General features: G+C 37.0%; 237 protein-coding genes, 8 tRNA genes, 1 rRNA gene, 5 pseudogenes, 2 riboswitches and 2 other annotated features (1 of these 255 cut by a window edge). Of the genes and pseudogenes, 62 read left to right on the top strand and 189 right to left on the bottom strand.

Annotated features, from left to right (window positions below):
• The 21 genes from C9J29_RS13020 to acpS form a co-directional block, all read right to left on the bottom strand.
• A 16S ribosomal RNA gene (locus C9J29_RS13020) occupies positions 1-326 on the bottom strand; the annotation flags it as partial.
• Between the two features lie 197 nt (positions 327-523).
• Positions 524-597: transfer RNA gene (locus tag C9J29_RS13025), tRNA-Gly, on the bottom strand.
• Between the two features lie 17 nt (positions 598-614).
• A tRNA-Arg gene (locus C9J29_RS13030) sits at positions 615-691 on the bottom strand.
• A 30-nt stretch (positions 692-721) separates the two neighbouring features.
• Positions 722-807 (bottom strand) — tRNA-Leu (locus C9J29_RS13035).
• 66 nt (positions 808-873) lie between these two features.
• A tRNA-Lys gene (locus C9J29_RS13040) sits at positions 874-946 on the bottom strand.
• Positions 947-961: 15 nt separating this feature from the next.
• Positions 962-1,036 (bottom strand) — tRNA-Gln (locus C9J29_RS13045).
• A gap of 5 nt (positions 1,037-1,041) precedes the next feature.
• Positions 1,042-1,117: transfer RNA gene (locus tag C9J29_RS13050), tRNA-Asp, on the bottom strand.
• 29 nt (positions 1,118-1,146) lie between these two features.
• Positions 1,147-1,218: transfer RNA gene (locus tag C9J29_RS13055), tRNA-Glu, on the bottom strand.
• Between the two features lies 1 nt (position 1,219).
• Positions 1,220-1,296 (bottom strand) — tRNA-Asn (locus C9J29_RS13060).
• A 91-nt stretch (positions 1,297-1,387) separates the two neighbouring features.
• Positions 1,388-1,846: a SprT family protein gene (locus C9J29_RS13065; RefSeq protein ID WP_043990239.1), complete on the bottom strand. Its 459-nt coding sequence runs from the start codon at positions 1,844-1,846 to the stop codon at positions 1,388-1,390.
• A gap of 67 nt (positions 1,847-1,913) precedes the next feature.
• A complete protein-coding gene (locus C9J29_RS13070; RefSeq protein WP_008177042.1) occupies positions 1,914-4,085 on the bottom strand; it encodes a Tex family protein in 2,172 nt (723 codons plus the stop codon).
• Between the two features lie 143 nt (positions 4,086-4,228).
• A complete protein-coding gene (sigB, locus tag C9J29_RS13075; RefSeq protein ID WP_089985767.1) occupies positions 4,229-5,014 on the bottom strand; it encodes an RNA polymerase sigma factor SigB in 786 nt (261 codons plus the stop codon).
• Entirely contained in the window at positions 4,992-5,462 is a 471-nt protein-coding gene (rsbW, locus tag C9J29_RS13080) for an anti-sigma B factor RsbW (protein ID WP_008177047.1), read from the bottom strand. Before rsbW ends, sigB begins: the two co-directional genes overlap by 23 nt.
• A complete protein-coding gene (locus tag C9J29_RS13085; protein WP_025114281.1) occupies positions 5,462-5,794 on the bottom strand; it encodes an STAS domain-containing protein in 333 nt (110 codons plus the stop codon). The genes rsbW and C9J29_RS13085 overlap by 1 nt, the downstream gene beginning before the upstream one ends.
• 50 nt (positions 5,795-5,844) lie before the next feature.
• Positions 5,845-6,852 carry a PP2C family protein-serine/threonine phosphatase gene (locus tag C9J29_RS13090; protein ID WP_089985768.1) on the bottom strand — a complete coding sequence of 336 codons (1,008 nt, stop codon included), beginning with the start codon at positions 6,850-6,852 and terminating at the stop codon, positions 5,845-5,847.
• 12 nt (positions 6,853-6,864) lie between these two features.
• A complete protein-coding gene (locus C9J29_RS13095; RefSeq protein WP_008177053.1) occupies positions 6,865-7,266 on the bottom strand; it encodes an anti-sigma regulatory factor in 402 nt (133 codons plus the stop codon).
• 363 nt (positions 7,267-7,629) lie between these two features.
• Complete coding sequence (locus C9J29_RS13100) at positions 7,630-7,980, bottom strand: type II toxin-antitoxin system PemK/MazF family toxin (protein ID WP_107922304.1); 351 nt, start codon at positions 7,978-7,980, stop codon at positions 7,630-7,632.
• Between the two features lie 4 nt (positions 7,981-7,984).
• Positions 7,985-8,248: a hypothetical protein gene (locus tag C9J29_RS13105; protein ID WP_036162355.1), complete on the bottom strand. Its 264-nt coding sequence runs from the start codon at positions 8,246-8,248 to the stop codon at positions 7,985-7,987.
• 264 nt (positions 8,249-8,512) lie between these two features.
• On the bottom strand, positions 8,513-9,634 hold the full coding sequence (gene alr, locus C9J29_RS13110) for an alanine racemase (RefSeq protein WP_107922305.1): 1,122 nt from the start codon (positions 9,632-9,634) through the stop codon (positions 8,513-8,515).
• 195 nt (positions 9,635-9,829) lie between these two features.
• Complete coding sequence (locus C9J29_RS13115) at positions 9,830-10,888, bottom strand: LolA family protein (RefSeq protein ID WP_043990243.1); 1,059 nt, start codon at positions 10,886-10,888, stop codon at positions 9,830-9,832.
• A gap of 125 nt (positions 10,889-11,013) precedes the next feature.
• Positions 11,014-11,367: a holo-ACP synthase gene (gene acpS, locus C9J29_RS13120; protein ID WP_089985770.1), complete on the bottom strand. Its 354-nt coding sequence runs from the start codon at positions 11,365-11,367 to the stop codon at positions 11,014-11,016.
• A 64-nt stretch (positions 11,368-11,431) separates the two neighbouring features.
• Here acpS and C9J29_RS13125 point away from each other — a divergent pair, with 64 nt between their 5' ends.
• Entirely contained in the window at positions 11,432-12,055 is a 624-nt protein-coding gene (locus C9J29_RS13125) for a rhomboid family intramembrane serine protease (protein WP_036121030.1), read from the top strand.
• A gap of 73 nt (positions 12,056-12,128) precedes the next feature.
• On the opposite strand, the gene C9J29_RS13130 is transcribed toward C9J29_RS13125, so the two are convergent.
• The 8 genes and pseudogenes from C9J29_RS13130 to C9J29_RS13165 form a co-directional block, all read right to left on the bottom strand.
• Positions 12,129-12,704 (bottom strand): GNAT family N-acetyltransferase, encoded by a 576-nt coding sequence (locus tag C9J29_RS13130; protein ID WP_089985910.1) that lies wholly within the window; start codon positions 12,702-12,704, stop codon positions 12,129-12,131.
• A gap of 107 nt (positions 12,705-12,811) precedes the next feature.
• On the bottom strand, positions 12,812-14,290 hold the full coding sequence (locus tag C9J29_RS13135) for a PH domain-containing protein (protein WP_089985771.1): 1,479 nt from the start codon (positions 14,288-14,290) through the stop codon (positions 12,812-12,814).
• Entirely contained in the window at positions 14,283-14,762 is a 480-nt protein-coding gene (locus C9J29_RS13140; RefSeq protein WP_008177068.1) for a PH domain-containing protein, read from the bottom strand. The genes C9J29_RS13135 and C9J29_RS13140 overlap by 8 nt, the downstream gene beginning before the upstream one ends.
• Positions 14,763-14,885: 123 nt before the next feature.
• Entirely contained in the window at positions 14,886-16,421 is a 1,536-nt protein-coding gene (cshA, locus tag C9J29_RS13145; RefSeq protein ID WP_090002031.1) for a degradosome RNA helicase CshA, read from the bottom strand.
• A gap of 352 nt (positions 16,422-16,773) precedes the next feature.
• Complete coding sequence (locus C9J29_RS13150) at positions 16,774-17,466, bottom strand: alpha/beta hydrolase (protein ID WP_089985772.1); 693 nt, start codon at positions 17,464-17,466, stop codon at positions 16,774-16,776.
• Between the two features lie 77 nt (positions 17,467-17,543).
• Positions 17,544-18,911: a UDP-N-acetylmuramoyl-tripeptide--D-alanyl-D-alanine ligase gene (locus tag C9J29_RS13155; protein ID WP_008177074.1), complete on the bottom strand. Its 1,368-nt coding sequence runs from the start codon at positions 18,909-18,911 to the stop codon at positions 17,544-17,546.
• A gap of 11 nt (positions 18,912-18,922) precedes the next feature.
• Positions 18,923-20,002: a D-alanine--D-alanine ligase gene (locus C9J29_RS13160; RefSeq protein WP_043990248.1), complete on the bottom strand. Its 1,080-nt coding sequence runs from the start codon at positions 20,000-20,002 to the stop codon at positions 18,923-18,925.
• 114 nt (positions 20,003-20,116) lie between these two features.
• A pseudogene (locus tag C9J29_RS13165) lies at positions 20,117-20,868 on the bottom strand (hypothetical protein).
• A 339-nt stretch (positions 20,869-21,207) separates the two neighbouring features.
• Between C9J29_RS13165 and C9J29_RS13170 the strand changes: the two are divergent.
• Positions 21,208-22,395, top strand: a complete 1,188-nt coding sequence (locus tag C9J29_RS13170) for an FtsW/RodA/SpoVE family cell cycle protein (RefSeq protein ID WP_008177081.1) — start codon at positions 21,208-21,210, stop codon at positions 22,393-22,395.
• A gap of 57 nt (positions 22,396-22,452) precedes the next feature.
• On the opposite strand, the gene C9J29_RS24350 is transcribed toward C9J29_RS13170, so the two are convergent.
• The gene (locus C9J29_RS24350) at positions 22,453-22,590 is read right to left on the bottom strand and encodes an Lmo0850 family protein (protein ID WP_164908744.1); all 138 of its coding nucleotides are present in this window, start codon (positions 22,588-22,590) and stop codon (positions 22,453-22,455) included.
• A gap of 334 nt (positions 22,591-22,924) precedes the next feature.
• Between C9J29_RS24350 and C9J29_RS13175 the strand changes: the two are divergent.
• Both C9J29_RS13175 and cls read left to right on the top strand, forming a co-directional pair.
• Positions 22,925-24,085: pseudogene (locus tag C9J29_RS13175) on the top strand (MFS transporter).
• A 167-nt stretch (positions 24,086-24,252) separates the two neighbouring features.
• Positions 24,253-25,710, top strand: coding sequence for a cardiolipin synthase (gene cls / locus C9J29_RS13180; protein WP_043990258.1), 1,458 nt, complete (start codon positions 24,253-24,255; stop codon positions 25,708-25,710).
• Positions 25,711-25,762: 52 nt separating this feature from the next.
• Here the strand turns inward: cls and C9J29_RS13185 are convergent, their stop codons facing one another.
• The 4 genes from C9J29_RS13185 to C9J29_RS13200 all read right to left on the bottom strand — a co-directional run bounded on the left by C9J29_RS13185 (position 25,763) and on the right by C9J29_RS13200 (position 28,720).
• Positions 25,763-26,545: a M15 family metallopeptidase gene (locus C9J29_RS13185; RefSeq protein ID WP_043990250.1), complete on the bottom strand. Its 783-nt coding sequence runs from the start codon at positions 26,543-26,545 to the stop codon at positions 25,763-25,765.
• 150 nt (positions 26,546-26,695) lie between these two features.
• Complete coding sequence (locus tag C9J29_RS13190) at positions 26,696-26,947, bottom strand: hypothetical protein (protein ID WP_008177088.1); 252 nt, start codon at positions 26,945-26,947, stop codon at positions 26,696-26,698.
• Between the two features lie 51 nt (positions 26,948-26,998).
• Positions 26,999-27,757 (bottom strand): membrane protein insertase YidC, encoded by a 759-nt coding sequence (gene yidC, locus C9J29_RS13195; RefSeq protein WP_008177090.1) that lies wholly within the window; start codon positions 27,755-27,757, stop codon positions 26,999-27,001.
• 168 nt (positions 27,758-27,925) lie between these two features.
• Complete coding sequence (locus C9J29_RS13200) at positions 27,926-28,720, bottom strand: helix-turn-helix transcriptional regulator (protein ID WP_025114261.1); 795 nt, start codon at positions 28,718-28,720, stop codon at positions 27,926-27,928.
• A 505-nt stretch (positions 28,721-29,225) separates the two neighbouring features.
• Here C9J29_RS13200 and C9J29_RS13205 point away from each other — a divergent pair.
• The 3 genes from C9J29_RS13205 (at position 29,226) to C9J29_RS13215 (ending at position 33,011) form a co-directional block, all read left to right on the top strand.
• The gene (locus C9J29_RS13205; RefSeq protein ID WP_008177095.1) at positions 29,226-29,876 is read left to right on the top strand and encodes a LytTR family DNA-binding domain-containing protein; all 651 of its coding nucleotides are present in this window, start codon (positions 29,226-29,228) and stop codon (positions 29,874-29,876) included.
• Between the two features lie 350 nt (positions 29,877-30,226).
• Positions 30,227-31,747, top strand: coding sequence for a succinate CoA transferase (locus C9J29_RS13210; RefSeq protein WP_008177096.1), 1,521 nt, complete (start codon positions 30,227-30,229; stop codon positions 31,745-31,747).
• A gap of 121 nt (positions 31,748-31,868) precedes the next feature.
• Positions 31,869-33,011, top strand: a complete 1,143-nt coding sequence (locus tag C9J29_RS13215; RefSeq protein ID WP_107922306.1) for an MFS transporter — start codon at positions 31,869-31,871, stop codon at positions 33,009-33,011.
• A 17-nt stretch (positions 33,012-33,028) separates the two neighbouring features.
• Here the strand turns inward: C9J29_RS13215 and C9J29_RS13220 are convergent, their stop codons facing one another.
• The 12 genes from C9J29_RS13220 to C9J29_RS13275 form a co-directional block, all read right to left on the bottom strand.
• Positions 33,029-33,337, bottom strand: coding sequence for a hypothetical protein (locus C9J29_RS13220; RefSeq protein ID WP_008177106.1), 309 nt, complete (start codon positions 33,335-33,337; stop codon positions 33,029-33,031).
• Between the two features lie 442 nt (positions 33,338-33,779).
• Positions 33,780-34,061: a GNAT family N-acetyltransferase gene (locus tag C9J29_RS13225; protein ID WP_008177108.1), complete on the bottom strand. Its 282-nt coding sequence runs from the start codon at positions 34,059-34,061 to the stop codon at positions 33,780-33,782.
• Positions 34,062-34,193: 132 nt separating this feature from the next.
• Complete coding sequence (locus tag C9J29_RS13230; RefSeq protein WP_043990252.1) at positions 34,194-35,108, bottom strand: DUF1002 domain-containing protein; 915 nt, start codon at positions 35,106-35,108, stop codon at positions 34,194-34,196.
• A 138-nt stretch (positions 35,109-35,246) separates the two neighbouring features.
• Complete coding sequence (locus C9J29_RS13235) at positions 35,247-36,104, bottom strand: CvfB family protein (protein WP_008177110.1); 858 nt, start codon at positions 36,102-36,104, stop codon at positions 35,247-35,249.
• Positions 36,105-36,133: 29 nt separating this feature from the next.
• Positions 36,134-36,553, bottom strand: a complete 420-nt coding sequence (gene mntR, locus C9J29_RS13240) for a transcriptional regulator MntR (protein WP_008177112.1) — start codon at positions 36,551-36,553, stop codon at positions 36,134-36,136.
• Between the two features lie 122 nt (positions 36,554-36,675).
• On the bottom strand, positions 36,676-36,978 hold the full coding sequence (locus C9J29_RS13245) for a late competence development ComFB family protein (RefSeq protein ID WP_008177114.1): 303 nt from the start codon (positions 36,976-36,978) through the stop codon (positions 36,676-36,678).
• A 165-nt stretch (positions 36,979-37,143) separates the two neighbouring features.
• Entirely contained in the window at positions 37,144-39,267 is a 2,124-nt protein-coding gene (locus C9J29_RS13250; RefSeq protein ID WP_008177115.1) for a heavy metal translocating P-type ATPase, read from the bottom strand.
• Positions 39,248-39,619 carry an ArsR/SmtB family transcription factor gene (locus C9J29_RS13255; RefSeq protein ID WP_008177117.1) on the bottom strand — a complete coding sequence of 124 codons (372 nt, stop codon included), beginning with the start codon at positions 39,617-39,619 and terminating at the stop codon, positions 39,248-39,250. The genes C9J29_RS13250 and C9J29_RS13255 overlap by 20 nt, the downstream gene beginning before the upstream one ends.
• Positions 39,620-39,764: 145 nt before the next feature.
• On the bottom strand, positions 39,765-42,134 hold the full coding sequence (locus tag C9J29_RS13260; RefSeq protein WP_107922307.1) for a penicillin acylase family protein: 2,370 nt from the start codon (positions 42,132-42,134) through the stop codon (positions 39,765-39,767).
• 308 nt (positions 42,135-42,442) lie between these two features.
• Positions 42,443-43,198 carry an exodeoxyribonuclease III gene (locus tag C9J29_RS13265; RefSeq protein WP_008177119.1) on the bottom strand — a complete coding sequence of 252 codons (756 nt, stop codon included), beginning with the start codon at positions 43,196-43,198 and terminating at the stop codon, positions 42,443-42,445.
• Between the two features lie 53 nt (positions 43,199-43,251).
• Positions 43,252-44,166 carry a UDP-N-acetylmuramate dehydrogenase gene (gene murB / locus C9J29_RS13270; RefSeq protein WP_008177120.1) on the bottom strand — a complete coding sequence of 305 codons (915 nt, stop codon included), beginning with the start codon at positions 44,164-44,166 and terminating at the stop codon, positions 43,252-43,254.
• Positions 44,167-44,374: 208 nt separating this feature from the next.
• Positions 44,375-44,680, bottom strand: coding sequence for a winged helix-turn-helix transcriptional regulator (locus C9J29_RS13275; protein ID WP_004231981.1), 306 nt, complete (start codon positions 44,678-44,680; stop codon positions 44,375-44,377).
• A 356-nt stretch (positions 44,681-45,036) separates the two neighbouring features.
• Between C9J29_RS13275 and C9J29_RS13280 the strand changes: the two genes are divergently transcribed.
• Both C9J29_RS13280 and C9J29_RS13285 read left to right on the top strand, forming a co-directional pair.
• Positions 45,037-45,561 carry a YceI family protein gene (locus C9J29_RS13280; protein WP_107922308.1) on the top strand — a complete coding sequence of 175 codons (525 nt, stop codon included), beginning with the start codon at positions 45,037-45,039 and terminating at the stop codon, positions 45,559-45,561.
• A gap of 35 nt (positions 45,562-45,596) precedes the next feature.
• Positions 45,597-45,950, top strand: a complete 354-nt coding sequence (locus tag C9J29_RS13285) for a DUF2500 domain-containing protein (RefSeq protein WP_089985775.1) — start codon at positions 45,597-45,599, stop codon at positions 45,948-45,950.
• A gap of 39 nt (positions 45,951-45,989) precedes the next feature.
• Here the strand turns inward: C9J29_RS13285 and C9J29_RS13290 are convergent, their stop codons facing one another.
• From C9J29_RS13290 to C9J29_RS13300, 3 genes are all read right to left on the bottom strand, one after another.
• Positions 45,990-48,350, bottom strand: a complete 2,361-nt coding sequence (locus C9J29_RS13290; protein WP_107922309.1) for a bifunctional 2',3'-cyclic-nucleotide 2'-phosphodiesterase/3'-nucleotidase — start codon at positions 48,348-48,350, stop codon at positions 45,990-45,992.
• Between the two features lie 304 nt (positions 48,351-48,654).
• The gene (locus C9J29_RS13295; protein ID WP_012295821.1) at positions 48,655-49,281 is read right to left on the bottom strand and encodes an FMN-dependent NADH-azoreductase; all 627 of its coding nucleotides are present in this window, start codon (positions 49,279-49,281) and stop codon (positions 48,655-48,657) included.
• Between the two features lie 195 nt (positions 49,282-49,476).
• Positions 49,477-50,184 (bottom strand): DsbA family oxidoreductase, encoded by a 708-nt coding sequence (locus C9J29_RS13300; protein WP_089985777.1) that lies wholly within the window; start codon positions 50,182-50,184, stop codon positions 49,477-49,479.
• 125 nt (positions 50,185-50,309) lie between these two features.
• On the opposite strand from C9J29_RS13300, the gene C9J29_RS13305 reads away from it, so the two are divergent.
• On the top strand, positions 50,310-51,689 hold the full coding sequence (locus C9J29_RS13305) for an FAD-dependent oxidoreductase (protein WP_008177142.1): 1,380 nt from the start codon (positions 50,310-50,312) through the stop codon (positions 51,687-51,689).
• A gap of 376 nt (positions 51,690-52,065) precedes the next feature.
• Here the strand turns inward: C9J29_RS13305 and C9J29_RS13310 are convergent, their stop codons facing one another.
• Entirely contained in the window at positions 52,066-52,992 is a 927-nt protein-coding gene (locus C9J29_RS13310; protein WP_008177150.1) for a manganese-dependent inorganic pyrophosphatase, read from the bottom strand.
• 396 nt (positions 52,993-53,388) lie between these two features.
• Between C9J29_RS13310 and C9J29_RS13315 the strand changes: the two genes are divergently transcribed.
• Positions 53,389-54,195, top strand: a complete 807-nt coding sequence (locus C9J29_RS13315; RefSeq protein WP_237068839.1) for a GNAT family N-acetyltransferase — start codon at positions 53,389-53,391, stop codon at positions 54,193-54,195.
• A 103-nt stretch (positions 54,196-54,298) separates the two neighbouring features.
• On the opposite strand, the gene C9J29_RS13320 is transcribed toward C9J29_RS13315, so the two are convergent.
• Positions 54,299-55,165, bottom strand: coding sequence for a MurR/RpiR family transcriptional regulator (locus tag C9J29_RS13320; RefSeq protein WP_008177153.1), 867 nt, complete (start codon positions 55,163-55,165; stop codon positions 54,299-54,301).
• A 308-nt stretch (positions 55,166-55,473) separates the two neighbouring features.
• Positions 55,474-56,703, bottom strand: coding sequence for an MFS transporter (locus tag C9J29_RS13325; protein ID WP_089985779.1), 1,230 nt, complete (start codon positions 56,701-56,703; stop codon positions 55,474-55,476).
• 204 nt (positions 56,704-56,907) lie between these two features.
• On the opposite strand from C9J29_RS13325, the gene thrC reads away from it, so the two are divergent.
• From thrC to C9J29_RS13340, 3 genes are all read left to right on the top strand, one after another.
• Positions 56,908-57,960 carry a threonine synthase gene (gene thrC / locus C9J29_RS13330; RefSeq protein WP_008175156.1) on the top strand — a complete coding sequence of 351 codons (1,053 nt, stop codon included), beginning with the start codon at positions 56,908-56,910 and terminating at the stop codon, positions 57,958-57,960.
• Positions 57,957-58,871: a homoserine kinase gene (thrB, locus tag C9J29_RS13335; protein ID WP_107922310.1), complete on the top strand. Its 915-nt coding sequence runs from the start codon at positions 57,957-57,959 to the stop codon at positions 58,869-58,871. Before thrC ends, thrB begins: the two co-directional genes overlap by 4 nt.
• A gap of 121 nt (positions 58,872-58,992) precedes the next feature.
• Entirely contained in the window at positions 58,993-59,679 is a 687-nt protein-coding gene (locus C9J29_RS13340) for an MtnX-like HAD-IB family phosphatase (protein WP_008175158.1), read from the top strand.
• Positions 59,680-59,732: 53 nt separating this feature from the next.
• On the opposite strand, the gene zupT is transcribed toward C9J29_RS13340, so the two are convergent.
• The 8 genes from zupT to C9J29_RS13375 form a co-directional block, all read right to left on the bottom strand.
• Positions 59,733-60,542, bottom strand: a complete 810-nt coding sequence (gene zupT / locus C9J29_RS13345) for a zinc transporter ZupT (protein WP_090002044.1) — start codon at positions 60,540-60,542, stop codon at positions 59,733-59,735.
• Positions 60,543-60,706: 164 nt separating this feature from the next.
• On the bottom strand, positions 60,707-61,315 hold the full coding sequence (locus C9J29_RS13350) for a phosphatase PAP2 family protein (protein WP_089985781.1): 609 nt from the start codon (positions 61,313-61,315) through the stop codon (positions 60,707-60,709).
• 83 nt (positions 61,316-61,398) lie between these two features.
• Entirely contained in the window at positions 61,399-61,527 is a 129-nt protein-coding gene (locus C9J29_RS24960) for a hypothetical protein (protein WP_255319030.1), read from the bottom strand.
• Positions 61,528-61,553: 26 nt separating this feature from the next.
• Positions 61,554-62,453, bottom strand: coding sequence for a hypothetical protein (locus C9J29_RS13355; RefSeq protein WP_107922311.1), 900 nt, complete (start codon positions 62,451-62,453; stop codon positions 61,554-61,556).
• Positions 62,454-62,866: 413 nt separating this feature from the next.
• Positions 62,867-63,487 (bottom strand): response regulator transcription factor, encoded by a 621-nt coding sequence (locus tag C9J29_RS13360; RefSeq protein WP_008175164.1) that lies wholly within the window; start codon positions 63,485-63,487, stop codon positions 62,867-62,869.
• Entirely contained in the window at positions 63,462-65,750 is a 2,289-nt protein-coding gene (locus C9J29_RS13365) for a sensor histidine kinase (RefSeq protein ID WP_237068840.1), read from the bottom strand. Before C9J29_RS13365 ends, C9J29_RS13360 begins: the two co-directional genes overlap by 26 nt.
• A 5-nt stretch (positions 65,751-65,755) precedes the next feature.
• Positions 65,756-65,914 carry a competence pheromone ComX gene (gene comX / locus C9J29_RS13370; protein ID WP_008175167.1) on the bottom strand — a complete coding sequence of 53 codons (159 nt, stop codon included), beginning with the start codon at positions 65,912-65,914 and terminating at the stop codon, positions 65,756-65,758.
• 14 nt (positions 65,915-65,928) lie between these two features.
• Entirely contained in the window at positions 65,929-66,831 is a 903-nt protein-coding gene (locus C9J29_RS13375) for a polyprenyl synthetase family protein (RefSeq protein ID WP_089985782.1), read from the bottom strand.
• A gap of 338 nt (positions 66,832-67,169) precedes the next feature.
• Between C9J29_RS13375 and C9J29_RS13380 the strand changes: the two genes are divergently transcribed.
• Positions 67,170-67,709, top strand: a complete 540-nt coding sequence (locus C9J29_RS13380; RefSeq protein WP_090002048.1) for a hypothetical protein — start codon at positions 67,170-67,172, stop codon at positions 67,707-67,709.
• A 104-nt stretch (positions 67,710-67,813) separates the two neighbouring features.
• Here the strand turns inward: C9J29_RS13380 and C9J29_RS13385 are convergent, their stop codons facing one another.
• The 12 genes from C9J29_RS13385 to putP form a co-directional block, all read right to left on the bottom strand.
• Entirely contained in the window at positions 67,814-68,128 is a 315-nt protein-coding gene (locus C9J29_RS13385) for an antibiotic biosynthesis monooxygenase family protein (RefSeq protein WP_008175171.1), read from the bottom strand.
• A gap of 1 nt (position 68,129) precedes the next feature.
• On the bottom strand, positions 68,130-69,149 hold the full coding sequence (locus C9J29_RS13390; RefSeq protein ID WP_008175172.1) for a siderophore ABC transporter substrate-binding protein: 1,020 nt from the start codon (positions 69,147-69,149) through the stop codon (positions 68,130-68,132).
• A 65-nt stretch (positions 69,150-69,214) separates the two neighbouring features.
• A complete protein-coding gene (locus C9J29_RS13395; RefSeq protein ID WP_008175175.1) occupies positions 69,215-69,976 on the bottom strand; it encodes an iron ABC transporter ATP-binding protein in 762 nt (253 codons plus the stop codon).
• Entirely contained in the window at positions 69,973-70,926 is a 954-nt protein-coding gene (locus C9J29_RS13400) for an iron chelate uptake ABC transporter family permease subunit (RefSeq protein WP_008175176.1), read from the bottom strand. The genes C9J29_RS13395 and C9J29_RS13400 overlap by 4 nt, the downstream gene beginning before the upstream one ends.
• Positions 70,919-71,869, bottom strand: a complete 951-nt coding sequence (locus C9J29_RS13405) for an ABC transporter permease (RefSeq protein WP_089985785.1) — start codon at positions 71,867-71,869, stop codon at positions 70,919-70,921. Before C9J29_RS13405 ends, C9J29_RS13400 begins: the two co-directional genes overlap by 8 nt.
• Positions 71,870-72,154: 285 nt before the next feature.
• Positions 72,155-73,207 carry a YkvI family membrane protein gene (locus C9J29_RS13410; RefSeq protein ID WP_008175178.1) on the bottom strand — a complete coding sequence of 351 codons (1,053 nt, stop codon included), beginning with the start codon at positions 73,205-73,207 and terminating at the stop codon, positions 72,155-72,157.
• A gap of 40 nt (positions 73,208-73,247) precedes the next feature.
• Complete coding sequence (menC, locus tag C9J29_RS13415) at positions 73,248-74,354, bottom strand: o-succinylbenzoate synthase (protein ID WP_043989909.1); 1,107 nt, start codon at positions 74,352-74,354, stop codon at positions 73,248-73,250.
• A 21-nt stretch (positions 74,355-74,375) separates the two neighbouring features.
• Complete coding sequence (locus tag C9J29_RS13420) at positions 74,376-75,200, bottom strand: GNAT family N-acetyltransferase (protein ID WP_008175180.1); 825 nt, start codon at positions 75,198-75,200, stop codon at positions 74,376-74,378.
• A complete protein-coding gene (locus C9J29_RS13425; protein WP_036121158.1) occupies positions 75,200-76,345 on the bottom strand; it encodes a M20 peptidase aminoacylase family protein in 1,146 nt (381 codons plus the stop codon). The genes C9J29_RS13420 and C9J29_RS13425 overlap by 1 nt, the downstream gene beginning before the upstream one ends.
• A gap of 207 nt (positions 76,346-76,552) precedes the next feature.
• Positions 76,553-78,040 carry a peptide MFS transporter gene (locus C9J29_RS13430; protein ID WP_008175182.1) on the bottom strand — a complete coding sequence of 496 codons (1,488 nt, stop codon included), beginning with the start codon at positions 78,038-78,040 and terminating at the stop codon, positions 76,553-76,555.
• A 418-nt stretch (positions 78,041-78,458) separates the two neighbouring features.
• Positions 78,459-79,745, bottom strand: coding sequence for a GTPase HflX (gene hflX, locus C9J29_RS13435; protein WP_107922312.1), 1,287 nt, complete (start codon positions 79,743-79,745; stop codon positions 78,459-78,461).
• Positions 79,746-79,881: 136 nt separating this feature from the next.
• Complete coding sequence (gene putP, locus C9J29_RS13440) at positions 79,882-81,369, bottom strand: sodium/proline symporter PutP (RefSeq protein ID WP_008175184.1); 1,488 nt, start codon at positions 81,367-81,369, stop codon at positions 79,882-79,884.
• Between the two features lie 191 nt (positions 81,370-81,560).
• Here putP and C9J29_RS13445 point away from each other — a divergent pair, with 191 nt between their 5' ends.
• Complete coding sequence (locus C9J29_RS13445) at positions 81,561-82,721, top strand: class I SAM-dependent methyltransferase (protein WP_008175185.1); 1,161 nt, start codon at positions 81,561-81,563, stop codon at positions 82,719-82,721.
• 247 nt (positions 82,722-82,968) lie between these two features.
• Here C9J29_RS13445 and C9J29_RS13450 read toward each other — a convergent pair whose 3' ends face one another.
• Positions 82,969-84,288 carry an ABC transporter permease gene (locus C9J29_RS13450; protein ID WP_107922313.1) on the bottom strand — a complete coding sequence of 440 codons (1,320 nt, stop codon included), beginning with the start codon at positions 84,286-84,288 and terminating at the stop codon, positions 82,969-82,971.
• 1 nt (position 84,289) lies between these two features.
• A complete protein-coding gene (locus C9J29_RS13455; protein ID WP_008175188.1) occupies positions 84,290-84,976 on the bottom strand; it encodes an ABC transporter ATP-binding protein in 687 nt (228 codons plus the stop codon).
• A gap of 422 nt (positions 84,977-85,398) precedes the next feature.
• On the opposite strand from C9J29_RS13455, the gene C9J29_RS13460 reads away from it, so the two are divergent.
• The 3 genes from C9J29_RS13460 (at position 85,399) to C9J29_RS13470 (ending at position 89,274) form a co-directional block, all read left to right on the top strand.
• Complete coding sequence (locus tag C9J29_RS13460) at positions 85,399-86,019, top strand: DUF47 domain-containing protein (RefSeq protein WP_008175190.1); 621 nt, start codon at positions 85,399-85,401, stop codon at positions 86,017-86,019.
• Positions 86,020-86,040: 21 nt separating this feature from the next.
• Positions 86,041-87,057: an inorganic phosphate transporter gene (locus tag C9J29_RS13465; protein WP_008175192.1), complete on the top strand. Its 1,017-nt coding sequence runs from the start codon at positions 86,041-86,043 to the stop codon at positions 87,055-87,057.
• 105 nt (positions 87,058-87,162) lie between these two features.
• Positions 87,163-89,274, top strand: coding sequence for an MMPL family transporter (locus C9J29_RS13470; RefSeq protein ID WP_107922314.1), 2,112 nt, complete (start codon positions 87,163-87,165; stop codon positions 89,272-89,274).
• 41 nt (positions 89,275-89,315) lie between these two features.
• Here the strand turns inward: C9J29_RS13470 and C9J29_RS13475 are convergent, their stop codons facing one another.
• The 20 genes from C9J29_RS13475 to C9J29_RS13570 form a co-directional block, all read right to left on the bottom strand.
• Positions 89,316-89,924, bottom strand: a complete 609-nt coding sequence (locus C9J29_RS13475; protein ID WP_008175196.1) for an alpha/beta hydrolase — start codon at positions 89,922-89,924, stop codon at positions 89,316-89,318.
• An 18-nt stretch (positions 89,925-89,942) separates the two neighbouring features.
• Complete coding sequence (locus C9J29_RS13480; protein ID WP_008175198.1) at positions 89,943-90,134, bottom strand: hypothetical protein; 192 nt, start codon at positions 90,132-90,134, stop codon at positions 89,943-89,945.
• 23 nt (positions 90,135-90,157) lie between these two features.
• On the bottom strand, positions 90,158-90,619 hold the full coding sequence (locus tag C9J29_RS13485; RefSeq protein ID WP_069482882.1) for a hypothetical protein: 462 nt from the start codon (positions 90,617-90,619) through the stop codon (positions 90,158-90,160).
• Positions 90,620-90,749: 130 nt separating this feature from the next.
• The gene (locus C9J29_RS13490; RefSeq protein ID WP_008175203.1) at positions 90,750-91,373 is read right to left on the bottom strand and encodes an NUDIX hydrolase; all 624 of its coding nucleotides are present in this window, start codon (positions 91,371-91,373) and stop codon (positions 90,750-90,752) included.
• A gap of 11 nt (positions 91,374-91,384) precedes the next feature.
• On the bottom strand, positions 91,385-92,482 hold the full coding sequence (locus C9J29_RS13495; protein ID WP_008175205.1) for an AI-2E family transporter: 1,098 nt from the start codon (positions 92,480-92,482) through the stop codon (positions 91,385-91,387).
• Positions 92,483-92,691: 209 nt separating this feature from the next.
• Complete coding sequence (locus C9J29_RS13500; RefSeq protein ID WP_008175207.1) at positions 92,692-94,389, bottom strand: M3 family oligoendopeptidase; 1,698 nt, start codon at positions 94,387-94,389, stop codon at positions 92,692-92,694.
• A gap of 77 nt (positions 94,390-94,466) precedes the next feature.
• Positions 94,467-95,042: a YdcF family protein gene (locus C9J29_RS13505; RefSeq protein WP_174804737.1), complete on the bottom strand. Its 576-nt coding sequence runs from the start codon at positions 95,040-95,042 to the stop codon at positions 94,467-94,469.
• A 77-nt stretch (positions 95,043-95,119) separates the two neighbouring features.
• Positions 95,120-96,862, bottom strand: coding sequence for a methyl-accepting chemotaxis protein (locus tag C9J29_RS13510; RefSeq protein ID WP_107922315.1), 1,743 nt, complete (start codon positions 96,860-96,862; stop codon positions 95,120-95,122).
• Positions 96,863-97,076: 214 nt separating this feature from the next.
• Positions 97,077-98,825 carry a methyl-accepting chemotaxis protein gene (locus C9J29_RS13515; protein WP_089985792.1) on the bottom strand — a complete coding sequence of 583 codons (1,749 nt, stop codon included), beginning with the start codon at positions 98,823-98,825 and terminating at the stop codon, positions 97,077-97,079.
• Positions 98,826-98,901: 76 nt separating this feature from the next.
• Entirely contained in the window at positions 98,902-100,197 is a 1,296-nt protein-coding gene (locus tag C9J29_RS13520; protein ID WP_008175213.1) for an arsenic transporter, read from the bottom strand.
• A 70-nt stretch (positions 100,198-100,267) separates the two neighbouring features.
• Positions 100,268-100,987, bottom strand: coding sequence for a YebC/PmpR family DNA-binding transcriptional regulator (locus tag C9J29_RS13525; RefSeq protein WP_008175214.1), 720 nt, complete (start codon positions 100,985-100,987; stop codon positions 100,268-100,270).
• Between the two features lie 203 nt (positions 100,988-101,190).
• Complete coding sequence (locus C9J29_RS13530; protein WP_008175216.1) at positions 101,191-101,652, bottom strand: low molecular weight protein-tyrosine-phosphatase; 462 nt, start codon at positions 101,650-101,652, stop codon at positions 101,191-101,193.
• Positions 101,653-101,713: 61 nt separating this feature from the next.
• A complete protein-coding gene (locus C9J29_RS13535; RefSeq protein WP_036121211.1) occupies positions 101,714-102,316 on the bottom strand; it encodes a lysophospholipid acyltransferase family protein in 603 nt (200 codons plus the stop codon).
• A gap of 79 nt (positions 102,317-102,395) precedes the next feature.
• On the bottom strand, positions 102,396-103,229 hold the full coding sequence (locus C9J29_RS13540) for a putative RNA methyltransferase (protein ID WP_107922316.1): 834 nt from the start codon (positions 103,227-103,229) through the stop codon (positions 102,396-102,398).
• A gap of 2 nt (positions 103,230-103,231) precedes the next feature.
• On the bottom strand, positions 103,232-104,599 hold the full coding sequence (locus C9J29_RS13545) for an MATE family efflux transporter (RefSeq protein ID WP_043989914.1): 1,368 nt from the start codon (positions 104,597-104,599) through the stop codon (positions 103,232-103,234).
• Positions 104,600-104,734: 135 nt separating this feature from the next.
• Positions 104,735-105,499, bottom strand: coding sequence for a tyrosine-protein phosphatase (locus C9J29_RS13550; protein WP_089985794.1), 765 nt, complete (start codon positions 105,497-105,499; stop codon positions 104,735-104,737).
• 135 nt (positions 105,500-105,634) lie between these two features.
• A complete protein-coding gene (locus C9J29_RS13555) occupies positions 105,635-106,585 on the bottom strand; it encodes an ABC transporter substrate-binding protein (protein ID WP_089985795.1) in 951 nt (316 codons plus the stop codon).
• Complete coding sequence (locus tag C9J29_RS13560) at positions 106,569-107,126, bottom strand: hypothetical protein (protein WP_107922317.1); 558 nt, start codon at positions 107,124-107,126, stop codon at positions 106,569-106,571. The genes C9J29_RS13555 and C9J29_RS13560 overlap by 17 nt, the downstream gene beginning before the upstream one ends.
• A 161-nt stretch (positions 107,127-107,287) precedes the next feature.
• Positions 107,288-107,486: riboswitch (cobalamin riboswitch) on the bottom strand.
• A gap of 102 nt (positions 107,487-107,588) precedes the next feature.
• A complete protein-coding gene (locus tag C9J29_RS13565) occupies positions 107,589-108,134 on the bottom strand; it encodes a glutathione peroxidase (protein ID WP_107922318.1) in 546 nt (181 codons plus the stop codon).
• A gap of 88 nt (positions 108,135-108,222) precedes the next feature.
• Complete coding sequence (locus C9J29_RS13570) at positions 108,223-108,774, bottom strand: hypothetical protein (protein ID WP_008175231.1); 552 nt, start codon at positions 108,772-108,774, stop codon at positions 108,223-108,225.
• An 89-nt stretch (positions 108,775-108,863) separates the two neighbouring features.
• On the opposite strand from C9J29_RS13570, the gene ytvI reads away from it, so the two are divergent.
• A complete protein-coding gene (ytvI, locus tag C9J29_RS13575) occupies positions 108,864-109,922 on the top strand; it encodes a sporulation integral membrane protein YtvI (RefSeq protein WP_089985798.1) in 1,059 nt (352 codons plus the stop codon).
• 84 nt (positions 109,923-110,006) lie between these two features.
• Here ytvI and C9J29_RS13580 read toward each other — a convergent pair whose 3' ends face one another.
• Both C9J29_RS13580 and C9J29_RS13585 read right to left on the bottom strand, forming a co-directional pair.
• The gene (locus tag C9J29_RS13580; protein ID WP_237068841.1) at positions 110,007-111,149 is read right to left on the bottom strand and encodes a C40 family peptidase; all 1,143 of its coding nucleotides are present in this window, start codon (positions 111,147-111,149) and stop codon (positions 110,007-110,009) included.
• Positions 111,150-111,498: 349 nt separating this feature from the next.
• Positions 111,499-113,486: pseudogene (locus C9J29_RS13585) on the bottom strand (ABC1 kinase family protein).
• A 248-nt stretch (positions 113,487-113,734) separates the two neighbouring features.
• Here C9J29_RS13585 and C9J29_RS13590 point away from each other — a divergent pair.
• Positions 113,735-115,429 carry an FAD-dependent oxidoreductase gene (locus C9J29_RS13590; RefSeq protein ID WP_089985800.1) on the top strand — a complete coding sequence of 565 codons (1,695 nt, stop codon included), beginning with the start codon at positions 113,735-113,737 and terminating at the stop codon, positions 115,427-115,429.
• Positions 115,430-115,465: 36 nt separating this feature from the next.
• Here the strand turns inward: C9J29_RS13590 and C9J29_RS13595 are convergent, their stop codons facing one another.
• The 11 genes from C9J29_RS13595 to hmpA form a co-directional block, all read right to left on the bottom strand.
• Complete coding sequence (locus C9J29_RS13595) at positions 115,466-116,416, bottom strand: c-type cytochrome (protein WP_008175239.1); 951 nt, start codon at positions 116,414-116,416, stop codon at positions 115,466-115,468.
• A gap of 231 nt (positions 116,417-116,647) precedes the next feature.
• A complete protein-coding gene (locus C9J29_RS13600) occupies positions 116,648-117,352 on the bottom strand; it encodes a DsbA family oxidoreductase (protein ID WP_089985801.1) in 705 nt (234 codons plus the stop codon).
• Positions 117,353-117,354: 2 nt separating this feature from the next.
• Positions 117,355-118,140 carry a sulfite exporter TauE/SafE family protein gene (locus C9J29_RS13605; protein ID WP_089985802.1) on the bottom strand — a complete coding sequence of 262 codons (786 nt, stop codon included), beginning with the start codon at positions 118,138-118,140 and terminating at the stop codon, positions 117,355-117,357.
• A 68-nt stretch (positions 118,141-118,208) separates the two neighbouring features.
• Positions 118,209-118,436 carry a sulfurtransferase TusA family protein gene (locus tag C9J29_RS13610; protein ID WP_043989918.1) on the bottom strand — a complete coding sequence of 76 codons (228 nt, stop codon included), beginning with the start codon at positions 118,434-118,436 and terminating at the stop codon, positions 118,209-118,211.
• 145 nt (positions 118,437-118,581) lie between these two features.
• Positions 118,582-119,709: an MBL fold metallo-hydrolase gene (locus tag C9J29_RS13615; RefSeq protein WP_089985803.1), complete on the bottom strand. Its 1,128-nt coding sequence runs from the start codon at positions 119,707-119,709 to the stop codon at positions 118,582-118,584.
• Positions 119,710-119,793: 84 nt separating this feature from the next.
• Positions 119,794-120,189 (bottom strand): DsrE/DsrF/DrsH-like family protein, encoded by a 396-nt coding sequence (locus C9J29_RS13620; protein ID WP_089985804.1) that lies wholly within the window; start codon positions 120,187-120,189, stop codon positions 119,794-119,796.
• A gap of 15 nt (positions 120,190-120,204) precedes the next feature.
• Positions 120,205-120,753 carry a sulfurtransferase TusA family protein gene (locus tag C9J29_RS13625; protein ID WP_083796477.1) on the bottom strand — a complete coding sequence of 183 codons (549 nt, stop codon included), beginning with the start codon at positions 120,751-120,753 and terminating at the stop codon, positions 120,205-120,207.
• Positions 120,754-120,819: 66 nt separating this feature from the next.
• Positions 120,820-121,116 carry a rhodanese-like domain-containing protein gene (locus tag C9J29_RS13630; protein ID WP_008175246.1) on the bottom strand — a complete coding sequence of 99 codons (297 nt, stop codon included), beginning with the start codon at positions 121,114-121,116 and terminating at the stop codon, positions 120,820-120,822.
• Between the two features lie 11 nt (positions 121,117-121,127).
• Positions 121,128-121,469, bottom strand: a complete 342-nt coding sequence (locus C9J29_RS13635) for a rhodanese-like domain-containing protein (protein WP_089985806.1) — start codon at positions 121,467-121,469, stop codon at positions 121,128-121,130.
• A 42-nt stretch (positions 121,470-121,511) separates the two neighbouring features.
• On the bottom strand, positions 121,512-121,772 hold the full coding sequence (locus tag C9J29_RS13640) for a metal-sensitive transcriptional regulator (protein WP_008175248.1): 261 nt from the start codon (positions 121,770-121,772) through the stop codon (positions 121,512-121,514).
• 182 nt (positions 121,773-121,954) lie between these two features.
• Entirely contained in the window at positions 121,955-123,121 is a 1,167-nt protein-coding gene (gene hmpA, locus C9J29_RS13645) for an NO-inducible flavohemoprotein (RefSeq protein WP_089985807.1), read from the bottom strand.
• A 190-nt stretch (positions 123,122-123,311) separates the two neighbouring features.
• On the opposite strand from hmpA, the gene C9J29_RS13650 reads away from it, so the two are divergent.
• A complete protein-coding gene (locus tag C9J29_RS13650; protein WP_008175250.1) occupies positions 123,312-123,749 on the top strand; it encodes an Rrf2 family transcriptional regulator in 438 nt (145 codons plus the stop codon).
• A gap of 50 nt (positions 123,750-123,799) precedes the next feature.
• Here C9J29_RS13650 and C9J29_RS13655 read toward each other — a convergent pair whose 3' ends face one another.
• The 6 genes and pseudogenes from C9J29_RS13655 to C9J29_RS13680 form a co-directional block, all read right to left on the bottom strand.
• Positions 123,800-124,780: a GNAT family N-acetyltransferase gene (locus C9J29_RS13655; RefSeq protein ID WP_008175251.1), complete on the bottom strand. Its 981-nt coding sequence runs from the start codon at positions 124,778-124,780 to the stop codon at positions 123,800-123,802.
• Between the two features lie 45 nt (positions 124,781-124,825).
• The gene (locus C9J29_RS13660) at positions 124,826-125,203 is read right to left on the bottom strand and encodes a VOC family protein (RefSeq protein WP_107922319.1); all 378 of its coding nucleotides are present in this window, start codon (positions 125,201-125,203) and stop codon (positions 124,826-124,828) included.
• Positions 125,200-125,637 (bottom strand): DUF1801 domain-containing protein, encoded by a 438-nt coding sequence (locus C9J29_RS13665; RefSeq protein ID WP_164908745.1) that lies wholly within the window; start codon positions 125,635-125,637, stop codon positions 125,200-125,202. Before C9J29_RS13665 ends, C9J29_RS13660 begins: the two co-directional genes overlap by 4 nt.
• A 33-nt stretch (positions 125,638-125,670) precedes the next feature.
• Positions 125,671-125,826 (bottom strand): annotated as a pseudogene (locus C9J29_RS25175) (YdeI/OmpD-associated family protein); the annotation flags it as partial.
• A gap of 27 nt (positions 125,827-125,853) precedes the next feature.
• Positions 125,854-126,324, bottom strand: coding sequence for a hypothetical protein (locus C9J29_RS13675; RefSeq protein WP_090002062.1), 471 nt, complete (start codon positions 126,322-126,324; stop codon positions 125,854-125,856).
• Positions 126,325-126,470: 146 nt separating this feature from the next.
• On the bottom strand, positions 126,471-126,965 hold the full coding sequence (locus C9J29_RS13680; protein ID WP_008175259.1) for a DUF1648 domain-containing protein: 495 nt from the start codon (positions 126,963-126,965) through the stop codon (positions 126,471-126,473).
• 311 nt (positions 126,966-127,276) lie between these two features.
• Between C9J29_RS13680 and C9J29_RS13685 the strand changes: the two genes are divergently transcribed.
• Positions 127,277-128,971 (top strand): methyl-accepting chemotaxis protein, encoded by a 1,695-nt coding sequence (locus C9J29_RS13685; protein ID WP_089985811.1) that lies wholly within the window; start codon positions 127,277-127,279, stop codon positions 128,969-128,971.
• Positions 128,972-129,036: 65 nt separating this feature from the next.
• Here the strand turns inward: C9J29_RS13685 and C9J29_RS13690 are convergent, their stop codons facing one another.
• On the bottom strand, positions 129,037-129,786 hold the full coding sequence (locus C9J29_RS13690) for an HAD-IIB family hydrolase (RefSeq protein ID WP_164908746.1): 750 nt from the start codon (positions 129,784-129,786) through the stop codon (positions 129,037-129,039).
• Positions 129,787-129,983: 197 nt separating this feature from the next.
• Positions 129,984-130,222 (top strand) — a binding site (T-box leader).
• 92 nt (positions 130,223-130,314) lie between these two features.
• On the opposite strand from C9J29_RS13690, the gene C9J29_RS13695 reads away from it, so the two are divergent.
• Positions 130,315-131,886, top strand: a complete 1,572-nt coding sequence (locus tag C9J29_RS13695; protein ID WP_089985813.1) for a 2-isopropylmalate synthase — start codon at positions 130,315-130,317, stop codon at positions 131,884-131,886.
• Positions 131,887-131,932: 46 nt separating this feature from the next.
• Here the strand turns inward: C9J29_RS13695 and metG are convergent, their stop codons facing one another.
• The 4 genes from metG to rsgA form a co-directional block, all read right to left on the bottom strand.
• Positions 131,933-133,567, bottom strand: coding sequence for a methionine--tRNA ligase (gene metG, locus C9J29_RS13700; RefSeq protein WP_107922320.1), 1,635 nt, complete (start codon positions 133,565-133,567; stop codon positions 131,933-131,935).
• A 57-nt stretch (positions 133,568-133,624) separates the two neighbouring features.
• Positions 133,625-133,885 (bottom strand) — a binding site (T-box leader).
• 111 nt (positions 133,886-133,996) lie between these two features.
• Positions 133,997-134,644, bottom strand: coding sequence for an HAD hydrolase-like protein (locus C9J29_RS13705; protein WP_090002065.1), 648 nt, complete (start codon positions 134,642-134,644; stop codon positions 133,997-133,999).
• Positions 134,645-134,659: 15 nt separating this feature from the next.
• Positions 134,660-135,085: a FosM family fosfomycin resistance protein gene (fosM, locus tag C9J29_RS13710; protein ID WP_089985816.1), complete on the bottom strand. Its 426-nt coding sequence runs from the start codon at positions 135,083-135,085 to the stop codon at positions 134,660-134,662.
• A gap of 20 nt (positions 135,086-135,105) precedes the next feature.
• A complete protein-coding gene (gene rsgA, locus C9J29_RS13715) occupies positions 135,106-136,176 on the bottom strand; it encodes a ribosome small subunit-dependent GTPase A (protein WP_008175282.1) in 1,071 nt (356 codons plus the stop codon).
• Between the two features lie 397 nt (positions 136,177-136,573).
• Between rsgA and C9J29_RS13720 the strand changes: the two genes are divergently transcribed.
• Both C9J29_RS13720 and C9J29_RS13725 read left to right on the top strand, forming a co-directional pair.
• Positions 136,574-137,656 (top strand): type III polyketide synthase, encoded by a 1,083-nt coding sequence (locus C9J29_RS13720; RefSeq protein WP_090002067.1) that lies wholly within the window; start codon positions 136,574-136,576, stop codon positions 137,654-137,656.
• 1 nt (position 137,657) lies between these two features.
• Entirely contained in the window at positions 137,658-138,200 is a 543-nt protein-coding gene (locus C9J29_RS13725) for an isoprenylcysteine carboxyl methyltransferase family protein (RefSeq protein WP_089985818.1), read from the top strand.
• An 18-nt stretch (positions 138,201-138,218) separates the two neighbouring features.
• On the opposite strand, the gene C9J29_RS13730 is transcribed toward C9J29_RS13725, so the two are convergent.
• The gene (locus C9J29_RS13730) at positions 138,219-139,412 is read right to left on the bottom strand and encodes a GTP-binding protein (RefSeq protein ID WP_170844099.1); all 1,194 of its coding nucleotides are present in this window, start codon (positions 139,410-139,412) and stop codon (positions 138,219-138,221) included.
• A gap of 172 nt (positions 139,413-139,584) precedes the next feature.
• Here C9J29_RS13730 and rpmG point away from each other — a divergent pair, with 172 nt between their 5' ends.
• Entirely contained in the window at positions 139,585-139,734 is a 150-nt protein-coding gene (rpmG, locus tag C9J29_RS13735) for a 50S ribosomal protein L33 (protein ID WP_008175287.1), read from the top strand.
• Positions 139,735-139,850: 116 nt separating this feature from the next.
• On the opposite strand, the gene C9J29_RS13740 is transcribed toward rpmG, so the two are convergent.
• From C9J29_RS13740 to C9J29_RS13755, 4 genes are all read right to left on the bottom strand, one after another.
• On the bottom strand, positions 139,851-140,570 hold the full coding sequence (locus C9J29_RS13740; protein ID WP_107922321.1) for a hypothetical protein: 720 nt from the start codon (positions 140,568-140,570) through the stop codon (positions 139,851-139,853).
• Between the two features lie 11 nt (positions 140,571-140,581).
• Positions 140,582-140,866 (bottom strand): hypothetical protein, encoded by a 285-nt coding sequence (locus C9J29_RS13745; RefSeq protein ID WP_089985821.1) that lies wholly within the window; start codon positions 140,864-140,866, stop codon positions 140,582-140,584.
• Entirely contained in the window at positions 140,853-141,431 is a 579-nt protein-coding gene (locus tag C9J29_RS13750; RefSeq protein WP_089985822.1) for a hypothetical protein, read from the bottom strand. Before C9J29_RS13750 ends, C9J29_RS13745 begins: the two co-directional genes overlap by 14 nt.
• 86 nt (positions 141,432-141,517) lie before the next feature.
• Entirely contained in the window at positions 141,518-142,156 is a 639-nt protein-coding gene (locus C9J29_RS13755; protein ID WP_089985823.1) for a BMQ_0737 family morphogenetic spore coat protein, read from the bottom strand.
• Positions 142,157-142,388: 232 nt separating this feature from the next.
• On the opposite strand from C9J29_RS13755, the gene C9J29_RS13760 reads away from it, so the two are divergent.
• Both C9J29_RS13760 and C9J29_RS13765 read left to right on the top strand, forming a co-directional pair.
• Positions 142,389-143,573, top strand: a complete 1,185-nt coding sequence (locus tag C9J29_RS13760) for a hypothetical protein (RefSeq protein ID WP_089985824.1) — start codon at positions 142,389-142,391, stop codon at positions 143,571-143,573.
• Positions 143,574-143,743: 170 nt separating this feature from the next.
• Positions 143,744-144,358: an exosporium glycoprotein BclB-related protein gene (locus tag C9J29_RS13765; protein ID WP_089985825.1), complete on the top strand. Its 615-nt coding sequence runs from the start codon at positions 143,744-143,746 to the stop codon at positions 144,356-144,358.
• A 122-nt stretch (positions 144,359-144,480) separates the two neighbouring features.
• Here the strand turns inward: C9J29_RS13765 and C9J29_RS13770 are convergent, their stop codons facing one another.
• The 10 genes from C9J29_RS13770 to C9J29_RS13820 form a co-directional block, all read right to left on the bottom strand.
• Positions 144,481-145,014, bottom strand: a complete 534-nt coding sequence (locus C9J29_RS13770) for a YfiT family bacillithiol transferase (RefSeq protein ID WP_089985826.1) — start codon at positions 145,012-145,014, stop codon at positions 144,481-144,483.
• Between the two features lie 224 nt (positions 145,015-145,238).
• Positions 145,239-145,484 carry a hypothetical protein gene (locus C9J29_RS24710; protein ID WP_237068842.1) on the bottom strand — a complete coding sequence of 82 codons (246 nt, stop codon included), beginning with the start codon at positions 145,482-145,484 and terminating at the stop codon, positions 145,239-145,241.
• 24 nt (positions 145,485-145,508) lie between these two features.
• Complete coding sequence (locus C9J29_RS13785) at positions 145,509-147,077, bottom strand: BCCT family transporter (protein WP_089985827.1); 1,569 nt, start codon at positions 147,075-147,077, stop codon at positions 145,509-145,511.
• 128 nt (positions 147,078-147,205) lie between these two features.
• Positions 147,206-147,976: an alpha/beta hydrolase gene (locus C9J29_RS13790; RefSeq protein ID WP_089985828.1), complete on the bottom strand. Its 771-nt coding sequence runs from the start codon at positions 147,974-147,976 to the stop codon at positions 147,206-147,208.
• Positions 147,973-148,755 carry an ABC transporter ATP-binding protein gene (locus tag C9J29_RS13795; protein WP_115648604.1) on the bottom strand — a complete coding sequence of 261 codons (783 nt, stop codon included), beginning with the start codon at positions 148,753-148,755 and terminating at the stop codon, positions 147,973-147,975. The genes C9J29_RS13790 and C9J29_RS13795 overlap by 4 nt, the downstream gene beginning before the upstream one ends.
• Positions 148,756-148,784: 29 nt before the next feature.
• Positions 148,785-149,780 carry a FecCD family ABC transporter permease gene (locus tag C9J29_RS13800; protein ID WP_089985914.1) on the bottom strand — a complete coding sequence of 332 codons (996 nt, stop codon included), beginning with the start codon at positions 149,778-149,780 and terminating at the stop codon, positions 148,785-148,787.
• 28 nt (positions 149,781-149,808) lie between these two features.
• Positions 149,809-150,816: a FecCD family ABC transporter permease gene (locus C9J29_RS13805; protein ID WP_089985830.1), complete on the bottom strand. Its 1,008-nt coding sequence runs from the start codon at positions 150,814-150,816 to the stop codon at positions 149,809-149,811.
• A gap of 104 nt (positions 150,817-150,920) precedes the next feature.
• Complete coding sequence (locus tag C9J29_RS13810) at positions 150,921-151,901, bottom strand: ABC transporter substrate-binding protein (RefSeq protein WP_089985831.1); 981 nt, start codon at positions 151,899-151,901, stop codon at positions 150,921-150,923.
• A 204-nt stretch (positions 151,902-152,105) separates the two neighbouring features.
• Positions 152,106-152,936 carry a helix-turn-helix domain-containing protein gene (locus C9J29_RS13815; protein WP_107922322.1) on the bottom strand — a complete coding sequence of 277 codons (831 nt, stop codon included), beginning with the start codon at positions 152,934-152,936 and terminating at the stop codon, positions 152,106-152,108.
• A gap of 10 nt (positions 152,937-152,946) precedes the next feature.
• Positions 152,947-153,411 (bottom strand): DinB family protein, encoded by a 465-nt coding sequence (locus C9J29_RS13820; RefSeq protein ID WP_107922323.1) that lies wholly within the window; start codon positions 153,409-153,411, stop codon positions 152,947-152,949.
• A gap of 155 nt (positions 153,412-153,566) precedes the next feature.
• Between C9J29_RS13820 and C9J29_RS13825 the strand changes: the two genes are divergently transcribed.
• Entirely contained in the window at positions 153,567-154,361 is a 795-nt protein-coding gene (locus C9J29_RS13825; protein ID WP_107922324.1) for a sulfite exporter TauE/SafE family protein, read from the top strand.
• Here the strand turns inward: C9J29_RS13825 and C9J29_RS13830 are convergent.
• Positions 154,354-154,722: a YybH family protein gene (locus C9J29_RS13830; RefSeq protein WP_089985835.1), complete on the bottom strand. Its 369-nt coding sequence runs from the start codon at positions 154,720-154,722 to the stop codon at positions 154,354-154,356. The two genes, C9J29_RS13825 and C9J29_RS13830, sit on opposite strands and share 8 nt — an antisense overlap.
• A gap of 138 nt (positions 154,723-154,860) precedes the next feature.
• On the opposite strand from C9J29_RS13830, the gene C9J29_RS13835 reads away from it, so the two are divergent.
• Complete coding sequence (locus tag C9J29_RS13835; RefSeq protein ID WP_090002079.1) at positions 154,861-155,346, top strand: SRPBCC family protein; 486 nt, start codon at positions 154,861-154,863, stop codon at positions 155,344-155,346.
• Positions 155,347-155,443: 97 nt separating this feature from the next.
• Here the strand turns inward: C9J29_RS13835 and C9J29_RS13840 are convergent, their stop codons facing one another.
• The 5 genes from C9J29_RS13840 to C9J29_RS13860 all read right to left on the bottom strand — a co-directional run bounded on the left by C9J29_RS13840 (position 155,444) and on the right by C9J29_RS13860 (position 160,162).
• Positions 155,444-156,205, bottom strand: coding sequence for a hypothetical protein (locus C9J29_RS13840; protein WP_107922325.1), 762 nt, complete (start codon positions 156,203-156,205; stop codon positions 155,444-155,446).
• A gap of 72 nt (positions 156,206-156,277) precedes the next feature.
• Positions 156,278-157,906, bottom strand: a complete 1,629-nt coding sequence (gene abc-f, locus C9J29_RS13845; protein ID WP_107922360.1) for a ribosomal protection-like ABC-F family protein — start codon at positions 157,904-157,906, stop codon at positions 156,278-156,280.
• 361 nt (positions 157,907-158,267) lie between these two features.
• On the bottom strand, positions 158,268-158,630 hold the full coding sequence (locus C9J29_RS13850) for a hypothetical protein (protein WP_090002083.1): 363 nt from the start codon (positions 158,628-158,630) through the stop codon (positions 158,268-158,270).
• Positions 158,631-158,834: 204 nt separating this feature from the next.
• Complete coding sequence (locus tag C9J29_RS13855) at positions 158,835-159,347, bottom strand: DNA-deoxyinosine glycosylase (RefSeq protein ID WP_090002084.1); 513 nt, start codon at positions 159,345-159,347, stop codon at positions 158,835-158,837.
• 20 nt (positions 159,348-159,367) lie between these two features.
• Positions 159,368-160,162 carry a DUF2268 domain-containing putative Zn-dependent protease gene (locus tag C9J29_RS13860; protein ID WP_090002086.1) on the bottom strand — a complete coding sequence of 265 codons (795 nt, stop codon included), beginning with the start codon at positions 160,160-160,162 and terminating at the stop codon, positions 159,368-159,370.
• A 105-nt stretch (positions 160,163-160,267) separates the two neighbouring features.
• Here C9J29_RS13860 and C9J29_RS13865 point away from each other — a divergent pair, with 105 nt between their 5' ends.
• The gene (locus tag C9J29_RS13865; RefSeq protein WP_008175336.1) at positions 160,268-160,519 is read left to right on the top strand and encodes a hypothetical protein; all 252 of its coding nucleotides are present in this window, start codon (positions 160,268-160,270) and stop codon (positions 160,517-160,519) included.
• Between the two features lie 58 nt (positions 160,520-160,577).
• Here C9J29_RS13865 and C9J29_RS13870 read toward each other — a convergent pair whose 3' ends face one another.
• On the bottom strand, positions 160,578-161,315 hold the full coding sequence (locus C9J29_RS13870) for a polysaccharide deacetylase family protein (RefSeq protein ID WP_025113634.1): 738 nt from the start codon (positions 161,313-161,315) through the stop codon (positions 160,578-160,580).
• Between the two features lie 259 nt (positions 161,316-161,574).
• Between C9J29_RS13870 and C9J29_RS24965 the strand changes: the two genes are divergently transcribed.
• The 4 genes from C9J29_RS24965 to C9J29_RS13885 all read left to right on the top strand — a co-directional run bounded on the left by C9J29_RS24965 (position 161,575) and on the right by C9J29_RS13885 (position 163,599).
• Positions 161,575-161,697 carry a hypothetical protein gene (locus tag C9J29_RS24965; protein ID WP_255250388.1) on the top strand — a complete coding sequence of 41 codons (123 nt, stop codon included), beginning with the start codon at positions 161,575-161,577 and terminating at the stop codon, positions 161,695-161,697.
• 150 nt (positions 161,698-161,847) lie between these two features.
• Positions 161,848-162,150 carry a YunC family protein gene (locus C9J29_RS13875; RefSeq protein ID WP_008175342.1) on the top strand — a complete coding sequence of 101 codons (303 nt, stop codon included), beginning with the start codon at positions 161,848-161,850 and terminating at the stop codon, positions 162,148-162,150.
• A gap of 124 nt (positions 162,151-162,274) precedes the next feature.
• A complete protein-coding gene (locus tag C9J29_RS13880) occupies positions 162,275-162,901 on the top strand; it encodes a DUF2238 domain-containing protein (protein WP_043989941.1) in 627 nt (208 codons plus the stop codon).
• A gap of 53 nt (positions 162,902-162,954) precedes the next feature.
• A complete protein-coding gene (locus C9J29_RS13885) occupies positions 162,955-163,599 on the top strand; it encodes an SIMPL domain-containing protein (protein WP_008175347.1) in 645 nt (214 codons plus the stop codon).
• Between the two features lie 93 nt (positions 163,600-163,692).
• On the opposite strand, the gene C9J29_RS13890 is transcribed toward C9J29_RS13885, so the two are convergent.
• Complete coding sequence (locus tag C9J29_RS13890; RefSeq protein WP_089985841.1) at positions 163,693-164,616, bottom strand: DMT family transporter; 924 nt, start codon at positions 164,614-164,616, stop codon at positions 163,693-163,695.
• 118 nt (positions 164,617-164,734) lie between these two features.
• Here C9J29_RS13890 and C9J29_RS13895 point away from each other — a divergent pair, with 118 nt between their 5' ends.
• The gene (locus C9J29_RS13895; RefSeq protein ID WP_107922326.1) at positions 164,735-166,075 is read left to right on the top strand and encodes an aminotransferase-like domain-containing protein; all 1,341 of its coding nucleotides are present in this window, start codon (positions 164,735-164,737) and stop codon (positions 166,073-166,075) included.
• Between the two features lie 71 nt (positions 166,076-166,146).
• Complete coding sequence (locus C9J29_RS13900) at positions 166,147-166,389, top strand: hypothetical protein (protein ID WP_008175353.1); 243 nt, start codon at positions 166,147-166,149, stop codon at positions 166,387-166,389.
• Between the two features lie 50 nt (positions 166,390-166,439).
• Here C9J29_RS13900 and C9J29_RS13905 read toward each other — a convergent pair whose 3' ends face one another.
• The 9 genes and pseudogenes from C9J29_RS13905 to C9J29_RS13945 all read right to left on the bottom strand — a co-directional run bounded on the left by C9J29_RS13905 (position 166,440) and on the right by C9J29_RS13945 (position 173,895).
• Positions 166,440-166,598, bottom strand: coding sequence for a DUF1540 domain-containing protein (locus C9J29_RS13905; RefSeq protein WP_004231699.1), 159 nt, complete (start codon positions 166,596-166,598; stop codon positions 166,440-166,442).
• A gap of 131 nt (positions 166,599-166,729) precedes the next feature.
• The gene (locus tag C9J29_RS13910) at positions 166,730-167,989 is read right to left on the bottom strand and encodes an erythromycin esterase family protein (RefSeq protein ID WP_008175364.1); all 1,260 of its coding nucleotides are present in this window, start codon (positions 167,987-167,989) and stop codon (positions 166,730-166,732) included.
• Positions 167,990-168,007: 18 nt separating this feature from the next.
• The gene (locus C9J29_RS13915; protein WP_008175366.1) at positions 168,008-168,745 is read right to left on the bottom strand and encodes an ABC transporter permease; all 738 of its coding nucleotides are present in this window, start codon (positions 168,743-168,745) and stop codon (positions 168,008-168,010) included.
• Positions 168,746-169,456, bottom strand: coding sequence for an ABC transporter permease (locus C9J29_RS13920; RefSeq protein WP_107922327.1), 711 nt, complete (start codon positions 169,454-169,456; stop codon positions 168,746-168,748).
• Positions 169,453-170,364, bottom strand: a complete 912-nt coding sequence (locus C9J29_RS13925) for an ABC transporter ATP-binding protein (RefSeq protein ID WP_008175369.1) — start codon at positions 170,362-170,364, stop codon at positions 169,453-169,455. Before C9J29_RS13925 ends, C9J29_RS13920 begins: the two co-directional genes overlap by 4 nt.
• A 109-nt stretch (positions 170,365-170,473) precedes the next feature.
• Complete coding sequence (locus tag C9J29_RS13930) at positions 170,474-171,856, bottom strand: sensor histidine kinase (protein WP_008175370.1); 1,383 nt, start codon at positions 171,854-171,856, stop codon at positions 170,474-170,476.
• Positions 171,853-172,521, bottom strand: a complete 669-nt coding sequence (locus tag C9J29_RS13935; protein WP_008175372.1) for a response regulator transcription factor — start codon at positions 172,519-172,521, stop codon at positions 171,853-171,855. The genes C9J29_RS13930 and C9J29_RS13935 overlap by 4 nt, the downstream gene beginning before the upstream one ends.
• Before the next feature lie 247 nt (positions 172,522-172,768).
• A pseudogene (locus C9J29_RS25235) lies at positions 172,769-173,483 on the bottom strand (ankyrin repeat domain-containing protein).
• Positions 173,476-173,895 carry an MFS transporter gene (locus C9J29_RS13945; protein ID WP_107922328.1) on the bottom strand — a complete coding sequence of 140 codons (420 nt, stop codon included), beginning with the start codon at positions 173,893-173,895 and terminating at the stop codon, positions 173,476-173,478. The pseudogene C9J29_RS25235 and the gene C9J29_RS13945 overlap by 8 nt, the downstream one beginning before the upstream one ends.
• A gap of 156 nt (positions 173,896-174,051) precedes the next feature.
• Here C9J29_RS13945 and C9J29_RS13950 point away from each other — a divergent pair, with 156 nt between their 5' ends.
• A complete protein-coding gene (locus C9J29_RS13950) occupies positions 174,052-174,930 on the top strand; it encodes a LysR family transcriptional regulator (RefSeq protein ID WP_107922329.1) in 879 nt (292 codons plus the stop codon).
• Positions 174,931-175,139: 209 nt separating this feature from the next.
• Here the strand turns inward: C9J29_RS13950 and C9J29_RS13955 are convergent, their stop codons facing one another.
• On the bottom strand, positions 175,140-175,580 hold the full coding sequence (locus C9J29_RS13955; protein WP_107922330.1) for a VOC family protein: 441 nt from the start codon (positions 175,578-175,580) through the stop codon (positions 175,140-175,142).
• Between the two features lie 296 nt (positions 175,581-175,876).
• Here C9J29_RS13955 and C9J29_RS13960 point away from each other — a divergent pair, with 296 nt between their 5' ends.
• Positions 175,877-176,722 carry an aldo/keto reductase gene (locus C9J29_RS13960; RefSeq protein WP_107922331.1) on the top strand — a complete coding sequence of 282 codons (846 nt, stop codon included), beginning with the start codon at positions 175,877-175,879 and terminating at the stop codon, positions 176,720-176,722.
• Between the two features lie 55 nt (positions 176,723-176,777).
• Here the strand turns inward: C9J29_RS13960 and C9J29_RS13965 are convergent, their stop codons facing one another.
• Positions 176,778-177,161 carry a winged helix-turn-helix transcriptional regulator gene (locus tag C9J29_RS13965; protein WP_008175386.1) on the bottom strand — a complete coding sequence of 128 codons (384 nt, stop codon included), beginning with the start codon at positions 177,159-177,161 and terminating at the stop codon, positions 176,778-176,780.
• A gap of 110 nt (positions 177,162-177,271) precedes the next feature.
• Here C9J29_RS13965 and C9J29_RS13970 point away from each other — a divergent pair, with 110 nt between their 5' ends.
• The 5 genes from C9J29_RS13970 to C9J29_RS13990 all read left to right on the top strand — a co-directional run bounded on the left by C9J29_RS13970 (position 177,272) and on the right by C9J29_RS13990 (position 182,798).
• Complete coding sequence (locus tag C9J29_RS13970; protein ID WP_107922332.1) at positions 177,272-178,456, top strand: MFS transporter; 1,185 nt, start codon at positions 177,272-177,274, stop codon at positions 178,454-178,456.
• Between the two features lie 159 nt (positions 178,457-178,615).
• Positions 178,616-179,566 (top strand): ABC transporter substrate-binding protein, encoded by a 951-nt coding sequence (locus C9J29_RS13975; protein WP_107922333.1) that lies wholly within the window; start codon positions 178,616-178,618, stop codon positions 179,564-179,566.
• Between the two features lie 78 nt (positions 179,567-179,644).
• The gene (locus tag C9J29_RS13980; RefSeq protein ID WP_107922334.1) at positions 179,645-181,216 is read left to right on the top strand and encodes a helix-turn-helix domain-containing protein; all 1,572 of its coding nucleotides are present in this window, start codon (positions 179,645-179,647) and stop codon (positions 181,214-181,216) included.
• A gap of 149 nt (positions 181,217-181,365) precedes the next feature.
• Positions 181,366-181,767, top strand: a complete 402-nt coding sequence (locus C9J29_RS13985; RefSeq protein ID WP_043989945.1) for a YuzC family spore coat inner layer protein — start codon at positions 181,366-181,368, stop codon at positions 181,765-181,767.
• Between the two features lie 98 nt (positions 181,768-181,865).
• A riboswitch (SAM riboswitch) is annotated at positions 181,866-181,972 on the top strand.
• Between the two features lie 88 nt (positions 181,973-182,060).
• Positions 182,061-182,798, top strand: a complete 738-nt coding sequence (locus C9J29_RS13990; protein WP_107922335.1) for a cyclase family protein — start codon at positions 182,061-182,063, stop codon at positions 182,796-182,798.
• Between the two features lie 29 nt (positions 182,799-182,827).
• Here the strand turns inward: C9J29_RS13990 and C9J29_RS13995 are convergent, their stop codons facing one another.
• Both C9J29_RS13995 and C9J29_RS14000 read right to left on the bottom strand, forming a co-directional pair.
• Positions 182,828-183,424, bottom strand: a complete 597-nt coding sequence (locus C9J29_RS13995; RefSeq protein ID WP_089985855.1) for a DedA family protein — start codon at positions 183,422-183,424, stop codon at positions 182,828-182,830.
• A 73-nt stretch (positions 183,425-183,497) separates the two neighbouring features.
• Positions 183,498-184,271 carry a Cof-type HAD-IIB family hydrolase gene (locus C9J29_RS14000; RefSeq protein ID WP_089985856.1) on the bottom strand — a complete coding sequence of 258 codons (774 nt, stop codon included), beginning with the start codon at positions 184,269-184,271 and terminating at the stop codon, positions 183,498-183,500.
• Positions 184,272-184,596: 325 nt separating this feature from the next.
• On the opposite strand from C9J29_RS14000, the gene C9J29_RS14005 reads away from it, so the two are divergent.
• From C9J29_RS14005 to C9J29_RS14015, 3 genes are all read left to right on the top strand, one after another.
• The gene (locus C9J29_RS14005) at positions 184,597-185,280 is read left to right on the top strand and encodes a DUF2225 domain-containing protein (RefSeq protein ID WP_036121430.1); all 684 of its coding nucleotides are present in this window, start codon (positions 184,597-184,599) and stop codon (positions 185,278-185,280) included.
• Between the two features lie 22 nt (positions 185,281-185,302).
• Positions 185,303-185,656 carry a hypothetical protein gene (locus C9J29_RS14010; protein ID WP_012295965.1) on the top strand — a complete coding sequence of 118 codons (354 nt, stop codon included), beginning with the start codon at positions 185,303-185,305 and terminating at the stop codon, positions 185,654-185,656.
• Positions 185,657-185,799: 143 nt separating this feature from the next.
• Entirely contained in the window at positions 185,800-187,209 is a 1,410-nt protein-coding gene (locus C9J29_RS14015; RefSeq protein WP_107922336.1) for an erythromycin esterase family protein, read from the top strand.
• A gap of 43 nt (positions 187,210-187,252) precedes the next feature.
• On the opposite strand, the gene C9J29_RS14020 is transcribed toward C9J29_RS14015, so the two are convergent.
• Both C9J29_RS14020 and C9J29_RS14025 read right to left on the bottom strand, forming a co-directional pair.
• Entirely contained in the window at positions 187,253-188,428 is a 1,176-nt protein-coding gene (locus tag C9J29_RS14020; RefSeq protein ID WP_089985858.1) for a DUF4272 domain-containing protein, read from the bottom strand.
• Between the two features lie 29 nt (positions 188,429-188,457).
• Positions 188,458-189,735: an SMI1/KNR4 family protein gene (locus C9J29_RS14025; protein ID WP_107922337.1), complete on the bottom strand. Its 1,278-nt coding sequence runs from the start codon at positions 189,733-189,735 to the stop codon at positions 188,458-188,460.
• 286 nt (positions 189,736-190,021) lie between these two features.
• Between C9J29_RS14025 and C9J29_RS14030 the strand changes: the two genes are divergently transcribed.
• Both C9J29_RS14030 and C9J29_RS14035 read left to right on the top strand, forming a co-directional pair.
• Complete coding sequence (locus C9J29_RS14030; RefSeq protein WP_012295970.1) at positions 190,022-190,663, top strand: TetR/AcrR family transcriptional regulator; 642 nt, start codon at positions 190,022-190,024, stop codon at positions 190,661-190,663.
• A gap of 117 nt (positions 190,664-190,780) precedes the next feature.
• The gene (locus C9J29_RS14035) at positions 190,781-192,190 is read left to right on the top strand and encodes an alpha/beta hydrolase family protein (RefSeq protein WP_115648602.1); all 1,410 of its coding nucleotides are present in this window, start codon (positions 190,781-190,783) and stop codon (positions 192,188-192,190) included.
• A 33-nt stretch (positions 192,191-192,223) separates the two neighbouring features.
• Here C9J29_RS14035 and C9J29_RS14040 read toward each other — a convergent pair whose 3' ends face one another.
• Positions 192,224-193,054 (bottom strand): MerR family transcriptional regulator, encoded by an 831-nt coding sequence (locus tag C9J29_RS14040; RefSeq protein WP_008175407.1) that lies wholly within the window; start codon positions 193,052-193,054, stop codon positions 192,224-192,226.
• A gap of 86 nt (positions 193,055-193,140) precedes the next feature.
• Here C9J29_RS14040 and C9J29_RS14045 point away from each other — a divergent pair, with 86 nt between their 5' ends.
• Together C9J29_RS14045 and C9J29_RS14050 are read left to right on the top strand one after the other, a co-directional pair.
• On the top strand, positions 193,141-193,608 hold the full coding sequence (locus C9J29_RS14045) for a GNAT family N-acetyltransferase (RefSeq protein WP_036121436.1): 468 nt from the start codon (positions 193,141-193,143) through the stop codon (positions 193,606-193,608).
• A complete protein-coding gene (locus C9J29_RS14050) occupies positions 193,595-194,938 on the top strand; it encodes an MATE family efflux transporter (protein ID WP_008175411.1) in 1,344 nt (447 codons plus the stop codon). Before C9J29_RS14045 ends, C9J29_RS14050 begins: the two co-directional genes overlap by 14 nt.
• A 43-nt stretch (positions 194,939-194,981) precedes the next feature.
• Here C9J29_RS14050 and C9J29_RS14055 read toward each other — a convergent pair whose 3' ends face one another.
• The 3 genes from C9J29_RS14055 to C9J29_RS14065 form a co-directional block, all read right to left on the bottom strand.
• Entirely contained in the window at positions 194,982-195,437 is a 456-nt protein-coding gene (locus tag C9J29_RS14055; protein ID WP_012295975.1) for a GNAT family N-acetyltransferase, read from the bottom strand.
• Between the two features lie 218 nt (positions 195,438-195,655).
• The gene (locus C9J29_RS14060; RefSeq protein ID WP_107922362.1) at positions 195,656-196,189 is read right to left on the bottom strand and encodes a GNAT family N-acetyltransferase; all 534 of its coding nucleotides are present in this window, start codon (positions 196,187-196,189) and stop codon (positions 195,656-195,658) included.
• Between the two features lie 100 nt (positions 196,190-196,289).
• Complete coding sequence (locus tag C9J29_RS14065; protein WP_008175417.1) at positions 196,290-197,342, bottom strand: AI-2E family transporter; 1,053 nt, start codon at positions 197,340-197,342, stop codon at positions 196,290-196,292.
• A gap of 435 nt (positions 197,343-197,777) precedes the next feature.
• Here C9J29_RS14065 and C9J29_RS14070 point away from each other — a divergent pair, with 435 nt between their 5' ends.
• Positions 197,778-198,167 carry a RidA family protein gene (locus tag C9J29_RS14070; RefSeq protein ID WP_008175420.1) on the top strand — a complete coding sequence of 130 codons (390 nt, stop codon included), beginning with the start codon at positions 197,778-197,780 and terminating at the stop codon, positions 198,165-198,167.
• Between the two features lie 261 nt (positions 198,168-198,428).
• Here C9J29_RS14070 and C9J29_RS14075 read toward each other — a convergent pair whose 3' ends face one another.
• Positions 198,429-199,010 (bottom strand): TetR/AcrR family transcriptional regulator, encoded by a 582-nt coding sequence (locus C9J29_RS14075; RefSeq protein ID WP_008175424.1) that lies wholly within the window; start codon positions 199,008-199,010, stop codon positions 198,429-198,431.
• A gap of 248 nt (positions 199,011-199,258) precedes the next feature.
• Between C9J29_RS14075 and C9J29_RS14080 the strand changes: the two genes are divergently transcribed.
• The 3 genes from C9J29_RS14080 to C9J29_RS14090 are packed head-to-tail and all read left to right on the top strand — an operon-like array spanning position 199,259 to position 202,544.
• The gene (locus C9J29_RS14080; protein ID WP_089985864.1) at positions 199,259-200,476 is read left to right on the top strand and encodes an MFS transporter; all 1,218 of its coding nucleotides are present in this window, start codon (positions 199,259-199,261) and stop codon (positions 200,474-200,476) included.
• 20 nt (positions 200,477-200,496) lie between these two features.
• Positions 200,497-201,570 carry an LLM class flavin-dependent oxidoreductase gene (locus C9J29_RS14085; RefSeq protein ID WP_107922338.1) on the top strand — a complete coding sequence of 358 codons (1,074 nt, stop codon included), beginning with the start codon at positions 200,497-200,499 and terminating at the stop codon, positions 201,568-201,570.
• Positions 201,571-201,599: 29 nt separating this feature from the next.
• The gene (locus tag C9J29_RS14090; protein ID WP_107922339.1) at positions 201,600-202,544 is read left to right on the top strand and encodes an alpha/beta hydrolase; all 945 of its coding nucleotides are present in this window, start codon (positions 201,600-201,602) and stop codon (positions 202,542-202,544) included.
• 75 nt (positions 202,545-202,619) lie between these two features.
• Here the strand turns inward: C9J29_RS14090 and C9J29_RS14095 are convergent, their stop codons facing one another.
• The 7 genes from C9J29_RS14095 to C9J29_RS14115 form a co-directional block, all read right to left on the bottom strand.
• Positions 202,620-203,558 (bottom strand): ring-cleaving dioxygenase, encoded by a 939-nt coding sequence (locus C9J29_RS14095; RefSeq protein WP_107922340.1) that lies wholly within the window; start codon positions 203,556-203,558, stop codon positions 202,620-202,622.
• A 74-nt stretch (positions 203,559-203,632) separates the two neighbouring features.
• Positions 203,633-204,226, bottom strand: a complete 594-nt coding sequence (locus tag C9J29_RS14100) for an NADPH-dependent FMN reductase (protein WP_089985868.1) — start codon at positions 204,224-204,226, stop codon at positions 203,633-203,635.
• A gap of 139 nt (positions 204,227-204,365) precedes the next feature.
• Positions 204,366-204,710 (bottom strand): YunG family protein, encoded by a 345-nt coding sequence (locus C9J29_RS14105; RefSeq protein ID WP_096365686.1) that lies wholly within the window; start codon positions 204,708-204,710, stop codon positions 204,366-204,368.
• A gap of 10 nt (positions 204,711-204,720) precedes the next feature.
• The gene (locus C9J29_RS24715; RefSeq protein ID WP_237068843.1) at positions 204,721-204,888 is read right to left on the bottom strand and encodes a GNAT family N-acetyltransferase; all 168 of its coding nucleotides are present in this window, start codon (positions 204,886-204,888) and stop codon (positions 204,721-204,723) included.
• Between the two features lie 21 nt (positions 204,889-204,909).
• A complete protein-coding gene (locus C9J29_RS25090) occupies positions 204,910-205,089 on the bottom strand; it encodes a GNAT family N-acetyltransferase (RefSeq protein WP_328005598.1) in 180 nt (59 codons plus the stop codon).
• Positions 205,090-205,245, bottom strand: coding sequence for a hypothetical protein (locus C9J29_RS24720; protein WP_237068844.1), 156 nt, complete (start codon positions 205,243-205,245; stop codon positions 205,090-205,092). It abuts the gene before it with no gap.
• A 14-nt stretch (positions 205,246-205,259) separates the two neighbouring features.
• A complete protein-coding gene (locus C9J29_RS14115) occupies positions 205,260-205,679 on the bottom strand; it encodes an Lrp/AsnC family transcriptional regulator (protein WP_107922341.1) in 420 nt (139 codons plus the stop codon).
• Positions 205,680-205,785: 106 nt separating this feature from the next.
• Here C9J29_RS14115 and C9J29_RS14120 point away from each other — a divergent pair, with 106 nt between their 5' ends.
• Entirely contained in the window at positions 205,786-206,190 is a 405-nt protein-coding gene (locus C9J29_RS14120; RefSeq protein WP_107922342.1) for a carboxymuconolactone decarboxylase family protein, read from the top strand.
• Positions 206,191-206,244: 54 nt separating this feature from the next.
• Here C9J29_RS14120 and C9J29_RS14125 read toward each other — a convergent pair whose 3' ends face one another.
• Together C9J29_RS14125 and C9J29_RS14130 are read right to left on the bottom strand one after the other, a co-directional pair.
• The gene (locus C9J29_RS14125; RefSeq protein ID WP_089985873.1) at positions 206,245-206,667 is read right to left on the bottom strand and encodes an Rrf2 family transcriptional regulator; all 423 of its coding nucleotides are present in this window, start codon (positions 206,665-206,667) and stop codon (positions 206,245-206,247) included.
• 106 nt (positions 206,668-206,773) lie between these two features.
• Positions 206,774-207,298, bottom strand: a complete 525-nt coding sequence (locus C9J29_RS14130; protein WP_089985874.1) for a cupin domain-containing protein — start codon at positions 207,296-207,298, stop codon at positions 206,774-206,776.
• A gap of 126 nt (positions 207,299-207,424) precedes the next feature.
• Between C9J29_RS14130 and C9J29_RS14135 the strand changes: the two genes are divergently transcribed.
• On the top strand, positions 207,425-207,889 hold the full coding sequence (locus C9J29_RS14135) for an SMI1/KNR4 family protein (protein ID WP_089985875.1): 465 nt from the start codon (positions 207,425-207,427) through the stop codon (positions 207,887-207,889).
• Positions 207,890-207,899: 10 nt separating this feature from the next.
• Here C9J29_RS14135 and C9J29_RS14140 read toward each other — a convergent pair whose 3' ends face one another.
• The 6 genes from C9J29_RS14140 to C9J29_RS14170 all read right to left on the bottom strand — a co-directional run bounded on the left by C9J29_RS14140 (position 207,900) and on the right by C9J29_RS14170 (position 214,005).
• Positions 207,900-209,018, bottom strand: a complete 1,119-nt coding sequence (locus tag C9J29_RS14140) for a serine hydrolase (protein ID WP_107922343.1) — start codon at positions 209,016-209,018, stop codon at positions 207,900-207,902.
• Positions 209,019-209,476: 458 nt separating this feature from the next.
• Positions 209,477-209,920 carry an SRPBCC family protein gene (locus tag C9J29_RS14150; RefSeq protein WP_008175456.1) on the bottom strand — a complete coding sequence of 148 codons (444 nt, stop codon included), beginning with the start codon at positions 209,918-209,920 and terminating at the stop codon, positions 209,477-209,479.
• A 120-nt stretch (positions 209,921-210,040) separates the two neighbouring features.
• Entirely contained in the window at positions 210,041-211,189 is a 1,149-nt protein-coding gene (locus C9J29_RS14155) for a sensor histidine kinase (protein ID WP_107922344.1), read from the bottom strand.
• Positions 211,182-211,874 (bottom strand): response regulator transcription factor, encoded by a 693-nt coding sequence (locus C9J29_RS14160; RefSeq protein WP_008175460.1) that lies wholly within the window; start codon positions 211,872-211,874, stop codon positions 211,182-211,184. Before C9J29_RS14160 ends, C9J29_RS14155 begins: the two co-directional genes overlap by 8 nt.
• 199 nt (positions 211,875-212,073) lie before the next feature.
• Entirely contained in the window at positions 212,074-212,394 is a 321-nt protein-coding gene (locus C9J29_RS14165; protein ID WP_008175462.1) for a hypothetical protein, read from the bottom strand.
• 162 nt (positions 212,395-212,556) lie between these two features.
• Positions 212,557-214,005, bottom strand: a complete 1,449-nt coding sequence (locus C9J29_RS14170) for an Msr family ABC-F type ribosomal protection protein (RefSeq protein WP_107922345.1) — start codon at positions 214,003-214,005, stop codon at positions 212,557-212,559.
• A 546-nt stretch (positions 214,006-214,551) separates the two neighbouring features.
• Here C9J29_RS14170 and C9J29_RS14175 point away from each other — a divergent pair.
• Positions 214,552-215,391 carry a YitT family protein gene (locus C9J29_RS14175; RefSeq protein ID WP_008175465.1) on the top strand — a complete coding sequence of 280 codons (840 nt, stop codon included), beginning with the start codon at positions 214,552-214,554 and terminating at the stop codon, positions 215,389-215,391.
• A gap of 45 nt (positions 215,392-215,436) precedes the next feature.
• On the opposite strand, the gene C9J29_RS14180 is transcribed toward C9J29_RS14175, so the two are convergent.
• Together C9J29_RS14180 and pdxR are read right to left on the bottom strand one after the other, a co-directional pair.
• Positions 215,437-216,342: a D-alanine--D-alanine ligase gene (locus C9J29_RS14180; protein WP_036121469.1), complete on the bottom strand. Its 906-nt coding sequence runs from the start codon at positions 216,340-216,342 to the stop codon at positions 215,437-215,439.
• A gap of 4 nt (positions 216,343-216,346) precedes the next feature.
• Positions 216,347-217,795: a MocR-like pyridoxine biosynthesis transcription factor PdxR gene (pdxR, locus tag C9J29_RS14185; RefSeq protein ID WP_008175470.1), complete on the bottom strand. Its 1,449-nt coding sequence runs from the start codon at positions 217,793-217,795 to the stop codon at positions 216,347-216,349.
• Positions 217,796-218,215: 420 nt separating this feature from the next.
• On the opposite strand from pdxR, the gene C9J29_RS14190 reads away from it, so the two are divergent.
• Positions 218,216-219,427, top strand: coding sequence for a Zn-dependent hydrolase (locus C9J29_RS14190; RefSeq protein ID WP_107922346.1), 1,212 nt, complete (start codon positions 218,216-218,218; stop codon positions 219,425-219,427).
• Between the two features lie 55 nt (positions 219,428-219,482).
• On the opposite strand, the gene C9J29_RS14195 is transcribed toward C9J29_RS14190, so the two are convergent.
• On the bottom strand, positions 219,483-219,791 hold the full coding sequence (locus tag C9J29_RS14195) for a hypothetical protein (protein ID WP_107922347.1): 309 nt from the start codon (positions 219,789-219,791) through the stop codon (positions 219,483-219,485).
• On the bottom strand, positions 219,739-220,137 hold the full coding sequence (locus C9J29_RS14200; protein WP_008175481.1) for an RNA polymerase sigma factor: 399 nt from the start codon (positions 220,135-220,137) through the stop codon (positions 219,739-219,741). Before C9J29_RS14200 ends, C9J29_RS14195 begins: the two co-directional genes overlap by 53 nt.
• 221 nt (positions 220,138-220,358) lie before the next feature.
• Between C9J29_RS14200 and C9J29_RS14205 the strand changes: the two genes are divergently transcribed.
• Both C9J29_RS14205 and C9J29_RS14210 read left to right on the top strand, forming a co-directional pair.
• Positions 220,359-221,141, top strand: coding sequence for an ABC transporter ATP-binding protein (locus C9J29_RS14205; RefSeq protein ID WP_107922348.1), 783 nt, complete (start codon positions 220,359-220,361; stop codon positions 221,139-221,141).
• Complete coding sequence (locus C9J29_RS14210) at positions 221,138-222,751, top strand: hypothetical protein (RefSeq protein WP_096365659.1); 1,614 nt, start codon at positions 221,138-221,140, stop codon at positions 222,749-222,751. The genes C9J29_RS14205 and C9J29_RS14210 overlap by 4 nt, the downstream gene beginning before the upstream one ends.
• Positions 222,752-222,797: 46 nt before the next feature.
• Here the strand turns inward: C9J29_RS14210 and C9J29_RS14215 are convergent, their stop codons facing one another.
• From C9J29_RS14215 to C9J29_RS14255, 9 genes are all read right to left on the bottom strand, one after another.
• Positions 222,798-223,412: an ABC-2 transporter permease gene (locus C9J29_RS14215; RefSeq protein WP_107922349.1), complete on the bottom strand. Its 615-nt coding sequence runs from the start codon at positions 223,410-223,412 to the stop codon at positions 222,798-222,800.
• A 4-nt stretch (positions 223,413-223,416) separates the two neighbouring features.
• Positions 223,417-224,274 (bottom strand): ABC transporter ATP-binding protein, encoded by an 858-nt coding sequence (locus C9J29_RS14220; protein WP_089985888.1) that lies wholly within the window; start codon positions 224,272-224,274, stop codon positions 223,417-223,419.
• Entirely contained in the window at positions 224,275-224,652 is a 378-nt protein-coding gene (locus tag C9J29_RS14225; RefSeq protein ID WP_008175490.1) for a GntR family transcriptional regulator, read from the bottom strand.
• Positions 224,653-224,794: 142 nt separating this feature from the next.
• Complete coding sequence (locus C9J29_RS14230; RefSeq protein WP_107922350.1) at positions 224,795-226,078, bottom strand: histidine--tRNA ligase; 1,284 nt, start codon at positions 226,076-226,078, stop codon at positions 224,795-224,797.
• A 258-nt stretch (positions 226,079-226,336) separates the two neighbouring features.
• Complete coding sequence (locus C9J29_RS14235; RefSeq protein WP_089985890.1) at positions 226,337-226,762, bottom strand: MarR family winged helix-turn-helix transcriptional regulator; 426 nt, start codon at positions 226,760-226,762, stop codon at positions 226,337-226,339.
• A complete protein-coding gene (locus C9J29_RS14240; RefSeq protein ID WP_089985891.1) occupies positions 226,752-227,030 on the bottom strand; it encodes a transporter suffix domain-containing protein in 279 nt (92 codons plus the stop codon). Before C9J29_RS14240 ends, C9J29_RS14235 begins: the two co-directional genes overlap by 11 nt.
• A gap of 148 nt (positions 227,031-227,178) precedes the next feature.
• Positions 227,179-228,825, bottom strand: a complete 1,647-nt coding sequence (locus C9J29_RS14245) for a DUF4179 domain-containing protein (RefSeq protein ID WP_107922351.1) — start codon at positions 228,823-228,825, stop codon at positions 227,179-227,181.
• Positions 228,812-229,345 (bottom strand): RNA polymerase sigma factor, encoded by a 534-nt coding sequence (locus tag C9J29_RS14250; RefSeq protein WP_096365653.1) that lies wholly within the window; start codon positions 229,343-229,345, stop codon positions 228,812-228,814. Before C9J29_RS14250 ends, C9J29_RS14245 begins: the two co-directional genes overlap by 14 nt.
• A 354-nt stretch (positions 229,346-229,699) precedes the next feature.
• A protein-coding gene (locus C9J29_RS14255) for a TraB/GumN family protein (RefSeq protein WP_107922352.1) crosses the window boundary here: on the bottom strand, positions 229,700-230,686 show its 3' portion. 375 nt of this gene lie beyond the right edge of the window; the window shows 987 of its 1,362 coding nt (coding positions 376-1,362); the start codon falls outside the window, past its right edge — the gene reads right to left on this strand; its stop codon occupies positions 229,700-229,702.

Below are 230,686 nucleotides of genomic sequence, written 5' to 3' on the forward strand. Positions count from 1 at the left end.
CAGTGTGGCCGATCACCCTCTCAGGTCGGCTACGCATCGTCGCCTTGGTGAGCCGTTACCTCACCAACTAGCTAATGCGCCGCGGGCCCATCCTATAGCGACAGCCGAAACCGTCTTTCAGTGTTTCACCATGAGGTGAAACAGATTATTCGGTATTAGCCCCGGTTTCCCGGAGTTATCCCAAACTATAAGGTAGGTTGCCCACGTGTTACTCACCCGTCCGCCGCTAACGTCGAAGGAGCAAGCTCCTTCTCTGTTCGCTCGACTTGCATGTATTAGGCACGCCGCCAGCGTTCGTCCTGAGCCAGGATCAAACTCTCCATAAAAGAAATTTGATTAGCTCAAATTGTTTTGCTGGCATCAATTTTGATGTCCAAAATTTTGTTTCGTTCACTAGCTAAACTAGCTACTTAAAACTTTATTGATTACGTTTTGCTTGTTCAGTTTTCAAGGTTCATAACGTTGTCGAATCAGACAACTATTTAATCTTATCAAACAACCAAGAGGTTGTCAACACTTTTTTTGGAGCGGGTGATGAGAATCGAACTCACGACATCAGCTTGGAAGGCTGAGGTTTTACCATTAAACTACACCCGCATTATTTTTAAAAAATATGGCGCGCCCGGCAGGAGTCGAACCCACAACCTTCTGATCCGTAGTCAGACGCTCTATCCAATTGAGCTACGGGCGCATATGAATTAATTAACTTTGAAATTGACTTTGGTGCGGCCGAGAGGACTTGAACCTCCACGGGGTTGCCCCCACTAGGCCCTCAACCTAGCGCGTCTGCCGTTCCGCCACGACCGCATTCAATTAGTAACTTTCTTATTATACTATACATCAATAGAAAGTCAACCTTTTTCTTAAAAGAGATGAGCCATGAAGGACTCGAACCTTCGACCCTCTGATTAAAAGTCAGATGCTCTACCAACTGAGCTAATGGCTCAAATTAAGAAATGAATGGCTGGGGTACTAGGATTCGAACCTAGGCATGACGGAATCAAAATCCGTTGCCTTACCGCTTGGCTATACCCCAATAAGTGGCGGTCCCGACCGGGATCGAACCGGCGATCTCCTGCGTGACAGGCAGGCATGTTAACCGCTACACCACGGGACCAATATTATTTGCAAAGTAAATTATGAAAATGACCCCTACGGGATTCGAACCCGTGTTACCGCCGTGAAAGGGCGGTGTCTTAACCACTTGACCAAGGGGCCATGGCTCCGAAGGCAGGACTCGAACCTGCGACAACCTGATTAACAGTCAGGTGCTACTACCAACTGAGCTACTTCGGAATAATGAGTGTTATGTTGTCGTCGTTATCTTGTCGACTTTTACTATTATAGGGATAACTAAACAATACGTCAATCTTTTTTTAATATTTTTTTACTCTAATAATTTAAGCCTGCCCAAACACTTGCTACAACAGTACTTTTCAACATTCATTTTAATTTTTCTTACATATAATTGCTGGCAATTAGTACATGTATAGGTGTAGCGTCGTTGTTTTTTTATAGATGATTTAGAAGTATGTAACGCTGAACAGAAACGAGGTGCCTTTACTTTATTTAATAGTTCCCTGAATTCTTTATCCCTATGCTGATACCCCTTACCTTCAATATGTAAATGGTAATGACACAGTTCATGAAGTACAATGCCTTGAATTTCCTTAATACCATATAATTCAAAAGCTTTTGGATTGATCTCAATATTGTGCGTTTGTAAAAGATATCGCCCGCCCGTTGAACGTAACCTTCCATTAAAATAAGCTTGGTGTATAAATGGTTTTTGAAAACTTTCCAAAGAAATTCGACATACAAGCTGTTGTAGTTCCTCATTGTCCAACTTGATCACCTCCAACAACAAGAATACCACACTGTGTAGTATGCACAGCGTGGTAAAAATTTATTACTCAATCTAATAATTGATTTTTAGGAGGAAGCATTGTTAAAGAAATCCGCCCTTTACTAACATCAATCTGTTCAACCCAAACGGTTACAATATCTCCTAACGCCACAACTTCTAATGGATGTTTAATGCGTTTATTTTGAAGTTTTGAAATGTGCACAAGTCCATCTTGCTTCACACCAATATCAACAAAAGCTCCAAAGTCTACTACATTTCGCACAGTTCCCTGTAGCTCCATACCAACTTTTAAATCTTCCATTTTCAATACATCTGTTTTCAGCAATGGCTGTGGGAACGCATCACGTGGATCACGACTTGGCTTCATCAAAGTATCTACAATATCTTGAATCGTTACAACACCAATCTCTAGTACTCCACTTAATTGTTGAATATCCAAAGCAGCAATAGCTTCCTCCGCCTTCTTCGTTCCAAGTTCTTTTTTATCGATCTTTGCCTCTCCTAAAATCTGTTCTGCAAGATGATAGCTTTCAGGGTGGATACCTGTAGAATCAAATGGATTTTTTGCCTCAGAGATACGTAAGAAACCAATGGCTTGCTCATAAGTTTTCGCACCCAATCTTGGAATTTTCTTTAATTGTACACGGGTAGTGAATTGACCATTCTCTTCTCGAACCTTCACGATATTTTCTGCAACTGTTTTAGATAAACCAGAAACGTATTGTAAAAGTGATGAAGAGGCCGTGTTTACATCAACTCCCACTTGGTTAACTGCTGTTTCTACTATAAATGTTAATGATTCATTTAATTTCTTTTGAGAAACATCATGCTGATACTGCCCCACTCCAACTGCTTTTGGTTCAATCTTCACTAGCTCTGATAAAGGATCTTGTAAGCGTCGGGCAATAGACACAGCACTTCGTTGCTCAACCTGTAAATCAGGGAATTCAGCCCGAGCAATATCCGATGCTGAGTACACAGATGCTCCCGCTTCATTAACAATAACGTAGGCTACGTCCGTAGTCAGCTCGTTTAATACATCAACAATGAATTGTTCTGTTTCACGGGAGGCTGTCCCATTACCAATAGCAATTATACTAATTGGGTATTTTGCTAAGATTGCTTTTACAACAGCTTTCGATTTTGCCACATCTGGTTTAGGTGGATGTGGATAGATAGCGGTAACCTCTAGCATTTTCCCAGTTTCATCGACAACTGCTAATTTACAACCGGTACGATAAGCTGGGTCAACGCCCAAGACATATTTGCCTTTCATAGGTGGTTGTAATAGTAGATTACGTAAGTTTGCAGAGAAAATATGAATAGCCTGTGTTTCTGCTTTTTCAGTAAGCTCATTACGTATTTCTCTTTCTATAGAAGGTTGAATTAAACGCTTGTACGAATCTTCGATAGCTAGCTTCACTTCAGCAATAGCAGGAGATGTTCCCGTTGCTGGTATCCATTCTTTCCACATGATCATCAATACGCGATCCACCGGAACATGAATCGAAACTTTTAAAACATCTTCTTTTTCCCCACGATTTATCGCTAGAATACGATGAGGAACAATTCGATTAACAGGCTCCTCATACTCGTAGTACATTTCAAATACATTTTTCTCATCTATTTCTGCATTTTTCACACTCGTTACAAGTACGCCATCTTTCAATGAATACGTACGAATTTTCTCACGAATAGCAGCATCATCAGCAAAGCGTTCTGCTAAAATATCTCTCGCTCCTGCTAGCGCGTCTTCAGTATTAGCTACTTGATCATTATCGACGAATTTAATAGCTAGTTGCTCTAGTGGATCATGACTAAAAGCTACTAAAAGATCTGCCAGTGGTTCTAAGCCCTTTTCTTTTGCAATAGTAGCCTTAGTACGACGCTTTTGCTTGTAAGGTCTATATAAATCCTCTACACGCTGTAGTACTGTTGCTGAAAGAATAGATTTTTCTAATTCTGGTGTAAGCTTATCTTGCTCTTGGATTAATCGAATAACCTCTTCTTTCCGTTGTTCGAGCTGCTGTATGTAGTGATAACGATCCTCTACAGCTTTAATTTGCACCTCATCCAGAGATCCCGTTACTTCTTTTCGATAACGCGCAATAAACGGAACTGTATTTCCTTCTTCTAATAATTTAATAACAGCATCAACTTGCCCTGGTTTAACCGCTACATCTTTTGCAATGAGCTGTAACATTTGCTTTTGTTCCACACCATCACTACCTTTTTCTTTTCATTTTACCATTACACTTTACTAAAAATGCAAAAAAATAGTCTACTCAAACGAATATGAGTAGACTATTTTCAAACATTTAAAAGGTGTTTAGTATGATTCACAGCACACCCATTGATGGATTAGAGCGACACACCGCCACTTGCTAGAATAGCCTCTTGTAATTTCTTGATTGCTTTTCTTTGTATTCTAGATACATGCATTTGAGAAATCCCTAATTGTTCTCCAGCTTCTTTTTGACTTAGTTGCTCTAAATATGTAAGCTGAATGATTTGTTTTTCTCTTTCATTCAAAACAACCATTGCCTCGGAAACAATCATTCGTTTATCAGTCATTTCATAGCCATCGTCTTCCCTACCCAAAATATCGAATAGTGTTACGGTGCTACCATCTGAATCTGACTCTATTGAATGATCCATAGAAAGAGCTTGATAACTACGGCTCATTTCCATAGCCTCTAATACTTCTTCCTCCGCTACATCTAAACGCTCGGCAATTTCTTGAATGGATGGAGAACGCTGCAATTCAATAGTCAGCGCCTCCACCGTAGATTTGATTCTCGGCCCAATTTCTTTTATGCGTCTAGGCACATGAACATCCCATGTTTTATCACGTAAAAAGCGCTTGATTTCTCCAACAATTGTTGGTACAGCAAATGCTTCAAAACTACGGCCAACATTTGGATCAAAACGTCTAATTGCACCTAATAAACCCAGCATCCCTACTTGAACAATATCATCATAATAAGATTTACCATTCGAATACTTACGTGCTATTGACTCAACTAGATATCGATAATGAATCACTAAATTCGTTTGCGCTTCATCATCCTCCGTTGATTGGTACAATTCAATCCACTTTAATACATCTTCTTTGGATGAAGATTTATGTAGTGATTCTTTCGACATTTTTTTCCACCTGCTCCCTAGTGACATACTTTGTCATAAAGACAGTTACGCCACCATCGTTATTGATCATCACCTCATCCATCAAAGTTTCCATTAAATAAAGCCCTAACCCACCTTCTCTTAGCCCTGCAATATTTTCCTCAGGATGGTACGGTCCAATCTTAGTTTTAATCTCCTCGAAATTAAAACTATTACCGTAGTCAGCAATCATCAATTCCATTTTATTGTCGTATAACGCACATCCGATGACGATTTCGCCTTCTTCATCTTCTTTATAAGCGTGATGCACGACATTAGTGACAGCCTCACTTGCAGCAATTTTCAAGTCTTCGATATCATCATAATTAAAGCCAATCCTGCTTGCTAAGCCAGAGACAGTTAACCGAATAACACTGACAAATTGCGGTTTAGCAGGAACTCTAATTTCAATATAGTCAAATTCCTTCATTATCTTAATTCCACCTTTTTATCAGTTTCGATATCCATCAAATCACTCAGTCCTGTAATTTCAAACAATCTTTGTAATCTAGTCGATAAACCAACGAGCTTCACTTTGCCATTTTCACGTAATGTTCTTTTATAAAAGGCAACAAAAATCCCGAGTCCTGTACTATCCATGTAATTTACCTTTGATAAATCGAGTTCAATTTCCAATCCTTCTGTAATCTTTACAGCTTCCAATTCTTCACGTAATCCTGATGCCGTAAACGTATCAATTTCACCTTCTACAAAGCCAAATAATTTATGATCAATTTCTTTAAAATGTATTGTAACGTCCATATAGCACACCTCCACCATATTTATTAGACTATTTTCTGTTCCCTGTTTCATTAAAACGTAAACCTATTTTTTAAAATAACTACAGTAAAATCATCTGTCAGTTTAAAATCCTGTATTTTCTCTATCTCTCTATATAGAAGCAAGCACAATTGTTGAGCTGATAAGTACTTGTTTTCTTTTATGAGTGCTGAAATAATTTCTCTTGAATTTAAGTCATCCTGCCCTCTAAATTCTGTTACTCCATCGGTCATCATGATGATCAAATCATCTTCCTCTAAAACAATTTCATGAAATGTATATTTGGTTTCAGACAACACACCTAGTAATAAGCCTTTAGCTTCTAAAGGAATAAATTCATCTTGCTTGGCTCTATAATGTAAAGCCGGCTCATGTCCTGCAGAAGCATAGGAAAATATATTTTGGCGAATATCTAAGCAGCCATAGAACATAGAAACAAACATACTATCATCAACACCTTTTTCTATTACCCTATTAATGACTTCTAAAACATACGAAGGATCTTTATAGGCATAACTCAATGTCTCAAGTCCGTATTTCACCATAGACATACATAAAGCAGCAGGTACACCCTTTCCTACAACATCTGTTACTGCCACACTTAAATACTCTTCTCCATCGTGAAAAAAATGAACATAATCACCATTCATTTTACGAATAGGAAACGAAACCATTCCTATATCAATACTTTGTAGCTCAGGCACATATGATTTTAATAAGGTCTTTTGAATGTTAGTTGCAATCTTCATTTCCAATTCATACTCAGCCTGTTTTTGTAGTAAGCTTTGATGCTCTCGATGTGCCATACCATAATGCACCATAACTTCAATAAGAAAATCATATGCTGGCTGCGATTCACCCATTCGATTAGGAAATATTGCTTCTACAGCATTTTTATGGATACTAACAACATCCTCAGGGGCTATACTTTTTTGAATTAATTGACGTGTGAAATTTTGAGCAATATATAGATTTTTTTCTGTTTGATTCAACATATAATCTGACAATATTTTTTTATACTGAGCTTCTAATTGTTTCAATTTCTTCACGTCCTAACGCAGCCATTTTTCGGTCCTTATTGTTGTACCCTCTCCAATGACAGATTGGATGTGTAAGCTGTCCATCAATCGCTTAACCCCTGGAAGGCCAGCACCTAGACCCCCCGATGTAGAATAACCATCCTCTGTTACTTTGCGAATATCCTTAATTCCAGGTCCTTGATCAGTTGCAACAACTACTATTTTCTTTTCAGTTTCTGTCTCAATTCTTTCAATTTCAATTATACCTATACTGGCATATAAATAAATATTTCTTGCTAATTCACTAATAGCTGTGGTTATACGAGCTTGATCAACAGTGCCAAATCCAAGTGCCTTTGCCTCATTACGCCCCAGTTGTCTTGCTGTAATAATATCCCACTCTGTAATAATTTCAACCGAAGACTTACTTGTCACTGCTGCCCCTCCATTTCCTTACGGAGTAATACCCTTTTACTTTTATTCGACATATTACACACAAACTATATAGTATTTATAAATGGAATATTCTATGTATTTTTTCATATACCTTTAAGAATTTTTTCAATAATCTATTTTTATTAAAAATCTTGTGTATATCTTAAATCTTTTTTTATTATTTATCAAATACGTCATAGCATAATAACGAAGAGATTTTTTGCTACCATCAAACATTTCAACATTCTTCCTATGTACTAATGACATAAGAATTTCAAAGTATACGAAATAACTGAAGAATAGAAAAGACAAAAAAGCATCGAGATATCAATTATCTCGATGCTTTCTATACACATATGTATATCAAAATTTAACTAGACCTAAACTGATCATCAACGCACCATCAACTTTTTCCATCACAGCATGATCAAGTTGTGTAATACGATCTGTCAATCTTGACTTATCAATTGTCCGCACTTGTTCTAGCAAAATAACCGAATCACGTTCAAAACCATACTTTTCAGCATTGATTTCAACGTGTGTCGGTAACTTTGCCTTTTGAATCTGTGCAGTGATAGCCGCGATAATGACAGTCGGACTAAATCGATTGCCAATATCATTTTGAATAATCAGCACCGGCCTAGTGCCCCTTTGTTCAGAGCCTACTACCGGTGATAAATCTGCAAAAAAAACGTCACCACGTTTTACATTCAAAGTGTCATCCCCCGCTTACGAGACGCTCCACCATATGTTGTGCTTCATATTCTGCATGCAAGCATTCACTCGCGATCATTAAATTAATATGAGACATTTCAACATATCCTTTAATCATAGCTTCCCGTATTTGATTTGGTTGCTCCTGCATTAAATTTTTGCGCGCTAAAGAACGCACAAAAGATTCACCTTCAATTACTTCCTTTGTTTGTAGAAATAGTCTGTCTTGAACAGCAATTGTAGCTTCTCTTAACTTTTTATCGTACACAGCAAGCACCTCCAACGGAACCATACACTTTTCATTACTTCCCATTCTATCATTGAAAGATATTGTTGAAAAGACATGAAATGACAAAATATCTGACAATTTGAAGTACAAATTGTAAAAATATGTTGGCTGTCGAAGGTATATGACGAATAATTATTATTGCAACTTATTACCAATTATGATTGATCTATCATTCGGAAAAGAAATAAGATCTCCAGTGCTTATTAATTGACCAAATTCTTCAAACTGGCATAAATGTGTTTATTAAAAGTATATTCTAGGAACTCTTGCTGTGATCATGCATGGTATTTCATAGTTAATGGTTTCAAGCTTAGTTGCCCATTCATCGATGGAAATCCTATTCTGTCCTTGTTGGCCAATAAGTGTTACCTTCTCACCTATAGCATATGCTTTTGGTAGGGCAACCATACATTGGTCCATACAAATTCGTCCAACAATCGGCATTCTCTGTCCATCAATTAAAACCTCTTGTCCACCTAACTTACGAATAACACCATCTGCGTAACCTATTGGAAGAGTTCCAATCCACATATCTGTTGGCGCAACATATGTAGCTCCATAGCCTACAGATTCACCTTTTTTTATTTCCTTCACATGAACAAGTTCACTTTCGAGTGAAAATGCAGGTTGTAAGGCAAAGGGTAGGATACTCTCTACATAGGAGGACGGTGATAAACCATACATTGAAATCCCATATCTCACAGCATCATACTGCAAGTTAGAATCCTTTACTAATGAAGCTGCTGTATTAGATGCATGAACAAGTGGCGGCTTTATCGGCAATACTGCTAAACAGCTTTCAAAAAATTGTACTTGCTGATCAAAATAAGTTGTATCTTTCTCATCCGCTGTTGCAAAGTGCGTAAATATTCCGTTTAACTCTACATTATCAGTAGACTCAATTGTTTGATACAATGCTAACAAATCCTGCTCAGAGCGAATGCCGATTCTACCCATACCACTATCTACTTTCATATGTAGCAGTAAAGAAAGCGCTTCATTGGCTATAAGTGGTGCTGCTTGCTGTACCCACTCACTTCCATACACAGTGAGCATAATACGCTGTTGAGCTGCGAAAGGAGCAAAGGACACTGGAGATGCACCTAATATTAGTATGTCTGGATCTTCAAAATGTGCTCGAATATGTAATGCTTCATCAGGCGTTGCCACTGCAAGTATTGTGGCACCAGCCTCAAGAGCTGCCTGTGCTACGGCTACATCTCCATGACCATATGCATTCGCCTTTACTACAGCAATTATTTGAACATTAGGTCGTATAAATTTTTTTAAATTTTTGACGTTTTGTTGGATTGCTTGTAGATTTATCATTGCTTTCGTTGGTCGAAAATATTGCTGTGTCTTCATAAGAATACCCTCTTTATTTTTAATTAAAACATTATGTATTACATACATATTTTTTATTTAGCTTGTACAATTATACGTTTATTAGTCCTGAAACGTTTACTTTATAGACAATCACTTAACATTTTCTAAACCACAAATTTTTATATTGTCAATAAGCTACAGCTTTCATGAACTAGAAAGCTGTAGCTAGAAAAGTTACTTCATACTACCTATCGTCATAGATGTAGCAACTTCAATCATTTCTTCACGCGTTAGTTTACTGGAAGCTACAAAGAATTCAACACCATCTTTTTCCCAACTAACTGAAGTATCTGTAATCGCACCTATTGTAAATCCTAAATCAACTGGATCACCAGGCGAAGATACTGGTAACATAGAGTTTTCCTTTGTCACTGGCTGTTGCATAACTGTAAAGGCTTTTTCTCCTTCAAATGTTAAGATAACGCGTTCCATACCACTTTCTTGAACGACTTTTTCATTCGCCAATTGTGCCCAATTTAATACTGGATAGCTAGTTTGGAACTCTTGATATTCTACTTCTGCACCAACTGCTTCTTTGTCTTCTTTGTCTTCTTTACCATCTTTCTCTGCTGGTGTAGCTTGTTCACCTTTAGTTTTATCTTTATCTGTAAATTGCTCAACTGCATACTCTTTGGCAGCATGCTGCACACCTAGTTTAATTTTCTTAAATGTAATTCGAATTTGTTCTTCTTTCACATCATTCATAATGACAACAGAAGTTGGTAGTAAAGTTTTCTTATCTACTGTAATCACCTGATGAGGCATACTATTTTTATAGCTATTTCTAGTAGCCGCTTCAAATATATATGCTTTCTCTTCCTCTTTCATGACAAGATTTTTATCTTCTGCTAAATCTTCTGCAAGAGCTCCTATTAGATATGCTTGACTATTCTTCTTAGGCCAATCACTTTGGAATTTATACATTTTGTTTAATGTTGGTGTTACAACAAATACGCCATCCGCATTACGCACAATCATTTGAGAAACATCTTTTCCACTTTCCATAACTTCTACTCGATAGAAATCAGGTTTAGTATGCCATACTGTTACATTATAATTTCTAGGCTCCCCACCAGATTTGATCTCCATCGTAGCATTTAATTCATAGCCATTTGTCTCTCCCCATTTACCATTCACTTTCTTCAACACTTTTTCCTGTGAGGCTGTACCACATGCCGACAGAAGTAATATCGTACAAAATAAGACGAGCCATTTAACTATTCGGTTGCCCACGCTTTCACCCTTTCTTCTTTCAAATCCACTACGACAATATATGAACCGTATTTGTCAGTTATGTCATTTGTAGAAAAGGCAATATATTTAAATTTACTGGCTAACCTTTTTAGACAACTTCATTCCTATTCTAATAAGATTACTTGAGCAGCTGCATATTGCTTGGAATGCGTAATACTAACAAAACCATTGGCAAGCTCCCCCTTAAAATATAAAACGGGTTTTCCAGCCTCTCCTCGTAATATCTCCATATCATGAAGTTTACATTGTTCGCCAATGCCAGTACCCATCGCTTTCGAAAATGCTTCTTTCGCAGCAAAGCGTCCTGCTAAAAATTCTATTTTACGAGTTTCTGAGTAACCATCAAATAATTTTTTTTCCCTTGTTGATAAAATGCGGTCTTTAAATTTATCTGTACGCTTCATCGCTTTTTCAATACGGTCTATTTCTACAATATCTAGACCAATTCCCTTAATCATGTGACCTTCTCCTTTACCTATTTCCAACAAGGCATGTATAATAATTGTAAATTGAGGTGGAGCCATGTTTAGTAGAACAGAAAATTTTAAGCAATATACAAAGTATTACCCTGTTGTGTCAACGTTAATAGCAATCAATTTAATTCTTTATGTATTGTCTCTTTTACCCGGTGTAGGAACTCTTTTGTGGAATTACGGAATTCAAGCGAATTTCCTCGTTCAAAAAGGTGAGTGGTGGCGTGTATTCTCTGCTATGTTTTTACATGCAGGGTTTATGCATGTGTTTTTTAATATGTTTTCCTTATATCTCTTTGGACCAGAGCTTGAAAAAATTGCAGGTAAAGCCCGTTTTATTACAATTTATTTAGTATCGGGTATTGTTGGCAACATGGCAACCTACATATTCTATGATAGTAGTTATGCGAGTCTTGGTGCAAGTGGAGCTATTTTTGGAATTTTTGGTGCTTTTGGGGCATTAGTGTATTATACTCGTAGAACAATGCCAATGCTTCGTAAGCTTATTTTACCAATCATCATTATCAGTGTCATTATGACTTTTCTTCAACCGAATGTAAACGTTTTTGCACATTTAGGTGGGCTAGTAACCGGATTCATTCTAGGGCTTATTTATTTACATCCAAAAAGAATTTTAAGCTGGCGCAAACAAAAAATGGCGGGTAGACCATAATTTAAGAGAGGAGCAGCACCATGGGTTATAAGTTAGATCTCATGGCACTGCTCCTCTTTATATGAATCGCTTTTTACAGGGCGACCGTCGCTTCATTGGTCATCTTAATTTTTTTCCACTCAGCTGCCGTTATACCATAAACCACTTGGTCTACATGATGATCATACAGCCACTCCGCATCCCTTAATCGCCCTTCTTCATGAAAGCCCAACACTTTTGGAATCGTGCGGCTACGAATATTTCCAACCGCTACTCGCACTTCAATACGGTGTAGCTTCAAATAATGAAAGGCATAATCAATTAATGCTTTCATTGAATTTGTTACAAGCCCCTTGCCTACAAACTCATTCCCTAACCAATAGCCAATACTTGTCCACTTGTGTTGCCAGTTGATTTGATGATACCCAATGACACCCGCGAGCTGTCCATCATAGTAAATTCCTGCCTGTATCCCATCGTTATCAGCGTATTGTTGCATAGCCTTTTTTACAAATGCCTCTGTATCTTTAACTGTCTGAACACCATCTACAAAAGGTAACCATTCACGTAATGTATCCCTTGAACGATCAGTCAATGCAAATAAATCATGAACATCACTTAAATCCAATAATTTTAAATAAGCGTCTTCATTAATATCATATTTAAACATAGTCCCCACCCCTTTTGTTCTATTTATTTTATTATAAACTTCATTACCAAATATTTGTATGTAAAAAAGCTAATCCTTCCATAAAATTGAAAGAATTAGCTTTGCATTTAATGTTCGTACCAAGATAATATTGTTTCAGCATCTCGTTGTTCCAGACTCGAAACACTACCCGTTGTACCGGATGCTCCGGACATGACTGTTGCTTTTATAGACATAACATTTTTTCTTTTTTGAAAATACGATTGTGTACTTCCCATCGATTGTATACGTTTTTTCTCCACTATCAATGTGATTCGACTGAATACTCTATATTGTAAAGCCAGTTGCTTCCCATCAATTTGATAGCCTGCTGTTTTATGCTGCCAAACCCCAAGTAGTATCGTTAATGGAATGAGTAGCAATGACAATAGACCATACGGGTAGAAGAAATAACTACATGCACCAATAATAGGGACAAGCCAAATAAAATCTATGCGATAAAAGAAAGGTCTAGCTTTTTTAGGTGATCGAGTAAAGGAAGGATTCCAATTCATATCTGGGAAAAGACCCTCTAATGTCTGCATACAATCTTGTTTCTTAATGAGTGGGAATAAGGTAATTTTTTTATCCTTCCCCTCTTCACCATTACCTCCAGCACTCTCAACAACAACCGTTGCAAAGCCTGTTAATTGACGCAATGGATTTTCAACAATACGAATAGCCTGGATTCGGTTTAAAGGTAAGGTTATACGCTTTTTCTCTAAAAGTCCTTTAGTTATGATCAGCTTATCTTCTTCGATACGGACTGTATATTCATAGTAATTAATCAAGGTAATAAGGACAGAAACAACCCAGGCTACTATTAAAATTAACATAACCGATATCGCTATTAAAAAGGCCCCGACTTTCACAAAATCAGCCAACTCATGGAAAACAGTTTCATAAGGAATAATATCTGAAAACTGAGAGGCGATAGCAGCAAGACCAGATAACACAACACCAATCCCACCAGAAGTTGTGGCTAACACTAGTAAGTCACGCATGGACATATGGTAAATAGTTGGTGCGGAAATTGAAATTGAATCGTCTGCGACCTCCGTCTGTTCTGCATATTGTTGGTTTACACCTTCATTTTTGGCACGGCGCATTTCTAGTTCAATAACATCTGCCGCTTCTTTACGAATTGCAGTAAGTTCTACTTCAGGCTTGCCACCTTTACTCCCTGCTGTTTCCACCTGAACTTTGACTAATCCAAAAATACGGTGGAAAATTCCTTCATTATAGTTCAAACTTTGAATACGTTCAAACGGAATATAACGCTTCTTTTTAACAAACAATCCATATTTGATACGGAGTTCTCCATCCTCATACCAATAAACAAATGTCCGCCATTTAATAATGCCTCCAATCAATGCAAGGAGTGCGGCTATTCCCCATACACCGAAGAGTAAAATGGTATCAAAAAAATGATCACTACGGAAATTTAGTGAAAAATTAAAGCCATTCGTTATGATAATGATCGCAATGGGTAATATCATACTTTTTAATGCTTTGACGCTCGTAATTACTGCTGATATAGGATGTAAACGATTAATCTCCTTAGACATCATCTTCCGCCACCCTTGCTAACTCAGAGATACGAGCACGAAGTGAATCTGCTTCGTCCATGATAAGTGCGGGAATTGTATGTACGGTTGCTGCCGTTGATATGGAGATATTACCTAAATCATATTTCTTTAAAATCGGTCCCTGTGTCGTATCAACATGTTGGACACGAACCATTGGTATGAGCGTACGTTTTACTACAAATAAGCCATGTTGTACTTCAATTTCATGTTCTCGCACTTCATATCGCCATCGTTCCCATCTAATTTTAGGAAAAATAAAAACTGATAATATGGCACTTAATACTACAATCGCCCCAGCTATGTAATAAATAAACGTTGGCCATTCAAAATAATAAGTACCATAGCTTACGATTCCTGCTGCAATTAATAGCACCACTGTTTGTATGACACCATATAAACGCCATACAGTTAACCCTTTACGGGAAATTTGATGCACTGGTTGAGCTCTCATTGTCGTTCCCCCTCTTTTCTATAGTAGGTTATACGGAATTCATGACCGTTTTGTTTCAACTATATACGAAAAAAAACCTTACAGCCAGTATGACTGCAAGGTTTTAATATCCACTTACGAAAATTAATCTTCGTGACGTCGAGGAGAACGAGAACGACCTTGTCCACCTTCACGACGGCCTCCTTCACGGCGACCACCTTCACGACGACTGCTACTGTTACTATTACTATTACGGCGATCTCCACCACGAGAGTCACGACGTCCACCGTAGTTACGATTATTACCACCGCGACCACGATCTCCACCGCCACGATTACTGCTAGAGCGTTCACGACGCATTGGTAATGGACGTTCTTCTGAAATTGTTACTGGTGTATCATCTGGCTCTTTCGTTAATGAGCGAAGAGCAGCTGCAACAACATCAATTGCCTCATGATTATCAAGTATTTCTGACGCAAGTGTACGGTAATCACCTAAGTTGTTATTAGCAATAAGACCTTCAAGAGTATCAAGAGCTAATCGTTGTTGTCCTACTAATGCTTCATCTGTTGTTGGCGGACGAAGTGGAGTCATACGTTTCTTCGTAGTTTCTTCTACGATACGCAAGTAACCCATTTCACGTGGCGTTACAAACGTAACAGCAAGACCTGACTTACCTGCACGACCTGTACGACCAATACGGTGAACATAAGATTCAGGGTCTTGTGGAATATCGAAGTTGTATACGTGTGTGACACCAGAAATATCAAGACCACGTGCCGCTACATCCGTCGCAACAAGGATATCAATTTTATTTTCTTTAAATTGACGCAATACAGAAATTCGCTTAGCTTGACTTAAATCACCGTGAATACCTTCAGCAAGGTAACCACGAATAGATAAAGCTTGAGCTAGCTCATCTACACGACGTTTTGTACGACCAAAGATAATAGCAAGTTCTGGTTGGTGAACATTTAATAAACGAGATAAAACATCGAATTTTTCACGTTCAGCAGATTTTACGAAATATTGATCAATATTATCAACAGTTAATTCTTTTGCTTTAATTTTTACGATTTCTGGATCACGCATAAATGTTTCCGCAATTTTACGGATTGCTGGCGGCATTGTTGCTGAGAACAGTAATGTTTGACGCTCAGCAGGAACGTTTTCTAGGATGGAATTAATATCATCGATAAAGCCCATATTTAACATTTCATCTGCTTCATCCAATACTAATGTTTGCACATCTTCTAATTTTAACGTACGACGATTAATATGGTCAATAATACGTCCTGGCGTACCAACAATGATTTGAGGTTTATTTTTCAGTGCACGGATTTGACGGCCAATTTCTTGTCCCCCGTAAACTGATAATAATTTCACACGTTTATCATAGCCAATCTTGTAAAGCTCTTCAGATACTTGAATAGCTAATTCACGAGTTGGAGCAATAACCAATGCTTGGATATTAGGGTTTTTTGGATCGATTTTTTCAATTAGTGGAATCCCGAAAGCGGCAGTTTTACCAGTACCTGTTTGCGCTTGACCTAATACATCACGGCCTTCAATAGCAAAACGAATAGTACCTTCTTGGATTGGTGTTGCTTCTTCAAATCCCATACGCTTTACAGAGCGTAATGTAGATTCGCTAATATTTAATTCTGAAAAATTTGTCAAACTTCTCAATCTCCTTTTTTTCCTTTTAAGTTGACAAATGGTTACATTTTCAGATGAAGTTGTCGGCAAATTCGAGCCTGTGTAGTGGAACGTTTCCGTTACTTAAAAATTCTCTCTACATGATCATTCATGTAGAGCTCTCTTATATGAAAAGGAAAGCCCGGTCTTTACCGAGCGGTTCGATTCTGTTGTAATTATTCACTTTAGAATAAAACCGTTGTGTTCAAAAAAAAGTACTCTTCAACCAAATATGAAGAGTCTTCGCACAAAATGTATCCATTGCTTACACTAGTCTAACATGGCTTTAATACGTATGCAACGATAACGCATGAGTCGTAATAATCTGACTACTTCAAGTATCCTTTAAAAACAGCAAAACTCGCGGAAACCAATCGGAGCAATCTTCCTCAAGACATATATGATGCCTTCCATTATCAGAAAAATACAAAATTTTATCAGTGGAAGCCAATTCATCATAAAGAAATTGTGCTGTGTTAAACGGCACTATTCCATCCTGTTTCCCTTGCACTATAAAGACAGGAATTTCGATATGCCGATAATACGGTTCCACGATTCGAACCAATTTCATAAATTCAATTGTTGAAGCTAATGGCACATTATTAAACTTATGTCGATAACGTAAAAATAGCTCATTATTCGTTAAATTATGATGATATGCATCTGTCGCAAGTAATTTGAAATCAATGACCAGTTGCTTAGGACTAATATATTTTGCAGCAGCACTCAATAATACTAGCTTTTTTACCTTATAACGTTTCGCCAAATATAAAGCTATAATGCCCCCCATTGAAAATCCAACAACGATGAGCTCATCTACTTTTTTAGCTAATGACCGTATGGCTAGCTCTGCGTCCATTAACCAGTGCTTTGCAGTAAATCCATCCATATGCAAGGCTTCACCATGACCCGATAATGTTGGTTCTACTATGAGCCAATCCGTATGCGTCCGTAAGTATGTTGTAAACGGCTCCATCTCATAGGGACCACCTGAAAAGCCATGAATGCATAGTACACCTATTGACAAATCCCTCACCTCGTTTAACAAAGAAACCTCTAAAAAAATGAATCGGTGAGCAATTTATCCCACCGATTCAATGAAAATTATGACGTAAAAGCTTGTAAAATTGTCTCTAATTTCATACCACGGGAACCCTTCAGCAAAACAATAGATGATTCATTAGCAAGTTTTAGTTTTTCAATAATAGCCGTATAATCATCTTCGGCATATAACAATCGCTCTGCTCCAAAGCGCTCTTTTAATACTTCATAAAGATGAGTCATTCGAGGCCCAAATAGACAAACGTAATCGATTTCTTGCTCATCTATTTCCTCCGCTAGCCCTTCATGGAAACGCTGTTCATCCGGCCCAAGCTCTAGCATATCCCCTAATACAAGCCATTTTTCAGGTCGAATAGTTGAAGTAGCGATAAATTGAATAGCCGCTTTTACAGAGGTAGGTGCAGCATTATAAGCATCATTAATAAATAATGCACCATTTGTACCTTGTACTTGTTGCATCCTCATATCTGTTAATACTACATGCTCTAAGGATGTACGAATTTGCTCATTTTTTAAACCTAGTTGATGAGAAATTAACATGGCAACCAATGTATTTTTCACTTGATGCTTTCCAAGTACAGAAATAAAGAAGTCACCCTCTATCATACCGTGGGTAGTAAAGCTACTACCATTAGCATTGGCATGAATATGATCAGCATATAAAAGGTTATTTGGCTCTAATCCAAACGCTACGGCATTTAAATGCATTTCCTTAGCCACTAATTCCTGTAGCAATGGTTCATCTCCATCATAGAATAATAGGCCATCCGGCTGCATTCCTTGAATAATCTCAAACTTTGCCTGTGCGATACCTGCACGGGACCCTAAGTCCTGCATATGGGCCTCACCGATATTTGTAATAACTGTCATATGTGGCTGAGCTAGCTTTGTTAAAAATTCAATTTCGCCGAATCCACTCATTCCCATTTCAAGGACAGCTACCTCTGTATCTTCATCAAGCTGTAAAATAGTAATCGGTAAACCTAGTTGATTGTTAAAATTCCCAATTGTCTTTTGAACTTTAAAGAACGGTGCAAGTGTACCCGCTAAAATATCTTTTGTTGATGTTTTACCGTTAGAGCCAGTAATACCAATAAATTTGGCTTTATGTTCATTACGATAAGCTCGTGCCATTTCCTGTAAAGCTACTTCCGGATCATCCACAAACAATAAAGGTATACCTTCCGGCGGATTAGGTTCATCCTTTTGCCAGAGAGAAGCACCTGCACCTTTTTCAAACGCCTGAGCAACGAACCGGTGTCCATTTGTTTGCTCACCACGAAATGGTACAAATAAATCCCCCTGTTGAATTGTTCTTGTATCAATGGAAATTCCTGATACAACCGTATCATCGTAAGCCGACATATCCTCATTTAACCATGCAGCTAATTGTTTTAATGTTTTTTTCACAATAATCCCACTCAGTCTTTTTTATAGTGAAGCTGTTGTTTTTCTTCAAAACGTTCAATGGCTAACGTAATCAAACGATTGATCAGCTCTGGATAGCTTACATTTGTATGTTGCCACAATAGTGGATACATACTTACTGGCGTGAAACCAGGCAATGTATTGACTTCATTAATGTAAACGCTATGATCAGCTGTTACAAAGAAGTCGGCACGAACTAAACCGCTACCATCAATCGCTTTAAAAGCCCGTTTTGCCAGATCTTTTAAGCTTGATTCTGTTTCCTCTGGTAGCTCAGCTGGAATAATAAGTGCTGTGGAGCCGTCCGTGTACTTAGAATCATAATCATAAAATTCTGTAACAGGTTTAATTTCACCTGGTACTGAAACTTCCGGATAATCATTTCCTAAGACGGCAAGTTCAATTTCTCGAGCGATAATACCTTGCTCGACAACAATTTTACGATCGTATTGTAAGGCAACCTCGATTGCTTTTTTTAATTCATCACGGCTTGTTGCTTTGCTAATTCCAACGCTAGATCCTAAATTTGCAGGTTTCACAAACATTGGCCAAGTTAATCTTTCTTCACAGCGTTCAATGATAGCCTGTTGTTCATTCTTCCATTCACTGCGAATAAAGTACGTATAGGGCACTTGTGGTAAACCAGCAATCTCGAATAATTGCTTCATAACCACTTTATCCATTCCAGCAGAAGATGCTAAAACCCCATTTCCTACATAGGGAAGATTTAAAACTTCTAGTAAACCTTGCACGGTTCCATCCTCACCATTTGTTCCATGTAGCAATGGGAAAATAACATCGAACTGTACTGATTTGCCATGTTCATCGATTAAAAAATCAGTAATATTATTTTCTAAAATTGTAGTATTATCACCAAATTGTAGTTCTTCGATAGTACTTACAGGCTTTTCTAAACGATCTCCACGTCGCCATTCTCCTTCAGATGTTATGAAAATCGGATATACTTCATACTCCTCGAAATTCAAAGCACCAGTGACTGCACGAGCTGTTGATAAGGATACCTCATGCTCCGCTGACTTTCCGCCGTATAATAAACCGATTCTTTTTTTCATTTTTGTGCCCTCCACATACTTCTTGAGTACTATTAGTTTATCACGAAACGTCTTGACAAATGACATAAAAATCCCACCGTAATTTTCGACGGTGAGATTTAAGTGTATATTTCGTTAAATAATATAAATCAATTCATCGTGCTCAGTTTTCAAAATGGTATTTAAATCGTCCCATACTTCATCAGGAAAAGAATATTCTGACAGGTTGCGGACTTCTATCCCATATGCCACTTTTGGTTTTTCAATACGGTACAACGATAATAATGCACCGTCTTTAGCAAATGATCGATAAGAACGTAAGAATTCAGGTGAAATGGTAGGGATACTTGATTTTACTTTTCTACGCCAAAATCCAGAGCTACGTTCCTTTTCGCGAATTAAACTATTAAAAACATTTGCCACCAATAAATCCGAATCACTTAAATGTCGGAAATAAATTTTTGTCATTTTTTCTAAATCTGAAGAGTAATAGACGAATCTATTTTGCAATTTGTTAAAAAATGCAGATGTAATCGGTTCTTTTTTATGACTTATGTAAAGCAATTCCCCTTGTTCCATCGGTGTTAGATGGTCTAGCCTCTTCTCATCCATAAAATCGACCCAACATAGTTCCTTGGACTCAGCCGATTTTTTACAAAATGGGGTACCTCTTCATCCAATACATATTCAAATTGTGTATGCATATTAAAAGAACCGTCTTCATAGGAATGTTTTAATAAAAGTAAGTGATGCAGTGGTTCAAGCGAAGCCGCAAATTGCGAGAATTTTAACCCGCTAAAAATGACAAATTTATCGACATCATTCATATGAACATAAATATGATACATAAAATCATCAGCTGACTTTAATTTTTTAGCCACAACCATCACCCCATTCTTCACTACATTATAAGACTAAACTCGATTTTTTTGAAACATTTTATGTTAATTGTCGTCACAACTATATACGCAGGCATAAAAGTGCTTTTTGCGTTATAATAGGAATGTTACACATGCATTTGCATACAGGTTTTCGATTACTCATTGAGTTAAAATATTTGCTTAAAAGTTCCATTGACAACGTTCAAAGCAAATTGCAATCTTATCAGTAGACATTCTTCTTTCTGATTTTGAATTCGCACTATTCTTTCAACATTATAAACGAAAATGGAAGAAACGCATTATATTTACTCATATTGAGATACTATTTTTATTTAGGTGGATTTTATGGAAAATAAACGAAATTTCGCAAATCGTTTTGACTGGACCCTTGCTTTTATTCTTTTCACTTTTCTAGTCATTAGTTTGTTAGCTATTGCATCTGCCCAAACATCCGGTCAATATGGCATTAACTACGTTCCAAAACAAATGCAATGGTATGTAATTGGTGCAGTAATTATTGGCATAGTGATGTTTTTTGAGCCAGATCAATATAAAAAAATGTCATGGTATATGTATGGAGCAGGGATTGCCTTATTGGTACTGCTTATATTTATGCCTGAAGGAGAAGGTCAAATTGGTGCACCGGTCAATGGCGCAAAAAGCTGGTACCATACACCGCTTGGTAACATTCAACCTTCAGAGTTTATGAAAACATTCTACATCTTAGCACTGGCACGATTAATTAGTAAGCATCATGAAGTCTATTCATTAAAATCATTAAAAACAGACTTCTTATTATTAGGAAAAATCGGTTTAACTCTTATCGTTCCATTAGCGATTATTTTGAAACAACCAGACCTTGGTTCAGCACTTGTATTCTTTGCCATTACCGCTGCCCTTATTATTGTAGCAGGTATTTCATGGAAAATAATATTACCTACATTTTTAGGTGGCGTAGTAGCAGGTGGTTCACTATTATGGATGGCTCTCTATATGCAAGATTTCTTAGAGAAAACATTCGGTTTTAAAACGTATCAGTTCGCTCGAATCTATTCTTGGCTCGATCCCTACTCCTATTCTTCCAGTGATGGTTACCATTTAATTACATCGCTCAATGCAATTGGATCAGGTGAAATTTTCGGTAAGGGCTTTCGAAACCGAGAAGTATATGTTGCAGAGAACCATACCGATTTCATTTTCACTGTAATCGGTGAGGAATGGGGCTTTATTGGGGCAAGCATTGTTATTTGTATTTTCTTCCTACTAATTTATCATTTAACAAAAACTACTCTTTTATTGAAAGACCCATTTTCAACATATGTTTGTGCTGGTATTATCGCTATGATTACATTCCATGTGTTCGAGAATATAGGAATGACGATTCAATTATTACCGATTACCGGTATTCCACTTCCATTCATTAGCTATGGTGGTAGTTCATTAATGGGGAATGCTCTAGCTATCGGACTTGTCTTTAGTATGAGGTTCCACTATCGGACATACATGTTTACTACACATGATGAAGATGAATAAAAATAGAAAAAGGGAAGCCTCTAGTACAGAGACTTCCCTTTTTCTATTGTAAACGAGTTAAGCTTGAACTTGCGGTGTCTGCGTTGGTGGTGTTAGCACTTTTAAAAGTTCTAGTCGAGACTTTGTTACAGTGGCTGTTACACCCAACTTAGATAAATTCGAAACAATCTTTTTCAAATCTACTTCTTTCCTCATACATTCCACCTCAATCTTTCCTCGATTTTATATAACGTTTAATTGGCAAAAAAGTTTCATTTTTCTACGAGTATGATGTCTGACAAGTTTATCATACCATTTAACTTTGCTTTGAAATTTTTCTTTTTTGTGACATTGTATTTTTTTATACCCTGCCCTGTTCACCACCAAACATTTATAAACTAACCTAACCCCCCATATTTTATTCATTTACTTTATTTCAAAGCAAAAGAAAAGCCGTCTATCCATGTTTCTCCTTCCGTTTTCTTGTAATAGCAAGAACAACGGGGTTAGAATATACATATTGAAATAATGTATGAAAGCAGGGAACTATATGAAAAAGGCAATTTTATTATTAATGTCTGTTCAATTCCTCGTTTACCTAGGGTTCGGTATTATTATTCCAGTCTTACCTGAGGTTATTGTGCAGCAAAATTGGGATAATCTCCATGTTGGTGGCTTACTGACCGTCTATTCATTAGCTAGCTTTTTCACTGCACCATTTTGGGGCATGCTATCAGATAAGGTAGGTCGTAAACAGCTAATCTAAACGGGACTAATTGGTTTTAGCCTAAGCTTTGTTATTTTTTCATTATTTATTGATAACTTAGCTATTTTATATGTTTCCCGCGTTGTAGGAGGATTATTTTCAGGAGCTTTATATACGGCTGTAACAGGATTTATTGCAGATATGTCTAGCGAGGAGACACGTAATAAATATATGGGCTTTATGGGTATGTCCATCGGTCTAGGATTTATTTTTGGCCCAGCAATTGGTGGAATGCTAGGTCATTATAGCTTGCAATTACCGTTTATCGCATCAGCTATATTAATTGGACTATTATTTATTTATGCAAGTTTCGTCTTAAAAGAACCTGAAAAACGAAAAGATTCAAATAAACGTGCTATTGTGCCAAAAGGTGCTGGGAAAATGCTACAATACCGTGTGCGTTACTTATTTATGTTTTCATTTTTAGTAACATTTATGTTAGCAGGTGTAGAAGCTACATTCCAACTATTCCAAATCGAAAAAATTCAAATTACACCATTACAAATTGGTTATTTATTTATGTTTAGTGGCTTTGTTGATGCTGCGATACAAGGTGGTGTCGTTCGCCGAATTAAAAACGGCAGTGAGACAACTTGGCTAATCGGGGCACAAATTGTAACGGCTGTGGGTATGCTTTTATTCACGTTAACCGCTAACCTATTTATCGCAGGGCTAGCATTATGTGTCTTTACAGCCGGAAACGCACTTGCGAGAACATGTGTTGTTTCACTATCCTCTAAAGAATCTGGCGGGCAATATGGTACAGCAGCTGGACTATCTTATTCCATGGATAATCTGGGACGCATACTAGGTCCACTATTTTTCACCTGGTTATTTACAATGCATGCAAGTCTCGGTTACTATACATCAGCAGTAATCGCTATTCTTTCTATTAGCTTAATTTTTATTTTTAAAGCCTCTAAAAAATCGTTGCGTTTTGATTAACATTGATCATGGCTACGATAGAATGATTATCAAGCAATTCGGATTATCTCTAGTAAATCATAGAGATAATCCTTTTCTATGCTAACTAGCTATTTAAAATCTTCTTTCCTCATTTGAAGTAGGCTATACTAAGTATGTTATTATCAATAGTAAAGGCAGGTGTAGGAATGAGCATTTTTACAGATATAGAATACTTAGTTCCTTTTACTTTATTTTTTAATATTTTATTAGCCATGACTATCATTTTTTTAGAACGTAAAGATGCTACATCTACATGGGCATGGATTCTCGTCCTATTTTTCATACCATTAGCTGGGTTTATTTTGTATCTATTACTTGGAAGACAGTTACGAAAAAAACATTTATTCCGTTGGGAAGGGCGTAAAGATATCGGTATCGATACGCTCATCAACTATCAAATGGATGCCATTCGTAATGAAACATTTGAGTTTCGTATTTCAAATGCAGAGAATTATCAAGAGATGATTTACATGCACCTTAGAACAAACAATGCCGTTTTAACGCAGGACAATCATCTAGATATTTTTGATGATGGGGCCAATAAATTTGAACAGCTCCTTAAAGATATTGAAGCGGCTAAGGACCATATCCATATTCAATACTATATCTTCCGTCTTGATGATTTAGGAACACGAATCGTTCAAGCACTAATTAAAAAGGCGCAGCAAGGTGTCAAAGTACGCCTCCTCTATGATGAGATGGGCTCACGTAATGTGAAGAAACGTCATTTCAAAGAATTGCTTAATGCCGGAGGCGAGGTAGAAGTCTTCTTCCCTTCCATCTTCCCACTACTTAATCCCCGTTTAAATTTTAGAAATCACCGAAAAATCGTTGTCATTGATGGCCGTATTGGCTATATCGGAGGTTTTAATGTTGGGGATGAATATTTAGGCTTACAAAAAAAGTTTGGGTATTGGAGAGATACACATTTACGTATTGAAGGTAGTGCTGTACATCCACTCCAAACACGCTTTTTATTAGATTGGAATCAAGCAAGCTCCCAGCAAAAGATGGGTTACTCGGACCGCTACTTCCCTGCTATCCCGAAAAAAGGTGATGTTGGTTTACAAATTGTATCAAGCGGACCTGACTCCGATTGGGAGCAAATTAAGATTGGTTACTTAAAGCTGATAAATATGGCCCAAAAGTATATCTATATTCAAACGCCTTATTTTATTCCCGATGTAAGCTTCTTAGATGCCATTAAAATTGCGACTTTGTCCGGTATCGATGTACGTATTATGATCCCTAACAAGCCAGATCACATGTTTGTTTATTGGGCTACATATTCCTATGTTGGACAGCTGCTTCGTGCAGGAGCAAAAGTATATATCTATGAAAAGGGCTTTATTCATGCCAAAGCTATCATTATCGATGATGAGGCTTCCACTGTTGGTACAGCTAATATCGATGTTCGAAGCTTTAGCTTAAATTTCGAGGTGAATGCCTTTATCTATGATGCCAACATTTCGCATCAGCTGGCGGAGCTGTTTGAAAAGGATATTTTTGATTGTACAGAGCTGACGTGGGAGATGTACCAAAACCGTTCATCATTGATCAAATTTAAAGAATCAATATCTCGGTTATTAACTCCTATCTTATAAAATGAAAAAGGAAGAGAGCTTGTTCGTGTAGAACCGCATCTCTTCCTTTTTCTTATTTCACGCCTAAATATTCTTCTAGCGTAATGCTTTGCTTAGCAATTTCTTTAGCTACATCCTTACCAACATAACGATAATGCCAAGACTCATACATATAGCCTGTAATTTCCTCTTTGTTTTGAGGGAATCGTAGAATAAACCCATACTCTTGAGCGTGTGCAAATAACCACTGCCCTGCTGGTGTTTCTCCAAATTCCTCTGTCAGCCATACATCTTCTTTTCCACGCTCTCCTATATCAAACGCTAAGCCTGTTTGGTGTTCTGAATAGCCTGGACGAGCACTGTATCGATCTGCCGCCTCTTGTCCATCACGATTAACATAGTTGTTATAAAGTGTTGTTTGATATTCAAAAGAACGATAACCGCTAAAAGCAACTAAATCAAACCCTTGTTGCTTGGCAGCCTCTAGCATTTGATTGAGCGCTTGTCTTGCTTCTGGATTTTCTTCAGGTGCAAAGGTAGAAGGAAGCGGATAAATTTTATTTGCTAGCAGAATGCCTTTTATATACGTTGGTTCGGTAGGTAAAGTTTGATTAGGCAGATAGCCATTTTCGTCTGGTTGCTGCTCTGGCTTTTCAGGTGTTTCAGGTGTAGTGTCTGTCTTCTCTGTTGTAGAAGAATCTTGGTCTGTTGATTTATTTGTTTCTGTAGATTTTGGTTGCTCATTAGATGCACTATTTACTTGATTATTTTTATAGTTGTAAACTACAAAAATAGATACGATTAACGCAACAGAAATCAAAGCACCCATGATGAGCAAAAGACGATTGTTTTTCACTATTTATGCCCCTTTTAAAAATAGCACATACGAAAAGAGTAGGTCCTCCCTCTGTAAATACTTATCTTATTTTATTACTTGATTGATATAATCTCATTTTAGCACTGTTCACATTTTCAGGTGTGAAATTCACCTGTTATTTTGTAAATATTAGTCTGTAAGAATAATGATGAATACGATGATTGAAGCTAACGCAAAAAATATCGCCATATACTTCATCCATTTTGCTTCTTTTCCATATCCTTGTTCTTCAAAACTTTTTGCTCTAAAGCCATTTGACATGGCAAACATAATTGTCATTGCAAGTACAGCAAAATTAAATTTCCCTATAATAATAAATACAAGTGCCGCAATACTAAAAATAGCGACTAAAATGGATGATAGCCATTTTCTGTTCATCATGTTGTCCCCCTAAAAAAATCGAGGCAACAGAGGCGCCTCGACATGAATAAATTATTTTGCTTTTTCTGGATGTTGCGAATAGTACTTTCGCCCAATATATGTTTGTAGAATTAACAACGCACCACTGACAGACCAATACAAAGGTAATGCTGCCATAGATGACATCGAAATAAAGACAATCATAATTGGTGAAATATAAATAAACATTTTCATTTGAGCCTTTTGCTGCTCAGGTACAGTCCATAATGATACTCGTGCCTGAACGAGGTACACAATACCCGCTACAATCGTCATGACGATATCAGGTGACCCTAAGCTAAACCATAAAAACTCATGTGACTTCACATCTGTTGAATATAAAATTGAGAAATAAAGACCCATAATAATCGGCATTTGAATTAACATTGGTAAGCATCCCATGTTTAATGGATTAATGCCATGCTTTTGATAGAGAGCCATCATTTCTTGTTGATATTGCGTTTGCTCTTCTTTTGTCTTAGCTTCTTTCATTTTCTTCTGAACTGCTTCCATTTCAGGCTTGAATGCATCCATTTTTGTTTTCATCAATTGTTGTTGACGATAATTTTTCAACATAATTGGCATTAAGACTAAACGGATTAGAACAGTAATCGCAATGATTGCTAAACCATAGCTGCCTGCAAAGATATTGTTCCCGAAAAATTCCAATAAAAATTCCATAGGTTTTACAAAGATACTATAGAAAAAACCTTCTTTGTTTTGCACTGCTTGACAGCCACTAAGTACAAAAACAGCCAGCCCAAGCATTGAAAATAGTTTCAAATTTTTCATTTTTCCACCTACTATAATTTATCAACTACTGTGAAGTATACCTTATAGGGTCTATCTTTATCAAATAGCAAGTGCTACTATTTATGTTTGTTATTTTCATAAAAAAAGGTGCGAGCTATAGCAGTATAGCTAACACCTCTGCACCTCATATTTTTCTATGCTCAAAAGCTATGCATTTTGTAATTCTGTCTCAGCCATTTCAAATCGGTAAAATTCATGATGAAGCTCATCTCTAAAATGCTTCGGCGTAACACCAGTATACTTTTTGAAAATACGTGTAAAATAACTTTGGTTACAGAAATGGAATTGATCAGATATAGATGTGATACTTTTGTTGGTATGTCGTAAGTAGTATTGTGACTCTTCTACACGTCGAACATTTAAGTATTCAACTAATGTAATACCTACATGTTCTCTAAAAATACGTGATAAGTGACTAGTACTTATGTGGAAATTATTAGCTATACTTTCCACAGTTAAATCATTTTCTAATTCATCATTTATATACATGATCACTTTGTTGACAGTTTGATGTCGGAAAGTCGGTTGTTTGCGATCTGCAATAAAATAAACAAAGAAATCAATTAAATCATCGGCAAATTGCAAAAATTCTGCGTCTTTCATTTGGTTTTCGATCATATCATTACAAGCAATATTGAAAGCAAATGCCTTTTTTGAAGGTACTTGATTGTCTAGCAATTTTCGAGCAACGATCGAAGACAAAACGGAAAAATAACCTCGAACAATTTTAATGACCTGCTTCCCAAAACGAATTGAAAGAATATCAATTAATTCATGTAAAGATTTTTTCGCTTTGGTGGATTCTAAATGGTAAATTTCAAAAATTAATTTCGACTCAATATTAAAAAATTCTTCGACGCCGATATATTGATTTATATTATCGATTTCTTGGAAGTATCTTTTGGAAATCGTTTCTGACATAGAATGTTGATGTAGTTGCATAATCTTCCCCATCTTTCCTCAGAGTGCACGAACTGCATTACAATATTTGACATCAATCCCAGTGAATAAAAAATAAGAAAATAGTATTTATTAATTTATCTTAAGAACTGAGTCCTATTTCACATTTTTTTTAAAAAACTACCTTATAAATAACCTAACTTAAACACCAGAACACAAGAAAATAGACTATACAGTGAATTTTACCATATTCTGCGATTTCCTTTCAACCACATTTTAATTGCTACTCTAGTTCTAATTTATCACATAGCCATAGTAGAAACCTTGTAAACTTATTCCTAACAATTAAATTTTACCATATACGTATTAAAATATTTTAGTCATTATCTAAATGTATTTACAAATTATACAAGACAAATTTCACCATTCTAATGAGTCAATCGACATTTTTCTATTTTATTCCTAAATCTTCTCTATATAATTTATATGATTATGTAGTAAAATAGATGATAATACTATTTTTAAAAGTTTAGACGAGGTGTTTAAAGTGGAACCAAAACAAATAGAAGAAATTATGGAGATTATTAAGGAATTCTTTCCCGAGAATACTTCCATTGCTATCTCTGATACCAATGAGTATTTGTATTACCAGCCAAGTAAAAAGGTTGATTTAAAAATTAAACCTGGCGACCCTATTAAAGAAGGTTCAGCGGCTCACAAAGCCCTAAGCTATGGTCAAAAAATTAGCTCGTACATCGAACCTGATGTTTTCGGTGTAGCTTATTACGGTATGAGTATTCCTTTAATGGAGGAAGGCGAAACTAAAGGAGCTATTACTGCTATCTTCCCGCAAAAACCATCAGCATTCTTAACAAACTACATTACCATTAAAATCGATGATTGCTGGTACCCAATTAAGCATGATCAAGTGATTTATTTAGAAACACAACTCCGTAAAACATTTGTTAAAACAATGTCTCGTGAAGGTTATCACCGTTTAAACCTAAGTGATTTAGAGCTATTTTTAGCACCTGATTCATTTATTCGTTGTCACCGCTCTTACATCGTTAACATTGACTACATCGATGAAATTCAACCAGATTCTCACTCAACGTTTTTATTAATTATGAAAGACGGTACTCGTATCCCTGTTAGCCAACGCTATGCAAGCTATTTCCGCCGTTCTTTAGGTTTCTAATTTTAAATACAGCGAGCAATCTATGTGGATTGTTCGCTGTATTTTTTTAATCCGAAATAGATCCCCTCATGTCCCCTATTAACAATTTTTGCATAGTTTTTATGTAGAAATTACCTATATTTATACAGCTCTACAATAAAACGTTTTCTCTGTCGAAAAATCATCTTAATGCTCGATTTTCCTTTTTTTACTCAATTTAATGCTATTCATAAAGTAATTGTGACAATTTGGTGATAGTATTATTCAAATGGTTGGAGTCATACTACAACTGAATAAACAGAAAATTCTCAAATGTTTTTTCTAGTTTTGTAATCGGTTTCCATCAAAATTATTTAGGGGAGGATTTTTTTATGGATGCAAATGTTCAAAAACGCCTAGGTTTAAAAGAGCTTGAGAGTAAAATTGTCACTGCTGAAGAAGCAGCAGCGCTTATTTCTAATGGTGATGTAGTTGGGATGAGTGGTTTTACTCGTGCTGGGGACGCAAAAGTTGTGCCAATGGCTTTAGTTGAGCGAGCAAAAAATGAAGAATTCAAAATTGATGTATATACAGGTGCATCATTAGGACCAGAAGTGGATAAGTACTTAGCAGAAGCTGGTGCCATTCGTAAACGTGGACCATTCCAAGGAGACGCTGGTATCCGTAATTTAATTAACTCTGGTGATGTTTTATATGTAGATGCTCACCTTTCTCATAATGCTGAGCTAGTGCGCCAAGGAATTATCGGACCAATTAAGTATTTAATTCTTGAAGCGGTTGCTATTACTGAAGATGGGTTAATCATTCCAACAAACTCTGTAGGTAACTCACCTATCTTTGCAGAATATGCAGAAAATATTATTATCGAGTTAAACATCTCACATCCAGAAGCTTTAATCGGCATCCATGATATTTATGTACCTGGTGAACAAGGTAAGCGTGAAGCTATTCCAATGACAGACGCTATGCAACGAATTGGTGATATCGGTATTAAAGTGGATCCAGCTAAAATTAAAGCAATTGTTATTTCTGAAGAGCCAGATGCTCCTTCATTAATCGTACCTCCAGATGAAGAAACACAAACTATGGCAAACATTTTATTAGACTTCTTTAGCAATGAAATTAAAGCAGGTCGTTTAACCAAACAATTAATGCCATTACAATCTGGTGTTGGTTCTGTTGCAAACGCTGTACTTGATGGCTTTGCAGATTCAGAATTTGAAGATTTAATCGTGGCATCAGAAGTACTTCAAGATGCAGTATTTAACTTAATCGATGCAGGTAAGGTTAAATTTGCCGCTGCAACTTCAATTACATTGACTGAAGAATTACAGCAAAAAGTATATGGCAATTTAGAAAAATATGCTGATAAAATTTGCTTACGTCCACAAGAAATTTCTAACCACCCTGAGCTTATCCGTCGTTTGGGTCTAATCTCAATCAACACAGCTCTTGAGTTAGATATCTATGGTAACGTAAACTCAACGCATGTCTCTGGTACTCGTATGATGAACGGTATCGGTGGTTCAGGAGACTTCGCTCGTAACGCACGCCTTGGTATTTTTGTTACAAAATCATACGCAAAAGGTGGAGCAATTTCTTCTATCGTGCCAATGGTATCTCACGTTGATCATACTGAGCATGATGTAGATGTTATCGTAACAGAACAAGGTATCGCTGACTTACGTGGTCTTGCACCAAAAGAACGTGTACCTTTAATTATTGAAAACTGTGCACACCCAGATTATAAAGAGCAATTATGGGATTACTACAACCGTGCTGTCGAAGCAACTGGTAGCCATCAAACGCCTCACCTTTTAGAGGAAGCACTTTCTTGGCATGTAAATCTTGCTAAAAACAAAACAATGAAAAAAGAAGTTTCAAAAGCTTAATCTTCAATTTTCAGGACGCCTACTAAGTGAAAACTTATTGGGCGTTCTTTTTTATTGGAAATGTTATAATAGGAATATATGCAACTAACTTACTAATTTGTTCTAATTCATGGGAGGAGCTATGAAAAAATTTATTTATGTAATTATTTTCTTTTCTTTTTTCGACCTATTTACCCAGCTACCTGTTATGAGTACATATGCTGAGTCTTTAGGAGCATCAGCATTCCTTACAGGTCTTGCAGTAGGTATGTATTCGTTATCCAATACATTTGGTAATATAATTTCAGGCTTTTTAACGGATCGCAAAGGACCTTTTATCATACTCATCGTTGGTCTCTTAACAACAGGTTTATCATTAACACTTTATAACTTAGTAGAGGAGCCTATTGCGCTTTTAGTAGTCCGTTTTATTCATGGACTTGTTGCAGGCTTCATTGTCCCTGCCGCCTTTACATTTTTAGCAAACGCTACTGAGCAAGAAAAAAGAGGTAAGGGTAGTGCTATTTCTGGCGCATTTGTTGGTATTGCTGCTATTATTGGCCCTGCTTTTAGTGGTATTCTAGCAAGCCGGACAAGTGTCCCATTTGTTTTTAATATTACTGCAAGCTTTATGCTTTTATTAGGGATTCTTTCTTTCTTTTTACTAAGAGCAAATCAAGTAAAAAAAGAAAAAGCGGCACCAAGTACATATATTCCGATAAGTGTATTTTTTAATAATACAGGAACATTAAAGGCATTTTCAGGAGCCTTTTTCTTAATGTTTTCACAAGGTGTAATTGCATATCTTCTACCGCTCAAAGTTCAATCTCTAGGCTTTGACTCTCGTTTAAGTGGCACATTGATGAGCACATTTGGTATTATCGCTGTACTTGTTTTTTTATTACCAACTAATCGTATCTTTGATAAGGTTAACCCTCTAAAAACATTGTCACTCGGTATTGGATTAATGGGATTAAGCCAATTATTAATAAGCCAAGCCGATTCTAGCTCTTTGCTTTATCTAGCAATGGCATGTTATGGGGTTGGGTTTGGATTCCTTTTCCCTTCCGTCAATTCACTTTTAATCGATTCTACAACGGCTGAAATACGAGGAAAAGCATATGGTTATTTCTATGCATTCTTCTCTCTTGGTGTAGTATTAGGTTCTTCCTTGTTAGGATGGCTATCACTTGGAGTGATCAGCGGCTTTATCTTTACGGGAATTGTATTATTAATATTTGCTGGAGTAATACTACTCCCACACAAAAGACCTTCTCATGCATAGATGAGAAGGTTTTGTCATTATTTTTCCTTATCTTGAATTTCCTCATTATAGAAGTGGACACCAGTATGTCCTCCACCTTCAGCGACCATTTCATTTGATGCAATCTTCGTTGGAGAAGTACCAGCCTCTGTTGCCACCTCTGTTGATACGCGTTCTGCAATATTGTCGTGCATATCAGGACCTGTTGTCAGATAAGATTCTAATCTTGATTTCATATTATTAAACATCGATAGTGCTTTATCACGGTTCTCTTTTTTACTTAAATAAGATGCTGCTAATCCCGCTAATCCTGCAATGACAACACCTGTTCCTTTTCGTTTAGCCATAATTTATTACCTCCTAAAAATATAGAAACTAGCTCTGTACTATAGTTTTTCCCTATTCTTAGAAGAATAAACATTTATTTTTTTATCTCTATCTGCATATATATAAGAATAAGAAATATACTTGCCTACATATCCGCCGTACTAACCATTCTTCTATTAACATTCAGCTCAATTTTCTACATTTATCATAATTATGTAATTTTTTATGATTATAATAGGCAAGTAAAGGGAATTAATAAATTAATACTAAAAATAGGAGCGTGATTATGATGAAGGATTTCGATTTAGCGTATGATTGGATAGACATGGCTTCATTAGTAGGTGGGGCAGGCCTTTTAACCGTACTAATTTATGGTGTGATACTTCTGTAAGGAGCTACTTGAATGAGTTATCTTAGCAATTAAAAGGCAATCCGCTTACCTATAAGCAGATTGCCTTTATTTTATCGTTTTACATCATTATAAGCATCTGATTTGGCAAAGGCCGCAACTACATAGGAACAAACTGCTTCCATCTTATAGCCATGTTCACGCGCATACTGTGCTGCCTGATCAAGCAATTGTTTGGCCACCCCTTGACCTCGGAGCTTATCTGATACATATGTGTGATCCATTACCATTACTTGCCCGTTTTGTTGCCAAGTAATTTCTGCAAGTCTTTCCCCTGCTTGCTCATTCAAAAATGCAAATTTATTTCCTGCTAATTGCTGTAATTGAAATTCCATTTCTCACCACTCCTTTTATTCATAGTACCATAGCCTTTTGGATTTTCACAAAACTTGCGACTGTTCTAAACAAAAAGAATCTGTCCACTCATTCTAGTAGATGAGTATGACAGATTCTTTTATTATTCATTGTTAGTTAAACCAAGAAGATATAGTATCTTTTAAATTAGCAAAGAAGCTTTTCACACTCTCCCAAAATCCTTTATCTTCCATAAGAGAGCCGAACTTTTCTTGAATCGTATTACTAATATCGTTTAATTGTTCAGACCATTTACTGAAATCAATATCCAGCTTACTGATTTTATCCATTAAATCTACGAGCAATTGACGGTCCTTTTCACTTAAATTGATGTCAAGCTTGTTTAATTGCTCTTGAACGATCTTTTCAACTTCTTCACGTGTAGCTGGCTTTAATTCAGCAATTTGCTTTTTAATTTCTGTTAGTAATTCAGCTACCTTTGCATCATCCACACCGGCAGATTCAGCAATAGATGTTGCAACCGATAACTCCTCATTTGCTACATCTGTTCGTTCAATATCAAGCGTTTCACCTGTAGTAACCTCGTATGCCTTGTAAATACCAACTAACGCCGAATGCCCTGTTACCGCCTTAGGTGCAGCCACCTGTACTGTAGCATCTTCAATCCCCGCCGTTAACATTGCATTCGCGTACATTTCTGATGTCACCTGTGTAATATTTGTTGGTGTGACAATTTCTATTACTAGACCTTCCCCTACATCTCTTCGTGTAATTTTAGCAGAAGAATACATGCGGGAACTTGAATTACTATCTTTAATGTATTTAACTAGATCCTGACCTGATACCGTTATTTCTTCGATTTCAGGTTCTTCATTGACTTTTAATGATTTTTTTACTGACTCTTTTTCAGCTTCAGATAAATTTGCTCCATATACAACGATTGGAACGCCTAACTTTTCATCAATTGCTTTCGGAGGCGTATTATCAGATGCAAACCCTGTCGCTGGTGCCATCACACCAAATACCAACATAGTAGCTGTTAGTATTTTCATCCAAGTTTTTTTCAAATCGTGTGACCCCTTTCGATAAAACCTCATAATTAGCCTGTATAATGTATACCACTATACAGTTATTAGTACGTAAAAAAGCAGAGAAGGTTTCAAGGATGTCTCTTGTCGCTATTACTTAGTTTAATTAATCGTCCACTAGACTTCTTCAGTCCAGCCGTCCTGTTGCTTCACTTTACCAGCTTTCATCAATGTTCCTAAGGCACGTTTAAAGGCACCCTTACTCATATGAAACATTTCTTGAACTTCTTCAGGAGAGGATTTATCGCCAAATGGCATTTTGCCCCCAACATCCTGTAGATAGCTCAAAATTTGCTGCGCATCATCGGAAAGGCGCTCATGTTTTCTCGGTAAAAGAGAACCGTTCATGGAGCCATCTTCTTTTACATCAATAATTCGAACTACTACATCTTGTCCTAAGCGTGGCTCTGCATTACGCTCTGATTCATGCACAAAAATACGATATGGATGTTCTACACCTAATAAAAACGAGCCAACTGGTAACAAACGGTATGGGCGTGCCTGAATGTTTTTATTATGCAAATCTTCAAATGCACCTTCATATAACTCCAAAATCTTTTCTTCCGTTGCTAATCGTCCAAATAAATCACCGTTACGATCTGTGCGTAGTGTCATAAATAAATGATCACCTGGAACCGGCCATACTTCTTTTAATGGTGGTAAATCCTCTGCTTTAACTAACACTTCTCGAGAGGAACCAATATCTACATAAGCCCCTTCACGTTCTACTACTTTTAGCACTTTCGCCCAACCGTATTCTCCTTGTGTAAAAGCTGGGATTGCTGTTGTAGCAGCTAAATCCCCTCGTCGATCTACAAATAAAAATACTTCAAGGCGGTCACCTACTGTTAGCGGCTCTGTTACCTCTGAAGCATTTAAAGGTAGTTCTTCAACTCCATTTGTTAAAATCCATTTTGATGTTTGTTGCTCTAATACCGTTAATGTAACGACTTCACCTGATTTTAATGCGTCCATATTGTCTCCCTTTCCTCCACACTATCATTTTATAGATTGTGCTGTGTCTTTGATGCCTCTAATTTTTTCACGATGTCTGGATTCTCTTCCATTACTTGCACAAGATCCGCTATACGATCGATTGAATTCCAACTTAAATGATGCTCAATTCCTTCAACATCATTATATATACGCTCTTCATCCACACCAATCATTCGTAAAAACTGCTCGAGCAATTCATGACGCTGCACAAGACGCTTTCCTAGCTTTTCACCTTTCGGCGTCAATGTCAGTCCACGGTATTTTTCATAAACTAAATAACCATCTTTATCTAATTTTTGAACCATTTTTGTAACAGAAGAAGGAAGAACAGATAATGCTTCAGCAATGTCAGACACTCGCGCATATCCTTTGTTAGCGATTAGTAAATAAATTTGTTCGATATGGTCCTCCATACTAGGTGTTGGCATATCCTTTTCCCTCTCTTTCCTTTTCTTACTCTCTAGTTTACTACAAGCTTGGCTTAAAAGTTAACTGAAAATACATATGCCAGAAAATCACGACCTGTACAACTTAAAAAGAGCCTCTTCATTTAAGAAGTAGGCTCCACTTTGTGTCGAGGATACTTATTTACCACATGTAACGCGTGAATAATCTCTTTGTTGATGCGCTCAATACTTTCAGGAGTATTCATTTCCTTAAATGCCTCGTCTCTAGCTTCCATAGATGTAACATACTTACTCGGCAATGCATTTAGTGTAAGTGCCACCGTGTCGAGTTCACAGATTTCGCATTTACAAAATGTTTGATATTCCGGTCCTCGTAGTAAAAAGCTTACTAAACCACGCACAATCTCTTCTGTAACATTTACTAAAATAGGATCTGACTTATTCAAACTTTCGCCTCATTTTATATTGAATGGTTACATTACTCCTGAAACTATAATAGCTTTTAAAAAGTACTTTTTCAAGAATCACTAGTAGCATCTATTCGCACAAAATTAGTAGTGTCAAAGTAAGATTAATCTCCTGCTTTTTCCTATCAAATCACATCTTACCTACTATTTTTTTGCTTTTATTAGTCTTAATGAATTAAAAACAACTAATAGGGTTGCGCCCATATCTGCAAAAATTGCTATCCATAACGTTAGCCATCCTGGGATAACTAGCAGCAACGCAATTAATTTTAAGGCTAGGGCAAAAATAATATTTTCCTTAATAATGCGTAGTGTTTTTCTGCTTAATCCAATTGTGTATGGGAGCTTTGTTAAATCGTCACCCATTAAGGCAATATCGGCTGTCTCGAGAGCTGCATCTGTGCCTGCTCCCCCCATTGCAATTCCCACATTTGCAGTGGCCAATGCTGGCGCATCATTTACGCCATCCCCAACCATTGCTACGGCTCCAAACTGTGCACGTAAATCTTTAATCGCCATTAATTTTTCCTCTGGTAATAAACCAGCACGCACATCTGTTACCTGTAATGATGTAGCAATGGCCTTAGCAGTAGGCTCTGCATCACCTGTTAACATCACCATATGTTTTACTTTTAGGGCATTAAGTTTTTGTAAGACATCCTTACTTTCATGACGCAATTGATCAGCAATCCCAATTAATCCAATGAGTTGGCTTTTCGAAACCGCTGCTACTACTGTCTTACCCTGTTCCTGTAGCTTTTTAACCTGATTTTCTATATTTTTATCGATAAAGGCTAATGTGGACACCCATTTCATGCTACCTACGTAAATAATCTGCTGATCAACTGTTGCAAAGGCTCCTTTGCCTGTGACTGATTGGAATTCTGTAGGCACTAGCTCAGGTAAATTTTTATCATGTAATCTATTTAATATAGCTTTTGCCAAAGGGTGCTGGGACTGTTTTTCTACTGCTGCCACTAGCTGTAATACATATTCCTCTGACCAACCATCCATTGTCACTATATCCGTAACAGCTGGCTGTCCTTCGGTTAATGTACCTGTTTTATCAAAGGCTACCGCTTCAATATGTCCTAATTGTTCTAAATGAATTCCGCCTTTAATAAGGACACCTTGTCTTGCAGCATTCCCAATCGCAGTAACAATAGCCACCGGTGTAGAAACAACGAGTGCACAAGGACATCCTACTACTAACACTGCTAAGCCTTGGTAAATCCAGTGTTGCCAATCTCCTATAAATAAAGGTGGAATAACAGCTACTAAAAAAGCAACAATGATAATAGCTGGTGTGTAATACTTCGCAAAGCGATCTACAAATTGCTGAGAAGGTGCTTTCTCTGCCTGCGCCTCTTCTACAAGATGAATGATCTTAGCAATTGTTGTGTCTTCTACTCGCTTTGTCACGCGAACCTCAAGCGCACCCTCTTCATTTAATGTACCTGCGAATACTTCATCATTCACTGTTTTATTCACTGGAATGGACTCACCTGTTATAGCTGCTTGATTCACTGCAGATAGCCCGCTAATGACAATGCCATCCATCGCAATCTTTTGCCCAGGCTTTACAAGTAAAATATCCCCTATCTCGATATCTTCTGTCGGCAGTTCAAGCTCATGAAAATGCTCGCCATGCGCTCTTTTAATGATAGCTGTCGGTGGAGCGATATCCATTAACCCTCGAATCGATTGTCTTGCCTTATCCATAGAGTAAGCTTCAAGTGCTTCACTTACGGCAAATAAAAAGACTACAACTGCCGCTTCTTCCCATTCCCCAATAATAGCAGCTCCAATAATAGCGATTGTCATAAGGGTCTTCATATCAAATTCAAAGCGAGCTAAATTACGGAAGCCCGTTTTAAAAATACCAATTCCCCCTACAAGAATAGCTATGATGAACATGGCTATTGGAATCGGGTTTGTTTCTCCCTGCATAGAAACAAATAAATAGCCTAGAATGACAAAGAACAAAGATATCCCTGCCAAAATATTCTCTTTTTTGCGGTAAAAAGGTGTAGATTTTTCAACTGTTCTCACTGCTGATTGCGACACCTTGATCCCATCAAAGGCACCTGCTTCTTCAATTTGATTCACACTAATGTTGCCGACTACCGTTATTTTAGAAGCACCAAAGTTGACTTGTGCATCCTCCACCTCAGGAATAGCCTTTACATTTTTCTCAAACTTCGCTGCACAGCTAGCACAGGAAAGATTTTGCAATCTGTATTCTTGTTTAGTTGGCGTCGCTACCATTCGCAATCCCCTCTTTCGCATGTTCATAGGCAATTGTTACAATTTGAAATACATGCTCATCCGCTAAAGAGTAATACATTTGCTTCCCTTTGCGGTGTGACTTTGCTAAATTATTATCTTTTAAGTAACGTAAATGATGTGATGCTGTTGCGACTGACGAGCCAATAATCGATGCTACATCACAAACACATAATTCATCCTCTACCGTTAAAGCAAAGGCGATTTTAAGCCTTGTTTCATCAGATAATGCTTTTAAAAACTTTGCTACCCCTGATAGATCAGGCATTTGTTGTTGTACCTTAGTGACTGCTTCTTCATGTACTTGCGTCACCTCACAAATTTCTTTTGGCATTGTTCCTCACCTCATTCAAATATTCGTTTGATTGTATTCAATGTAACATATTATTCCATCTTATTCAAATGAATATTTGAATGTTGTGATTTATATCCTAGTAAAAAAAATTAACGTACTTTTAAAAGTACGCTAATCATTTTTGTTACTTCGCTTTTAATTTTAATGTTTTACCTTTAATATCTTCCTGTTTTACAAAAGTTCGATGATAATCACCATCTGCCCAATCGAGTACTTGATCTTGGTACCAATCAGACTTTACATGACCACTTTGACCAGGTCCAACAATATGATAGCCAGAAGTTAAATCACCCACATCCACAACAAAACGCCAAGAAGCACCATGATCCACATTACCAGAAAGATCATTATCAGCAGCCTGTACCGTCACTTTGGATCCTCCAATTGGAACCTTTTTAGCATTAAAATAGGCAGCTAAAATTGGAGAAGCACTACCTAACGTATGATCAAAAGTGAGCTGGTGGAAATCTCCCCATTGCCACTTGGATGCATTTTTACCAAATTGATCTTCTAATTGTGCAATGGTAAGCTCTAGTGCCTTGTAAACTGTTGCATCAACTCCACCTTGCTCCTCTATCCAAATACTCTTGCCCCCTGCATAGGCTGTGCGTAAAAGCTGGTCTGTAATATTAAATTTACCATGCATGATGTCATACATATCTGCAGGCATTTGATCTTTAAACAATACTTCCTGTAATTTGGTCATAAGCGTATGGAATACGAGTGGTGCACCTGATTCCTTAGCATCCACCATATCCCAATTCTCCAGCATGGCAATAATCTCTGTGTACGTACCATCCTGATCTTGCGCTTTCATAGATGTTAATAAACTAGGAAGAAATTCCCTAGCATAGAGATTATGTTGATCCATTTGCAAGTTCATCATATCTTCTACCGTTATCGAATCATTCGCCTGAAGTACTTCTTTAATTCGTTCAAAACGGTAAGGCTGAGCCCAGAAATCTGTAATGTGATAAGGATATTCCTCTCCTACGACTTGATTATTGGCGGTAGCAATAAAGCCTTGCTCTGGATTCACTACTGTTGGCAGCTCATCCCATGGAATAAAACCATCCCAACCATAATCACTAGAATCACCTGGAACTGGCAATTGACCATCACCTTGCTTACGAATAGGAATTTGACCATTTGCTTTATAAGCAATTGTGCCATCCTTTGAGGCAAAAACGAAGTTCTGCGCAGGTGCCTTAAAGTCTTCTAAAGCTTTTTCAAAGTCATCCCAAGATTCCGCCTTATTAAAACCAATTACTGCACGTAATTCTGCAGTTGATTGAAGCGCTGTCCACTGCATTGAAAATTGTGCAGTTGGCTTGGTATCTTTGAATGCTAGATCCGTCATAATCGGACCATGGCGTGTCACCACCACTTCAAAATCTACAGTTTCTCCGTCCTTCACCTTAATAGATTCATCACGTACCTCGGCTTGCTCCCATTTTCCATCGTAGCGGTATTGTGTTGGATTATCTGGATTAGGTATTTCAAGATATAAATCCTGCACATCCGGGCCAACATTCGTCACACCCCATGCTATATCATCATTATGACCTAAAATAATACCTGGAATTCCTGCAAAAATAACACCACTAACATTTTGTTGTGGAGATTGCAGATGCATCTGATACCAAATTGATGGAGTACTCAATCCTAGGTGAGGATCGTCCGCCAAAATAGGTGTACCTGATTTAGTTTTATCACCAGAAACAACCCAGTTATTACTGCCGTTAAATTCATTAGGCAGTAGATCTGCATTAAATTGTCCTGCTACCGCTACAGGGTTTTTAATATTTGCCTCAATAATAGATGAAGCATTTTCAGGATATTTAATAAATAATTCTTTGGCCTTTTCTTCATCAAAATTTTGTAAAGCCCAATGACGGAAGGCAAGTGTATTCCAATTCCCTCCCAAATCATATGCCATATACTTCCCAATCGTTAAAGAATCCACAACTGTCCATTCCTCTGGCTCGTAGCCCAATAATGAAAATTCATAGCTTAAAGTTTTATTTTCCTTAGCTTGTGCAATAAATGCATTTACCCCTTCTGCATACCACTCTAGTACTTGCTTGCTTTCCTCATCATAGGCTGCGAGTGATTTCTCAGCGGCATCGCGTAAGCTAAAAGTACGAAAGTGTTTGTCCGTATTTATTGTTGCTTCCCCAATAATTTCTGATAATCGACCACTCGCCTGTCTTCGTGCTAAATCCATTTGAAATAATCGATCTTGTGCCTGAACATAACCTTGCGCACGATATAAATCAGCATCTGTCTTTGCAAAAATATGAGGAACCCCTTTGTCGTCCCTTGTAACCGACACATCCTGCTCTAAAATATTGACAGCTAATTCGCCATCAATTATCGGCTTAGATTTATTCATAAACCATGTTAATCCGATAAAAGCTACGATAGCTAAAGTCGCTACGATCCCAGCAAGGACGATAAGCCACTTTCTCCATTTGAACTTTCTCTTTTCCATCTCATTACCCCCTCTGTGCACTATATTCCTTCCTACCTCTTAAAATCCTTAAAACAAGGTTTAAAAGATTGTCGATAGCAAATATTTGTGCGTTATGTAAGTAAATCCATCTTTAAATACAAAATTTCGTCACCATTCGCTATTAGACTAGTATAAACAATTGGCTATATGAAGGCTACAGAGCATTGTTAAAAAACGTATTTATAGATAAATGGCTTTCCTTTCATTAGTCTCCTTTTTTATTCATTCTATGTATTATTGCAAAGACAAAAAAATCGTATTTCCAATAGAAAATACGATTTTTAATGCTAGACATGTAGTTGTAATTCAATAGGGCAATGATCGCTGCCCATAATGTGTGGGTGAATAGTCGCTTGATCAATCTGATTTTTTAATTGCTCCGACACAATAAAGTAGTCGATGCGCCAACCAATATTTCGTTCACGTACTTTATTCATATAGGACCACCATGTAAAATGGTCAGTTTCATTAGGATGCTTGTATCTGAAAGAATCTACAAAACCACTGGCTAAAAGCTCCGAAAATTTAGCACGCTCCTCATATGTAAATCCGGAATTTCCCACATTCGATTTAGCATTTTTCAAATCTATTTCAGTGTGTGCAACATTTAAGTCACCACAATAGACAACAGGCTTTTTACTATTCAAGTCTTGTAAATAGCCGGCTAAACGATCTTCCCAAGTTAGTCGAAGTGGTAATCTAGCTAAATCTCGCTGTGCATTGGGGGTATAGACATTTACTAAATAGAAATTTTGATATTCTAAAGTAATGATTCTACCTTCATCCTGAGAATCTTCATCGCCAACTCCATACATAACGGATAATGGTGTATGCTTTGTAAATATAGCCGTCCCCGAGTAGCCTTTCTTTTGGGCATAGTTCCAATATTGCTCATAATCATCTAGTGCAAGCTCTACTTGTCCAGCCTGACATTTGGTTTCTTGGATACAAAAAAAATCTGCCTCTATTTGATGAAAGAAATCTAGAAAGCCTTTCCCCAGGCAAGCCCTAATTCCATTAACATTCCATGATATAAATTTCATCTCATACTCACTCCTTAAAAAAACGCCCTTCGACTCAAGCGAAGAGCGTCACATTATAGATCATCACCAACAATTTTAACTTCTGTTTCTAATTCAATACCGAATTTTTCTTTCACAATCCGCTGTACCATTTGAATAGTTGCAATATAATCAGAAGCAGTAGCATTTCCTTTATTGACAATAAAACCTGCGTGCTTCGTAGAGACCTCTGCACCGCCTACTCCTTTGCCTTGCAAGCCACTATCTTGAATAAGCTTACCTGCAAAATGACCTGGTGGGCGTTTAAAAACACTTCCCGCAGATGGATATTCTAATGGTTGCTTAGATTCTCGCTGAAATGTTAAGTCAGCAATCTTCGCATCAATTTCCCCCTGTTCGCCAGGAGCTAATTGGAACTCAGAGGATAACACGTAATAGCCTTTCTTCGCAATAACGCTTTTACGATAACCAAGTTCAAGCTCATCCTTTGACAAGGTTAAAATTTCTCCCTCTTTTGTTAACACCTTAGATGAAATAATTATATCTTTAATCTCACCGCCATAAGCACCTGCGTTCATAGCCATTGCACCACCAATTGATCCAGGGATACCACAGGCAAACTCGAAGCCTGTTAAAGATGCTTTAGCAGATAGCTTCGACACATCTTTAATTAGCGCACCACTTTGAGCATAAACATGTTCACCATTAATACGAATCTCATCTAAATTTGAAAATGTTACAACGATTCCTCTATGACCACCATCACGAACAACCATATTAGATCCGTTACCTAACATTAATAAAGGAATATTATTTATATATGCATAGCGTATTACAAATGCTGCTTCTTCTTCTGTATCAGGAAGAACAAAAACATCTGCTTTGCCACCTAATTTTGTCATTGTATATTGTTGTAATGATTCATCTAACTTAATATTGGCAGGATTAATGCTCTTCGCTAAATCCTTTGCCCATTGTTGTTTTGTCATGAGAGCTAATTCCTTTCTAACGTCCTTCTTACTCTACACCAGTATGGATTTAGAACCCCAATTTGACAAGTAAAATGAAGGGTATTTTTATCTCACATAAAAAGACAGGTAAGTCCTGTGCAGAGATGATGAATATTATAAAGAAAATTGACAGTCATTCCAAGTGTCGTTTTTGGCACAATACTACCTAAAGAACAAGCCATTCACTTTAAAGCCAGCTACTTGCCCATGTTTCAATATTACGGATAGCGCCTTCTAGTGCTTGCCCTTTATCCGTTAATGAATATTCAACTCGTACTGGGACTTCAGAATACACTTTACGTTCAACAAGTCCTTCTTTTTCCAGTTCCTTCAAACGTTCTGATAATAAACGGCCACTAACAGGTAATGCAGACTCTATTTCATTAAAACGCTGTGGTCCATCTAATAATTGATATAATATTAAACCCGTCCATCGTTTTCCGATTAAATCCATTGCTTTAGCTAAACGAGGACATAAAGTTGTCTCATTCATATTTCTTCACCTCTATGTAACTATTGTAACGATTATTGCAGGAAATGTAAATTTAGAGTAACTTATTTACATAACATAATTAATATACTTTTATATACTTAATTACAAAAAGTAACTTCAGTTTTCAGTCTTTTTCAATTACGGTGGAACCTTCCATCATTAAACCGTCCGTCCTCCTAATAATACAATGCCCTAGATATCAGTAATATGACTAACTATTTATTTTAAGTCTTGTAAATGTTCACAGTTTACACTTTTATTGGTGATTATCCATTCCTATTTATGAAAAACCCATTGAATATGGTATTTGTTTCCTTTATCATTCGTTGTAGAATGCTGTTTTAGGGGGTTTTTAAATGAAAAAATACACTATTGATATCAGTCATTCCACACTTAGTTTTTCTGTACGACATATGATGATATCTAAAATTCACGGTACTTTCGAATCGTACAACGCTGAAATTGCTGCAGCCAATATTGAGCATATGCAGGATGCAAGTATCTCTATTACCATTGACGTGGCTAGTGTCTCCACAAAAAATCATGACCGAGATGTACACCTTGTGTCTCCAGATTTTTTTGATGCAGACGTCTATCCAAAAATAGTTTTCACCTCTACATATATTGATAAACAAAATGATAAAACTTTTTTGATACATGGGGATTTAACGATTAAAAACATAACAAAGCCTATCGTATTTACAACAGTATATACAGGAAACGGTGTTAATTCTTGGGCACAAGTATATGGCTTTCAGGCAAAGACACAAATTGATCGCCGCGATTTTAATTTAGTCTACAATACAATTCTAGAAACAGGTGGCGTATTAATCAGTGATGAGATTGACATTGTGGTAGATGTCGAATTAAGCCCCCTTTAGTTATTGATTTACTTTAAGGAAAGAGGGAACTTTACATGCTATGGTTTGATAACGAAATTACATTTGTATCGAGCTTTATTACAATCGTCTTTTTTATTGTTTTTGGTAGCATCGCCTTCAGCCTTATTAAAGCTATTGTCACTTGGTCTATTAATAACCAATCACAAACCTTAACTGTACCCGCTAAGGTTGTGTCAAAACGTACAAATATTCGGGGAGGCTCTACTAATTCTGCGGCATATACTTCCTATTTCATAACGTTTGAAGAACGACATGGGGAGCGTCAGGAATTTAAAGTGAATGGTCGCAATTTTGGACAGCTAGTGGAGGGTGACATTGGTCTTTTAACGTATCAGGGCACACGCTTTCATACTTTCGAAAGACAATAAAGGGAGAGTAGCGATTAACTCGTACTCTCCCTTTTAGTTTTATTTAATTAAATACTTGGCAAATCCTGCCTCTGTATCTTCTAAATATTCAATGTTGCTATCTGCTGAGATAAATTTTTGTGCATCTTTCGCAGATAGATAAACAACTTTCGTCTTGGCTGGGAATGGTACAAATGACCAGTTTTTATCCGCAGCAGGGTTAATTGTTTTATTTGCCATAATATAATCAACTACAGCTTGACGATTTTCATAGGCATAGTTAGTTATATTCGAGCCGTCCGTATTTTTAAATGTCGCTCCATAAGAACCACCAACACGATAATTATTTGTAATGATAATGAATTCTTGTTTTAAATCAATTGGTTTACCATTATATTGTACATTTTTAATACGGTTCGCCTTTTCATCAACAAGATTACCACGTCGGTCATATTTAGATGGAGATGTCACATCAATTTGATAGGTTAAGCCATCTAACACGTCAAAATTATAAGAGCGTGCTTCTGAATCAATAATATTTTGCTCTTCTGTCTTATTCGGATCTATTGTTGCAAAAATACCTGCAGCCATCTCTAACCACTCGACGGCTTGTGCACCTGTAACTTTAATTGTGGCTACAGTATTATCGTAATGATAAATGTCTGCCATATTTTTAATGGCAAGTGGACCAACTGGAATGTTTGTATAATCTAATGGATTATTTCGTGAACCGGCTTTAAAAGGTGCCCCAGCAGAAAGAATCGGCGTTTTTTCATCAGCCGTTCCCTTTAATTCCTGTTCAATAAACCATTTTTGTGCTTGTGTGACGATTTGAATAGAAGGATCATCTTGCACCATTGAGAAATAACTATGGATTGGCGCAGTTGTTTCACCAACAGGCTGGCGAATATAAGTTAAAGTGCCTTCATGTGCTTGTTTCACAGCTTTTAATACCGTAGTGGATGGTTGTAAACCTTCTTGCTTGATTGATTGTAATGACCCACTACCATCTACTACAACCCACTCTGATCCTTGTTGTTCTAGTTTTAGATCAATGATACCAAGATGGCTACCATAGCTACCTGCCATAACTGTTGGAACACCGTGAATCGTTCCCTTTTCTTGATCTACATCTTTCAAATCTTTGTAGTCACCTGGGAATGTTAAATGCGAGTGCCCTGTAATCAAAGCATCAATTCCGTCAATTCCTGCTAGTTGATAGCCAACATTTTCAGCACCTTCCACGTAAGTGTCCTCACCAATACCTGAATGTGAAAGAACAACAATTACGTCTGCTCCAGCCTTCTGCATTTCAGGAACTACTTCTTTTACTGCTTCAACAGGTTCTTGCATGTCAACTTTACCAGCTAAATGAATGGCATCCCATTCAACAATTTTTGTTGGTACAATCCCTGTCACACCAACTTTCAGTGTATGTTTCTTACCTGTGCTATCCACTCCTTCTTTATCAAGAATAACATAAGGTGTAAACATACGCTTTTTTGTTTTAGCATCGTAAGTATTAGCATTTACGACTGGATATTTGGCATCATTTAAAACTTCATTTAAGAAATCAAGACCATAGTTGAATTCATGGTTTCCTAAAGTTCCACCATCATATTTTAAAGCGTTAAGTGCCGCAATAGCCGGATGTACTTCCCCTGGCTTTAATACACTTTCTAATGCTTTATAAGAGCCAAGTGGCGTACCTTGAATTAAATCCCCATTATCAAATAGTAATGTGTTGGGATTTTTAGCACGAGCTTGTTCAATTAATGTAGCTGTATTAGCTAAACCAACCTCAGATGATGGAGCATCTAAATAGTAATTATAATTTGCTAAATTTGTATGAATATCTGTAGTTCCTAAAATTTGAAGATCTACTGACACTCCATTAGATGGTGCCTTGTATTCTGCTACAAAGCGCTCTACAATACTTTCCATTTGCTCATGTGTTACATAGTCAAGAGGACGGATCGTATTATCCTCATACGCTTGAAGAATATTTGCTGCAACAGCATTAGCTAAATCTTGTTTATAAGCTTTAGCAATTTGATCAGCATCCTTAAATTGGTCTAAGACCGCAAGGGAAGCGTTTTCACTAACAAGTCCACGAGCAGATATAACAAATGCTTGTTGACGTGTTAATTTATCGTTTGGACCAAATGTAGTTGCTGTTTTTCCTTTTATAAGTTTTAACTGTACAGCCTTTTCTACATATGGTGCTAAATCCTTGGAGACATCCGTAAAAGTAAGGGAAGAACCATCACCTATTTTGACATCTAAGCTTTCTACTAATTCTTTTACATAATCAGCGCGTGTAACTTCATTGGAAGCAGCATTAGCAGTGAATCCAAATGGTATCAACGCGAATAAAACTAGTAGCATGGCTAAAAATTTAGTTATTAATTTCTTGTTCATACAACAACCTCCTTATTCATCTAGTATTTTCCTACAGATACTATTATATTAAACTAACTCTATTTTTTACTGAATAATTAGTCCTAATTATATGTATTTTTAAAAGAATGGGTTATTACTTTCCTATAAAATCACATTTTTCTATCATTTTTATTTTTATACCACCAATAGAATGTTAGGAAATGTAAATTCCGAATAAATAGTTAATACCAATATATCCGACTTCTATACCACACCATACCTCTGTTCGCAAAATAAAAAAAGACCTCTCAAATTTGAGAGGTCTTTTATTAAAAAATATTTTTTACGCGTTTACTGCTTGAAGTGATTGAGCTACTTTTTTCACTTCTTCTAGGCCATTTGCAATAATTTCTTGTGCTTTATCAGGTGATGCATTGTGACCTTCAATAATTACTTCTTCGATAATTTCCATACCGAACACGCCGCCTGCTACATTTTTAATGTAGTTTACTGACATTTCCATCGGCTGTGTTTCTGGTAGTGAGTAGTAGCCACCGCGAGCATTTAAAATAATCGCTTTTTTATCCGTCATTAAGCTAACCATTTGGCCATCTTCACCATATTTGAATGTGAAGCCTGCTTGGTACACATAGTCAATAAATGTTTGTAAAGGTGCTGGAATAGTTAAGTTCCAAAGTGGGAAAGCAAATACTACTAAATCAGCTGCTGTTAATGCATCCATCGCTTTTTGTTTAGCAGCTAAAAGACGTGATTCGATGTCTGTTAACTCCCCACCATTTTGTACTTTACCAAATGCATTGAAAAGATCTTGCCCAAAGTATGGCATATCTTCTGCAAATACGTCAAAAGTTGTAACGTTTACACCTTGTACGTTTTCCATAAAAGTATCGTACATTTTTGTTGAAATACCATCTGGACGGTTGTTTGCTTTTACTACTAAAACGTTCATTATATAAAATCTCCCTTATATCTCATAGTCTATTATCTCGAATTCAAGATATAAACTTATCTTAAAAAAATTCTTCTAAAAAGTCAACGATACTTTCCTCAGACTTTTGACTGAAATATTAGATAAAATTTTCACTAAAACGAATAAAAGAGGCTTGTTATGTCAAGCCCCTCCGTAGTTAGAGTAATTTTAGCACTATAATTTACAGTTATCATCTGTACAAACACCAGCGTCACCCGTGCCAGCCATTTTTAGACCAGGTTGTAAGCCCTCTTCCTCAGCCACTTTACGTAGTGTATCTTCGAATACTTCTTGTGGCTGGGCACCAGAAATACCATATTTACGGTTTAAGACAAAGAATGGGACCCCACGAACTCCAAGCTGCAATCCTTCTTGAATATCTGCTTCTACCTCATTTTTAAATTCATCCACAGCAAGAACTTTTGCCACTTCCTCGCGTTGCAATCCTACTTGTTCGGCTATATCTAATAATACATCCTCTTGTCCAATACGTTTTCCTTCAATAAAATGACTGTGCAGTAGAGCTTCAACTAATGCTGTAACATCTCCCTGCTGCTCAGCCCATTTAACAAGTCGATGTGCCTTTAACGTATTCTCTTCCATTAGATTGCTAAAGTCATAGTTTAAGCCCACTTCTTTCGCACGCTCTGTAACACCTAATGTCATTTCTTTGGCTTTTTCTAAAGTCATACCATATTTCTTCGCTAACGATTCATAAACAGTAATGTTCGAATCTACTGGGGTATTAGGATCAAGTTGATAGCTTTTATAAACAAGCTCCACTTGCCCACCAAAGCCAGTATCTTCAATCGCTTGCTCTAATTGTTTTTTACCAATATAACAAAATGGACATACGTAGTCAGACCATATTTCAATTTTCATTACTCACACTCTCCTTTTGCTACATTGTAGCGATAGATTAAATCGCAAGGCAATTTTTATGCTTCATCGCATAAATTCTCCAGTACATCTACATACTGAACATAAAAACATTGTGAGGTTTATCTATGACTCAATCTCTTTGGCTCGCTACTTCCGAATCAGTCTCACTATCTTCACTTTCTTCATCTACAACTTGTGATGTATGTATAGTCGGAGGAGGCTTAACTGGTCTTTATACAGCCTATGTCTTGGCAAAAGCAGGTGTTGATGTACTTTTACTTGAGGCGAATACCCATTTTGGTCACGGTACTACAGGCCATTCCACGGGTAAACTAACTGCCCAGCATAGTATCGTTTATGCTAACCTTTTAGAAAAACTATCCGTTGATGAGGCACAGCTCTATTACCAACTCAATCAACAAGCCATTGAAAAGGTAACACAATTATTCCCAAAAGGCAGTGTAAAGCAAGTAGATTCACTATTGTATGCTCAAACAAAAGATGGGTATGCGCAATTGTTAAAAGAATGGAATGCTTATAAGGTGTTAAATATCCAATCAAAAATCACCACAGAAACAGAGCTTCCCTTCCCCATTACAAAGGCTTTATGCATGTCCCAGCAAGCTCAAATAAATCCTGTAGAGGTAAGTAATTTTCTTGCTAAAGAAGCACAAGCGATGGGTGCCAAGCTTTATACAAATACCCGAGTTCAGCAATTAAACATAGCTCAAAATAACTTACATACCGAAAAGAATATATCGGTTCAATATAAAAAACTTATTTTGTGCTCACATTATCCAATTGAAGCTTTCAAGGGGCTAAAGTTATTTAAACTGTCAAATAGTCGTTCTTACATGGTGGCTAGTAAAATTGCTGAAACGATGCAGGGGCAATATCTATCCGTTGATTTCCCTTCTCGTTCCATTCGTACAGCTACAATTAACAACGAGCATTATTTAGTACTTGGTGGAGCGAATCACATCGCTGGGGAAACAGTCAATACAGAGCCGTACTATGATGCCATTGCAAATGAAATGAAAGAACATTTTGAGCAAGAGCCCATTTATCGATGGTCTGCTCAGGATATCGAAACTCCTGACATCGTTCCTTACGTAGGAAGAATTACAAACTCATTGCCAAACGTATTCATTGCTACTGGCTATAGAAAGTGGGGCATTTCTAATTCCTTTGTTGCTGGTGACATTTTATCCAGCCTAATCACGGGATCAAGAAGTGAGGATGGTGCCATCGCACTCTATTCACCATCACGTACAAAATTCGGTGCCCAGTTTATGCAAATGCTTAAAGTTGGCGGCTTTGTCGCAAAAGAATTTATTACTGGGTATATGAGAAATGCCAGTGCTCCAACATGTACTCACTTGGGCTGTAAGACGAAATGGAATGAGGCTGATGAAACATGGGATTGTCCTTGCCATGGCTCCCGCTTCAATGCTCAAGGAGAAGTACTGGAAGGACCAGCAGTACAACCTTTGAAATTAGATTAAAAAAGAGGCTGTAGACAAACTCTCCATAAATTATGAGTTTGCTACAGTCTTTTTTACGATGAAATAAAGTAAAGCCGTTGATGTCCACTATGGGCGCACTTCGTTCCTATCAATTTTCTATATAAGAGACTCCCTTTTCATATGTTGAAAAAAGTAAAAAATCTATGCAAAGCGCAAAGAAAAAGCATGGTGTATGATGGACAACCTGTAGAGGTCATAAAAAAACTGACCATACAGTCGATGCTTACTTGAGCATGTTAGATTCGACAGTAATTACCCAATATGATACATGCAAGAAACATGACAAAAGCCATCGAAAGTGTGAACTTTTCGATGGCTATTATCTACAGCCTAAGTAGCTGTCTTCTTGTGTAAATTACTTTAGAGCTTCTGTTAATACTGGCACAATTTGCTTTTTACGAGAAACAACGCCTGGTAACACAACACGGTTGTTGATAAGCTCAGCACCGAATCCTTTTGCTGCAGCTTGTGCGACTTGTCCAATTGCTACAGCTGTAGAATCGTTATTTAGGATATCTGTCACAACGAAGAAGAATAAATCTAAACCATTCTCAGCAACATTTTTATTTAATAAAATCTCTAATTCCTCTTGTCGATTAAGCACATCATCAATATCCACAGCATTCACCTGTGCAACTACAGATTTGTACTCACCGAATTGGAACTCCTTAGCATCTAATGATAGTAGATCTTCTAAAGATTTATCAGATAGGTCTGCACCGGCTTTTAGCATAGCTAAACCATATTCTGCAACATCCACATTAGCAATTTTCGCTAGTTCTTCGCCAGCTTTTACATCTTGCTCTGTGCAAGTTGGTGATTTGAATAATAATGTATCTGAAACGATTGCTGATAGCATTAAACCAGCAATGTTCGCTGGAATATCTAAACCGTTTTCGTTAAAAATTTTCTTTAGAATTGTAGCCGTACAGCCTACTGGTTCTGCACGATAATATAGCGGATCAGCTGTTTGGAAGTTAGCGATGCGGTGGTGATCAATTACCTCGGCAATTTGCACTTCCTCAATACCATCAGCCGATTGCTGGAATTCATTGTGGTCTACTAGAATAACTTTGTCCGCTTCTCCAACTACAGATGAGATTAAACGTGGCGCTTCAAAGCCAAATTTATCTAAAGCAAACCGGGTTTCATTATTAACATCTCCAAGACGTACAGCCTCGGCTTCTTCTCCAATTTGTTGTTTTAAATAAGCATATACAATTGCAGACGTGATCGTGTCTGTATCTGGGTTTTTATGTCCAAAAACTAATACTTTACTCATTGAATTTATTCCTCCTAAAATGACCTTACATTTATCTTTTATTTTATCATATCTTATGGACTAACAAATGATAAATTGAAACATTAAGTAAACTATGCTCATTCATTTAATATACAATAATAATTCCCCACTCCCAATAACCAACTATACAAATATGAATAAAGTATAATGGACCTTCAAACTGTCACATACATATATTTTGTGCACCCATCCCCTTTGTTTGCATTATCTTTTTTTACCATCCTATTTTTAACATTCAATAGCAAAAGCGCATATTTTTCTAGTATTAATTATTTTACATAGATATTTAGTTGGATTTTCATATTTATGTAAGCGTAATTTTATGCTATTATCAGATAGTCTATATTTTTGGATATTCAGGAAATGGGGATTACGATGACAAAGAAGATGGAAAAAAAGTACATTCCTTTAGCAAATTATTTTGAAGTAGCTTTACAACAAGAAATCACTTTATCCTTTAGTGAATTAGAAAACATTATGGGACAAGCCTTACCGAATGCCGCCTACTTAAATAAGAGCTGGTGGAAAAAAACAAAGCCCCCTCTATCACACTATTTGTCATGGACAAATGCAGGCTATCATGTCATTGATGTTAGACTAGGTACTAGTATAACTTTCTCATGCACGCAAACTAAGGCAACTGTAAACAATCTTTCTAAAAATGAAGAAGAGAACCCATCTGCATACATAATTCGAGGGATTGAAGCATCGGATGCTAGATCGTTTATTCTTTTACAGGAAGAAATTTTTCAACAAACCGACTTCATGTATAATGTTCAAAATGAAGTAGATCTAACTGTCCAACAACTTCGTAAAAATTTAACCTATTGGAAACAACTAAAAAATCGCACTATATTACTTTGCGTATTAAATGGTATTTTTGCAGGCTATGCAGTTGTACATGGGTATAAACAAACGAAAGCTAAACATGTTGCCTCTGTTCGCTTAGCTGTGAAGGAAGAGTACCAACAAAAAGGCATTGGCTCTGCGCTAATGAAGGCTGTGGAAGGTTGGTCAAAACAGCGTGATATATCCAGATTAGAATTATCAGTTATGGAACATAATAATGTTGCTTTACATCTTTTTACGAAAATAGGATTTAAACAAGAAGGCATTCGACAAAATGCTATTAAATTAAATGATACTTTCATTAACGAGTATAACTTAAGTAAAATTTTATAAATCACTTTGCCTAGATGTCTAAAGCATATTTGGACATCTTTTTATATAGTTAGACTATAAAAAATGCATAGAAAAGCAATATAACACTTTTCCATGCATAACATTAAAATACCTGTTTCTCTCTAGCAGCATCCAGGAATAATATATTACTATCTACTTGCTCATAGGATTTTTGATATTTTTCATACTGCCGCTTATCTTGGCTAATCATTTCCTCCAATAAAGCATGTAAGAAAGAAAATAAAACGGGCACTATATCTAGCGAGGAATACTTGTTTGTTCCAAGCGCAAACAAAATATTAGCATATTCACGAACGGGTGAAAATGCAGTTCCAGTAATAGCAATAATTTTTACTTTCTTCATCCTTGCAATTTCAACAATCGTTTGAATATCCTTTAACTGTTTATCAAATGATAAAACAATTAATGTTGTACGCTCTCCCATGCTATTAATTTGATTCATTATTTCATCGGAATCTATACGAAGCTGCTTAATATTAGAACGTAGTGTTTTTAATGTGTTGGATAACCAATTTGCTACAGATGCTGCCTGACGAGTACCTAGAATATAGATATTATCTGCTTCATGCATCCATTTTGAACCTTTTTGAATCTGTTGATCGCTAATTAATTGAATTGTTTCCTGAATGTTTTGGCTATCTTGCTGCATTACCTTGCCAAAACGAGAATTAGTTTGCTTTTTACCCGTATAGGTAGATTGTAGATTTGTTCCTACATCTTGGGACATGACATAGCCTCTTATTTCTTCTTGCAGTTCCACATATCCCGATAAATCCATGGCATAGCAAAAGCGAATAACCGTTGATTCACTTACATTAGCCAGTCTGCCTACTTCTGCTGCTCCATTAGCAATCACTGTATTGGGATTATCCATTACAAATTGTGCTACTTTACGCTGCCCCTTTGACAGTCTTACAAACCTTTTCTTTATATCCTCATGAATGCACATTCCTAACAACCTTTCTTTCAATGACCTTATCACGAATGGGAGATTGTTTCCTACTTACTCAAAATTCGATTAAAAATACAGTATCATGATTGCAATTTGAATACAATGACTTTTCTGAAAAATCTTCAGCGCATTAACCTGCTAATATGTCGACTTTTTGTACTTTTCTATGTTGATTTGTTATTTTACCAAATTTATTGGTACCGATGAATAAAATTCAATAATTCCTAATTTTTATGTAATACACTAGCGAATAAAGACAAAAATGTCCTGGATTGATTACTCTTATCCAGGACATTGTTTAGTTATTATTCTAATTCTAGCTGCTTGGTTTCCTTCCCAAGGAAAATGACACCAATAACACCTATAATAATGGCTCCACAGAAAATGGCAAAAATGAAGCCTATATCATAACCAGCTGTTAATAAAGAACCAACTAGTAGCGGTCCGAAAATACCACCAATTCGTCCAGCAGCTGCTGCCATCCCTGCACCAGTACCACGAATAATGGAAGGGTATTGCTCAGGTGTATAAGCATATAGGGCCCCCCATGCTCCTAAGTTAAAGAAAGATAAAAACATGCCTGACAATAACAGTACTACAAGTGTTTCAGCATTCCCAAAAATGAAAGCACTCACTGCAGTACCAATTAGATAGGAAACAAGCACAAATTTCCGTCCAAACTTTTCAATAAACCAGGCTGCAGTAAAATAACCTGGCAATTGAGCTAATGTCATAATGAGAACATACTTAAAGCTCGTAATCATATCAAAGCCCTTACCAACCATGACACTTGGAAGCCATAAGAACATACCGTAATACGAAAATACAACTGTAAACCAAAGCACCCAAAGCATCAATGTGGAACGTGCATATTTTTTTGACCATACTTCTTTTATATTTTGAAGGATACTACGTGATTTGGCCTCTTGCTTCACCGTAAACTGTGGTGAATCTGGGAGATGCCATCTAAGATAAATAGCATAAAATGCAGGGAGTGCTGTTAAGATGAGCGCTACTCGCCATCCCCACGTTGGAATAACGAAATAGGATATCAATGCGGCAATTAGCCATCCAGCTGCCCAAAAGCTTTCCAGTAAAACAACTACGCGTCCTCTTTCTTTTGCTGCTACGCTTTCAGATACTAACGTTGATGCTACAGGTAGTTCACCGCCCAGACCCATTCCTACTAAAAAACGTAGCATTAAAAATGCCGTTAATGTAGTCGTAAAAGCGGATAGACCACTTGCAAGGGAAAATAGGACAAGTGTCCACATAAAAATTTGTTTTCTCCCTATTTTATCGGCAAAAACACCGAATACAAGGGCTCCAACAGCCATTCCAATTGAGTTAATACTACCAATCCAGCCAGCTTGACTTGGTGTCAGTCCCCAATCTGCTGCCAATGCTGCAATGACAAACGATAATATTCCAACATCCATTGCATCGAAAAGCCATCCAATCCCTGCAACGCCCAATAGTCTATTTCTAGAAATAGTTTGCTGAGATTTATTTGTTCCTACAGTATTTGTCGCCATTTCAACCACCTATCTTTACACTTGACTTTACATTACAAGATTACTATACAGTTGTTTCAAGAAAGTGACAAGCAAAATTCTAATTACCGAATTGTTTCGACAATTTATGAAATGCTATTGAAATAATAGTGTGATTTGCGTTAAAATGTCTTTTATACAAATACAACTGTTCTTTCTATAAGAACAAAAGGAGATCGTATCTTTATGTGGAAAGGCCTTATTGAAGAATATAAACAATTTTTACCTGTAACAGAAAATACACCCGCATTAACTTTAAACGAAGGCAATACGCCTCTTATACATTTAGTGAATTTATCTAAGAAATTAGGCATTGAGCTTTACGGTAAAATTGAGGGTGCAAACCCAACTGGCTCATTTAAAGACCGTGGTATGGTGTTTGCAGTAGCTAAAGCTATTGAAGATGGTAGTAAGTGTGTGATTTGTGCCTCTACAGGAAATACATCCGCTGCTGCAGCTGCTTATGCTACAAGAGCTGGTATTCAATCCATCGTTGTAATTCCTAAAGGAAAAGTTGCCCTTGGTAAGCTTGCACAAGCAACTATGTATGGTGCAAAAATCATTGAGATTGATGGTAATTTTGATGATGCTTTAAGTATTGTTCGCCAAGTAAGTGAAACAACTCCTGTCGCACTTGTAAACTCCGTTAATCCATACCGCATTGAAGGTCAAAAAACTGCATCATTTGAAATTGTAGATGCCTTAGGCTCAGCTCCTGATTATCTATGCATCCCGGTTGGTAATGCAGGGAATATTACTGCTTACTGGAAAGGCTTTAAAGAATATCATGCTTCTAAAGATTCTGGTCTACCAAAGATGTATGGCTTTGAAGCAGAAGGTGCAGCAGCAATCGTTAAAGGAGAGCCTATTACAAATCCGGAGACAGTTGCCACTGCTATTCGAATTGGTAACCCAGCTAGCTGGAAATTGGCAGAAGCAGCTCGAGATGAATCTGGAGGTATTATTGATTCCGTAACAGATCAAGAAATTATTGCTGCTTATCAATTAATCGCCAATACAGAAGGTATTTTCGTTGAACCCGGCTCTGCCGCATCATTAGCAGGTGTTATTAAATCAGTGGAGAACGGAAAAATTCCAAAGGGTTCAAAAGTAGTTACAATCTTCACAGGTAATGGACTAAAAGATCCCGATACAGCTATGGATGTATCCACAGTCGAAGTAATATCCCTTAAAAATGACGAGAATGAAATTCGAGAATATATCGAGGGAGTACTATGAGTAAAGCATGGCAAATCTCAGTTCCAGGAAGTACAGCCAATCTAGGGCCTGGCTTTGATTCCATAGGACTCGGCTTGTCTCTATACTTACAATTAACAGTTACTTTACAAGATACATGGGATATTATCCATCTTGATGATAACGGTCCTAAAAAGTTTGAGCTTGACGAACATTTACTATACGTCATTGCAAAAAAAGTTGCTGATCAATATGGTCAACAATTACCTGCATGCCGTGTCGAGATGGCTAGCGAGCTACCATTAGCACGTGGGCTTGGAAGCAGTGCTGCTGTGATAGTTGCAGGTATTGAACTAGCCAATCAAGTATGTGGGCTTAACTTAACAATACAAGATAAACTTAACTTATCATCCCAAATTGAGGGACACCCAGATAACGCAACCGCTTCTGTTTTAGGAGGCTTAACCATTTCTTCTATGGATGAAAAAGGTAATGTTGATACTTTTCATATCAATGAAATTGATGCTTCCTTTGTGGTATATGTACCAAATGTCGAATTAAAAACGAGCGAGTCTCGATCTGTATTGCCAGACCAATTTGACAGAGCCTATGCAGTTCATGCTTCGGCAAATGCTAATATGTTAGCAGCTTCACTAATGGCACGTGATTTCCAGCGTGCTGGGCGTTATATGGAAAACGATCTATTCCATGAACCGTTTCGTGCAAAGCTAATACCCGAGTATACAGAAATTCGTACAGCAGCAAAGATGAATGGTGCGTATGGTACAGCTTTAAGTGGAGCTGGCCCTACATTGATTTCTATCATTCCTTCTACCATTGCATATGACTTTGTTCAAACTATGAAAAATCAATTTCCTGAACATCAAGTGATTTTAACAAAAGCTGATGAACAAGGTATACAAGTACGTGAATATATAAAACGTCTACTATAATAGTAGGCGTTTTTTCTTGAAAGCAAGTGTGGATAAAACTAATATTATAGAAGTATAGGATTTACCTTGAAACACCTATTATTTACAACTAGGATGTGCGCTTTTCTAAGGAGGAACTATCTTGAAGCCAATTATATTCTGTGATTTCGATGGCACAATAACAGAAACTGATAATATCTTTTCTCTGATGACGGAATTTGTTCCACAAGAATCTGAGAAAATTGCAAAAGCTATGATGGAGCAAACCATTTCGTTTAAAGATGGGCTCTCTGCCATGTTTCATTTACTTTCTACTCAACAGAAAGATGAAGTCATTCAATATCTTATGGATACAGCTATCATTCGTGATGGCTTTGGAGATTTTGTTCGATATGCTCAAGATCATGGCATACCATTTTACATTGTAAGTGGAGGGGTCGATTTTTTTATTGAGCCTTTAGTAGAAAAATACGGTCCTTTCTCAGGTATTTACTGCAATACAGCTGACTTTTCTGGTGAGCAAATTAAACTGATTTATTCAAATAGCTGTGATGAGGAATGCGCAAAATATAGCATACAAGGGTGTGGTTGCTGCAAACCTAGCGTTATGCGGAAAGTGGCAAAAGAAGATCATTTTAAAATCGTTATCGGTGATTCTCTTTCAGATTTTGAAGCTGCTAAACAAGCTGATATTGTTCTGGCTAGAGATCATCTCATTCAACGCTGTGAAGAGCTTCAAGTTCCATATAAACCATTTATCACATTCCACGACTGTTTAAAAATTGTACAAGAACTTATAGAAACCAAACATACTATACCAGCAACTTAATGCACGACTATAAAAAAAAGGGAACCACATGAATGGCTCCCTTTTTTATAGACTTATACTAATAACACGAGGCTGATGGCCATGACAGCCATTCCAGCTACCAAACCATACATAGATAAATGAGTTTCATCATACCTCTGCGCTGCTGGTAATAATTCATCCAATGAAATAAAGACCATTATGCCTGCCACTCCAGCAAAAATGATGCCAAACATAACGTCTGTTAAAAATGGCATAAGGAGCAAAAATGCTACTATTGCACCGACGGGCTCTGCTAACCCCGATAAAAATGATAATTTAAAAGCCTTTCGACGATTACCCGTGGCAAAGAAAATCGGGACAGATACTGCTATCCCCTCTGGAATATTGTGAATCGCTACTGCTATGGCAATGGCAATTCCTACATTTGGGTCATTAATAGCTGACATAAATGTAGCTATCCCCTCTGGAAAGTTATGAATTCCAATAGCTAGAGCTGTAAAAATACCCATCTTCATCAAATGATCTTCATTGACCTGTGGCTTTATTGCATTCACATCTTCTACTAGCTTTACTTCATGAGGATTTGTTGATTTTGGAATGAATTTATCGATTAAAGCAATGAATAACATGCCACCGAAGAATCCGGCGATTGTCATCCAATAACCATTTGTAGTACCTAATGCATTCGTTAAAGCATCTTTAGCCTTAACAAAAATCTCAACAAGTGAGACATAAATCATAACGCCTGCAGAAAAACCCAATGCTAGCGATAAAAATTTTGTATTTGTTCGTGATGTAAAAAACGCTATTAAACTACCTACCCCAGTTGCGAGCCCTGCAAATAGAGTCAGTCCAAATGCTAGTAAAACGTTTCCGTCCATACCCTTCTTCCTTTTCCCTTTTTTTTATTGTACTCATCTTAACGCAGAAGTTTCCTAAGAGCAATTCTTTTTTACAAGGTAAATATCGCCCTTGTCCTTCCTTTATCCTTTTGCACAGAAAAAAGCAGTATCAAATCCTATGAATTTGATACTGCTCTCACAACCTATTTATGATTCGATTGGAATGTTTTTTTGCGACGTTCATACCAGATGACACAAATGATAAACCAAGTATAGCCCATACTCCAGCCTGCAAGTACATCCGTAGCAAAGTGTCTAGCACCAGCTATACGAGCTAATCCTATAAGCACCATTAGGATTGTAGCCCCAACCCACAATAGGATTTTACGACTTTTACTGTTATTTTCAGCTAATATATAAGCAGTTGCAAATAAATACAGAATACCCGTCATAGCATGGCCAGATGGAAAACTATACGATGTTAATTGATCTTCAATTTCAGGTCGTGCTCGTTGGATCCACTTTTTTAATACTTGATTTAACACATTCCCTGCTGCAAATGTTAAAACAACAAATAGCATGCCTCGATAATTTTTTGTCTTCCACGCTAAATACACAATCAAAAGTACCGCTACAATGACAACAAATATCGGTTCTCCTATATAATGAAAGACTTCAATAAATTGATTGCCAAAAAAGACATCTGCCATTTTCACATCAAATTTATTCATCCAATCACTTTGAAAAGTAAATTTTAAAAAAATAAAAATAATTAGTGTGATAATTGCCAAAGGATAGGCCCATTTTTTCATACGTTCACCTCAAAAACATACTGCTATGATCTTCATATCATAACATAATTATGTCCGAACTAGAGGGAGAGAAGCATTAATTTTTATAAATACAGTTTACATTCTTCAGTGACAATCATGGCCTGTTCATTAGGCTTGTTAAAATAATTAGAGACGACCAATGCAACAATGAATAAAATGGCCACGATAGGTAGAATTTTTCTAAATATCATCAACACACCTCTGTTCCACATCTATATTATTTGATGAGTACTGGATCAAACAGCCAATCCTTTGGACCAAAGTTTCGATCTTTTTCTCCTCTTACTTCACGAGAGATTCCATGTTTTATAATCACTTCTCTAAACCTTTTACTAAATAAAGTTTTTTTATAAAGATATCTTCCATCATGACTCCATTCAGCTGAGTAAAAGACATCGCCTTTTAAAGCAGCTAAATCTTCCTGATGATAAATATCTGGCCCCTTAATAACACCATTTAAACCACAGCTACATGGAGGTTGTTCAGTTGCAAAGTATAATTTCACTCTATCCTGACTACTAGACGGTAGAATTTGTGTAGGAATAATTTGATAAGCTGGCTGTTTTCCTTGCTCAGGTCCCTGATGGATTACCTCTAAAAATTCAAAGCCTTCTAGTTTTTCATTTTTCAATAATGCTACCAGTTCCTCTGAAGCTACCCAATATCCACTTACATGAACTAAATGACGTCCTTTCATGTGTGAAGTATCAATAACTATAGGAGATAATTGCTCTTTATCCATAAGTCCGCAATTTTTACAATGAGTACTTAAAGAAAATAAGGTCCCTTTGTCCTCTAGAAACATCTCGGGTGAATTTCCTGTTGAATTTAAAGTAAACAATGGTGCCCATTCATATTCCAAATCAGAAAACTCAAAGTAGAAACGCTCTCCTATTGAGACAATGCCAAATTCACGTTCTAATGACTCGTATACGGCAGCTACTTTCTCATATATTACATCTTCATTTAATGTAAAAATAGGATTAAATTTTGTTTTTAAATTTCTCTTTCTAATTTCAGGCGCACCAATAGCAATACCATGACGATTATAAACGTTAATCACTTGATCTTGACTAGATTCATCTATAGAAAACAAATTTTCGAGTTCTACTTTCACAATACACGCCTACCTTTATAAAGTTTTATGGTGAAGTATATTGACTGCTAGTTACCATTCTATTATCTACCTTTTACATAGATAGTCAGGTTCCTTTATTTTGAAGAAAATCATTTGTATTATTACTCACTATAGCAAATCTACTTAACCACGGTAATTTAAGCGTACCAGTACTTATACCGATATTTCAACTTCGGGTTTACGCCAATTTTTTGGCGTGATTCATACGAAAATATGGCGTGATTTGGCGGACATAAAAATACACCGCCACTTTTTTGGCGGTGTATGAAAATTTTATAGTAAATCAAGCATAATAATAAGGTGCTTTTTTCCATAAAATTATATGAGAAGAATTTTTGTCATAAAGTACCTTTTGATAGAAAAATACACCAACAGTATAGCATGGAATTTCTTTAGAGTAAATTCATTCTTTCAGCAAGATTGACAGCCTCTGTTCTTGAATCTACATTTAGCAAAGAAAAGAGCTGTGTTAAATATCTCTCAGTAGTTCGCTGAGGAATATTCAACTCAATAGCAATGGCTTTATTTGTATGACCTTCTGCAATCAGTCTTAAAATTTTCTTTTCTTTTTCATTTAAATGAATATCTTTAGCACTTTGCAATTTAAATTTATCATCCAGAAAATCTAAGAAATTTTTCGGTAGAACAAATTCACCATTTGCAATCGCTCTGACTGTCCGTATGATTTGCTCCTTAGAGGCCGTTTTCGCTAAAATGCCTTCTATTTTTCTCTCTAAAATAAGGGGATAATAATCCGTTATATCGTCTCCTGTATAAAGGATAACGGAAGCATCCGACTGAATAGATTTAATATGACGGGCTAAATTAATACCATTTTCCAATGGCATGTTAATATCAATCAGGTAAATAGCATATGGTTTATTTTTTATTCTTTGTATAACACATGTGGCATCACTTTCAGTATCAATTATAATATCTTCATTTTCGTGAAATAAATTTTTAGTTCCCTCTAAAACTATAGGGTGATCATCCACTATGAGCATGGTAATCATGTGTTTCACTCCCTTCTTTAACTGCTATTCTAATTGACATCCCTTGGTTTAGTTGTGAGTCAATATAAAAATGACCATTAAAGGCTTTTACACGTTCTTGCATACCTCGGATGCCCATTGACTCTGCTACGATAATATCCTCTACATGACACCCAACACCATCGTCACTATAAATGATTTCAAAACCATCATTCATTTCCTTTAGATGGATTTCAACAGCTGTTGCATAAGAATGTTTTAAGGCGTTATTCAGTACTTCTTGGAATAATCGATAAATCATTAAATTCATACGCTCATCTTCTAAAAACAGACGATCTATTGAATAAATTAGAACAAAATTAGCTCTTTCTTGAACCTTTCGAATTAATTTTTCTAACGCAGCATTTAAACCTAATGTATCCAGTAATGGAGGCTTTAAATTCTCACAATATGATCGTAATTCATGTAGAGAGTCAACCATTTGCTTATGAATTTTTGCAAGCTTCTCCTGAATGTCTGTTGTATCCTTTGCATTAACAAGGACATCCACCTCTCTTGCAATATGAAGTTGTTCCTGCAAATTGGTGTCGTGTAGCTCTTGGGCTAACTGGTACTTTTCTTCTTCGAATCTCAACCATAACAGCTTATTAAGCCACGGCAATTGGCCGTCATCAGCTTGCTTCATATGCTTCAATTCCTCTAATAGTTCTTCCACCATCTTTGTATTTTCAATAAAATTATTTACATACAATAGGAGCAATTCGAGCCATAGTAGCTCCTCATCTTTTAAATGAATTGTATTGTTATGCCCCAGCACTAATGCTCGTTTATAATGTACATCCTGATGGAGAAATGCTAAATAAATTTTATCAATCTTACGTATTTCTCCTAATCTTATATCATCCATTGTGTCAGGATGTATCAAAATTCTTTCCCCACTATTTGTAAGGAATTCATTCGTATCATAGTTATATGTTAAAACAAAAACATCCTCTAGCTCCAAATGAACAGAAACCTCATATGCGAATTTCTCTAAAAGCTCATCCATTTTAATAGTTTTCCCTATTTTATCGACAGCCGTGTACAGCTGATGAATGTAATCACCTTTTGTTGAAAATAATATTTTCCGCTTGCGATAGTCAACTTTTTCTTTTACATAAAAGAGTATTACTAACGAAGAAAATGTAAAGAAGGACACGCCTGACATGACAGTGATTCTTAAATGTTGACCGGCAATGAAATACAAGCCAACTGTGAACCATAAGGTAAATTGTAAAGAAAAAATAACATAGTAGCGCAATCTAGTAATATGATACTCGATATCAAATAATCGTTCTGCTAATTGTGTAAATATAAAGCTAAAAGGTATCAGTAATAAAAATAAGGAGCTAATCTCAGATGAAAGGATATACGTATGAAAAAGGATTTTTGGAAGTACATATAAAAATAGAAATGGTAAGAACGGAATCATTATACTACTTAATAAAATTTTCAACTGAGGTGAGCTATATTTGAAATAGCTTATTAATAAAATACCTAAGATAATAATAAGCAAAATAAGGAACATAAATAATACAATATTCGAAAGTATATCATTAGAAGCAGGGAAAACAGTTCCAATACAAGCCAATATAAAACCAATCAAAGGCATTAAATAAAAGAACCGGATATTATTCGTAAACATCCATTTTGTTTTCATAAATGCAAAATAATTTCTTAAAAAATGTAATAAAATCACTAAACATAATAACATAGTAGTACGATTTACAATAATCCCTATCCCATCTAACCTACCCGAAACTCCACTACTTACATAAGCTAGCGAGACAGCTAATATAAAAAGAATTAGTAAATCTGTTAACCTAGTATTTCTTTGCTTGAAATATAAATAAAAAGCAACAAATAACGTTAATAAATAATAGCAAGCTGGAACTATTAATACATAAAAAAACTGCTGAGGAATATCTAAATGTTTAATATGTATATTTATTATTTTCCCATCTGGCTTCATAATTGTAAGGTCATTCGCAGATAGTATTTTTGATTTATATTTCAATTGATTTAGTTCGGCAATCGGGCCATCATCTACGTTTAAAACAGCATCGCCAATGGATATATTCTGCCCCTTAGCCCAATCTTTATAATATAGTTGAGATACTAGCCATTTACCATCTTTTTCTTCTACCCCAATTTCAATATATGGCGCGCTATAATTCACAAAATTTAAGTATAAACCTAACACTAAATAAAGAACTATAGCGGGCCAAAAAAACTTGCTACGCAAAGTTTTTAGTTCCAAATTTCACTTTCTATATTCATTTCATCAATAAATGCTTCTAAAATTGCCATTTGTTCTATAGATGAAATTCCAATTAATGAGGCTCTTTGTTCTTTTAATAATGCAACTAGGCTTGGGTTTTTTTCTAAGTACTGAATTACATTAATCATCCAATCGCTCCTCATCACTTTATTAATTTTTGTAGGTAGTCTTTAGCTAAATCATTTAATTCTATATTTTCAAGATCATTTATCGCCTTCAATTTATAGACATTTTTCACAGTAATTGCATAGCGTATTGCTCCGCCATTTGTCAACTCATTTTCTGCTTCTTTATGATCCAAAATTGTAACTATATCATCATTATAATAGTCAGCTACAGATTTTGAAACATCATTTTTCAGTGATAAAAGATAAATAATCGGCAAGGAGAATCTTTTATTTAGTAGGTCATTTTTAGGTCCCCATGTTTTCAAACTTTGGATATCATTTTTAATTTGTTGGATAATGCCTATGTACTTTCCATAAGCCTCTACTTCTTTGGATACTTCACCTTTGGCAAGAACCTCTCCTATTAAGCAACTCATCGCTGTTAAGGAACCAGATTTAAGTGTAATCATGTGTATATAAGAATCTTCATCCCGGCAGTTATTTAATAAGTCCAATTGCTGACCACTAATACTTTTTAATGCGCATTCTTCAAGTATTGTTATAGCCGCTCTTTTATGTTCAAAGGAAGTTTCGTCAATTGTTTTTGAAGCCATAATCAACATAGCTAGAGCAACGTTTAAAGAAAGTTCTGGCGTCCTGCTCCAACTATTATCTGAATCCTTATCTTGAAGATCATCAATAATATCAAAAGACAGTATTAAAAGTTCAACCGCTGCAGCAATTTTGTAAATGTCGTCATTTACACTATCTGAAAACGACTCATAGTGCCAATAGCATAATTTACCAAAAGAAAAACCTACTTCTATTTTTTCTTCTTTAAAGCTTTTAAACAGCAATTTTAGCTCATGATCAAGAAATGTTTCATTTTCAATAAGAATGTCTAATGATTTATTAATACACTCATCCAACCCGTTCAATAGTCCTCTCTCCCTCCCGATATATTAATAAATATTATATATATTTGTGGGAATTAATACTAGCAGTGTCAATATTTAATGCATATAATCCCATAGTTTCTTATATAAAGAAGTATCCCGCCAAAAATTGGCGTTAATTATACAAACCACGCCATTATTTTGTTAAATAATAGTTATAATATGGCGGTAGAGAACTATGTACCGCCATAAAATTGGCGTAAACTCACCATTGAAATGGCGTTATGACAGATGTTACGCTTATATTAATATAAATTGATTTTCGCATTATCCTGATAGATTGATGAACATGAATTTTTTTGTACTGGGAGTGTTTTAAAATGAAAAATGGATTTAACGAAACTGTTTTCATACTTACGGCTACTTTTTCATGTAATATCTCTGTCTCAGCTGAAGAAATTACACTTAAAAAGCCTACAGAGGAGCAACTACGAATTGAACAGATTATTATTCAATCTGAGTTAAAAGCTTATCAAGAAACCTTAAAGGTCTATAAAAAGCTTTCAACCTTTTCAAACTTTATTAGTGATGTTCCTGGATTTGAAGATACATTTCAGCAAAAAAGAGATTGCTATATTCAGCAATATGGCATTATTAAAATTTCGAATGACAACCTATCTAGTATGCCATCCGTCAATCCATTAACCTTTGGATTAAATATAGCGTCATCTACCGCTTACATGACAGCAAACTACACAATTATTAATGCTAGAGGACTGGCAGCGGTGACAGAATCATCTATAACTCATAAGCTAGATGAAAATACTAGCATCTCAGGGCTTTCCATTAATGAAAGCACTATTTCCTTTAATATGGATGCTACATTTTGTAGGTCAATAAAAACACCGATTACCCATTAGTTTGAATAAGCTGATAGCAATGGCATCCCTTTTCGTTCCATTGTTATCTGCTTTTTTATGTACAACAAAAAGGTGCCTCAATCGCTTGAGACACCTCTAGGCTATTAACCTTTTACATAATATACTTCTTGTCCGCTTTCAATAATATGATCAGGCTTTGGCTTACCTGCGCTTGCCTTATGACCAGCAATATGCTCAGGGCTCTTCTCCCAATTCTTCCATGCTTCTTCTGATTCCCAACGAACCATCACTAGCACTTCCTCATCACCACGGCGAACTTTCTTAACAAGTACCTGTTTATCAATGAAACCAGGTTGTTGTTCAAGTAATGATGGTCCGTTTGGATTAGCACCAAAACGTTCCACCACTTTATCCGAATTCCCTTCCGTCACAACGATACGTTTAATTTGTACAAACATATTAGTTAAACGCCTTTAATACATCTTCAACTTTTAACGTTTCAGATTGTAAACCACCACCTGAAAGGTACCAAACTTCTGGATCTAGGTAGAATACTTTACCGTTTTTCACAGCGTTTGTTGCACTTACGATTTCGTTTTCAATTGCAGCTTTTGTACCTGATTCACCGTTTTCATTTACAACAGCGTCACGGTCAACTACAAATAGAATATCAGGGTTTGTTTCACGAACATATTCAAAACTTACATTATCACCATGTGTGCCAACTTTAACTTTCTCATCAGCAGCTTTCACACCAAATACATCATGAATAACACCGAAACGTGAACCAGAACCATATGCTGATAATGCGCCTTCACTACCTAATACGATTAAAGCTTTCTCTTCTGATGCAGTTGCTTTGCCTTTTACTTCTTCAACTTTTGCTTCATATGCAGAGATTGCATCTGCTGCTTCTTTTTCTTTACCAAAGATTTTACCAGCTAATTCTGTATTAGCTTTGAATGATTCTAGGAAGTTTTTGTTATCTACACCAATGTAAACTGTCGGTGCAATTTTAGATAACTCAGCATATGCTGCTGACGCACGACCAGAGATGAAAATAATATCTGGGTTGATTTCAGATAATTTTTCATAATCAGGCTCGAATAAAGTACCAGCGTTTACATAAGTGCTATCTTTATACTTGCTTAAGTAAGATGGTAATGAATCTTGTACTACTGCAGTAGGATTAACACCTAGTGCATCTAGAGTATCTAGGAAACCATTATCAAAAACAACAACTTTTTCTGGGATCTTATCAAGCTTTACTTCTTCAAACGTAGTATTACCATCGCGACCTTCAATTGTGCTACCTGGAATAGTTAGTGGATATGCTGAAGACGCCTCGTTTTGTTCTTCTGCCGGTTTGTCAGTTGACGTACCTTTATCTTCTTCTTTTGCTTCGTCTTTTGAACCGCAAGCAGCTAAAACTAATAGCATCATCGCCATTAATACTGTTAGTAATTTCCATTTTTTCATTTTAAAAATTCTCCTTTAAAATTTATTTTATAGTTAATGGATGGTTAAACCATCTGTTACTATTTCTAAGAATTAAAATAAACACAAATTCGGCAGCCATCCTGCTCTTGAACAGGGATATCCATATCATAGATTTCCTTCAGCGCGTCCGAGTTAATAATATCGTTGGTAGAACCGTTTTTCACAACACGGCCATCTTTTAATGCAACAATATTATCTGAGTATACTGATGCAAAATTAATGTCATGGAGTACAATTACAACTGTTTTCCCTAACTCATCCACTAGCTTACGTAAAATCTTCATAATCTGAACAGAATGTTTCATATCTAAATTATTTAATGGCTCGTCCAGTAAGATGTATTCTGTATCCTGAGCAATAACCATTGCAATAAAAGCCCGCTGACGTTGACCGCCTGATAATTCATCTAAGTAATTATGTTGAATATCTTCTAAATTCATATATTGAATAGCTTCATCCACTTTTTCTTCATCTTCGGGTTTTAAATTTCCTTTTGAATAAGGGAAACGACCAAAGGATACAAGCTCACGAATCGTTAAGCGGACATTCATAAAGTTAGACTGCTTTAATATGGATACACGCTTGGCGAAATCATCTGATTTCCAGCGTCTTACATCTGCTTTGTCGAGTAGTACTTCACCAGTATCTGCATTCAGCAAACGGCTCACCATTGAAAGTAGCGTGGACTTTCCTGCACCATTGGGTCCAATAAAAGACGTTATTTTCCCTGAAACAATGTCAACACTTACATCTTGAACGACAGGTTTTTTCCCGAAAAACTTCGTAATTTCTTTGACTTGTATCATCCTGCTGACCTACTTTCTCTTAATAATAAGTAGATGAAGTATACTCCACCCACAAAATTAATAATGACGCTTAGTGTAGTACTGAAAGTGAATACTCGTTCAACCATCCACTGCCCACCGATTAAAGCAATAATACTCATTACACAAGAACCAGCAATTAAGACGGAGTGCTTGTATGTTTTAAAATACTGATACGATAAATTCGCAACGATTAATCCAAAGAATGTAATTGGCCCAACTAGCGCTGTCGAAACAGAAATCAAGATAGAAGCTAAAATTAACATGCGTTGTACCAGCTTATCGTATGGTACACCTAAATTAATTGCTGTATCTCGTCCTAAAGACATGACATCTAATTGATTCATATGACGCCAACCATATATAAACGTTAGTAAAATGATTACACCAGCAAGCCAAACTAAATCTGAATTAACATTGTTAAAACTTGCAAACATTTTACTTTGTAAGCCTAAAAATTCATTAGGATCGATCAATACTTGGAAGAATGTTGTGATACTTCCTAAGAACGTACCGACAATCATACCAACAAGTAGTAAGAAATATATTGGTCGCTTTCCTTCTTTAAACAAAACTCGATAAAAAATTAAAGCGAAAACAATCATTGATACAATAGCAAGGGTAAAATTATAGTAAATATTGATAACTAAAATAGATGTAGAGCCAAAGAAAAAGTAGATGCATGTTTGAATCAACATATACAAAGCATCTAATCCCATAACACTTGGCGTTAAAATCCGATTATGGGTAATGGTTTGGAAAACCACTGTTGAATAGGCAATAGCTATACCCGTTAGCCCCATCGCTATAACTTTTATGACACGTCTCGGAAAAGCATAGTGATAATTCCCATTCAACTCCCAAAATAGATACAATAAGATAGCTATCACGGCAAGACCCAGCAAAATGAACATTCTTGTACGATTACGCATATGCTCTCCCCCTAAACAACATGACTAGGAAGATGGCACTTCCAATTACACCAACAGTCATACTAATTGGTATCTCATAAGGGAAAATCAGTACGCGTCCTAAAATATCGCAGAATAATAAGAATGACATACCAAGTAATGCTGTATGCGGCAATGTTTTTGCCAAATTGTCACCTTTAAACAGTGAAATAATATTCGGTATGATCAAGCCAAGGAATGGAATGACACCGACTGTTAGCACCACTGTTGTGGAGATAAGAGCCACCAATACTAAGCCTAAATTCACCACAAACTTATAGGATAGACCAAGATTTTTAGCAAAATCCTCACCCATACCGGCTACTGTAAAACGATTGGCATAAATATAAGCTAAAATAAGTACTGGTACACTTATGTATAACAGTTCATAACGGCCTTTCATGATTAATGAGAAATCTCCTTGTAACCATGCAGAAATGTTTTGGATAATATTTGCCTTATAAGCAAAGAACGTTGTTACGGAAGACAGGATATTACCATACATTAAGCCAATAAGCGGTATAAAAATCGCATCTTTAAACTTAATTCGATTTAATATTTGCATAAATAATAATGTGCCGGCTAAAGCAAATATGAAAGCGAAGGAAATTTTCTGGAAATACGTGACATTTGTGAAAAACATCATGGAAATCAATATACCCAGTCGAGTGGCATCTAAAGTACCTGCTGTCGTTGGTGATACGAACTTATTCCTACTTAAGCTTTGCATAATTAAACCAGCAATACTCATACCTGCACCTGCTAGCAAAATAGCAACAAGTCTAGGTACACGACTAATTAAAAATAGTCTAGTTTCTTCTGATTGGAAGTCTAATAGATCAAATGGTTTAATATCTACTACTCCGATAAATAGCGATACTATAGACAACACAACAGTTGCTGTTAAAAGATATCTTATTTTCATAGTAATCCCCGGTAGATTTCAATTTTGTGTGTAATGAATGTGTAGTGAAAATGATTATCATTACTCACGATTTCCATTATAGTCATGTTTTCATTCTCAGTCAACATGCAAATGAGAATTATTCTCGGTTTATTTTAAAGGAACTAGAAAACGTGTCTAATTAATGAAATATTAGTATTTTCGGCAAATTTCACACCTTAAATAATTCACTATTTCTACAATTTCTTTATCCAAACAAAATGGTAATTGAGAACACCCCCGCGTCTCAATTACCATTTTTATTCGCTATATGATTCGTCTCACTTTTCTTAACCATGCTGAAATAATGAATATAATTAATACCAAACCTACATATCCCATTACTGCATAGAGCTTAGCTACAAGCGTCGTAAATCCTGCTAGACTTGCTAAAAAGCCTAAAACCCCTATAAAAATAACTGCTACTTTAAAGCTAGGTCTATTAGGCTTAAAGAATCTTACCATAAATGAATAGAGCATCCCTACTGCAGTATTGTAAATCATCCCTAATAGAGAGAAAGTCATTAATAGCCCAACTAATGGATGAATTTCATTTGCTAATGCTAGCATAGGAATATCTAGTCCTATAACAACGTTCATTTTTGCAAGAAGAGAAAAATTAATAAGCAGAATTAAAGCGCCTAATAGAATTCCGCCAATAATGCCCCCCATTCCAGCTATTTTATCATTGCGCACCGAGCCGCACATCACCGTTAATAATGAGAAACTTACTCCAATATTAAATGACATATATAACAAAGCAGTCAACCACCAGCTTTTCGAGCTTATTTGCGCCTGCTGGGCAATTACCGCTTGTTCGACAAAGGTAAGATCCATCGTTGCAATGGCATAGATAGCAATAATAGAAACAATCACTAATAAGTACGGAGTTGCTAGTGCAATAATATTAATGATACTTTTAACATCCATCATCACGGTGGCTACTGTTAGCAGTATCATACATATACTCCCTAGCCAAATAGGTAGTCCAAACATTTGCTGCAATGTTGCACCCGCACCAGCAAACATAATAACAGCCACGCCAAATAAAAACAGTGATAATAAATAATCCAATACAAGACCAACAGCATTACCAGAAATCTGATAAATTAAATCCTTATGAGATGCAGTGCGTAGTCTTGAACTAACCTGGGCTACACACATACCAACAATAGAGAAACCAACCATCGCTAATAGGGCACCATAAACCCCTTTAAAGCCATAGCTTGTAAAATAGAGGACAATTTCCTGTCCAGATGCAAATCCTGCACCAACGATAATTCCTACATAGGCACCGCCGATTTGCAAGCTTTTTTTCAATCAGTTCTCTCCTCGTTTTTTCCTTTATCGTAAATGATTTTTATTGATAGACCTCTTTGCTAATCGTTAGCTTATCAATAACAGCCCTATTAATTGTATAGCCAATGCCGATTTCTTGAGGTACATCAATGTATCCATTTTTGACGATGACTTCTGGATTAATAATATCCTCATACCAATAATGACTAGAGCCAGCAGTATCTCCAGGCAACATAAAATGGCTAAGAGAAGTTAAGGCAATATTATGTGCTCGTCCGATTCCTGCCTCTAACATTCCTCCACACCAAACGGGGATTTGATTCTCTTTGCAGAGGTCATGAATTCGTTTCGCCTCTGTTAAACCGCCAACTCGTCCAATTTTAATATTTATTACACCACAGCTCCCTAGCTCAATTGCTTTACGAGCATCTTCAAACGATGTGATACTTTCATCTAAACATATTGGTGTTTTTATGTTTTTCTGTAGGGTTGCATGATCCACAATATCATCAGTAGCTAGTGGCTGTTCGATCATTAATAAGTTGTAATCATCAAGCTGCTGTAATATGGCGATATCATCCAACGTATAAGCTGAGTTCGCATCGACCATTAAAGGTAGATCCGGTAGCTCTGCACGGATTGCACGCACCACTTCTACATCATAGCCAGGCTTAATTTTCACTTTCACCCTTTTGTAGCCCTTTTCCATATGGCTTTTTATTACTTCTATTAATTGAGCTGTTGAAGCTTGAATACCTACGCTGACCCCAACTTCAATTCGTTGTTTTTGCCCTCCTAAAGCCCTTGCGAGTGATTGCTTTGTTTGCTGGGAATAAATATCCCATATCGTACCTTCTATCGAAGCTTTCGCCATGCAATTTCTGCGAATAGGAGCAAACAATGTAGTCACCTCATCTGGATGCCCAACCTCTTTATGTAGCAAGAGAGGTATTAGAAAATCTTTCAGCATATGCCATGTCGTCTTTAAAGTCTCCTCTGTATACCAAGGCGCTACAAAAGCTACCGTTTCTCCCCATCCAGTAATCCCAGATTCATCTTGTGCTTCTATTAATAACAGTTCCTTTTCATCGATTGTGCCAAAGCTTGTTGTAAATGGTGCTTTCATCGGCATTTTAATATGTCTTAACGTCATCTTTTCTATTTTCACAAACTTCACTCCCTATTATAATTATAAGGCTAATAAGGAGCGTCTGACTAACAGATAGCTATGGACATATTCTGGGTGCTTCTTGACGCGTACAATGGCATAGTCTTGATTGAATAATGTTGTTAAGATCTTTCTAATTTTATAGCGCCAGTCCTCAGCTAGTTTAGGACTTTCAACTTTCACTTTCTGCAAATATTGAGGAATCGGTAATAGATAGGCATCCTGATGAAAGGATTCCTCCATTTGAAATGTATTATCTATGTCTAGGACAGGCAAGCCATCGACAGTTAGTGTCCACGGTACGATTTCATCTGCGATCTCTTCTAGTTCGTCAAGGCTATCCGCCATTTGTTCACGCTCTATCCACCACTCTACAACCAGCCTATCTGATGGCAATCCTTCATTAAAGTCATCTTGAAGAGCGCCGTAATAATCATTTTCGTATTGATAACTCATAGCATTTAGCTTTAAAAATGCTAAATTTGCTAAACTCACCTCCAGAGGCTCAAATAACCAACGAACCAGCTGAAATCCATTTTCTTTTGCGTATTCTTGCTGAGCATGCTTTAATAACTCACCTACACCTTGTTCACGATATGCTTTTTTTACACCAATCATGTGTGAATGTAAGTATATTTCTCTATCATGAGAACCTACAAAGCAATAGTTGAAGCCAATTAGCTTTTCTTCTAAATAAGCACCTAAAACTAATCCGCCATTTTGTACAACTGCTAGTAATTGGTGAGAGGGAATTGCTTGGCTTCCCCATATTTCAGCATTCAACTTTTGGACCTCTCCAATTTCTATAGGTGTCATTACTTTGCGAATATGCACTTGCTCTAACATTATGCTGACGCCTCCTTTGTATCCGTTGATTCCAATGCTAACAAGACTGCTCTCGTAAGAATCTCCACGCCAGTAACAAGTCTTGCTTGTTTAAACTTCATTTTCGGATGGTGTAACCCTGGTGATAACCCACACCCTAAACCCAACATTGTTGTTTTTAAGTGTGGTCGTTTTACCGCATAATGATGAAAATCCTCTCCACCAGGTGTGTGTACCGGCTTTCTTAAATTTGATAATCCAGCAGCTTGTATAATTGCTTGTTCCATAATATATTGTGCACTCGTATCAACTTCTGCTGCTACAATATTGGCAACAGTACGTAATTCAATCTGCACCTTATGCAATAACTTAGACGAATCAATAACACGTTTGACCCCTTGCGCTAAATCGTCCATAACATTATTTTGTTGGGCTCGAATATCAATCGTAAATGAGGCATTTCCAGGTATAATATTTCCTGATTCTCCCCCTGCATGAAACTTTGTCATCTTCACCGAAACAGGTACCATTGGATCGGTATGAATGGTTCGTAAATCCTCAATGATGGTAGCCCCTACTTCGATTGCATTAATGCCAAGGTGTGGCCTTGCAGCATGTGCATCTTCCCCAATAATCTCCCCTTCAAGTAAACGAGAGGCACCATGATACAAGGCAGCACAGTATGTACCATCCTCTAGCTCATGGACTGGTCTTACATGAACTCCAAATAAATAGTCGAGCTCATCAATTACCCCTTCTTCTAAGACCGCTAATGCTCCTGTCCCTTTTTCTTCAGCCGGTTGGAAAATGACACGGATTGTACCATTAAATGATGGCTGTTGTTCTTTTAATAATAAGAGTGCACCAATAGCCATTGTCATATGTCCATCATGCCCACAGGAATGGTTGGCACGGAAATGGCCATCAACCTCCTGCCATAATGCGTCTATATCTGTGCGTAAACCTACTTTAGGACTACCATGACCCACATCCACATAAAGACCTGTAGAATTTTTAAAACGAATTGGCGAAAATCCTTCTTCAGTTAATAAATCTACTATATAATTGGTTGTTTCTACCTCATGCCAGCTAATTTCCGGATTGGCGTGTAAATACGTAAAAATCTCCATTAATCTTGACCTCAAACGGTCCAATTCTTCTTTCATAACATCCAACCCCTTAAAATTTTCTTATAATTATGATTATTATAGCGAAAATAATGATCTTCTACATAGAAACTTATACCCATACTCAATAAAATTACTACTTAAGATAATATATTTCGCGCTAGACTTCATAAATAGACATTAATTTAGATAACAAAAAAAGATGTAAATACAGCCCATTATCCGGACTGTATTTACATCTTTAATTTAGTTAATACCTTTCATTGCCTTTGAAATAATCGGCGATAAAACTAACAATAATATACCAATGACAATTGAAAGCGATCCTAAGAAGCCAAAGTATGTGAATTCGCTTACAACTTCATAAACCTTTACTAACTGCGCATTAATTGCTTGTGCTGCCGCACTTGTTAAAAACCATAAAGACATTGTTTGTGCAGCAAATGCTTGTGGTGCCAATTTCGTCGTAGCAGATAAACCAACTGGTGATAATAATAATTCACCTACAACTACTAAGAAGAATGACAGTACTAACCACCAAGGACTAACTAATGTTTCTCCACCAGATAAATGTGCTGGAATCATCATGACAAGGAATGATAAACCTGCAAAGAATAAGGCGTATGAAAACTTACGTGGCGTAGTTGGCTGCTTGTCTCCCCATTTAAGCCATAACATCGCAAATAATGGTGCCATTGTTATAACAAATAGCGGGTTTAATGACTGGAACCACGAAGATTGAAGCTGAATGCTACCAATACTTAGTTGTGTACGTTCGTCTGCATACGTAGCCAGAATTGTTGCCCCTTGTTCTTGAATCGCCCAAAACATAACGGCTGACAAGAATAATGGAATATAGGCAAGAAGTCGAGATTTTTCATCTTTTGTTGTCTTTTCACTACGATACATATAAATAAAGAAGACTGTTGGAATTAATACACCTAGAGCTGTAATGATTAAACTGAATACATTCATTGTTAAAGTACCCGTTTTAATACCAATAGCACCAAGAATAATAATAAGTAAAGCAACAATACCAAATTGCGCAAAGACTTTTTTACGTTCTTCAGGCTTTAATGGGTTATTAACTTGTAAACCCGCTAAGCCTAAGTATTTTTTCTCTGTTAATTTATAAACAATTAGCCCAATGAACATCCCTAAACCGGCTAAACCAAAGCCTAAGTGGAAGCTATACTTTTGTCCAATTGTTCCGACAATAAATGGTGCAATGAATGCCCCCATATTAATACCCATATAGAAAATAGAGAAGCCTGCATCACGACGGCTATCTGTTTCAGCGTAAATATCCCCAACAATACTTGAAACGTTTGGTTTTAATAACCCAGTCCCCATTACGATAAATGCCATTGAAGCAAATAGCATCGTTACACCGCCAGGCAGTGCTAGCAATAAGTGACCAATCATAATTAACACGCCACCATAAAAAATAGTTCTACGTGTTCCTAATACTCGGTCGGCAATCCATCCACCTATAATACCTGACATATAAACAAGGGAACCATAAATGGCCATAATAGAGTTCGCTGTACCGCGGTCTAGACCTAATCCACCCTGATTCAATTCGTAATACATAAAGAAGATGAGAATTGCTCGCATACCGTAATACGAGAAACGTTCCCAAAATTCTGTGAAAAACAAAGTAAAGAGCCCTTTAGGGTGTCCAACAAAGCCATTTTGAGGGACAGATTTTACAACTTCATCTTTACTAGACATACAATACCCTCTCCCAATTAAAAATATTCTCTTAAAAAAACATTATTACCCTAAAATAAGGATTAAAAAACTGTGTTTCATCATACTAAAGTGTTTTTTTAACTTTAGCAAGAGTTTTAAAAAATGTTGAAAATTTATCATTTTTCTTTAAATTCTGATTGTTCATTTTGATAATTATTAAATCCTTTGATATATCTAAGTTTTCTCACACTTCCGTAGCACAAACTTGTTTTCTGAACATTAAATTATTCTAAAATATTTAAAATTCAGATTTATAACTTTTTATCCAAATTTAAACTATTTTTTCTAAAAATTATTAAAATACGTACATGCTGTTGTTCTAGATTCTATATTCCCCTTAATAACAAAAAGCATGCCAAAATCTTTTTGGCATGCTTTTTATTATTTTTTCATTTTATTAATTTACAACGTATTGCTGATATTTTGCATAATCTGCTTCTTTAACTTCAAGCGATAATAAAGTACCGCCTTCTTCGTATGCTGTATTAGAAACAGAGGCATGTTCATTTAAATAAGAAACAATATTCCCTTGGTCATAAGGTACGAGCATTTCACATGTCACATAATCAGAGAAAATGTGTTGACGAACTAATTGAATTAATTCTTCTAACCCTACCCCTTGTTTTGCTGAAACCCAAATATTATCCCCACTTACAACAGGGTAAGGCACTTGGGCAAGATCAGCTTTATTGTAAACATAGATGGTTGGGATACCTTCAACTCCTACCGCTTTTAATGTTTCATTTGTAACGTCCATCATAAAACCATGCTCTGAATTAGAAACATCTACGACATGTAATAAAAGATCTGCATCTCTTGCCTCTTCTAATGTGGAGCGGAACGCTTTTACTAGATGGTGAGGCAATTTGCTTACAAATCCAACTGTGTCCGTTAATAAAAATGTCTTTTTATCAGGTAGCTCTATCTGACGAACTGAGGTTTCAAGCGTAGCAAAAAGCATATCCTTCTCAAAGACTTGTTTATGCTCTTCTTGTCCTATCTCTGCCAGCAACTGATTCATAATCGTTGACTTACCAGCATTCGTATAGCCGACAATAGATACTACCGGAAGGGCATTTTTTCGACGCTGTTTCCGCTGCGTTTCTCGTTGATCTTTGACCTGCTCTAGATCCTTTTTGATTTTCGCTATTTGATCTTCAATTTTTCGACGATCCAATTCTAGCTTTGTTTCCCCAGCACCTCGGTTTTTAAAGCCACCACCTGTACCTCCACCCTGACGGCTTAAAGAGGCATGTAAGCCCACTAAGCGTGGGAGCATATATTGAAGCTGTGCTAGTTCTACCTGCATTTGTGCCTCCCGTGTTTTCGCACGTCGGCCAAAAATATCTAAAATAAGCATTGTTCGATCAATAACTTTTGTTGCTAGATCACGCTCTAAATTACGAATTTGCGACGGTGATAGCTCATCATTAAAAATAACGAGATTTGCTTGTGCTTCTTCATAGAAATTTTTGATTTCTTCTATTTTACCTGTACCAACATAATGGGAAGGTGTCACGCGCTCTAAATTTTGCGTAACTACCCCTACAACCTCCACATTGAGAGCCTCTGTTAAATTTCGAAGCTCTTCCATTGAATAATCAAAGTGCGCATCATTCCGTAAATTTACGCCAACAAGAATGGCCTTTTCAATTAATACATCAACTTCCTTAATTCTATCCATTAGAAACCTCCCACCAAAGCCTTGGTGACCCTACGACAAATTTTCTCCATCTTACCATAAATTACACCTGTCCGTATGTTCGAACGTTATGAAAAACGTTTCAAAAAATGCGCCTCTTAGAAAAGGCGCATTTCACTTATTTTCTTTCTTCTTTTAATAATACTTCCGAACGGTTAAACTCTTCTTCAATTTCTTCATTATGTCTATACGTCAATAGACTAACAATAACCGCAACGATTAAACATACAAAGAAGCCTGGCACAATTTCATATAGGGCACTTGATAATGATTCAACTTTCCCCCAAATAAATGCTGTTGCAGCACCCGTTACCATTCCACTTAAAGCTCCGTAATTCGTTAACTTTCTCCAATATAAAGAAAGTAAAATGACTGGCCCAAATGCTGCACCGAATCCTGCCCATGCAAAACCAACTAAACTTAAGATCGAGCTATCTGGATTCCAGGCTAAAATTGCTGCAATAATCGCAACAACTAATACAGCCATACGCCCTACAAAAACATAATGCTTATCGGTTGCTGTTTTGTTAAACAGTGCTTTATAAATATCCTCTACAAGTGCCGAAGAGGTAACGATTAATTGCGATGAAATGGTACTCATAACAGCAGCTAAAATGGCCGCTAGCATAATTCCAGCTATAAATGGATGGAATAAAATTTGTCCAAGTACAATAAATACTGTTTCAGCGTCTTTTAGCTCACCTGCATTTTGTTCATAATAAGCTACCCCTACTAACGCTGTCCCAATGGCGCCAAATAAACTTAACATCATCCAGCCAATACCAATACGACGAGCCTGCTTTGTTTCCTTTACAGAGCTGATGGCCATAAAGCGTACAATAATATGTGGCTGCCCAAAATAGCCTAATCCCCAGGCAAGTGAGGAGATAATACCGGCTGCTGTTGCAGTGGCAGGTAACATGTTTAGCAGATCTGGGCTAACTGCTTTAATAGAAGTAATTGTATCCCCTATCCCACCTGTTACAAAAAGACCGAATAGCGGTACAGCAATAAGTGCTATAAACATGATAAGTCCTTGTAAAAAATCGGTATAACTTACTGCTAAAAATCCACCGAACAATGTATAGGCTACTACTACTGCCGAAACAATTAACAAACCTGTATGATAGTCATAACCAAATGAGCTATCGAAAAATTTGCCCCCTGCTACCATCCCGGAAGAAACATAAAATGTGAAAAATAATAAAATAATGATACCTGAAGCAATTCTTATTAACTTCGTATGATCGCGTAATCGATTGTCCAAATAACTCGGTATTGTAATGGAATCATTGGTAACCTGTGTATAAACGCGTAGCCGTGGTGCTACTAATAACCAGTTTAAATAAGCACCTACAGTTAACCCAATGGCAATCCAAGCCTCAACAAGACCTGATAAAAAAATAGCACCAGGTAAGCCCATTAAAAGCCAGCCAGACATGTCCGCCGCACCTGCACTTAGAGCCGTTACAGCCGGACCTAAGGAACGACCACCAAGCATATAGTCTGTTAAATTGGATGTTTTAACGAATGCATACCAACCTATCGCTAGCATGGCGACCATATAAATAATAATTGCTAATAATTGATACATATTATCTGACATACTTTTTCCTCCTATTCAGTCTTTAGTATCACCAATTCATAAAGAAATACTATACACATAAAGATACCATGAACATACAATTCTACCTATAATTACACAGAATTTTTGTGAAATTTTTTTCAAAAACATTGTTCGTTATAAAATGTGTTAAACTAGTGCCATCTATTACACAATAAAGTAGGCGAAAATGTATGACATTTGAAGAAATGAAAGCTCATCTCATAGAAAGAATTTTACAGCAACAGCTAGTTACTGCGACAATAAGTCAACCTCGCATGAAATCTAATGAAGTTAAACGCATGAAGTTGAAGCCTTTAATGTTAAAGAACAGTTATCATATACAAATTGAATACCAATATGAACGAATTTTAAAACATGAAAATATTCAATTGACCGAATTTCCCGCTAAGCTGGAGACTATATTCGAAGATTATCGCCAAGCCCATGTTGATTTTATTGATGAAAAAGTACAAGTCCAATTATCCAAAAAGAATAAAGTACTTTGGAAATCCGATCAATCCGGTACACCTAAGCAAGTTAATTTGGCACATAATCGTAAAAAGAATTACTTACTTTCGGATGATCAACCTTATCCGTTTTTAATCCGGCTTGGCGTGCAAACAGAGGATGGAAAAGTTAAAAAACAAAAATACGATAAATTTAAGCAAATTAATCGCTTTATTGAATTTATTGACGATGCTTTATCCTACTTACCAAAAAATCGGCAAGTTCGTATTTTAGATTTCGGATCAGGCAAATCGTATTTAACGTTTGCTTTGTATCATTATTTAAAAATCGAAAAAGGTCTAGATATACGTGTAACAGGCCTAGATCTAAAAAAGGAAGTTATTGAAGAGTGTTCAAGAATAGCACAAGACCTAGGCTATGACCAGCTTGAATTTCTTGTAGGAGATATTAATGATTATAATGAGGAATCCGCTGTAGACATGGTCGTAACACTGCATGCGTGCGATGTTGCCACAGATATGGCTTTAGCCCGTGCCGTGAAATGGGGCGCAAGCGTTATATTAAGTGTTCCTTGTTGCCAACATGAATTGAATCGTCAACTAAATACCCCTTCATTGGACATTATGTTACAACACGGTCTTATCCGAGAGCGTTTCGCCGCCCTTGCTACCGATTCCATTCGGGCCGAAATCTTGTCCCTTGTAGGCTATGAAGCACAGCTTCTTGAATTTATTGATATGGAAAATACGCCTAAAAATATTTTAATCCGAGCATACCGAACAGGAAAAAAAGCAAGTATAGAGCAACGTGCCAACTATGATGCTTTCTTAAATTTATTACATGCAACACCATTTTTACAAACGGAGTTAAAAGAGTATTTATAACATACCAAAAAGGGTCATCCGACTATAGACAAGCTCAAAATTTTGAGTGTGGCTATAGTCTTTTTTGTTTTACGAAGCTGATGCTTTTCATGATGGATAGTCGAGAGAAAATATCCACTCTGTTCATGTTTACTTTTGAACAGCTACTAGCCTATCTGGTGTAGTTATTCACCAATAAAGAACAAAAACCATCGAGAATGAAAACTTCTCGATGGTTTTGTCTACAGTCTAAGGCAAGCCAACCTTATTATAGCTCTTGTCGTAAAGCATGGATGACATCAATTTTCGTCGCCTTACGAGCAGGACGATAACCTGAGATCATTGCTACTCCAATACTAATACCTGCTGCAATAACGACTAGCTGCCATGGAATAAGAGAGAATGTAATATCATTTGTAGCAAATGCATCTTCTCCTGTGGCTGCTTTTAGAATCAACGGCAGCACTGCATTTGCCGCAAAACTAATGGCGTATGAAATGATAACCGCAATGAAGGTTCCTAAAAGCCCAATAAACGTACTTTCCATTAAAAATAAACGTTGGATCAGTTTTGGACTCGCACCGATCGCTTTTAATACACCTATTTCACGAGTTCGCTCTGTCACCGCCATTGTCATCGTATTGAAAATACCGATGGAAGCAATGAGCACCGCAATCGTACCAACAAAAATCAAACCGATTTTTAATACTAAGAAAAATACATTCATTTGATCTAATTGCTCCGTCACTGAATAGACACTGTAGCCATTATCTTTTAGTTTTTCTAAAATTGGCTTCACGTTTTCCAAAGTATCAGCAAAAATATTGAATTCTGAGTAAAACAATTCCTCCTCGGTTGTATCTCCAAGAGCGGAAAAATTCTCAACTAATGCTGGCTTTTGTGCTATGTCCATATGAATAGTATTATCAATCATCCAATCATACGAAGGTTGCTCCATGACACCAACAATTGTATAGGTCATTTTTTCTGTTTCCTCATTGTTACCAGTGTTAGGCAATAGTGATATGTTAATGTTCTGTCCAATTAATGATTTTTTATAGCCTTCATCACTTCCATTATAATAGGTACCATCTGCCTCAGCCTTTTTGCTTTTTTCTTTAATCACATTGCGATCGGCCTCATTCAATAATGTTTGTGCAAAATGATAGCCGACCACTATTTCATTTGGCTTTGATGGATATACACCTTCTGCAAGCTTGCCATTCACCTGCTCAAAATCCTTCATATCGTTCAAAATTAAACTAGAAGTTGAATCACGATCACTTAAGAAGGAATGTACAGAGGCATTCATGCCCACCGTTTCAAGTACTGTTTCCACATGATCTATCCTTTTAATTTCTTGGACCTGATCTTCTGTAAATTGCTTATCCCCATACACTTGAATTTTCGTAACTGTTTCATTTGAAAGGATTTCATTACGTAGAGATTCCTGTAATCCAAAACCGACGGATGCTAGTACGATAAGGAAAGCACAGCCCATCGTTGCAGCTAGAACCGTCATAAAAACACGTAATTTATTTTTCTTGATATGCTGCGTGACAAAATCTATTTGGTCTTTAAATAACATATTAAGCTTCCTCCTTTACCAATTCGCCATCATACATACGGAAGCGTCTATGTGCGATTGTCGCTACTTCTTCATCATGAGTAATAATGACAAAGGTTAACCCAAACTCTTGGTTTAAACTTTGAATAAGCATCAAAATATCTTGCTCTGTTTCTGAATCCAAACTTCCTGTTGGCTCATCTGCCAGCAACACAGGAGGATTCGTAATGAGCGCTCTTGCAATACTGACACGCTGTTGCTGCCCACCTGATAATTCATTTGGATAATGATCGGCGACTTCTGTTAGACCAACCTTGTCCATTATTTTTTTCACTTTTTCTTTTCTCATTGCTTTGCGCAATCCTTGTAGCTTCAAGGGTAACTCAATATTTTCGAATGCCGTCAAGCCAGGCATTAGTTGAAAGTTTTGAAAGATAAAACCGAATTGTCTCAAGCGAAATGCGGCGCTTTCTGTTTCATTTAGCTGTGCTGTTTCTTTACCATTCACTTTAATAGAACCCTGCTCAACCTTCATAAATCCAGCTAAAACTTGTAATAAAGTTGACTTTCCAGAGCCACTTTTTCCGACAATTGCTACAATCTCTCCTTTATTGACCTCAAAGTTCACGCCTTTTAAAACGGGAACCTGCTTTTCTTTCCCCTTTTTTCCAATTAAAAATGTATGTTGTAAGTTTTCAACTTGAATCATTTGTTAATAAACACTCCTTTCTCACTCATTTCCCATTGTAGAAAACAATTCTTAATAAAGAGGAAGGATAAAAATGAAGATATTCTTAAGAATAAGGAGAGACTCCTTCTAAAACAAATTGAGTTTACATTCCCTTTACAATTCAAGTATTATTTTCACTGATTTTCATTGTAAATCACACATAATTCTGTGCTAAACACGTGTGAATGTCAGTAAAAAACCTAATAACAAAGGATTTATCTGTACTATTAATAACAATTACAGTTTAATCCCCCTTTATTTTGTGAACGAATTGTATATTACAGCAATGTAAATTTTTATGTCGAATATAAAATTTTTATGTAGATAAATTAAAGATTTTGTTATGATAGTAAAGTTTAGAGGTCGATTAATTTATTTATATCCAGGAGGATTCGATTTACATGCTTAACTCAAAAAAACAAGACCCTTTCTTTATTGCATTGCATAAAATTGCTGAAAATATGAGAGAGGCTGTGCATTACGCAAATGATTTTCGTATTAACAGTGTAGCTGACCTAAAAGAGATTAGCATTACAATGAAAAATTACGAAACTGCTGGCGATAAGCTCATTCACGAACTGATCGTAATGCTAAACAAATCATTTATGACACCTATTGAGCGTGAAGATATTTTAGAGTTTGCCATTCGTATGGATGATATTTTAGATGGTACAGAACATTGTATTGCCCATTTTGAAATGTTTTCACTCACAGAAATTGATGAATCCATGCGCACTTTCCTAGGCTATATTTCTAAAAGTGTGGATGAAATTGTCAAAGCAACTGAAGAGTTAAAGAAAAAGAATCTAATTGGTATGCGTCCTCACGCTATTCTAATTAAAGACTATGAACGTGAATGTGATGAAGTACAACGTTCTTCCATTAAACAACTGTTTTTAAACGAAAAAGATCCGATTCGCCTCATTAAATTTAAAGATATATATGAACAACTTGAAGATATCGCTGATCATTGTCAAAACGTAGCTAATACTATGGAAACAATTATCATGCGTAACGCATAATTAGGAGATGGGCACTTTACAATGAATACAATCATTATACTAACCGTACTGGTCGTCATCTTTGCCCTAACATTTGACTTTATCAACGGCTTCCACGATACTGCAAATGCTATTGCAACTTCGGTTTCCACTCGAGCATTGCCACCTCGTGTAGCGATCATCATGGCCGCAACCATGAACTTTATCGGCGCTATCACTTTTGTAGGGGTTGCTAAAGCTTTAACAAAAGACATTGTAGATCCGTTTTCTTTAAATGCCTTTGAAGGAGACACAACCGGCTCAGTCGTTATTTTGGCCGCACTAATTTCAGCTATTATTTGGAATTTACTTACATGGTATTTCGGTATTCCATCAAGTTCTTCCCACACATTGATTGGCTCTATCGCAGGTGCTGCTGTCGCATCTGCTGGCTTCGATGTATTAAACTATGGCGGCTTTACTAAAATCCTTATGGCCTTAGTGTTTTCTCCAATACTGGCTATTTGTGCTGGTTTTATTATGATGACACTATTTAAATTATGGTTTAAAAACCTTAACTTATATCGAACTAATAAAGGTTTCCGTACGATGCAAATCTTCACCGCAGCCATTCAATCGTTCACACACGGTACGAACGATGCGCAAAAAGCAATGGGGATTATGACAATGGCTTTAATCGCTGGAGGATTGCATAGCGGTGATGAAATACCTTTCTGGGTACGTGCTGCTGCTGCCACAGCTATGGGTCTAGGTACATCTATTGGTGGTTATAAAATTATTAAAACCGTTGGCGGTAAAATTATGAAAATTCGCCCTGTTAATGGGGTAGCGGCAGACTTAGCGTCAGCAACAGTTATTTTTGGTGCGACATTAATCCATCTACCTGTATCTACAACACATGTTATTTCTTCATCGATTATGGGTGTTGGTTCTGCACAGCGTGTACGTGGCGTTAACTGGGGAATGGCCCGCAAGATTGTTACTACTTGGGTTATTACAATGCCTATTTCAGCCGTAATGGCATCCATTATTTATTTCGTCCTATCATTATTCTTTTAATAACAAGGCTCCTGTCTAATAAATAGACAGGAGTCTTTACTTTGTCACACGACAAAATGTGACACATCCTTTAAACTAATGGAAAAGGGGGATACATAAACAACTATGAAAACTTTTTCAACTTTTATTACCACACATGCAAAAGCAATCGTAGCCCTGTGGATTATTATTTTCCTAGCAATGGCTTATTTTGCTTTACAGCTTCCCGGTAAACTTCAAGGGGATGGCTTTTTTGTTGAAGCGGATCATAACTATGTCACAAAAGAGCTAGCAAAAACATTCGATATACCAACCAATACAATCTTGGTTGTGTTCGATCCAGCTCAGGATAAGAAAATTGAAGAAACTTTAAATAAACTCGATCACATAAAAGAAATACATTCCATCCAGTCACCTTTAGAGGACGCTTCTTTACGTAAAGATGGGATTGCCTATGCTATGGTCCATTTAAAAAACGATGCTGAAAACCTTTCTGAAATCGTTGAGGATATCCGTTCATTAATTGAAGAAGACGGAGTTCATATTACGGGTGGACCAGTTATTTCTGCTGACATTAATACAGCCAGCCAAAAGGATTTAGCATCTGCTGAGGCCATTGGTTTACCTATCGCCATTATCGTCCTATTATTGGCTTTTGGTACGGTTATTGCTTCTATTTTGCCAATTATCATTGGGGTTGTTACAGTTGTAACCGCCTTTGGTATTATGACATTACTTAGCGGTAGCATGAATCTATCCATTTTCGTTTTAAATATTGTTCCAATGCTTGGTCTTGCTTTAAGTATTGATTTCGCACTATTGTTCATTAATCGTTACCGTGAAGAGCGTGCTCACACATCCATTGCACAAGCTATTCAAACTGCCACCCAGACAGCAGGACGCTCCATCATCTTTTCTGCAGTATGTGTCATGATTGGTTTAGGTGCCATGATCGTCATTGATGTTGAAATATTCCATAATATCGCTCTAGGAGGCACCATAGTAGTTCTATTAGCTGTTCTTTCCGGCTTAACCTTACTCCCTGCAACGATGATGCTTTTGGGCGACCGACTCAATAAATGGCGTCTACTACGTGTTAAACCAGGTGGCGCAAATCGTTGGCGGAGCTTTGCAGGCTTTGTCATGAAACATCCAGTAGCTATCGTAATCGCTGCATTATTAATACTTGGTATCGGAATGCTTCCATTAAAGGACATCCAATTAACAATTCCTCAGGTAGATTCCCTACCGACAAAATATGATGCACGTGTAGCGTACGATAAATTAGATGAAACGTTTAGACTCGGTGAAACATCTACTTTATATTTGTTAGCTGAACGTAAAGAAGGCTGGGAGGATTCTGAAGCTAGAGAGCTGATTTATACTATTCAAGAAAAGTTATTAAAAGATCCACTCGTTACCAATGTTTCAACTATCTATACAGCAACAAACATTCCAACACCTAAGGAACTCTCTGCTTCTTTAGCAATCCCACAGGTGGCGGAGCAATTAAAACCGGTTATTCAAACCTTTTCAAAAGATACAAAACTATTCATCCCAATTACCATTGATGCAGCTGGCTCTTCCACTACTGCCCAAAAATTTGCACGAACTTGGATGGATAAAGATTTAGGTGTACACTTTGCGCTTGGAGGACCTGCAAAATTTAACCAAGAGATATTTGATGAGATCGCTAATAAAATTGTTTTAGCGATAGCCATAATCATCGTGTCCACTTTCTTTATTTTAATGCTGGCATTCCGTTCAGTATTAATTCCATTAAAGGCCATTATTATGAACATTATTGGGCTTTCCTCTGCCTTCGGAATACTCGTCTATATTTTCCAATACGGACATTTTGGCATTGAGGCAGGATCAATTGTATTGATTATCCCAGTTATTGTTTTCTGTCTTGTTTTTGGCTTAAGTATGGACTACGAAGTCTTTTTAATTTCTCGTATCCAAGAGGAATATTTAAAAGGCGCCAACAATACACACGCTACAATAGAGGGACTGACATCCACAAGTCGGATTATTACTTCAGCAGCGCTCATTATGATTGTTATTACAGGAGCGTTTGCCTTCACAGATGTCATGCCTGTGAAACAAATTGGTGTTGGTATAGCCATTGCTGTTGCTATTGATGCCACAATCATTCGTCTTATGCTAGTACCAAGTCTCATGAAACTATTTGGTGATTGGAACTGGTGGCTTCCTTTCGCAAAGAAAAATAAATAATAAAAAATCCGCCTCCTTGTTCAAGGAAGCGGATTTTTTCTCTATGCATAAATACTGTTATACCACTCTTTTGCTGCGTGAACTTCAGGAATCGTTAGCTGATGTCCAAAATCAAACCAGTTCGTCGTCACAGTCGCACCCGCTGAACTTAAAAGAGCCTCTAAATCCTCTGATTCTTGTGCTGTACACATTGGATCATTGGTACCTGCACCTATAAAAACAGGGGTAGCAGATAGCTTAGGTAGCTCTATCCCTCGTCTCGGCACCATTGGATGATGTAATATAGCCCCTGCTAAAACGTCCTCGTAGTGGAATAATAAGCTAGCCGCAATATTAGCGCCATTTGAATAACCGACGGCTACAATTCGTTGACGATCAAAGCCATATTGCTGTGACGCCTCGTTCAAAAATTCATTCAGTTCCTTTGTACGAATGATTAAATCCTCTATATCAAAGACACCTTCCGCTAGTCGACGGAAAAACCTTGGCATTCCATGTTCTAGTACATTGCCTCGTACACTTAATATATTGGCTGTATCATCAATTTCCTTGGCAAGTCCAATTAAGCTTTCTTCATTACCACCCGTGCCATGTAACAACAATAGAGTTGGTTTTGTTTCGTCTGTACCTTTATAAAAAATATGTTTCATTGACAGTCCACCTCTCGATTATCTTGAATTCGAGATAATTGTAGCCTGTGGCAAAATTAAATTCAAGCTCTTTGACTTATTCATTTCGCGATTTTCACGATTTGGTTGTTCCTCATGGTTTTTATAAAAATTAGTTATAGTAAAAACTGATAGTAAACAAGCCACAATCACAACAACAATAACAATTCCCACTAGTTTTTTCCCGTTCATTTTATGATAATCCCCCGTATTTATTATTTCTTTTTACGAAAGCCTTCTTCTAGCAAATATTCTTTTGCTGCATCATACGTACCAAACGCCTCTTCAAGATTTTCCCCATGGTAGACATTCCAAGAACGTTGTTCAAATACTAGCTGTAATTGATCACCCTCTCGACTATGCCAAATCTCGATAATCGGTTCTTCCGTCTCTACCTCTTCAGATAGATATTGAATAGCATCCGCAATAATCTCACGAAGTTGTTGCTCATCATAATCACGGATATTTACTAATCCTTTATTAGCCTCTTGCTCATAGCGCAATAAATCTCCAACAAAGATAAAGCCATTGCCATTCGGATGTAGCTTTTCAACTACAATTGTCTTTTCATAAAGACTGTCCATAAAGTGATAATTTAAGCGTTTTAATGATATTTCCTTTTTCGTTAGTTCAGAAAATGATTCAATAATTGCTTGTTTTTGTTCAAATGTTAGCATATAAAAAATGCTCCTTTTCTTTACAATCTATCTAACAGTATAACTTATTTTTTCCTGTTATATTGTGTACATTCTCATCATTTTTACAAAGAAAATAGGATAAGCTATTTTCTAGCTTATCCTACCCAAATTAGGATGTTTGATTAAATATTTTCTCACGCGCAAATTTGATCACATGTGCAACATACAATTCACGATAAGGAACAAATTGTGCCGTTCCAACTGGTCTGACAATTTTCACACGTTGACCATCAGGGAAGTATTCGTATCCTTCAATATTCAGAGTTGTCGTTTCTCCCAAGAAGAAAGCTTCGGCCTCATTCAGTCTTGCTCTTACTACACCTGATACTTCCTCATATTGTAAAGCAAAGGAATTCCAATCATGCTCGAAAGGATATATGTAGACATGGCAAAATTCATTATCAATCATATTTTCAGAAACGATACTACAAGAGGTCATGCCCATTTTGACAACATCTTGGACATCTATTTGGAGCCCTAATTCTTCTTTTACTTCTCGTATACCTGATTCCACTGTTTCAACAGCTAAAAGATGGCCAGCTGCTGTAATATCGAGTAAACCTGGATAATCCTTTTTCTGTGAGCTTCGTACTTGAAAATAAATATAGTCCTCATTGACAAGCCAGCAATGAAATGTCTCATGCCAAAGCCCTTTTTCATGTACTTCCGACCGTGTAGCTGTCCCAATTTCCTCATGCTGTTCATTAAATACCTTTACAATTTCTTGTTCCATTGTTTCGACTCCTATACTGATTTCGTCGCTTTTTTCTTGATTGCATTACGTTGATCATAAATATTGGATACGATAACTTTCAATACTGCATAAAATGGTACAGCGATAATAATTCCTATAAAGCCTGCAATATTACCTGCTGCGAGAATAATTGTAATAACAGTTAGTGGATGGATATCGAGCGATTTCCCCATCACGTTAGGTGTAATAAAGTTGCTATCAATTTGTTGAGCAACAAGCGTCACAACGGATACCCAAACAACTAAAATAGGATCCTGAATAACCGCTACGATTAGGGCTGGCGTAAATGCAATCCAAGGCCCAATAAATGGAATCATATTCATAAAGAATGCAAATATTACTAATAGTAACGAATATTCTAATCCAATAATTAAGTAACCCACATACATAATAAGCGCTAATAAAAAACTAATTTGCAGTTGGCCCTGAATATAACTACGTAAAACATCATCAATTTCACTTAATGTTTTCTTTACCCATTGCTGACGTTCGCCACTGAAATATTTATAAATAGATGGTGCAAATTTCTCATGATCCTTCAACATAAAAATAAAGAAGAATGGAATTAAAACAGCTAGTAATGATACAGACACTATGGATTGTAAAAAGGAAATAAACCCTTTACTCGCCACCATTGCAACATCTTGCACAGAGTTCGCCATTTTTTCAATTACATCATTTACCTGCTGTGGGAAGTTATCTTTATTGAGCAGTACATAGTCTGTTAATTGCTGAATACTCGTACTAATACTTGAACTAATCATAGGGGCATTCTTCACTAATTTATTGACCTGCTCGGCAATCGGGTTCCCAATAATCCAGCCAAAAACCCCTGCAATTCCTATGAGGCCGAACACAATCGTCAATATGCTTGCCCATCTAGGAAATTTACGCTTTTCTAAAAATCTCTGAATTGGTTCAGTCACATAATAAAAGACACCCCCAAGTAGTAAAGGGATAAAAATGGCTTTTAATATGATAACTAGTGGTGAAAAAATCCAATGAATTTCTATAAAATATTTAATAATTAATAGTGTAAGTAATATCCCTACACCTACTTGAAACCAAACCTTCCTCGTCACTTTCATTCACTTCCTTTTATCGCCGTTACTCAAGATACTACTGATATATTAACCATTTCGCAAGTATCCTAGTATGTTTTGACTCAATCAATTTTTTCTGTGCGAATTTACTACTAGATTTTCGCGTTTACTTAAAAAGCTCCCTTCCAACAAACTAAAAAATTCGCTCACTTCCACTATACTAGTCGTGGAAGTGTAGCGAATTTCAGTATTTGTTATAGCGAGGAATCGTCTACAGAATTTAGGTATGCCTCAATTTCACCAATAACTGATTCGACACAGCCATCTTCAAATGGTGAAATTAAGCCTGCCTCTTTTACAAGCTTTGTAAATGACATGGAGCCACCTAAACCACATAGATGAATATAGTCTTTCCAAGCCGCCTCAAAGTCTTCACGTGAACGCTTCCAGAATTGGAAGGCACAAATTTGTGCTAGCGTGTAATCAATATAGTAGAACGGACTAGCATAAATATGACCCTGACGTTGCCAAATTCCACCTGCTTCGAGGTAGCTATTGTGATCATAGTCACGATGTGGCAAATATGTTTCCTCAATTTTCTTCCATGCTGCCTTACGCTCAGCTGGTGTCATTGTAGGATTTTCATAAATAATATGTTGGAATTCATCAACTGCAACACCATATGGTAAGAATAAAAGACCACTACTTAAATGTGTAAATTTATATTTTTCTGTATCTTCTTTAAAGAATAGCTCCATCCATGGCCATGTGAAAAACTCCATACTCATCGAGTGGATTTCACAAGATTCGTAAGTTGGCCATAAGTATTCAGGAATGCCGATGTTACGGCTTGAATAAACTTGGAAGGCATGTCCGGCTTCATGTGTTAACACATCGATGTCACCTGAAGTACCGTTAAAGTTCGAGAAAATGTACGGAGAATGATAGTTTTCGATAAATGTACAATACCCGCCACTCTCTTTTCCTTTCTTGGCCACTAGGTCCATAAGGTCATGATCAATCATGAAATTGAAAAACTCTCCCGTTTCAGGTGATAGCTCCTCATACATCTTTTTACCATTCGCCACAATCCATTCTGGATCACCCTTTGGCGTCGCATTGCCTGATAAAAAGTTCAGTGCTTCATCATAGAATTTTAAATCGTCAATCCCAATACGCTTCGCCTGACGCTCATACAGCTTTGTCGCTACAGGAACAATTAAGTCGCGAACTTGATCACGGAATTTCTTCACCATCTCTGCGTTATAATCAATACGATTCATTCGAATATAACCAAGCTCAACATAGTTGTTATAGCCAAGTTTAACTGCAATTTCATGGCGTACTTTTACAAGTTCATCGTATAAGCGATCAAATTCATCGTCATGCTCCGCAAAGAAACCAAAGCGTGCATTTGTTGCTTCTTTACGCGTAGCTCTATCTGTAGACTCTGCAAACGGTCCAAGCTGAGCAAGTGTTAAAGTCTCACCATTAAATTCGATTTGTGCAGATGCTACAAGCTTATTATACTCAGAAGCTAGCTTATTTTCTTTTTGCATCAAATCAATGACGTCTGGTGAGAACCCTTTAATTTGATAGTTAGCGAGATCGAATAATTGTTGACCCCATTTTTCTTCTAGTTGCTCACGGAAAGGTGAGGCAATCAATGCTTTATAATACTCCGTTGTTACTTCTTCTAGCTCAGGACTAACTTCATCGAAATAGTCGCGCTCTGCTTGATAAAATTCATCGTTTGTATCAATCGATGCGCGAATATACACTAAGTTAGCCATTGTAGCAAAGTCATTACTGATTGCATTTAATTTTTCAATGATGCTACTTTGTTCGTCCATCGATTGCGCTTTTTTAAATTGGTCGACGAGCGCTAATTGTTGCTCTTTCATCCCCGCAACATGTGGACGGTTGTACTCATAGTCTTTAAACGTTTTCATTGAAGTCCCCTCTTTCTGTCATATACCCCGTGATATTTCTATTATATGTCAAATCTTAGCTATTAAGAAACAATTTTTTAATAACCTACTATATATGTTTTTAGTAATGCCGCTCGCTCTCTTATTTTTAGTTTAGCTTCTACTGACTTTGGCGTTTTAGCTGACACTACATCTACTTCAAAATCTAAAGACTCGGCTAAATATTTCGCACGTTTTAGATGGAAGTCATTTGAAACAATCGTAATTTTCTTTGTTTCCTTTGGTATAAGTTCTTTAGAAAATACTAAATTCTCATACGTGGAGGTGGACTGATCCTCCTCGATAATTCTCGTAGCATCAATACCATTTTGCTCGAGATAATCTCTCATCACGGATGACTCCGTTCGATCTTCATCGGGTCCTTGTCCCCCTGACACAATGACCTTTACTTGGGGATACTTTACTAAATATGGAACGGCCTCCTCTAATCTACTTTTTAAAGAAAGTGATGGTACACCTCCTGGTTTTACTTTCGCTCCCAGTATGATCATATAATTAGCCGAGCCATCTGCATTTGCTTCCACCCCACGTTCAATTTCTTTCCCCAACCAAATATAGAGGACAATTGCTATAACAATTAGAACAACACCTACTCTAATCAACCATTTTTTCACAAATCAACCCTCCCTTACCTTTTATTAACGTGACTACAGAAAAAAGGATGCTTGATTACCAAGCACCCTCAATAATTTTATCTTAAAATAAAGCGTTTAATGGATTCCTGTAACGCTGTAATCTCATCTGTTAAATCATTGGAAGATTCACTAATAAGCTGAATCGCTAGTTGTTGCTCATCTACCGATGCTGTCACCTCTTCAGAAGCAGCGGCATTTTTTTCACTGATCATTGCAATACTTTCAATGGATTTCATCATATCATTCTTAGCGCTATTTACATATTTTACGCCATCGGTCATATCACCAATAATTAAAATGATCTTTTCCACAGCCATTTTGATTTCTTTGAAGGAAGACTCTGTTACCATGACAGAATCATTTTGTTGACTTACAATGACGTGAGTTTTCTGCATTTCATCATTGACTAAATTTGTTTCACTCTCAATCCCCTTTAAGGTAGTGCGAACTAGCTCAGTTGCTACGGATGTTTGATCAGCTAGCTTTCGTACTTCCTCTGCGACCACAGCAAATCCTTTGCCTTGTTCACCTGCTCGTGCAGCCTCAATAGATGCATTTAGAGCCAGGAGATTGGTTTGATCAGAGATCTCTGTAATTGTCCCTACAATGCCTTCTATTTCACGTACCTTCACAATTAAACTCCCAAAAACGGACTGAATATTCTGAATAAGCATTGAAGATTCCTGCGACTTATCCTTTAAACTAGCGATATTAACGATACCCTCTTCATTTGATTTTTGCATATCTTGTGATGCATCTAGCATTAATTCATTTTTATCGTGCAATCCTTCAATTTGTTGAGCAAACTCAGTAGCTGTTCGATTTGTATCTTCCGCCTCTGCTGCTTGTTTTACGGCGCCATTCGATACTTCATTAATAGCTTTAACGATTTCATCGCCATAAGCATTTGTTTCTTCAGCAACCGCGGTTAAATTTGACGATGTCGATTGAATTTCTACAATTGCTTCTTCTACATCTGAAATTAGTGTTTTTAATTGATCAACCATTTCATTGAAGCCCTCATTTAACTGGCCAATTTCATCTGTACGCTGTAAATGCTCAATATCTACAGTTAAATTACCCTTTGCTACTTCACGTACGCGTTGGGATAATTTTTTGACTGGTAATGCCAAATGCCTAGATACTAAAATAACAACCATAACACCTATGATAATAGCACCCGCTAACGTCAAACCAATGACTAATAGTAACGAGTTTGCCTCTGCATTAAAATCCTGCATATATGTACCTGATGCAATAATCCATCCCCAATGTGGATCTTTTGCTGAATAAATAATTTTATCCGCCAATACATTCTGGCCTGGTAGCTCAAATTCGTATTTAGTAAAACCACCCCCATCCAATGCTCGGTCAGTTACTTCCCGAATAAAGTAATTTCCACTACTATCTTGATCGTTCCAAAGATTGTCACCTTCTCGAGTAGGGTGTGTTGTTAATGTTCCCTTATCATCTAATACATAGATATAGCCGTATTCCCCCAAGTCACCTGGATAATTAATCGGCCGCTTCCCTTCACTATCCTTAGGTCCCAAGAAAGCCTCGCGTACCCGTTCCTGCGCTACATCTAAAGGTATATCTCCCTTTTCAACACTTTCATTGGCAAGTTCAATTATTTGCAAAGCAGATTGAACACTATTATAAATTACTTGCTCTCCTATATCCTCCATACCATTCTTGGCCTTACTATAACTAACCACGCCAATTATTAAACTTGGAATAATTAGTAGTGCCAATGAAATAACGACTAGTTTCCCCTGTATCGAACGTAAAAACCTCATACTTTAGCCCCCCTTATTCTTCTCGTTCAAAGAGTATATTAACTTATATTATGTTATGATTTGGAAGTTTCCGCAATGGATAAAACGCAAATTAATTCCCCTATTCGGTTTATTTCGATAAATACATATCATTATATTTTTATTTTTCTCCAACTAGCGTAAAAAAACTATTTTTCTACAAGACTTCTTCTCATAGAAAAATAGTTTACAATGATCATAATTTGAACGTATTGATTGTTTCAGTTACCTCTTTAGATGTTTGATCTAACAACGCTACAACTTCATTTAATTCTGAAACCCTTGTTACTTGTAAGTCAGAAGCCATTGCTACTTCTTTTGTTCCTTGCACATTATGCTGAGCAATATCATTCATCTGTTCTGTAGTAGCTAATATTTCTTCAGAGCCCGCTGACATTTCTTCAATGACAGCTGAATCATCCTGAATCTTATTGTTTACCTCAACAACTGATTCTAATATTTGTTCTAGGCTTTCACCAATACGTTGTACAGCCCTATTACCTGCTTGTACATCTACCGCACTACCAGACATTTCATGTAATGCTCGTTCTGTAATGGTCTTAAAGCTTTTCAGATGTGTATGTATTTCATCCGCTGATGCTTTAGACAGTTCAGCAAGCTTCCTTACTTCATCTGCAACGACTGCAAACCCCTTACCAGCTTCCCCCGCCCTCGCCGCCTCTATCGCCGCATTTAATGCCAGTAAGTTGGTTTGGTCAGCAATGCTCGTAATAATTGTTACCATCTCTTCAATAGAGCCGAATCGATCTCCCATTTCCTCAACATGTTTAGCCGTTCGTAAAACGGAGGATTCCACGTTTTGAATTTGAGATACGACCTCTTGAGAATGATTCACGCTAGTTTCCACTAGGCCCGTCATCGTTGAGGATGATTCAGCAATCTCAGAAGTTGTATCAGCCAGTCGTTGAATACCTATCGACATTTCATTCATCGTTAAGACAACTTCTTGATTGTTTTGCTGTTGCTGCTCACTACCAGCAGCGATTTCAACTATACGATCAGCAATTTGAGCATTTGATGTTTCAACATGTTGTGTAGTTTCATCAATCTTTTTCACAACGCTTTGTAAGGCGAATGTTTGTTGCTGAATGGTTTGGAATGTTTCTTTTAATTTTTGTAAGGACTCCTGAAAGGCTCGTGCAAACATAGAAATTTCATTTTTCCCTCTTAGCTGGATTTTTTCAACCTCCATTGTTGCCTTCGCGATATCCCCTTGTGCAAAACTTGACACCGCGTCCCCTAAATTTGCCAATGGCTTTAGTGCTTGATTTATGTAACGGTACATTATAAACATAACAATTCCTGTTAAAACTAACATTACTATAATTAATGCTGGCAAAATGGCTATCAATACAGCATTCGTTACACCGCTTACCTCGTTAGCCTCTATATCTACCCCTATAAACGCCACAATATTTCCTGATGCATCCTTTAATGGTACTGTACCAGACAAATAATCCCCAAAACCGCTATGTAAAATATTAGAGTAATAACTTCCTGTATCCATTACTTTTTCAATATCTTTATATAATGTAGAAGAAGACTCCTCTCCTATAACACCTGCATTTTCTTGGTCATCTGCTGGCATACCATCCACTAAAAATCGAACTTTTTGATCTTCCTGTGGAACGGCAAAAGTATAGGCATACAGGACCCCATTTATTTCACGCAATTCATTCAGTTCTTCTCTTAGCTGCCAATATAAATTTGATTCCCTTGGGTCCTTTGATAGTTGTTCATAGTCCTCTGGGTTTAATTGTTTCGCAATGTTTTCTGCTACCGCGACAGCCTGTGCACCCATTGTTTTATTAACGGATGATTTCGCTGTGTAGATCATTGTGACAATAAAAAATGCTAACAAAGCTACTAACATAACAAATGACATCAACACGATTCTATTACTTAATTTACCTGGTACTCGCATGCTTACCTCCTTTAACATACTACTAAGTTAATCTATTAACTATTGTACTATTATTTGCACTATTTCGACAATAAAACTATGCTAATAACGATATCCAAATAACTAAAGCAATTAAAGTAGCGAATAATGTCGGAACTGTAAGAATTATGCCGAACTTAAAATATTGCCCCCAGCTAATTTTAATCCCTTTTTGAGCTAAAATATGAAGCCATATTAATGTCGCAAGTGAACCGATTGGAGTCATCTTTGGGCCAAGATTAGTACCAATTATGTTGGCATAAATGAGTCCCTCTTTCATCATGCCTGTTGCGCTTGTTTCAGAGATTGCTAATGCATCAATCATGACTGTTGGTAGATTGTTCATGACTGCTGATAAAACGGCAGCTACAAATCCCATAGTCATGGTCGCTACAACGAATCCTTGCTGCACAGCATGTTCTAGTAAACTAGCTAGTATACCTGTCATCCCTACATTTTTCAGGCCGTAAACAACCACATACATACCAATGGAAAAGAACACTATATTCCATGGTGCCCCTTTGACAACTCTCTTTGTATCTACAAAAGAACTACGATTTGCCAGCCATAAGAAAATAGCGGCTACACTACATAAAATAAATGACACTGGAACGTGGAACATTTCGCCGATTACAAATCCCACTAGTAAAATTACTATTACATACCAAGATATCGCAAATAACTTCGGGTCTCTAATCGCCTGCTTAGGTTGTTCAACTGCATCGAGAGAATAGCACTGTGGTATGGAACGACGAAAAACCACATACAGTACAGCTATACTTGCAATTAAAGAAAAGAAGTTCGGTACAACCATATGAATCGCATAATCCATAAAGCCAATCTCAAAAAAATCTGCTGATACAATATTTGTTAAATTACTAATAACAAAGGGTAAGGATGTTGTATCTGCTATAAAGCCACTAGCAATAATAAATGGGAAAATCATTTTTTCCGTCATATTCAGTTTTCTAACCATTGCTAAAACAATTGGCGTTAATATTAACGCCGCCCCATCGTTAGCGAATAGCGCTGATACTATCGCTCCTAAGCAAGCAATATAAACAAATAAACGTATACCACTTCCTTTAGCAAGTCGTGCCATATGCAGGGCAGCCCATTCAAAAAAGCCAATTTCATCTAAAATTAGGGAAATTAAAATAATACCAATAAACGATAAAGTAGCATTCCAAACGATTCCTGTTACTTCCAGTACATCCTGCCATGTAACTACTCCAATTATGAGTGCGATGGCGGCTCCTATACAGGCTGACCAACCAATCGATAATTTACGTGGCTGTACAATAACAAAAAATAAAGTCACTAAAAACAAAATAATCGCTAATGCAGTCTGCATGATTTTCCTCCCTAATTAAAAACCAGTAGCTTTATGTGCTACTGGTTTACTCAATCAATAATATATTGGATTATTCACCTAAATCAGCATTGTGGAAGACATTTTGAACATCTTCTAAATCTTCTAATGCATCGATTAATTTTTCGAACTTTGCAACATCGTCGCCAGTTAATGTTACTTCAGTCTGCGGTAGCATAGAAAGCTCAGCTACTGTGAATTCTTGTATGCCAGCAGCCTTTAATGCCTCTTGTGTAGCAAAGAATTGATCCGGTTCTGCATAAATAATAACCGCTTCCTCTTCTTCCAGAATATCACGAGCATCTACATCTGCTTCCATTAAAATTTCTAGTACTTCATCAGCTGTTTTACCTTCTAAACCGATAACTGCAGTAGAATCGAACATATACGCAACAGATCCACTAACACCCATATTTCCGTTATTCTTACCAAATGCTGCGCGCACATCAGATGCTGTACGATTTACATTGTTTGTTAAAGCATCTACGATAATCATTGTGCCGGCTGGACCAAAACCTTCATAACGTAATTCATCAAAGTTTTCGTCACCGCCACCTTTTGCTTTATCGATGGCTTTTTCTATAATATGCTTAGGAACACTATATGTTTTTGCACGTTCAAGCACCACTTTAAGTGCACGGTTTGACTCTGGATCTGGTTCGCCTGATTTAGCTGCCACATAAATTTCTCGCCCAAATTTAGCATTGATACGACTAGTGCTTTGATCTTTAGACGCTTTCTTTTCTTTAATGTTATTCCACTTACGACCCATTGTTTCCACTCTCTTTCAAAGGATAGATTTATAAAAAAATAATAGATATGCAGTTGCACATCTTAAAATGGTAATTAAATACTTATCGTATCTTTACTCTGCAAATAATAACATAATGATGCTTACAAAGCTAGATATACCAATGTTTATGCTTGTTTTTTCTGTAGCAATAGCTGTAAAAATTTACGCTATTTAGCATCCTTCTATAACCATTCCTCTTTAATTTTATCTAGTAATGCCGTACAGCCTTCTAGCACTAAATCATAGGTTTCTTGAAAATCCCCTGTGTAATAAGGATCAGGAACGTCTTTACGATGTTCTGTTAAATCTAAAAAACGAAAAATCTTTGGTGAAGTAGGATTTCCTAAGATCGTTCTGATATTGCGAATATTGCTCTCATCCATACCAATAATGTATGTGAATCTTTCTACATCAGCCTTTTGTAGCTGTCGACCTACCATTCCTATTGTAGAAATACCATATTCTCTAAGCTTATCCTGTGTGCCTCGGTGAGGAGGTTCATCGATATGCCATGAGCTTGTTGCGGCAGAATCCACAGCAATTTTATCGTCTAAACCCTCTTTTCTCACCAGCTCTCGCATAACCGCCTCCGCCATTGGCGAGCGACAAATATTGCCTAAGCAAACAAAAAGTACTTGAATCATTACGATAATCCTCCTACAACAAAGCACCCAAAATCAATACGATTCTGAGTGCCACTTCATTTTATTTTACTGCAATACGATTTTCCAATTCTTCTGTTAAAGCGACTAGTTCACGTTCAAGGTGTTGAGTAAATTGCTCCCGACCTTCTTTTCCTTTACCCGTTACATAAAACGGCTCGCCATAAATTAAATAGCCTTTACCGCGCTTCATGACATCTCCAGCATTACGTGCACCAACGTAGGCTGCTGGAACAATTTGCGCCTTTGCCAATTGAGCGATTGTAATGGCTCCTTGCTTTAAGTCCGTTCCTTCTGAATTACGTGTTCCAGATGGGAATATCCCCACTACTTTTCCTTCTTTCAATAACTGTGAGGGAATTTTAATAACGCTCGGACCAGGATTATCACGGTCCACTGGGAAGGCGTTTAAATGTTCAATAAGCCAGCCAAGACCCTTCATTTCAAATAATTGCTTCTTCGCCATAAAGTGAATTTCTTGAGGGTACATGGCAACGCCGAGGTTTAAAATATCTACATAGCCTGTATGCGTACAAGCTATAATATATCCACCTTCTTTTGGCAAGTTTTCCTCACCATACACACGAGCCTTCGAACCCATAAGTTTTAATATTACTTTAACAATATTTGCTACTAATTTATACACTGTCACATTCCTACCTTATTCAATAGTTATTCCCATTGTAATCGAAAAGACTAGTATACTGCAATTGTAGGTGACCATCTTACATCTTTCCAACCAATAGATCTACATCAATCGTAATTTCACTTAATACAATGTCTGTCTCATCTTTTTTATGCCAGCCCATCGGTGTCATCTCCAATAAAGCAGGGACAAGCTCCTGAGCAAGTGGCAATGTATAAGTGACTCGTTCTATATTCACTTCGCCAAAACTATCTTGGAAACGAGCAACAATTTGTTCATTAGAATATGTTTCCTTACTCGAATCGGCATATAATTGAGCACGCAGCTCCTGTAAATAGCCGCTTTGTGGCACAACCTTCACCATACAGCCATTAGGCGCAAGAAGCCTTTTAAATTCTTCATAATTTGCCGGTGATAAAATATTTAAAATAGCGTCAAAGCTACCTTGTGCAAAAGGACTCTTAGCTAAATCGCCAACACACCAAATTTGCTGTGGATAATGTCGAGCCGCAGCCAAAATACCCTCTTTAGCTATATCAATACCGATGCCTACCCCATTCTTTTTCTCATTCATAATACGGGCTAAATGCGATCCCTCTCCACAGCCCGTATCGAGCACTGTATTCGCAGAGTTAATAAGCTCCCCAATCTTTGCTTCTACAACATCATAAATCCCACTATCAATAACAGCTTTGCGAGATTCAAAAAGATCTTTACTATATTTAGAAGTAGAGCCATGTGTCAGCATATTGACATAGCCCTGCTTGGCAATATCAAAAGAGTGATTGGCAGAACAAACGAGTCTCCCTTGCTCATAGACGTGCATAGATTGCTGACATAACGGACATGCAAAAAGCGCTATATGTTGATCGATCAATGCTGCACCTACTGCACGTTTAGATAGTGCTCCCATTGCTATTCCTCCTTCTGTTCATTCGGTGAAACGAGGGCAAAACGCTCCCACTTTCGGCTTTTCCATCTAAAGTATACGATAATTGCCCGTACCCATTCATCTGCAGAGATAGCTAACCAAATACCTACTAAACCCCAATCGAGGACAAATACAAAAAAGTAACCTAATGGGAGGCTCATACAAACCATCGACAGAAAACCGATTTTAACAGGGAACCTTGCGTCTCCTGAGGCACGTAAAGAGTTAATGACGACTATATTCATCGTCCGACCAGTTTCTAGCACTATACTTAATGCCAAGACAGATGCTCCGATAGCCATCACCTCGGGGTTATCTGTAAAAACATGCATAAGCTGCTTGCGGAAAATGGTCACTACACCAACCATAATAATGGTGAAAATAAATGCTGCTCGGACACTTGTCCACAGCTGATGATAAGCCTCATCCTTTTCTCCAGCACCTACATGCCTACCGATAATGATGGCCGTTCCTGTCCCAATCGCAATAGCGAATAAATAGGTAAACATTGATATGTTCATAGCATATTGTCTGGCTGCCAAAGTTTCTGCCCCTAAATATGTGGCATAATATAAAAATATGATCTGGCAAAACTGGTAAAGAACCTGCTCAAAGGCAGACGGTAAACCAATGTTTAAAATTTTTCTTACATATTCCTTGGAATACTCAAAGTAGTAGTGTAGCTTTACTCGTACTTCCATTACTTGATAAAGCAACCAGAAAAACACGATCATCGCTAATCCTCTACTAATCACTGAAGAGATGGCTGCACCTTTTACACCAAGCTCTGGTAAACCAAAATTCCCAAAGATCAGGCCGTAATTAAGGATAACATGCAGTACATTCATGCCAAGTGATACATACATCGTCTGTTTCGTCCAACCATGAACACGAATAATTGCAGCAAGGGCATTAATAATTGCTTGAAGGAAAATAAAACTCCCTATAATCACTAAATAACTTTGAGCATAATGAAGGACCTCACCTTGCAAGTTCATCATCGACATTAAATGACTAGCAAAGAAGAAAAATAGAACACTCATTATAAGGCCAACTGCCAAATTCATTGTGACTGCTAGAGCCGATATTTTAGCCGCTTCAAAAAACCGTTTCGAACCTAAATATTGTGATACAACGATGGACGCACCGTTGCCGACTACCTCAAGAATTAAAATAGCGATATGAATATATTGATTGGCTGCACCTACTCCTGACACAGCATTATCTGATAGAGCACTAAGCATAAAAGTATCGGCTAGTCCCATCAACATAAATAAAAACACTTCTAAAAAGATAGGCCATGTTAAATGGAATAGACTTAACTTAGTTGTTTCTTTTATTGTGTCTGCCAATACCTTCACTTCTCCTATACTTTTCTTAAAAATCTATTGTATCTTATCATAAATTTTCAGACTGTAAAGAGATTTATAGGAAGACAGCGCTTCCACATAAAAAATCCCTCTCACTAATTGTGAAAGGGATTTTATTTAGATTAAGCAATATGACTGTAATTGCTCACGCTTATCAGCCGTTAGACCAAACTCCTGCTCCAAAAAAGCTGTCTTTGAGCCATAACGATGATCCATAGCATCTAACGCTGCCTGTAAATAATCCTCACGAGCGGACATTAAAGCATAAAATTGCTGTAATTCTTGTTCATTATACTGGTGCTGGATCGTTTGAGCCATTCTTTCTACCATGGGACGCAAATGAATATTCGTATCTAAATAATCTTCCATAATGGTCTCTTCAGGTACGTCTAAAGCCAATAAAATAAGAGCTCCGCCAATTCCTGTTCGGTCTTTTCCAACTGCGCAATGATGGACTAGCCCTAAATTATCAGGGTTTTGTATAGTCATCATTAATTCTTTAAAAGAGGGATTATGAAAAGGCATTTGTGCATAAAAGTCCTTGAACATATCAGCGTTAACTACTTTATAAAACTCTCTACCACCTGTATTAGTTGGCATTTCAAAAGCATGCTTTCCCTTCGCAGGGATTTGAATATATCGAGTTTGTGGAAACACAGGATTAGGATTATGTTGTACTTCATTCGTGTCACGATAATCAAAAATTGTTTTAATACCTAATGTTTCAAATAATTCTTTATCTGTCGATGTCATTTTACCAAGTGCGGCAGAGCGATAAAATAAGCCATTTCTTATAACACGCCCATCCCTCGTTTGATATCCCCCCATATCTCGGAAATTATAAACGGCCTCAAACGGAATATTTTTTTGTATTTGCTTCACTGAACTACACCTCCCTATATTAATAAGCGTTCTTACCTTTATTCTATCGAACAAACTACATTAATACCAATTTTCACACTAGGTAATAAAATAAAAAATGCTAGCTGTAATAAACAACTAGCATTTTCTACGATCTTATTTATATAACTCTGGATACACAGCTTTAGCAACAAGCTCAACTGCTTCACCGATACGTGGACCTGGACGATTTGAGATATCTGTGTCAAGGGACTGAACTGCCTTGTTCTGAATAGCTGTTACCGTATTCCACCCATCACGAGCAAGGATTTCTCCAATTGGATTTTCTGTATAGTTGACTGTTGTTAAAATGACGTCTGGATTTCTCGCAATTACATCTTCCTCAGATATTTGCTTCCAGCCATCTAAATCTGCAAACACATTCTTTACATTTGCCGCATTTAATATTTCTTGTTGGAAAGTGCCAGAGCCTGCTGTATATATTTCTGGCTTTGGACTAATTTCTAAATAAACATTTTTTGGTGTTTTTACTTCCTTAATCTTTGTTTGCACATCAGCGATTTTTGCTTTAATTTCCTCGTTTAATGCCTTTCCTTTATCCTTAACATCCATAACAGCTGCAATTTGTTCGATATCTCCATATACATCATCAAATGTAGCCGCTGATTGAATAACAAATACTTTAATTCCTGCATCCTCGAGTGGCTTAAGTGCATCCTTCTCACCAATCGTATACGCAATAACAACATCTGGCTTTAACGCTAAAATTCGCTCACTGTTATAATTCACAGTATCAGAAACACGTTCGATTTTTTGGGCAGCTTCTGGATATGTATCATATTCAGTGGCACCTACAATTTTATCGCCAACCCCTAATGCAAATAGAATTTCTGTGTTACTTGGTTGTAAGGACACAACTGTTTTTGGTACTTCCTTAAACTCTATTTCTACACCACGATCATCGGTTACTTTGTAACTTGTTTGCTCAATTTTTTGTTCATCTTGGGTAACATTTTTATTTTTTGTATCTTCCGCAGTTCCACAACCTGCTAAAACGAGCGCTAGCAATAAAACCGATAGCCATTGTAAATTAAATAGTTTCTTCATTATTATTCACCTTTTTCTTTTTCATTGGATATGATTTACTCATAAACGGAATTTCAGCGATTCCAGCTTGTTGATTCGTATAGACAGCCATTACAAAACATACATTGGCTAATAAGCCTAAATAATCGAAGAGAATAGTCGGTACCTCTCGTTCTTCCGAAACCTTGTGTAAAGTTCGATATGATTTTTTCGCCTCACTACGACAAAGATGTAAAGCAGCAGCAGCCTCTGTTCCTTGAGGTAAAACAAAATTTTGAATCTCTTCCTTCACATGACTTACATAAAAATCATAGCGCTCACTTAACCAGGATAGATCCTCATCTGTAACTGCTAGCTTCCCACGAACCGAGCCATTCACATGATAAGCCATAGGTAAAATCTGTGTTAAATCATCTGCAACAACCTGGACATCCTCTTTCTTCACTCTAGCTAGTGCAGCCCCTAAATGCGTTGTTAAACTATCTGTGCGAATCTCAAAATCGACAGTTGAAGCCTTCTCTCGCATAAAAGGATAACAAGAATAACGTGCATCTTTTTTCAACCTGCTGTCCCCCTTTTCATAATGAAAATCCTTACTTTTTTAGAACATAAAAAAACGTCGCTCCTCACGCAAAGGAACGACTAAAATAACATAATGATTGTCATAGAAACACGACACTGCCTATGTATTTGCCGTATATCCTCCTAGCTTCCGAAGAGTTGTTATACGTTCAAATAAAGGTCGGTCTCCTGGCTTGTACAACGCTCCTATATAATTAAATAAGAGCTATAAAGAACCTTCCCATTTCCTATGAAACAGTGGTTCATCTTTATAATAGTTGTACTTACAGTTGCGGAAACAGCTTCGGCTTATACCGAATTCCCGATTATGCTAGCTAGCACCTTTATTCTGCAAGAATAATTCACTTGTAAAGCAGTTTATCATAGTTTGATAGGAAAAAATAGTTGCGTACAAAAATGATAGTCGTTTTAGAAGAATTTTCATTTCCATAAAATCACTCTACTATAATACTTTTTCAATTGCTTGCTCAATATCAAGCTGTGAGTCTGTAGGCTCAAAGCGAGCTATGGTTTTTCCGCTTGCATCTACTAGGAATTTAGTAAAATTCCAGCGAATATTACGACCATCTAAAAAGCTTGGAGCAAGTTGAACAATTGCCTCAGCAAGCATTTTCTCCTGCATGCTTGCTTTTCCGAATTCACGAAAATCAACTTCATGTTTTAAATAATTAAATAAAGGATGTGTCGTCTCACCATTTACTTGGACTAGTTCAAAAATGGGAAACGAAACTCCATAGTTGACCTTACAAAGATGGGCAGTTTCCTCTCCGTCTTCAGGATTTTGATGGCCAAACTGATCACAAGGAAATCCTAGAACGACAAAATTATTTTTGTCATATTTATCGTACATTTTTTGTAAGTCTTCAAATTGATATGTAAATCGGCATTGATTGGCCGTATTAACAATTAGCATCGTTTTCCCTCGAAAAGTTTCCATTGATAAAATTTCACCATTCGGCTTTCGTACTAAATAATTATAAATGCTCATTCCCTAACCCCTTTTGTCTTTTTCATATATTATAGTTGACTAATCTCCTAATAACCAAAGAGTTTGCACAAAAAACACCATCTCGTTACTAAGAACGGATGGCTGACTTATATTTCTTTTTATATTTAACATTTTGCTCTTCATTAATTAAGCGATGGGCTATGTCTAATAATTTAGGATCACTCGTTTGATCATATAATTTTTTTAAAGATACAATAATATCATAGCGAATGAGAGTAGGATGCTTTTCATCTAAACAGGTTTGAAATCTCTTGGCTAAATAAGATACGACTAAATCGCTTTGTACTTGACCTGCTAAACCAATTTTCCAAATAGCCTGTAATGTATGCCTTGCCGTGACGGGCTTTTCATCATAAGTCACAGCCCAAATCTTTAAAAAATCTTCTAATACTCTTTCTTCGGGATCACTTTTTGCAGCTAAAGCACATAAAATTTGTGCGGCAAGTGCACGTGCATGCCCATTTTTATATGTAAGCGCTTGTACAAGCTGTTCCCACACTGCATATGTCCAATCTACGGGCTCCTGCATAATTTTCATCAGTTCCTCGTAAGATTCATATTGAATATCTCGATCACGCTCTGTTAGATTACTAAAAAGTTGCAAAATCTCTTTTTCCATAATTTATCCCTACCTTTATTGTTTCAGAACGTCATAAAACTTGATTTATGTTACACTTAACTTAATTTTTTCGCAAAGAAGGTGAGTTTATGAATAAATTTAATGCTAGGAAATTGATTTTTCGATTGCTAGTGATTCTGTCCCTAATTATAGCCGCTTATTTTATTATTCCGGTATCTATGCCGTTAATATTAGCAGCTATCAGCGCATTTTTCCTTGAACCAATCGTCATGTTCTTTAAAAGGCGCTGGAAAATGTCTCGAAAAATTGCAGTTGCCTTTATATACATAGTGAGTGTCATTATAATTTCCATTATTTGCTATATTTCAATTACGCAGATCATGACGCAAATAATTTTATTGTCTAAGCAAGCTCCCTATTATATTTCCAAGCTATCAGATATGTGGCTTCATATGCAAGAAAATATTTCTAAATACACGGAAGACTTTCCACCCGAAGTAAGTACTTCGCTTCAAAAAACCACAATGGATTTCATAAAGAAAATTGAAGAAACGTTTTTAAGCTTCTTTAATTATAGCAAAGTTTCAGCCTTCTTTTCAGAGATTCCAAGTCTATTTATCAGTCTTCTCGTCTATATGATTGCCCTATTCCTATTTATGCTAGATCTGCCGAAATTGAAGCGCATTACTTATAAGTATTTAAAGCCAAACACAGCAAAGAAAATAAAAATTATTTTAAACCGTTTAAAGGATGCAACATTCGGCTATATGAAAGCACATTTATTTGTAAGCTTCATTATTGGAGGCGTTACACTTATTGGACTTTTATTAATCCAGCCTAAATATGCCATAACCATGACCATTATTATTTGGCTAATAGATATTGTCCCTTTTTTAGGCTCCATCATTATTTTAGCACCATGGGGGCTTTATCACCTTTTAATGGGAAACACATCTATTGCTGTAAAATTATTCATCTTAGCTGCTATTTTACTCATTATTCGTCGTGTAGTCGAGCCTAAACTAATGGGTGAGCATATTGGGTTATCAACTTTACCAACATTAATTGCCATGTTTATTGGTCTACAGTTATTTGGTATTATCGGTTTACTTGTCGGGCCATTTGTCATTATTTTCTTTATCGCCTTAAAGGAAACAGGCATCATAAAAGTAAATTTCAAAATTTGATACCAATAAAAAAGGTCATCTTTGTATTTTTCCCTTACAAAGATGACCTTTTTATCATGTTAATCGTCTATATAATATAGAGGCTTATTGAATTCGACCAAAGCCTACTAAATATTGATTCCACCAATCAAGTGATTCAATGACAACACCATTATTTTGAGCATCAATCATTGTGTTATTACCTAAGTAGATACCTACATGCGCTACACCTGAGCCATAGCTAAAGAATACTAAGTCACCAACGCGTGCTTCCCCAGCAGAAATACGTTGTGTTGCTAAATATTGTTGAGATGCAGTACGTGGTAAAGAAACGCCTGCTTGTTTATAAGACCATTGTACAAGACCTGAGCAGTCAAACCCTGAAGTTGGGTTACTACCACCCCAAACATATGGACGACCAAGGAATTGTTTTGCTGTAGAAATAGCATCACCTGAAGAGGCAGTACCAGCGCCTGAACCAACGATAATTTTTTGTGGTTGTTGACCATCACCATCACTGTTATTTTGAGTAGCTTGTACTACTGGCGTTGCTGCTTGAAGAGCACGTAAACGAGCCGCTTCTTCTTCAGCTGCCTTACGTTCAGCTTCTAAACGTTCTTCTTCCTGTTTTGTTGCAATTTGAGCTTTTAGGGCTAATGATTTTGCTTCATTTTCAGCCTTTTTCACTTCCATTTCGCTTTCCTTTTGTTGAAGCTCTTGGAATTGCTTTTGAAGCTCTTTCTGTTTTTCATCTAGAATGGCTTTTTGTTGCTCTAAGCTCGCTTTGTCAGCTTCTTGTTGATCCACTAATTCTTGGTCAGCATCCATTAATGTTTTAACCGCTACGACACGGTCCATTAAATCAGCAAAGCTTTTTGCTTCAAGAACTACATTTAAATAAACACCCACTGTATTGTCTTGTGCTTGGTATGCAGCCATACGTTCACTTAAGATTTTAGAACGTTGCTCAATACGTTTTTTTGTTTCAACAATACTAGCATCCACTTCTTTAATTTCCGCTTGTACTTGTTTACAAACTTTTACTTTTTCGTCGATCTCTTTTTGTAAATTCGTTAGTTCTTCTTGTAATTTTTTAACCTGTGCATCTATTTCAGCCTTTTTCTCAATCATTTGTTGAGAAGTTTCTTCAGCATGTACTTCTGTTGGTTGAATTGTATTAAATAATAAGCCGCCTGCTAGTGCTAAAGCGAGCACCATCGACTTACGCCATTTATTGCGCTTACCCACGTACCTTCAATTCCCTTCATTTATCAATTTCGCTCTGAATACTCTATGTAATCTGTTGAACGATCCTATATTTAATCAATTGTTCTTATATATTTGTTTTAGCCTTTTAAAGTTTAGCATTTTCAGCATAACTTTTATACTATTTCCTATCTATTTAATACATTAGTAAAACTCGAAACATTCCTGTAACATTCGCGTAAAATTCCAATTATTCTACAATGTACTTATATATTCTACACAAGTCTGTTATTAGCTAATTCGACAATAGTCACATGACCTACTTTGTAATGTTTTTGTAATATTACTTGGAAATGTTTCAAAAAAAAAGAGGTAGGGGAATAATCCCTACCTACTGCTTCATGGAACGCAATGCCTGTATCGATAACCTTACTAACAAAATTGCACATAAAAATAAACCTAAATAAGCAGCTGTGTTTAAATACACTGCATAAGAATCGTGGATAAATTGTGAGATTGCTAAAAGGGCAACAGAAATAATTCCAAATGTAATCCCTACTAAAAGCAATACAAATCGGGAAAACAAGTTGGTAATGAAGCGGGCATTATGCTCATCAGAGAATATATCGTGATGTAAAATAATTTTTCCGCTCTCTACACGCTGAATTAGTTGATCCACTCTTCTTGGCATTTTACGCAAAGTTGGTATCAGCATAGATAATTCCTCTTGCAGCCGTTCTTTTGTAGCCATTGGTTCTTTAAATGGTTTTAGGAAGGAAGCACGCATATATGTAGCAGAGAAATCCTTAGCTTCCGTAAAAATATCAAAACGTGAATCAATTACCCTTAATGTTCCATCTAATGTCACCAACGAGCGGAGTGCTAAACCTACCGCTGGGTAAAAGGCTAGCCCAAAATCCCGCACCACTGTAAATAAAGCATGTATTAATTCTTCTGTTGGTATGCGGTCAACATACGAGATTTTTAGTAAAATTTGATCGATTGCTTGTTCCATTCTTGCACGTTCCGCATGATCGGCATTTTCCACTAATAGTGTTAAGCCATCGTACAAGACACTGGAGTCATTGAGCTGAATACCCATTAAAAATAGCTTTAAGCCCTCTTGTTGTGTGGCACCCAATCTTCCAACTGCTCCAAAATCGAGCAATACGGGTGTACCATCCTTCTCATCAATGTGAATATTTCCCGGATGAGGATCAGCATGAAAAATACCTGAAAAAAGCATCTGTTCAAAAAAAGAATATAATATTGTTCTAGCAAATTGTCTGCGATCAATGGACAGACGATTGAATTCTGCCCCCCCATCCGCCACACTATGTCCACGAATATATTCCATCACTATAATATTTTCATTACTGTAAGCTGTATAAATTTTCGGAATGCGGACCTTATAATCACTTTTGGATAATGCGTTCTTTACCTGTAACGTATTACGTACCTCAATATCTAGATGAATCTCTTCACGTAGTCCATCTGCGAATCCACCAGCTAGCTCACGAAAGCCTAGTGACTCTGCCCATGTAGATTTGGATGAAAGCCAATTTGCAAATTCCTCTAAAATTTCAAGATCATCGCGCATAATCCCTTTTACTTCTGGACGGAGAAGCTTGACGACAACATCTTCATAATTTTTAAGCCGTGCTTTGTGCACCTGACCGATAGAGGCTGCTGCAATAGGCTCCATTTGAAATTGGCTAAATACTTCATCCATTGATCAGGAAGTGAGCGCTCCAAAATACTTGTCACTTGCTCTGCTGGTAAAGGCTTCACACGATGTTGTAGCCTCTCTAGCTCATCAATAAAGATGGGTGAAAATAATTCTTTACGTGTAGACAATACTTGTCCAAATTTAATGAAAATCCCACCACATTGCTCTAATGTTGCGCGCAATGCAATCGCCAGCTCTTTTTCGTTTTCACGTTGCCTTGCATATTTAATCGTTTGGACGACACCATTTGTAACTGCAATTTTTAAAACTTGTCGCAATCGTTTCTGCTGTCGCCAATAGCTCCGCAGCCGTAAGAGCAAAGATTTTTGACCATTTCGACGATCTCCAGTTGTAATACCACTTGGATCAAAGAGCTCAAAAACCAAATACAGCAACATAGAAATGAGTAGCATACTCCCAATCCAAATTAATGTGCTGACCTCTGTCACAGTTTGCATCATGGTTTCTGACAAAAAATCTGTATGACGTAAATAAGAGTACCAGTAAACAAAAGAGGTTAATGTCACACTAATGACGACTGAAAGCACTCTTCGTACAAAATTAATATTAGAGCCTATTAATCGTCCACTCACAATATAAATCAAACCCGATACTATAATGATTTGCATCAAAAATTTCAAAAAAATCAACAATGTCACCTCCAATGTCATTTCCATTTCCTACTACTGCTAGTATAGCAAATTTATACATTAACTTTCTTTCACAAGGAACACCTTAGAAAATTAATTAAGTCTTTCATCTTGAAAATATACCCATCAGGGTATATTATTTAGTTTGTAGTACTTATACTACATTATTTATTGATTTCAATAGCAAAACATATATTTAAAAGCTTTTATATACCCTTATATGTATTAATCAAAAGGAGTGTTGACCATTGAGTAAAAAATTTTTAATTGTTGGTGGCGTTGCAGGTGGAGCATCCACTGCCGCCCGCATTCGTCGTCTCGATGAAAAGGCAGAAATTATTATGTTTGAAAAAGGACCAAATGTTTCATTCTCCAACTGTTCTCTCCCCTTCCATTTAAGCGGGATTGTTGAAAATAGAGACAAATTGATCTTAATGACACCTCAAGCCTTTCAAACAAAATACAATATAGAGGCTCGTGTACAGCAAGAGGTTGTACGCATTAACCGAGAACAAAAAACCATTACCATTAAGAATTTAATAACGGGTAGAGATTATGAGGAAAGTTTCGATACATTAGTTCTATCACCAGGAGCAAGTCCCATCGTCCCTGACCTAGAGGGTATTCGTTCAAACCATGTCTTTACCATTAGAAACGTGGTAGATATTAACCGTTTAAATCAATACCTACAAACGGATCATGTACAGGATATTGCTGTGATCGGTGGAGGCTTCATTGGTGTAGAGGTAGCGGAAAATTTGAAGCTAGCGGGCTATAATGTCTCTTTAATTGAATTCGGCCAACAAATTATGGCCCCCTTTGATTATGATATGGTTCAAATATTGCACAAAGAAATGACCGATAAGGGGGTTCATGTTATTGTCAATGACGGTCTCGCAAGGGTTACTCCAAGTGATGTGACGTTAAATTCTGGCAAACAATTGAAAGCACAAGCCGTCGTATTAGCGATTGGCGTTCGTCCTGACATCCACTTAGCCAAAGAAGCCGGGCTAACTATCGGTGCACTCGGAGGCATTCAGGTTGATGCTAATTACGTGACATCCGATCCTTCCATATATGCTGTGGGCGATGCGATTGAAGTATTCCATCAGCTTACCCATAAACAGACACGACTTGCTTTAGCCGGCCCCGCTCAGCGACAAGCTCGTGCTGCAGCTAATCATATGTATAACATCCCTCATCACAATAAAGGGGTTATCGGATCTTCAAGTGTACAAATTTTCGACCTTGCCTGTGCTTCAACGGGTTTGAACGAAAAAACAGCTCTATCAAATGGCTTTCAGGCGAAAAGCGTTTATCTGATAGCTCCTGATAAAGTAGGCTTAATGCCGAATAGTAATCCACTTCACTTTAAGCTCGTTTATGAAACACCAACAGGTAAAATCCTTGGAGCCCAAGCTATAGGTAAAGGCAATGCAGATAAACGAATTGATGTAATAGCTACCCTCATCACAATGGGTGGTACTTTAGAAGATTTGAAGGAGCTGGAGCTATCCTACTCTCCAATGTTTAGCACTGCCCGCGATATTGTCAATTTAGCAGCTCTTGTAGCTCAAAATCAACTACATGGACACTACAAACAAATAAAAGTTGATGAAGTGCGAACACTCATTGAAAATGAAGCCTACTTCTTAGACGTACGCGAAAAGAATGAATTTGAATCTGGTCATCTCCTTCATGCACACAATATTCCTTTAAGTGAACTTCGAGAAAGAATGCACGAGGTACCTAATGATCAACCAGTGTATGTACATTGCCGATCCGGTCAGCGTAGCTATAATGCTGTTATGGCCCTTCAAAATAGCGGATTTTCTAACATCTTTAACGTAAGTGGGTCATTCCTCGGTATTAGCCTATATGAATATTTTACTGATTTCACAACAAACAGAGATAAAATTGTCACTGCTTATAATTTTCAATAATAGAAAAGGGATGCCCATAAACAGCATCCCTTTTCGTTAGTTTGTAGATAGCACCTTTTCCCAATCAATCGTACCATTTTTAACTTGTTCACGTTTTTCTTTAGTCATAATATCATTTGGTTTTCCGCCTTTTGGCCAATCTTTATCATGATTTGGCCATTCAGGTCGATCTTGGGATAAAATAAACGCTGCTAAATCAGCCGCTTCTTGATCTGTTAAAGTCCCTGTTGCACCTACTGGCATATTATTTTGAATATAGCCAGCCATTTTTGACATACGCGCCATACCTGCTCCATCATTAAAGGAATTATCACCCCATAATGCTGGACCAGTATTGGCACCAGTCCCAGAGCCATCAGCTGCATGACAAGCTATACAGGACTGACCATAAAGCTCCTCACCATTGTCAACATTTGGAGTCGGTACATTCTTCATATCACTAGTACCTGCCCATTCACGTTTTGCTCCAATTGGAACACCTTCAGAAATATATGCAAAATAAGCGACCATAGCCTCTAGCTCATCACTATTCATTTCGAATTTTTTACCATTCATACTACGAACCATACAACCGTTAATACGCTCTTCTATTGTAACTACACCACCAGAGCGTCCAATATATTGTGGATAATTAGCCATTACTCCTACTAATGATGATGCTTGCTCGTCATAGCCAGCACCAGCATGGCAGCTTGTGCATGATAATTGGTTCCCTACATATTCGTCCGCCGCAACATGTGTGTTATTAACAAGCTCATAGCCGTTTAAAATTGCATCCTTCATTGGTCCATCTGGCACTTCATCAATACTTGGTGGAGCATAGACAACTGACTGAGCAGCTGCTGTCGTTGGTAATTGCGTCTGCACTGTCGTTTCGTTCTCCTCCACAATCGAATCAACTGTAATTTTGTCACTAATAATGGTTGCTACAAAAATTGTGCCTACTAACAGTACTGTCCCTGCTACTCCTGCTACTATAGGTTTCATCTATAATACCCCCCTTTGTATACTCACTTATATTTTAGCAACATAACATTTTATTGGATGTGATTTTTCTCACACTACTGTAAAATAGAACCATTCAGATGATAAAAATGGATAAATTATCCACTAATTGTTGTACTACAACACCGAAATCACGACTTAATACCTCTTGTAGTATGTGGGTGAATCAAAAAAGTGCCGAGTACTTTAAGTACTCGACACTTATCCATCGGTTTACAGGTTACATGCACCATCCGTACACGTATCCTCACCATTTCCCATTAATTGAATCGTTGGCTGAATCCCCACTATTTTTGCTGTTTGATGTAATGTTCGCACAAAGACTTCATTTGGCTCTGCCCCTTTAATGCCATAACGATTTTCAAATACAAAGAATGGCACGCTTTGTATACCAAGTTGCTGTGCATCATATCGATCCTGATCTAAAGCCTCAAGAAAGACATTAGTAGCTAGAATGTCCTGCGCCCCCTCTATATCTAAACCTAATTTTGCAATCACCCTTAATAAAAAGGAATCATCATTCACATCTTCACCAGCCATAAAATAACCAGCCATTAGCGCTTCCGTATATGCCGATGCTTGGCCAAATTGCTGTGTCCATTTTGCTAATCGATGAGCTTTTTCTGTGTGAGCTGTTGTCATCAATTCAAAATTATAATTCAACCCAACTTCTGCAGCTCTTGATGCCATATTCTCTGTCATGTCATGTACTTCTTCACGCGTTGCGTTATACTTCATAGCCAAAGTGTCTAAAAAGGTTGGTGCATTTACTTTAGGCGTTTCTGGACCTATTTGAAAAGCCTTGTATTCAATTTCTACTTGTCCCGTATAGCCGCTTGTCTCAATCGCACGTTCCAATTCTCGCTTGGCAATATAACAAAACGGACAAGTAAAATCCGTGAAAACTTCAATTTTCATGGTTAGACCCCTCCAATAATATCTACCCAAATTTTAATGGCAGTCGCCAATATAAGCATTGCCAAAATGCCTTGCAAGCTTTTGGTATTTAATTTTTTTCCAGCTCTCGCACCAAGTGGGGCTGCTATAAGACTAGTAATGATCATAATGAGCGCGGGGAAATATTCAACTTGTCCGGTCATTAATTTCCCAACCATTCCCCCTATGGAGGAGATAAATGTAATTGCTAAACTAGTAGCAATGGTCATACGCGTAGGGATCCCTAAAACCACTAACATAATAGGGACTAATAAGAACCCACCACCTGCTCCCACAATACCTGATCCAATACCAACAACTACGGCCAATAAAATTGCCAATGTCTTATTAAATGTGATATCCTGCATCGGTTGATCATCAATTTGTTTTTTTGGAATAAACATCATGACTGCCGCTATTAAGGCTAGCACACCATAAACTATATTGATGCCTGACTCGGAAAAAAATTTGGAACCAAAACTACCAACAAAACTTCCTGTTAATATAGCACCCCCCATATAGATAATAAGTGATTTATTTAAAAATCCACCCTTGCGATATACCCATACACCCGCAATGGATGCAAAAAATACTTGTATGGCAATAATTCCGGATACCTCATGAGCCGAAAAGGCCATAAATCCTAATAATGGTGGAATATACAGTAGCATTGGGTAATTAATAATGGCACCACCGATACCTAACATCCCTGATACAAACGAACCGAGAAAACCAATTAAAAAGATCGTTAATATCCATGTAATATCCATGCATTCTTCCTCCTTTCCGAAAAGTGAAAGAAGGGTTGTTCTATTTAATAGACAACCCTCCATTAGCCTTAAGCTTTCTGAATTAAAAACGTGATGACACCAGCTTTTTCGGATTGATCTACGATATGATGACCCCCAGCTTTTGCCCAAGCAGGAATATCCGCTAAAGCCCCTTTATCTGTCACCTGAACTTCTAAAATTTCTCCTATATTTAATGTGTCTATCGCCTTTTTTGTTTTCACAATAGGCATTGGACACGAAAGACCTGTTGCATCTAATTGTAAATTTGATTTCATATTGATCCCCTTCAACACGGCAAAGATTGTAAGCGATTTGCCTGTTCTTCTTATTATTTTAGATTCATGAGGGATGAGCGCCTTCAATTTCTGGACGATCCACATTTTTAATACACAGACGTATCCATTGTACTTTTAATAAATTTCATCGAACAGCACAGCGATTTGGGCCGATTTCCATTTCCGTTTGTTGATCTGGCGAAGGCGTTATTTTCCCCATATTTACCTGACGAATTTCTTGATAGGCATTAGGTTGTGGTGGCAATTGATCTGTCACGACACGTTTAAATTCTACTTCATCATGAATATTCAAACCATGATTTTGTAAAAATAAATCCCCTAGTTGTTTCGCTACCGTCCCATCTTCATTAAGTTCATCAATGATCATAAAGTGAGCTGGTAACACGATAAGCTCTCTGGACAATTCTCGATAACGCTTATAAAGTGTATCTCGTAAATCTCCAACCCAGTCCTCAGCAAGGCCTGCTAAATCAGGACGTCCAATAGAATCGACAAATAAAATATCCCCTGTTAACAAATATTGGCTATCGACAACAAATGATGTAGAGCCAATTGTATGACCTGGTGAGTAGATAGCTCCTACATTTATTTTTGATGATCCAATTTGAACAGTCACCCCATCCACTAACGGTCTATATGAAAAGACAACCTCTTCTGCATCTTTCGGTGGCAAGTAATAGACCGCACCAGTTAACTCAGCTATATGGCGTCCACCTGAAATATGATCGGCATGTAAATGTGTATCAAAAACATGTGTAATCTTCACATTCTTCTGTTCGGCGAAATTGATAAATACATCTGTAAAGCGAACAGCATCAATGATAGCTGCCTCTCCTTCAGATATCACCATATAAGAAAGACAGCCCTTCCCTAAACGGACAAATTGATAAAGCTCTCCTCCGCCCGTTAATTCACCAATTTTAATAGGCTCTAAATATTCGCTCCAAGATTTCATACCGCCCGCTAAATAGGCAACATCTCGACCAGCTTCTGACAACATTTCAGCAACCATCAATGAGGATCCTTCCTTAGCACAAACAACTAGAATTTCTTTATTGGAGGGGATGTTCGGCAGGATCTCCTCAACACCATCTAACAGTTCAAAATATGGTACATTTAAATACTCAAATCGGTGACCATCAATTTTCCAGTCTTCAAACGCATCTGCATTACGAACATCTAAAATAAACAACTCTTCATTGTTAATGACCTTTTTAGCAATTTGTGAAGCGTTCCATTTCTGCATTGGCATATATATAACCCCCATAGGTATAATTTCGAAGTTTTTTAAAGCGGAGAGCCTTTAGCCCCTCCGCCTTCCTTGCACAAAAACTCTTTAGAAAGTTAGTGATGGTGCTGCATCTTTTGCAAATTCAAGGAAAGTAACAGCTCCACCCACTTCAATACCATCAATAAAATCATCTGTCGATAAACCCATTACATCCATCGTCATTTGACAAGCAATAAATTTAACACCTAATTCTTGGGATATGTCCACTAGTTGAGGAATGGCAGGAATATTCGCTTTCGCAAACCCTTCTGCATAATGCTCTGCCCCTGCAGGCATTGGTAATGCATGCATCCCTTGCTTATGAATGAGATTCAATCCTTCAAATGTGAAGAAGATTGCTACCTCCTTCTCAGAAGCTGCAGCTGCTGTTGCGATATTAAACACCTTATATGCATCAAATAAACCACCGTTACTTGCAATAATTGCTACCTTGTTTGACATAAAAAATTCCTCCTATTAAATGTTTTTTGTTAATGTACCTTTCCAAGATGTCATTCCTGGTAAAACATTAAAGACCTTTATAAAACCATGTGAAGCTAGCTTCTGCGCAGCCATATCACTACGCTTTCCAGTACGACAAATAACATAAATCTCTTGCTCTTTGTCGAGCTCCAAGAGTCGTGCTTCCAATTCCCCCATCGGGATAGATTTAGCGCCCTCAATATGCCCAAAGGCAAACTCCGCTTCCTCACGTACATCAAGAATTAATCCATGACGATTGTTAATTTGCTCTAGATCAATCGTTGGGTCAAACGAAATTTCTTCTATTTGATCGTTTGTACATTTGCGAATGTAATGCTTGAGCACTCCTTCATTATCTAAAGTGCCAATATATTGGTGTCCTACCGTTTCTGCCCATGCTGCAATATCAGCTTTTGATCCTTTATCTGTCGCAGACACTTCTAAAATTTGACCATCTTCCAGGTCGGCCATTGCTTTTTTCGTTTTCACTATGGGCAAAGGGCAAGAAAGACCCTTGGCATCTAGCTGAAAATCTGCCTTCATCCTCATTACAACCTCCATATACCTATAAGGGTATTATTTTTAGCAAAAAAATATAGCTATAAGCTACTATTGTACTTCGCCCTCCCATGACAACATTCCACCAACCATATTCGAAACATTAAAGCCTTTACCTTCTAATATCTCGGTAGCACGGCCACTACGAGCACCTGATCGGCAAACGATAATATATGGTTCATCCTTATTCAGATCCTGTACGCGGAACTCTAATAAACCAAGTGGAATATGAATAATACCCGGAATATGACCAGTCGCTACTTCATCTACCTCCCTTACATCAATCAAATTCGGCGTTTCGCCCTGCATGATTGCTTGTTCTACTTCTTTTGCTGTAATTTCCTTCATTTTCTTTCCTCCTAATAGGCACTCATTCCACCACGAACATTTGTAATACGCTCAAAGCCTTGCTTTTTCAATTGCTTACATGCCTGACTACTACGCATACCACTTTGGCAAATCACTACCACTTCTTTATCCTTCGGTAGTTTGTCAAAGCTTGACCCGAGAGGCATATTTTTAAACTGCGAGATATGGCGCCCTTTAAATTCGGCTGGCGTGCGTACATCGATAAATATCTTATCCTTATCATTCAGCATATTTTTTAATTGGGCAGTAGAAATCGATTGAACGCCCTTTGTTGGTTTCATTCGCCAAATGAAAAATGCTGCGATAATCGCAATAATGATCCACATTTCCAAGTTATCACCGCTCCTTTTTATACGATAAAGGGTATATAAAAACTATCTGCTTTTCACTACTAAATCCATTGCTTCTCGGATGGCTGAATTCATTTTTTCCGCATTACCTTCAGCAGTAGTGACACAATCTAATAAATTTTCACTAACAATAACTCCTATCGTCCGATCAACTGCTGAACGCACGGCAGATAGCTGTGTAATCACATCCTTACAGTTTTGACCTTCCTCCATCATGCGTAAAATCCCGCGTAATTGACCTTCCATCCGCTTCACTCGATTAGCTGTTTTAGAGTCATAAGCCATTCTGTTCCAGCCCCCTTTCAAAACGATAGATTCAACTTGCTTACGTGATTCATATTATACCCCAATAGGTATATTGTCAACATGAAAGCTTCAACTCTTTTTCTTGAAAGTCTTTATCTGTATTGACTTATACAAAAAAACCCTGCTATGAGCTGTAACTCATAACAGGGATTTCTACGATTTTATTTAGCTAATTGCATGGCTGGTCCGAAGAATTCATAATGAATTTTCTCGTCTTTCACGCCAATTTCTTGTAAATTTTTAATAACTGCTTCCATAAAGCCTACAGGTCCACATACATAAACATCAGCGTTATCAGCTACTCTTTCTGCTAATAATTCTTTTGTAATTTGCTTGTCTTCATCAGAATATAGAGCCGTATACGATGCATTAGGTAACGCATTTACTTTTCCTTGAATATCATCGCTAAACGCTACAACTTTTTCATTGCGTGCGCACTGAATAAAGTTAACTTTATTCGTTGAATCTTCTTTTAGAGATTGTAGCATACTGTTTAATGGTGTTACACCTATACCACCACTCACAAATGTAATAGGAGCAGTTGTTTCTTCTAAAACGAATAATCCTGCTGGCACACTTACATCTACTAAATCTCCAACTTGTAAGTCATCATGAATAAAGTTTGACACTTTACCGTTTGGCGTATGATCACTTTCACGTTTCACTGAAATGCGGTAACCATCTTCTGCGCTTGCTTGTGAAAGTGTGTATTGACGATTCATTAAATACTCTTCACCAGGAACTTTCACGCGGATACTAATATATTGTCCTGGCTCGTAAGATGGTAATGATGAGCCATCTTCATTAACAAAATAAACAGATGTAACTAAGTCGCTTTCTACCACTTTTTTCGCCACTTTTAATGGTCTAAATAGACGCCATCCACCATTATTTTCAGCTTTTTGGTATAACTCTTCTTCTACTTGAATGAAAATATCTGCAATAACGCCATATGCCTCAGCCCATGCATTAATAATATCGTCAGTCGCCGCGTCGCCAAGTACTTCCTTAATCGCTTTTAATAAGTTTTCACCAACAATTGGATAATGCTCAGGTAAAATACCTAAACTACGGTGTTTGTGCGCAATAAGCATGACTGCTGGTAAAATAGCTTCTAAATTTTCAATATGAACTGCCGCAGCATAAACTGTGTTTGCTAAGGCTGTTTGCTGACGACCTTTTTCTTGGTTAGTGTGGTTAAAAATATTTAATAATTCTGGATGAGCTTGAAACATATTTTTGTAAAACGTTTTTGTAATCTCTACACCATGAACTTCTAATACAGGGACTGTTGCCTTAATAATTTGAATAGTTTCTTGTTTTAACATATCGCTTACCATCCTTTCGTGATTACAATATAACGCTTTCATTTTCTTAAAGCAACATGTAAAATACATCTTTAACAAAATGGACATAATTAATGTATTTTAAATACATCTTTAAAAGTGGTTTCAAAATATTATACTTCATTGTAAAAATGCTATAATTACTTTGAATTATAGAAAGTAGGGTGTTCTTATGCGCTTAACTTTATACACAGACTATTCTCTTCGTACACTTATTTACTTAGGTGCAAAAGAAGATGGCCAATTATCAACTATTCAAGAGATTTCAGATGCTTATAATATATCGAAAAACCATTTAATGAAAGTGACGCACCAACTTGGATTGTTAGGCTATATAGAAACAATTCGCGGAAGAGGTGGCGGTATTCGCTTAGCCATCGATCCAAAAACTATCACCATTGGTGAAATTGTTCGTCATACAGAAGAGGATTTTCATTTAGTAGAATGTTTCGATAAAGAGAATAATTTATGTAAAATAGCTCCGGAATGTCAGCTAAAAGGTGTCCTATATGAAGCTTTACAGGCCTACCTAACAGTACTAGATCGCTACACATTAGATGACTTCTTACATTCAAAGGAAAAATTAATGGCCCTCTTGCTAGGTAAATAAAAATACCCGCTCAACGTTTGTTGGACGGGTATTTCTTTTATGAAAAACATCTACAATTGCTTAGTAAAGAAGATCATATCTAATGCACGAATGCCGTTTTCATATATTGGCTCTGGATAGTCGAGAAAGAAATCCTTTTCAATGGTCTCCATGCGAAAACCTGCCTTTTGATAAAAAGCTATATTATCAATACTTGAATTTGCTGTTCCAACTAAAAGCGTTTGATAGCCTTCCTTCTCACAAAATGCCGTAAGCTGTCGCAATACCTCTTTACCTAGCCCTTTCCCTTGGAATTTTGGCACAATCGCAATATTTTTCAACTCAATGGTTGTTTGAGATTGAGGGGTTAATAATGCCACTCCCGCAAGCTGTTCTCCACACTTCACTTCAAATAAGGTACCCTCATCCAAGTATTTTCGGATAGCCTCTTCACTCTCATCAGCAAGTAAAAGCTGTGGTAAAAAGGACTCTCTACTCCCATTTACTTTTTTTAGAGCTGTTCGAAATTGTACAAAATCCTCACGTTCAAAAACATTTAAAACACATGGTTGTTTCTCTTTCGCTTCTAACCATGAATGTTCTTCTGGATAATCTCCTTCCACCCCTAATCGAATAAAGCTCAGCTTTTCCTGTGCCTTTTGTGAACGGATATTCACCTTCCTAGCTCCCGCAAAAACTCGCTTTAGTCCAAGCTCAAAAAAGGCGATATCTAAAATAGCTGTTTTAGCCTCAAGATTATAACCTTTCCCCCAAAATGGATGCCCGAGCCACGAACCGATATGACAACTGTTTTTATGTTGGTCTATAAACATCAATGCGGTCACACCGATTAACTGTCCCTCCTCATTTAAAACAACACGAGGAACGGTCTTCCCTTCTTCTTCATCGATGCATTCACGTTTGATAAAATGAATAGTATCTTCTACTTTACCAACAGGTAGCCCTAGTGCATCTCGAACCTGTGGCATAGAAGACAACTCATGCATGGCCTCGGCATATTTGATATCATGTTTCACTAAAGTTACCGTCATCTTCTAATTCCCCTTTTACTAACATTCTATTGTCGTATTCTATTCTCAACTATACGTTAGTTGCCAGGAGACGCCTAAGCGATCCTGAATCCACGCAAATTTCTTTGAAAACCCATAATGATCAAGTGGCATTAACGCCTGCCCACTTTCCTCTATTTGATTTACTAAATTCTTTATTTCTTCCTCAGATTCACACTCTAGAAAGATAGACGTTGATGGCGTAAACGAAAAGTTATGTTGAATAACACTATCATTCACCATTAATTTTAACCCCTTTAATTGTAGGGTGGCCATCGCTACCTGCTGAGAATTTCCCATATATTCTATCTGTATAACTTCTAAATCTGTAAACCATTGCTGATATTGTTCAATCGCTTCATGCGCTTGTCCTTGAAACATTAAAAAAGTTGTCGCGCTTTTCATCTATTTTTCGCTCCCTCATAATGTGAAATCCACTCTGCTGGTGTCATTTTTGCAACAAGCTCACTAATTAAATCAAAGGGAATATGCTTCGTGCTTGTAAAACGAATACAACTTTTCCCCATATTTAATTTTGTTGGTACTCGCCTCGCATATTCCTCCTGAAACCAAGAAAGTAATGCTTGGTCTGCATATATACCCATGTGGTAGAGCGCAATATGACGTTTTTGAGCTGCAAGACTAATAAAAGGTAATGGCGTATTTGGCGTCACATGATAGCCACTTGGATACGTTTCTAATGGCACAACATAGCTAACCATGTCATATTGCATAGTTTGTTCAAAACCCTCTGGCAAATTGGCTTCTAAAACATCTACAAGCTTACTAAAGGCATCACGCCATTTTTCCTCTACTTGCTCCATATATATGCTCTTCATACCTTGCCTCACTTCGTCGTTATTTTCCCTACTTCACTCATTTATTTGTGCCTTGTGATACAATTCCTTTGCTTTATAGCCTAGTGGAATAATTTGACGCATCTCCTGTAAGCGAGCTTCTTGTGTTTCTAACTTTTTTGCACTATAAATATAACGTGCCCAATCCCTTTGATATCCCGGAGTGAGTCCATCATAAAAGGCTAAGTCATCCTGACTTTAGGAAAGTAAGTCCCGCAATGGAGGGATCATACTCTCATAGTCACTCACACATTGACTAATGGCTGTTATTTTCTTGCCTCTTCCTTTACCATCTCTCTTAATACTTAAGATTGAAAATGTTTCATCTAATGACATCAGGCTAGAAAATTTTAAATCACTACCATCCATATACTTTTCCTCGTCCACATGGATCGCCGGAAAAATCTCATCTCGGTGAATAAACTGTTCATATTTTTTATTACCCTTTTTAGGATAAACAAAAAATAAATAGCCCAGCTCCACTAGACTATTATCTTTTAACACTTTTTGTAAATAAGTTACCATGGCATCTATGGAAAACGCAAAAGAAATAATACGGTCATAAGGTGCCTCTCCAGAATGAAACACTCCATCTAATATCGAATCAAGCGGCTGATTATGGATGGCAATGGATACATCATCCTTTAGTTTAAATTTCTTTTGCATCATTTAAACACCTCTTCTCCCACTCATTTTTAGCTACTAAAAAACAGCTCATACATTTGGAGCTTAGTTTTGATAGTATACTGAATAAATGAGAGCTTGGGAACAAAAAATAAACGCTCGAAAATATCTCAAGCGTTTACGGTTCGGCTTTATTTTATTTTGCGAGTAACTATTATGCCTTTAATAATCGGTATAAAGATTCCAATTACGACAATTGGCAAGAACCACCATCCTATGGAAGTAGTCTCTCCAAGAGCAATGCGAATCATTTGGAATGATATAACTGCGAATAAAATAAGACAGAAGTTTTTTACTTCGTTTAACATTTTTCTGCTATTTAAATAAAATGCTTCTACATTTTGTTCATTCAAACGAGCTGGAAAGTTATACATATGTGGGACTTTCTCTAAAAGACTCATGATTATCCATAGAAACACACCTATAAACGGAAGAATAATGAGCTCAATTTTTGAACCCCACCGATCAATCTCTCCCTTACCATTAAAATGAACAGGAATTTCTTCAGGCAATTTCCCCCACATTACTGCAATATAAAAGATAGATAATAGGAATATGATAACTCCAATATAATCCCAGACCTTTTCAGACCTTGTTTTAGGGATTTTTAAAATAGGTCTATACACTTCGCACCACCTCAGTTCATCTTCATACGTAATTTACGTTTTGCCTACTCTATAAGTTTCAAAATTTATGAATATTGGCTTAATATTCAGTACAAAGAATTAACTTTCGCTTTATTTCTAGCATATTTTAGCGGTAAATGTCTTTTTTTTATTACTTCTATCACGAGTTTCTGTCACCTTTAAACTAATTATTACAGTAAAAATACTCATAATACTTTGTAAAATTCATATTTTCTGATATAAATGATATATATACATATTTCATTAATTTGTAACATTTCTACTAAATACTGAGAAAGGAAATTTCATCTATGCGATTTACTATCTACAAGAAATTATTACTCGGTTTTTTTATAGTTATTTTAGTTCTAGTTGCTACTATCGGCTTAAATATAAAGCAGCTTGATTCAGTGAACAAAACTTATCGTACATTATTGGAGGAGCAAACAACTAAATCTATCGCTATTCAGGAATTACGCGTTATTGCCAAACAAGAGATTGTTAGTTTGCGTGGCTATTTACTGCTTGGAGATAAACAGAATCTTCAAAGCAATCAAGACTCTCGAACAGAATTTAAACAAAAATCTGAAGAGCTAATGTCATCTTTGACGACCGAAAAATCCATTAAATTTCTAGAAGCTATTAATAAAAGCGAGCAAAATGTTCAACAGTTTGCGGACCGCATGTTTGAGTTAAAGGCTTCAGGTGAAACGGAAAAGTATGAAAAGCTTGATAGTACACAGGGGCGTCTAATTATTAAACAATTTGATGAACGCGTTGAAAACCTTTCCGATTATCAAAATGAGTATATTGAAGGAAAAATTGCTGCTACATCGAAACAAATTCAAGCTATTAAGTTCCAAATGTTAATTCTTGGAGTCTTTGCTGTTGTCATAAGTCTGATAATTGCAATGGTTGTTGGTAGTCTAATGTCTCGTCCAATTAACGGCATGGCTAAAGCTGCTAAAAAAATAGCTGAGGGTGACTTAACGGCTGAACAGATTCGTATCAAAAATCGTGATGAAGTGGGTGATTTAGCCCAAGCATTCAATCAAATGGCCGTTAATTTGAAAGATTTAATTACAAATGTACGCCATAACACTGTACAAGTTAGTGGCTCTGCCGCTGAGTTAACAGCAAGTGCTGACCAAACCATTCAAGCGACTGAGCAGATCACTTCTTCGATTCAAGAAGTGGCTAGTGGCTCTGAAGCTCAAGGTAAAAATGCTACAGAAAGCTCCGAAGCGATGAAGAATATGACAAAGGGCATACAGCAATTAGCATCTACTACGGCGGCGGTTTCTGAACTGGCATTGGAAACGAATTCAGAGGCTCAAAAAGGCAATGAATCATTACATCGAGTGATTTCACAAATGACTACCATTAACACTGCTGTATTAGAATCAGCAAGCGTTGTGAAAAATTTAGACGGGCATTCTATAGAAATTGGTAACATTATTGGCATTATTACAGATATTGCAGAGCAGACAAATTTACTAGCGCTCAATGCCGCTATCGAGGCAGCTCGTGCAGGCGATCATGGGCGGGGCTTTGCTGTCGTGGCAGACGAGGTGAAAAAGTTAGCAGAGCAATCCAAAAAATCTGCAGAGCAAATTGCTACGTTGATTGCAGAAATTCAACAAGATACAAACCGTGCTGTGACGGTGATGGATACTGGTACACAAGAAGTACAAATTGGGATGCAAGTGGTACAGGTAGCTGAAGAAGGCTTCTCTAAAATTATGGAGCTTATTGAACAAGTGTCCATGCAAATCCAAGAAGCTACAACAGTTTCGGAAGAAATGTCATCCAGTGCAGAACAAATTTATGCTTCCTTCGATGAAATAGCAACAATCGCGCAAATGTCTTCTAGTAATTTACAAAATGTCGCTTCTGCCTCTGAGGAACAGTTAGCAACTATCGAAGAAGTCGCTGCTTCAGCAGCAACACTTTCAAATATGGCAGAGGAGCTTCAAACAGAAGTCTCTCGCTTTAAATTAGAATAAATGAAAACTGCTCGGATTCCCTCTAGGAAACGAGCAGTTTTTTCTATATATGTATAGGCCTTTACTCACTTATATTTATCGCTTAAATGACTGAGCATTTCTATAATGGCTGCTTCCTCACTAGGTACTTGCAACGTAGCCCAATCACCAACCTGATGATTCCCTACACAAACACTTTCCTTTGCCTTCAAGAACATCGAGACATCGTTTGCATCATTTCCAAAAGCAATATACTCCCCCTCGATGACACCTAATTTAGTTAGGCCATTCCACTTATCAATACCATTAGGGCTTATATCTATAATATTTTCTGATGCATGTTCATAAAGAGTAACAGCAAGCTGTTGTAGCTCAAATAACACTGCATCTCTATTCTCCCCCGGAAATAAAACAACTTTTACAATATCATGAAGATCTTGCAACGCTACTTTTTTAGCTATTTTTAGAGGATCTAGATTTTGATAAATGGGATGCGCTTCACTGCCTGTATACGCATAATCCCACTGACTATCTACTAGGTAGGGTAATTGAAATGCTGTAATGATCTGTCGAAGCGCCCCTACTATCTCCGTCTCAAATGCTGCAACCTCCTTCGTTACTCCATTACAAGCGACGAATGCTCCATTTCCACCTACCATCGGAAATTCTCGCATCTTCTCAGGCAATACAGGTAATAGATCACGTATTGGTCTAGCAGAAGCAAAAATAACTTCATGCCCACTTTGTCTACATGCCTCTAACGCATTGATAATACCCCCACTCAAAGGCTTCCCTTTAAAGCAAATTGTACCGTCTAAATCAAAGACAAATTTCATAGTTCTTCCTACCTCTCCTACGTTCATTCACAATTTTTATTATCTCACAGAAATGACTATTTTTAGTGGACGTTTATTTATTTCACAACTATCAAATATTTAACAGAACAAACAATACTTTAGACAGAATTAAAAAAAAATTTAGAAAATTATTGACAGGCTATTAATATCCACGTAATATTGCTTTCAACAACACATTGCAGGCCAAGATTGGAAATAGTAAAAATGGTGATGTACTTGTAGAGAGCCGATGGTTGGTGAAAATCGGTAGACACACATTTTGAACTCGTCCATGAGCTACTCCCTGAATAGTCTAGTAAGGGATGTCGGTTTCCTCCGTTAACAGGATAGACAGTGATAGCTGTCGATAAGGGGACTTTTTCTGTACAGAGAAGGTCAATTAGAGTGGTACCGCGAGCATAAACTCGTCTCTATTTTTAAATAGAGATGGGTTTTTTTATTTTTTAATGAATCATTGGCCTACGTGTAGATTTTAAATACAGATAACTACAAGAGGAGTGTTAAAAAATGGGAAGAAAAATTTGGGTATTTGATACAACATTACGTGATGGTGAACAGGTGCCAGGAGCCAAGCTAAATTTATATGAAAAAGTAGAAATAGCACAGCAACTGAAAAAATTAGGTGTGGATATTATCGAAGCCGGATTCCCCGCTTCATCACAGGGGGATTTTGATGCTGTCAAAGCTGTAGCTGAGAAGGTCGGTACCACTAGCGATATTATGATTACAGCATTAGCACGTGCAGTAAAGGCAGATATTGATGCCGTCTATAATGCTGTGAAATACGCTGAAAATCCAATGATTCACATGGTTCTTGGGACATCCGATATACATGTGGAGAAAAAATTCAGTAAATCCAAAGATCAAATTCTGCAAATTGGTGTAGATGCTGTAAAGTATGCGAAAACTCTATTGCCACAGGTTCAATATTCTACTGAGGATGCGTCTCGTTCAGACTTTGAGTATCTTTGGAAAACGATTGAAGCTGTTATGCGAGCTGGTGCAACTATGATTAACGTTCCTGATACAGTCGGTTTTGCAGAACCAGAAGAGTTCGGTGAGATGATCTTTAAATTAAACAACCGTATGAAAAACTTAGATGATAGCGTTCTTCTTAGTGTTCATTGCCACAATGACCTTGGAATGGCAACAGCTAATACGCTTGCCGCGATAAAAAATGGTGCCGATAAAGTAGAATGTACAATTAATGGTATCGGTGAACGCGCAGGAAATGCGGCATTAGAAGAAGTCGTTATGGCGCTAAAAACGCGTAGCACTATCTACAATGCTGATACACGTATTAACACAAAAGAAATTATGAATACATCACGACTTGTATCTAGTTTTATGGGCTTAGATGTTCAAGTTAATAAGGCTATTACTGGAGATAATGCTTTTGCCCATTCATCGGGTATCCATCAGGACGGATTACTAAAATCCCGTGATGCCTATGAAATTGTGCATCCAGAAGACGTAGGTCTTGATGATATGGAGCTAGTACTGACAGCACGTTCTGGCCGACATGCCGTGAAAAATGCTCTTGAAAAATTAGGGTTTTCGAATCTTTCTACAGATGAATTCGAGGGAATCTTCGAAGGCTTCTTAAAGCTAGCGGATGCCAAAAAAGAAGTATACGATCATGATTTATACGTGATCGTTGAAAGCTATTATGAGAAACATGATGCTTCTCACAAGAATGCCACACATTATAGTGATCAATTCTTTGATATCGAAGATCTACAAGTCGTCAGCAATACAAGCTTCCCTTCTGCGAGCGTTAAAGTGCGGAAAGGTAATGAAGTATTGAAGGCTAGCGCAGTTGGCTCAGGCCCAATTGATGCTCTCTATTCTGCCATTGCCGAAATTACAAGCATGGATGTAAAACTAGTGGAATATAATATCAATAGTGTTTCGCGTGGCAAAGAGGCGCTAGGAAAAGTAAAAATCACGATTGAGCATGAAGGTGAAAAGTATATGGCTAAAGCTGCAGATACTGACATACTAAAAGCAAGTGCTCTAGCCTATATTAATGCCATCAATAGCATTGTGGTTGCCAAATTGACACCTGTCATGAATTAAAACAAAAGAAGCAGTATGGTCCATTAGCCATACTGCTTTTTCAATGCTAGCGACTATCTCTTACTAACTTTTGATATTCTTCTTCTATTAGTTCGATATCCAGTCGTTCAAACAAAGGTGTTACGCCTTGAATGGTTTTAGGTAACTCTACTTGTTCATGCCACATCATTTCATCTATACCTAGCATATTTCTTACTTTCTCTGCTGAAAACGGTAGGAATGGATGTAGTAATTGTCCGAGATTGGCAATGATATAGACGCAGGTTGCAAGTGTGCAATTGCCCGCCTCCACATGTTCTTTTACTTGTAACCATGGCTGCTGTTCATCGAAGTAACGATTAGCGCCACGAATATACTCAAAAATGGACTCTAATGCTTGCTTGAAATGGCCACCCTCAATAAGAATACCCACTTCATTAAATAGCTGAATAGTTTGTTTGCGAATAGTACTATCCACTTCAGCCTGAGGTACTTGATTAGCAAAGGATTTCTCTATAAATTTCAATGTTCGGTTCACAAAATTACCATAGGCACCAAGTAATTCACCATTATGGCTGTAAATAAATTCTCGCCATGAAAAATCAGTATCTCGATTTTCTGGTGCATTAGTCGTTAAAAAATAGCGAATAGAGTCAGCATCATAAGGACTTAAAATATACGGAACCCATACAGCCCAGTTTTGACTCGTCGATAATTTGCGTTTTTCTAATGTTAAATATTCATTAGATACGATATGTGTCGGCAAAGCTTTCGCACCTAGTCCCATTAAAATAGCTGGCCAAATAACTGTGTGGAATGGGATATTATCCTTTCCATGGACATAGTATGAAATGGTTTCTTCATTCCATAAATCTTCAATCGCCATATGATGTTGCTTTGCCCATTCTAGGCTAGCCGTTAAATAACCTGCAACTGCTTCAATCCACACATATATTTTTTTACCCTCAAAGCCAGGAACTGGAACATCTATTCCATTTGGCAAATCTCTCGTTACTGCTCGGTCAGGAACGCCCTCTGCTAAGTAGCGCTCTGTCAATCTTAAAGCATTGTCCCTCCAACGTTTTTCTGCCTTTGCCTCGGATAAAAAGATCTCTAATCTCCCTTGAAATTGACTAAAGGTAAAATAAAAATGTTCTGTCTCTCGAATGACTGGCTCATTCCCACATATTTTACAGCTCTTATCGATTAAATCCAATGGGTCTAAAATTTCCGAGCAGTTATCACATTGGTCTCCTCTCGCCTTTGCACCACAATTTGGGCATATGCCCTCTACAAATCGATCCGGCAAAAATTGCTGATCTGCCTCACAGTAAGCCTGTTCAATTTTCTTTTTATATAAAAAATTGTTGGCAAGTAGCTGTAAAAATAAGCCTTTAACGGATTCATGATGGTGCTCTGCGTCTGTTCTTGTGTATAAATCATAAGTAAATCCTAGCTCATTAAAACATTTTGTAAATTCTTCATGATAATGATTAGCAATCGCCTCGGTTGTTGTGTTTTCCTGTGCTGCACGTATAGAAATGGGTGTACCATTACAGTCACTACCCGATACGTATAATACTTGCTCACCTTTTTGACGGTAATATCTAGCCAAAATATCACCTGGTAATAGTGCGGCTACATGTCCTAAATGCAAAGAGCCATTTGCATACGGCCAAGCGCCTCCAATAACAATACTCATTCTAAATTGCTCCCCTCACATAAAAAAATGGTAAAAAAAATCGCCCTAATCAAATCTGATTAGGACGAGTCTACCCGTGTTACCACCTATATTTACAAATAGCTCACACTATTTGCCTCATTCAGTACGTCTTTTTTTAAATATGAGATACTGCCGCCGTTGTAACGAGTGCCCATCTCGTCGTAATCTACTTGCTAAAAAGCTTTCGGTACGAAGCTCAAAGGTCATTTTCAAAAGGATTCATTTACCTCATTTCCACCAACAGAGGCTCTCTACAAAATGCTGTTCCTATTTACTTTTCCTTTTCAATGCATTATCTATAGGATTGGCACTATTCTACGCTTTATTGCGATGAAATGCAATAATTGTCGTTAAGGTCGCTTCCATTTTTTCAAAACGCTCACTCATATGTTAATGTGTTTATCATGATTAGCCTATTTCTATGTTTAATAACTCCGTTAAATCATCTATTACAATATGTGCCTGTTGCAATTCATGATCCTGAGCAAAGTCAAAACGAACACCTATTGAGAGTAGCTCATTATCGTGGGCAGCTTGAATATCGGATGAACGATCTCCAACTACCGCCCCGTCCTGAATCCCATTGTCTTGCATTACTTTTTTAACTAAATCTGATTTATGTCCGCTTGCAATGGATTGAATGCTGTAAGTCCCCTTTATAAATTGCTCTAATTGATAGGTTTCAACAATTGCCTGTAAATAGTCAACCTGTCCATTACTCGCTATGTATAACGGATAGCTTTTCGACAATGTAGCAAGGGTTTGCTCAGCATGTGGATAAAGCGCACCTTTACGACTACGGATTTGGTCGGTCAACTCTACATGAAATAGCACATTGCTCTCCTCACGTATGTCTACTGAATGCATTGGACATAAAGTCTCCCATACAACCGGTAAAGGAACGCCCATAATTTCACGGTATTTTTCAATAGGTGTTTCTCCCTGCCATAAGCCCTTTGTACGCAACACATCAAATGTGGCATCCAGCGCAGGTTCTAAAATAAGATTTGTTTGAAATAAAGTGCCATCCATATCAAAAATAAAAGCTTTCGTCACAAAATCACTCCTTGATTAATGATTAAAAAACTCCATATGTAACTTTTCCTTCTTATAATAATCCAAACGATCTTGTAAAGTCCCCGTATGGAATTCAAACTTATGTCCATCAGGATCGGTAAAATAAATTGATTTTTTATCTCTTTCATCTCTTTGTCGGCCATCTAAAATATGAACCTTCAATTGTACCAATTTATCATACATTTTATCGAACTCATCCTCAGAGATCGTGAAAGCGATATGTGTATAGGAATATTGAATGTCATTGCGCGGTATATCTTTTTCAACATTGAGGGCAAGCCACAGCCCATTTACATCAAAATAGGCTGTGCTGTTTCCCTTTACAAGTAACTTGGCATCGAAAACATTTTCATAAAATGCAATAGATTGCTCTAGATCAGACACTGAAAATAGTAGATGATTTATGCTTTGTATGGTCATATGTGTTTGTGTGCTCCTCTTTATTTTTTTCCCTTTTTAACGCCTTTAGAAATTTGCTTCCATTTACGTTGCTCCTCGAGCTTTGCCTGCACATTTGTTTTGCGTTCCATATAAGCCAATTCTCTTTGTAGCTTAAAATAGCTTTGTAAACGATTTTGATCAAGTTCACCATCTGCAATAGCTTGCTGTACTGCACAATACGGCTCTTTTTGATGGGTACAATCACGATAACGGCAAGCTTTTGCTAATTCCTCAACATCTTGAAAGCTAGATGATAAACTATCACCTTGATTCCATAATTGTAGCTCACGCATTCCCGGCGTATCAATTAAACAGCCGCCAGAAGGTAACATCACTAACTCTCTGTGAGTCGTTGTATGACGTCCTTTAGCATCGTCTTCACGTATGTCTGATACCTTCATCAGCATTTCGCCACACAGAGCATTCGTTAATGTAGATTTCCCTGCACCAGAGGAGCCCAGTAATGCCCCAGTAACTCCTTCTGTAAATAAGGCCTGAATTTCCGTTAAGCCTTCTCCAGAAATGGCACTCGTTACGAAAACATCTACTCCAAATGCTACTGAATCAACTTCCTTCACTAAGCTTGATGCATCGTCGCATAAATCCGCCTTTGTTAGAACAATAATGGGCTTTGCACCTGAATCCCAGGCAGCTACTAAATATCGTTCCAAACGGCGAATATTAAAATCAGCATTCAAGCTCATGACAAGTAACACAATATCCACATTCGATGCAACAATCTGTTCCTGGATTTCCAGACCAGCAACTTTTCGAGAAAAGACTGATTTTCGTTGGAATAATTGATGAATAATTGCTCGTTCCTCACCAGGCATTTTCTCTACTAGCACCCAATCGCCCACTGCGGGATAGTCTTCACGAGCTAAAGATGTATAGGCATAATGGCCAGCGATGGTCGCAAGCCATTCCCCTTCCTGAGCTAACACTCGATAGGAATGCTTATGCTCTAAAGTAACCCTCGCAGGCACACAATTTTTAAACTTAGACTGTTTCTTCATTTCTAACATTTGCTCTTCAAAATATTTTGTAAAACCTAATGTTGTTAAATTCAAATTAATTTCCTCCTAAAGGTACGTTTCCATGACGCTTCTGTGCAGACTTCCGCCAGAAGCAATTATCTTGATTCAGAAAATTTGAACCACGATAAAAAAACCTTGTATCTGCGCAATTCGGCAGTTACAAGGTTTCACACGCACGTTTAAAGGATATACAAATACCTCGAGCTATGCACGACGTCGCTTTGTATATTTTAGGCATGTGAAATGAAACAAACCGAATTGCAGTTCGCTAAAAATAGATTTATTCATCATGTCACATCACCTACTTTCCATTTAGTTGTTTCCAATATATATAAAATTTAGGGAATTGTCAAATAAAATATTATTAGCATGTATCTCCTTCCTTCACGCATAGAATGTACAAGACCAATAAATGCGAGGAGATGTTGAATTGCCTAAAATCATTTCTATTAGCACACATCAACCACCTTACACATTACAGCAATCAAATGCAGAGGAGCTTACAAAGGAGCTTTTCTATGAAAAAATCCCAAAACTAGAGCGCTATTTAAAGGTTTTCGATAATGGCGGAATTGAAACACGTCATTTTTGTGTACCACCTGAGTGGCATCGTACAAATCACTCCTTTGAGGAGCGTAATGGTTTATATATTGAACTAGCCACACAATACAGTGTAAGCGTCATTCAGGCATGCTTACAAAATGAAGCCTTCTTACATTCACCCATTTCTCCTAAAGAAATCGATGCCATCATATTTGTAAGCAGTACGGGGATCTCAACACCTAGCATTGACGCTCGTGTGATGAACAAGCTTCCTTTTTCCGATCAATTGAAACGTATTCCGCTATGGGGATTAGGCTGTGCAGGAGGAGCAGCAGGTGTTAGCAGAGCCTATGATTTTTGTAAAGCACACCCTAATGCAAAAGTGCTTGTTGTTTGTGTTGAACTATGTAGCCTCACTTTTCAGCCAAATGATTTTTCTAAAAGTAATTTAATCGGTGCTTCACTTTTTGCTGACGGTGCCGCCTGTATTCTCGTATGTGGCGATGAAATCATGATTGATACAAAAAAACCATCACCATCTATTTTGGCGGCAGGCTCTAAATGGATGCCTGATTCAGAAAATGTAATGGGATGGGACGTTAAAAATAATGGGCTTCATGTCATTTTCCAAAAAAGCATTCCGGCTATTATTACTAGTTGGCTTGGACCATATATTGAACAATTTTTACTGGAACAAGGAATTTACAGTGAACAGCTTACTCATTTTATTGCACATCCTGGAGGAAAAAAAGTATTAAAAGCCTATGAGGACACGCTTTATCTTTCTTCTCAAAAAACCGACATTTCTCGGGAAATATTACGTCAGCATGGTAATATGTCATCGCCAACCGTGTTATATGTGTTAGAACAATTTATGTTACATGAAGGACAAGTGGAGGATACAGGTTTACTCGTCGCTCTTGGCCCTGGTTTTTGTGCAGAAGCTGTATTACTAAACTGGAGGGAGTAGCATGATCTTCTATCTAATTGTAACGCTTGTCATTCTACAAAGATTGACAGAGGTTGTCATTGCTAAACGAAATGAGAAATGGATGATTGCTCAGGGAGCCTATGAGGTTGGTAACTCCCACTACCCTTATATGGTCACTATGCATATTAGTTTCTTCTTGTTTCTAATTGTTGAAGTAGTAACCAATCACAATGGTATATCGCCCTTATTCCCATTATTTTTTATTTTATTTGTAGCCGTTCAGGCATTGCGTATATGGTGTATCCGTTCTTTAGGAACGTTTTGGAATACAAAAATTCTCATTCTACCTCATGCACAAGTCGTGCGTAAAGGTCCCTATGAAATTATGCGCCATCCTAACTATGCTGTCGTTTGTTTGGAAATTCTCCTTCTACCTCTTATGTTTCAGGCATATTTCACGGCGTTTTGTTTTACACTATTAAATATTACAATGCTTTCTGTACGAATTCCGATAGAAGAAAAGGCATTACGAGATGCTACTAATTATAATCGTGTGTTTGAAAAGAAGATTTCGGAATCGTAGCCGAAATCTTCTTTCTTTTTATGAATGCCATTCCCAGTTAAACGGATCTTGTAGTCGTTCCCAAGGATTACGAAACTCTTCATCTGTTAATAAACAGCTGTCCAACTGTTTGATAATACGCTCTCTATCTAAGTCTATACCAATAAGAACAAGTTGGGTCATGCGATCTCCAAACTCGCTATCCCAATCTTCCAACACCTCCGGACTTTGTAGGAAGACATCTTCCTGCTGAGCTTTTGGTAGTGCCGCTACCCAATAAGAAACAGGTTCAATTTTTGCAGATGAACCAGCCTGTGATAGCAATAATGCTACGTCTTGATGCTTTGCACTCCAAACAATTCCCTTTGCTCGCACAATTGATGGTGGCATTTGGTCACACCACTCGACAAAGCGCATTGGATGGAATGGTTTTCTACTTGTATAGGTAAATGAAGATATGCCGTACTCCTCCGTCTCCGGCATATGGTTTTCATGACCAAGCTCTAATTCTTTTAACCAGCCAGCTGATTCTGAGACACGTTCGAAGTCAAAACGACCTGTATTTAAAATTTCAGCAGGATCAATTTCACCACTAACCGTTCGGATTATTTTTGCCTCGGGCTGTAATGCGCGTAGTATACGCTCTAACCGTTCTACTTCTTCTATTGAAACTAAGTCACACTTATTTAATACAAGGACATCACAAAATTCTATTTGATCAATAAGAAGGTCTGCAACATCCCTTCCATCTAACTCACCAATTGCTTCCTTACGCTCTAATAAACTCTCTCCCGATTGAAAATCATGCCAAAAGCGATGCGCATCTACAACTGTTACCATCGTATCCAATTGACAAAATCTCGTTAAATCTATGCCCAGCTCTTCATCTAAATAGCTAAATGTTTGTGCAACTGGAATCGGCTCACTAATACCTGTCGATTCAATCAATATATAATCAATATTGCCAAGCTTCGCAAGACGTTCCACCTCCTGTAATAAATCTTCTCGCAATGTACAACAAATACAGCCATTGGATAACTCCACAAATTTCTCTTCTGTTCGTGAGATCCCGCTGCCATTTGCAATAAGCTCAGCATCAATATTAATTTCACTCATATCATTCACAATAACAGCAACACGTAAATCCTTTTCGTTTTGCAATACATGATTCATCATCGTGGTCTTACCAGAACCTAAATATCCACTTAATACAGTTACAGGTATTTTCATTATTCTCTCTCCAACTCCTTAAATCGTAATCATTACTATTTAAAATTTGTAATTAAAACATATATATTTTCAAAATGCAAAGCTTTTAATCACATGAAAAAATAAACTTGACAATTTACACCCTAAAATATATTGTTTAAATCGTAATAATTACTATTTACAAGGAGGCATATTTATGCGCGTACAAATAACACTAGCCTGCACGGAAACTGGTGATAAAAACTATATCACGACGAAAAATAAACGTACTAATCCAGAGAGATTGGAGCTTAAAAAGTATTCCCCTCGCTTAAAACGAGTTACTTTACATCGTGAAACAAAGTAACTTAGGCAGTAGTTAATTAATTTGAATGTTTTTTGGACCAAGCAACCTTGCCCTAAAAAATAACTGTTTCAAAAGAGGAAGGCTTACTCTCTTTTGAAACAGTATTTGTATACCATCTATTCTCTATTTATTTCGAATGCGAGCTCGTTCAATTTTTGATCGAGTTCATCAAGCATTCGTAATCGAAAATCAATCTGCTCGTCTATATTTATAGACTCATTCATTTTTACTCTACTATCATCAGATTGATTTTTATAGCCCTTTATCTCATTAGTAAGTTTTTCTATTTCTAGATTTTTCGTTTCTAATTCTTTTACTAATTGTTCATAAAGGCTATCCGTCTCTACTTTGTTTCTATATGATTGTTCTATCGTCTCTAAAATACGTTCCATATGTCCACCTGTAACGATAGTAAAGTCATTTAATCTTTTATCTAACGCCTCCATCATTGACTTATAGTTTGTTTCTTCGATAGATACATCAATGTTTTCCTTTAATAACTTATTTTCTGCTCGCAGCTCGCTTAGTTCCTTTAATAAAGACTCTATCGAAGCAATTTGTTTTTTTCTTTGGAGCTCTCGCTTTTGTAACTCTTCATCATATGCTTCCAATTCCTTATCAAAATCTCTCTTCAACTTTAATAGTTCCATCGAAAGATCTTTTCTGAGCCTTATTAATTGTATATTCTCCCGTTCAAGACGTAGCACTAATGCATAATAATCACTATCCCTAAGCCTTTTCACTTCATTTTTATATTTGGCTAATTCGGCCCTTAAAAAAATAATCATTTGTTGGAGCTGTAGAGGATCATTGTTTTTGACAATATCGTTGTCCATCCTTGCACCTCCTAGCCTGAAAAACTTTTTAGAATTTCAATGACTTCTTCAAACTGTGCTTTACTGTCTTCTAACATTTCATCCAGTTGTTTTAACCACTTTTTTTGTAGTTCTGGATGATCATGTTGTTCAAATTTTTCACTTTTTTCCCCAGAGACAAGATAAGCAATTAATTGTTGTAATGTATTTTTTTCAAGAAAGGCAAAACTATTATCTTGTACATTACGACGGTTAAGCTGGTCCTTCAGCAATTGTTGGATTACGCTATTAAGTTCTTGTTTTTCATGATCCCCCATTGTTTTCCTCCTGTGTTGGACTAATGCCATTGAGATTAATTGGGTTTAACACAAGCACACCATCAGTTAGCTGATCACAATATGTAAAACCCATAATAGTGCCAGAATAAGATAAATTATGGGACCATTTAATTTGAAAATTGGTAAATGAAATCGTTTCATTTGGTTCGATGGTGGACTTCCCTATTGGTCTCAGCCAGTATTCCTCTTTGCTCGATTTGTCATTAAAACGCTCCCAATTACTTTGCCCCTGCGTCTTTAAAGTAGGTGTAAAATTTTCGTGGACATACCTTCCTGAGAAATAAAACGGAGAATCTTTCGGTAATTTAATGCATAAATATGGATTGGTGACGGGTGTATGCCCAATATTACGAATATGATAGGATCCTAAACATAGACTTTCTTGCTCAGAATCATAGGATATATTGAACGAGGATGTAAAATAACTAATAAGATTAACCTTATTTGGCACTGCTAGCTCTTCTACCAGCTTTTTAATTTCCTGTACATATGTGTTTGTCTGTTCTTTTACCGCTTGTATCTTGTCTTCTATCCGTGTTATCACTTAATGCCCCCTTACTATGGTTCATAAAAAAAAAGAGAGGATAACCCTCTCTTCATGATATGACTTTCCTCTATTTGTTAGCACTATTAACCAACAGTTGGGAAAATAACTGGGCATTGTTGTGGACGAACCGCAGTTGGACATGTGAATGGTAAATCTGCTCTTGGTTCGCAGAAAGTTGCTAAGAATTCCACAGTAACTGGGAATGTTGATTGAATGCTTTGGCAAACAGCAACAGTAATTGTTAACGCAGAAAACGTAATCGCACCTGCTGCAGGCGTTAGTGTACCAGTCGTACATACGAAGCAATCTAAATCTGTATATAGAATTTCTACATCTGTACCCTTAGGTGCACATAATGTCACTTGCTCACAGCGTGAAACAGGAATTTCAGCGCTTGTAAACATTGTTCCATTTGGTAATGTAACTATGATCGTAAGAATGAAATTCTTTTGAATATTTAAATGTTGAAGACAAACAGTTGATCCATCGATAGAGAATTGGCGATTCTCACGGTTTAGGATCACAATTGGATTTGTAGCTGCTGGAATTACACGACATGTAACAATAGCACCAGTTAAGTCAGTAGCTGGTGTTACGCCTGGGAATGTAATTGCTCCAGTTGGTGAAATATCAAATGACATTTCCTTTACAATCCAATCATATACCTTATCAACATTTATACAAATCAGTTCCTGCGCCTGGGATGGCATATGTTCTTGCATCCTTTTGACACCTCCATAAGTTTTTTATCTTTCGTTTGTAGCATATGTTTTTCAGCTATAAGTGCATGGGCTAATAAATAGTTACATTGGATATTTATAAAAATCAACGGCAAACATTTTTACTTACAGTGCTTTCTTTATAATAAGAACTAAAATGTTGAATGAACCGGTATATTTGTAACAGAAAGTCAATATTTTTAATAAACTAATAATGGAAAAGGGGTGAACTACAATGGAAGAGTCAAAATTGTATACCACTCAAGAAATTGAAAATTTAAGGCAAAAAATTGAAACCTATAGAGAATCGTTATCTTCATTAAAAATGGGATCGTCAATTGAAGATTTTCTTTATATGAAGCAGGAGTTTGATGGACTAAAAACGCAGATGGCACATTTAGAGGGGATTACAGAGACATTGGATACTAAACAAAATTCATATATAAAAGGGTATGATGATCAAATAAGGCTTCTGTCCATTCAGATTGAGTCTCTGAATCAAACCATGGAAGAAATGAATCAAGAAATTTTAGCTGTTTTAAACAAATTAGTAACTGTTGAAGGAAATGATACTACAACCATTTCTCCCTCCAATAAAATGCCTTCTCAAACTTCCGCTACTCACATACCTAGACAACCTAGAATGATACAGACAGCAGATAAAACTACGATAACATCAGCACAGCCATCTTATAGACTATTACAAAATTTGGCAGGAAAAGCCACAAACCACCAACAAAATGTAAATAATAATGGCGCTTCCTCTCCTCATAATGATCGACAGACAACTAAACCTGAAGAGCGGCATTTTAATCAGCAGTATTTTCAATCCATTAATACGCATCCAAGCCATATATACAATGGCTTATTCAGAAACACGACAGTTGAATCCACCTTCCATTTTAAAAATGCCACGGATGCAAAGGAAGTTCCAGTAAGTGTTTATGATCCATCTGCTGTACAGCTCACTTTAAGTGAAGAAGACATCGAGAAAGATCATTTACCATCAACTATTGTTCATGAATCGAGTACTGGAACCGAAAAAACAGATGATCCTATAGAGGTTGTGCATTCGAAAAATGAACGTAACAATCATGAGATTTCTGAAGTATCTACAGAATCGTTGGAACAGGTTCATTCGGGGATGCTTAGCGAGCCAGTTAGTCAAGACAATTCGGCAATAGCTAACGAGCCTCTAAACCAAGTTGTTTCAGAATCAGTAACAGAACCTGCTGACACACATCATTCTCCTTCATTAGAAACCGAAGAGTATGTTGAAGTGTATAATTCTGAAGAAGTCTATGAGGTTCATTCGTCCCTTGAAAAAGAGAATAAGCAACCTGATCCTGTAAACACACCAATTGAAGAAAATAAGAAGGGAAAAAACTCATTTTTCGATTTTTTTAAAAGGTGGAGTTAAATTTATCATTTTATAAAACATCCATTATGTATGTAAATATACATAGTGGATGTCTTTATGTTTCAAATAAAGCTGGCTTTAAGAAATCATTGAATTTATAGGTGAAGTAGATATTTGCCCTTAACCCCTAATCTGAAATGAATAGAATAATGAAGAAAGGGGGTGTAAAAATGTGTTTAAATAATTCTATGTGTGGTTGCTCAAAAAATGGCAATGGTGAATGTACTGCATTAGGACCTTTTGTAGCGATTGATGCGGCATGTATTACTACGCCTCAAGCAACTGGCTCAATCATTCCTTTCTCTTCTGGTGTCACACCTGTTGTTTTAGCATCATTAGTTACTGGATTAATTGCAACACCGAGTCTAATCGGATTTGGTACAGCAGTACCTGGTGTTACAATTTTAGGAAATACCATTGATTTATCTGGGGTTGTAACAGAGGCATTCTCAGTTCCTCGTCCAGGTAATATCACTGCTATTTCTGCATCATTCTCTGCAACAATAGCTATTGCTTTAATTGGAACAACAACCGTAACTGCAACAGTTTACCGCGCTCCTGCAGGTAGCACTGTGTTCACTGCAACAACAGCAACTGTCAACTTAGCTCCAGCATTTACTGGTGCCATAGCATTAGGCCAAACTTCATTCGCTTCTGCGAACGTAGCACCAGTTCCAGTCGTAACAGGAGACCGTTTATTAATGGTTTACTCTATTACAACTGCCGGTGTTGCTGTTGCACAAGTTCTAACAGGAACTGCAAGTGCAGGTATTACGATTGCTTAAGCCTCGATACAATCACCTAGAAAGTAATTTAAATATCCTTCATGTATGAAAAAATTGATAGCATTGTACTAAAAAATAATAGGCGATTTCTTTTTCAAGAAATCGCCTATTTCGCATTTTTACTATTTCGTCAAAGCATTCCGAATATGCGCCAAATGATGTTTGCCATGCCATGCATATAACCCAATTGCCTGTTCCAATGTTGTCAGACCTGAATCAGGATGATTAAACGCTCGTTGTAATTGTTCATCTGTTAAGCTTGTTAATAAGTAAACCCAACGTCCATGTAAACATTCGATTAGTTTAAGAGAAGTCGCTATTGGCATTTCTGAATCTGGTAGCAGTGCCCACTCAGCTTCATTGTATGGCTTAATAGTTGGCTCGTCCTCTGTTAAACCTAGCTTAAAGCGGATATAGCTGTTCATATGACTATCAGCAATATGATGGACTAGCTGTGTTACAGTCCAGCCATTTTCACGATAGGATTTTGCCAATTCCTGCTCACTTGCTCCACTTAATGCTTCTTCAAGCTGCTGTGGTAATAAACGAATATCTTCCAACCATTCTTTTACTTGCTGTGATGTCACTTCTGTTGGACATTGAAACTCCCCAATTGGATATCGTAAATCAAAATCGATCAAATTACTCTCCTCCATTTCTATATCCTCTTACTTTTCCAAAGTGTTTTAGGTCACTATTATTCCTGAATATCATAAATCAACGTATCAAAGTATTTACCATTTGTATACAGTAAAATTGCCCATTCTCCAGGACTAGGAATTTTTACGCTTGAAGGTCTATGAGCATCTCTCCATTTGCGGGCCCGCCAAGGCCTATGCTCCATCCATCCACTAAAATTGGCTGAATAGTTTTAGTATCTCTATGGTAGCCTACTACTGTTAAAAGCCTGTTCACCAGCCTGCATACCCTGTTCAATGGATTCTACCGTTTCACTCAATGCACTAGATGGTGGTGGTGCCGCTGCATACTCTTGAAATGCCTGAATCATCACCTCATGTATAATGGGTGCATCTTTTATTTCTGCTAATACTAGCTCAGTTAACCTCCACGAATGATTTTTAATACATTTTAATGTATATAAACACAAAAAAACTGTATTACTCATGAAAGAATAATACAGCTTATGACCTCATTTTTTTTCTTTAGCTTTTGCTTCTTTCTCAAGATGCTTTTTGGCTATCTTCAATCGTTGAATGTCTTTTTTCTTCAGCGGAATAATCTCATCCTTCATCATTTTAATATAAGAAATCATTAACAACAGTAATATTACCGTAAATGGTAAAGCGGCAATTAACGACGCCGTTTGTAATGCATCTAGCCCACCCGTATACAATAAAACACCTGAAATAGAGGCCATTAATATACCCCAAACTAACTTCGACAGTACTGTAGGGTTTAAGGATCCCCTTGTCGTCATACTGGCCATAATGAAAGTAGCAGAATCGGCTGACGTAATTAAGAAGATAATAATGAGCAAAATCCCAATAAAAGAGGCTATCGTTGAAAGTGGCAAATGCTCTAACATTTGAAACAACGCCACTGTTACATCGTTATGAACGGTTTGTGCAATTTGAGCTTCTTGATGCAAATCGAACCACAAGGCAGTACCTCCAAAAACAGCAATCCAAAAACAAGCAATAAGAGGAGGAATGATTAATACGCCAACAATGAATTCTCGAATGGTCCTACCTTTTGATACACGAGCAATAAAAGAACCAACAAAGGGTGACCAAGCTATCGCCCACGCCCAATAAAAGATAGTCCAATCCTTTACCCACGTCCCCCCGACATACGGTTGCATCCTTAAACTATATTGAATAAAGTTTGAAATATAATCGCCTATTGCTAGTGTAAAGGTTTCCATTATAAATACCGTCGGACCTGTTATAAAAACAAATAGCAGTAACACAATCGCTAGCATCATATTGACATTACTTAAGATTTTCATTCCCTTTTGAAGGCCTGTAGTGGCAGATAACATATAGCCAATAAACATGATAAGAATAATGACTACTTGGAAGAGAAATGTATTAGGTAAACCAAAGACAAAGCTTAAACCTCCATTTGTTTGGAGCACGCCCAAGCCAATAGAAGTAGCTACCCCCATAACTGTTGCAATAACCGCTAAAATATCAATCGTGCCCTTCACGACTCGATTTTTCCCCGTTACAGGCTCTAAGGCGGTTGAGATGAGCATATTTCTTTTTTTGTTAAATTGCACATACGCCATAACGAGCCCCAATATGGCATAAACAGACCATTGGCTGATTCCCCAATGAAAGAATGAATAGCCCATTGCCAGTCGGGCTGAATCTGTCGTAAGAGGTTTTGTGTCACTAAAAGGTGGTGAAAAATAATGACTCATTGGTTCAGCTACTCCCCAAAAGACTAGTCCAACCCCAAGTCCTGCAGAAAAGAGCATAGAAATCCATGTGAGAAAGCTAAATTCTGGGCGACCATCTTCTGCTCCTAATCGAATAGTGCCATATTTACTAATCGCCAAGCCAAATAGAAAAACCACGATTATAAAGACCGCCATTAAGTAAAACCAACCAAAAAAATCCGTCGTCATATGAAAGACACTGTTCGCTACATTCTTAAACTTTTCCGGTATTATTGCCCCAATAATTACTAAAAGTAAAATGGCTCCACTAGAAATAATAAATACTGGGTTGATTAAATTTTTATTTTTTTGCATACAGCGCCTCCATTAATCCCAGACGTTTTACCAAATTTCCTTTATTATGAGTTTCATTCAAGTATTTTATAAATCAAAACTTCCTGAAAATAAAAAACCGCATTACCCATAGATAATGCGGCTATTATTTATTCATTTTTAAAAGCAAAACGTATGGCTCTACTCATAACAGTAGGCACAACAGATGCATGATTTTCGTTTAAAGCTTCATAAAAATCAACCTTCATTATTTTTTCAAGCATTGTTGCCATTTGTCGTGCATCATCCACCATAAAGGTTTCCAGTTCACCAGCACTAATAAACAATGTTTCCTTCATAGCCTGATGCTCATTTAAAAATACTGAGGCACATGGGACTAATTCATGCTCATTCCACCAGATGGAGGGACTGATAGCCAGGTAATGTTGAAAGCTTGTTTGATGGTGAAATAATTGCCAAAGCGTAAAATAACCCGCTAACGAGTGACCAAATATCGATTGCTGTGCTTTATTTACTGGATAGTTAGCTTCAATCATTGGCTTTAGTTCTTCTTCTAGGAATCGACTAAAGTTTACTGCCCCACCAAGCTTTTCATGCCCTTTACCTTTAAATCTTGCGGGATAAATATACGTCTCTGCTGGTGCCGTAAAATCATAAAATCGTCGTTCACGTATATCTTCACCATGCCCAATACCAACTACAATGGATGGTAAAATACCTGTTTTTGGCGCATTACGACTTTGCAATCGGACTGCTTCTTTAACTAGAGGAAAATAAGAAGAACCATCCAATACATAGATGACAGGAAAACCTTCTGTTGGAGCTTCCTCATTGGGTATATATACGTTAATCCCATACGTATAGTCTGCCAATTTTGAAGTCATTTGCTGTGTTGAGTAATCTATTTCTGTTCGATTCATTTGTTTTCCTCCTTTAAAACGTCATAACCATAGCATACAGGTGTATTCGTTGCCGGATCTTCCATAATACGTGCATCAATGTTAAAGACTTGACGCATCACTTCTGCGCTCAAAATTTCCTGTGGTGTTCCGGTTTGCATGATAACACCCTTTCGCATGGCGATAAGATGATCTGAATACCTAGCGGCATGATTAATATCATGAAGAACCATGACGATTGTACATTGATGCTGTTCATTTAAATTTTTCACGATATCAAGTACTTCCAACTGGTGGGCCATATCTAAATAAGTAGTCGGCTCATCAAGCAACAATATACTTGTTTCCTGTGCCAATGCCATAGCGAGCCATACACGCTGACGCTGTCCTCCAGAAAGCTGTGCTAGCTCTCGATTTCGATATTCCATTGTATTTGTGACCGTTAACGCCCACTCAATCATTTTTTCATCCTGATTTGTTAAACGATTGACATTGTTGCGATGTGGATATCGCCCATAAGCAATTAACTCCTCGACTTTTAATTGCCCCGGTGCGATGGGTGTCTGTGATAATATTGCTAGCTTCTGTGCAATATCCTTTGTCGATAAATTTTGCATATTTTGCTCCTGCAAGTATACCGTGCCCTGTTGCTTTTTTAAAATTCGTCCTATCGTTTTGAGGAGCGTTGATTTACCACAGCCATTCGGTCCGATAATCGTTGTGACCTTGCCCTCTTCAATCGTTAAATTTAATCCTTCAAACACTCGAACCTGCTCATAACCCGAAGCCAAATTTTCCATTCTAAATGCAGTTTGCACACCGTTTCCTCCTATGCCTTAGATTTTACAAGTAAATACAAGAAATATGGAATTCCTATAATCGACACTACTATTCCAACAGCCAGCTCTGACGGTGCGAATACTGTTTTGCCGATAAAATCAGCTAGGATTAACAAGCCTGCACCAATCAATGCACTTACTGGCATGACATAACGGTGCTGAATACCAACAAGCTGCTTAGCAATATGTGGCGCCATTAAGCCAATAAAACCAATACTTCCTGATACGGATACGCAGGCACTAACTAGTCCCACACTGGCTAACAACAGCTTCATTTTCTCTTTTTCAACAGCAATGCCTAAACTTGTGATGCTATCCTCTTCCAGCTGAAAATAATCAAGTAAATACGATTTTCTATGCACATAAATTCCTAAAATTAAAAGCCAAGGTAACATAGTAAGAGCAAAAATCCAATTCGCATTGTAAATGGAACCTGCCATCCAAATGGCTGCAGATTCAAAATCCTGCGCACTCATTTTTAAAGATAGGAACAATGATAAAGCGCCAAATCCACTGTTAATGGCAATCCCAGTTAATATTAATCGCTGCATATCGAGATGACCGTTTTTTAAAGCAAATGTAAAAATCAATATAGCCGCAATTGTTCCACCGATAAAACCGAACAATGGCATCATTAAAATGGATAGCCAGCTATTCATATCTGCGCTCACTAATTTTAATTGAAAGAAAAACATAAAAATTACGACCGCGGCACCAGCTCCTGCATTAATTCCTAATATCCCTGGATCTGCGAGCCCATTGCGCGTAATACCTTGTAAAACAACCCCAGCCATTCCTAAACCAATACCAACGAGACCAGCTATGACAATTCGTGGTAAGCGGAATTCAAAAATAACAAGATCAAATTTTGGATTAGATTCAATACGCAATAATGTTTTTATGACATCCATCACTGACATATCAAAAACACCATTTGTAATATGTAGATAACTTGCAACTAAAATCAAAAGTAAAAGCATCGACATAGTCAAAAAGAATACACTTGAGGTATTTTTACGCACGTTTTTCACCTCCGTGCTTACGAACTAAATATAAGAAGAATGGTACACCAACCAATGCTGTTAAGACTCCAATTGGCGTTTCAAACGGATAATTGACAAAACGGCTCAGGACATCACAAAGCGCCAAGAAAAAGGCACCAATAACCGCTGCACAAGGGATGATATAGCGATAATCCACCCCAACAAGGAAACGAGTAATATGAGGAATAACTAACCCTACAAAGGCTATTTTTCCAACGAGAGCAACTGCTGTCCCTGTCAAGCATACGACAGCTAACATACTAATAATCCGTACTGCCTTAGTTTTTTGACCTAGTCCCATTGCAATATCCTCACCTAGCGAGGTAATCGTAATGGCCCTCGCACATAATAAGGCCAAAAATAAACCAGTTAATCCAAATGGAATTGAGAGCATCAGCATATCCATATCTACCATATGTACCTTAGTGTTATACCAAGCACTGACTGTTTGTGATACTTGGAAATACATCGCGATCGCTGTAGCTATACTGCTTAAAAATGTCCCAATAACCGTTCCAATAATAGCCAGCCTTACTGGTGATAAACCATTTCGAATTAATGAGCCAAAGCCAAAAACAATGCCCGCACCCAGTGCAGAACCTAGCATTGACAATAAAATCATCTGATAATTAGGCAGTCCTGGGAAAAAGACAATAGCTAATGTTATAACAAATGCAGAGCCATCGTTGACACCCATCAATGACGGAGAGGCTAAATAGTTTCGTGTAATTCCCTGCATAACTGCACCCGCAACTGCCAAAAATGCTCCAACTAACAGTACTGCGGCTATTCTAGGAATACGTCCTGTTCGTATAATTTGGTGATCAACATTGGAAGAATCAAATGCTGATATTGCCTGCCACACAGTGATTACACTAATATCCTTTGTTCCATACATAACAGAAACAAGTGCCACAAGGGCAATAAGGAAAGGAGATACCGCTAATATTGAAAATGACACTATGTTTGTTTTTTTCAACTTTCACACCTTTTTCTATACCATTTTCTTATCCAAACTTCTATTGAACAAAAGGCCGGTAATAGCCCGGTGATATCACCAAATCTACTACCAGCCTGTGTATACTATTTAAGTAATTTTTCAGCTGCTGCATCTAAGAATTTAACCTTAGACCAAGCCGTACCACCTTGTGCTAATGGGTCAATTGTATTGACATAAATTTCTTTATTTTGTGATGCCTTTAAGCTAGTGAAAATTGGATTTTTTTGTAGCTCCTCTAATGCCTTTGGAGTATCCTTATTTTCTGATTCCTCAAATTGAAGGAAAATAGCATCTGGATTTACTTGAGCTAGTGTTTCCAGAGATAATTCTGCTTGCGCTTTAGCTGTCGTAACTACCTCTGGAACTGGCGCACCTAAATCCTCATATAAAACAGGATTTAAATAAACGCCAGCCGGATAAATGTACATAACGCCACCGCGAACACGGATGATTAACACTTGTTTATCAGCTAATTGCTCTTTCGATTTCACCTGTGCATCAGCAACTTTTGCCTCATAGTCAGAGATGATTTTTTTAGCATCATCTTCTTTACCAGCTAGCTGTGCAAGCACTGTCAAATTTTCCTTCCAGTTTGTTGAAATATGCGAGTAAGGAATCATTGTTTGAATTTTTTTCAACTTTTCAGCCGTTTCTTCAGGGAATTTTGAAGTACCCACAATGACATCTGGATCCAAATTAAGAATGGCCTCTGCATTCGGCTCCATTTTATTTCCTACAAGTGTAGCACCTTCAAAATCAGATGCTAGATATGCTGGCACTTTGCCACCAACTTCAAGTACACCTACTGGCTTAATTCCTAGCATTGCAGCGTCTTCCATAGATTCAAGACTTGCAGCGACAATATTTTTCACTTCTGCTGGAAGCTCATATTTCTCACCTAAGTAAGTAATTGTCTGGGTCTTAGCTAGCTCTGTCTGTGATTCTGTTGCACTTGTTTCAGCCGTATTATTTGTTGATGTAGACTCCTCCGCCTTATCTGTTCCACATGCAGCTAATGATAGTGCTAAAAGTGCTGGCGCACACATTTTAAAATATTTATTCATAGATATTCTCTCCTAACGAGCTCATATTGATAATGATAATCGTTTTCATATGTATGTCAATATATAATTGATACTCATTATCATTTACGGATACTATCCTAACAAAGTGAAAATAGATTGTGAATGGACGATTTCGAAAATGACATGGATTTTTGCCGATTAAATCAATAAAAAAACTGTTTCTTTTTTTTAAGAAACAGTCAATTATACGTATTTGGCTTCCTCTATTTTTAATTTTCGATAGGCTGAAGGCGATAAACCTGTACACTTTTTAAATACCCTACTAAAATAAAAACAGTCTATATAGCCAACACATTCTGCAATTTCAGCTACAGGGATTCCACCATATTCTAGCAAGTCCTTTGCTCGTCTTATACGGTATTCCGTTATATATGTGCTTGGATTCATGCCTGTATGCTGCTCAAATAAATAGGCAAATCGACGTCGTTCAATTTCAAATTCACTAGAAATATTTGATACTGAAAGCTGCTCCGCGTAGTGCTCATGTATATACTGTAAAGCCTGCTCCATCATTTCATTGGCATTATCCAGAACCTTCACTTTTGCCGCAATAAGAATGTGTTCCAGCAAATTCATGAATAATGTCTTAGACTTAAATACCGCCATACTCCCTGGAAAGGAATAGCTTTCTACCAATTGCTGAACTTGGGTAATAATTTGCGTATTATGGCCTGTTTTAATAAGAAAGTGTTGCTGAGCTAGTGGATAAAGTGCCACCTCATCCATAGGTAGATTATAATGAACTACAGCATATTCCCAAACCTTCTGGCTCGTTACGTTCACTTCAATTGGCATTTGAGAACCGGCATGCACTATTACTCCTGGTTCCATCACATAAGGCGTTCCATTCAGGCTAAAAATAGCACTGCCTGCAAGCGGCACAATAATTCCACACTTTCCTGGTGCAGTAGTTCTCCCTAAATCAACTTCTCCCGGCTCCATTCTTTTCGTAAAGACATCGGTAAATTTTACAGACGCTTGGGCAAAGTAATCTATTAAATACTTGATATCCATGTGCTAGCTCCTATACATATAAAACGCTCTGAATTTGTGAAAAATGATGTAAATCATGGTCAATTAATCCGCCAAAATAATCCGCAACCGTTATGTTAGACTGCCCAATACTGAACGACTGGTGCCATTGCTCATCTGTCAATTGCTGAATGGTCTGTAGCAATTGACGCCTTGTCGAAACAAATTCAGTAATCGTTTTTTCTAAATGTTGTTCACGACTTTTTTCAGCTGCCTTCGTGTTCATATGCTCGATATCTGGCCCTTTTGGTAAAGATGTATTTATAAATAAATAAGGTATTCGATGTTCTAACACAAATGTATCCCATGGGGTAAGATGTCCTATCATCTCTGCAACCGACCATTTTCCAGATTCAATTGGCTTACGCCATTGCTCCTCAGATAAATTCCTCAAATCCTGTACCCAAATAAGAGATTGTTCATAGTGTTTAATAATCGACTTTTTGTCTCGTAGCATTGGATTTGCCCCCTTTCTCCTTCAGTTTGTAGCAATCTCATCTTAGCCCTCCAAAAGATAAGATAAATTTATAAATACTCCAAAATAATATATTAGATTTATATATTAAAAGCCTTTACCCTAAAGCTATTCAAGTGAAGTGAGGAGAGTAGCTTATGAAAAAAATTTTACTGGTATCATTCTTTGTAATCCTTAGTTTGTTGGGGCATTACTATGCAAAAATTTCTTTGACCCTCGTATGTATTGGTATTATAGCTGCCTTTATCGGTACACTTGCGGGAGGTGGAGGACTGATCACACTTCCTGCAATGATGCTGGTCGGCATTCCCATTCAGACTAGTATTGCGACAAATAAATTTTCAACTGGTATATCGGCTTTATCTAGCATTTTTTATTTACTGTACCATAAGGAGCTGCACTTGAAAGCTATTTTAAAATACATCGCTATTGCAGGTATAGGAGGGGTTGGTGGTGCACTTCTGGCCGTGTCACTATCTGAAAAAACTATGAATTTTACAGCCTGTATCCTACTGATCTTTGCATTAATCGTCACTTTAAAAAATAAGGCTTGGACTAACACTGTGAATCATACAGAGCATACAACGTCCTCCCTTTGGCAGCCCTTTTTTATTGCTATGTATGATGGTGGCTTTGGCCCTGGTTCTTCAACTTTTAGTATTTTATATTATTTGCGTTGCCAGCACACTTACATAAAAGCCGTACAACTCACTCGTGTACTGCTTTTTGGGAGTTGTACAGGAGCTTTTATTGTTTTTTATCAAACTGGTTTTATTCAATGGCACTATGCCATTGCCATGGCATTAGGCTCTATCCTAGGCTCTCAATTAGGCCTCCTAGTGCTGCCACATATTCCAATAAAAATAGCCAAACTACTCCTACCTGTCATTATTTCATTGTTGATTATTCAGATGCTATGGAAAATCATTTAATATTGCCACTCAAATGTTCATGAATTAACTTCCATTCACCATTCATCAACGTAAAAATATTTGTCGCTCTACCGCTACCTGATACAAATTTTCCATTATGATAGCCTTCATAGTGATATGTATAAAGACAGGTAGCTGTCTTTTCATCAACGGTTAACCATGCTATATCAGCCGCTGAATAGACCTCTTCTTGAATTACATTCCATGCGTGATTGAAGTAAGCACCAATTTCCTCTGTAGTCGTACATGTTTTATCCGAAAACCAATATACAGCCTGTGGATGCAAAATAACTTTTACCTCATTAAAATCATGCGTATTTGTTGCTTGGATATAACGTTCTAATGCTTGTTTATGTGTCATATTCTCACCTCCTTTTTAACAATATTATCCCATATCTTACTTCTTATAAATAATGTATTTATGTGATGTTCTCCTTTGAACAGTTCATAAAGAACACCTATAATAAGGACAAAATCACATAAAAAAACGGAGGATACTATGCTAGCTTCTATTGAAGAACAATCCAATCACCATGTTGCTACATTTAAACGCCCGCTCCCTCATGCGATAGAGGTTGTTTGGGCAGCAATTACTAATAATGACAAGCTGCAAAAGTGGATGAGTAATTTAGAAATCATTGAACTTCGTAACAATGGTAAGATGCATTTTAATATGAACGATGGAACAGATGCCTATGAAACAATAGGCATTACTGATTATGCAGAGAATAAAACTCTAGAATTTGATTGGGGTACGGATACTGTACGATTCGAACTTTCTTCTACTGACGAGGGCACATTACTACTATTAGTGGAGACACTTCAAGCTTTAACGGAGCATACGCCAAAGGATTTAGCAGGGTGGCATATATGTCTGGACTTGCTGGCTGATCTGCTAGATGGTCAGGAACCGCTAACATTCCCAATGGAGAGTTGGCAACAGCGATTCCACGACTACAAGGACCTTTTAGATTCCGTAAAATAAACGACTAAAAAAATCCTAGAGTGCAATTGACGTGCACCTCCAATTGTTAGATGTGTCTAATAATTGGGGTCACGTCACAATGACTCTAGGGTTTTTATTATTGGTTAAACGCTGTAGCTATTTCTATGGCCTTTAGAGGGTCCTTTATGGAATCGAGTGTATACACAAGCTTTTCATCCTGCCAAACGATTAAATTGCCTGATTGATAAACGTCCAATTGAGCCATGCCATATTGCTTTGGAATAGGGAGCATATGACTTTCTAAATATTCTACTACCTGCTTTGCAAGCTTGACACCAGCCTCTGGGTTTTCTGTTCGGGTATGTGTAGCAATTGCCCAACGTCCTTCATTCCATCCAGTCCATAAGGAACCGGCTCCCGCATCTTGGTAACCTTTAATATTGTAACCAAGATCCACTTTTCGCCCACCATTTTGATTAAAATTATCAAACGCTATTTGAGTGCTGGCACCTTCTGCATTATTGTATTGCTTAACGAACAATCGCCCTATGACGGTTGCTGATTTCTTTAATCGAATATCATTAATAGGTATATTCTCTTTACTTTCATAAAAGATAATTTCCACCTGATTCCCTTCAGTCCTTGTAGTAGCTGATAAAAAAGCACCCTCTGGAATAGGTAAAGTTGTTGGCATTTTTACGGTGAAATCAGCATGTATTTGATCCTTGATTTGTTGCAGGACCTCTGTTTGTTCAATTGCTGTTCCATTATTATGATGATTAGTTTGTTCTATAGGTATCTGGGTCTCACTTTCATGTGCTTGTTGATTTTCTTCACGATTTGCACAGGCACCTATAAAGCAAATACTCAAAAAAAGGAGAAATAGCATTTTTTTCATTAGCGTGGACCTCCATCTATTAATTTCCTTCTCTCGGTATTTTTCCCTAGTAAAAACCAACTTAAACGTTTGTTATTTTAGCTCGTTAATTCGCTTCGTCAGCTCATTAAATTTTTCATCCAGCTTGGCGTAATCCTTATCCTTAGCTGTGAGAAAGCTTAGTTTACCTAATATTTCTTGCCGTTCCGTTTCTAGCTTTAAACGCAGTGTCATTACATCCTCGTCCTGCTTAACCTCTTTTCTCCATTTTTTCTCTATCTGTTGACCATGAACCTCCCAGACACTATTCGTTACCTTATCCAGAAAGTAGCGATCGTGTGAGACGACAAGTAATGTTCCATTGTATTGGGCAAGCGTTTGCTCTAACTGCTCACGAGAAGGCAGGTCAAGGTGATTCGTTGGCTCATCTAAAATAAGAACGTTCTTGTCTGCTACTATATATGCCATCAGTTTACATTTTACCCGCTCACCCATGCTCATCTCCCCAATCGAAGATGTCCAATGTGTAGAAGTAAAGCCTAGATTTTTCATGAGATTACGAACTTTTCCTCGCTCTTCAAACGTTTCTTGATAAAAATACTGCTCTGGTGTCTGATCAAGCGGTAGGTCAAAAACTTCCTGTGTTAAATAACCAATGTTAGCTGCCGGAGATACCCATACCTCGCCCTCAGCCTTTAATTGACCTAAGATGACTTTTAAAAAACTTGTTTTTCCACTACCATTTGTTCCCGTGACGGCAATTTTATCTCCAAATTGCGCAGTGATGTTCACATCCTTAAACAACAATCTGTCGTCGAAGAGTAAGGAGACATTTTTGGTCTCTAAAAAACGTTTACCGACACGTTGGTTGGTTCCTAAAGAAAAGCGTATTTCTGATTCAGGCTTCACAGCTTCGACCTTGGCCTTCTCAAGCTCTGCTTCTAATCGCTTTTTCTTAGATTTCACCTGGGAATCAAGACGCTTTGCTTTCACACGGTGATATTCCTTAAAACCTTCTAGCTTGGTAGACTGAGCATGACCCTTTTGAGACCATGCTGTTAGTTCCTGCATCTGAGCCTCAATACGCTCAATATTTTTTTGCTGCTTGTCGTATGCACGTTGTTGTGTTAATCTTCGATGCTCTCTTTCAGCCATATAGTTTGAATAATTGCCGTTATGTTCAATAAGTCTCTTGTCCTCAATCGACCAGATTTTGGTCGCTACGCTATCTAAAAAGTAACGATCATGTGAGACAACAATAATCGTTCCCTTATAGTTTTGTACTTGTTTAATCAAAAATGTGGTACTCTGTTCGTCCAAATGATTGGTTGGTTCATCCAGCATCAGAATTTGAGCACCCTGCGAAAAACCTTCTGCCAGGCGCATTTTCAGTTTTTCCCCACCACTTAATGCTGCAAATGGCACATTGGGCACCTTCCATTTAGATAGCAAATCTGCCTCTCTAGTCGTTATTTCCATCCTATTAAAATGAGCTAGTTCCTGCTCTACAATTGCCATTTTCACAGTTTGTAGCCCTTTTATTTCTCCTGCTGTGGGTACTAGCATTCCGCGTATGAATTGAAGCAATGTGGATTTTCCAGCACCATTTCTACCAATAATGCCGATTACCTCACCTTGCTTTACGGTAGCAGTCACATGTTCAAATAAGAATGTATCCTTTATTTCATAGCTAATATCCTGTAATTTTAAAAGTTCCTTCATAACATCCATCCTCTCCAGTTGGAGGAATCAAAAAAATCCCTCCAAGTATTTTGGAAGGATTAGTCATCTCTACATATACACAAAATTAACTGTTGAAACAGCTATATTTGTTACTCCATTACTTATTTTAGACATAGTAAAATAAGCTTGCGGAATAGCGTTATATTGGCCTATTAAGACCAATACAAGCGTTAAATATGGAAAATGGGCAGACTAATCCTATTTTTATGGTTCGTGAAATATAAATTTCATCTGTAAAAAAATAAGATTAGTTATTCATTAGCCACCCATCGTCCCTTCATCTTTTATTACCGTCATTGTAACACCATTTTTTTGAAAATGAAACTTTCTGTGTGTGATATTATCTGAAACATTCAAATGAACGAATTTGATTTCTCGTTATCGTACGGAAATACCAGCCATACCGACTACTCCAACGAAAGCCTGCAATGAATTCTCTTCCTATAACCGTTGGGAAAAACCAAAAGCTTCTACCTGTATTCAACCAAATAAAGGTGTTTCTAAATAAACAGGAGCGAATACCACTTGATCCTTCTCGCCGTGCAGGCACTGGTGGCGAAAAGCCTGGTGGTGCACTCATTGGCATTTGTCCTGCTGGAGGCGGACCAAAATTAGGTGGAACAAATGGCGGTGTTTCAAAATTATCATTGCCACCCCAACCAGGTCTTCTAAAATTATCTTCTCTAAATGGATTATTATACACACAAGCCCTCCTTTTACATAATTCAATATATGTAATCGGGCATTTAACCGTTGAGCCATTGCCTACCTAGGTGAAGATAATAACAGATTATTTTCCCTCATGCTATAACCTCTGGCAGCACATCTTAGTAAAGTATAGTTATGCATCTCATCGTAAGAGTATGGCTCATATTATGTACAAAACAATGGTGGAATGACCGGCAAACTATTGAGATAAATATGACTGCATAATTCGCCAATCCTCTACTTTTTCGTCAAAGGATTTAATATTTTTCCCTGGTATTGGACTCGTTGACGGCATTTTTTTATAGGCTCGTCCAGCTAAAAGCTCTAATCCAATATGCTTTTTAAAAACATCGAATGCCTTCGCCCCATTAAAGAGTACTAACTCGATGTTCGGGTAGCTTTCAAAAAGGGTTTGAAAATCATTTGGCTTTTCATTACGAATGGCCGCATCTAGGCTCCCTTTTCTCTCACATGCTTCAATTGTGTCCCAAAGACCGATTGCATTCTTTCTTAATAAAGCCATTCTCTCACTATAATCGTCAGGAACTTCAATCTGTAATAGCTCGCCAATGATGGGCCAAAAGTGATTGCGTGGATTACCATAGTACTGCTGTTTTTCTAATGACTGTTTTCCCGGCATGGAGCCAACAATTAGCACCTTTGTGGATGAATCTACAACGGGTAATAATACATTTTTTACTTCACTAGACACAACAATCACTCTCCTTTTCTCTATTGTAGCGGAAAATCAGATCCGGCAAGTATATCTTGGCTTGGTATTAATAAAGGAAGCTGGGATGAATGATTCCTCACATACGATCGAACAATTTCATAGCCTATACAATAGCCTATCCACGGTGGAAGCTCTCCACCATATAAAAATGGTCGATGCTTTTCCAATCCCTGAAGTTGTAGGTTTGGCAAAAACTGAGATCTCCATAGTTTTATAACCTTCTCGAATGTATAGTTAGTTAACCATGGTGCTAGCCATTTATCTCCGTAAAGTTCTTTCACTGCACATTCTGCTAACCCCTCTAATATAAGAGAATCCAATAAAGTTGTTTCAGCTAAAGACTTTTTAAGATAGTGTAAACGGCAAACATGGTTATATTCATGGGCGAGTAATGCTTGAAGCTCCTGTTTTTCTACTTCTCCCACAAATAAAAAAAGCGAATGAGGATACGCCACACCATTTTTGTTAGTGATATTTTGTTGTCGGGTAATTGGAAATAAATAAATAGGTATAGTTGGACCATCCCACTTCTGCTGTAAGTACATAAACTCCTGCTCCACACAGCCCCACACATTCCTCTGTTTCAGTCTCTCTAGATGAATCTCTTCCTCTGGTAAAAAAAGACCCTGCTGCTGTAATTCGAAGTGTATTTCCTCTGTATATCCCTCTTGAAATAGTTTGACCAAACGATCACATAGAATCGAACACTGCAAGCTATATAGCTCACCACTGCTCTTAGATTTTCTGGCTAATTCATACTCCTCAAGCCATTTATCTGTAGACTCAACTGCCATGTCATCACCTCTTGATAGTATATGTGATGAATAGACAATCGGCTAAAGATAAATGCATTAATTAGCATATATTAGCTTGTAATGAAGTAGAAAGGAGGGATATTTGTGAATCCAACTGATGCTTACAATATTTGTTGTAAATATCACGGTAAACGAGTTAGAATTTCGGATACATCTGGTAGAGTACATGTTGGGGAAATCACGAGGGTAGACAGAAGACAGGTATGGATTCTACCTGATAGAAGATATGGTGGTTATGGTCTTGGCTTTTGGGGATTTGGTGGAGGCGGATTTGGCGTTGGCATTGCACTAGGAACTGTTCTAGGTATTGCACTTGCTCCAATTATTTTCTTCTAGATTATATTGATGTGAAAAACGAGCCATTTCAAACATTGTTGAGATGGCTCATTTTTCATTATTGAACTTGCTCTTGCTGCTGTTTACTTTCAATCAACTCGGATATTGTAACAAATGTGTAGCCCTGCTTTTTTAATGCCGGTATTATCTCCTCTAATGCTTTAATGGTTTGTGTACGGTTACCACCACCATCATGAAATAATATGACATCACCAGGTTTTGTGCCCTTCATAACTTTTTGTACAATTTTCTTTACGCCGGGCTCTTTCCAATCTTGAGTATCCTGATGCCAAGACCACATCACGACCTTGTAGCCATCCTTAACAGCGGCATTTATCATGGCATCTGTGTAATTTCCACCAACAGGACGGAATAAAACTGGGGAAAAACCAGTAATACCATAAATCGTGTCATTCGTCTGTCGAAGCTCTTCTTGCAATTTATTGATGGAAACTTTAAACGGATGTGTATACGTATGATTCGCTAATTCATGCCCTTCTGTATAAGTACGTAAAACAAGCTCTGGATATTTGTCAGCGTTTTTTCCAATAATAAAAAAAGTAGCTTTGGCATCATATTTGGCTAATAAATCAAGCACCGCCGCTGTGTATTTGGGATGTGGGCCATCATCAAAGGTAAGTGCCACTATTTTATCCTCCGTGTTAATATCCCACACAACTTTTCCTGTCTCCTCATAATACGGACGTCCTTTATTAGCATGAGCTTTGAACCCTACAAAAAATCCCGAGATGATTAAAACGAAAACCGTTAAAACCCATACATATTTACGTGTCATAGCATCACCTCCCAAGTCCACATTCACAGAACTCCGTCAACTTACTATTTGCGAATTACTGTGAATTATACTTGTGAGGGACCGTCTGTTTCCCTGTTTTAATTATTTCAAAAAAATTTATATATTTGAACGAAATGTGAAACATCATTCATATTCCTTTCTTTTCTTCTTTATTCATGTAAAATGAAATCATCACTGATATATAACAAATAATTATATCCAATACATGTTATGTAACACAATAAAGGGGATAATATAAATGTGGATAATTACTGTATTTGAAGAACACACGTATCGGATGTTTGAATATACTTCTAAAAGTGAAGCAATCATTGCATTAAATAAATGTAAACAAACAGCCCTATTATCTTATACAAATTAAATACTAAAAGGAATCTATTCGCCAAGAGTAGATTCCTTTTTATTATTTTGATATTGGACCTTTTTCTTTAGTACCAAGAGTTTTTTATTAGAAATGTCGAACACCTTGATAGTTATCGCCATATGTATATAGAGAAAAGGAGTGATTTCAATGGTGACAATTGAACCTATCATGATTAAGGGGCATTTCTTCACTGCAGTAGTTGTTCAATTACCTAAAACAACACTACTGACCATTTCCAATAATACTGGCTACATTATGTGCGGCGCATTAGATGTAGGTCTTTTAAATAGTCGCTTAGTTGATCGTAAAATTATTGCTGGTCGGGCAGTTGGTGTGAAAACGATTGATGAGTTATTAACGGCTCCGTTAGAATCTGTAACTTATGAAGCCGAACAACTTGGCATTACCGAAGGAATGAGTGGCGTCGAGGCACTTTTAAAAATGATTTAATGTATAAAAAAGCGTCAGTTTTAGAACGAATGACTAGACGCTTTTCCTTTTTTTGAACCCCTACACTGGTTGAATAAGCAAACTCTCTCTTCCCCATACTGTGGGACAAAGGGAGCGTGTTGTCATGAATAATAATAATAAGCATTTTAAAATACATGTAACTTTCCTTGCTATTGCTTTAATCGTTTTTATATGGTCTGTTATTAAACCATCCTCCTACTTAGATTGGCTCGCTGAAGTTAGCCCAGGAATTGTTGCAATAATTATTGTAGTTTGTATTTATCCTAAATTCCGATTCACAACCATTTCATACTTGATCATTACCCTATTATCAATTCTAACATTTATAGGTGGGCATTATACGTATTCAGAGGTGCCACTATTTAATTGGATAAAAGAAGAATTTGATTTGCATCGTAATAATTACGATCGCTTTGGTCATTTTTTAAAAGGATTGCTGACCATTGTTATAAGAGAAATTTTAATTCGAAAAACCCCTCTTACAAAAGGGGCCTGGCTAACAGGTATCTCCATTAGTATTTTGCTTGCGATTGCTGCATTTTATGAAATCATTGAATGGTTAAGCACAAGAATCTCGAAGGGCAGTAAAGGGGCCAAAGACTTTTTAGGGATGCAGGGAGATCGTTGGGACGCTCAATGGGACATGTCTTTAGCGTTGCTAGGTTCCATTATTACCTTGCTTTTATTGACAAAGCTCCATGATAAATATTTAAAGAGATTAAACAAATAAAACCATTTTTTGCATACTATGATGAATAAAAATCTTATGAAAGGTGGTAGTGTATGTACTATGCTCAGCTCCATCATCAGGCATCCATTCCCCTACGTGTTATAACTGTAACGGGCAATGGGCAGGTAAAGGCGAAGCCAAGCTCCATGCAACTACAAATAGAAGTTCAAACACAAGGCCAAAATGTACAAGAGCCACAGCAGAAGAATGCGGTTACTATGAAACAAGTCATTCAATCCATTACAGCCCTTGGAATTCCAAACGAACAAATTCAAACAGCCGCCTATACAATTACCCCACTTTATCATTTTGAAGACGGCCAACAAATTTTCACTGGTTATGAAGTAACGAATGCCATTACCGTCAATGTATCAGATTCTGAACGTGTTGGCTTCATCATTGATACAGCTGTAGAAAACGGGGCAAATCGTATCAGCAACATTCAATTCAAAGTTGACCATGCAGATGCTTACTATCAGCAAGCATTGAGTTTAGCTCTGCATAATGCTCAAGCAAAGGCAAAAACCATTGCAGAAACTATGCATTTACCTTTGCAGCTCCTCCCCACTGAAATTGTAGAAGAACAAGTTAATACACCTATTCTATATCGCTCAATGGCAGTCTCCTCCGATATGACACCTATAGAACAAGGGCAAATCGACATAAATGCCTCTGTCCGTGTGAACTTTCAATATTGAATGATGACTTGAGCCTTCAGCGAAACAACAGCGGAAGGCTTTCTTACTGTGAATTCCATACCCGTTCTATTACAACTTATCAATAATAAAAGGCTATATTTCTTCATTTTTTTCTACCCTCTTCATGCCGAAATAATTTGTTCCTATAACACCCATAACGATCATTACTCCCCCGATTAAATGGTACGTCTGGAAGGTTTCGTGTAAAAATAAAACACCCGCAAATATAGTAATAAGCGTAGCCAAATTACTAAAAACACTCATTTTAGAGGCCTCTAATATAGATAGAGCATAATTTGATAAATAAGACGTGCCGAGCGAGGATAACAGGCCTAAATATAAAATGGCGATAATAAAATCAACATGTAGAAATGGCTGAAAAAAATCATGGATAGTGCCCTTCAACATATGATCTCCAACAGCTATCCCATTAAAAATGACAAATCCACATAATGTCATGACATATGTTAATGTCAGTAAAGAATATTGCTTTGTAAGCCTTCTTGCAAAGACGTTATAAATAGATGCCGCAATTGCTGAAAGTAAAATAAATCCACTGCCAATAACATTTCCAGAAGTTGCATTTGCCCCGTTCATCATTAGCATATACATCACACCAAGTACAGAAAAAGAAATGGCAACAAACTGTCCACGAGTTGCTTTTTCCTTTAACAATAAACCTGCTAGTGCTAATGTAAAAATAGGAATCGTTGCTTGAATAATTCCCGCCTCTGATGAGGAAATTCTAGCAAGTCCAAGCACTTGAAACGTGAAAAAAGCTATGGGATACAATATGGCTAAAGGTAAAATTTTTAATAGATCCTGTTTTTTTATTGTTAGCTTATTTTTCGTGAATACTAGTAAAATAACAATGCCGATGAAAGCAACGGTAAAACGATGAGCTAATGTATCCACAGGGCTCGCCACTGTTAATGTAACTTTCACAAATAGGAATGAAAGCCCAATGATCAATGCATACGAAATCGCTGCTATATAGGCTTTTCTTTTTTTGGACATACGATAATGCTCCTTCTCCATCAATTCCGGCCGGTATGGTTATCGTATAAAAAAGAGCACCATTTGACGATATGAAAAAAACACATCTGTACCGATACAGATGCGTTGGAGGTTATATATGCTTAAATATGAATGGATTTATTCACAGCTTATGACTCAAATACAGGCAGGCACTCTTCCATCAGGTGCAAAGCTACCTTCAATCCGCCAGTTATCACAGCAATACTCCTGCAGTAAAAGTACTATTTTAACTTCTTTAAAAAAACTTGAGGAGCAGCATCTTATCTATGCATTACCGAAAAGCGGTTACTATGTTGTTGACCATCAAGTACCCTTTCAGCCACAGGTTCAAGACCATATAGATTTCGCTACCTCCTCACCTAGCTGGCATGCTTTCCCGTACCAAGATTTTCAACATTGCATCAACAAGGCAATCGATACATACCAAGCAGACCTATTTAGATACGGGACACCGAAAGGCTTACCATCTCTCATAATAGAAGCCAAAAAATTATTAACTAATTATCAAGTGTTCACAAAAGAGGAAAATATATTTATCACCTCTGGTGTCCAACAATCTCTGTCTTTGCTAAGTATTATGCCATTCCCAAATGGTCGCTCAACCATTTTAGTAGAGCAGCCTAGTTATCATTTGTATATGGATTATTTGAAAACCTATGGAAATCCCGCTATCGGCATTAAAAGAACAACAGATGGTATTGATTTAGATGAATTAGAGCGCATTTTTTGTCATCACGACATTAAGTTTTTTTACACGATGCCTCGCTTGCACAATCCTCTAGGGACTTCATATAGCAAGCAGGAAAAAGATAGGATCCGTAAACTTGCCTATCAATATCAAGTATACATTGTTGAAGATGATTATTTAGCGGATTTCGAGCAAAATTCGAAAATAGATCCCATTGTTACAGATGATACACAGCAGTATGTCATCTATTTAAAAAGTTTTTCTAAAATCATGTTTCCTGGTTTACGTATTGGGCTAGCCGTTTTACCAGACAACTTCATCCAGACATTTCAGCAATATAAAAATACCACTGATATTGATAGCTCGATGATTTCCCAGGCAGCTTTAGAACTATACCTAAAAAGTGGCATGTTTGAACGTTATCAAAAGAAGGTCAGCGAGTCTTATGCCATACGAGCTAACATACTTCAACAATCGGTAACAACCCATTTGGCAAAGTATAAGGCTTCTAAGGAAATCTGTATGCATAGCCACATTATTTTACCAAGACAGGTTAATACCGATAAACTGATCCAGCATTTGAAACAGAGCCATATACTTTTAGATTCGATTAACCGCAATTATTTAGAGGAATTTTATCATGAACGAATATTGAAATTAAATGTATCCAATGTGGAAGAGTCGAAAATTGATATGGGTATAAAGGAAATTTCCTTATCTCTTAACGATCCTAACAATTACTTTTATTAAAAGTCATTCATGAAACCTTCTTGTTCTTCATATATTTAGACATCATAAATTGGTTCAATAAGGAGGATTCCATGCACTCTGAGAAATTGCGACTAAGGAAAATTCAGCGTCTTGCATATGAAATTATGGATGAGATGCACAAAGAAAAAGACCGCACGGAAATGCATAAATTAATCCCGATCATTGATAACTTGTCGCGGGCAATTGGAGATTTAACAGATTCGGTGGGTAAGTACTCATTGGATTATGTAGAGGAAAAAGTAAAAACTGCACATGAACTTTTATTTAATAAAGAAAAGGTCGATGCTTATTAATAAAGACAGGGAAAAAGGGTAACCATATAAGTGGCTACCCCTTTTTTTCATTAATGCGTTTCAGGTTCGAATGTTTTACAGTCAGTTTCCTCACTGTTGGAAGCATGTTGTCCCTTCTGGCTGACAACATAAATTTTTTCTGCTGTGCATTTGTTTCCAGAATCCCAAAATGTGCAGTTATTGACTTCACATAGAATTTCTTGTGCCATCGTTTCACACCTCCTCTTTGTTAGCTTTAACAAATTAGAGGTAAACAATACGTTAGTAAGTAAAGTCAGCCCTCGGTTCACACATGAGTGCCGCGTATCCTCTATACTCCATGCCAAATTACTATATTTGACTAATCCGTTACTTTTGTTGGCGTTGCTTCCTGTACAATTATCAGACCGTCATATGCATCTGCAGGTGTCATTTTAATGGTATAAAGCATTTTTGTAAGCTTATACCAAGGACGAAAATCATCGCCTATATTGCCCATTCTTTGCTCCTTTGTAAGGATATTTGATAGCTCTTCTGATTGACTAGCATTTTCAAAATCCACATAAAAGATGTTGTCATGGATATCACTAAAAGCATCCACTAGAGCGTTATGATGTTCTATCGTATACTCCTTACGTTCACCAGACCCATTCGGTGCTTGGAATGTATTTGTCACAAAATCCGTGCCAATGGCAAAGTATTGATCTTTATAGTGCTCATTTAAATATTGTCCCATCGACTTATAACCTGCCATTGTAGCAGACGTTTTATCTATATGGCCATTATGACCAGACATCAATACTTTATCATGGCCCTTCGTCGCTTCGAGATCAACAATCCATTGTAAATTTTTAGCTAAGTATTCATCACGTAAATTCATGTAATTACCATCGTTTAAAAACAATTGCGTACGTTGCTTTAAAATTTGTGCATATTGCGCCGCAAAAGAGAAGGCATCCTTTGATGACTTTTTCTCATAGGCTTCCTTGTTTGATTGTAAATCTTTGATGATGGCATCGATTGTTTTATCAAGCTCTACTAACTGGCTATTCGATAAATCTCTCATTGTTTTGTTGGACACATGTTCTAGCTGAGCCGTATACTGCTTAGCCGTTTCTGCATCGACATCCGCATAATAATCAAGTAAGCCCTTTTTGCTATCATCATATCGTTGCATATCATTACCATAAAAATAAATTTTATCTTCCTCCTTGGCTGTTAAGTTATAGTCATGCATCCATTGGACAAAGTCCACCATTTGTTCAGTTTGATAAATGCCGTAATCCAGTGCTTTAATAGCATCTTGCGCCGTGCCAACACTATTGACAATAAATTGATTTATTTGTTGGGCTCCTCCAAAATCCCCCTCTAAAACAAAGACTCGAACATTTTCATTCTTCATCATTGCTTCAAATAGATCCTTTTTTAAGGCTTGGAATTCCACATTTCCGTGTGTTGCCTCTCCAAATCCAATAATTTTTACATCATCAGGTATAGTAATATCTTTTATTTCACTACTATATTGTGAGATATCTTTGACAGCCGCCCCCTGTCCACAGCCAGCTAAAACTGCTAGTAGTATACATGTAGTTAATATTCTCAAACTTCGTTTCATTTTCATGTCAATTCTCCCTTAAGGTTAAATGGCTTTTCGTTGGAAGTAGTAATACCCACCAAGGAAAAATAGGATGAAGCCACCACCGACAACTGTTAACAATTGCTCCCATGGTACAAAAAATACATCGTCTGTGCTGCCACCAATATACATCATCGAAAAGGGCTGTGCCCAAGGATAGTAAGGTCCAATACGTTCAGAATTAATAGCAAAAATAGAGGGTAATGTAAATACCACATTGACTGCAAAAGGAGCGGCAAAACTTTTAAACATAATCGACATCCATAATTGAAGGGCTACTAAAGGCAATGTCGCTACCCATCCTCCCACAATACTTTTCCACACAATCTCCATTGGAAAAGGATCCGTATAGCCCTTGATCATCCCAACTGTAAAAACTGAACATAAATACAATATCTGCATCGCCATAACAAGCAGTACAATTAACACATATTTAGCGACAAATACTTTCCCCCTCGTTACAGGTAATGCTAATAGCTGCTTCCAGCCACCAGATTGATGTTCATACCTACAGATGAGACTAGCAAAGACCCCCGTAATAAGTGGTAAAAATAATAAAGCATATGTTAAATTCATGGAGAACAAAGCAATATACCATTCATTGATTGGTACTCCTGACATATTATCCTCTAAATTGGCTGATAATCCGATAAATAGGCCAATAATGGGTCCTGCTAAAATGATTGGTACCATCTTTGATTTACGTAACTTAAACCATTCAGCTCGCAGTATAGCCGTCATTTACTTCACGTCCCTTCTTGCAAAATCAATCATGCCAACCATATAGAGGAAAATACCTATTCCTACTCCTAACATGACATTGATGATCGGCTCATCCCATTGATTCATCAACGACGGCCATTTCCATATCATCCAATCTGGTAAAACATAGGAAGAATAGGCAAAAATCACTCCGAAAATACCTACAGTAATAGGAATCCCTTGATTACGGCAAACACTTGCAATCCACAGCTGGAGAGCTAGAATTGGCAATGCTGCTAGAGCTGGGAAGTAACTATACTTGGCGAGCTCTAAGTAAGGTATCGGTTCACCTAAGCTTAAAAATAGTCCGTAACTCAGTGTGAAAAGCATCAACAGTGTTGAAGACAAAAATAACAGAATCGCCAATACTGTAAATTTAGATAAATAGACGGATAATTTAGAAACAGGTAAGGCGATGAGCTGTTTCCACGCATTTGTCTCGTTTTCAATACTCGCCATGAATGATGTTAGGATAGCAATACCTAGTACAATGGCTAGCGGTGTAAAGGAATGAATGTTTTGTAAAAAATAACCCCAATCATCCTCGCTCTGCTGTAAAAGATAGTCTTTCCTCACACCGTAATTGACCATTTGCAGAGCAACTACACCAACGGGACCTAAAAGTGTTAAAAACCATAAACCTTTGCGTTTAATTTTAAAAAAATCAGCAGTTAATAATTTACCCATCATAGCACTAGCTCTCCCGCCGTCATTTGCAGGAAAATATCCTCCAATGAGCGTTTCTCTTCCTCTACTCGAAATACCGAAATGCCCTCCTGAACAAGTACCTGAACAATATGGGCTACTTTTTCGTCAGAGCATTCCTCTAAGAAAATGACACCATCCTGATAGTCTGCCTTAATGCCATTTGCTAAAAGAGAACGCCATCCTTTTTCGCTATTGCTAACTTTAAATATAACCTTTGGTTGTGCAAATTTACGCATTTCCTCAATGGAATCTTGAAAAATCAATGTTCCCTTAGAAACAATGCCTACCTGTGTAGCCATTTGATCGATTTCTGATAATAAATGGCTGGAAATAATAATGGTCATGCCGTATTCCTTCGGTAGTCTTTTAATTAAATTGCGAATTTCAATAATACCTGAAGGATCGAGACCATTCGTTGGCTCATCTAAAATGAGTAACTCTGGGTTGTGCAATAAAGCAGCCGCAATCCCAAGACGTTGTTTCATTCCTAGTGAAAAGCCCTTTACTTTCTTGTTAGCAACTTCCTTCAAACGGACAATTTGCAGAACTTCATCGATTCTAGTTTTTGGCACACCTAGTATTTTTCGTAGTGCCTCCAAGTTCTCATAGGCTGTCAAATGTGGATAATAAGATGGATTTTCAACTAATGAGCCTACGTTCGCTAAAATTTGTGTACGGTCCTTCGCAATGTCCTTTTGAAAAATTTTAATTGTCCCTGAGGATGGTTTCATTAGACCAAGAAGCATGCGAATCGTTGTTGTTTTCCCCGCTCCATTAGGTCCTAAAAATCCGTAAATTTCTCCTTTGCGTATTTGCAAATTTATATTTGATACAGCTTGTTCTTTTCCAAAGTATTTTGATAAATTTTGTGTTTGTACGATATATTCCAATATCCTCACCTCATTAACTATCATAAGAATGGAAGTTTAAAAACAGGTAAGGGCTAAGTTTAAATTTTGTTTAAAAATGCATTTTTTCCATAAAAAAATCTGCGAGCTTTTACTGATCAAGCTTCGCAGATGGATTTGCATGTTTTATTATAATTTTTGTACCCGATGGATCTGAACAAATATCCCACTCTAAATGCATGCCCTTTACCATAACATCTACAATGGATAGGCCAATCCCTGCACCTTTTGCATTCGATTCATTTTTCATACCATTTCCATGATCCTCAATAATAAATGCCGTATAACTCGCTGTCGACTCTGTTTTCACACCTATATATTTCCCGCTATTGGCGTGTCGCAGTACATTTTGGAAGAGATTATCTAATATACGCCCTAACCAAATGGGGTCTACACACCATTCATGATGTTCAAATGCTTGTAGCTCAATATCTATGGTAAATCCCTCACGCTCAAAAACTGGGTACCATGTCGTCAGGTGCTCTCGAACAAAACGAATAGCATTGATTTCTTTCGGTTCAAATTTATATTTACTTGCCATGAGCAATGTGTAGGACATTAGATTTTCAATTAAAGCATCAATATTCACGATAGATGTTTCCATCGCCCGTAACGCCTGCTTACCTTCCTCTGACAATGTTTCTTTGCTAATGGAGTAAGATTGAGCTCTTACCTTTGTTAAAGGTGTCCGCAAATCATGTGAAAGATTTGCAATTAGCTCTCGTCTTAGTTGCTCTTCTTTTTGCTGACGCTGTTTGCTTTCTCTCAGCTCACAAACCATTCTGTTGAAACTATGCTCCAGTTGCCCAATTTCGTCCTTTTTTTTCACATGGATTTCAATAGGTAAACCATCTACATCCCGTATTTCCATGGCATCTTGAAGATGTAAAAGTCTCTTTCGGATTCCTTTGAAAAATAACAATGATACGACAATGAAAAATAGAATAATCGCAATCACACCAAAAAATAAGAGGTTACCGTAGTTTTCATAAATATTGATAAGTGGTGGATTAAATACGTTTCTTGGAACTTCTAACACAATAAAGCCATTGGAAACATCATCACCTAAGAAAGCAATAACAGTAAATGGGTCTCCTCCATATCGCTGTTTTATAAATTTAGTAGTAAATGCAGGTGTCCACTTTGCTGGAAGCTCCTCCTGCACATTTACCGTAGTCAATAATGTCCCGTATTCACTTACCCAGAACATAGAAGCCGTGGGTAATTGCTCTTGCCACTTTTGAAAAAGTTGGGTAATGGCATCATTTGATACATTGTTTATATTTTTAGACTGAGCGTGCCATTGCTCCTCAATTTCACTTTCCAAAAGGACCTTACTAGAAAACTCGCCTACCCCTGTCTTCGTAATTCCTAATACAAACATAGCTGTCCCCATATAAGAAATTTGAACAATCGATAAGGCTAATATAATGATCAACATATATTTAGCTAGTAGCGATCGGAAGAATTTCATAGTTTCACCCTATACCCAATCCCTCGAATCGTTTCGATAATCATTGGCTTTGCGGGATTTATTTCTATCTTTTCTCTTAAATATCGAATATGTACCATCAATGTTTTATCACCTTCGATATAGCTTTCACCCCAAACGCCCTCATAGAGTTGCTCTTTCGTTAAAATTTGATTGAGGTGGCGAATAAAATACTGTAAAAGATAAAACTGTTTACCCGTCAAGAGAATTTCTTCTTCAGTCAATGTATTAATAATTCTCATATCTTTTGTATACATTTTAAGATGCTGTAGTTCTAGCACATCATCATTTTTTTGGTATCTTCTCAGTAATACTTCAAGCCTTGCTCCTAATTCATCTGGATGGAAAGGCTTTGTTAAATAATCATCTGCGAAATTCAAGCCTTCTATTTTATCTTCGACTGCCGTTCTCGCCGATAGCATTAAAATCGGCAGTTCTTTATTTTCCCGTTTAATTCTTTTACCGATGGAAAATCCGTCTAACCCAGGTAACATCACATCCAGTATGGCAATATCATTTAAGGCAATATGTTGCTCAATACCATCTCCAGACTCTAGCCATGTTACTTCATAGCCCCTTTCAGTTAACTCTTTACTAACCCAATGTCCTATTTCCTTTTCATCCTCTATGTATAATATACGAATCAATGTTTCACCCTCCTTTGTCTATTTGAAAGATATACTAAAATACCATATTTTGCATTATACATTTATCTTAAAATGAAGTACAAGATAAATTCCATACATGGTCATTATATGGTAATCTTCTACTTATTTTCTTCTTATTTTTTTATGAGGGCGTGAAAAAACACAACTTTTTATTGCTTGAAAAAGTTGCGTTTTCTGTTTACAGAATGTTGTAGCTCGAATCGAACATTCCACTCCGTAAACCTATTTATAGTTTTGCCCCTGCTTGAATAAGAAGGTTGCTAATTTCCTGAAATCCTAGAGATTGTGCATGCTGAAGGGGAGAGATTCCCTTTGCATCTGCCAAATGAACATCCACTCCATGTTCAATCAATACATGAATAGTTTCCTGATATTTTGGGCCACCATCCATATAGACGATTGCTTCTAACAATGCCGTCCAGCCTAGTTTATTCATATGGTTTACATCGACATTTGTTTGCTCAAGAATTTCTTGAACATTCTCTACATAACCATGCTCTGCTGCTGGAATTAATGCAATCCCTCCAAATCTATTGAAGATGGTAGGGTCTGCTCCTGCCTCAATCGTTAGCCTCAAAATTTTTAAGTAACCTTCGGCGCCTGCATAAAGGAAAGGGTTATTTTATGTGATCTCTTCTATTAATGTCAGCACCATGCTCAATCAAAACTTTTACAACATCGGGGAAATTTCCATAGGTTGCAATCATAGCAGCCGTTCTTCCCTGCTCATCAGCAACATTACTATCGATTCCTTTATTTAAAATGTCCGTAACTTGTGTAGCTTCCCCCTGAGTTGCAGCTTGAAAGAAATCCTTTTTTAGTTGGGTTTTATCCGACTCAGTTAATTTATTAAAGCTTTCATAAGCAAGGATATTGGCGATTTCTTTAAATCCCTTTTCCTGGGCATGCTGCAATGGCGTCACACCATCTAAATCAGCCATACTCATATCCGCACCATGAGCTAGTAAAATCTTCACCGTTTTCGGTGGTAATATCTACGATGTAAGCCATTATAGAAGGAGCCAATGCTGCTGATCCAATCCCCCCAATAAAACGTGAAATAAGAAAAACGGTGAAATTACTTGCTAAAGCTCCAACTAAATTGGATAACGCAAACAAAATTAGACCACCAATGATCATTGGCTTTCGGCCATACTTATCAGAAAACCTCCCAGCTATAGGTGAAAATAAAAATTGTGTTAATCCGAAAGCAGATACTAAATATCCTGCTGCTTTACCACTTGCACCGAACTCAATCAGCAGCTGTGGGAGAATCGGTATGACAAGACCTGCACCAAGCATAGCGAGAAACATATAAACTAATAGAAGTGGAAATACGGTTTTAGTTGGCATAGTAGTTGTCCCTTTCACACATATGTGCGAGAAAATGGAGACATATCTCCTTTTTTCTTTTATACAAATATGCTAACATGGCACTAACTATATGAAAAATATTAAAAAAAAATGTTTCACTTAGGTTTTCCGAATAATAAGGAGGTGTACTTTTAATTGGATATTCGACAACTACGATATTTCATTGCGATTGTAGAGGAAAAAAAGATTTCTGCTGCGGCCGCAAGGCTACATATTTCTCAGCCTCCATTAAGCCAGCATTTAAAAGCGATGGAGGAAGAACTAGGCTCAAAACTAGTGGAGAGAAGTGGAAAATATTTCAAAGTCACTGAGGCTGGAAAAACCTTATATAAATACGCACTACAGGTAGCTCAATTAATGGAGGAAGCTGATGCGGAAGTTAAAGATGTAGGATTGGGCATTCATGGACGATTAACATTAGGCATTAATACGTTTTCAGTAGTTGAGCTCCCTTCATTATTACATCAATTTCAACAGCACTATCCTAAGGTAACTTATAAGATCCAGCAAAATGAATCCTCTTATCTATGTAAGCTTGTTAGAGACCGTATAGTAGAATTGGCTATCATACGATTACCTTTAGAATTAGATGATTTCTCTGTTCTTCATATGTATACAGAGCCATTTTACTTTATTCAATCCGACAAAAATGATCGACTAGAACATGACGTGACACTGGCAGAAATTCAAAATTGGCCACTCCTTTTACCAAGTACTGAAGGGTTAGGCGTTCACTATTCAATATTAGAAGCCTTTTCACGCTTTCAATTACAATCCCATATCGTGGGTGAATGTTCAGATACCGCACTTTTAATGAATTTAATTGCTACGGGATTTAGCTCCTCTATCGTACCTGAAACTATTCTAAAGCAATATGGTGATTTACCACTTCATGCATACAAAATACCGTCAGAAGAATTATCCACCTCTGTAGGACTCGTATGGCTGAAAAATCATTACCTATCAAAAGCCGGGCAAAACTTTGTGGATTTAATGAGAAGAAATTACTGTTAAATATATCACTATATCGCTCAATAACAAAAAGTAGTACACTTGCTATTTTCAAGCTGTAGACAAACTCTTAAAAATATTGAGCTTGTCTACAGTCTTCTCTTTACAATGATGTATCGTAATATCGTCGCTTTTCGCGGGAGTTGTTACTCTACAGGAATCCCCCACCTATTCCAAATAGCTGCTCTTATTATGTGAGATACCTATTACTTTTATTGAATAATTAGCATATCGTTCTCATCGAACTGCCACATATCGCCGTAAGCAACTTCCCAATAGAAACCATTCGGATCTTGGAAGTAGCCACTATAACCACCCCAAAATACAGTTTCGGGATCTTTAACAATTTTTGCCCCAGCCTTTTTGACTAATGCAAAAATACTGTCCACCTCTTCTTTTGATTTACCATTATAAGCAAGAGTGATTCCACCAAAGCCATGACCAATTTCAGGTGGGTTTGCTTCATTAATATCTTTAGCCAATCTTTCAATTGGAAAAAGTGATATTTTTGTCCCTCCATTATTAAAGAACATAACATCAGGATTTGTTTCCTCTCCGTAAACTACAACCTCAAAACCTAACCCTTCTCGGTAAAAAGCGAGAGACTCTACCATATCTTTAACACCTAATGTAATTAAATTTAAACGATTCATCTGCCAAACCCCTTTTTATAGTATTACTACATATATTCTCCATCGAACAAACATTTCCTTTTATTACTGAAATACAGCCATGCATGGCAATTATCTTGGCACACCGACTAGTAGATGTGGTCAATTAAAGGGGCTTACTAATTTAATGAAAATATTTTTATCCCTCTAGCCATTGTTAGCTCACAAAAGTTACCTCTACGTTTCTATGACACAAAAAAGTGCGTACTTTTTTTGAAGGCATGTTAGCAGCATAATGAAAAAGCAATCAAGCAATCACAAAACATGGAGGACTTAAAATGATTACTCATTTACAAGATAAAATCACATTAAACAATGGGCTACAAATGCATGGAATGGGGTTAGGTGTTTTTCAAGTAGAGAATGATGCTACAGCTGAGATGGTTAAAAATGCTATAGAGGTTGGCTATCGCAGCATCGATACTGCCGCAATTTATGGCAATGAAGCTGGTGTCGGGGAAGGTATTAAACAGGCGCTAACATCAACTAACCTGCAACGTGAAGATTTATTTATAACATCAAAAGTTTGGAACGATGGATTAAGCTATGAGGAAACTGTTACTGCCTATGAGGAAAGCCTAGAAAAACTAGGGCTGGATTATTTAGATCTTTACCTGATTCATTGGCCTGGGAAAGATAAGTATGCTGAATCTTGGAAAGCGCTAGAGGACCTATATGATCAAGGTAAAATCAAAGCAATTGGTGTTTGTAACTTTACTGTTGCGCATTTGGAAAACTTACTATCATTTGCACGTGTGAAGCCGGTTGTGAATCAAGTGGAATTCCATCCACGCTTACAGCAAGCTGAGCTTCGTTCATTCTGCGACAAGCACGAAATTCAACTTGAGGCTTGGGCACCATTAATGCAAGGTGGACTTCTTGAAGATGCAACCATTTCAAAAATAGCAGAAAAATATAGTAAATCAAATACCCAAGTTATTTTACGCTGGGATGTACAAAATGGCATTATCACTATTCCTAAATCTGTACGTCGAGAACGTATGATGCAAAACGCTGATATTTTCAACTTTCAGCTAACAGATGAGGAAATGGCTATCATCAATGCGATGAATCTTGAACAACGTGTCGGACCTAATCCAAATGAATTCGACTTTGCTTTATAAGCTGTGTAAAAGGAAAGGAGACTGTCTTCAATATGACAGTCTCTTTCTCCCCTCATTACGATGTTTGCTGCATGGCGATATCTTCATCACGTTGTTTTAACAGTACGTCTTCACCTTTATCCTGTAATAATTCAACATGCTTTTCGCCCCAAGTGCAAAGCATGTTCAAAATAGGTTCCATACCGTGTCCATAAGACGTTAAGGAATATTCAACTTTTGGTGGTACTTGATTGAATACTTTTCGATGGATTAATCCAGCCTGCTCCAATTCTCTCAATTGATTTGTGAGCATTTTTTGTGAAATCCCCGGAATCAATCGCCGAAATTCATTTGTACGAATTTTACCATGGTGGTTTAAATGACAAAGAATAATTGGTTTCCATTTACCACCAATAACTTCAAGTGTAGCTTCAACACCAATATTATAAACTTTTTGCATCGTAAACCCCCTGTAATATTCAAAAGTAACTAAAAGTACTCTACGTGCCTTTTTGGTATGTATGAATAGTACTACACTCGATAAAAAAAATCAAAGGAGATTGTTTTAGTATGTCACAATCAAAAAAGCCAAATGCTACATTAACTTTATTAGCACTTGCAATCAGTGCATTTGGTATAGGGTCCACTGAATTTATCAGTGTTGGGCTTCTACCATTAATTACGGATGACTTCGGTATATCTTTAAGTACAGCTGGATTAACTGTTTCTATATACGCACTGGGCGTTACTATTGGAGCTCCATTATTAACAGCCTTCACATCTCGCCTTAGTCGAAAAACTGTATTATTGCTTGTTATGACCATTTTTATAATCGGTAATTTAACTGCAGCTATCGCACCTATTTTCTCCATATTGATTATAGGTCGTATTATTTCTGCATTAGCACATGGTGTGTTTATGTCGATCGCTTCTGTTATAGCTGCTGATGTAGTTGAACCTAATAAGCGAGCAAGTGCTATTGCCTTTATGTTTACGGGATTAACATTAGCTACTGTGACAGGTGTCCCACTTGGTACATTTATTGGACAAATAACAGACTGGCGTATGTCGTTCATTTTTATTGTCATGATAGGAATTATCGGTTTAATAAGTAATGCTTTGTTAGTACCTCATCAATTATCTAAAGGTAATCCGATTTCTTTACACGATATTGGCAAAGTATTAGGCAATATCCGCATGTTATTAATACTTTTCATTACTGCAATCGGCTATGGTGGGGCTTTTGTTGTCTACACCTATGTTTCACCCATTTTAGAACAATATATGGGTTACTCGCCACATGCCGTAATCATTATTCTAGTTGTCTATGGTATTTGCGTTGCTATTGGTAATACACTAGGCGGCCATTTTGCTAACCAACATCCATTACGATCCATCTTTATTATTTTTGTGGGACTTGCCTTGGCGTTACTTGGCATTGGTTTCACTCTTGAGTCACCGATTATAGGGCTAATCATGGTACTGACAATGGGGTTATTTATGTTCATGAATGTCCCAGGATTGCAATTATATGCAGTTCTCCTGTCCGAAAAATATGTGCCATCTGCCATTTCGATGGCTTCAGCATTAAATATTTCTGCTTTTAACGTAGGCATCTTTTTAGGTTCCTATATTGGAGGCGTAATTATTCGTCATCAATCATTAGCACACACGCCTGTATATGGATTTTTTATGGTTATGCTTGCAGCGGTCGTTACACTCTTATGGCTACTTTTTGATAAAAAGAAACAATAGTGCTCTAAACTTCATTTTGTATAAAAAAGATGTAGAAAATATGTATTGTTTGTTTTTATGTTGTATCCTATAATTTATTTGAATCAAACGAGAATGATTATCATTCTAAATTAAGATAACATTCAATCTGTTTTAGTAAATTTATAGGAGTGAATTGCCATGCGTATCAGTCGATATTTTACATTTGTACTTTTCCTTGTACTGATGTTCGTTTTAAGTGCCTGTGGTTCAAATGAAGCACAAACAAATTCCGAGAGTGAGAATCCAACAAAAGAAGATACACGAGTTGTAGAGGATGGGTTTGGTGAAGTAACAATTCCAACAAATCCACAGCGAGTAGCAGCCATCTATATGGAAGATTATTTAACTGCCTTGGATGTCAAACCCGTTGTGCAATGGTATCACCCATCCTGGGGTAAACAAGATTATTTAGGTTTAGACGTACCTGAGTTTGACGTTACAGGTAGTATGGAAACGTTACTTCAAGCTAAGCCAGATTTAATCATTGTAGATGGTGCGGCAGATAAGGCAAAGTATGAAGAATATTCTAAGATTGCGCCTACTTATCGCTTAAAAGAAGAAATACTACAAGATCCACGTGAGATTGTGAAAACGATAGCTGATGTTTTAAATATCCCTGAGAAAGCAAATGAAATCGTTGATAAATATGAGGAACGTGTTACTAATTTAAAAACTAAGTTAGATGAATCAGTTGGTGACGAAACTGTTGCCGTTGTTCGTTTAAATGTTGCCGATAACACATTGGCATTATTCGGAATGAAGAATCGTTACACGGGCTACATTTATACGGAAGCTGGTTTAACTCCACATCCATTAGCTCGTGATATGACAGAGTTCCAAGAGGTCTTGTCTGAAGAAGCTATTCCAGAATTAGATGCTGATCATATTATACTCTTCCCTTCAAATGGCACTTGGGAAACTGAAGAAAATCAAGAGGCGATTAAATGGTTAGATAGTACACTTTGGAAAGCAGTTCCTGCTGTAAAAAATGGACAAGTTTATATTGCCGATCGAACTTATTGGCAGTCTGGTGCCATTACTGCAAACCTACGAAAATATGATGATCTTGAGAAATGGTTCGTGAAATAATTTACAAAAGAAAGCTCTTTAGGGGGCTTTCTTTCTGTTGTTTTCCAAATTTAAACTTTACTTAGGAGTGCGTGGACAATGGGTAATTTAACACAAATCTATCATTTACAAACTATTTCATATACTATTCTGTCAGTGAATATGCAGTCATATAGCCATACATACTTTTCGCTTTTCATCCTTATTAGTGGAAACGGAACACTTAAGACAAATCATGAAACTATCCACCTTATGAAAGAAAAATGTGTGATTATTCCACCTAATAGCCATGTCGAAATTCACACTGCCGATGAGCCTCTCTGCATGTACCAATTGACATTTAACACGATCTATCTTAGTGAATCCCATGCTCCTACTAGTCTCTTTACAAGTGTTAGAGAACTACGTCTCCTTCCTTTCTCTCAATGCAATAAACTATTAGAAGCTATTTATCGGTGTCGTCAAGCAAAGGATGAACACACTATTTTTGAGCAGCATGTTCGTTTTCAAGAATTGATGCTATTTATTTTTGAACAAAACCAACCGAAGCCTATACTACAAAATGATCGTCAATCTGTAGAGCAATCTATTCAATATTTGCACAAATACTTTGGAAGGGATTGGACTGTTGAACAGTTAGCAGAACTAGCAGAAGTTCCAAGATGGAGTTACTCTCGTATTTTTAAAGATATTACGGGGCAGATTCCTCTTCATTATTTAAATAGTATACGTATTGAAAAGGCCAAACAGTTATTAATGACAACTAATGATCGTGTCTTTGAAATTAGTCAGTCCATTGGCTTTAATAACGAATATTATTTTAATCGTCGTTTTAAAGAGCATGTAGGTATTTCCCCAGGGCAATATCGACGAAGTCAGAGCAATAATGTACGTGTATTTGCACCGTTCTTAGAGGACTTCTTTGTAGCTTTAGGGATTACACCCATTGCTCAATTCAGTCATTCCAAATGGGGAAAACAAGACTATTTAGGTTTGCAGGATGTTCCCGATATCGATGTACAGTTTGGAGAAGTGGATCGTCTCTTTCACTATAAACCAACTTTAATTATGTTAGATGCTGGTATAGAGCGTTGGGAAACTTGTCTTCATTTAAATAAGCTGGCCCCAATCTGTCACCTCAACCACCCTGGGGAGGACTGGCAATCGACTCTCTTTAAAATTGCTGATTTAACAGGGAAAACCTCTATGATGCAAGACATTATCATGGAATATGAGGATAAGGTACAGAAGGCTCGACGAATTCTCGGTAAATCCGTTTATGGGCAAAGTGTTGCATTTCTTCGCATTTCGTCCATTGGCATTACACTGTATGCTGGCCCTGAATGCGGCTATACAGGGCCAATCCTATATCGTGACTTGGGCTTAACGCCTCATCCATTAGTATGGAAAATACCGCTTAACCAGCGTAAAGCTCATCTGACATCAGATCAACTGCTACAGCTAGACGCTGATCATTTGTTTATCACCTTCGACAAGCAACACTCCATTTATGAGCATGAAGAGCGTACTATTTTAAAATCTTCTATGTGGAAAAACCTAAGAGCAGTTAAGAGCAGCTGTGTTTATGAGGTGGATTTTTTAACGTGGATGAATTATGGAATCCTATCACATAGCAAAAAAATAGATGATGTATTAAATGTTCTTGGCTAAAGAACGTAAAGGAAGCTGCCATGGCTTCCTTTTTTGTTTATGTAGCATATTATGTTTTACACTCCTGTACAGGACTATCTTTATCCAAACACCTAAAAAGATCATGATACATAAGATAAGATATCAGCTTTTGGATAGGAGGAATTGAATTGTATTATAATCCTTATCCGTATTTTGTTCACCCCTACCATTACCCAATACCATCAACAGCCCATCACCTTGCAGCTAGACCCTTTTCTCAACATTTAGCAATGCCGACCAGTAATAGTGCCTTTCCCCCTGTTGATACACAAAAATTAATATCTTCAGCTACGCGGATAAAGGCGATTATGCAGCAAGCACAATTACTTACGGATAAAATTGATAGCTCTCAACAATTTGCCCATGATTTAAAAAATGCTGCACAACTTTCAAATAAAACAGAGGTCGAAAAATTGATTACATCCACAGGCATCACTACAAAATTCGAAACCAACTATACACCAGATAATTTTAGAATACAGCTTATGGATAGTGGTTGCTGTAGAGTAACGTTAATTTTGAATTGGTAAATAAAAATCTTAACCCTGTAATCCTATAAAAGTTGTAAACTATAAAAATATATGCTAAAGTATTTGTACTATTATTTCTGAAAATTCTTATATTCTATTTCTTATCAAGAGAGACGGAGGGATCGGCCCGATGAAGTCTCAGCAACCAGCTCAATCAGTATGGTGCTAATTCCTTTTGGCAAAATCTAAGCCTGAAAGATGAGAAGACGAACTACCCACGTATGATTCAGGGAGTCCTCTTCTATAGAGGACTCTTTTTTATTTACCATTACTTTTAGAAAGCAGGAAATTAAATGTCTAACGAACTTTTAGAAGCATTGCACTTACTAAAATCAAAACAATGGGTCGATTTGACACATACCTTCGGCCCACATTCACCTCATTTTTTTATGTTTGAAGATGCTAAATTTGAAACATTATTCTCGCATGATGACGGTTTTTTCGCACAGCAGTTTACTTTTCCCGGACAATATGGAACACATATTGACCCACCTGTTCACTTTGTAAGAGATACTCGTTTTCTAGATGAACTAGAGCTAAAGGAGCTCGTTCTCCCGCTTATCGTTATTGATAAATCACAAGAAGCTACTAGTAATCATGACTTTACGCTCAGTGTCCAAGATATTCTAGAATTCGAGGCACAACATGGACAAATAGAAGAAGGTACTTTTGTGGCACTGCGAACAGATTGGAGTAAGCGTTGGCCCGATAAAGAAGCATTCAATAATAAAGATGTGGATGGCCATAATCATCTTCCAGGCTGGGGCTTGGAGGCATTACAATTTTTATTCAAGCAACGTAAAGTAAGTGCAATCGGTCATGAAACTTTTGATACCGATTCTGCTACTGATTTTCGTCAAAGCGGCAAATTGGATGGAGAATATTTTGTCCTTGATCAAGACACCTATCAAATTGAGCTTATGACTAATTTGGACAAGCTTCCTCCAAAAGGGGCTATTATTTTTAATATTGTACCTAAGCCTGAAAAAGCATCTGGATTCCCTGTTCGATCATTTGCCATTTTGCCATAATAAAAAGTCGGTACGAATCATACCGACTTTTACTTTTGTACGTTTCTTTTTTTCAATAAATAATAAACGATTAACATGACAAGGACAAACAGTAAGATGACATAAATACTGTAATGGGACAAATAGTAACCGACGAATCGCCACTTCTCCCCTAATACTTTTCCTAATGTTATAAATGTGAACGTCCAAATAAATGCTCCTGTATAAGCAAAGAATGCGAATTTCTTATAGGGATAATTATTAATAGCCGCAATATAAGCTGTCAGATGGCGTACACCTGGAATAAAATAGCCCACTATTAATAAAAAAGGACCTACTTTCGTAAACATTTTTTTAGTAAAATCAATTTTTTGCTCAGTTATATGAAATTTTGGCCCATATTTCTGCAAGAGCGGTAAGCCAAATCGGTGGCCGATATAGTAGCTTAAAGTAATACCTCCCATGGCGCCAATCAGGGCGCTTACTAACGCTGGGATATGTTCAAGACTTTCTCGATAAACACTATAGCCTACATAAGTTAAAAATACTTCATCAGGAAGTGGCAACCCAACAATGCCTCCAATTAGGATTACAATGATGCCAAAATACCCGTAATGTTCAATTAGAGATTGCACATGCTGCGCCATTTTCCGACCACCTAACACCTTTTCTATACAGTCATAACCGTATCCCTAAAAAATTGCTCAAGCAAATATGTCGTTAAATAATGTGAAGCTGACGTAAAGCAAAATCTATGCCACCTTCAATGGATTTCTTTGTAACAAAATCTGCAGCATTTTTTAGAGCTTGGCTCCCATTTCCCATGGCAACCCCGAGGCCAACCTGCTCTAGCATATCTATATCATTCTCTCCATCTCCAAAAGCTATTGCATCCTTAGAATTAATCTCAAAATAATCCAGTACAGCCTTCACAGCTATCGACTTGGACACATCCTGCTGTAAGACATTCACAATATAAGGATGCCATCGTTGCCGTAATATATTCGAAAATTGACAAGCTAATCTTTTTTCAGCCTGCTCATCTGCATAAAGACACATAAGAAAAACCTCTTCTTCTATAATGCTGTCATTTCTAACGGGAAAATCACGTAAAGACAATGTCTCTTGCATCGCGCTTAAGGCTAACGGATTTTGAATAGCATTCATCGTAAGTTGTTCTGTAAAAAATGTTAAGGAATGCTGTTGTTGCTGTGCAAAAGCTTGAACATTTTGAACAATGCCCTTATCAATCGGAATTTTATGTATGACAACATCCTTGTGCTTCACATATGCTCCATTTGCCGTAATAAAGGTTTCAATTCCCAAACTTTTCAGCTCTTCACACATGGACAATGGCCTTCCTGTCGCAGCCACTAGATGAATCCCTTTATCCTGTAGTAGGTGAATGGCCTGCCTTGTACTTTCTTCCACAGCGCCATCCTCATAATTGACCAGAGTACCATCCACATCAAAAAACACTATTTTAAATGTCATTTACTTCATCCTCTCGCACATAACTTTTGAACTATACAATTCAAATTGTCTATGAAATAAATTGTATATAATTCGACAAAATTCGCTCGAACTATATAACTTACTTTAAGTACACCGATAAATACTATTACAAGCTTATTTCTAATGATATTTAACTAAAAATGTAAGAATTATTTTTAATTTAATAATTCTAAAGGAGTATACCAAAGAACACAGAATTGTTAAAATGATAGATAATGAATTAAATACATTGAACGATTATCGATTGCGTTTAAATAGAACAAAAGAAATACTAATTCTAGAGCATGCAAAGGAGTTGATTCTTATGGCATTTAACATCTACTACTATGAAAGTAGCGTAGATTGTAAATTTTGCAAAAAGCATTTTACAACGTATAAAGTACGCCCAAATCGATATAAAATTATCGAGGAACAAACAGATTTCATGCCCGTCTATGATGGCCTAAACCCTTTGCTGTATGAAGTTGCTGTGTGCCCACATTGTGGCTTTGCTTTCCATAAATCCATGACGCGGACATACGGACCTTTCATGCAGCTCATAGATGAACTATACATTAAAGAGCTACAGAAACCTATGAATATCTGTCAGGAACGTACAATCGATGATGCCATTATAAGCTTTAAGCTGGCCTATCTAGTATCTCGCGCATCAATGGAAGAATCGCTTTTGATGGCAAATTTCGCATTAAAAATTGCCTGGTTATATCGTTTGAAAAACGACGAAGAATCTGAAAAACGCTACCTTTTTGCCGCTAGAGATTTTTACAGTAAATCATTTGCATCTAACCAGGAAGGTGGAGAGCGAATTCAATTTTTACATGCCGAGCTAAGCCTCCGACTTGGTGATATGACAGAAGCTAAAAAAGGATTTTCTAGATTAATTGCCGATAAGAATGTCTCGCCAAAATATCGAAAGCTAGCACGCAATCGTTGGGAAAATTATAAATATGATGAACAACCTATAACCGTTAAAGAAAGCATGAATTGATGTGACGAGGAGAGGACTAGTTATGTTGCTATTTCAAAAAAAGATAGATGTGAGAGAAGAGGATATTTTTTCAGAACTGCATCATTTTTTATTAAGAAAAAATAATCGTTATTTAACAAATGAAGAGGTTGTGACGTTGACAGGTGTCTCGTCTGAGCTGCTGTATAAATGGGTTAAAGCCGGAAAGTTAAAAAATTCGATTTTCCCAAATTTAGGCGCACCTTGTGAAAGATGTGGACAAATTACTCAAGCGAAAATTTGCGTGAGCTGCTCCTCCTCTATTATTGGTACCTTAAATCAAGAGGAAAAGGATCGGGCATGGTTTAACCAAATTCAACGAAATCACGTTAGAGCTAGTACGTATCATTATAAATAGCTATTGGCATCTCCATTTAAATGGAGATGCTTTCTTTTTTTAAAATCAATTCAAATTTAAACAAAATTTAAACAAACTCCTCCTATGCTTTAAACTTTGCCCCTTATACTTAGGATCAACATAAAGAAAAGGGCTGATTTTCAATGAAACATTATAGAAAACGGAAAGCTTTATTAAGTACAGCACTGACAAGTTTAATCGTATTCAGTGGCATAACTAGTGCTTCAGCAGCTGACCCTGCGATAAAAGAGCAGGAAAAATACGGAGCGGTTCAACAGGCTAGGACTACTACTGAAACATTAGAGGATTGGAAAAAATGGGTGAATGATCATGCTTACAGCTTGACTTCCATTCAGCCGGAACCAGCTAGTTCGCAGAAAATCCCTTCTAATAAATTTGAGGACCTAGCAATGCTAAAGCCATTATTACATGATAAACGAATTGTCTTTTTAGGTGAAAGCTCTCATGGGGTCGCACAGTTTAATCTCGCTAAAACTCGTTTAATACAATTTTTACATCAAGAAATGGGTTACAATGTTTTAGCCTTCGAAAGTGGTCTGGGCGATGTCATGAATGCCCAAGGAAAAATTGATAAACAAGCTGCACTACAAACGATGAAGGATGCTATTTTTGGAGTATGGTGGACAAAAGAAACATTGCCTCTTTTTGAATACGCAAAAACAACTCAAGCTACAGAAAAACCTCTTGTTCTAGCAGGCTTTGATATTCAACAGCAAGGGGCATTTACGAATGGGAATTGGTTGCAAAATCCTCAATTGGCTCAGCAATTCAGTGACGCGGAAAAGCAACTCGCAGAATGGAGCTCTAGCAAAGATGTAAAAGGCTACCAGAAAGAAAAAACGGCTATTATTAACGTTTATAAACAAGTAAAAGCACAAGTTCAGACGAAAGAAAAGGAGCTTCAAAAAGCTTATCCGAATGAACTTCAAATAGTAAAGCTGATGGAGCGCACTTTAGCAGATCGTATCCGTTTGGCAGACGAATATGTAGAGCTAACAATTCAATCCAATATCGAGATGGAGCAAAATAAATATGAATCGTTTTTAACAACAATGGAGTGGCGTGATCAGGCCATGATGGAGAACTTACTTTGGCTAGCTGAAGAAATGTATCCAACAGAAAAGTTTATTGTTTGGGCGCATAATGACCATATTCGTAAGGCTCAATCAGATGTAATGGGCTCCCCATATCCAGTTAAATTAATGGGTGAACGTTTACCAGACATCTACAAAAAATATAGCTATGTATTAGGTCTATATATGACTAGCGGAGAAACTGCCAATAATATGGGCGAGACGATGCCCGTTTTACCACCAATAAAAGGATCTATCGAAGATATTGTATCCTCAGCCAACAAACCTTACACATTCATTGATTTACGTAATCGTCAAAATGAACGTGGTAACTCATGGATGTTTGAACCTCGCCTATCCTATAGCTGGGGAGTAATACAAGAAAGCCTTGTTCCACGCGATCAATACGATGGTATTCTTTTAATTGATAAGGTGAATAAACCAACCTATGTAAAATGACCTTTAAATATAGCAAACTAGTATCCTAGTTTGCTATTACTTTCTAAGTATCCATTGATATCGTTTCCCACTCTTCATTTTGATGACCGATCAACCAGAATAAGGCTCTACGTCTTTCCATAACAATACTTTCATTCATTCCAACAGGAGCCGGTCGTTCTTGTATACGACTATCTACGCACGCCCAGTGTAATCTGAATATCTTGTCGGCTTCATCCATTATTTCTTTCTGACTACGCATCATAATTTGAAGATAAAATTGCTCAAACGTTTCGCAGTTAGAAATAACTTGAATAGCGTACTCACAATCACATACTTCATCAGGAAAATCAAGCTCTTTAACAAATCCCAGTACCCAAATCAGTATCCAATAAGCTTCATATTGCCATGAAATATTAATGGCTTCTTGTGCATTTGGTTGTTGGTCATATAAAAAGGCCCTTTCATTGTCCGTTAGATTTGCCTCCACTTCATATTTATGCAACATATTGATGAAGAAATCTCTTGATTCTTCAACATTTTCTCCTTGTGCCACATCACAAGCAAATTGAATAACAATTAGTAAAGCTACAGCTCTCCTAGCAATATCCTCTTTGGCTTTAAGCTGACAAGCTCCAATTGGCGGAAGTTGCGGGAGTGAATCTGTGTATGGAATACCGTTTTCTTTTAAATACGCTATCGTTTTATTCTTTCTTTGATGACCTTCTTCCGATGTCGCCTCTTGTCCCCTCACCTTCTGTGTACAAGCATAAGGCCTAAAGTTGGATGGCCCTGATTGCCCATCAGGATAAACAATGACTGCACCTTCTTTGTCTAACAAGGTACCATTTGGTAAAAATCCAATTCCTCCAATGGTTAATAGCAGGCTCAAACATAACTGCATTTGTTCACCCTTTATTTCTTTTTCACATTCGATCGCAATTACTGTATTTAACACAGAAATTTGCGTTAAAACTAATTCTTTTAAATGGTTATCTTCAAATGGAATACTGTTGTAATAGCTCATCATTCCAGGGATATTATTCACAAAGTATTCTGAGTTTGTATCTTCAGACATCACCCTAACCATCAATTTATATTTGTTAAATAGTGCTTTGGATTTTATAAGATAGTTATCTTCATTTTTTTCAATAGCAAAACCTTTACTAAAAACATCGAAAATCTTACATTCGATTTCTTTTGTATTATTCATAGAAGCGAATATAGTGAAATTGTTCAATTATTACTCCTCCTTACAATTATTAGATTTCACCAAAGTTCAATGCCCTCTAGAGCTTGGCTAAAAAATTGTTTATGTTTTCGTAGTACTTCATTGTCCTTCCAAAACGTAAGCAATGACAGCCATTTCTCCATATCCACTGAAGTTGTCGGTTTAATTCCTTGCTGCAACATTTGGCATACGGCTCGTATTGCTATTTGACGCTCTACTTCCCTACCATTCAACCACTCAAATAAAGTTTCTGCACTCGGCTGTGATTCTACTAAAAGCGTATCCCACCCCTCTATCGGAAAAGAAACATAACGTTTCATCCATGCTATTGTTCTTGGGTTATGAAAATGACGTAGTCGATGTAAAGCTGTATAAGATTCAATTCTCCTTTTTTCAATATCTTGAAGAACAAGTGATAACCCCACTTCTTCTGGTAGACAGTAGGCGGTTAAGTAATCTCTAATACTATTAGGCAAATCATTTTGATCTTCCCAAAGTGTCATCACCCAATGACTTGCCTCTGTTGCACAAACCTCAACTAGCACTTTGCACCATACTTCTTTATCTACTAAACGCCGTGATTGTTCAATTTGATTTTGAAGTGCGGCAAACACTTTCCCAGTATTTAACCGTGTAAATGCTTCTCGAACCCTAGTATCCTTCATACCATGCATCGACACATATATGAGTAAAGTATCCAGTTGATACATAACGTTCTCCCACGTTGAAGTTAAATATTGTTCAAACCACTTTAGCCAGATTTGAGAAGTGGTCAGACTTAAATCTAGTCCACCTTCACTACAAAACTGTAGATACTGTCCACAATCTGCCCCTATGCATCCTAAAGTTGTAGCTCTCTCTACATAATCTTTAAAATTCAAGGCAAGAAGGTCATACTCACCCCCCTCATGATTCCAATACCAAACGGAACCATCCTCAATCTTAATAAGAAGTGCATCACCATTGCCAGTCGTATGAAATTGTAGGTATAGTTGTTCTTTTGCATTATCACTGTCTCCGCCAAAATCAGGGAATTCGAGTTCTTCCAAGCTCCAGCCAAAATCACCTGATGGTGTGTCTTCCAGCTCAATAGGAAGTAGTGCCTCGTCAGGTAAAGACCAATATACCCCCACTTGTCGAGAACAATGAAGTAATACATCACGGAACTCAGAAGGAATCGGAACGCCGAGCCACATCTCTACCATTGATAATTCATGCACAGTAGCCATAGGCTTTATCTCCAGTGGATGAATCCAAGCACCTTGCTGTTCAAGCTGTTTTAATAATTGCGTCCATCGATCAATCCATATTTGCATTTCTATTCCTCCATGCTTAGAAAAATATTTCGGATAATGCTCTACTTTTTTCTCTACTAATGTATCGTCAGGAAGTCAATTATGTATTAGAGTTTGGTTTTACTTTGCCTAAAAACACTCGGATTATACTTCTATTTAAATTCAAAATATATGCTAAATTACTTACCTTTACTAGTTCTTTTCTAGTTTTCTTCAGCAATTCTCATAAATCGTATCATGTTGACAATTTGGAAGGATGCGCCTATTATTATAGATACATTCGAATGTATCTATAAGGAGATATTTTATGGCCAGAAATAAATATCCAGAAGTTACGAGAAAAAGAATCATTGAATCAGCTGTTAAATTATTTACTTTAAACGGTTGGGATAATGTAACGATTCAAGAAATTGTCGATGATGTAGGGGATATTACTAGGGGAGCATTTTATCATCATTTTAAAACGCGTGCTGATGTTATTGATGCCATCACAAAGGAAATGCTAACAGCAAATAATTATTTTAATGACATCTCAGATTTGGAAAACTTAAATGCTTTAGAGCGTTTAAGACAAGGCATTTCTTTCTCAATTTCTCAAAGTGGAAAGGAAGAAAACTTATCCTCGATTCATTTGAAAATGAATTCTGCCGAGTTTGTTTATAGCCGCATCACAGAAGGAATTCAGGTTGTTGCACCAGGAATTCAAAAAATTATTGATGAAGGCAATCAAGACGGCTCACTGCAAGTTGCTTTCCCTAAGCAAGCAGCTGAAACTTTTACAATGCTTTTTGACATTTGGATGAATCCTGAAATATTTCGTGTAAGCCGAGCCGAATTTATTCATAAAATTGAACATATAAGTTTGATGTTCAAAGGAATTGGCATACCACTTATGAATGATGAATTGAAAGATGTTTTTTTAGCATTATTTGATAAAGTGCAGGAATAATAAACTACTATATGTAGTTTATTATTTTAATCTTATACATACATTCGTATGTATATATATTTGAAAATATTTTTAATTAATTACATACATTCGTATGTATGTAAAAGGAGATAAATGATGAAAACCTTAGAAGTACTATTTACACTTATTTTAATACTATCGAGTATCTCACTAACTTTTAGACAACGTGGGGTAACTACAATAAATCTTATTATGATAGCTACCAATTATGTTTTGTTAATAGGAACAATTATGACAATTGGTGCTAACTGGCGCATGATCCCTGCTTATTTTGTTTTGATGTTATTAACATTACAAGTTTTTGTGAAGCCAAAAAGTACAATTGTTTCAAAAAAGTTAAGGATGAAAATAATTAAAACTTCAGGTATTGTTGTGGCCACTATTACTATGTTCACATTACCAACGTTATTTCCAATCATGTATTTTCCTGAACTAACAGGAAAATACACAGTAGGAACACAGACATTTCACCTGACCGATAAGAATCGCAAAGAATTTGTTGTACCTAATCATCAGGTGAATCGCGAACTGATGATTCAAGTTTATTATCCTGCTGAAAAAGAGACAGGACAACCTTCACCCTACTTTAAAGATATAGATGCGTTAACACAACAGTTAGCAACGACACAGGGTTTTCCCAATATCGCGACAACGCATTTAGGACTGACGAAAACCCGTTCTTATCAAGATGCGACAGCTATAAAGTCTAAAGAAAAATTTCCACTTTTATTATTTGCACATGGTATGAGTTTATATAGTCGACAAAATACCTTCCAACTAGAAGAATTAGTGAGTCATGGCTATATTGTCGTTGCTCTTAACTTTACAGGTGATGCGGCAACAACAATATTCCCCGATGGTGATCGGGTTGATTTTACACCAATTGAAAACACCATTACATTCTTGAATAATCGAATCCATCTTTGGGAGCAGGATGCATCATTTGTTTTAGATGAAGTCATTAAAGGCGATTTTGATAAGAACTTTCGTGCAATAGCCTCACTAATTGACTATGATAACATTGGTATGCTAGGTCATTCTTTTGGCGGTGCTACTTCAGCTCAAATGCTAGTAAAGGATAATCGTATTAAAGCAGCCATTGATATGGATGGTGGGTTATATGGCGATTTAATGCCGAAAAATGGTCCTGAAAAGCCTTTTATGCTGATGAATGCTGAGGCATCCATTAACTTTATGAAAGAAGCATATAACCAGCAGCCTGGTAATCGTGATGAATTGTTTGCAGAAGCTTATCTACGAAATAAAACAATTGAAAAGCCTGGTGTCTACACAGCTATTATTCCAAAAACAAATCACGGAAGTTTTACAGATTTAGCAGCCGTTTCGCCGATTATTAATGAATCTGGGGCAGATGTAAATGCAATTTATAAATTGATTAATGAATTATCACTTGGCTTTTTCGATAAAAATTTAAAAGGAATCCAAGACAATAAATTAAATAAAATACAAAAGGCACATCCGGAAATAAACTTAACATTGCATTAAGTTTATTTGGGGTTGTTGATAGGCAGAGATGCATCAACAACCTTCTTTTATTTCCACCATAATCTTTGTTACATATTCCTCTTCACGATTTTTAATAACCGCATCATAAATATATTCCTCATAAACATATTGCCCCAGCTCATAGCCTTCTTCTCTCATGACCTGGAATAATCGCTTGTAGGTCTCTCCCAGAGTTATAGATGTTCCTACATGGTAACCAACAATAAACTTTCCTTCAATCGCTTTAAAATAAGGATGACCTTCCTGCGGATGCGGCTGCTCAATATATAAGTACCTATAATTATCATAGTTACCGGCTAATACCTGCTCCCTTTTGGTAATTCCACCAATGGGATAACCTGTGTCTAAGCGAGAGCGATCCAATTCATCTATAAAATCAGAGACAGCCTTAACAAATTGTTCTTCCGTTGAGTCCTCAATATTTCGACTTAAATACAAGGTTGCCTCTGGAAAATGCTCAATTGTAATGCTATCAAAATCAAGTTGTAGTGACTCCTTCGTTAAATCAATTTTGACATCAATAATGCCTTCAATCATCTCCAGTTCTCGCCGCTTTTTTGCGACAATTTCCTTTTGTAGATGCATCAATTCTAAAAAATTTTCAGGTGATTTCTCCGCCATATACTGCTGTATATCTTTCAAAGACATGCCAACAGCCTTTAATAACTCAATGACGCTAAAAAAATCATATTGAGCGAGTGAATAATATCGATACTCTTTACTATCCTTCATAACAGGAGATAGCAAGCCAATTTGATCGTAATAAATTAAAGTTTGTTTATTAACCTTACATATTTTAGCAAATTCACCAGTTGTAAAATATTTTACATTTTTATTAAGCATTTTTTGAGTATCCTCTCTTGACTATATAGTAACTATATACTTTAGATTGTACCTATTCACAATAAAAATAGAAAGGTTTTGACATTATGTTCACGGAGATTCGTGACATTACAGCTTTTAACAAACAAGAAATTTTAGCATTACGCATTGCTGACAATCAGCAAAATTTTATTGAAAGTACAGACCAATGCTTAGCAGAGGCGGAGATGGATCGGCGCTTTACACCTTTAGGCTTATATAAGGACAGCACCGTAATAGGCTTCGCTATGTATGGCGTATTTCCTCATGAGGATCATAGTCAACGAGTTTGGCTTGATCGTTATTTAATTGATGAACGCTATCAGGGACAAGGTTTAGGTAAACATTTTTTACAGCAGCTTATACATTACTTAACAGAAAAATTCAGCTGTCACAAAATATATTTAAGTGTTTATGACAATAATGCAGTAGCTATTCAGCTATATAAACAGTTTGGCTTTATGTTTAATGGTGAACTAGATGATAAAGGGGAAAAAGTAATGGTCTTGGAGGTGCATGGATATGACAACCATTAATCCAATTGAAACACGGCCGCTCAAACCATTGTTTTTATCCTATTTATTTCCAGCTATGATTGGCATGCTTCTCATGTCCGTTAATATTTTAGTGGATGGCATTTTCGTTAGTCACGGCGTGGGTCCTACAGCGTTAGCAGGCGTTAATATTGCTGTTCCGATTTTCTCTATTCTGCTGTCTATTTCGCTTTGGATAGGGATGGGTGGAGCTACACTCTATTCCATTTCTCTTGGGGAAGGCAATAAGCAACGAGCCCATCAGCTCTTTACGTTGGCGTTTACTACAATGCTTGTGGTCGTGTTAACAATTATCGGGTTCCTTGCGCTTAATTTAAAAGATATTTCATATATATTCGGGGCAAGTGATGATACGTATCCATATGTGCAAGAGTATTTACACGTTATTTTGTTATTTGGAGTGTTTTATACAATTGAAAATCTTTTAAGTATTTTTATTCGCAATGATGGTAATCCAAAGCTAGCTATGCTGGGTTTAATTACAACATCTGTATTGAATATTATCTTAAATTATATTTTTATCTTCGTTCTAGATTATGGTGTAACAGGCTGTGCATTAGCAACAGCAATAGCTACTATTATAGGTACTGCTGTACTATGTCTTCATTTTTTCCGCCCACATTCTGAATTAAAGTTTGTCTCCTCATTCTTCAATAAGACAAATTTAAGAAAAATTTTCGCTATCGGATTACCTAGTTTTATTGTCGAGGCTTCTGTAGCGGTTATTATTATTTTATATAATGTGACCTTTTTACACTATTTAGGGGCAAACGGTGTGACCGCCTATGCAATGGTCAATTATATCCATACAGTCCTGTTAACGATTTTCTTAGGTATTGGCATGGCTCTACAGCCATTAGTTAGCTATCATCATGGGGCAAGATTACTTGAGAGGTTAACAGCATTACTAAAAATCGGATTAGCTACGGCTTTTATTTTAGGATTAACAACAGCACTTATAGCTATGCTTTTTCCTTCACAGCTTATGGCTTTATTCGGAGATAGCTCATTCGAAATTCGTCATATGGCAACTCAAGGCTTTGTTCATTTTGCTATAGGCTATGTATTTTTAGGTATCAATATGGTGCTCGCCGAATTCTTTCAATCTATCGAAAAAATTCGTATTGCCACAACTATTATGTTACTACGGAGTATTATTTTATTTATCCCAACACTTATTCTTCTGCCTAAAGTGTTTGGCTCTCAAGCTATTTGGTGGACTTTCCCAGTGGCAGAAGGGATTACAGCCTTACTTATTTACGGGTATATCAAAAAAAATCCACGAATAATTGCCTCTTCTGGCGATGCTTAAATGGAAAGGGACCTTGTACTTATACAGGTCCCTTTCCTACTATTTATTCAGTTAAATATTGAATAACAGCCATTTCTTTACCGAAACGATCACCGTTATCGACAAAGCCTAAACTTGCATACAGATGATGCGCGGCTTTATTTTCTGGATGATAGCCTACTATAACCTTTGTAGCATCCGGTAACTTAGCTATTTCATTTATTATTTGCTTTGTGGCTTCTTTGCCAATACCTTTGCCTTGAAAGTGCCGATCAATCATTATGCGATAGATCCAGTACCCGCCAAGCTCTTCCTTTACAGCATTGAACATTAAAAACCCAACAATTTGGTCTTTATAGTAAATGGCGTACGGCTTTAAAGTCGGTTCGAACTTTGATTGAGCAATAGAAATAGCATTGGATTCAACATAATCCCTTTGCTCTTCTGATATTTCTAATAGGCAGCAATCATACCAATTATTATTATTTACTTCTTCGATTCTTACAGTATTGCTAGACATATATGGTCCCCTTCCGAATTTAGGGAAACGCTAAACACTTTGTTAATAAGACGTTTTCCCCCTGTATTGAACGATAAAAATAAATGTATTTGTCATCATGACCGCCCCCTGTAACAAAGATTCTTATGTAGAATAACATACCTTTTTATACATTATTAGTATTATTTTCTATTTAACGAAATTAAAGCCAGCACATATACTCTGTGCTAGCTCAATTTCTATTGCAATTTTTTCATATACTCTTCCAGCAGAATACTCATAATGATTTCGTCTGAGAAAGCATTGTTCATAAATAATGCCTGCCTCAACACACCTTCTTTTTTGAAGCCAACCTTTTCATAGGATTTGATCCCTCTAATATTATGAGAGTAAACTTGTAGTTCCAAACGATTCAGACATAGCTCCTCAAACGTAAATTTTTGAGCAAGTTGAACTGCTTCTGATCCAAGTCCTCTGCCACAATCCTCTAATCCATGCAGGGCTATACGAAACATAGCCTTCTTATTATCTAAATCCACTTCCATAATAACTAAGTCACCAATTACTTGATCATTATCTACTAAACAAATAGCAAAGTCATAGCGAGTAGAATCTTCTTTAAAGCGGTAGATCGCCTCTTTAATTTGTTCTTTTGTTAGCAAGTTACGAGTTCCTGTCATATACATGATTTCCTCATTTTGAAAGCATTTTTCAATACTTTCGCTATCATTAACAGAGATTTCTCTTAAATATACCTTCTGTCCCTTTACCATCATTGTCAAAAACACCCCCTACTTATCTTAAATGAGATACGATGTAAATAAAAAAAGAATCATCTCTACATACAAGATGATCCCTTTTGTAAAGTTATTTTTATTCCATTAATTTTTTGTCCTCAACGTCGTCCATTTTCTGTTTAGATTCTTCTGAGGAAGTAACCCCTAGAATATCAAGTAAGAACATGAACAATGGGATACCGATGATTAATCCCCATACACCAAGGAAATGCTCTGAGAAAAGGATGACCATAAATGTGTAGAAAATCGGTAAATCTGTCTTAGCTGACATAAGCTTTGGATTTAAGAAATACGCTTCAATCGCATGTAAGACCATAACAATTACTAAAATGTAGACAATGTACATTAAGCCACCAATACTATAGGCGATAATACTGAGTGGGATTAATGAAATAATAACACCTGCAACTGGCACTAAGCCAAGAATAAACAGCATAATCCCAAGAGCAATTAGATGCGGGAAGCCCATAATCGAAAGGGCAATCACTGATAATACACAGTTAACAGCAGCAATAATGAACTGTGCTTCAATTACTTTACCAAATGAACGGATGAAAATTCTTGAAAAATAATGCAGTTCATCGTAAAGAGGTCCAATTTTACTATCCTTAAACTTTGCTGTAAATTCAATGATTCGTTTCTTTTCCAACAAGATGAACAAACTCAATATTAGGGAAATCAAAATTTGCATAATGATTTTACCAATATTCGTAATATTTTTAAGAGTTATATCCACACCCTGTTCTAAATACTTACCAAGCTCAATCTTCTCAAAGGTTGGAGCCAAATATCTCGCAATCTCATTGTCATCTGGATCTAGGTTAAAGCTAGCAATAAGATCAAAAAGCTGTGTGACTTGCTGCGTGACAATGGGCAAGTATTTGTAAATCACAGCAACAATACCAGCGACCAGTAACAAATATAATGTTACAGTAACAGCCTTTTCATTCATCGGTGTGTATTTTCTTATTTTTTTCGTTGTCTTCGTAGTAAGCTGATTCATCAAATAGGTAATAATAAACGTAAGCAAAATTAAGTTGATCATACTTCGCATTAAATACAATGCAACAGCAATTCCAACTAGAATGATAAAACGTTTAAATCCATTACTCCGAAAGAAATTATTCATTTATTCACTCCTTCTACAAAACGGCCTCGCTGCCTTTGCCACCTAAGGTTGCACTAGTAACTAAACATCAGTAGTAAACATTAATTTACATCAATACGCATCATTCTTATGTAAAAATTTCCCTCTATTTAATGAGTATAGCCATCCACCTTCAAATTAAGACGAAATTCATGTTTCTTTAGAAGTATCTGTATAAAACCTAAGGGCGTGAAGTGAATTGTATGTCTAGTCAAATTAAAAAGTTAATACTTTTATCTATTTTGAATGCTTTATCAGCGTATAAGCCTATATTTTATGAATCTATTATAACCCTTTGAATCGACATATCCAATTTGTAAGTTCATTTATAATGGTATTTATACTACTTTTATATGATTACTCTATGCTATTTTAATGGAGAGATGAAAATGAATAATAGAAAAGGAGATGGGTTCAATGAAAATTAGTAGAAATCCTGAAAACATTCATCCACCTGTAGCCCCTTATGTACATCAGATCGAAGTAACAGGACCAAACAGATGGTTAACATTATCCGGGCAAATTGGCATGGAGATAGATGGGTCAATACCTGAGGATCCGGTTGCCCAATTGAAGATAGCACTAGATAATATTCGGAAAAATCTTGATCATGCCAATATGGAGATTCAAGATATTACAAAGCTCGTGTTTTACTTGGTAGGCGATATGGAGGCTCAACAACGAAAAGAAATAATGAATGATTTTTTACAAGGACATCTTCCATGTACAACCTTACTGTACGTAGTGGCACTGGCTGCTCCGGCCATAAAGGTCGAGATTGATGCTTGGGCTTGTAAAGAAGTATAAATTTATTTTATGTAGAGCTTTATAGAAATGTGATTTGAATTTATTCTTAGAAAATTCCCCTTTAGAGACTCTAAAGGGGGATGAAATCTTCCATTATTGTTTTTCATATAAGGTAAATACCGTTAAGCCTCCGATATTCGCAAAATCAGCTACTGTAGGGTTTGGAACATCTAAATCAGAGAACGGTACAATTCCTGTTAAAATTGCTGCCACATAGGTTTTATGGACGTTTATATTTTATTCTTTTACTAGTTTAAAATTTTATTTAAGTAATGTCAGAGTCGCAGCTATTGCATTATCAACGAATGAACGCTGTGGCTGTGATTTCATCATAACGGTTAATCCAATTAACGATACAATGAGTGCCTGCGCAAGTGATTTTGCATCCGTGTCAGCCTCAAGCTCACCTGCTCGGACCCCTCGCTCAATGGTCTCCTGAAAAATAACTGCTAAATAAAGTTGGTGCTCCCTCGTTAAAATCTCAAATCTTTCGTCATGAGGAGCGAGTTCAACCATTGTATTAATACAAAAACAACCGTTACTAAGATCTTTCGTATACTCAGCTTGAATCACTTCTTCAAAAAAAGTAGCAAATGCCTGCTTTACAGAAACATGACTTTGAAGTCTAGTCCGTATATCAGCTGCTCTAGATGTCGTATATCTACGCAGTGCTGCTTCGAATAGCTCTTTTTTATCACCAAAGGTTGAGTAAATACTTGGACGTTGAATGCCCATTCTTGAAGTAAGATCACTTAGAGAAGTAGCTTCATATCCCTTCTCCCAAAATAACTGCATGGCAGCCTCTAAAACTTTTCCTTCATCAAATTCACGGGTTCTTGCCATAAAATCACCTCCACTGTAGTAGATTTCGCCATTTAAACTATATAAAAATTAAAATACCAAACAGTATGTAATCATTGTATAATCAGCTGGTTCCATTGTCAATTTTACACTATTCATTGTAAGGATATAAAAATAAATACTAAATAAACGCTTGACACCTTCCATAAGGTTAAGATATATTTACCAACAATTATATTGTACCAAACGGTACGTTATAATGAAATTCTATATGGACTGGAGGATATAAGATGGACGAAGATCTTAGACAGACATGGGATGCACCTTCGATGAATCTACAGTCGTCCATGCCACGTGCTGTCACATTTTTATTCGCAGCAGCCTGTGGAATGTCAGTCGCCAATATTTATTTTGCACAGCCGCTGCTTGATCAGCTGTCTATTGCGTTTAATATTGATCCGTCGATTATTGGTGTTGTCATTACAATCACGCAAATCTTTTACGGGTTAGGCCTATTACTTCTAGTGCCACTTGGGGACTTACTTAACCAACGACGTTTGATTATCGGACAGATGCTATTATCCACAACGGCTCTAGTTATAGTCGGTACTGCTTCTTATAGCATAGTTCTTTTCACAGGCATGGCTTTAGTAGGTTTACTTGCAGTTGTGACACAAACGCTTGTAGCATTTGCAGCAACCATCGCTTCCCCAGCAGAGCGTGGTCGAGTCGTTGGGATTGTCACGAGTGGAATCGTCATTGGCATCCTGCTCGCCCGTACCTTCGCAGGACTATTAACTGACCTTGCAGGATGGCGTACTGTCTATTTAGTCTCTGCTGCCTTCATGCTCATCATGGTCTGTTTGTTTGTAAAGGTGTTACCTACAGTGGAGCGAGAAGTAAAATCACTCCCCTACCATCAACTCATTAGATCTGTGTTCACTTTATTAAAACAAGAACGAACACTACGTATCCGTGCAGTTCTAGCCATGCTAATTTTTGCTGATTTCAGTATTTTGTGGACATCACTTGTTCTTCCACTTAGTGCACCACCGTTGGCACTTTCACATAGCGTAATTGGTGCTTTTGGTCTTGTTGGAGTGGCCGGCGCGTTGGCTGCGGCACGGGCAGGGAAATTGGCTGATCGAGGATACGCACAAAGAACAACAGGTATAGCATTAGCACTATTACTAATTTCTTGGTTGTTTATTAGCTATCTAGAACAATCGTTATTTGCGTTAATTGTAGGGATCGTATTGCTAGATTTAGCTGTACAGGCCGTACATGTTACGAATCAGGCGCTAATTCTTCCATTACGTACAGAGGCACGAAGTCGACTTACTGCTGGATATATGATTTTTTATTCCATCGGCAGTGCAAGTGGCTCCATTGCTTCTACACAAATATATGCACACTTTGGCTGGGAAGGGGTCTCTTTCCTCGGAGCTTCAATTAGTGCTATAGCAATTCTATTTTGGGCAACGACTTTACGATTTACAAAACATTAAATTGACAAGGAGAATGACAAATGGAAATAGGAATTACCTCTTTTGTAGAAACAAAACCAGATGTTCATAGTGGGGAAGTGATTAGTCATGCCCAACGCTTACGTGAAGTGGTTGAAGAAATCATTCTTGCCGATCAAGTAGGACTGGATGTATTTGGGGTTGGCGAGCATCATCGAGAAGACTATGCTGCATCTTCCCCTGCAATGGTGTTGTCCGCCGCTGCTTCACAAACGGAAAAAATACGACTTACAAGTGCGGTGACTGTCCTTTCTTCAGCTGACCCGGTTCGCGTCTATCAAGATTTTTCTACTTTGGACGGACTTTCAAATGGGCGTGCGGAAATTATGGCAGGTCGTGGGTCGTTCATCGAATCTTTCCCTTTATTTGGATACAATTTAAATGACTATGATGAACTATTTGAAGAGCATTTAGATTTATTACTTAAAATTCGTGAGGAAGAAAAAGTAGTGTGGGAAGGGAAGCACCGACCGGCGATCAATAATTTAGGTGTGTATCCAAGACCTGTTCAAAAATCCTTACCCATTTGGGTTGGTAGTGGAGGAAATCAACAATCAGCCATTCGGGCAGGTCTTTTAGGATTACCACTTATGCTAGCAATCATTGGTGGCAGTCCTATGCAGTTTGCTCCAATCGTACAACTTTATAAAAAAGTTGCTGCTCATGCAGGTCATGATTTATCTAAGCTTCAGGTAGGCTCCCATTCGATAGGTTTCGTTGGTCCGAATAACGAGTGGGCAGCAGATACATTTTTCCCATCTACACAGGCGGGCATGAATAAACTGGGCAAAGAACGGGGTTGGTCCTATTATGATCGTTCTAGCTATGATACTGCACGTAGTTTTGAAGGGGCATTATATGTCGGTGATTCAGAGACAGTTGCTCAGAAAATCATTCATCTTCGTAAACATGTAGGGATCACACGATTTATGTTATACGTACCTTTAAGTACAATGCCACATGATCAAGTCATGCAAGCTATAGAACTTCTAGGAACCGAAGTGGCTCCTCGTGTGCGCGAAGAAGTTGCCCAATGGGAGGCTGAAATGGCAGTACAAGGACATCCATTTATTTAAAAATTCATTACTTTACAGGGGGAATTTATATGACAATCAATGACCGAATCTTACCCGAATTAAGGCAGGCTTACTCCCAATTTCCAGGCTTTCGACTAGACGAAGATTTAGAGTGGAGTCGTCGTCTCTTAGTCCAATCTCCATTAGAGGAATCAGAGCTTGTAGTTATAACTAATCGTACGATTCCCAGAGGTGATGGGGGTGAAATGCTAGTTAAAATATATGAACCCGTTAAACGGAACCACGATAAACTTCCAGCTATGCTTTGGATTCATGGGGGTGGTTTCGTGATGGGACACCCTGATATGGATGATCTTCTATGTGAACGTTTTGTTCAGACCGCTAACTGTGTTGTCGTCTCAGTTGATTATCGACTTGCCCCCGAGCATCCCTATCCAGCTGCGATTGAAGATTGCTATGCAGGGTTAGTATGGATGACAACTGAAGCTCCTACTCTTGGCATTGATAGTAAACGAGTGGCAATTGCCGGTGCAAGTGGAGGTGGAGGTCTAACAGCAGCTCTAGCATTAATGGCTCGCGATAAAGGAGGACCCTCAATTATATTCCAGATGCCACTGTATCCAATGCTTGATAACCGAAATGAAACGACTTCTAGCTACGAGATTACTGACAGTCACGCAACATGGAGTAGAACAAATAATTTGACCGCTTGGCGTATGTACTTAGGAGAGGAACAGGACACCCATGAACTTTCTCCATATGCGGTTCCTTCAAGAGCAGATAACTTAGCAGGACTACCGCCTACCTACACGTGTATAGGTCAACTTGATTTATTCAGAGATGAAACACTCGATTATGTAACACGACTTGCTCAAGCAGGAGTAGATGTTGAGATGAATCTCTATCCTGGTAGCTTTCATTGCTTTGAAGTCTTTGTGCCGGATGCTGAAATTAGTCTGCGCGCTAGTCAGAATTATTTAGATGCCATGGCCCGTGCGCTCAACGGCAGATGAGATTTCGCCGGATCAAAAAAATGCGAAAATGTTGAGTTCTCAACATTTCGCATTCATTTAAGTAGATTCTATATCTTAGTCAAGCTCACGTACTTTAATCGGAATTAGTATACTTTCTAATTGCTCTCGTTGTTGCTCATATTGAGATGGTAGCATTAATTGGCTTCCCATCGTCTCCATTGTTTCGTCATGAGCAAATCCCGGAGGATCTGTAGCAATTTCAAATAAAATTTCACCAGGTTCACGGAAATAAATCGCATTAAAATAATTACGATCTTTGACTTCCGTTACATGTTGACCATGATTCATAACATACTCTTGCCATTCTAAATGATCCGTATTATCTTGAGCTCTCCACGCAACATGGTGAACCGTTCCTACACCCATTTGTCCACGTTGTCCTACAACCAATTTTAAATCAACTGTGTTGCCAATCTCCGCATTAGATTTAAAACGAGTGTAGTCACCCTCTGTCGCTACTCTTTCAAGACCCATTACTTCTGTTAAAACTTTTGCAGTCTCTTCAGGGTGGCTGGAATATAAAGTGGCTCCACCAAATCCTTTAATGGCAACCTCTGGCGTTACTTCTCCAAATGTCCAGTTATTTAATTCGCCTGCAGCACGTGCAACGAGTTCGATATGCAGACCATGCGGGTCATCGAACTGAATGACTTGCTCACCAAAGCGTTCAGCTTTTTGGAAAGGAATCGAAAATTTGGCTAAACGATTAATCCAAAATGGTAGTGCCCCCTCTGGTACAACATAAGTTGTGACACCAACTTGACCGTCACCAATTCGTCCTTGATATGCATTGGCCCAAGGGAAGAATGTAATGATTGTTCCAGGTTTCCCACCTGCATCACCGAAATATAAATGATATGTGCCAGGATCATCGAAGTTTACTGTTTGTTTCACTAAACGCAAGCCTAATACACCTGCATAAAAATCAATATTCTCTTGTGGGTGGCCTACAATAGCTGTGATATGGTGAATACCTGCTGTATGTTTTTTCATGGTAACATGCCCTTTCCTGACTAATTTTCTCTCCCACACTTTATCCAATTTCGTCCTACCCCAAACGCGTAGGCTTAACGAATAGTGTATAAAGCTTTTGACCATGGGATTACTTGATCTAACATTTGATTGACTGAATCAGTTTGTATAGCTTGTGGTTTAAAGTCTGAACCATTTTCAAAATCTGTGAATAATGATAATGCAGGGTGAACACGTACATCTGCGATTAAAAGCTCACCCATGATGCCACGTAAATGTTCTGCTGCACGAGCACCACCTACAGAACCATATGAAACGATGCCTGCTGCTTTGTTATTCCACTCAACACGTAAATAATCTAGTGCATTTTTTAGAGCACCTGTAATAGAGTGATTGTATTCTTGTACGATGAACACAAATCCATCTTGTTTAGCAATAACTTCTGACCAAGCCTGTGCACCTGAAGCATCTTGCCCTGACTCTCCTAATAATGGCAATTTATAATCAGCGATATCAATCACTGTGTAGTTTGCATCTCCTCGTTGATCTGCAATTTCCTTTACCCATTGTGCTACCTGAGGACTTACACGTCCCTCACGTGTTGATCCAATAATAATACCGATATTTAATTCTGCCATTACTTGTTCCTCCTCTTTTTTTGAAGAAAATAATTTATTCCAAAAACCCATTATTGTACCTCCTTACGAAAGCTAAAGGTTTGAATTCGTTTATCTTGAATTTAGTTATCTTGAATTCGAGATAATAATAACACGCCTCTTTCTTAAACGTCAACACCTTTGTTTTACTAATTTAAAAAAGCAGAGGAATCTATCCCTCTGCTCTTGCTAAATGTCTATTAACTTGTGACTTTAAACAGCTATATTGAGCATTATTTGTATCCTGATAAGCCTCTGCCCTATTCGAATCAATGTCTTGATAATCAATTTTAGATGAAAACTGCTCTTCCGTAAAATCCATTCTCTCTCCATTTATTACATTATAAAAGTGCCAGCCCTCATCCAAACTTGTTTTCCTAATTTCCCCGCCAAGTATATCTTGCACCACTAGAGAAGTAACACCACATTGTCCTTTTGCAGGATTTTCAACGCTCCATTTAGAACTTGATTGAGTCGACCAAGATTGCCTTAAAGCATTTAATACGTTTCTCTTCATGCTTGTCTCCTTAAAATGGAACGTCATCTATTTTAATAGACGTTGGATTTCCTAGAACCCAATCTTCTTTAATAGCACCATAGACAATATTATCGGTCACTGTGCCATCTTCATTTTCCCAGGCATTTCGTAAATAGCCTTCCTTCACAAAACCAGCTTTGCTAAAACATTTCCGCATCCCTATATTATCAACTCTTGTTTAGCCTTCAATACGAATCTTACCCTTTACCTCAAATAGATATTCTTGTAACCATCGAAGTGCCATTACGCCATATCCTTTCCCCCTACAATTTGCATGTAAGCGGATATCAAACAGTGGGATGGTGTCACTGATATCATGAATAAAGATAATTCCTACTCTATCTCCATTTTCCAGTATCTAATAGGTTTCACGATCATTCTCATAATATCCCTCTGCGAACGCTGCTCGAACGCTCTCTTCTTTAACGTGCTGATCGGTGTGGTAAATCCATTTATTTTGAGTTAGTAAATGGACTAAGTCATCAATTTCACCCGTAAATAATTTGATTTCCATAAAGATCCCCTTTTTTATAAGTCCTCACATATATCAGAAAAGATAAAATTGGTTTTTGTATGTGCATATAGCTGTAAATCATCAATAAATTGCTCTACATCAGAAAAAGATTGAAAATGAGCCTTTAATAAGAAACAAGTTTCTCCTGATATTCGATAGCAAAAATCTACGTTTGTAAATGTCAGGATATGTTCTTTAAAATCTGCATAGCGATTATTTTTAATTGTTGCCTCCATTATAGCTTCAATGGGAAAGCCTAGCGCCTTTGAATTAATGTCTAATGTATATTTCCTTATGACTTGCTGTTCCTCTAAATGTCGTACCCTTTCACGAACTGCAGGGGCCGATAAATGTACTCTCCTACCTAACTCGCTCATAGAAATTCGGCTATCTTTTTTCAATTCTTTTAGTATTGTTTCATTAATGAAATCCATTGTAGAAAATTCCCTTCATTTTAAAAGAGAAAGAAAATATTTCCCTTCGAATTGGTATGTTAACAACACCATTCATATTTTACACTAATTATAGGAGGGAAGATTAATGACACTCATTCATTTACATGACAAGGGCTTAACGCCATTTCAACAACTACTAGGCTATAATGAGGAAATACAGTCGCATTGGTTACAATTAGGGAAAACGGTCGAAAAGGACGGTCATTTATCTGCACATTTAAAAGAAGAGGTCCGAAAAACATTAGCACAAAAAAATGGTTGCCAATATTGTCAGGCGAAAGGTATACCTGCCCCTCAACATTACGATGAAAAAACAGCCGTTTGTACAGGTTTTGCTGAGGCATTCTTAGTCACTAAAGGTCATACCTCACACTATGTCACCGCTGTCTTAAAAGAATATTTAACAGAGGCTGAAATCAGTGAACTACTGGCATTTATTTGTTTCACAACCGCACAGCAATACTTTGGGGCTCTTATGCAATTGAAATAACAATAGAACTAGAGTCCCCTAGTTCTTATTCGTCCATTTCTTCATTCTATCCGACTACTTCATTTTTTTATCGATTTCATGAACAATATCTATAATCAATTTCTTACTTAGCTCTTCTTTCATATTGTTCTCAGCATCCACCATTACTTGCTCAATGAGACAACCTTCATTATGAAAGGAATCCTCGTGGTCAGAGGAACAACTGAATAATGAGGTTTGTCCCTCGATTGCGTAAATCACATCTAAAAAGGAAACTTCTTGAGGGCGCTTCGAAATGCGATAACCTCCATTGACACCTGGATTCGATTCGATTAAACCCGCCTTTACAAGCTTTGTTAAAATTTTCGAAAGATAGGTTGGAGATAGTTTCTGCATGTCTGCTAGTGTCTCAACATTCATTGATTTTCCTTTAGGTGTATTCGTCAAAAACACCATTGTATGTAACGCATAGTTTGTTGCTTTTGAATATTTCATCATTCATTACCTTCTTTCATTAATTAAGGACCTTTATTATCTGTAATTAAAAAACATTCTACCATATATCGAGAAAAAAGCATGTTTAATAAAACACGCTTTTTATTTTTTAATTTGCTTGACTATAACCCGCTTCTTCAGCCTTTGCATCTGCCTTCGTCACATGAATAGTCCCAGATGGATGATTAGGTGGCGCATAAATCGTGTAGAGCTTTAATGGTTCATCTCCTACATTTGTAATATTATGCCATGTACCTGCGGGTACCATGACGGCCGTATCTTCAGAAACATTTCTTTGAAAGTTTAAATAATCCTTAGTCGGTCCCATTTGGGCAACTCCCTTACCCTCTTCAATACAAATGAATTGATCAACATGCGGATGCACTTCTAAGCCAATATCATCTCCTACATCGATGCTCATCACAGTTACTTGTAAGTTTGACCCTGTCCACAGTGCTGTGCGGTAATTTTTATTTTGCTTTGTAACGTCCTCTATGTCCACAACGAATGGCTCTGGTCCATAATCTCTCCGCATATTACTTCTGGTCCCCTGTTCTAGCTGTGTTGGATAAGCCCAATAAACAGGGTGATAGCCGTAATACACGGGGTAATTATGATAATAAGGGTAATGCATTGGTCTCAGTCCTCTCACATATTATAAATATATAGTATGCAGATGGTTGAAAGAATGTACGAATTCTAGCTACCTCAACTACAAGGGCACTCTTTGGATATCATGATGAAAAAGTGAGGTTTTTTGATGTATGAGAATTTAGTAAAAAAGCTAGCTCATACCACATCGATTAAGTGGCATCCTAGATGTAATGTAAAAGATAGCTGGATAACCGATGCAGAAATAGAGCTAGGATTTCAATTACCGCCCTCTTATTGCTGGTGGTTAATAAATTATGGCAATGCTCGACTAAATGGAGGAAACATTCTGACGGTCAGTCAACCTGAATACAGAGATATCGACGATAGCGACATTCTCTATATTCACCGTCTGAACTTGGACGATGAAGATTGGTACAAAAAATATCCAAATAGATTGGACTTATTTGTACCAGACGCAGATGAGCTTTATTTCTTTGATTTATCCGCAAAAGATGAAGATGGGGAGTTTCCCGTCATGTGTTATGACCTAATGAATGACATGATTTATGAGTACGCAGCTACATTCTCAGTTTTTCTTGAAAGATTACTTGATGAACATAGATCATTTTAAAGGTCATTCACTACATAGATAATTCCCTTTGAAGACGCATCCTAAATTTTTCATCTGTAAGAAATTTTAATTGAAAGCTATTCATACTACTAGATAATTTAATTTGTTCCATTGTATTTAAGTCGTTGGCAAAAAAAGCTATCTCCGTCTGATTCCCTTCTTTATCTTCCGCATAGGCGGCTAGTGTCAATACAAAGGCTGTTGACCCTCCTTTTTGACCTGCATGTGTAAGCCATTCTTGATTTCTAGGGTTTTGCATCAAATGTTCCATCACAGGATCTAAGTATTTATGTACATCTTCGGTAAAGTAATTTTTACTATTCAACTTTTCTAAAATAGAAATGTAGTCACTAGTAGAAGCCCTTATTAAACGATCAGACCAAACCCTTTGAACATCCAAATTGAGCATTTTTATTGCTTGAGCTTTCTCCTCTTTTGTTAAAGGTTTTTCTAGCCTATTCTCATGAATAGCCAATGCCCGTTCTCGATATTCAGCCATCCCCATATCTTTTAAAGCCGCTAGTGTTTCTTTTTTCGTTAGACTCTTTTCATCTCGCAATTGAATGGGGATATAAAGAGCACTTGCGATTGGATAGAGGGGTTCATGACCCTTTACATCTAGTTGAGTGAGAACCTCATTAATAGTTTGAAGCCCTAGTACATGCATTAAATAATCTGTATTTGCATTAGAACTATAAGTAATCATTCCCTTTGCAACCTCGCTCAGCGGCACACTTTCCTTCCCATTGAGGTTTAACTGTGCTAGCCACGCTTCATGTGCGCCACCATCTGTTTTTGGGATATAAAATGTCTCTAATTCCCTTAAGCGAACTTGTTGCTGAGGATTGATATGTCCATCTGCGGCTTGTTGCGCATATGCGATCGCTACGATGATTTTAACTGTACTGGCTAAAGGCAATGGTTCCTTTGTATGCTGCTCTACCCAGCTCTGGCGATTATATTGTATCGCTACTGAAACATTTTTATTGCCCTTGTTTTCTTTCATAAATTGCACAATATATTCAGGGTCGTCTATCTTGACTTCCTTTTGGAATTTCCAAAATACAATGCCTATGACAAACCCTGCACAAACTAAAAGTCCACCAGTTAGCCAAACCCATTTTTTCATAACGATCCCTCCTTTATGTTGTAGATGAATGAATTTAATCGGAGCGCTATTGCTCTATTTATAGCTTCAGGCGGCATGACTTCCACAACTAGGCAAACGAAATTCCTAAATTGGTTCGAAGCAAATTGTAGCCGTAATGTCATTTCTCCCCCATCCTTCGCCCCCGAAGGTAAGAAAAGAATGTTCAGCAAAGCATTGATGAATTTAGTCATCGATTTTTCTTGAGAAATAAAACGAATGCTAATAAAGCCAAAAAGAATAAACTTAGATAAACACTCGATAAATTAGCCATATATTGAATGTAATAATGAGTATCCATTATTGTACTTTGTTGAATCATAAAATTAGAAATAATCGTCGGACTAAATAACGAAATAACAGCGATCAAAATGATGCAAAATGAAAAAATTCGTTTATCCAAAAAATCACCTCAAATTAGGTCATCAAATCACACTACTCTAATGAATTAATGAAGCTCTTAATGTATTTATGCCATTTTCTAAGTATCCTTTGAGACAGGTTAATGTATAAATCCAGCCTTCTTTTTGACCCATCATTTTCATCACAATTTCCGGATCATGTGCGTTCAGTCCTGATTCCACTACCTCCATGATTGTCTCACCTTGATATTCCTCAAGAGTCATAGTAACAATCGTCACTTCGCCATGCTCCTCCCCCCAAGAAAATACAATTTTTTTGTTAGTTACTATTTCAAGTACAGAGATAATTCCTTCTGCGCTATACTCCTCGTATCTCAATGTAATCCGCTTCCCCTCTGCCCATCTTTCAGAGCTACTAGAAAACCAATAATGTCCGATTTCAGTAGGAGAAATAATGGCTTCAAAAACTTTATGAGCGGGCTGCTTGATTTTTAATTTAGTCGTCACATTCGTATTCAACATCGATCATCATCCTTTTTCATAGTGTCTATCTATCACATTCGCCAAATTTCCCCTCTTCCCTCTCTTTTATTAAAACTTTAATAAAAAAATGCGATTCCCCCTAATGGTAGAATCGCATCTTTACATTGGTAAAATGACCTCAAATATTGTGCCGACATTCAATGTACTGCTAACATTTATTTTCCCTTGATGTTTTTCAACGATTGTTCTTACAATAGATAAACCTAATCCCGAACCACCCAACTCACGGGCTCTGGAATGATCGATACGGTAAAACGGCTCAAAAATACAGTGGAGCTGATCTTTTGGTATCCCTATTCCTGAATCCGCAATTGAAATATGAGTAGCGCTATTCTTAACATATCCTTGAACTTCAATAATTCCATTTTCGTGATTGTACTTAATTGCATTTTCAATCAAATTATAAAAAACTCTATAGAGTAACGTTTGATTTCCCTTTATCGTTTCAACATCGATATCGACAGAAATAGTTAAGTTTTTCTCTAAACATAAAGGCTGTAAGTCCTGTGTAATCGTATCAATCATTGTTCTAAGCTCAATTTCATCTGTAAAATGTTCCGTTTGCTCATAAGCTAATGCTAAAAGGTCATTGACAACTTGAATAAGCCTTTGTGTACTTTCCTCTGTCACCTCTAGGGTTTCCTTATAATCTTCTACTGTCGGAGATTTTTCTAGTTTTAAAACCTGAATACCTGCCATCATTGTTGTTAGTGGTGTTCTCAATTCATGTGCTGCATTGGCAGCAAAGCTCTTTTGGTACAGAAACGATTCTTCCAATCGATCTAGCATGTGATTGAATGAAGCTGTAAGATCCCCCATTTCATCTTTAGTAGAAATATGTTCTATACGTTGCGATAAATTATGCTCGCTTATATTTCCGATTTTTCGACTAAGATCATTAACTGGCTTTAAAGCCTTACCTGCCACTACGTAAATGATCATAATACCTGCTAGAATGATAATTACCATCCAAATAATACTCTGATTAATAAACTTCTCTTTCGCTTTTCTCACATCTGTAACCTCTATATAAGAGCTGATGCCATGATCCAACTTGGTTTCTACTGACGCCTCATCCATGATTTCCTTATGAAGACTATTTTCTTGATTGAGTAACGATGACGTAATAGGCTGAACAATTTTTTCTTCGGCACTATAAATCGATAATAGTGTTAGTAAAATGGTAACCACTACAAAAATACAGCCAGTTAAAAGTGTTAGTCTCACTCTTAATGTTAAGTTATTCATAGGCACCTTTGTCACTTTCTGTAATCATATAACCTTGTCCTCGTACTGTCTGAATTACTTCTTTTTCCCCCAAAACATCTGCTATTTTTTTTCGTAATGAATGGATATGGAACTTGAGTGAATTAGAAAATAAATCCGCTTCACTATCCCAAACATGCTCTATCAATTCCTCTGAGCTGACGACCTTATTTTGTTGTAGCATGAGGTATTCTAAAATGGCATATTCTTTCTTGGTAACAGGTATTATCTCACCATTCACTAAAACTATTTTCCTCGAGCTATCCAATGTTATTTTTTCCAAAGACATAATGGTACTCTTTTGACTAAAAGTTCGCCTTAATAAGTTGCGTATACGTGCATCCAATTCTTGAAAGTCAAATGGCTTTATTAAATAATCATTCGCTCCTCTATCAAGACCAGCTATTTTATCATGAATAGCTGATCGTGCCGAAAGGATCAGTATTTTCACATCCTCGCTCTGAACTCGAATCTGCTCTAGCACCTCTATTCCATCCATCTTAGGTAAGTTTAAATCTAATATAATAAGATCATATTCATTGATTTCGAATAATTCTAATGCTTCCTCACCATCAAAAGCTGTATCGACGGCATAGCCGGATTTCTTTAAACCTTTAGAGAGGATTTTTGATAAAACAGCCTCATCTTCTACCAATAAAAGTTTCATTTGTTCTATCCACCTTTTAACATCAAATATTTTTAACAAACTGTTAGTTTTATCAATTTTGATTAATCAAGTCCTAACCCTTTGTCCTAGAATAGCCTACTTGAAATTGTTTTAAAATCATTCCAGTCACCTCTTGTCTCTTTTACCGTCACAACGTAAGAAGCTTGTTTTGACTTTTTTCAAAACAAGCTTCTTTTGGTTACTTTTCTTCTTTTTCGCTATCAGTCACTGTCTTTTTCATCATCACTGCATCTTCAGGAACTTCCGGCATCTCTCCAGGCTCAAAGGTTTTTACGTTCGACTTTACTTTTCCTTCTTCATCAATCACTTTTTTGTTCATTTCCAATTTGCCTTTAGAAATATCCTCTATCTCCCCAGGCTTAAGCACCTTCATTTCAGCCTCAATTAATTGTTCTCCCTTTTCGTTCTCATCATTTGAAGAAGCTAATGAAGAAAATGAATAGCCACCTGTTAATAATCCTAATGCTAATGTTCCTATCCCTAATACTCTTAATTTCATAAAATATCCCTCCAAAAATGTTTTGTAACAATAGTTACACACTGAGTATATCGATTGTTAGGTTAGATGGAGGTTAGATTTTAGTTGAAAGAATAATTTCTTTTAACTACCTACATTCAAAAAAATGCGATTCCCCCTAATGGTAGAATCGCATCTTTACAGTTAAAATATCTTATTATTTTTTATTGTGAATTGTATGTCTGCTACATTTTCAATAAAGTTTTTATCATGTGTCACGAAGATTATGGTTCCCTCATAAGCCGTTATAAATTGCTCTAACGCCTCTAATGCTTGAATATCTAAGAAGTTGGTTGGCTCATCTAATAACAGTATATTATAGCTTCCTAAAAACAGATAACACAGCTGGAGGCGTATCGCTTCACCACCGCTTAATGAGTTCACACCCTTTTGTATATCAGTTCCTACAAACTGCATGGAACCTAGAACGCTTCGTAAAAAGCCTTCATCGTAATCAGAGCGATTTTTTAAAAATTGGAGGACCGTTTCCTCACTTTTAAATTGGTAGCCCATTTGATGGAAATAGCCTATTTTGGCCTTAGGGGAAATGGTTAACCCCTCCCCATAGTTTGCAATATGTTGTAGTAAGGTACTTTTTCCACAACCGTTACTACCTGTCAAAGCAATTTTTTTACCCAATGGTATTTGAAAGCTTACGACATCCAATAGGACTTTTCCTGGAATGTGTAAAGTGAATTGATCTGCCATAATCGGAAATTTATTGTGTAGTTCCAATGCCTTCGATTGTCGGAAAACTATATTTCTGTCTACCTGCACCGCATCTACTTTCTGAAGCTTCTCTATTCGCTGTTCTATTGCCTTGGCTGCACGTTGTACGTTTTTTTGACTTGTCCCTTTGGACTTTGTCATAAACATGCGATTCGGCTTTGCATGAGCTTCTCTTTTTGACATGTTACCTGCTTGGGTAATTTTTTCAGCCTTTTTCATTTTATCTTCGGCAGCTTTTTCAAGACGACTTCTTTCTTTCAAATATAAGTCATGCGCCTGGCGTTGTTGATCTTGCTCCAACTGCTTTTGCCAAGCATAATTACTATAATTTCCGGAATAAATGTTTACTGTGCCCCCATCAATCTCCCAAATTGTTGTGACCAATTGATCCAGAACCGCACGATCATGGCTAATTAGTACGAGGGCACCATAGTAATAACGTAATTCATCCACTAGAAATGAAATACCCTCTTGATCTAAATGTGTTGTTGGTTCATCAATGAGCAGCGCCTCCTCATAGAAAGAAAATAAATGAGCTAACTTTAATCTCGTTTGTTCCCCACCACTTAGTCCTTCAGAATTTACTGGAATAGCTAATTTCCCTAATAACTGTGCCTCTGCCCCTACAGGCGTTGGTGCTTCCATTTGTTCAAAATAGCCGAAATGTACATGACTATTTACCTTCCCACTTGTCGGCTGAACCTTGCTAGCAAGTAACTTCATTAATGTACTTTTTCCAGCGCCATTTTTCCCAACGATACCGATTCGATCGAATTGATGAATGGCTAATTTTTCAATGTTTAAAATCTCTTTATCTAAATAATTTACAACTACGTTGTCTAATTCAAAGCAAACTTTTTCCATATGACTACCTCCCGAAATTAACTCATTTCGTATCGATAGCTATGGTACCGATACGAGCCTCTAGTTAAAGCTCGTATCAAAAGAATAATAGCATATGCATGATCTATTCCTCCTTATTGGATAAAACAAAAAATCACAGACAATTTGCCTGTGATCCAAGTAACTAGGATATATTAGAGAATAAGCCTCTTTAAATAAAGGCGTGAGCTGTTCTCTTTCTTATGCAATTGAAGATGATTAAAAAAGGACAGACTATCCCGTATACTCTGGCTTCACAAACCGAGTTTTTGACCCTATTCAGTTATTGGCTCAAAATGGTGCAACGTAGTCTCATTGAATATGTCATTTTTTAATAATCCTCCTTAAAAGTATTATGATTATTATAAATATTTATTCTAATTAGTCAAGGTCTTCTAGTCTAAAGACATTCAAAAAAAGGTCGATATAACCTAAATGAATATTACAAAAAAAGTATATCATTTGGTGAAAACCTGATATAGTATGGATTTAAGAAAAAATCTAATTTGATATGGTGGTGTTATGTGAATGAAAAAATACGTAATAGATATTTTAATGATTATGCTTGGATCACTGCTTTTTGCCCTAGCAGTTAACTTATTTGTTATTCCAAATGATTTGGGTGAAGGTGGCGTAACGGGCTTAACGATTATAGCCTATTATCTTTTCGGATGGTCTCCGAGTATTGTCAGCTTTATGATGAATGCGGCTTTACTACTAGTTGGCTATAAATTTCTAAATAGACAAACAACCATTTATACGATCATTGCGGTCTCATTCCATTCTTTATTTTTACATTTAACAGAATCTTGGTCGATTTCCTCAAATGAAATTATCGTAAATACGATTTTTGGTGGAGTATTTGCTGGGGTCGGTATTGGTTTGATTATTAGAGTCGGTGGTACAACTGCAGGCTCTACGATTTTAGCTAGAATCACTAACAAGTACCTTGGCTGGAGTATTAGCTATGGACTTTTATTCTTTGATTTAATCGTTGCTTTTTCATCTTATTTTATCATCGGAGCAGAGGCATTAATGTTAACAATAATCATGCTTTATGTTGGTACTAAGGTGATGGAGTTCGTTATCGAAGGGGTTAATCCTAAAAAAGCAGTTACGATCATCTCTAAAAAACCAGAAGACATTGCTGGACAGGTAACTGCTTATATGAACCGCGGGGTTACGGTACTTTCCGGTCATGGCTATTATACAAAGGAACAAAAAGAAATTTTGTATATCGTCATTAGTAAGCAAGAAGTTGTAAAGCTCAAAAAAATTGTCAAAGAAGTCGACAAGGATGCCTTTATTGCCATTCATGATGTAAGGGATGTTTTTGGAGAAGGCTTTATTGAATTAGCTAAATCTTAAGATAGTAAAACACCTTTTGTAGGAAAACAAAAGGTGTTTTTTCTATTACCTATTATCAATCTGTAAGGAGCTATCAATAATGCTATCCAATAGGGCAGAATAGCTAATTCCTGCAGCAAAGGCGCTTTTTGGTAGCAGGCTATTTTGGGTCATGCCAGGTAATGTATTAACCTCCAACACATAAGGAACGCCCTCCTTAATTAACATATCTACTCTAGCATACACACTACATTTTAAAGACTTATAGCTGGTCATAGCAGCCTTTGCCACACGGTCATGAATCGCAAGTGGGAGTTCCACAGGCTCCTCTATTGTAGAAGCATCATCATATTTCGCCTGGTAGTCAAAAAATACTGCCGTATGTTTGATTGAAAGGACTGGCAATAGCCTATCATTGAGGATTGGGCATGTAATTTCGTCACCAATCATGTACTGCTCAATAATAATTTCGTTATCCCACTTCAATACCTCTGCAACAGCCGTCAATAAGGCATTTCGATCATGGACAATTTGAACACCTACACTAGAGCCACCAGCATTTGGTTTAACGACCAGCGGATAACCCATCAGCTCTATGTCCTGTAATGGCAGCTCCTCGCCCTTTACGAGATGCATCCAATCTGGTGTGGCGATCCCTTCATAGCGCAGTATTTTCTTGGCCATATTTTTATCCATGCACAAACTACTTGCTAGAAGACCACTTCCTGTATAAGGAATACCCAATGTTTCTAATACACCCTGAATCGTGCCATCCTCTCCAAACTTACCGTGCAGTGCTAATAAAGCTACATCGATACCTTGCACTTTTTCTATTACCTCTTGATGGTCTTCCAATACTATTTCAACAACATCGTATTTTTGTTTATTTAAATGAGCAACCATTTCCTTCCCTGTCATAATCGAAACCTGCTTTTCAGAGGAGGTACCGCCCATAATTACGCCAACCTTCATCTTTTCAACCCCTTCTATCATTTCTTAATGTATCCCCAATAATTTGAATACCCCGGACAATATCTTCTTCTGATAAACGGGAAAACCCTAGGCGAAATGTGTTTTTACCAAGACCATTTGTATAAAATACATCTCCTGGATAGAACACCACACCTTCGTCATAACATTTTTCTAATAATCTGCGAGCATCTATGCCCACTTCTAGTTCAATAAAGAGATGCAGTCCTCCATCCCCTCTGATTTTGCAAAATGGAATGTACTCCATACAGGCTTGACGAGCAAGCTCATACTTTTTCTTATAAACAGCTCTTGCTTTCTTTAAATATTTTTCAAAATAACCATCCTGTAAATATTGATATAACACTGCCTGATCCAGTGTCGATGTATGAATTGTCCGCGCTCTTTTCATGCTTTCTAGGCTAGCAATTAGCTCCTTATCTGCTAAAATCCAGCCAACACGTAAGCCTGGGAAAAGGATTTTAGAAAAGCTGCCAATATAGACAATGTTATTACCAGAACCACTAAATGCAATTAGTGGTGCCAAATGAGAGCTTGAATACCTTAATTCCTCATTAAAGCCATCTTCTACGATAGGTATTTGATAGTTGGAAAAAAGCTGAAAAATAGCATTCCTCTTCTCAGAGGAGGTGACAATTCCTGTTGGATTATGATAGGACGGGATGAGATAGGCAAAATCAAAATCCATTTTGGCTAATGTTTTTTCTACCTGCCCCATATCAATGCCATCATCGCTCATATCAACGCCATGTATTTCTAGCCCATGTAAACGAAAAAGCTTCAATGCTGCGTGATGTGTAGGATTTTCACATAGAACACGCCCAGATTTTTTAGCTATTGAGGATAATAAAATATCGAGTCCCTCCGTAAAGCCGTTAGTGATTAAAATATCTTTATTAGAAATATCTACACCCTTCATTTCCATATAGCGAAGGAGATAATCAATTAAAGGTTTATACCCTTTTGCATAGCCATAATTTAAGACAATATCGCCTTCAAGGGACATACGTGTAAGAAAAGCCCGTTTGAAATTTTCAACATCAAAAAGCTTTTCTTCCGGAGCAATACTAGTAAAGGAGATCATCCCTTTTTGCCACTGAATATCTTGTCGTACTAAATCGATTTCATCTGCTAACAAAGTTGCTGTATTCAGCCTATTTTTCCAGTCAAGTTCGATAGGGGACGTTTTCAACGTAGTAACCTTTCCTACAAAGTTCCCTTTTCCTTTCACTGCATAAATGATGCCGTCCTGCTCTAGCTCAGCATATGCATTCAGCACTGTATTTCTGCTAACTGCTAATAGCTTACTAAGTTCACGCGTAGATGGAAGCTTTTGATGTTCTAACAGATGCCCTTTAACAATCATGTCTTGAACATAATCCTTCAATTGCACATAAACAGGACGATCATCCACCATCTTAAAATCATTAAACAATCCCTGACCCCCTTGCTTCATTCTTGCATAACGAGAGTGAACTCAAAAGGTCCACTCAGTATGTAATTTCCTATTGTTGTGGTTGTTCTTCTTTCTATCTTATTTCAAAATTATTATACGTATCAAACGTGATGAAGATCGTTCACAATATTAACTATTTGCCACACTATGATAAGGGTCGTAATAATTTATTTAAGCTCGAACTTTTTATAAGGAAATCGAGGTTCAACAAACATTTATTTATTGTCCATCAGGTCAACAATGGGCAGATGATGAAACGGGTAAATACGGTATTTTCATTACAAAGTAATCGACCCCACTATTGCCAAAGGGTACAATAATAATTTAGAGGTGGTTCATGACCAATTTGTCTTATGAGAAGGACAGCCACTTCCAATTCCAGATGAAAGAGTGATTGTCATGATTAATGGAGGTAGACTCTTACAACATCTTCAAGACTTAAGCCAAATCGGCTGCAATGAAGCTACAGGTGGGATTAATCGCTTCTCCTTTACACCAGTAGAAAAACAGGCTATTGAGCTAGTGACCATTTATATGGAACAGGCTGGCATGAAAGTAACGGTTGACGCTGTTGGAAATCTCATTGGTACTTATGGTGAAGGCGATGAAACCATTATGCTAGGCTCACACATTGATACAGTACCAGAAGGCGGCAAATACGATGGAGCATTAGGGGTATTGGCAGCTATTGAAGTCGTAAATAGGTTGTATGAGCAACAAATACTACCCTCTAAAAAGATACAAGTTGTCGCTTTTAAGGATGAGGAGGGAACGAGATTTGGCTTTGGGCTACTTGGTAGTAGTGCGATGGCCGGGCTTTTAACGGAGGAACAATTACAGCACACAGATGAGGCTGGCATTTCCATTGAAGAAGCTATGAAGGAATTCCAATTGTCGCCATATCCTTTAGTTAATGCTCAACGAAATGACATTAAAGCTTATTTAGAAATGCATATTGAGCAAGGCAAGGTGCTAGAAAATGAAGGTTTACCTGTCGGTGTTGTAACAGGTATAGCCGCTCCTGTATGGTTAGAAATTACTGTCACTGGCGTCAGTGAACATGCTGGTGCAACACCTATGCCCATTCGGCAGGATGCTCTAACTGCGGCGAGCGAGATGATTTTAGAGATTGAACGGCTATTAAATGACACTACAGATGCCGTTGCAACGGTCGGCAAGCTTACTGTGTCCCCGAATGGAACAAATGTGATCCCAGGCAAAGTTACTTTCTCAATTGATCTACGAGATATAGACGAACAAAAAGTGAGATCACTAGAGACTATGATTTTGCAGCAACTACAACAAATCGCAGACCGAAGAAATGTTACATTGGCTTCAAAAATATTACAGCGCATTAAACCTGCAAAAGCGGATGAGAAGCTACAGCAACAACTTGCCATAAGTATTGAAAAGCAAGGGATACGTCCCTATTCTCTTATAAGTGGTGCAGGACACGATGCCATGAATATGGCTGAAATCGCTCCAATCGGGATGTTGTTTGTCCGCTCAAAAGACGGCATTAGCCACAATCCCTTAGAATATAGCTCCGATGAGGATATCATTATAGCCACTACTATTTTTTATGATTCTGTCGTCGAGCTCTCTAAATAATTCACTGTAATAGAAGTAGCCATTCTCTAGTTTTTTTCAGAATGGCTTTTTAATATCATTTTTTGAATAAGCCTACTATAAAACCTTCTAACCCAAAATGCGGATCTGCTGTAGACATCGGTACCATTTTACGTATTTCAATTTCTTCCAAAAAATTAAAAATTTCCTGTAGTTGACTTTTTGTATAACCAAGCCCACCCTCTAAACTGCGCTTTAAATATACTTCCTCATCTGTCAGGGCAGAGCCACCGTACGTTCCATTCTCCTCAAATGAACATACAGCAAAGTATCCATTCTGCTTTAATAACCTATTAATGATCTCTATATAACTGATGAATCGAATCCTCGTAATGATAGGATTCATATGACTGCTCGACCATTTGCTCCTTTTTAAAACCTGTCCAAAATCTAAAGCCCTTATTTTTCTTTTTCAGTAGGTCGATACAATGATGATGAGCAATTTTATAGAGCCACGCTGAAAAAGACACTGAGTAAGTGAATTGGCGAATATTCTCTAAACCTTTTATAAAAACATCCTGCGAGGCATCCTCAGCTTCTTCTTTGTTTCCTAATAGGTAGTAACAGTATAGATAGATTTGTTTTTGGAAGCACCGTATGATTTCCGTGTAGGCATAAGTATCCCCTGCCTGAACTTGTTTAACTACCTCTTTTATTACTACCGTTTCCTCTGTTTTATTTGATATACTCACAAGCTTCCCTCCTCTCTATCTGTATAACTAAATTCACTACCGTTTTGTGACAGCAAAAGATTAAAAATTGGCATTAAAATATATAATTTCTTAATTTAATAACCCCTCTTCAACCACATGGAATTGAACTGGTTTCATTTTACCAAAAGGAATTTATTTTCTTTTTATATGCTATAGTGTATTAATGGATATTTTTTCTATAATTATGGAGGTGCACTGAAATGGAAGACATTTTAACGATTACAAATTTAACGAAAAGTTATGGAAACAAGGAAATATTAAAAGGAATAAACCTCCATGCTACTAGAGGAGAAATTATCGGATATATTGGTCCTAATGGTGCTGGTAAAAGCACGACTGTTAAAATTATTTTGGGGCTTGAAGGTGATTATGGTGGTGAAATTAAGCTCTTTGGTGAAAGCATTGGGCAAGATCAAATAGACTATAAGCGGAGAATTGGTTACGTTCCAGAAATCGCTGATGTGTATGACAACTTAACAGGTTATGAATATTTAACCTTTATCGGTCAGTTATATGGGCTAGAGCTATATGAGGCAGCTGACAAATCGAAATCGCTCATGGAGTTGTTTGGAGTGGGTGAGGCGTACCATTCTAGAATTTCCTCGTACTCAAAGGGCATGCGACAAAAACTATTAATCATTGCTAGTCTTATACATAACCCAGACCTATTATTTTTAGATGAGCCGATCAATGGCTTAGATGCAAACAGTGTAATGATTTTTAAAGAGATTTTAACGCAGCTCGCAGCCAATGGAAAAACAATATTTTACTCTTCTCATATTATGGATGTCGTTGAAAAGATCAGTAGTCGCATCATCCTGCTATATGACGGCAACATAGCAGCGGATGGAACCTTTGCCCAATTACAAGCTGGTAACACTGAAGGAACGCTAGAAAGGATCTTTAATCAGTTAACAGGATTTCATGAGCATCAGGAAATTGGTGAGAAATTTGTATCCATCGTTCGAGGAGTACAATCATGACAGATTTTAAAACACTCCAATTGCTTGATTTATTCCGCTGGCTCTTTGTAAAAATGGGTATTGATTATGACCTAATGAGAAAAATCCTTCATATCAAATTAACAATGGATGAACGTAAAGTACCCACACTATTTAATCAGAACAAAAAGAAGAACGATCAAAAATATGGCTATATTAAATCGCTATGGATTTATGTTTTATTCGGCCTTATACTAATCCCACTCATGGGATTTGGTCAAAACTTTTTATTTCAAATGAGTATTGCGTTTGCCATGATCATTTTTTTAATTATGACTTCATTGATTTCTGACTTTTCCTCAGTACTCTTAGATGTACGAGACAAAAGCATACTATCAACTAAGCCTATTTCCGCTAGAACCATTAACGCAGCAAAATTTATGCATATTTTCATTTACTTATTCTATTTAACAATTGCCTTAACAGGCATCCCTTTACTCGTCAGCCTTTTTACGCAAGGAATTGTATTTTTCGTTTTAACCGTTCTAGAGATTATATTAATTAATTTATTTATTGTAGCGATCACTGCCATTTTATATATTGCCATTTTACGCTACTTTGATGGTGAAAAGCTGAAGGATATGATCAACTATGTACAAATTGCCTTGTCGTTAATGCTCATGATCGGCTACCAGGTTCTGATTCGGTCCTTTGAATTCGTTAATTTGGATATGACGGTGTCATTTCATTGGTGGAGTCTCTTCCTAATACCGATGTGGTTCGCTGCACCTTTTAACTTATTACTAAATGGCGATACTTCGTTATTAACAGTACTATACAGCATCTTTGCTGTAATCATACCGATACTTTCGATTGGGTTATATATTAAACTCATCCCAACCTTTGAACGTAACCTTCAAAAACTATTAAGTACAAGTAAATCAAAAAAAGAGAAGAACAATCGACTGAAGGTACTTTTATTAACGCTGCTATGTAGAACACATGAAGAAAGAGCATTTTTTCGTTTCGCCTCTCTTATGATGAAGCAAGAACGCGAGTTTAAGCTCAAAGTTTACCCTTCTTTAGGTTTTTCATTTATTATCCCATTTATTTTTATATTCACCTTTAGCGGATCCGAAAAAATTGATTACGCTACTAGTATGAGCTACTTAAATATTTATTTTAGTATGATGATTATTCCGGCTGCTGTACTTTTACTTGGTCATTCGGCTAAATTTAAAGCGGCTTGGATTTACAAAATACTTCCATTAAAAGATTATACGAATTTACAAAAAGGCAGTTTAAAGGCATTTTTAATCAAATTGTATGTCCCATTATTTTTGGTACTAAGTTTGGTCTTTAGCTATATTTACGGTATTCGAATTATCCCAGACCTACTAGTAGTTTTAGTGACAAGCTGGATATATACACTGTTTTGTTTCGTAACGATGAGCAATAAAATACCTTTTACCAAACCATATGATGAGGTTGGAGATGCTCAAGGCTGGAAAACTGTTTTATTGTTTATCCCTTTAGCTATTTTGGCAGGTCTACACTACTTAATTGCAAGTCAAATGGCATTCGGACCTACTATTTATTTCATAGTGCTTTTTTTCATCAACATGCTTGTATGGAAGTTAGCTTTCAAATGACAAAAACGGCTCGAGTCCCACCTTATATGGGACCGGCCGTTTTCTTTTAAAACGCCTTGCGCTTATATATCCTTACCGAGAGCATCCATGAGCCTATATATAGTACAACGATTAGTAATGAGACAATAAGGTATAGTTGTAGTTCCTGTACAGTCATGAAATTTTGTACAACGGTTCTTATTTGTTTATTTATGTTAGGGACAAAATAATTGATGATCACCATATAAACTCCAAATAACCCCATGATAGCAATAGTTAAATACTTTGTTTTGAATTTATAGGAAATCGGTAAAATAAACGAAATGACAATCATAACGAGGCCCATAATCAGTAATACTTCTTTCCACAATACAGCTACCTGATTCCCATTTAAAATAAAGTCGAACAAATACGTAAGGAACATAAAGAACCCTGTAAAAATTAAAGCTCCTATATATTTTGAACTAACAATTTCTTTTCTTGTATACGGTAATGAATTAAGTAAAATATTTGCATTATCTTTTTCATCATTCGAAAAAGCACTTAAAACAAATACGATACTATATATAAATACTATATATACTGATGGAACATTGACCATTAAATAAAGAATAATCGTTGCTATGTAGATGATTAAAATGTTTTTTTGAATTAATATATCTTTTAAAATAAGGTTCAACATATCCTTACCACCCTTTCTTTGTATAATACATAATGTCTTCAAGCGTAGGCTTTTCAACCACCACTGTATCACCAAATATAGTAGCTGCTCGATGTTTATTGGCTGTTAATGCTTCAAAGCCTCTGTTTGTTTTACGAAGGGCGACGAATTCCTGCTCCGTTTCACGATCTAATAAATCCAAGGTTCCTTTAACAATAGCGTATTCCTCTTGAATTTTATAAAACTCCTTTGTGAAAATATGCTCACCATTATGAATAAACGTTATATAATCTGCTATGCGATCTAAATCTGTCGTAATATGTGTGGAGAAAAATATAGTTTTGTCTCCATCTTGCATTAACTCATGTAAAATATTGAGTAATTCTCTGCGAAAAATAGGGTCGAGCCCCGACGTTGGTTCATCCATGATGATTAATTCAGCGTGATGTGCTAACGCGATGGCTAAGGATGCTTTCATCTTCATCCCTTTCGAAAAGGTCTTCATATTTTTGTTCAAGGGTAGCTCAAACTGTTCCACATAATGCTGAAATGCCTTGTCATCCCATTTTCTATAGGCAGGTTTAATGATCTTTTTCATATCCTTGAGTGTGATATTTTCATAAAAGATATTCTCATCATAAACAAAACCGATACGTTCTTTTATTTCTTTTTCATGTTTCTTATAACTTTTACCAAAAATAGAAATAGTCCCACTATCCTGCTGCAATAAATTCATAATCATTTTAATGGTCGTTGATTTTCCTGCACCATTTCCGCCAATAAACCCTGTGACAAACCCTTTTTTAACATGGATTGAAAAATCCTTTATTTGAAAACCATTAAAGGACTTTTGTATATGCTGTAATTCAATAACATTTTCCATTTATTCATCCTCCGTATACAATAAAGTAAGCATAGCCTTTAACTCTGCTAAACTAATATCCATTTCCTTCGCATTTTGAATTGCCACCAACAATTTTTCCTCAATGGCCTTCATTTTTCTTTCCTTCATCATTTCTGAATTTTGTTCAGAGATAAATGATCCTTTCCCAACAATAGAATAAATAAATCCATTTTTTTCAAGCTCTTCATATGCCCTTTTCGTTGTAATGACACTAATCTCTAAATCTTTGGCAAGTTGGCGCATGGAAGGCAATGGCTGCCCCTCTTGTAATTGCCCTGTTAAAATTAGCTTTTTAATTTGTGCATAGATCTGCTCATAAATAGGCTCTTTAGAACTGTTCGAAATAATAATTTGCATGCAAATACCTCTTTTAAAATATTGTATATATACTTTATATACAATATATACACATAGATACAAATATGCAAGTAAAATTTTCCTTTTTGTGAAATAAAAATAAAAGCATATAGCCAAATAAATGACTACATGCCTTTTCAATTTAAAATTTAAATGCAATTACTTCTTCCTTACCGCTTTGCATACTTTTTATTTTATACATATTTTGCGTGACCTCATCTTCTCCTAGGACTATAACCTTTGGTGTATTTTCCCGATTCGCTTTCTCCATTGCTTTTTTTACTTTTTTCCCACTAAGCTCAACTTCTACCTTATATTCATGTTGCCGCAATGCTGCTGCCAACTTCAGCGCCGACTTTTCTGTTCCAAGGGGAATAATATAAATATCCACAATAGGAAAGTTTTTCTCGATTCTTCCTATAACCTCCAAGGCTGTATAAATGACGTCTAATCCAAAAGAAATTCCCACAGTGGCATACGATTGCTCCTCAGACCCCAAAAGGCCACCAATCGCCTGATCATAACGTCCCCCACTCCCAATACTCGAACGAATGGTTCCATCTGCTAAGAAGATTTCATAAATTGTTCCTGTATAAATTTCAAGCCCTCGTGCTAAAAATGGATTGAACGTACATTTCTCATTTAATCCAAGTGCATTTAAATAAGCTGTTAGCTCCACTAATTCCTGTATACCTTGCTGCAAAATGATGTTTTGATTAGCGAACTCATTAAAATAGGCCATATTTATTTGAGGTTGCCCCTCTAAAAATTGCTTTATTTTTGTCATGCTGTTTTCAGAAATTCCCAATTCCCTCAATTCAGATAGCACTGTTTTTTGGTCTATTTTCTCGATTTTATCTAATATTAAAATAACCTGATTCATTTGTTGCTGCTCTACTTCAAATAATTGCAGTAAACCAACTAAAATTTTGCGATTGTTATATTGGATGTTAATCTGGAGATTAAGCTTATCAAATGCATCTATCGCCATCATCATTAGTTCCGCTTCAGCAGCTTGTGACGTCACCCCAACAATATCTACATCACATTGTGTAAATTCACGAAAACGTCCAGCCTTAATGGGCCCATCTCGAAACACTTTACCAATTTCATAACGTTTAAATGGCATAGTAATAGAGGGATTCGTCGCTACTACCTTTGCAAATGGAATTGTTAAGTCATAGCGTAACGCTAAATCACGCTCACCTCTATCCGTTAGTGTATACATTTCCTGTACAATTTCAGCACCACCAGCATATTTAGAAGCCATCAACTTCGTATAATTAAGAATTGGTGTCTCAATCGGCTTACAGCCATAAGCCATAAACGTGTCTTCTAAAGTGCGCCGAATAGCACGACGGGCAACCTCCTGCTCAGGTAAATAATCTTGTGTGCCACGTACATTTTGGTAATCCATTTTTTTCATCACTTTTGCCTCCTCATTTTTTGACAAATAAAAAAACCGTATACGATAAAGCTCTCAATTAGCTTTATTTATACGATTACATGAGAAATAGTCTTCCTATTCAATATTAATTAATTAATAAAGATAGCAAGACTACTGACTATGATGATGTTTTGTTGTGTACGATTGGACAAAGGTGATTGTCATATGTATTCCCCCTTTTATGTTAAGAGATACTATAAGACAAAACGAAATAAATGTCAAATTATTTAGAAAATTTTATAAAAGTACACTTTTTAATTTTTCTAGTACCTCTATCACATTCACCAACTCCTCATCCGATAGCTGTGCTTGATATTTTTTAGTGATTTCTTGATTAAACGCTTCACCTTCCTGTTTATACAGCAAACCTTTCTCACCTAATTCAATCGAATAGCCACGCTTATCATCGACATGCTGCCTTTTTATAATATAGCCATCCTTTTCAAGCTTTGCTATCTGCTGGCTCACGGCACTTTTGGTAATCATCATTTTTTCAGCTATTTCTGATGGTGAAATGGAAGGATGACGAATCACTAATGCCAAAAGGACCGCTTGCTGATTATTTAAATTGAACTTAGTATAGTCTCTTTCCATTTTCTCAAGAACAATCCAAATATCTTCAATTGTATGATTAATTTGCTCTGCTACATTGTTAGTCTTCATTTTTTTGAGTATCACCTTTTTCACGCCATTTTTTAGGATTAAGATAGCTTTTAAATTTGTTAGCTACTTCTTTCCCGACAAGTAAAGCGCCCAACCAAAATAAGATTTCAGCTACAATGATGCTGCCTGGAATAATACCTGCTTTTACTTTCGTAGGAATAGGTGTAAATGGTGTAATGACTGGGATTAGCCACAACGAAAGCGAAAAAATAATAATCCCGATACCCAATTTATAGGCAATGGACTTTTGTTTCTCGATAGAGGACATACAATGATTCTCCTATTTAATAATTTAGTTAAGTTAACTTAACTATATATTAAATATTATTGTAAGTAAAGCAATTATGGACATAATGAGTAAAAAACCCCATCTATTTGAGTTTTGATTGTCCAAATAGATGGGCTGATTTGCCTCCTTATTCTCCTATTATTAGAGGTATACGGAGTTCTTCATCAGGTTGTTGCGTTGTATAATTATAAATATAAATATCAAGCTCTATCTCCTTGAAATTTTTATATTCATCCATTCGCATATTATTATCATCACCAAGTATACCTGCAATTATTGGCATACCATAGTTTCGATCTTTATGATCAAGATAATAGGTCTGAGTGACACCACCAAATGTAGGATCAGAGCTAAAGGATTCAATATAAAGATTATTGTCCTTCATGTAGTATGTCCATGTAATTGGATATTCTCCAACCATCGACGTTTTACTTTGAGGTTTCTCTGTTATATCAGTTAAGCGTATCGGTTGTGGATCACCATCAACTATATCAACACGATGTTTAGCAACCAATGTCATTGTTTTATCCACCAACGAGGAAACATCTACCCCCTTCAGTTCAAAACGGAGCTCTGTTTTATAGGGATCGTTTTCTTCATCCCATCTTCCTCCATCTAAAAGTACTCCCCCAATATTTAGCTGATAATCTTTGTAAGGAATATGCGCATACTTCTCTTTATGTTTTAGTACTAAACGTACTTGTGTTGGTGTAACTTTCATTTCATGAATGACTGTTCCACCAGTTGCATTTTCTAATGGAATATTGACAACTTTTTTAAAAGATCCCTTTTTTAATTTTTCCTTGGACAGATTCATATCTATACTCCAAGTATTTTCTGCAATACTTAATGTATGCTCGTATGTTAGATTGAACTGTGTCCCTTTCGCCCGTAAACTTTCTGAGGAGAAAATTTGCTGACTAAAGTATTCCCCTGTTGCTCCTGGTGTTCCAAACACTGGTGTCCCCACGTCTTGAATAGGCTGATTCTTATCATTGACTGCTTTGATACGTACCCATTTATCCTTCATTTTTGAATCTGTAAACGTAACAGCAGAATGAAGCATTACTTTTCCCTCTGGCTGCTCAAATATTTGTAATGTGACATTATCAATTCCATCCTTTTGAATGGCGAAATGCTGCGTATTAAAGTCATTAGGATTATAACTAATAGATTGCTCCTCATCACCTATCGCATAAATATTCTTTATTGAAAAATTAATATCTGATAGTTGATCTTCTGCAACCCAGTCTGTCTCGAAATATCCTTGGAAAACACCAAGATCATCATCCCATTGATGTACATAATTTCCTTTAATCAAATCACCCTCAGAGTTTTTAAATCCAATTTGATCAAAACTAATATTATTTCCATCCCAAGTGGCATCAGGCTTCAAACTATATAGAAGGAAAGTTCTATTTTCATCAATAAACGCTGTGTGTACCGTTAACGTAAATCCGTCCTTCGTAATGGATTGCTCAATCGTCTGGCCTAAGCCTTGCGCTAATGCCGATTGAATACCAGCTCTATATGAAAGAATGTTTGACCAATCATAATTCAGGGCTGCATAAACTGGCGTGGCCATTAGCGCGACAGCTAGTCCAGCCACCAAAGCGAATTTCTTTCTTCTGCGGGGCCGTTTTTCAATCGTTTCACCTTCGGTAATCTTTAACTCATCTTGTTCAATAGAGCTCCACATTTGTTCGAAATCAGGATACACCATATTATGATCTGCCTTCAAACCTTTTTTCAGCTTCTGTTCAATGCGTTCCAAATTGATTCTCTCCCTTCAACCATAGATGTTGATTTTGTTCCATTTTTTTGCGCATTATTTTTAATGCTTTATGCAGCCTCGACTTTACTGTACCTACAGGAATTTTTAACGTTTCTGCGATTTCTACTAACGACAATTCACCGATAAAACGAAGAGTAACAACGGCCATAAGCTTTTCTGGCAACTGCTTGAGCAATTCCTCCCATTCCTCCCCAGCTACCTTCTCCATTACAATAGTGTCTACAGACTTAACCAATGCCGTATTCTGCTCATGTAGAAGTTGAACCTGACCTTGTTTTTTCAATTGAGCTTGCTTTCTTTTTAACAAGTTTAAGCATTGGTTCATCGCAATGCGCATAATCCAAGCACGTGTATGCTCAATGCTTTTCCAATCCTGACGGAACACGGTGACAAATACATCATGGCAGAGATCTTCCGCATCTTGTGCATTTCTTAGCATGTAATAACAGGTACGGTATACATCCTTATTGTATGAATCAAATAATTCTCGTTCTGTCAATCTGAGTCACTCCTTTCTGACTGTTCTACTTTATAAACAAATGACTACTAGAAAAGGTTCATCTTTTTTAGAACTTCCTTGTTATGTAATTCAATTAAAAACCTCACAATAAAAACAGATGGCATTAGAGTGGTCCATTATAGGACGTCTAAACCATCTGTTTTTAGCTTGTAGACAGCAATAAGTAGTGACATCATTGGGTCTAGAAATTTTTGTTCCTTCATATTTTCACTTATTATGGTGTCATTTTACAAAAAAGTATATCTTAAGATAATCATAGCTATCGATGAATATCGGTGCAACTAAAAATGACAACCCTAGCTACGTTCATAGCTTTGGGTTGCCTTTATAATTTTATTGATAAAACGGCTTTACATCGTATCCGTTTTGCTCCAAATGATAGCGAATATTTTTATCTACTAGGAAATGTCCTGATCCCACAACAACAAAGTACTTTCCTTTTTTCTCTTCAAGAACATTCATGATTTTCTTGGCCATTTGCTCATCACGTAAGCCGAAAAGCATTTCATTGAACTCAGATGATTGTCCCTCCATTGCTTGGAAGCTTTTTGCGAATTCTTCCACATTCCCTTGCTGCCAGCTTGTAAACCATTCTTGAAGAATTTCGGATTGATTTTCTTCAGATGGATTGATGATATTATCCAGCACAGCGACTAATGACTGTTCCTGTGCCTCTGGTGACAATGCATCAAACATATCTACCTGCGCTCTTGTACCTTCTAATTCAATCACTGGCTTTTGTTGCAACTGTGCGTTCAATAAAAAGTATATATCAATCCCGTGCATTGTCATTTCTTGTGGTGTCATTCCAAAGGAATCGTCCATTGCCAGCATTGATAATGCACTAGAAAGCATCCATGGCTTTTGTACTATTAGTTCCTCCATTGGAAGATTGTAAAGCTTTGCGACTTGTTCTAACTTCGCATATGTTTCTGGTGCAACAGTATCTTTTAGTGTTTTGCCATCTGTATACATTGCTTTTTCTGCATAGTATTCGAGTGCTTCCGCATCCAGGATATTCGCCTCTACTAATAGCGCATCCGATTCATTGAATGCCTTTACTAGTTTGTTATTGAATGGATATAAATCGGGTGTTCCTAGATGAATGGAACCTAGTAAGTATACAAGTGTATCCTCATCCTGAACAACCCAAGCTACCCCGTTCGATCCTTGCTCTGCTAGCCCATATGTACTCTGAATGAAACGCACAGCCAATATTACAGCCTGTTGAGTCGTTGCCTTGCTCTCCAACTGTAATCCATTAGCAGAGCCTTGTAATATATGATGCTCTTTCATAAATTGAATAGGATCTTTACCAAC

The organism is Lysinibacillus fusiformis (genome assembly GCF_003049525.1).
GTDB lineage: Bacteria > Bacillota > Bacilli > Bacillales_A > Planococcaceae > Lysinibacillus > Lysinibacillus fusiformis.

Excerpts from the sequence above, each read along its gene's own strand:
- sigB (WP_089985767.1), bottom strand. The coding sequence starts at position 5,014 with ATGTCGAAAGAATCACTACATAAATCTTCATCCAAAGAAGATGTATTA.
- rsbW (WP_008177047.1), bottom strand. The coding sequence starts at position 5,462 with ATGAAGGAATTTGACTATATTGAAATTAGAGTTCCTGCTAAACCGCAA.
- C9J29_RS13085 (WP_025114281.1), bottom strand. The coding sequence starts at position 5,794 with ATGGACGTTACAATACATTTTAAAGAAATTGATCATAAATTATTTGGC.
- alr (WP_107922305.1), bottom strand. The coding sequence starts at position 9,634 with ATGAAGACACAGCAATATTTTCGACCAACGAAAGCAATGATAAATCTA.
- acpS (WP_089985770.1), bottom strand. The coding sequence starts at position 11,367 with ATGATTAAGGGAATTGGTCTAGATATTGTAGAAATAGACCGTATTGAA.
- C9J29_RS13125 (WP_036121030.1), top strand. The coding sequence starts at position 11,432 with ATGTTTAGTAGAACAGAAAATTTTAAGCAATATACAAAGTATTACCCT.
- C9J29_RS13130 (WP_089985910.1), bottom strand. The coding sequence starts at position 12,704 with ATGTTTAAATATGATATTAATGAAGACGCTTATTTAAAATTATTGGAT.
- C9J29_RS13135 (WP_089985771.1), bottom strand. The coding sequence starts at position 14,290 with ATGTCTAAGGAGATTAATCGTTTACATCCTATATCAGCAGTAATTACG.
- C9J29_RS13140 (WP_008177068.1), bottom strand. The coding sequence starts at position 14,762 with ATGAGAGCTCAACCAGTGCATCAAATTTCCCGTAAAGGGTTAACTGTA.
- C9J29_RS13160 (WP_043990248.1), bottom strand. The coding sequence starts at position 20,002 with ATGAAAAAAAGAATCGGTTTATTATACGGCGGAAAGTCAGCGGAGCAT.
- C9J29_RS13170 (WP_008177081.1), top strand. The coding sequence starts at position 21,208 with ATGGAAAATAAACGAAATTTCGCAAATCGTTTTGACTGGACCCTTGCT.
- C9J29_RS24350 (WP_164908744.1), bottom strand. The coding sequence starts at position 22,590 with ATGAGGAAAGAAGTAGATTTGAAAAAGATTGTTTCGAATTTATCTAAG.
- cls (WP_043990258.1), top strand. The coding sequence starts at position 24,253 with ATGAGCATTTTTACAGATATAGAATACTTAGTTCCTTTTACTTTATTT.
- C9J29_RS13190 (WP_008177088.1), bottom strand. The coding sequence starts at position 26,947 with ATGATGAACAGAAAATGGCTATCATCCATTTTAGTCGCTATTTTTAGT.
- yidC (WP_008177090.1), bottom strand. The coding sequence starts at position 27,757 with ATGAAAAATTTGAAACTATTTTCAATGCTTGGGCTGGCTGTTTTTGTA.
- C9J29_RS13200 (WP_025114261.1), bottom strand. The coding sequence starts at position 28,720 with ATGCAACTACATCAACATTCTATGTCAGAAACGATTTCCAAAAGATAC.
- C9J29_RS13210 (WP_008177096.1), top strand. The coding sequence starts at position 30,227 with ATGGATGCAAATGTTCAAAAACGCCTAGGTTTAAAAGAGCTTGAGAGT.
- C9J29_RS13215 (WP_107922306.1), top strand. The coding sequence starts at position 31,869 with ATGAAAAAATTTATTTATGTAATTATTTTCTTTTCTTTTTTCGACCTA.
- C9J29_RS13220 (WP_008177106.1), bottom strand. The coding sequence starts at position 33,337 with ATGGCTAAACGAAAAGGAACAGGTGTTGTCATTGCAGGATTAGCGGGA.
- C9J29_RS13225 (WP_008177108.1), bottom strand. The coding sequence starts at position 34,061 with ATGGAATTTCAATTACAGCAATTAGCAGGAAATAAATTTGCATTTTTG.
- C9J29_RS13235 (WP_008177110.1), bottom strand. The coding sequence starts at position 36,104 with ATGGACGCATTAAAATCAGGTGAAGTCGTTACATTAACGGTATTAGAG.
- mntR (WP_008177112.1), bottom strand. The coding sequence starts at position 36,553 with ATGCCAACACCTAGTATGGAGGACCATATCGAACAAATTTATTTACTA.
- C9J29_RS13250 (WP_008177115.1), bottom strand. The coding sequence starts at position 39,267 with ATGGTAGCGACGCCAACTAAACAAGAATACAGATTGCAAAATCTTTCC.
- C9J29_RS13255 (WP_008177117.1), bottom strand. The coding sequence starts at position 39,619 with ATGCCAAAAGAAATTTGTGAGGTGACGCAAGTACATGAAGAAGCAGTC.
- C9J29_RS13260 (WP_107922307.1), bottom strand. The coding sequence starts at position 42,134 with ATGGAAAAGAGAAAGTTCAAATGGAGAAAGTGGCTTATCGTCCTTGCT.
- C9J29_RS13265 (WP_008177119.1), bottom strand. The coding sequence starts at position 43,198 with ATGAAATTTATATCATGGAATGTTAATGGAATTAGGGCTTGCCTGGGG.
- murB (WP_008177120.1), bottom strand. The coding sequence starts at position 44,166 with ATGACAAAACAACAATGGGCAAAGGATTTAGCGAAGAGCATTAATCCT.
- C9J29_RS13275 (WP_004231981.1), bottom strand. The coding sequence starts at position 44,680 with ATGAATGAGACAACTTTATGTCCTCGTTTAGCTAAAGCAATGGATTTA.
- C9J29_RS13280 (WP_107922308.1), top strand. The coding sequence starts at position 45,037 with ATGAAAAAATACACTATTGATATCAGTCATTCCACACTTAGTTTTTCT.
- C9J29_RS13285 (WP_089985775.1), top strand. The coding sequence starts at position 45,597 with ATGCTATGGTTTGATAACGAAATTACATTTGTATCGAGCTTTATTACA.
- C9J29_RS13290 (WP_107922309.1), bottom strand. The coding sequence starts at position 48,350 with ATGAACAAGAAATTAATAACTAAATTTTTAGCCATGCTACTAGTTTTA.
- C9J29_RS13295 (WP_012295821.1), bottom strand. The coding sequence starts at position 49,281 with ATGAACGTTTTAGTAGTAAAAGCAAACAACCGTCCAGATGGTATTTCA.
- C9J29_RS13300 (WP_089985777.1), bottom strand. The coding sequence starts at position 50,184 with ATGAAAATTGAAATATGGTCTGACTACGTATGTCCATTTTGTTATATT.
- C9J29_RS13305 (WP_008177142.1), top strand. The coding sequence starts at position 50,310 with ATGACTCAATCTCTTTGGCTCGCTACTTCCGAATCAGTCTCACTATCT.
- C9J29_RS13310 (WP_008177150.1), bottom strand. The coding sequence starts at position 52,992 with ATGAGTAAAGTATTAGTTTTTGGACATAAAAACCCAGATACAGACACG.
- C9J29_RS13315 (WP_237068839.1), top strand. The coding sequence starts at position 53,389 with ATGACAAAGAAGATGGAAAAAAAGTACATTCCTTTAGCAAATTATTTT.
- C9J29_RS13320 (WP_008177153.1), bottom strand. The coding sequence starts at position 55,165 with ATGTGCATTCATGAGGATATAAAGAAAAGGTTTGTAAGACTGTCAAAG.
- C9J29_RS13325 (WP_089985779.1), bottom strand. The coding sequence starts at position 56,703 with ATGGCGACAAATACTGTAGGAACAAATAAATCTCAGCAAACTATTTCT.
- thrC (WP_008175156.1), top strand. The coding sequence starts at position 56,908 with ATGTGGAAAGGCCTTATTGAAGAATATAAACAATTTTTACCTGTAACA.
- thrB (WP_107922310.1), top strand. The coding sequence starts at position 57,957 with ATGAGTAAAGCATGGCAAATCTCAGTTCCAGGAAGTACAGCCAATCTA.
- zupT (WP_090002044.1), bottom strand. The coding sequence starts at position 60,542 with ATGGACGGAAACGTTTTACTAGCATTTGGACTGACTCTATTTGCAGGG.
- C9J29_RS13350 (WP_089985781.1), bottom strand. The coding sequence starts at position 61,315 with ATGAAAAAATGGGCCTATCCTTTGGCAATTATCACACTAATTATTTTT.
- C9J29_RS24960 (WP_255319030.1), bottom strand. The coding sequence starts at position 61,527 with ATGATATTTAGAAAAATTCTACCTATCGTGGCCATTTTATTCATTGTT.
- C9J29_RS13360 (WP_008175164.1), bottom strand. The coding sequence starts at position 63,487 with ATGATTACCATGCTCATAGTGGATGATCACCCTATAGTTTTAGAGGGA.
- comX (WP_008175167.1), bottom strand. The coding sequence starts at position 65,914 with ATGATTAATGTAATTCAGTACTTAGAAAAAAACCCAAGCCTAGTTGCA.
- C9J29_RS13380 (WP_090002048.1), top strand. The coding sequence starts at position 67,170 with ATGAAAAATGGATTTAACGAAACTGTTTTCATACTTACGGCTACTTTT.
- C9J29_RS13385 (WP_008175171.1), bottom strand. The coding sequence starts at position 68,128 with ATGTTTGTACAAATTAAACGTATCGTTGTGACGGAAGGGAATTCGGAT.
- C9J29_RS13390 (WP_008175172.1), bottom strand. The coding sequence starts at position 69,149 with ATGAAAAAATGGAAATTACTAACAGTATTAATGGCGATGATGCTATTA.
- C9J29_RS13395 (WP_008175175.1), bottom strand. The coding sequence starts at position 69,976 with ATGATACAAGTCAAAGAAATTACGAAGTTTTTCGGGAAAAAACCTGTC.
- C9J29_RS13400 (WP_008175176.1), bottom strand. The coding sequence starts at position 70,926 with ATGCGTAATCGTACAAGAATGTTCATTTTGCTGGGTCTTGCCGTGATA.
- C9J29_RS13405 (WP_089985785.1), bottom strand. The coding sequence starts at position 71,869 with ATGAAAATAAGATATCTTTTAACAGCAACTGTTGTGTTGTCTATAGTA.
- C9J29_RS13420 (WP_008175180.1), bottom strand. The coding sequence starts at position 75,200 with ATGTTAGAGCAAGTGCATATTCGCAAAGTAATGACACCTATAGAAATT.
- C9J29_RS13425 (WP_036121158.1), bottom strand. The coding sequence starts at position 76,345 with ATGAAAGAAGAATTGGACCGTTTGAGGTCAAGATTAATGGAGATTTTT.
- C9J29_RS13430 (WP_008175182.1), bottom strand. The coding sequence starts at position 78,040 with ATGTCTAGTAAAGATGAAGTTGTAAAATCTGTCCCTCAAAATGGCTTT.
- hflX (WP_107922312.1), bottom strand. The coding sequence starts at position 79,745 with ATGGATAGAATTAAGGAAGTTGATGTATTAATTGAAAAGGCCATTCTT.
- putP (WP_008175184.1), bottom strand. The coding sequence starts at position 81,369 with ATGTCAGATAATATGTATCAATTATTAGCAATTATTATTTATATGGTC.
- C9J29_RS13445 (WP_008175185.1), top strand. The coding sequence starts at position 81,561 with ATGACATTTGAAGAAATGAAAGCTCATCTCATAGAAAGAATTTTACAG.
- C9J29_RS13450 (WP_107922313.1), bottom strand. The coding sequence starts at position 84,288 with ATGTTATTTAAAGACCAAATAGATTTTGTCACGCAGCATATCAAGAAA.
- C9J29_RS13455 (WP_008175188.1), bottom strand. The coding sequence starts at position 84,976 with ATGATTCAAGTTGAAAACTTACAACATACATTTTTAATTGGAAAAAAG.
- C9J29_RS13460 (WP_008175190.1), top strand. The coding sequence starts at position 85,399 with ATGCTTAACTCAAAAAAACAAGACCCTTTCTTTATTGCATTGCATAAA.
- C9J29_RS13465 (WP_008175192.1), top strand. The coding sequence starts at position 86,041 with ATGAATACAATCATTATACTAACCGTACTGGTCGTCATCTTTGCCCTA.
- C9J29_RS13470 (WP_107922314.1), top strand. The coding sequence starts at position 87,163 with ATGAAAACTTTTTCAACTTTTATTACCACACATGCAAAAGCAATCGTA.
- C9J29_RS13475 (WP_008175196.1), bottom strand. The coding sequence starts at position 89,924 with ATGAAACATATTTTTTATAAAGGTACAGACGAAACAAAACCAACTCTA.
- C9J29_RS13480 (WP_008175198.1), bottom strand. The coding sequence starts at position 90,134 with ATGAACGGGAAAAAACTAGTGGGAATTGTTATTGTTGTTGTGATTGTG.
- C9J29_RS13485 (WP_069482882.1), bottom strand. The coding sequence starts at position 90,619 with ATGCTAACATTTGAACAAAAACAAGCAATTATTGAATCATTTTCTGAA.
- C9J29_RS13490 (WP_008175203.1), bottom strand. The coding sequence starts at position 91,373 with ATGGAACAAGAAATTGTAAAGGTATTTAATGAACAGCATGAGGAAATT.
- C9J29_RS13495 (WP_008175205.1), bottom strand. The coding sequence starts at position 92,482 with ATGAAAGTGACGAGGAAGGTTTGGTTTCAAGTAGGTGTAGGGATATTA.
- C9J29_RS13500 (WP_008175207.1), bottom strand. The coding sequence starts at position 94,389 with ATGAAAACGTTTAAAGACTATGAGTACAACCGTCCACATGTTGCGGGG.
- C9J29_RS13510 (WP_107922315.1), bottom strand. The coding sequence starts at position 96,862 with ATGAGGTTTTTACGTTCGATACAGGGGAAACTAGTCGTTATTTCATTG.
- C9J29_RS13515 (WP_089985792.1), bottom strand. The coding sequence starts at position 98,825 with ATGCGAGTACCAGGTAAATTAAGTAATAGAATCGTGTTGATGTCATTT.
- C9J29_RS13520 (WP_008175213.1), bottom strand. The coding sequence starts at position 100,197 with ATGCAGACTGCATTAGCGATTATTTTGTTTTTAGTGACTTTATTTTTT.
- C9J29_RS13525 (WP_008175214.1), bottom strand. The coding sequence starts at position 100,987 with ATGGGTCGTAAGTGGAATAACATTAAAGAAAAGAAAGCGTCTAAAGAT.
- C9J29_RS13530 (WP_008175216.1), bottom strand. The coding sequence starts at position 101,652 with ATGATTCAAGTACTTTTTGTTTGCTTAGGCAATATTTGTCGCTCGCCA.
- C9J29_RS13540 (WP_107922316.1), bottom strand. The coding sequence starts at position 103,229 with ATGGGAGCACTATCTAAACGTGCAGTAGGTGCAGCATTGATCGATCAA.
- C9J29_RS13555 (WP_089985795.1), bottom strand. The coding sequence starts at position 106,585 with ATGAAGAAACTATTTAATTTACAATGGCTATCGGTTTTATTGCTAGCG.
- C9J29_RS13565 (WP_107922318.1), bottom strand. The coding sequence starts at position 108,134 with ATGAGCATTTATAATTATTTAGTACGAAAGCCGAATGGTGAAATTTTA.
- C9J29_RS13570 (WP_008175231.1), bottom strand. The coding sequence starts at position 108,774 with ATGGAAAAAGAGATTTTGCAACTTTTTAGTAATCTAACAGAGCGTGAT.
- ytvI (WP_089985798.1), top strand. The coding sequence starts at position 108,864 with ATGAATAAATTTAATGCTAGGAAATTGATTTTTCGATTGCTAGTGATT.
- C9J29_RS13595 (WP_008175239.1), bottom strand. The coding sequence starts at position 116,416 with ATGAAACCTATAGTAGCAGGAGTAGCAGGGACAGTACTGTTAGTAGGC.
- C9J29_RS13600 (WP_089985801.1), bottom strand. The coding sequence starts at position 117,352 with ATGAAAATTGAAGTTTTCACGGATTTTACTTGTCCGTTTTGTTATATT.
- C9J29_RS13605 (WP_089985802.1), bottom strand. The coding sequence starts at position 118,140 with ATGGATATTACATGGATATTAACGATCTTTTTAATTGGTTTTCTCGGT.
- C9J29_RS13610 (WP_043989918.1), bottom strand. The coding sequence starts at position 118,436 with ATGAAATCAAATTTACAATTAGATGCAACAGGTCTTTCGTGTCCAATG.
- C9J29_RS13615 (WP_089985803.1), bottom strand. The coding sequence starts at position 119,709 with ATGCCAATGCAGAAATGGAACGCTTCACAAATTGCTAAAAAGGTCATT.
- C9J29_RS13620 (WP_089985804.1), bottom strand. The coding sequence starts at position 120,189 with ATGTCAAACAAGGTAGCAATTATTGCAAGTAACGGTGGTTTATTTGAT.
- C9J29_RS13625 (WP_083796477.1), bottom strand. The coding sequence starts at position 120,753 with ATGAAGGCAGATTTTCAGCTAGATGCCAAGGGTCTTTCTTGCCCTTTG.
- C9J29_RS13630 (WP_008175246.1), bottom strand. The coding sequence starts at position 121,116 with ATGAAGGAAATTACAGCAAAAGAAGTAGAACAAGCAATCATGCAGGGC.
- C9J29_RS13640 (WP_008175248.1), bottom strand. The coding sequence starts at position 121,772 with ATGGCTTATGACTCTAAAACAGCTAATCGAGTGAAGCGGATGGAAGGT.
- hmpA (WP_089985807.1), bottom strand. The coding sequence starts at position 123,121 with ATGTTAAAACAAGAAACTATTCAAATTATTAAGGCAACAGTCCCTGTA.
- C9J29_RS13650 (WP_008175250.1), top strand. The coding sequence starts at position 123,312 with ATGCGCTTAACTTTATACACAGACTATTCTCTTCGTACACTTATTTAC.
- C9J29_RS13655 (WP_008175251.1), bottom strand. The coding sequence starts at position 124,780 with ATGACGGTAACTTTAGTGAAACATGATATCAAATATGCCGAGGCCATG.
- C9J29_RS13660 (WP_107922319.1), bottom strand. The coding sequence starts at position 125,203 with ATGAAAAGCGCGACAACTTTTTTAATGTTTCAAGGACAAGCGCATGAA.
- C9J29_RS13665 (WP_164908745.1), bottom strand. The coding sequence starts at position 125,637 with ATGAAGAGCATATATATGGAGCAAGTAGAGGAAAAATGGCGTGATGCC.
- C9J29_RS13675 (WP_090002062.1), bottom strand. The coding sequence starts at position 126,324 with ATGATGCAAAAGAAATTTAAACTAAAGGATGATGTATCCATTGCCATC.
- C9J29_RS13685 (WP_089985811.1), top strand. The coding sequence starts at position 127,277 with ATGCGATTTACTATCTACAAGAAATTATTACTCGGTTTTTTTATAGTT.
- C9J29_RS13690 (WP_164908746.1), bottom strand. The coding sequence starts at position 129,786 with ATGAAATTTGTCTTTGATTTAGACGGTACAATTTGCTTTAAAGGGAAG.
- C9J29_RS13695 (WP_089985813.1), top strand. The coding sequence starts at position 130,315 with ATGGGAAGAAAAATTTGGGTATTTGATACAACATTACGTGATGGTGAA.
- metG (WP_107922320.1), bottom strand. The coding sequence starts at position 133,567 with ATGAGTATTGTTATTGGAGGCGCTTGGCCGTATGCAAATGGCTCTTTG.
- fosM (WP_089985816.1), bottom strand. The coding sequence starts at position 135,085 with ATGACCATACAAAGCATAAATCATCTACTATTTTCAGTGTCTGATCTA.
- C9J29_RS13725 (WP_089985818.1), top strand. The coding sequence starts at position 137,658 with ATGATCTTCTATCTAATTGTAACGCTTGTCATTCTACAAAGATTGACA.
- rpmG (WP_008175287.1), top strand. The coding sequence starts at position 139,585 with ATGCGCGTACAAATAACACTAGCCTGCACGGAAACTGGTGATAAAAAC.
- C9J29_RS13740 (WP_107922321.1), bottom strand. The coding sequence starts at position 140,570 with ATGGACAACGATATTGTCAAAAACAATGATCCTCTACAGCTCCAACAA.
- C9J29_RS13745 (WP_089985821.1), bottom strand. The coding sequence starts at position 140,866 with ATGGGGGATCATGAAAAACAAGAACTTAATAGCGTAATCCAACAATTG.
- C9J29_RS13755 (WP_089985823.1), bottom strand. The coding sequence starts at position 142,156 with ATGCAAGAACATATGCCATCCCAGGCGCAGGAACTGATTTGTATAAAT.
- C9J29_RS13760 (WP_089985824.1), top strand. The coding sequence starts at position 142,389 with ATGGAAGAGTCAAAATTGTATACCACTCAAGAAATTGAAAATTTAAGG.
- C9J29_RS13765 (WP_089985825.1), top strand. The coding sequence starts at position 143,744 with ATGTGTTTAAATAATTCTATGTGTGGTTGCTCAAAAAATGGCAATGGT.
- C9J29_RS13770 (WP_089985826.1), bottom strand. The coding sequence starts at position 145,014 with ATGGAGGAGAGTAATTTGATCGATTTTGATTTACGATATCCAATTGGG.
- C9J29_RS24710 (WP_237068842.1), bottom strand. The coding sequence starts at position 145,484 with ATGAGTAATACAGTTTTTTTGTGTTTATATACATTAAAATGTATTAAA.
- C9J29_RS13785 (WP_089985827.1), bottom strand. The coding sequence starts at position 147,077 with ATGCAAAAAAATAAAAATTTAATCAACCCAGTATTTATTATTTCTAGT.
- C9J29_RS13790 (WP_089985828.1), bottom strand. The coding sequence starts at position 147,976 with ATGAATCGAACAGAAATAGATTACTCAACACAGCAAATGACTTCAAAA.
- C9J29_RS13795 (WP_115648604.1), bottom strand. The coding sequence starts at position 148,755 with ATGGAAAATTTGGCTTCGGGTTATGAGCAGGTTCGAGTGTTTGAAGGA.
- C9J29_RS13800 (WP_089985914.1), bottom strand. The coding sequence starts at position 149,780 with ATGTCGATGCTTTTACTTTTGATTTTAGTTGCAAGTTATCTACATATT.
- C9J29_RS13810 (WP_089985831.1), bottom strand. The coding sequence starts at position 151,901 with ATGAATAAATATTTTAAAATGTGTGCGCCAGCACTTTTAGCACTATCA.
- C9J29_RS13815 (WP_107922322.1), bottom strand. The coding sequence starts at position 152,936 with ATGGATATCAAGTATTTAATAGATTACTTTGCCCAAGCGTCTGTAAAA.
- C9J29_RS13820 (WP_107922323.1), bottom strand. The coding sequence starts at position 153,411 with ATGCTACGAGACAAAAAGTCGATTATTAAACACTATGAACAATCTCTT.
- C9J29_RS13825 (WP_107922324.1), top strand. The coding sequence starts at position 153,567 with ATGAAAAAAATTTTACTGGTATCATTCTTTGTAATCCTTAGTTTGTTG.
- C9J29_RS13830 (WP_089985835.1), bottom strand. The coding sequence starts at position 154,722 with ATGACACATAAACAAGCATTAGAACGTTATATCCAAGCAACAAATACG.
- C9J29_RS13835 (WP_090002079.1), top strand. The coding sequence starts at position 154,861 with ATGCTAGCTTCTATTGAAGAACAATCCAATCACCATGTTGCTACATTT.
- C9J29_RS13840 (WP_107922325.1), bottom strand. The coding sequence starts at position 156,205 with ATGAAAAAAATGCTATTTCTCCTTTTTTTGAGTATTTGCTTTATAGGT.
- abc-f (WP_107922360.1), bottom strand. The coding sequence starts at position 157,906 with ATGAAGGAACTTTTAAAATTACAGGATATTAGCTATGAAATAAAGGAT.
- C9J29_RS13860 (WP_090002086.1), bottom strand. The coding sequence starts at position 160,162 with ATGGCAGTTGAGTCTACAGATAAATGGCTTGAGGAGTATGAATTAGCC.
- C9J29_RS13870 (WP_025113634.1), bottom strand. The coding sequence starts at position 161,315 with ATGACACGTAAATATGTATGGGTTTTAACGGTTTTCGTTTTAATCATC.
- C9J29_RS24965 (WP_255250388.1), top strand. The coding sequence starts at position 161,575 with ATGTGGATAATTACTGTATTTGAAGAACACACGTATCGGATGTTTGAA.
- C9J29_RS13875 (WP_008175342.1), top strand. The coding sequence starts at position 161,848 with ATGGTGACAATTGAACCTATCATGATTAAGGGGCATTTCTTCACTGCA.
- C9J29_RS13880 (WP_043989941.1), top strand. The coding sequence starts at position 162,275 with ATGAATAATAATAATAAGCATTTTAAAATACATGTAACTTTCCTTGCT.
- C9J29_RS13885 (WP_008175347.1), top strand. The coding sequence starts at position 162,955 with ATGTACTATGCTCAGCTCCATCATCAGGCATCCATTCCCCTACGTGTT.
- C9J29_RS13890 (WP_089985841.1), bottom strand. The coding sequence starts at position 164,616 with ATGTCCAAAAAAAGAAAAGCCTATATAGCAGCGATTTCGTATGCATTG.
- C9J29_RS13895 (WP_107922326.1), top strand. The coding sequence starts at position 164,735 with ATGCTTAAATATGAATGGATTTATTCACAGCTTATGACTCAAATACAG.
- C9J29_RS13900 (WP_008175353.1), top strand. The coding sequence starts at position 166,147 with ATGCACTCTGAGAAATTGCGACTAAGGAAAATTCAGCGTCTTGCATAT.
- C9J29_RS13905 (WP_004231699.1), bottom strand. The coding sequence starts at position 166,598 with ATGGCACAAGAAATTCTATGTGAAGTCAATAACTGCACATTTTGGGAT.
- C9J29_RS13910 (WP_008175364.1), bottom strand. The coding sequence starts at position 167,989 with ATGAAAATGAAACGAAGTTTGAGAATATTAACTACATGTATACTACTA.
- C9J29_RS13915 (WP_008175366.1), bottom strand. The coding sequence starts at position 168,745 with ATGACGGCTATACTGCGAGCTGAATGGTTTAAGTTACGTAAATCAAAG.
- C9J29_RS13920 (WP_107922327.1), bottom strand. The coding sequence starts at position 169,456 with ATGATGGGTAAATTATTAACTGCTGATTTTTTTAAAATTAAACGCAAA.
- C9J29_RS13930 (WP_008175370.1), bottom strand. The coding sequence starts at position 171,856 with ATGAAATTCTTCCGATCGCTACTAGCTAAATATATGTTGATCATTATA.
- C9J29_RS13945 (WP_107922328.1), bottom strand. The coding sequence starts at position 173,895 with ATGCCAACTAAAACCGTATTTCCACTTCTATTAGTTTATATGTTTCTC.
- C9J29_RS13955 (WP_107922330.1), bottom strand. The coding sequence starts at position 175,580 with ATGAATCGTTTAAATTTAATTACATTAGGTGTTAAAGATATGGTAGAG.
- C9J29_RS13960 (WP_107922331.1), top strand. The coding sequence starts at position 175,877 with ATGATTACTCATTTACAAGATAAAATCACATTAAACAATGGGCTACAA.
- C9J29_RS13965 (WP_008175386.1), bottom strand. The coding sequence starts at position 177,161 with ATGCAAAAAGTTTATAATATTGGTGTTGAAGCTACACTTGAAGTTATT.
- C9J29_RS13970 (WP_107922332.1), top strand. The coding sequence starts at position 177,272 with ATGTCACAATCAAAAAAGCCAAATGCTACATTAACTTTATTAGCACTT.
- C9J29_RS13975 (WP_107922333.1), top strand. The coding sequence starts at position 178,616 with ATGCGTATCAGTCGATATTTTACATTTGTACTTTTCCTTGTACTGATG.
- C9J29_RS13980 (WP_107922334.1), top strand. The coding sequence starts at position 179,645 with ATGGGTAATTTAACACAAATCTATCATTTACAAACTATTTCATATACT.
- C9J29_RS13990 (WP_107922335.1), top strand. The coding sequence starts at position 182,061 with ATGTCTAACGAACTTTTAGAAGCATTGCACTTACTAAAATCAAAACAA.
- C9J29_RS13995 (WP_089985855.1), bottom strand. The coding sequence starts at position 183,424 with ATGGCGCAGCATGTGCAATCTCTAATTGAACATTACGGGTATTTTGGC.
- C9J29_RS14000 (WP_089985856.1), bottom strand. The coding sequence starts at position 184,271 with ATGACATTTAAAATAGTGTTTTTTGATGTGGATGGTACTCTGGTCAAT.
- C9J29_RS14005 (WP_036121430.1), top strand. The coding sequence starts at position 184,597 with ATGGCATTTAACATCTACTACTATGAAAGTAGCGTAGATTGTAAATTT.
- C9J29_RS14010 (WP_012295965.1), top strand. The coding sequence starts at position 185,303 with ATGTTGCTATTTCAAAAAAAGATAGATGTGAGAGAAGAGGATATTTTT.
- C9J29_RS14015 (WP_107922336.1), top strand. The coding sequence starts at position 185,800 with ATGAAACATTATAGAAAACGGAAAGCTTTATTAAGTACAGCACTGACA.
- C9J29_RS14025 (WP_107922337.1), bottom strand. The coding sequence starts at position 189,735 with ATGCAAATATGGATTGATCGATGGACGCAATTATTAAAACAGCTTGAA.
- C9J29_RS14030 (WP_012295970.1), top strand. The coding sequence starts at position 190,022 with ATGGCCAGAAATAAATATCCAGAAGTTACGAGAAAAAGAATCATTGAA.
- C9J29_RS14035 (WP_115648602.1), top strand. The coding sequence starts at position 190,781 with ATGAAAACCTTAGAAGTACTATTTACACTTATTTTAATACTATCGAGT.
- C9J29_RS14040 (WP_008175407.1), bottom strand. The coding sequence starts at position 193,054 with ATGCTTAATAAAAATGTAAAATATTTTACAACTGGTGAATTTGCTAAA.
- C9J29_RS14045 (WP_036121436.1), top strand. The coding sequence starts at position 193,141 with ATGTTCACGGAGATTCGTGACATTACAGCTTTTAACAAACAAGAAATT.
- C9J29_RS14050 (WP_008175411.1), top strand. The coding sequence starts at position 193,595 with ATGACAACCATTAATCCAATTGAAACACGGCCGCTCAAACCATTGTTT.
- C9J29_RS14055 (WP_012295975.1), bottom strand. The coding sequence starts at position 195,437 with ATGTCTAGCAATACTGTAAGAATCGAAGAAGTAAATAATAATAATTGG.
- C9J29_RS14060 (WP_107922362.1), bottom strand. The coding sequence starts at position 196,189 with ATGGTAAAGGGACAGAAGGTATATTTAAGAGAAATCTCTGTTAATGAT.
- C9J29_RS14065 (WP_008175417.1), bottom strand. The coding sequence starts at position 197,342 with ATGAATAATTTCTTTCGGAGTAATGGATTTAAACGTTTTATCATTCTA.
- C9J29_RS14070 (WP_008175420.1), top strand. The coding sequence starts at position 197,778 with ATGAAAATTAGTAGAAATCCTGAAAACATTCATCCACCTGTAGCCCCT.
- C9J29_RS14075 (WP_008175424.1), bottom strand. The coding sequence starts at position 199,010 with ATGGCAAGAACCCGTGAATTTGATGAAGGAAAAGTTTTAGAGGCTGCC.
- C9J29_RS14080 (WP_089985864.1), top strand. The coding sequence starts at position 199,259 with ATGGACGAAGATCTTAGACAGACATGGGATGCACCTTCGATGAATCTA.
- C9J29_RS14085 (WP_107922338.1), top strand. The coding sequence starts at position 200,497 with ATGGAAATAGGAATTACCTCTTTTGTAGAAACAAAACCAGATGTTCAT.
- C9J29_RS14090 (WP_107922339.1), top strand. The coding sequence starts at position 201,600 with ATGACAATCAATGACCGAATCTTACCCGAATTAAGGCAGGCTTACTCC.
- C9J29_RS14095 (WP_107922340.1), bottom strand. The coding sequence starts at position 203,558 with ATGAAAAAACATACAGCAGGTATTCACCATATCACAGCTATTGTAGGC.
- C9J29_RS14100 (WP_089985868.1), bottom strand. The coding sequence starts at position 204,226 with ATGGGTTTTTGGAATAAATTATTTTCTTCAAAAAAAGAGGAGGAACAA.
- C9J29_RS14105 (WP_096365686.1), bottom strand. The coding sequence starts at position 204,710 with ATGAAGAGAAACGTATTAAATGCTTTAAGGCAATCTTGGTCGACTCAA.
- C9J29_RS24715 (WP_237068843.1), bottom strand. The coding sequence starts at position 204,888 with ATGCGGAAATGTTTTAGCAAAGCTGGTTTTGTGAAGGAAGGCTATTTA.
- C9J29_RS24720 (WP_237068844.1), bottom strand. The coding sequence starts at position 205,245 with ATGGAAATCAAATTATTTACGGGTGAAATTGATGACTTAGTCCATTTA.
- C9J29_RS14115 (WP_107922341.1), bottom strand. The coding sequence starts at position 205,679 with ATGGATTTCATTAATGAAACAATACTAAAAGAATTGAAAAAAGATAGC.
- C9J29_RS14120 (WP_107922342.1), top strand. The coding sequence starts at position 205,786 with ATGACACTCATTCATTTACATGACAAGGGCTTAACGCCATTTCAACAA.
- C9J29_RS14125 (WP_089985873.1), bottom strand. The coding sequence starts at position 206,667 with ATGATGAAATATTCAAAAGCAACAAACTATGCGTTACATACAATGGTG.
- C9J29_RS14130 (WP_089985874.1), bottom strand. The coding sequence starts at position 207,298 with ATGCATTACCCTTATTATCATAATTACCCCGTGTATTACGGCTATCAC.
- C9J29_RS14135 (WP_089985875.1), top strand. The coding sequence starts at position 207,425 with ATGTATGAGAATTTAGTAAAAAAGCTAGCTCATACCACATCGATTAAG.
- C9J29_RS14140 (WP_107922343.1), bottom strand. The coding sequence starts at position 209,018 with ATGAAAAAATGGGTTTGGCTAACTGGTGGACTTTTAGTTTGTGCAGGG.
- C9J29_RS14150 (WP_008175456.1), bottom strand. The coding sequence starts at position 209,920 with ATGTTGAATACGAATGTGACGACTAAATTAAAAATCAAGCAGCCCGCT.
- C9J29_RS14155 (WP_107922344.1), bottom strand. The coding sequence starts at position 211,189 with ATGAATAACTTAACATTAAGAGTGAGACTAACACTTTTAACTGGCTGT.
- C9J29_RS14160 (WP_008175460.1), bottom strand. The coding sequence starts at position 211,874 with ATGAAACTTTTATTGGTAGAAGATGAGGCTGTTTTATCAAAAATCCTC.
- C9J29_RS14165 (WP_008175462.1), bottom strand. The coding sequence starts at position 212,394 with ATGAAATTAAGAGTATTAGGGATAGGAACATTAGCATTAGGATTATTA.
- C9J29_RS14170 (WP_107922345.1), bottom strand. The coding sequence starts at position 214,005 with ATGGAAAAAGTTTGCTTTGAATTAGACAACGTAGTTGTAAATTATTTA.
- C9J29_RS14175 (WP_008175465.1), top strand. The coding sequence starts at position 214,552 with ATGAAAAAATACGTAATAGATATTTTAATGATTATGCTTGGATCACTG.
- C9J29_RS14180 (WP_036121469.1), bottom strand. The coding sequence starts at position 216,342 with ATGAAGGTTGGCGTAATTATGGGCGGTACCTCCTCTGAAAAGCAGGTT.
- C9J29_RS14190 (WP_107922346.1), top strand. The coding sequence starts at position 218,216 with ATGATTAATGGAGGTAGACTCTTACAACATCTTCAAGACTTAAGCCAA.
- C9J29_RS14195 (WP_107922347.1), bottom strand. The coding sequence starts at position 219,791 with ATGAATCCTATCATTACGAGGATTCGATTCATCAGTTATATAGAGATC.
- C9J29_RS14205 (WP_107922348.1), top strand. The coding sequence starts at position 220,359 with ATGGAAGACATTTTAACGATTACAAATTTAACGAAAAGTTATGGAAAC.
- C9J29_RS14210 (WP_096365659.1), top strand. The coding sequence starts at position 221,138 with ATGACAGATTTTAAAACACTCCAATTGCTTGATTTATTCCGCTGGCTC.
- C9J29_RS14215 (WP_107922349.1), bottom strand. The coding sequence starts at position 223,412 with ATGTTGAACCTTATTTTAAAAGATATATTAATTCAAAAAAACATTTTA.
- C9J29_RS14220 (WP_089985888.1), bottom strand. The coding sequence starts at position 224,274 with ATGGAAAATGTTATTGAATTACAGCATATACAAAAGTCCTTTAATGGT.
- C9J29_RS14225 (WP_008175490.1), bottom strand. The coding sequence starts at position 224,652 with ATGCAAATTATTATTTCGAACAGTTCTAAAGAGCCTATTTATGAGCAG.
- C9J29_RS14230 (WP_107922350.1), bottom strand. The coding sequence starts at position 226,078 with ATGAAAAAAATGGATTACCAAAATGTACGTGGCACACAAGATTATTTA.
- C9J29_RS14235 (WP_089985890.1), bottom strand. The coding sequence starts at position 226,762 with ATGAAGACTAACAATGTAGCAGAGCAAATTAATCATACAATTGAAGAT.
- C9J29_RS14240 (WP_089985891.1), bottom strand. The coding sequence starts at position 227,030 with ATGTCCTCTATCGAGAAACAAAAGTCCATTGCCTATAAATTGGGTATC.